Source organism: Xanthomonas sp. BRIP62411, from assembly GCF_003993525.1.
Taxonomy (GTDB): domain Bacteria; phylum Pseudomonadota; class Gammaproteobacteria; order Xanthomonadales; family Xanthomonadaceae; genus Xanthomonas; species Xanthomonas euroxanthea.
On the sequence record NZ_QEZI01000011.1, the window covers coordinates 172,112 to 402,797 of the forward strand.

Consider the following 230,686-nt stretch of genomic DNA (forward strand, 5'->3'; position numbering starts at 1 on the left):
GCTGCCGGCGACGGTCGACTGATCGCCCTGCAGTCCTGAAGTGAAAAAACCGCTCGAAGGAGCGGTTTTTTTATGTCCCTGGAGATGCACAGCGGGAAGGGCGCACAGCCGCGGCGATCGCGGAGGAGCGGCAAACCACCAGCGACAACCGCACGCTTCGGAACCGAGGCAATGGATCGGCTGGCCACAAACGCCAATGACACCAGCGAAGGCGGGGCAAGCCGACGACATCGGCCAGCCATGCCTGCCAACTGCCCAGATCCCGGCCACGACAAAAAGCGGCCATTGGCCGCCTCGCGTCTCACACCAGAACCGCTTACTTCATGCGGTAGGTAATACGACCCTTGGTCAGGTCGTACGGAGTCATCTCAACTTTGACCCGGTCGCCGGTCAGGATGCGGATGTAGTTCTTGCGCATGCGGCCGGAGATGTGGGCGATGATTTCATGCCCGTTTTCCAGCTTGACCCGGAACGTGGTGTTGGGAAGCGTCTCGCTGACGCTGCCTTCGAATTCAATGGAGTCGTCTTTCGACATGTAATCCTGTGCAATCACGGCTGGCCCGGGAGGGCCGTAAGGGACAGCATTTTACGCTCCATCTCCCCGCGGTGCAAATTTTATGTTAAGCGGACTTCAGCAAGCGCGCTGGCAGGCCGCTCGCCGTAGCGTTCGGACCAGCTGCCCGGCAGCGCAGTCTGGCCGACCTGCAGCCGTACCTGCTGCAGGAAGTCTGCACGTGGCAGGCGCTGCGCGCCCAGGCGCATCAGGTGCGGATTTTCCACCTGCGCGTCGAGCAATGGCCAACCGCAGGCGTGCAGGTGCGCGGCCAGCGCTGCCAGCGCCACCTTGGAGCCGCCGCTGACGGCACTGAACATGCTCTCGCCGAAGAACATCTGGCCGATCGCCACTCCGTAGATACCGCCGACCAGGCGTGGGCCATCGAACACTTCCAGCGAATGCGCATGGCCCAGCCGATGCAGCTCGAGGTAGGCTTGCTGCATCGTGGTGGTGATCCAGGTACCGTCCTGGCCGGCGCGCGGAATCGACGCACAGGCAGCGATCACCTGTGCGAAGGCGGTATCGGCGCGCAGCATCCAGCGGCTGCTGCGCAACTGGCGCCGGAAGCGCGAGGACAGGCGTACGCCATCGGTACGAAACACCGTGCGCGGGTCCGGGCTCCACCACAGGATCGGCTGGCCGTCCGAGAACCAGGGGAACACGCCACCGGCATAGGCCTTGAGCAGGCGTTGCGGCGACAGGTCGCCGCCGATGGCAAGCAGGCCGTCCGGCTCGCGCAACGCCTGTTCGGCCGGCGGGAAGGGCGCGGCCGGATCGGTCGCCAGCAGGTAGGGAAGGGCGCGGGACATGCGCGCAGTGTAGAGCCTGTCGTCCATGGCGCACCCGGGGCGCGCAGTCCCCGGCACGCTGCACTTCGTCCTCGATACGCGCCGCGGCATGCGTGCACGAGCACGCGCTGCCGGGCGTGCAGTTCTTACCGGGCTGACGATTGTCCCTGGACGGGGCGCGTCGCGTGTCGCCTGCAAGAGGCCGGCCTGCGATCAGGGCGGGTGCAGCCGGCCTGGCTGCCGCGCGGGTTCAATCGCGGAACGGGCTGTGTTCGGACAGCTCGCGTGCGTGCCGGGCGACCGCCCGGCGTTCGTCGGCGCACCAGTGCGCCAGCGGCTCGCGGAAGCCGGGGTCGGCGATCCAGTGACGGCTGCGGACCAGGGTGGGCAGAAAGCCGCGCGCGATCTTGTGCTCGCCCTGCGCGCCGGGCTCGAAGCGCGCCAGGCCCTCGCGCAGGCAGTAGTCGATGCCCTGGTAGTAGCAGGTTTCAAAATGCAACCCAGGCAGGGCTTCGCCGCCCCAGTAACGCCCGTACAGCGTGTGGCGCCCGCGCAGGCACAGTGCGCCGGCGATCGGGCGCCCGTCCAGCTCGGCCAGAAACATCACCAGCTGGCGCGGCAGGTGCCGGGCCAGATGACGCAGGAATTCCGGCGTCAGCGCAGGCGAGTTGCCGTATTCGTTGAAGGTCTTGAGATAGAAGCCATACATCGCTTCCAGGTCGGCGTCGCTGGCTTCATCGCCATGGACCACGCGCAACTGCACGCCGGCCCGCTGCACCTTGGCGCGCTCCTGGCGGATGTTCTTGCGCCGTTTGTGGTCCATCGCGGCCAGGAAGGTTTCGAAGTCGCTCCAGCCGCTGGCGTTGTGCCAGTGGTACTGCAGGTCGTTGCGCTCCAGCCAGTCGCTATCGAAGGCCGCATCTTCGCCCGCCGGGTAGAAGTTCACATGCGCCGATGACAGCCCGCTGCGCTCCACCAGCTCGCGCATCGCTGCGAGCAATTGCGGGTGCCATCGCGGTGCCCCCAGCAGGCGCGGGCCGGTCACCGGCGAGTAGGGCACCCCGCACAGCCACTTGGGGAAGTACTCCTGTCCATAACGCGCATACGCATGCGCCCAGGCGTGGTCGAACACGAACTCGCCGTGCGAGTTGTTCTTCAGGTACCCCGGCGCCGCAGCGACCAGCGTGTCGTCGTCCCATAGCGTCAGGTGCAGCGGATTCCAGCCCCAGTCCGGGCGCAGGCAGCCCTCCCGTTCGAGGCCCTCCAGGAAGGCATAGGAAATGAACGGGTGCGCGCCGTCGTGCAGCGCGTCCCAGGCACCGGCCGGGAGCTCGTCCAGCCGGCGGCACCAGCGGGCGGTGACGCTCATGCGCCCGGCCCGCCGGCATCGGCGCTGCCCGCGCGGCGCGGCCGGCGGTCAGCGGCCACGTCAGGCGCTCTTGTCGAGATAGCGCTCGGCATCCAGTGCGGCCATGCAGCCGAAACCGGCCGAGGTGATCGCCTGGCGGTAGTGCTGGTCGGCAACGTCGCCGGCAGCGAACACGCCAGCCACCGAGGTCTCGGTCGCCGCGCCGTTGAGGCCTGAGCGGATCTCCAGGTAGCCGTTGTTCATCGCCAGCTGGCCGTCGAACAGCTGGGTGTTGGGGTGATGGCCGATGGCGACGAAGAAGCCGTGCGCGACGATCTCGCGGGTGCTGCCGTCGAGGGTGGACTTGACCCGCACGCCGGTGACACCGGCATCGTTGCCCAGCACTTCATCGATGGCGTGGTGCCAGACGGTTTCGATCTTGCCGGCGGCGACCTTGGCGAACAGCTTGTCCTGCATGATCTTCTCCGCGCGCAGGGTGTCGCGGCGGTGGACCAGGTAGACCTTGCGGGCGATGTTGGACAGGTACAACGCTTCCTCGACTGCCGTGTTGCCGCCGCCGACCACCACCACGTCCTGGTCCTTGTAGAAGAACCCGTCGCAGGTGGCGCAGGCAGACACACCGCGGCCCTTGAAGGCTTCCTCGCTGGGGATGCCCAGGTACTTGGCGGTGGCGCCGGTGGAGATGATCAGTGCGTCGCAGGTGTACTCGGCACCGTCACCGATCAGCCGGAACGGGCGCTGCGACAGGTCGGCGGTGTGGATGTGGTCGAAGATCACCTCGGTCTCGAAGCGCTCGGCATGGGCCTGCATGCGGCTCATCAGGTCCGGGCCCATCAGGCCGTGGGGGTCGCCCGGCCAGTTGTCGACTTCGGTGGTGGTCATCAGCTGGCCGCCTTGCTGCAAGCCGGTGATCACCACCGGCTTGAGGTTGGCGCGGGCGGCGTAGACCGCGGCGGTCCAGCCGGCCGGGCCGGAGCCCAGGATCAGCAGGCGGGAATGCTTGGCGGGACTGGCAGAAGAGGCGCTCATGTATACTCGCGATCTAGGAATTGGCAGGGCAGGCGAGTGAATTCGCGCCCCTGTGGCGGCATAGAGTGGCGGTCCCCACCCGGTGAATCAAGGCGGCGCGATGGAACTGCTTGAACCGCAGATGGCATGGTCCACCCCGTACGCGTAATCGACGCCGCCTCGTGCGGCGTTTTTTGTTGACCGGCGCGTGCCCGGGCAGGCGACGCTCATACAACAGCTGAAACCGCGGCCTCGGTCGTTTATTATCAACCACTAACAGCATTTTTCTAAGGTCTGGCTACAGGTGGCAAAGCAGGTTCCCGAACGCAGCAAGCCCGCTGAGGGCAAGACGTCCTCGCGCAAGACAGCGGTGGCGGACAATCCGCGTCGGCAAAAGCTCTGGCGCGATCTGGCATTGATCGCGGTGGCGCCGCTGCTGCTGTATCTGCTGGCCAGCCTGTTCACCTATTCGAGCGCCGATCCCGGCTGGTCGCAGACCGGCAGCGTGGTCGCGCCGGTGCACAACATGGGCGGCCGCGTCGGCGCCTGGACGGCCGACGTACTGCTGCAGCTGTTCGGTTATGTGGCCTTCCTGCTGCCGGTGGTGCTGGGTGCGGTGGCTTGGATCGCCTTGTTCGGCATGGACAAGGAAGGGCAGGCCGAAGCCGACCTGGGGCCGGCATTGCGGCTGGTCGGCATGGTCGGGTTCTTGATCGCCTCGACCGGCTTCCTGCATCTGCGCCTGTTCAACGGCGATGTGGCCGGGGCCGGCGGGATCCTCGGGCGCTTGGTCAGCAATTCGCTGAGCGCCGGGTTCGGGGCGCTGGGTGCCAACCTGTTCGTGCTGGTGCTGCTGCTGGTGTCGATCACCCTGGCCACCGGCCTGTCGTGGTTTGCGGTGATGGAGCGCATCGGCACCTGGGTGCTGGCGCTGGGGCCGTTGATGCAACGCAAGACCCACCAGGCCAGCGAGTGGCAGCAGACCCGCGTGATGCGCGAAGAGCGCGAGGAAGTGCGCAAGGTCGATGCGGTCAAGCAGGCCAAGCGCGAGCCGGTCAAGATCGAGCCGCCGCCGGCACCGGTGGTGGAAAAGAGCGAGCGCGCCAAGCGCGATACCCAGATCCCGATGTTCCAGGGCGTCAGCACCGACGGGTCCGACCTGCCGCCGCTCGCGCTGCTGGACGACCCCAAGCCGCAGGCCAAGGGCTATTCGGAAGAGACGCTGGAGACGTTGTCGCGGCAGATCGAGTTCAAGCTCAAGGACTTCCGCATCGAGGCGCAGGTGGTCGGGGCCTATCCGGGCCCGGTGATCACCCGTTTCGAGATCGAGCCGGCGCCGGGCATCAAGGTCAGCCAGATCAGCTCGCTGGACAAGGACATCGCGCGCGGGCTGTCGGTCAAGTCGGTGCGCGTGGTGGATGTGATCCCGGGCAAGTCGGTGATCGGCCTGGAGATCCCCAATGTCAGCCGCGAGATGATCTTCCTGTCCGAACTGCTGCGCTCCAAGGAATACGACAAGTCGGCCAGCCCGCTGACGCTTGCCCTGGGCAAGGACATCGCCGGACGCCCGACCGTCGCCGACCTGGCGCGCATGCCGCATTTGCTGGTGGCCGGTACCACCGGCTCGGGCAAGTCGGTGGCGGTCAACGCGATGGTGCTGAGCCTGCTGTTCAAGGCTTCGCACAAGGAACTGCGGATGCTGATGATCGACCCGAAGATGCTGGAACTGAGCGTCTACCAGGGCATCCCGCATCTGCTGGCGCCGGTGGTCACCGACATGAAGGAGGCCGCCAACGGCCTGCGCTGGTGCGTGGCCGAGATGGAGCGCCGCTACAAGCTGATGAGCGCGGTGGGCGTGCGCAACCTGGCCGGCTTCAACAAGAAGATCAAGGACGCCATCGACGCCGGCCAGCCGATGATGGACCCGCTGTTCAAGCCCAACCCCGAACTGGGCGAAGCGCCGCGGCCATTGGAAACGCTGCCGTTCATCGTGATCTTCATCGACGAATTCGCCGACATGATGATGATCGTCGGCAAGAAGGTCGAGGAGCTGATCGCGCGCCTGGCACAAAAGGCGCGTGCGGCCGGCATCCATCTGATCCTGGCCACGCAGCGGCCGTCGGTGGACGTGATCACCGGCCTGATCAAGGCCAATATCCCGACCCGCGTGGCGTTCCAGGTCAGCTCCAAGATCGACTCGCGCACCATCCTGGATCAGTCCGGCGCCGAAGCGCTGCTGGGCAACGGCGACATGCTGTACCTGCCGCCGGGCACGGCGCTGCCGGACCGCGTGCATGGCGCCTTCGTCAGCGACGAGGAAGTGCATCGGGTGGTCGAGCATCTCAAGGCCAGCGGGCCGGTCTCGTATGTCGACGGCGTGCTGGACGAAGTGCAGACCATGGGCGACGGCACCGTAGTCGGTGCGACCGGCTTGCCCGAGAGCAGCGGTGGTGGCGGCGACGAGTCCGACCCCTTGTACGACGAAGCCTTGCGTATCGTCACCGAAACCCGGCGCGCCTCGATCTCCGGCGTGCAGCGGCGCTTGAAGATCGGCTACAACCGCGCCGCACGCCTGATCGAAGCGATGGAAGCGGCCGGCGTGGTCAGCCAACCCGAGCACAATGGCGACCGCACCGTGCTGGCGCCGCCGCCGCCCAAGTAACCGGCGGCCGGCAACGCGGTGGAATCCGCCTGCCGGTGGCAGCGGATTGCGCGCTGATCCGGGCTGCCTGTGCATGCTCGCGCGCAGGGATGCGGTGATCTTGGAGGCCGGTGACTGACGCTGCGGCGTGCACCGGCTACCCTGTTGCACGAGGGCCGCTCCGGTCCGCCGCGATTCAAGGCCCATGCTGCGTCGTTCCGTGTTGCTGCTCCTGCTGCTGATCCCATTGCCGTTGCTGGCCCAGGCCCAGCAACAGCCTGCGCCTGCTGCCGCTGCGGCGCGCGCGCAGGCCGACACCAACTACAGCTTCGTGCGCTACCGCGCCGACTACGAAGTGCGTGCCGACGCCAGCAGCGTGGAAACCGACGAGTACGAGATCCTGCTGAAGACCAAATCGGCGGTGGAGCAATTCAGCCAGGTGCGGCTGAGCTACAGCGAGAAGATGGAGACCCTGGAGGTGCTGCAGGCCTATACCGTCACCGCCGAAGGACTGCGCCAGGACGTGGCGCCCGACAAGATCTACACCCAGGAAAGCTATTCCAGTGCTGCGGCGGCGATGTATGCCGACCGCAAGGTCAAGGTGGTGGTGTTCCCGAATCTGGCGCCGGGTGCGCGCATCGTCTACCGCGTGCGGCGGGCGCAGAACACGCCGTACTTCCCCGGGTACTTCAGCCTGTGGGAAACCTTCAGCGTGTTCGCGCAATACGACGATGCGGTGGTCACCCTGGTGGCGCCGAAGGCATTGCCGATGCATTTGTCGGTGCGCGGGCTGCAGGGCGGGACCAGGCCGGTGGTGCGCGGCGACCAGGCGCGCTGGGAGTGGCGCTATCAGCGCACCGCGCCGATGAAGAACCAGAACTGGAGTGCGGCGACCTGGGAATTCAGCCCCACCCTGATGGCCAGCACCTTCGACAGCTGGTCACAGATGGGCCTGGCCTATCACGTCAAGGGCGGCCGCGCTGCCGCAGTGACGCCGGCGGTCCAGGCGCTGGCCGACGAAGTGACCCGCGGTATCGACGCGCCGCGCGCGCAGGCCGCCGCGTTGTACGCGTGGGTGGCGCGCAATATCCGCTACGTGGCGGTGTACCTGGGCAACGGCGGGCTGGAGCCCAATGGCGCCGACAGCATCCTGGCCAACCACTATGGCGACTGCAAGGACCACACCGTGATCCTGGAAGCCTTGCTGGCGGCCAAGGGCATCGCCAGCACGCCGGTGCTGATCGGTGCCGAAGGCGGGCCGACACTGCCGCCGATTCCGGTGCTTGGCCGCTTCAACCACGCCATCACCTACATCCCGGCGTTCGACCTGTATGTGGATTCGACCAATCCCTATGCGCGCTTCGGCCAGTTGCCGGCCGGCGATCTCGGCGCGCCGGTGGTGCATACGCTGGACGGAAAGGTCACGCATACCCCGCCCAACGACCGCAAGGTCAACCGCTATGTCGCGCGTACCGAGTACCGCTTTACCCCCGAGGGTGGGTTGCACGGCCTGACCACGCTCGACAGCGGGCAGACCGGCGAGGTGGGGCTGCGGGCGATGTTCGTGCAGCTCAATGCGCAAAACCGCAATCGCATCGAGGAGTCGATCATTGCGCAGTCCGGCTTCGATGGCACCGGCGATCTGCTGATCCAGGGCGACCCGCTGGACCTGGATGCGCCGTTCAACTATCGCTACGCGTTCCAGGCCGACGACGCAGTGGATTTTTCGGTGGTCGGCGGCATGACCTTGCCGGATATGCCCGGCGCCGAATCCACCCGCGGCATCTACACGACCACCTCGGCCGAAGACAACGTGACCCCGTTCTACTGCAACGACAGCGTGCGCGAAGAGACCTATGTGGTGAGCTTTCCGGCAACGGTGCCGATCATCGCGATCCCGCGCAGCAGCCGCTTTCGCAATGCCGCTGGCGAGTATGCGGTCGAGTGGACGCGCCAGGGCCAGACGGTGACGGCGGTGCACCGGTTGCAGCGCGCTGCAGTGCGTGGGCCGCAGGCGCTGTGTCAGCCGCAGGATTACCGCGCGTTTCGCGAGCTCTACCAGCAGGTGCGGCGCGGTTTTCGCGGGCAGATCGTGTATGGCGATCTGTCCAGGGTGCAGACCGCACAGGGAATGGACTGACCGGCCGCCGCCGCGATCAGAACGCATCACGCGATAGCGCTCGCCCATTCATCTACGAAGTATCAGAATTCCCGCATTCCCTTTCTGGAACCTGCGATGCATCGCCAGCTCCGTTATGCCGTCCTCGCCACCGCTCTGTTTGCCGGCACCGCGTTCGCCGGCGCGCGCCAGGAGCTGGATACGTTCACGCGCGGCCTCAAAGGCCTGGACGGGCAGTTCAGCCAGCAGGTTTCCGATGCCAATGGTCGGGTCAAGGAGCGCGCGAGCGGGCGGGTGGCATTGTCGGCGCCGCGCCAATTCCGTTGGGAATACGCCAAGCCCTACCGGCAATTGATCGTGGCCGACAGCAAGAAGGTCTGGGTGTTCGACCCGGATCTGGAGCAGGTGACCGTGCGCGCGCAGGGCAGCGAAGAACAGAACAGCCCCCTGGTCGCGTTGATCGACCCGGCGCGCCTGGACAAGCAGTACGACGTCAGCGAAGAGGCGGCGCCACGTGACGGACTGCAGTGGCTGTCGCTGACGCCCAAGGTCGACACCGAGGCCAGCTTCCAGATGGCCTCGCTGGGGTTCGGCAAGGATGGCCTGGCCAGGATGGAAGTGGTGGACGCGGTCGGCCAGCGCACTGCGATCAGCTTCAGCGGCTGGAAGCGCAATCCGGCATTCGCTGCCGACACCTTCCGCTACACGCCGGGCAAGGGCGTGGACGTGGTCGGCGACGCGCAGTAAGCCGTCGCCTGCAGCATCCGCACAGCCAATGGCGTTCTTCGCAGAAGGTCGCTGGCTGACGCGATACAATGCCGCGTGGCACGAACCAAGCTCCCCATCGCTCCCGAAGCCGATCTGCTCAGCGTAGACGGCGAGCATCTGCGCCCGCTGGCCGAGCGCATGCGTCCGCGCACCCTCGAAGAGATGGTGGGGCAGAAGCGTCTGCTCGCCCCCGATAGCGCATTGCGACGCGCGGTGGAATCCGGCCGCGTGCATTCGATGATCCTGTGGGGCCCGCCCGGCTGCGGCAAGACCACCCTGGCGCTGCTGCTGGCGCATTACGCCGATGCTGAATTCAAGGCGATCTCGGCGGTGTTGTCGGGTTTGCCGGAGGTGCGGCAGGTCCTGGCCGAGGCAGCGCAGCGTTTCGCCAGCGGACGCCGCACGGTGTTGTTCGTCGATGAGGTGCACCGCTTCAACAAGGCGCAGCAGGATGCATTCCTGCCGCATATCGAGCGCGGCACGATCCTGTTCGTCGGTGCGACGACCGAAAATCCCTCGTTCGAATTGAATTCGGCATTGTTGTCGCGCTGTCGCGTGCACGTGCTGGAAGGCGTTTCGCCGCAGGACATCGTCGAGGCCTTGCAACGTGCCCTGCATGATCCAGAGCGCGGGCTGGGGCAGGAAACGCTCCAGGTCAGCGATGCCTCGCTGCTGGAAATTGCCAGCGCCGCCGACGGCGACGTGCGCCGTGCGTTGACCCTGCTGGAGATTGCCGCGGAACTGGCAGGCGGCGAGGGTGGCCAGATCACCCCGCAGACGCTGCTGCAGGTGCTGGCCGACCGCACGCGTCGGTTCGACAAGAACGGCGAGCAGTTCTACGACCAGATCTCGGCGCTGCACAAATCGGTGCGCAGTTCCAATCCCGATGCCGCGCTGTACTGGCTCACGCGCATGCTCGACGGCGGCTGTGACCCGGCGTACCTGGCACGCCGGCTGACCCGCATGGCGATCGAGGACATCGGCCTGGCCGATCCGCGCGCGCAGAGCATGGCGCTGGAAGCCTGGGACATCTACGAGCGTCTGGGCAGCCCCGAAGGCGAACTGGCGTTCGCGCAGCTGGTGCTGTATCTGGCCAGCACCGCCAAGTCCAATGCCGGCTATGCCGCCTTCAACCAGGCCAAGGCCGAGGTGCGCGCCACCGGCACGCAGGAGGTGCCGCTGCATCTGCGCAATGCGCCGACCAAGCTGATGAAGACGCTCGGCTACGGACAGGACTATCAGTACGACCACGATGCCGAAGGCGGGATCGCGCTGGACCAGACCGGCTTTCCGGATGCGATGGGCGAGCGGGTCTACTACAACCCGGTGCCGCGCGGACTGGAGATCAAGCTCAAGGAAAAGCTCGACCGTCTGCGCGCCGCGCGCGAACAGGCGCGGGCTGGCAAGGTCGGCAAGCCCACGGCATAATCGGCCGTGCAGGAGATGGCATTCCTCCTTGAACCGCACGCAGTCTGCGCGCTGATGATGCCTGCCCACCCCCGCCGGGGCGGCAGGTCTGTGCCCCGGCATCTTTTCTCGCTCAGGAACTGGATGCTGCCGACCATGCACGACACGTCGTTGAAAACTCCATCGGCCGCTTGCGGACTGCAGACATGAACGCACCGGTGTGGTGGCAGCAGCTGCTGCTGGCGATGACCGGCGGCGCATTGGGGTCCGGCCTGCGCTTTGCCATTGGTGCCTCGTTGCTGCAACGCTTTGGCAACGGATTTCCGTGGGGCACGTTGACGGTGAATCTGCTCGGCTCCTTCGTCGCCGGCGTGCTGCTGGTCTGGCTGGATGCGCGCGGGCCGGCGAGCTGGCCGCTGCGGGCCTTGCTGATCGTCGGCGTGATCGGCGGGCTGACCACGTTCTCGTCGCTGATGATGGAATGCCTGGTGTTTGCACGCACGGATCGGTCCGCGATGATCGGCGTGTATCTGGCCATCACGCTGGTGGCCGGACTGGCGCTGGTGTTTGCCGGTGCGCGTACCGGTCAGTGGCTGGCGGCGCGTTAGGCTTGGGTCTGCCGTGCGCTCGCGAGAAGCGAAGACCGGGATGCGGTGGCATTGCGTGCGCGCCACGCTGGCTATCGAACGGCTGGCACGTTCTGGGCGTTCTTGCCGCAGATGCCGCCGGGCGGCAGTCAATGCGCAGATCAGGAGCCCTGCTCAAATGCGATGCTCGGCCGGCGTGCCTATCGGGCGCGCAACGGATGAATGGTGTCGCTTGCACTCGCTGACGGCCGCCCGCACTGGCGCATAAAGAAGGCGTGCTTGCGCACGCCTTGGTTGACTGACAGCCGCGTCAGCGTTGCGAGATCGGCTTGTCAGCCGATCTCACGATCCGTGACTTACAGCGCTTCGATGATGCCGGCCGCGCCCATGCCGGTGCCGATGCACATGGTGACCATGCCGTACTTCTGCTGGCGACGGCGCAGGCCGTGCACCAGGGTGGCGGCACGGATCGCGCCGGTGGCGCCCAGCGGGTGGCCCAGGGCGATGGCGCCGCCGAGCGGGTTGACCTTGGACGGATCCAGTTCGCTGTCGCGGATCACCGCCAATGCCTGCGCGGCGAAGGCTTCGTTGAGCTCGATCCAGTCGAGCTGGTCCTTGGTCAGGCCGGCCTGCTTGAGCGCCTTGGGGATCGCCGCGATCGGGCCGATACCCATCACTTCCGGGCGCACGCCGGCCACCGAGAAGCTGACAAAACGCGCCAGGGGGGTCAGGCCGTAATCCTTGATCGCCTGTTCCGAGGCCAGCAGCACCGCACCGGCGCCATCGCTCATCTGCGAGGAATTGCCGGCGGTGACGCTGCCGCCGAACTGGCCATTGCGGAACACCGGGCGCAGCTTGGCCAGGCCTTCCAGCGAGCTGTCCGGGCGCGGGCCTTCGTCGGTGTCGACCAGGCGCTTGCGCAGTGCGATGACATTGCCGGCCAGGTCGGGCTGGTGCGAGAGGATCTCGTACGGAGTGATCTCGTCGCGGAACTCGCCGGCGGCAATGGCGGCAATCGCCTTCTGGTGCGAAGCGAGTGCAAACGCATCCTGATCCTCGCGCGAGACCTTCCATTCCTCGGCGACCTTCTCGGCGGTGATGCCCATGCCGTAGGCGATGGCGACATGGTCGTCGGCGAACACGTTTGGCGACATGGCAACCTTGTTGCCCATCATCGGCACCATCGACATCGACTCGGTACCGCCGGCCAGCATCAGGTCGGCATTGCCCAGGCGGATCTGGTCGGCGGCCATCGCCACCGCCTGGATACCGGACGAGCAGAAGCGATTGATGGTCTGGCCGGCCACGGTGTTGGGCAGGCCGGCGAGCAATACGCCGATGCGCGCCACGTTCATGCCTTGCTCGCCCTCGGGCATCGCGCAGCCGATGATGGCGTCGTCGATGCGCGACAGGTCGATGCCCGGCGCCTGCGCCACCACTGCGCGCAAGACGTGCGCCAGCATGTCGTCGGGACGGGTATTGCGGAACACGCCCTTGGGCGCCTTGCCCACCGGCGTACGCGTGGCGGCGACGATGTAGGCTTCTTGAATCTGCTTGCTCATGGCTATCTCCGATAGCCGGGAATCGAGAATGGGGAGTCGGGAATCGCAAGTGCGGATTCGCCTGAGTTCGCCATTTTCATTACCCGGCAGAATAGTGGGGAGAAGCGGGGAGTCGGTTGGGCTTTTACCCATTCCCGATTCCCCACTCCCGATTCTCAGTTCCTGAGTGGCTTACCCGTCTTGAGCATGTGCCCAATCCGTGCCTGGGTCTTTTCCTGCTGGGCCAGTTCGACGAAGTGCTTGCGCTCCAGCTTGAGCAGCCATTCTTCGTCGACCAGCGCGCCGCGATCGACCTCGCCGCCGCACATCACCGTGGCGATGCGGGTGGCGATTTCATAGTCGTATTCGCTGATGAAACGGCCTTCCAGCATGTTGACCAGCAGCATCTTGAAGGTGGCGATGCCGACGTCGCCGGCGACCTGGATGCGGCGTGCCGGCAGCGGAGCGCGGTAGCCGCCCTCGGCCAGTGCGCGCGCTTCGGCCTTGGCGATGTGCAAGGCCTCGAAGCCGTTGAACACCACCTTGTCGGTGGCCCGCAGCAGGCCCAGCTCCTTGGCATTGACCGCCGAATTGGAGACCTTGGCCATCGCGATGGTTTCGAAAGTCTTCTTCAGCTCAGCGAACACGTCGCCGCCCGGACCTGCCGCCACCGAGGCGCGCGCGGCGATTTCCTTCAGCCCGCCGCCGGCCGGCAGCAGGCCGACGCCGGCTTCGACCAGGCCGATGTAGCTTTCCAGCGAGGCCACGGTCTTGGCGCTATGCATCTGGAACTCGCAGCCGCCGCCCAGCGCCAGCCCGCGCACCGCCGAAATCACCGGCACCTGCGCATACTTGATGCGCTGGCTGGTGGCCTGGAAGTTGGCGACCAGCGCTTCGAACGCATCGACCTTACCAGCCTGCAGCAGACCCAGCGCGCCGGCCAGATCGGCGCCGGCGGAGAAGGGCTCCTTCTGCTGCCAGATCACCAGCCCGGCGAAGTCCTTCTCGGCGCGGCCGACGACCTCCTGCAGACCATTGAGCACGTGATCGGAGACGGTGTTCATCTTGGTCTTGAAGCTGACCACGGCGATGTCGTCACCGTCGTGCCACATGCGCACGCCGTCGTTTTCGAACACCGTCTCGCCCGGCGAGAACTGCTCGCCCAGCAACGGGTCGGGGAAGCGCTGGCGCTTGTATACCGGCAACGCCGAACGCGGCAGCTTGGCATCGCGTGCCGGGCTGTACGAGCCTTCGGCCGCATGCACGCCGTCGCGGCCGTCGAACACCCAGTTCGGCAGCGGTGCGCTGCTCATGCTCTTGCCGTTGGAGATGTCTTCGGCAATCCACTGCGCCACCTGCTTCCAGCCGGCGGCCTGCCAGGTCTCGAACGGGCCGAGCGACCAGCCGTAGCCCCAGCGGATCGCCAGGTCCACGTCGCGCGCGGTCTCGGCAATATCGGCCAGGTGGTAGGCGCTGTAGTGGAACAGGTCGCGGAACGTGGCCCACAGGAACTGCGCCTGCGGATGCTGGCTCTCGCGCAATTTGGCGAACTTCTCGGCCGGGTTCCTGATCTTGAGGATCTCTATCACTTCCGGCGCTGCGCTGCGGTCGGCGGTCCTGTAATCCTGCTTCTGCAGGTCCAGCACCACGATGTCCTTGCCGACCTTGCGGAAGATGCCGGCGCCCACCTTCTGACCGAGCGCGCCCTTGCCGATCAACGCATCCAGCCACTTGGGCGATTTGAAATATTGATGCCACGGATCATCGGGCAGGGTGTCGCCCATGGTCTTGATCACGTGCGCCATGGTGTCCAGGCCGACCACGTCCGAGGTGCGGTAGGTCGCCGACTTCGGGCGCCCGACCAGCGGGCCGGTCAGCGCATCGACTTCGTCGAAGCCCAGACCGAACTCGGCGGTGTGGTGGATGGTGGACAGGATCGAGAACACGCCGATGCGGTTACCGATGAAGTTCGGGGTGTCCTTCGCATACACCACGCCCTTACCCAGCGTGGTGACCAGGAAACTCTCCAGGCCTTCCAGCACGGCCTTATCGGTGCCCTTTGCGGGAATCAGTTCGGCCAGGTGCATGTAGCGCGGCGGATTGAAGAAGTGCACGCCGCAGAAGCGGTGACGCAACTGCTCGGGCAGCACGTCGGAGAGCTTGTTGATGCCCAGGCCCGAGGTATTGGAGGCCAGCACGGCGTGCTCGGCCACGAACGGGGCGATCTTCTTGTACAGGTCCTGCTTCCAGTCCATGCGCTCGGCGATGGCCTCGATGATCAGGTCGCAATCGCGCAACTGCTCCAGGCCGCTCTCGTAGTTGGCCGGGGTGATCGCCTCGGCCAGCGCCTTGCTGGCGAGCGGGGCAGGGCTGAGCTTGCCGAGGTTGGCGATGGCCTTGAGCACGATGCCGTCGGCAGGACCCTCCTTGGCAGGCAGGTCGAACAGCACGGTGTCGACACCGGCGTTGGTGAGATGCGCGGCGATCTGCGCGCCCATGACGCCGGCACCGAGCACGGCAGCACGACGGACTAGCAACGGATTGGACATAGCGATGAGCCTTTGGTGTGAGCGACTACGGTGTGGAATGGGTACGGAAACCCGGTTCTGCAAAACGGATCAGTTCGCGCGCGGCGCGCGCGCGGTGGTCGGCCTCGCTGACGCCGGCCGGCCGCTTGATAAGGCCGAAATCGGCCATGGCATAGGTGAGCGCACCGGCGAGGAAATCCAGGCGCCAGTAAAGCTCCTCCTTGCTCAGGCCCGGCACGCAGGCAGCGATGGCCTTGCCGAATTCGCGCAGTACATGCCCGTAGTGGTCGGACAGGAACTTGCGCAGGTTGTCGTTCTTTTCGGCGTAGGCGCGCGCAATCACGCGCACGAAGGCGCCACCGCTCTGGCGGTCCTGGGCCATCGCCAGGGCCGGCTCGACGAAGGCCGCGAGTACCGCGGTGAGCTCGCCTGGCTGTGACTTCCTGGCCGCCTCCAGTTGCTGCAGGCGCGCGGCGGTCATCTCGTCCATGCGGCGGCGGAACACCTCGTTGACCAGGTTTTCCTTGGAACCGAAGTGGTAGTTGACCGCGGCGATATTGACGTCGGCCTGGGTGGTCAGCTGGCGCAGCGAGGTCCCGGCGAAGCCATGCTGGGCGAACAGCTCCTCGGCCGCGCCGAGGATGCGGTCCTTGGTGGAGAAGTGGGCGGGCTTGGGCATGCGCGGGACGAAACTCAATCAAACGATTGTTTGAGTCTACGGGCTGGCCGCCGCGCCGGTCATGCGGCACCGCAGCACGATTCAGGGGGCGGTGTGCAAATGCAGCGATGAAGAGATAGAATTGACCATCGCAAAGAAGCCTAAGCCCGCGTTTTGACGCGGGTTTTTTTCATGATAATCTCGGGCCTTCAGTGGCCCGCCCAACGGAGATCTTCCCATGGCGCTGGAGCGCACCCTGTCCATCATCAAGCCCGACGCCGTTGCCAAGAACGTCATCGGCGAAATCTACAGCCGTTTCGAAAAGGCCGGCCTGAAGATCGTGGCATCCAAGTACAAGCAGCTGTCGCGTCGCGAAGCCGAAGGCTTCTATGCTGTGCACCGCGAGCGTCCGTTCTTCAACGCGCTGGTCGAGTTCATGATCTCCGGCCCGGTGATGATCCAGGCGCTGGAAGGCGAGAACGCCGTTGCCGCACACCGTGACCTGCTGGGCGCGACCAATCCCAAGGACGCCGCGCCGGGTACCATCCGCGCCGACTTCGCCGACTCGATCGATGCCAACGCCGCCCACGGCTCGGATTCGGTCGAGAACGCTGCCAACGAAGTCGCGTATTTCTTTGCCGCCACCGAAGTGGTCTCGCGCTGAGGCCGAGAGAGTCGAATCGTGAATGAGGTCGTGATCCCCTCCGTGCTGCAGGACGTTCCCGTCCGTGCCCCGGAACTGCGCAAGCAGAACCTGCTCGACCTCGACCGCGAGGGACTGGAGCGCTTCTTCGCCGACACGCTCGGCGAAGCGCGCTACCGTGCCCATCAGGTGATGAAGTGGATCCACCATCGCTACGTCACCGATTTCGACCAGATGACGGACCTCGGCAAGGCGCTGCGTGCGAAGTTGCACCAGCATGCCGAGGTCCTCGTCCCGAATGTCGTGTTCGACAAGCCGTCCACCGACGGGACCCACAAGTGGCTGCTGGCCATGGGCACCGACGGCAAGAACGCGATCGAAACCGTCTACATCCCCGACAAGGGCCGCGGCACGCTGTGCGTGTCGTCCCAGGTCGGCTGCGGCCTGAACTGCACCTTCTGTTCGACCGCCACCCAGGGCTTCAACCGCAACCTCACCACCGCCGAGATCGTCGGGCAGGTGTGGGTGGCGGCGCGCCATCTGGGCAACGTGCCGCACCAGCAGCGCCGCCTCACCAATGTGGTGATGATGGGCATGGGCGAGCCGCTGATGAATTTCGACAACGTCGTGCGCGCGATGAGCGTGATGCGCGACGACCTGGGCTACGGCCTGGCCAGCAAGCGGGTGACGCTGTCGACCTCGGGCCTGGTGCCGATGATCGACCGGCTCTCGACCGAAAGCGATGTCTCGCTGGCGGTCTCCTTGCATGCCGCCAACGACACGCTGCGCGAAAGCCTGGTGCCGTTGAACAAGAAGTACCCGATCGCCGAGCTGATGGAGTCGTGCGCGCGCTACCTGCGCGGCAACAAGAAGCGCGATTCGGTCACCTTCGAGTACACCTTGATGAAGGGCATCAACGACCAGCCCGAGCATGCGCGCCAGCTGGCCCGGTTGATGCGGCAGTTCGACAATGCGGTGCAGTCCAAGGACGCCGGCAAGGTCAACCTGATCCCGTTCAATCCATTCCCGGGCACGCGCTACGAGCGCTCGGGCGAGACCGAGATCCGCGCCTTCCAGAAGATCCTGCTCGATGCGCAAGTGCTGACGATGGTGCGCCGTACCCGCGGTGACGACATCGACGCCGCCTGTGGGCAGCTCAAGGGGCAGGTCATGGACCGTACCCGTCGGCAGGCGGATTTCCTGCGCACCCTGGAAGGGCAGGCCGGTCGAGATGCGGCAGCGTGATCTCGCCGTCATGGCGGCCGCGGCGATCGCGCTGAGCGTGGTCGGCTGCGGTGGTCGCAATGCCAAGGCGGGCTCGGTCCAGACGGTCGAGGAGGTCGCGCAGGTGCACTCGTTCCGCGACAGCAACGCAACCAAGAATCGTCTGGCGGTGCAGGAAAAGCTCGGTCTGGCCAATAACCGGCTGCAGATAGGCGACTATGCCGCTGCCGAGGAACAGGTCCGTGCAGCCTTGAAGAAAGATCCCCAATCGGTGGATGCCATTGGGTTGCTCGCGCTGATTCAGGGTGCTAAGGGCGATGTTTCCGGCTCCGGTGCCTCCTACCGCCGGGCTGCGGAACTTGCACCGCAGCGTGGTGATGTCTTGAACAATTACGGCGCATGGTTGTGCGCGAACGGCTCGCCGGCCGAGGCCTTGCTCTGGTTCGATCGCGCCCTGACCGACAGAAACTACGCATCGCCCGCCTCTGCATTGGGTAATGCAGGCGGTTGCGCGCTCAAGGCGGGGCAGCCGGAACGTGCAGCCAGTGACTTGCGGAAAGCGCTGGAACTGGATCCAGTCAATCCGTACGCACTCGAGTCGATGGCACGTTCGGAAGCGACACGTCGCAATTATTTCGAAGCGCGCGCCTTTATCGAACGACGGCTTGCGGCTGCACCGGCAACCGCTTCCGTGTTACAACTCGCCATTCAGATTGAGCAAGGGCTGGGCGACAAGGTAGCTGCCAGCCGTTACCAACAGCGGTTGGTCAGGGAATTTCCTGACGCAGCGACCGCCAACTCCGGGGCCAATGCATTGTGATCAGTGATTCCAATCCGAACCCTTTCGAGCAGGAAAAGGGCTGCGGACAGCATTTGCGCGACGCGCGCGAAGCGGCAGGTCTGAGCGTGGACGAAGTCGCCGGCAAGCTGCGCATGCCGGCGCATGTGGTGCGCTCGCTGGAGCAGGAAGAATGGCAGCGCCTGGGGGCGCCGGTCTTTGTGCGTGGTCAGTTGCGCAGCTATGCGCGCCTGCTGCATGTGGACCTGGAGCCATTGCTGAAGCAGGCCACCATTGCGCCGATCGAGCCGGTCAAGCTGGTCAGTCATACGCATACGCCGCGGGCGCGGCGCATCCTGGAAAGCACGGCGCGCAAGGCGATGTATGTGGTGATCACCGGCGTGTTCGCGGTGCCGGTATGGTATGCGACCCGCTCGCACCTGGATGGCACGGTGCCCAGCACGGTGTCGCTGGACAGCATGCCCGAAACGCCCAGGGCCGGTACCCCGGCCAACGCTGCAACACAGCCGGCCGGCGCGCCGCGCGAGCAGCCGGCCCCGTACATCGCCTCGATGACGCCAGTGCCGCGCGCCACGCCGGAGGTCGAGACGCCTGCAGCGGCGTCCGCCACTGGCGGCAGTCTGTCGTTGAGCTTCAGTGGCGACAGCTGGGTGCAGATTTTGGCGCCCGATGGCAGCGCGGTCGAAAAAGCGCTGGTGCGTGCCGGCGAGCGTCGCAGTTATTCGCCCGGGCAGGTGGGCCGGGTCGTGCTGGGCAACGCGTCGGCGGTAGAGGTTCAGCAAGGCGGCAGTATCGTCGACGTGAGACCGTTCCAGCGCGCTAACGTCGCCCGTTTTGCGGTATCCTCCGACGGCTCCGTGGTACCTGCTTCCGAGTGAAGCGGACTGCGGTTTTTCATTTTTCCCTATTGATGTTCCGCGCCTCCGGGATGACGGAGCGAGAGTACGCATGGCGATCGACGATCTGCTGGACGAACACGAACAAGGCGAACGCGTTCGTTCCTGGTTGAGAAAGAATGGCGCAGGGCTGATTGGCGGCGTCGTACTGGGCCTGGCCCTGATCCTGGGCTGGCAGTGGTGGCAGAAGCACACCGCCACTCAATCGGTGGAAGCCAATACCCGTTACGAGGCGGTGGTGAAGTCCATCCAGGGCAAGGACCTGGACAAGGCGGCCAAGGACATCGTGGCGCTCGATGACGGCAAGGGCGGAATCTACGCCGAGCTGGCTGCATTGCGTCTGGCCCAGGCCCAGGTGGATGCCGGCAAGCATGCCGAGGCGATCAAGACCTTGCGCGACGTGCCCGCCGAAGGCGAGCTCAAGCAGATCGTGCAGCAGCGCCTGGCGCGCGTGCTGACCGAAAGCGGCAAGCCGGACGAAGCGATCACGCTGCTGGCCGATGCGCAGGATCACACCAGCCTGGAGATCCGCGCCGATGCGCTGGTGGTGCAGGGCAAGCCGGATCAAGCGCGTGCGCTCTACGCCAAGGCCCTGACCACGGTCGACGTGGCCTCGCCGCAGCGCCGTTTGCTGGAAACCAAGCTGATGGATGTGGGCGGCAAGGTGCCCGATCCGGCGGAGCCGATTTGATGAAGCAGGTTGATATGTACAAGCGCATTGCATTGATCGCCCTGATGGGCGTGTCGCTGGCCGGTTGCAGCACCGTCAAGGGCTGGTTTGCCGGGAAGGACGCTGCCGCCAAGAAGGCGCAGGAACCTGCCGAGCTGGTCAAGTTCGAGCCGTCGGTCAAGGTCGACAAGATCTGGTCCACCGGCGTGGGCAAGGGCGAAGGCCATATCGGCGTGCGCCAGCGTCCGGCGGTGGCCGATGGCAAGGTGTACGCCTCGGCGATCACCGGCGGCGTGCAGGCACTGGACCTGCAGACCGGCAAGCGCGTGTGGGAATACAAGCCCAAGAAGGAAGAGCGCAACGATCGCAAGTTCAAGCAGCGCCTGTCCGGTGGCCCCGGCGTCGGCGATGGCCTGGTGGTGATCGGCACGCTGTCTGGCGACGTGATTGCATTGAACCAGGCCGATGGCACCGAAAAGTGGCGGGCCAAGGTGCCGAACGAAGTCATCGCTGCACCGGCCATTGCACAGAACCTGGTGTTGGTGCGCAGCAACGATGGTCGCGTCACTGCCTTCGACGCAGCCACCGGCGAACGTCGCTGGTTCCATGCCGAAGAAGGCCCGACCCTGTCGGTGCGCGGCAATGCACCGATCGTGACCGGCCCGGGTGTGTTGTTCGTCGGTAACGATAGCGGCACCTTGAGCGCGCTGGCGTTGCAGGACGGCCGCCCGTTGTGGGAACAGGCAATTGGTGTGCCGGAAGGCCGCACCGAGCTGGAGCGCATGTCCGATGTGGACGGCGCGCCGGTGCTCGACGGCACTACGCTGTATGCGACCAGCTTTAAGAATGAGACTCTCGCATTGGAAGGCCCGAGCGGCCGTCCGCTGTGGACGCGCGATCACGGTGGCGCCGGTGGCGTCGGCGTGTCGTCCGCGGTGGTGGTGGTGTCCGATAACGCCGGCTCGGTGTGGGGCCTGGACAAGAGCAGCGGCGCGGCGATGTGGTCGCAGGCCGCGCTGGCACGTCGCTCCCTGACCGGTGTGGCCATCCAGGGCGATTACGCCGTGGTCGGCGATTACAAAGGCTATCTGCACTGGCTGAAGCTCAGCGATGGTGCACTGGCCGCGCGCGCTCGCGCTGGACGCGACACGCTGCTGGCGCAGCCGATCGTCGTGGATGGCATTCTGTTGGTACAAAACACCGATGGCGATATCACCGCCTTCCGGTTGGCACAATAAGGACTTCGCGATGCTGCCCCTGGTCGCCCTGGTCGGACGGCCCAATGTCGGCAAGTCCACCATCTTCAATGCGCTGACGCGCACCCGTGACGCGCTGGTCCACGACCAGCCCGGCGTTACCCGCGACCGTAACTACGGGGTGTGCCGTCTCGACGAGGAGCGCCCGTTCATCGTCGTCGATACCGGCGGTATCGCCGGCGACGAGGAAGGCCTGGCCGGCGCCACCGCACGCCAGGCACGTGCCGCGGCCGGTGAAGCCGATCTGGTGCTGTTCGTGGTCGACGGCCGCGAAGGTGCCTCCTCGCTGGATGACGAGATCCTGGCCTGGCTGCGCAAGCTGGCGCGGCCGACCGTGCTGGTCATCAACAAGATCGACGGCACCGACGAGGAGACCGTGCGTTCGGAATTCGCGCGCTACGGCTTCTCCGACGTGGTGGCGCTGTCTGCCGCGCATCGGCAGGGCATCGACGAGTTGCTCGAGGAAGTCGGCGCACGCCTGCCCGAGGAAGGTGCCGGCGAGTTGCTGGACACCGACCCGGCACGTGTACGCGTCGCCTTTGTCGGCCGCCCGAACGTAGGCAAGTCGACGCTGGTCAATCGCCTGCTCGGCGAGGAGCGCATGATCGCCTCGGAAGTGCCGGGCACCACGCGCGATTCGATCGCCGTGGACATGGACCGCGACGGGCGCCAGTACCGCTTGATCGACACGGCCGGCCTGCGTCGCCGCGGCAAGGTTGAGGAGGCGGTGGAGAAATTCAGCGCGTTCAAGACGCTGCAGGCGATCGAGCAATGCCAGGTCGCGGTGCTGATGCTCGATGCCGGCGAAGGCGTCACCGATCAGGACGCGACCATCCTGGGGGCGATCCTTGATGCCGGTCGTGCCCTGGTGGTGGCGATCAACAAATGGGACGGGCAGAGCGACTACCAGCGTGCGCAGGCCGAAGACCTGCTGTCGCGCAAGCTGGGCTTCGTCAGCTGGGCCGAGGCGGTGCGGATTTCCGCGCTGCACGGCTCGGGCATGCGCGAGTTGTTCCAGGCGATCCATCGCGCACACGCGTCGGCCACGCACGAGTTCAGCACCAGCGAAGTCAACCAGGCGCTGGAAATCGCCTACGAGACCAATCCGCCGCCGAGCATCCGTGGCCATGTTTCCAAGCTGCGTTACGTGCATCCGGGTGGCGCAAATCCGCCGACCTTCATCGTGCATGGCACGCGCCTGAAGGTGCTGCCGGAGTCCTACAAGCGCTATCTGGAAAACTTCTTCCGCAAGCGCTTCAAGCTGGTCGGCACGCCTGTGCGTTTCATCTTCCGCGAGGGTGCCAATCCGTACGAGGGCAAGAAGAACACGCTCACCGAACGGCAGGTGGCGCGCAAAAGACGGTTGATGAAGCACGTCAAGGGCAAGTAAGCAGGGCACTTAGGGCATGTGCGGGTGCCGGCAGGGCGGCAGGCACCAGCCACGCGTGGCGCGCGATCGTCAGGTGGAGTGAGTGCCGGACCCTTCTTGCCATGGCGATGCGGCGCGTACCACACCGGGGGTAGTGGCATTGACCTGCTTGCGGCACCTGCACGCGCGGTGCCGGGCGCTCCGGGCCGTCGTGTCGCACTGGTATCCTGCGCGCCATGACCGACTATCCCTCCCGCATTCCCTATGCGCAGGCATTGCAGATCCTGCAGGCCGTCGCAGCCAACAGCCGTCCGCCTGACGAAAACATCGCCACCTCGCGTGCCGATGGGCGCATCTGCGCTGCCGATCTGATTGCGCCGCTTGCATTGCCGCCCTTCGCCAACAGCGCGATGGATGGTTTTGCGTTGCGGCATGCCGATGTCGCTGCTGGCGATGCGTCATTGCAACTGGTCGGTGAACAATTCGCCGGCGAGCGCTGGACCGGCACGCTGAGCGCGGGCCAGTGCCTGCGCATCACCACCGGTGCGCCGCTGCCCGATGGCGCCGATACCGTGATCCCGAAGGAAGATGCGCAGGAGCGCGATGGCGTGGTGCGCTTCCGCACGGCGCCTGCCTTGGGTGCGGCGGTACGCCAGGCCGGTAGCGACGTGCGCGCGGGCGACCTGGTGATACAGAGCGGGCAGGTGTTGACGCCAGCCCGGATCGGACTGGCGGCTGCGCTGGGCCTGTCGCGGCTTGCAGTGGCGCCGCGGCCGACCATTGCGGTGCTGGCCACCGGCGATGAGCTGGTGGAGCCGGGCATGCCGTTGGGGCCGGGACAGATCTACAACAGCAACCGCGACATGCTGATGGCGCAGCTGCGGGCACTGGGCTATGCGCCGACCGCCTGGCCGACCCTGCCCGACGATCCGCAACGTATCCGCACGATGCTGGAAGATGCGGCTGCGGCCTTCGACGTGGTGATCACCTGCGGCGGCGTCTCGGCGGGAGAGAAGGATTATCTGCCGCAACTGATCGGCGAACTGGGCCGCATCCACTTCTGGCGCGTGCGCATGCGCCCGGGCATGCCGGCGGTGCTGGGCCAGATTGGGCGCTGCCTGGTGCTGGGCCTGCCGGGCAACCCCGTCTCGGTGCTGGCGACGTTGATCGCCTACGGCGTGCCGTTGCTGGATGGCCTGCAGGGACGTAGCGAGCCGCGTCCGTCCTGGCATGCGGCGCTGGCAAGCCCGTGGGAAAAACGCCACGAGCGCCTGGAGTTCCTGCGCGGGCGCCTGGAGTGCGGCGAAGACGGACGTCTGAGCGCATTGCCGCACCGCGGCGATGCATCGCATCTGTTGCGTGGCGCGGCCGACAGCAATGCCCTGATCGTATTGCCGGAACAGGCGCGGCGCTTCGAGGCGGGCGAGATCGTGCGGGTGATTCCCTACGCGCTGTGATCCCTTGGTGAACCAGGCGCCGCCAGCAGGAAATACCGTGCCTGACGCCAGCGGGCGCGGCCGCTGCACGGTGCGGCAGGTGCCCCGGTTTTTGGTCCATGCCGTTGCTTTCGTGTCATTCGCACGCATCCGCCAACGGTGCGTCACATGGTGTCGGCGACGCTGAGGGAGCGACGACACGCAGCGGAAGACATCGCCTGTCTACCCAGCAAGCCGGCGCGCGGGGATCGGCGGCAACCAACGCCGCCGATGTCCGTTCGGTCGCCGCCCTCAGCCGATTGCGCTGCCGCAGAACGCGGCGTAATCGGCATAACCGGCGAATGCGACGCCAGGTGCGCAGACCGGGCACTGCGGATCGGGCGGCAGGCGGATCTCGCGGAACCGCATCGCCAGCGCATCGAAGCTGAGCAAGCGTCCGGTGAGTGTGTCGCCGATACCGAGCAGCAGCTTGATCGCCTCGGTGGCCTGCAGCAGGCCGATCACGCCGGGCAGCACGCCCAGCACGCCGGCTTCGGCGCAGCTGGGCGCGAATTCGGCTGGCGGTGGCTCGGGAAACAGGCAGCGATAGCACGGTGCCTGGCCGCGCTTGCGGCCGGCATCGAACACGCTCAGTTGCCCTTCGAACTGCTGTACCGCGCCGTAGACCAGCGGCTTGCCGAGTTTGACGCAGGCGTCGTTGAGCAAATAACGCGCAGGAAAATTATCGGCTCCGTCGACCACGACATCCACGTCCTCGAGCAAGGCGTCGACATTGTCGGCAGTCACGCGCGCCTGCCGCGCTTGGACCTGCACGCGTGGATTGAGCGCGGCAATGCGCTGCGCGGCCGAGCTGACCTTGGCAATGCCGACGCTGTCCTCGACATGCAGGATCTGGCGTTGCAGATTGCTGCGGTCCACGACATCGTCATCGACGATCCGCAGCTGGCCGACGCCGGCGGCGGCGAGATAGAACGCCGCAGGCGAGCCGAGCCCGCCTGCACCGACGAGCAACACGCGCGAACGCGCCAGGCGCTGCTGTCCTTCAAGACCGACCTGCGGCAGGCGCAGATGGCGCGAATACCGCTCGAGAAAATCCTGCTCGTCGGGCGGCAGGGTCGGGCGCACCAGGGGGAGGCCGGCGCTCGTCCATGCGGTGGTGCCACCGAGCACCGAAGACACTTGCGTATAGCCCTTCGCGCGCAGGATCTCCGCCGTGTGTGCCGAGCGCTTGCCACTCTGGCAGATCAGCACGATCTCGCGCGCCTGCTCCGACAGGTGCTGTGCGGGTGCGGTTTCCAGATCGCGTTGCGCAATGGCCAACGCGCCTTCGGCCTGGCCGCCGGCACGCTCGTGCAGCTGCCGGATATCGACCAGCAAGGCACCTTGCAGGGCGCGCAGGCGGGCGTTTGCAGGGGAGATGTCGTGGCTGCTCATGGCGCCATTGTCGCGCAAACGCAGGGCATGCGATGCACGGGATTGCCATGTTGGCATCAGGCTCACCAGCACGGCGGTAGCGTGGTCGTACAAGGAGACCCTCAATGACACCTGATATCGACGCGCAACTGAAACAACTTGCCGATGCATTGCCTGATATGCGTCGCCAGCATCCGGACGACTTCTGGGATGTCTTCCACGCACGTGCAGAGAAGATCACCGCTGCCGCGGGCTCGCAGGAGCAGGCGGCGCAAATCGTCAAGCGGATCGACGACATCCTGGCGGCCAATCAGCTTGGACCTGCGGATCCCGGCGCCTGAGCCCCGCGGTCCTCGATGTGTGGGCGCTGCGGTGAGCTAGGTTGGCCTACGCTCGATCCGCGCATCTCCAGCATCGACCGGCAGCAAGCCGGCGCGGCATAGTTGTAGCGCCGGCTTGCCCGCAGCGGTGCCTGCACCGGTTCAGCCTGGCGGTCGCCGTATCGGCATGCAATTACTGCCGGCACAGCGTCAGGCCGCCACGCGGAACCGATGGAGACTCGAGCCTGCGGCGCGTGTGCGTCCTGCGTTCGATTGCAACGCGGGTGTCGGGCTGCCGAGGATTGCAAGCAGTCTGACGATCCGAGCTATACGCGATCGCCACGGGATTCATTGGCGCACCGCACTGCAGCCGACGACGCCGTAGAAAAACTTCGTGACCTTCGCTTGATGTGAAGTGCGGTGCGGTGCAGCAAGGTTTTTTCTCCGATCGTCGACACCGGTTCGACGATCGGGTCACGCGAGGAGGTCCAGCATGGAGGCACATCCTCTAGCGTGGAGATTCTCATGAAAGCACGTCACCCGATGTTTGCAGCGCTGGCCCTGTGTTTGAGCGTCACCGTCGCTGCGCATGCGCATGCGCAGACTGCAACGCAGGCCGACATGCCGGCCGCCCCCCAGCAACAGGCGGCCAACAGCATGCCGAGCGCGAAGGAGCGCGAGGCGCTGGGCACCTTGAGCGCCATCAATACCAGCGAAATCAACGCGGCCAATCTCGCGTTGCAGCAGCAGGTGCAAGGCGGCGTGCGCGACTATGCGATGCAGATGGTCAAGGAGCACACCGAGAACAATCAGAAGCTGGCCAAATGGTCGCCGGACGTGTCTGCTGCCAGTGCCAAGGCGCAGATGAGCAAGGGCAAGACCGAACTGGCGACGCTGCAGAAGCTCGACGCCAAGGCATTCGAGGCCGCCTACGTCACGGCGATGGTCAAGGACCACACCGATGCATTGTCAGCGCTGGACAAGCAGCTGATTCCCGCTGCCAAAACGCCGCAGGTGCTGACGCATCGGCAGACCACGCGTAGCCATGTCGCCGACCATCTGGCGGCAGCCAAGGCCCTGCAGGCCGGCATGAGAGGTGCTGGACGCTGAGGCCTGTGCGCATTGCCGGCAAGTGACTGACCGCCCGGTTGCTGCTGCAACGGGCGGTCAAGGTTTCGAGTGTGTCGGTCAAGACCGGCGGCACAGGCTGATCGTCTGCTAGGCGTGGGCACCTATGCCAGCACGCGATGGAGCTTCACTCCGCTTGAGCATCTGCTTAATGCCAGGCCGGCAATGCTGTTCCATTACGCTCATCTGGCCGTTCGCCCATGCCCGCCACCACCCGCAAGATCGCGACCTTCAACGTCAATGGCATCACTAGCCGGCTGCCGCATTTGCTGGAATGGTTGCAGCGCGAGCAACCGGACATCGTCGGCTTGCAGGAACTGAAAGCCACGCAGGATGCCTTTCCGGAACAGGCGATCCGTGATGCCGGGTACGGCGTGATCTGGCAGGGCGAGAAGTCGTGGAATGGCGTGGCATTGCTGGCGCGCGGCGCCGATCCGGTGGAAATCCGTCGGGGGTTGCCGTGGGGTCCTGGCGATACGCAGAGCCGTTATCTCGAAGCGGCAATTCACGGGGTCGTGGTGGCCTGCCTGTATCTACCCAACGGCAATCCGCAGCCCGGGCCGAAGTTCGACTACAAGCTGGCATGGTTTCAACGCCTGATCCGGCATGCCAGGACGCTGGTGGACCTGCCACACCCGGTCGCACTGATCGGCGACTTCAACGTGGTGCCGACCGATGCCGACATCTATGATCCCAAAGGCTGGCGCAAGGATGCATTGCTGCAGCCGGAGAGCCGCCAGGCGTACCGGGCCCTGCTCGACCAGGGCTGGACCGACAGCCTGCTTGCCGTCCACGGCCAGACGCCGATCTATACCTTCTGGGACTATTTTCGCCAGCATTTTGCGCGTGATCGCGGCTTGCGCATCGATCACTTGCTGCTCAATCGCACCCTGGCGCCCGGACTGCAGGACGCCGGCGTGGACAAGTGGGTCCGTGCACTGGAAAAAGCCAGCGATCACGCGCCGACATGGATCAGCGTGCGTGTGCCGGACGTGGTAGCCGGGCCGGCACCGCAGGCCAAGGCTGTGTCCAAGCCGCGTAGACGGCCCGTCGCAAAGGCAGCTGCGGTGCGCAAGCCGACGGCGAAGACGGCGCCCAAGACCGGGACGAAGAAGACGCCAACGCCGCCCGCCACCAGCACGTCAACCGCACCCGCCAAGCCGCGCAAGCGGGCGAAGAAACGCGCTGAATAATGCGGCAGGCTTAGCCGGTCCCGCTTGCATGGCGACGCTCCATCCGACGCTGCTTGATCCGGTGCAGCACATGCCCGGTGAGGGCGGTCAGCAGGATCAGTACGTTGCTGACGATAAACACTGCATTGCCGACCAGGTAGCTGTAGAGGATGAACAGCACCGAGGCGCTGATCTGGCCGATGAACAGCCAGCGCGACACGCCGTGCGCTGCGTCCGAGCGCCATTGCTTGTAGATCTGGCGGATCAAGGTGGCAATCAGGATGGTACTGGCGAGCCAGCCCACAAGGTCGACGGGTTGCATGCGGAACGGCTACCGTGGGGAACGGCGTGCAATAGTGCGAGGTGCCATGTGGGCATGGCGTTCTAGCGGCTTCAAGCGACGCGCGCCATCGGCCAGACAGGCTTGTGCGTGCAGCAGGACGCAGCGATGCCGCAACCGCCATGCCTGTACCGGCCGCGCCGGGGGCCGGTATCCTAGCCAGGTCATCCATCGCTCGACCGTGCCTTGCTCATGATCAGCTACGCCGACGCACTTGCGATTGTCCACCAGCAGATCGCCGTGCTTGCCGGCGAGTGGGTGGACAGTGCCGATGCCGAGGGACGGGTGCTTGCGCAGGCCTTGTCGAGTCCGGCCGAGCTGCCGGTGTTCGACAACAGTGCGATGGATGGATTTGCGTTGTCCACCGCCGGCCGCGGTGCAACCGCCGGCAGCGAACACGTCATCGGCGGCAGCGTTGCCGCAGGTGAAGATGCCGGTGGCATCGCGGCTGCCCACGCTTGGGAAATCATGACCGGTGCCGGCTTGCCTGCGGGTGCCGATGCAGTGGTGCCGATCGAGCAGGTGGACGTGCTGGCGCATGATGGCCCACGGCCCAGCCGCATCCGTCTGCGCACCGATCTTCACGCCGGCCAGCACATTCGGCGACGCGGAGAAGATGTGGCTTTGCACGATCGCGTGATCGCGGCCGGCACCGTGCTGCGCGCCGCCCACCTGATGCTGTTGGCCGCGCTGGGGTGTGCGCGTGTGCAGGTGGTGCGGCGTCCGCGTGTGGCCCTGATTGCGACCGGCCGCGAACTGGTCGGCGATCCGGCGCAGCTGCTGCAGCCTGGTCAGATCCGCGATGGCACCAGCAGCTATCTGCTCAGCCAGCTGCGTGCAGCCGGTGCCGAAGTCGTGTGGCATGGACAGGTGGGCGATGACGCTGCCGGCTTCGATCCGGCGCTTGCGCAGGCGCGCAATGCGGGCGCCGATGTGATTCTGAGCACGGGCGCGGTGTCGCGCGGTCGCTACGATTTCGTGCCGGATGCCTTGGCACGGCATGGCGCGGCGGTGCTGTTCCACAAGGTTGCGGTGCGGCCGGGCAAGCCGGTGTTGCTGGCGCGCTTCGAGGACGGCGTGCTGTATGTCGGCCTGCCGGGCAATCCAATGGCCAGCGCCGCCGGGCTGCGTTTTTTCGTCGAGCCGGCGTTGCGCGGCTTGCTTGGCATGCCGGCCGAGCGCGGCTTGCAGGTTGCGCTGGAAACGCCGATGCAGGCACGGCCACTCTGGCGGCAGCACCTGCGCGCACGCTTGACCTGCAGCGCTGCCGGCGTGCTCTGCGTGCAGATCCTGCCGCAGCAGGAGTCGTTCCGCGTGGCGCCGTTGCTGCAGGCCAATGTCTGGGCAGTGCTGGAACCGCAGGACGCGGGCGCCGCGCCCGCGACGACGGCGCAGGTGTTCGGGCTGGGCCATCTGCAGCCGGCCGCACCGGCGCTTGTGCCATGAGCGTGCGCCGGCACGTGGCGCGATGTGGTGCCGGCGGGCAGGCGGCATGAGCGCCACGCCTGCCTGGACGGGTGTGGTGCTGGCCGGTGGCCGGTCCTCGCGGATGGGGCAGGACAAGGCGCTGCTGCAGTGGCACGGCCGTCCATTGCTGGAGCACATGCAGGCCTTGCTGCGTGATGCCGGCGCGCGCGATGTGGTGATCAGCGGCGATCGCCCGGGCTATGCCGGGATTGCCGACGTGCAGCCGGACCTGGGGCCGCTTGGCGGCCTGGCCAGCGTCATCGATCGGCTGGCCGATGCAGTGACGCTGGTGGTGGTCCCGGTCGACATGCCACTGCTGTCTAGGGCATTGCTGGAGCGGCTGCTGGCCCCGCCACATCAGCGCTGCGTTGCCTTCGAAGACCAGATGTTGCCGATGCGGCTGTACCTGGATGCCGCTGTGCGTGAGGCACTCGCTGCGCTGATGGCCGGCGCCGGGCCGTCACGCTCGCTGCGCGCCCTGCAGACCGCATTGCAGTGCCATCGCGTGGCTGTCACCGCCAGCGAACGCGCCGCGTTCGTCAATTGCAATACGCCCGAGCAGTGGAGTCAGCTCATCCATGAAAATCCAGATTGAAGGTCAGCAGCTGCGCTTTCGCATCGACGAAGCCGAATTGGCCGAGTTGCTTGCCGGGCGTAGTGTTGAGAATCTGAGCCGCTTGCCGAGCGGGCAGGGCGCGCGACTGGTGCGCCACAGCGTGAGCCTGACCGGCGGTCACGCAGCCTGCAACTGCGCCACCGACCATTGGCAGTTGTCGGTGCCGCGCGATGTGCTGGAAGACCATGCACGGCAATTGCCCAGCCGCGAGGGACTGCGCTTCAGCTTCGACGCCGGTGCTGGCCACGCCGAACAGACGGCGTTGCAGGTGACCTTCGATATCGATGTGCGCGACAGTGCGCGCAAGCGCTTTCCGAAAACCTGAGGCGGTGGCTACACGCGCACACCGCTCATGCGTCGGCTTCGAGCCGCGCAGCAATGCCGGGCACCCGCTCGCACGCCAGGCCACGCGCCTGCAGCGCGGCATCGATTGCGGCAGCATCGGTATCGCTGTAACCGACGCCGCTGCGCAACGCGACCACGTGCAGGCCTTCGGTGGCCAGTTCCAGCAATAGATCGTGTTGTGTAGCGGCATCGTGCGGCAAGCCGCGGCGTGAGGCATCGCGCCTTGCCAGTTCCAGCACTGCCTCGGGGATGTCGTCGCCGATCAGCAGGACGTCGGCCAGATTCATCGCGCGCAGCGCCTTGAGGGTGAGCAGGCCGGGATCGCCCGGGCCGGTGCCGACCAGTTGCACGCTGCCACGCGCCGGCACCGCGCCGGCGTCGTCCAGTGCGGCGATGAAGGCGCTTTCGGCCGCGTCGTCGTTGCCGGCCTGCAGCAGCAGCGGCACGTTGCCGTCGATGACGCGGTCGAACCAGCGCCGGCGCCGATTCATGTCGGGGAACTGGCTGCGGATGCGCTCGCGGTGACGCGCAAACAGGCCGGCGAAGCGACCGACCGAGACATCCAGTTCGCGCTCGAGCCGTTCGCGCAGGCGGCGTGCCAGCATCGGTGCGGCACCGGCGGAGGAAATGGCGATGACCAGCGGATCGCGGTCCACGATGGCCGGCACCTGATAGGTCGACAGCTCCGCATCGTCCACCACGTTGACCAGGCGCTGACGCGCACCGGCGGCAGCGGCGACACGTTGATTCAACTCCCCATCATCGGTGGCGGCGACCACCAGCCATACGTCATCGATCCAGGCGGGATCGAACTGGCCGCCCAACTGTTCGAAACGGCCGGCCTGCATCAGCTCTGCCAGTTCGGGCGAGAGCGCATGCGCGTACAGGCGGATGTGCGCACCGGCCTTGAGCAGCGCCAGTACCTTGCGCGTGGCGACTTCGCCACCGCCGATGACCAGCACGGCGCGCGCCTGCAGGTTTGCGAACAACGGGAACAACGGCATCAGACGTACTCCGAAAGGATGGCTCGCATCGACGGCATGTTGCATGGCACCATCAGGCCACGTCCACGCCTCGCTGCCGCCAATGCGTGTCCTGCTGGTCAACGATACCGAAAAGCCGATCGGCGAACTGCGTCAGGCATTGACGCGCGCCGGCTACACGGTGCTCGACGATGTGGCATCGGTCGGTGCCTTGCTGCATGCGGTACAGAGCCAGCAGCCGGACGTGGTGGTGATCGATGTCGACTCGCCCTCGCGCGACACCCTGGAGCAACTGTCGATGCTGCATGCCCACGCGCCGCGCCCGGTGGTGATGTTTTCCGGCGATGGCGACGATGCCTTGATCCATGCGGCCGTCGGCGCTGGCGTCACTGCCTATGTGGTCGATGGCCTGGCGCCGGCGCGGTTGGCGCCGATCGTGCAGGTGGCGCTTGCGCGGTTTGCGCAGGAAAGCAGCATGCGCAAGCGCCTGGACGATGTGCAGCAGGCGCTGCAGGACCGCAAGCTGATCGATCGCGCCAAGGGCCTGTTGATGGAAAAACGCGGCCTGAGCGAGGCCGACGCCTACGCGGCGCTGCGCCAGCAGGCGATGAAGCAGGGCGTCAAACTGGCCGAAGTGGCGCGACGCATCGTGGCCATGGCCGAGTTGCTGGGATGACCACATGAGCCAAGCCGACCTCCCCGTACTGCGCGTGGCCTACATGCCGCTGATCGATTGCGCGCCCTTGGTGGCGGCGCAACGACTGGGCCTGGATCACGTGCATGGGCTGCAGTTGCATTTGCAACGGCAGGCGTCCTGGGCCGGCGTACGCGACCGTCTGCTGGCGGGCGAGGTCGATGCAGCGCACACCCTGGCCAGCCTGGTCTATGCGATCGACCTGGGCATTGCCGGGCCGCAGTGCCCGATGGCGCTGTTGCTGACGCTCAACCACAACGGCCAGGCGATCACGCTGGCACCTGCGCTCGCACAGGCCTTGGCCGACGGGCAGACCTTGCCACAGGCGCTGGCCAGCCTGGGTCGCCGCGCCGTGTTCGCGCAGACCTTCCCCACCGGCACGCATGCGTTGTGGCTGTACTACTGGCTGGCCGCACGCGGCGTGGACCCGATGCGCGAAGTGGAGGTGCTCAGCATCCCGCCGCCGCAGATGCCGGACGCCTTGGCCAGTGGCCTGGTCGATGGCTATTGCTCCGGTGAGCCATGGGCGGCGGTTGCGCAGGCGCAGGGCAGTGGTCGACGGGTGATCCGCAGTGGCGAGCTGTGGGCCGGCCATCCGGAAAAAGTGCTGGCCTGCCGGCGTGAATTCGCCGCGCTGCAACCCGAGTTGACCGAACGCCTGACCGCCTGCGTGCTGGAGGCCTGCCGCTGGCTGGATGCGGACCCGGCCAATCGCGCGCAATGTGCGCAGTGGCTGGCCGAGCCGCAGCATATCGGTGTGTCGGCTGCGCATCTGGCGGCCTGCCTCGACGCCGATGCCGATGCCGATGCCGATGCCGATGCGAAGGCATCTGCGAACGATGGGACGGCGCTGGCCTTTCACCGCGATGGCGCGGTCAACATGCCTTGGCTATCGGACGGCGAGTGGTTCCTGACCCAGTTTCAACGCTGGGGCTGGCATGACATCCAGGAAGACGACATCGCGCGGCTGCGCGACATCCATCGACTGGACAATTATCGGCGCGCGGCCGCACGCATCGGCGTGGCCGTGCCGGAGGGCGATCACCGCAGCAATCGGTTGTTCGATTCGCGCTGAGCGTGGCTGACAAGAGGGTCGTGCGGCCAGCCAGCCGGAGTGCATTGGCTGGATGCATTGGATCGGGCAGAAGCGGAAGCAGCGGCAAAAATTACAACGGCAACGGCAACGGCAACGGCAACCGCAACGGCAACCGCAACAGCGCGAGGCATGTGGTCTGCCGCTTGGTTGCAGGGCCCTTGCCCGCCCACCATCGCAGGACACGCCGCAAGTACGTCCTTGTAGGCTCCGGCGCGGCATCCATGCCGCTCAGGGTCCCGCGACGGTGAGCGGGCAAGGGCCAGTCGAGATGGTCGGTGTGTGGTTGCAAGCAGGGCATGAGATGCGTTGTTCGGATCACAGTGCGTTAGATCGACTTCCCAACGCAGGCCGGGCGGCAGACAGATCTTCGATACGCACCCCACAAACTTCTCATCTGCCCGGCGCAAGTTGAATAAAGACTCTAAGAAAGGGCAGCCGATCAACTTCCTGGTGCGGTGTCCTCGCCGGTTGCGGGACCGTCTGGCGGCATGGAGGCCGCCACCGAGCCTCCACGGATGGATTCACGGCATGTCCCGCAGGCGGCGAGGGCATCGCGCCCTCGACTAGCCAAGCTTTTGACCTGAACATTTGACTGCATCTAATAAGGACAACTCGCCCTTGTAGTGCACCAGATGTATTCGGCGCTCTTAGCCATGCGATGGGGCAGGGCGCGCACCAACCGACGCACGCTATTGGTGCATCGGCGCACGAAAGCCGGGAACGGCACGCTGCATCCGTTCCTCGACAGATCGTTGGCGAACTGCAGGCATTGCAAGAAAGCTACCATTTTCCAGTGACTTGCAACGGCATGATGCCCGGGTGCGCAAGTTGGCACGTTGATTGCTTGGCACTCACGTGCAGGTGCAACGGCGTACCTGCAACAACACGCACACGATGCAGCGGATCAACGGAGATCCGCACGCATCCAGGACAACGGCGTCCTTCCGGTTTTACCGGAGGGGCGCCGTTTTTTTTGGCCATCGCATTCGAAGAGGTCTCTATGCAGCGCTCGTTCTGGCGATCCGGGCACACGCCCACCTTGTTCGCATCCTTCCTGTATTTCGACCTGAGCTTCATGGTGTGGTATCTGCTCGGTCCGCTGCAGGTGCCGATTGCGCAATCGCTGGGACTGGATACGCAGCAGCGCGCCCTGATGGTGGCGGTGCCGATCCTGTGCGGCGCCGTGCTGCGGCTGGCGCTGGGCATGCTGGCCGACCGTATCGGTGCCAAGCGTGCCGGCGTTGCCGCACAGCTTGCGGTGATCGCGTCGTTGTTTGGTGCCTGGCAGTTCGGCGTGCACAGCATGGGGCAGGTGTTGCTGCTGGGCGTGTTGCTCGGCATTGCCGGTGCCTCGTTCGCGGTTGCGCTGCCGCTGGCCTCGCGCTGGTATCCGCCCGAGCATCAGGGCACGGCGATGGGCATTGCCGGTGCGGGCAATTCCGGCACGGTGCTGGCGGCGTTGTTCGCACCGATGCTGGCGTTGGCGTTCGGTTACCAGAATGTATTCGGACTGGCATGCATCCCGTTGCTGCTGACGCTGATCGTCTTTGTCTTGATTGCGAAGGAGGCGCCGGCACCGGTCGCACGCAAGCGCTGGTCCGACTACGGCCGCGTGCTGGTGGGCAACCGCGATGCCTGGCGCTTCATGTTTTTCTATTCGGTGACCTTTGGCGGTTTCTCCGGGTTTGCCAGCGCGTTGCCGGGCTACTTCCACGACCAGTTCGGCTTCGATGCGCGCACTGCGGGCTGGGCGACCGCTGCCTGCGTGCTGGCGGGGTCGGTGATGCGCCCGTTGGGCGGCGTGATTGCGGACCGCGTTGGCGGCACGCGTGCCTTGCTCACCGTCTATCTCCTGGTGGCTGCGCTGGTGGGCATCGCAGGTGTCGGTGCGGGCGGTGCGATGGTGACGCTGGCCTTGTTCGTGCTGACCTTGTTGTGCCTGGGCGCCGGCAATGGCGCGGTGTTCCAGCTGGTACCGCAGCGGTTTGCGCAGGACATCGGCGTGATGACCGGCTTGATCGGCATGGCCGGCGGCATCGGCGGGTTTGCGCTGGCTGCGGGCCTGGGCGTGCTCAAGCAGCACACCGGCAGCTACGCGATCGGCATGTGGGTGTTCGCTGCGTTCGCACTCGGTGGTTGGGCGTTGCTGGCCGGGGTCAAGACGCAGTGGCGCAGCGAATGGTCCAGCGCCGGCGCGGCGCGGGTCTGACATGTCGACAGGAATCCAGGCAATGAAGCAACCCAGACTCGTCGTCATCGGCAATGGCATGGCCGGCATCCGTACCGTGGAGGAACTGCTCAAGCTGATGCCGGGCATGTACCAGATCACCGTGTTCGGGGCCGAGCCGCACCCCAACTACAACCGCATCCTGCTGTCGCCGGTGCTGGCCGGCGAGCAGGAGTTCGACGACATCGTGCTCAATCCATTGCAGTGGTATCGGGACAACGGCATCCAGTTGCACTTGAACAAGGAGGTCACGCGCATCGATCGGGTACGTCGCCGCGTGATCGCCGCCGATGGCACCGAGGCGGAATACGACCGCTTGTTGATCGCCACCGGTTCGGTGCCGTTCGTGTTGCCGATCCCCGGCAACGATTTGAACGGTGTGATCGGCTACCGCGATATCCAGGACACGCGCACGATGATCGAGACCGCGCGCAGCAAGCAGCATGCGGTGGTGATCGGTGGCGGCCTGCTCGGCCTGGAAGCGGCCAATGGCTTGAAGCTGCGCGGGATGGACGTGACCGTGGTGCATCTGGCCGGGTGGTTGCTGGAGCGCCAGCTCGACCCGGTGGCCGGCAATCTGCTGCAGCAGGCACTGCGCGCGCGCGGGCTGGAGTTCAGGCTGAGTACCGCGACCAGTGCCTTGCTGGGCAATGCGCAGGGCGACGTGGTTGGCGTGAAGTTCGCCGATGGCAGCGAGATCCCGGCCGATCTGGTGGTGATGGCAGCGGGCATCCGCCCGAATACGCGGCTGGCCGAAGAAGCCGGCATCCATTGCGCGCGCGGCATCGTGGTCAATGACAGTCTGCAGAGCTTCGATCCGCGCGTGTACGCAGTGGGCGAGTGCGCAAACCACCGTGGCATTGCGTATGGCCTGGTGGCACCGTTGTTCGAGCAGGCCAAGGTGTGCGCGAATCACCTGGCGCAGTTCGGCATCGGCATCTACCGCGGTTCGGTGGCCTCGACCAAGCTCAAGGTCACCGGGATCGACCTGTTTTCGGCCGGCGATTTCATGGGCGGCGATGGCTGCGAGGAGATCGTGCTGTCCGATCCGGCCGGCGGGGTCTACAAGAAACTGGTGATCCGCGACGATGTGCTGGTCGGTGCCTGCCTGTACGGCGACACCAGCGATGGCGGCTGGTACTTCAAGCTGCTCAAGGACGGCACGCCGATCCAGGCGCAGCGCGACCAGTTGATCTTCGGCGAGAGCGCACTCGGCGATGCCGGCACCGGCGGGCAGGACCGCGCCAGTGCGATGGCCGACAGCGACGAGGTCTGCGGCTGCAACGGCGTGTGCAAGGGCACGATTGTCAAGGCCATCAGCGAGCAGGGGCTGTTCACCGTCGATGAGGTGAAGAAGCACACCAAGGCGGCCAGTTCCTGCGGCTCGTGCACGGGGCTGGTCGAGCAGATCCTGATGAACTGCCTGGGTTCCAACTTCCAGGAAACGCCGAAAACCAAGGCCGTCTGCGCCTGCACCGATCTGAGCCATGGCGAGGTGCGTCGCGCCATTCGCGAGCACAGGTTGCTGACCCATGCGCAGGCCTACGCCTTCATGGAATGGCGCACGCCCAATGGTTGCGCGACCTGCCGGCCGGCGATCAACTACTACATGTTGTCGAGCTGGCCGCACGAGGCCATCGACGATCCGCAGTCGCGCTTCATCAACGAGCGTGCGCACGCCAACATCCAGAAGGACGGCACCTTCTCGGTGATTCCGCAGATGAAGGGCGGGGTGACCAATGCGGGCGAGCTGCGCCGCATTGCCGATGTCGCCGACAAGTACGCCGTGCCGATGGTCAAGGTGACCGGTGGCCAGCGCATCGATCTGCTTGGGGTCCGGAAGGAAGACCTGGTGGATGTGTGGCGCGATCTGGGCATGCCCTCCGGCCACGCCTACGGCAAGTCGATCCGCACGGTGAAGACCTGCGTGGGCAGCGAATTCTGCCGTTTCGGCACCCAGAACAGCACGCAGATGGGCATCGACCTGGAAACCATGCTGGCCAATATGTGGAGCCCGCACAAGGTGAAGCTGGCGGTATCCGGCTGCCCGCGCAACTGCGCCGAATCCGGCATCAAGGATGTCGGCATCATCGCGGTGGACTCGGGGTGGGAGCTGCATGTCGGTGGCAATGGCGGCATCAAGACCGAGGTGGCCCGCTTCCTGGTCAAGGTGAGCACCGCCGAGGACGTGCGCGAATACACCGGTGCGTTCTTGCAGCTGTATCGCGAGCAGGCGTATTACCTGGATCGCACCGTGCACTACATCGCACGGGTGGGGCTGGATTACATCCGCGCACAGGTGGTGGACGACCCGGTCAACCGGCGTGCCTTGTACGAGCGCCTGCTGTATTCGCTGGAAGGCCTGGTCGATCCGTGGAAGGCGCGTATCGCCGGCGAACGTCGGCAGGAGTACCAACCGCTGCGCATCGCCGCGCCGGCCGCGACGGTGGAGGAATGAACATGCAGCAGACCCCGTGGACCCGCGTGTGTGCGCTGCAGGACCTGCCTGCATTGGGCGCGCGCGTGCTCGAAGTCGACGGCATTGCGCCGATCGCCCTGTTCCGCACCGCTAACGACCAGGTGTTTGCGTTGCGCGACCGCTGCCCGCACAAGGGCGGGCCGTTGTCGCAAGGCATCGTGGCCGGCGAAACGGTGACCTGCCCGTTGCACGGCTGGGCGATTGCCTTGCAGAGCGGCCAGGCCTGCGCGCCGGATGTGGGCTGCGCGCCGCGTTACCCGGTCAAGGTGGAGGCCGATGCGGTGTGGATCGTGTTGCAGCCGGTATCGCTGCCGGATGCCGTCGCCGAGCCGGCCGCATGAGCGACGGCCAGCAGCGACCCTTGACCGGTGAGGCGGTGCCGCCGCAGACGCCCGCGCCGATGCACCGCATCACGCGTTCGACCTGCTGCTACTGCGGCGTGGGCTGCGGGGTGCTGATCCACAGCGAGCACGATGCCACTGGCGAACGCATCGTCGGGATCGAAGGCGACCCGCTGCATCCGGCCAATCATGGCCGCTTGTGCAGCAAGGGCCTGGCCTTGCCGCAGACCGTCGCCAGCACCCAGGGGCGCGTACTCGCGCCCGAACTGCGTCGTCATCGGCAGGCGCCGCGGGCGGTAGTGAGCTGGGATCAGGCGCTCGACCACGTCACCGGCAAGCTGGCGGCGATCATCGAGCAGCATGGCCCGGATGCGGTGGCGTTTTATCTCTCCGGGCAGTTGTTGACCGAGGACTATTACGTCTTCAACAAGCTCGCCAAGGGGCTGCTGGGCACCAACAACATCGACACCAACTCGCGCCTGTGCATGTCCAGCGCGGTCACCGCCTACAAGCTGGCGCTGGGCGCCGACGGCCCGCCGACCTGCTACGAGGATCTGGAGCTGGCGCAGACCGTGCTGTTTGCCGGCAGCAACATGGCGTATGCGCATCCGGTGCTGTTTCGCCGCCTGGAAGATGCACGCGCGCGCAATCCCGGGATTCGCTGGATCGTGATCGACCCGCGTCGCACCGACACCGCGGCCATGGCCGACCTGCACCTGGCGATCGAGCCCGGAACCGACGTTGCGCTGTTCAACGGCATGCTGCATCACCTGATCTGGGAGGGTCTGGTGGATGCGCGTTTCGTTGCGGCCCATACCGAGGACTTCGACGCCCTCAAGCACCTGCTGCGCGAATACACCCCGCGCATGAGCGCCGAGATCTGCGGCATCTCGCATGAGGACCTGGTGCAGGCGGCCGAGTGGTTCGGGCGCAGCCCGGCGGCCTTGTCGCTGTACTGCATGGGCCTGAATCAGTCCGCGCAGGGCACCGACAAGAACCTGGCCCTGATCAACCTGCATCTGGCGACCGGGCAGATCGGCAAGCCGGGGGCGGGCCCGTTTTCGCTGACCGGCCAGCCCAATGCGATGGGCGGGCGCGAGGTCGGCGGCATGGCGACGATGCTGGCGGCGCATCGCGAGATCGGCAATGCCGAGGACCGTGCGGAGCTGGAACGCCTGTGGCATCTGCCGGCCGGCCGGCTGAGTGCCACGGCCGGCACACCGGCCGTGCAGTTGTTCGAGCGCCTGCGTGCCGGCAGCCTGAAGGCGGTGTGGATCGTGTGTACCAACCCCGTGCACTCGATGCCGGAGGTGGATGGCATTCGCGCCGCACTGGAACAGGCCGAGCTGGTGATCGTGCAGGACGCGTTCTCCGGCACCGACACCGTGCCATATGCGGACGTGCTGTTGCCGGCCACCAGCTGGGGCGAGAAGGACGGCAGCGTGACCAACTCCGAGCGTCGCATCACCCGCGTGCGCAAGGCGGTGGACGCGCCGGGCCAGGCGCGCGCGGACTGGTGGATCGCCAGTGAAGTGGCGCGCCGGCTCGAGGCGCGTCTTGCACCAGCGAGCGGCACAGGCCTGTTCGGGTTCGACAGCGCCGCGCAGATCTTCGACGAGCATCGCGCGTTGACGGTGGGCCGTGACCTGGATATCGGCGGGCTGGACTACCCGATGCTGGATGGCGGGCCGCAGCAGTGGCCATTCCCTGCCGGCGCCGCACACGGGCAGGCACGGCGCTATACCGACGGCGTGTTCGCCACCGGCAACGGGCGCGCGCGCTTCCACGCCACGCCGTATCGCAAGGTGGCCGAGCCGACCTCGGCACGTTTCCCGATGCGGCTGCTGACCGGACGGCTGCGCGATCAATGGCATGGCATGTCGCGCAGCGGACGCGTACCGGCAGCGTTTGCGCATAGCCCCGAACCGGCCTTGCGCATGCATCCGGACGATGCGACGCGACGCGGCCTGGTCGCTGGCGAGCTGGTGCAGATCGCCAGCAAGCGCGGTGCGCTGGTGCTGCCGCTGGAACTCTCCGACGAGCTGCGCTCGGGCACCGTGTTTGCCGCGATGCATTGGAGCGGGCAGCACCTGTCCAGCGGCGGCATCAACGAAGTCAGCAGCCCGGCGGTGGACGCGCGCTCGCAGCAGCCCGAGCTCAAGCATGCGGCGGTGCGGGTGGAGAAGGCGGTGTTCGGCTGGCATCTGCTGGCGGCGCGGCGCGGCGATGCGCTGGCCCTGCAGCAGGCGCTGCAGCCGCTGTTGCGCGATTGCGGCTATGCATCGCTGCGGCTGCATGCCGAGCCGCTGGCCGGGGCCGGCGGGCACTGGGCGGTTTTGCATGCGGCCTGCGAGTGCGCCCCGGATGCCGGCTGGCTCGATCGTCTGGTTGCGGCACTGCAGCTGCCGGCCGGCGCAGACGTGCTGGAGTACCGCGACCTGCGCCGCGGGCTGATGCGTCGTGTGGGCTGGCGCATGCAGGATGGCCACAGCCATATCGACGGCCTGCTGCTCACCGCGGCGCAGCCCAGCGAGGCCAACCAGGCATTACTGCGCACCGCATTGGCGGGCCTGCCGTGGCGTGGTCCGCGGCTGGCGGTATTTGCGCAGACGCAGGGCGCGCCCAGCGACCCGATCGTCTGCAGCTGCATGCAGGTCTCGACTGCTGCGATCCATGCCGCCATCGACGACGGTGCCGATCTGCCCCAGCTCAAGCAACGCCTGGGCTGCGGCACGGTCTGCGGCTCCTGTGTCCCGCAACTCACCCGGCTGTGCCGGCAACCACGGCACGCCTGAGCGGCCTTCCTGACCTCCACATCCTGCGAGACCTTCTCATGTCAGTCCTTCCTTCCTGCGTACGCGATGTGGTGTTGTTGTCCGCCGGCCCCGGCGATCTGGACCTGCTCACCGTCAAGGCGGTCAAGGCGCTGGCGGCCGCGCAAGTGGTGCTGCTGGACGATCTGGCCAACCCGCAGATCGTCGACCTCGCGCCACAGGCGCGGGTGATCCGGGTCGGCAAGCGTGGCGGTTGCCGCTCGACGCCGCAGGATTTCATCTGCCGACTGATGCGACGCTACGCCTTGCAGGGCTTGCGCGTGGTGCGCGTCAAAGGCGGCGATGCGCTGCTGTTCGGGCGCGCCGGCGAGGAGATCAGCTTCCTGCGCCGCGCCGGTGTGGGCGTGCAGATCATCAACGGCGTCAGTGCCGCATTCGCCGCGGCATCCGCGCTGGAGGTATCGCTGACCCATCGCAGCCATTGCCATGGCATCACGTTCGTCACCGCGCATACGCACGATCACGGCGAACCGAACTGGGGCGCACTGGCCGCCAGCGGCACGACGCTGGGCATCTACATGGGCCTGCGGCGTGCCGAGGCCTTGGCCAGCGCCTTGCTGGTGCATCTGCCGGCCAGCACGCCGGCGGCCATCGTGCAGGCCGCCACCCGGCCCGAGCAGCAACGCCGGCTCACCACGCTGGGCGAGCTGGGGATTACCGCTGCGGCAATGCTGCCCGGCTTGCCGACCCTGCTGCTGGTGGGCGCTGCCTTATCCGAGGCGGCAGCGCAGTGCGACGATCGCGTCGGCAAGTTGCTGGAGCAGGCAGTGGGCTGAGCGCGACCTGCGGACCGCCGCGCGCGCCAATCCACGCGCGGCGGCATCGTGACGTTTCAACGCAGAAGGCGGCGCGCATGCCGCAACGCGATGCGCTCGTAGCACAGGTGATAGAGCACGCCGAGCAGCAGTGCGGCGCCTACGCTGAGCAGCAGGTTCACCGGCCAGGTGGCCAGCGGCCCCATCCGCCGCGTGGTGCGTGCCACCAGCGACATCAGCGGCATGTGCACCAGGTAGATCGCATACGACGCATTGCCGAGCAACAGCAGCACCGGGCCGATACGTAGCCAGCCACGCCACTCCGCGCGCACCAGGCCGACCACTGCGCCGGCGAGCGCCAGGCCGAACAGCGGCGAATGCACGCGTTGCATGCCATCGAGCACGAAGCACGCGGACGCGACCACCGCAACTGCATGGCTGACCCACACCATCCACGGTGCAGCGCTCAAGACCGCGCGTGCCGCCAGCATGCCGAACACGAATTCCAGCGTGATGGGATGCAGCAGCAACGCCCGCCAGGACAGCTCCACCGGCTGCGCGAACGGCGCGCCAACGGCGGCATGCAGCAGCGTCAGGCCCGCCCAGAGCAGCGCGCAGCGCAGCGGATGCCCGCTGCGGAAGAACAGCCACGCCAGTGCGTAGAACACCAGCTCGTAGCCCAGCGTCCACGCCACGCCCAATGCAGACTGCCCGCCGACCGGCAGCAGGGTCAGCGTGGCAAGCCATGACCAGCCGGTGTCGCCATCATCCAGGCTGGGCCGCAGCGTATAGGCCAGCGCCAGCGCGATCCCCACCGGCCAGTACGGCAGATAGATGCGGCTGAGACGGCTGCCGGCGTAATCGCGGCTCCAGCCCGGCGTGTCCGCACCGGCATGGTTGACGTAGTAGATGATGAAACCCGACAGCACGAAGAAGAAATCCACGCCCAGGTAGCCGTGCGCCAGCGCCGCGGCCAGCCATGCCGGTAACGGCTGCACCAGGTGCGTGGTGGGCAGCACGCTGTGGCTGAGCACCACCATCGTGGCGGCCAGCGCACGCCCGGCCTGCAGCACGCCGATGGTGGGACGGGCAGGCAGCACGGCCATAGGCTGCGGCATCGGCACGCGGCCGCAGGCCGCTGTCTGCGCGCTCAGGCAGCCAGTTCCGCAGCGTCGGCGAAGACGCTGGCCTGCTCGGCACGCAGGCGATCGATCAGGCGATTGGCCGGCAACTGCACGTCGTCGTAGGTCAGCACCTGGTCCTTGGGCACCGCATGGCGGAGCACACAGCCTTCGGCCACGCCCATCGGCAGCAGCCTTGCGTTTGCGGTGACGTCGGCGCGCTCGCACTGGCCGTAGCTCATGTAGCCGCCGAGCCCGTCGATGGTTTCGCCGATGGCCAGGTCGCGCTTGGCGGTGGCAATCACTTCCACCAGCGGCGCGCCCAGGGGTTGCAGCACTGCATCGCCCAGCAGCACCACCCGCGCCACCGACAGCGGCACCTCGAAGTGGCACAGGTGGTACGGCGTGTAGAAGCTGTACAGCGGACCTTCGCCGAGCTTGTAGAGATTGAGGTAATGCTGCTGCCTGGCATCGTCGTGGCTGGCCAGCACGAACACGCCGGGCGAGGGCAGGGCGCCGACCACGTAATCCACCGCCCCGCCGACCGCACGCAGGGCCTCGATGTCGTAGCGCCGGGTCAGTTCGTCGACATGTGCGCGATGCTCATGGCCGGTCATGCCGCGCTGCAGGATCGACATGCCGGTGCCATTGGCCACGATCGCCTGCTCGAAGCTGATCTTGGTGCCGTCGGCAAAACTGGTGACCATATGCGGGTCCTGGCCCCACTTCGCGGCGAAACCGGCCTGTGTGGCCGGTGTGCGATACGGGTCCTGCAGGCCCTTGATGTTGCCGCACAGCAGCGGCGTCAGACCGATCGAGCGTACGAACCGGTACAGGTTCATCTGCACGCCGGGCTGGTCGCCATCGCAGGCACTGAAGATCACCCCGGCCGCGTCGGCCTTGCGTTTGAGCAGCGGGCCGACGGTGCCGTCGAGTTCGGCATTCATCGTGACCATGTGGCGACCATGGGCGATGGCGCCCAGGCTGATGCGCGCGCCGTAGTCGATGGCCCCGGTGGCATCGATCAGGCAATCCAGCCCATCGCATTCGTACAACAGTGCGGGGTCGTCGGTCACCGCAGGAATGCCGGCAGCGATCTGGCGCTTCAACTCGCCGGCGCCATCCACCACACGCGCGTGCTGGCCGGCCTGGCGGTAGGCCTCCAGTGCCTTGTCCACGCTGCGGTTGCAGATCGCCGACACCCGCATGCCCGGCACAGAGTGCGCGATCTGGTTGACGATGCCGCGTGCCATGAAGCCGGCGCCGTACAGGCCGACACGCAATGGGCGGCCTTCGACAGCACGGGCCTGCAATAGACGATCGATGTTCATGCGCGCTCCCGCTGGGTGAGTCCGGCAAGGGTGGGGATGCCGTGTTGGTGTTCGTTGAAGTCCGGCCAGGCGGCATCCTTGTCGGACACCAGCTGTGGTTCGAGCGGCCACTGCACGCCCAGGCGCGGATCGTTCCAGCGCAAGCCGCGCTCGGCCTGCGGCGTGTACATCGCACTGGCGAAGTAGAACGCCTCAGTCTGCGGCTGCAGGGTGATGAAGCCATGCGCAAAGCCGCGCGGCACGTAGAGGGCCAGGCGATTGTCGGCAGTCAATTCAATGCCGTACCACTGCAGATACGTGCGTGAATCCGGGCGCAGGTCCACGATCGCATCCCATAGTGCGCCACGGGTGCAGCGCACGATCTTGACCTCGGCGGCGGGCGGCAGTTGGTAATGCATGCCGCGCAGGGTGCCGGCCTGCGCATTGAACGAGTTGTTGACCTGCACGAACTGATCGACCAGGCCGGCCTGCGCCATCTCCTGGGTGCAGAACACGCGTGCGAACCAGCCGCGTTCATCGCCACGCTGCTGCGGCTCGATCACGAACGCGCCTGCCAGCGGGGTGGGGTGGAAGATCATGCCGCCACCCTCAGATCCGGTGCCAGGGCGCCTGTGTCGACCAGCTGCTGCAGGATGCGCAGACGAATGAAGTCCGACCGCTGGCGGAAGTCGCCATCGTTGAACCCGGCACGCTGCAGGTCGTCGCGCAGCTCGGTGATGGTCGAACGCAGGGTTTCCTGCGGCTGATGTTCCGGCGCCAGGCGTTCGAACAGGGAGAAGTCCACGCGATAGGAGCGGTTGTCGGTCGGCGCGCTGGTGGAGATTGCAACGTGCGCACTGGGAATCGCCACGCCGACTGCATGGGCCAGATCGCGGATCTGCACGTTCCATCGCTCCGACCCGGCATTGACGAACAGGAACTGCCCGCCGGCCGCGGGTGTACGGCTCACGGCCCAGTCGATGGCGCGCGCCATGTCGCGCACATGGATCAACGGCCGCCAGGGCGAGCCATCGGACAACACCTCCACGGTGCCGTTGGCCACTGCGCTGGCGACGAAATCGTTGAGCACCAGATCCAGCCGCAGACGCGGCGAGGCACCGCAGGCGGTGGCAAAGCGCAGGCAGGTGATCACCATGTCGGTGTCCAGCTGTGCGAGCGCACGCTCGGTATCGATCTTGGAATGCGCATACGCCGTCAGCGGTGCGATGGCGCTGGTTTCCGACCGTGGCGTGCCATCGGCGGCGGCGCCATACACGCTGCAGCTGGAGGCGAACACGAAGTGCCCCACGCCGGCCTGCGCGGCCGCCTGCGCCACCGCCACGCTGGCGCGGCAGTTGATTGCATCGGTGACCAGCTCGAAACGCTTGCCCATCGCATCGTTGGAGATCGCCGCCAGGTGCACCACCGCGTCGAAGCCCTGCAGCTGCTGCGCGGTGAGATCGCGCACGTCGCCGAACCATTGCTGGTCCAGCACCACTTCCGGCAGGCGGCGTGGGTCGGACAGGCAGTGCGCGAACCAGCCGCGATCCAGCCCGACCAACCAGGCCTGCGGATAGCGCTGACGCAAATGCGCGGCCACGACCGGGCCGATGTAGCCCATGTTGCCGGTGATCAGAATACGCATGTTGTTACTCCCACACGCGCCAGGGCGCGCGATTGGACGACCAGAGGGTTTCGAGATGATTGCGGTCGCGTAGCGTGTCCATCGGCTGCCAGAAGCCGTCGTGGCGATACACGCTCAGCTCGTCGCGATCGACCAGCGTTTCCAGCGGGCTGTTCTCCCACACGGTGGCATCGCCCTCGATCACATCGATCACGCGCGGATCGAGCACGAAGAAACCGCCGTTGATCAGACCATCGCCATCCAGCGGCTTCTCGCGGAATCCGGTGACCTGCTCGCCTTCCACCCGCAGGGCGCCAAAGCGGCCGGGCGGTTGCACGGCGGTGACCGTGGCCATGCGGCCTTCGCGCTGGTGCAGCGCGATGGCGGCAGTGATGTCCACATCGGCCACGCCATCGCCATAGGTCATGCAGAACGCGGCCTCCTCGCGCAGATGTTCGCGCACGCGGCGCAACCGGCCGCCGGTCATGGTCTGTGCGCCGGTATCGACCAGCGTCACGCGCCAGGGCTCGGCGCGGGTGTTGTGCAAGGTGGTGGTGTTGCTGCCGAGGTCGCAGGTGACGTCGGATTCGCGCATGTGGTAATTCATGAAGAAATCCTTGATCACCTCACCGCGGTAGCCCAGGCAGACGATGAAATCCTGGATGCCGTGGTGCGCGTAGATCTTCATGATGTGCCAGAGGATCGGCTTGCCGCCGATCTCCACCATCGGCTTGGGGCGGATGGCGGTTTCCTCGGAAATGCGCGTTCCCAGGCCGCCTGCCAGAATGACTGCTTTCATTGCTGATCCTTGAACTGAGGCGCCGCTGGTCGCGGCGCAGTGCGATAAGGCGCTAGGCGGTCATGCTCAGCGCGATCGCCGGCGGGCAGGCGGCCTGTTCGGCCATCGTGGCCAGGTTGTCGAGCATGGCAAGGCGCTCGGCCATCAGCGGCGGGGGCGGCAACTGCAGCGTCTGCAGGATCTGCGCCCACCGGTGTGCCCAGTCGTGCCGTCGCAGGCACTGCACGGCGTTGTGCAGACGGGCACGCTCCAGGCGCTCGATCTGCTGCTCCAGATCGCGCAGGAACGGGCCGATCTCCGCGCCATCGGCCGGCAGCTTGATCACGGCGTCTTCCCAATCGAAGTACTGGGCAAATTCCGGACATGCCTGCGCGGAGCCGAGGATCACCGCGCCGCCGGCGGCACCTTCGAAATAGCGTGTTGCCAGCGCCTGTTTTTTCACACCCTTGAAGAATCCCTGGGTGTCGACCACGAAATCGTGCGCCATGAAGAACTTGGCGCGCTTGATCATGGCGGCCGACTGCAGCCGATGTGCCGCCCAGTCCTGCACCGCGCCGCCGCGCAGCACATCGTGCAGATAGAAGAAATCGGGGTTGGCCTGTGCATGTGCCAGCAAGTGCGCATGCACCTGCGGCATGCGCCGGCCGATGCTGACCACATCGATGCAGCGCTGTGGCGGCCGCGGCAGTGGCGTCGCCAGCAGTGTGTCGCAGGCGCTGGCCAGAAACGACACCGGGGTGCTGGTGTAGCGGCGCAGCGCATCGACGCAACTGGCGTTGAGCACGAAGACATGGTCGAACTGGTCCAGCAGTTTCAACTCGGCCTTCTGCGAGTCCAGCAATTCCGGCCAGGTTTCCAGCAGATACACCACGCGGGTACGGCAGCGCTCGCGCCATCCCTTGATGCGGGCCAGTGTGCCCAATTCCCTGGGGAACTGGCACACGTAGAAGAACAGGTCATGGTCCTGTTCGACCAGCCGGGGCTGTGCGTTGGACAGCGCAGGCCGCCCGCTCAGCCGTTGCAGCGCAGACACGCCACGGTGTGTGAGTTCGTTGAGCAGATACGACACGCCGGGATTGACGCCGCGTCCGCGGGTGTACTCGGCCGCGGGTGGACACAGCAACTGCGCGTGTTCCAGGCTGCGGACCACGTTGAGCAACGCATACGCCTGCCCATTGAAGGCCTCTGGCCATGCCTCGTAATTGGAGGCAAGCAGGACCGAACGCGTTGCGTCCATTCAAACTCCTTCGGTGATTGCAACTTCGAACCGGACGCGACAGCGCGCGCTCGGGTGGGGGAAGAATGCACACCGCAAATGCGGGAAACGTCTGTAGCGTCGAGTAACGTGATTTACGTCATGTGTCGAGCCGAATATAGGGCTGGTTTGTGAGAAAAAAGTGATGGCGATCACAACAACCCTGTGCGTTCTAGTAGGCGGATAGACTGATCGACCCTCGTGTGAGAACGGCCATGCAAGACGTCGAGTGCATCGTGATAGGTGCCGGAGTGGTGGGGCTGGCAATTGCGCGCGAGCTGGCGATGCGGGGGCACGAGGTGTTGGTGCTGGAATCCGAAGCCGCTATCGGCACCGGGACCAGCGCACGCAATAGCGAGGTGATCCATGCCGGGCTCTACTATCCGGCCGGTTCGTTGAAGGCGCAGTTATGCATCAGCGGCAATGCACTGTTGTACGCGTACTGCCAACAGCGCCACGTGCCGCATCGGCGCTGCGGCAAATTGATCATCGCCTGCGACCACGGCCAGCGCGAGCAGCTTGATCGGCTGCACCGCAGCGCCATTGCCGGCGGCGCGCACGGGTTGCTGCCGCTCGACGCGGCACACATGCAGGCGCGCGAGCCGGCCCTGCGCTGCGTCGCGGCGCTGGAGTCCACCACCACCGGCATCATCGACAGCCATGCGCTGATGCTGGCGTTGCAGGGCGATGCCGAAGCGCATGGCGCCACCGTGGCGCTGCGTGCGCACGTCGACCAGGTCGAGCCGCTTGCGCAAGGGCTGCGCGTGACCGTCGCAGGTCAGCCATCGGCACGGCTGACCTGTGCCTGGCTGGTGAACGCGGCAGGTCATGGTGCACCGCCGCTGGCCGCGCGGATCGATGGCCTGCCAGCGCATGCACAGGTGCGCGGCTATTTCGCCAAGGGCAGTTACTTCACGCTGGCAGGGCGCTCGCCATTCCAGCAGTTGATCTACCCCATGCCCGAACCCGGTGGCCTGGGTGTGCATCTCACGCTGGATCTGCACGGGCGTGCGCGCTTCGGCCCCGACGTGGAGTGGGTCGCGCAGCCCGACTATCACTGCGCGCCAGGCCATGCCGCGCGGTTTGCCGCAGCGATCCGGCGTTACTGGCCTGGCCTGCCGGACGGCGCGTTGCAGCCCGGCTATTGCGGCGTCCGTCCGAAGATCAGCGCACCAGGCGAGGCGGCGGTCGACTTCCGTATCGATGGTCCGTCCATGCACGGCATCGCCGGTCTGGTGAACCTGTTCGGCATCGAGTCGCCAGGCCTGACCTGTTGCCTGAGCATCGCGCGGCATGTGGCCGCATTGCTGGCTGCCGGGCGCACCGTTCCCGCGCTGCCGGCCTGACGTCGCCGCGCCCTGGCGTTGATTCCGGCTCGCTGGTTCCTTGGGCGAGCGAGGACATCGATGCTCCGACGATGCTGCATGCCCAGATGGTGCCGGGCAGCATCGGCGCGATCAGGCGCGCGCGCCGGGGCACTGGTAGCGCTATCCACATCTGGCCTGCGACGCGTCGGCCAGCCATCACCGGGAGTGCAAGATTTGCACAGCGAGCGCAGCTGTTTTTTCCTGCAACGTGCGGCCGTGCACCGTCTCGCCTGGCTTTGCGTGTTGGCACGATAGTTGCGTTACCCCCCCTACCAGTGGCGTGATCGACGCATCGAGAGGAGGCACAGTGGAAGATGGACAAAGCAGTACCCGTAGCCGGCGCGGTTTTGCCGCATTGGATCCTGAAAAGCGCCGCGTGTTGGCGAGCAGTGGCGGCAAGGCAGCGCATGCCAGTGGCAATGCGCACGAATTCACCAGCGACGAAGCACGCGAAGCGGGCCGCAAGGGCGGCCAGGCCGTGAGCCGCGATCGCGATCATATGTCGCGGATCGGCAGCAAGGGGGGGCGTTCCAAGCAGGCCAAACCTCAGGAAGAGGCCGTCTAGGCAAGAGTGCGGCGCGCATCCGGCGCGCCGTTCTTGCTGCAGCGGGACCGCAGGCCCTGTACGCGACGTGCGGGGCCTGCGTCGTTTTGCGGACGTGGCCGCCAGGCCACCAGAAAGGCGTGAACAATCGATTGCAGCTGCGCAGCGTGTTCGACGACTTTCGCCTTGCTTGAGTTGTTCCAGACGTGACGCAGATGTTGATGTGCAATGCATCACCGGGGTGTCGGAAGTTTTTTCACTGATTGCCTTGCGCACGCTATCGATTGCAGGGAAATATTTCGCAATTGCCTGCTGTGTTTTCGCAAGCGAATGCAGGATTTGCATCCGCTGCAGAGTTTTCAGCAGCGCCAGCCTGCAACCGGACTCGGCCTTGCGGGCCATGGGCATCGCGCCAGCCGCCGAATGGACCACCCAGCGCGAAGCGCTTACCCTGCCGTCTTTTCAATGGACGGCACCTGGAATGACAGACCGCATGGCGTATCCGATCGGCACTGCAGGGCAACCCTGGGGCGATGCAGAACGCGCCGCATGGCGGGCACGCCAGCGGCGTCAGCGCAGTCATGCGACGGATGTGGTGCAGGTGATCGATGCGCTGGATGCCAGCCTCGAGCGCGTGCCTTACGGAACGATCCAGGCGGCGTCCGAGCACTATCCGCTGATTGCGCTGCGCAGCGCCGGCTGGGACGCCGCGTTGCCCTGGGCGCTTGTGACCGGTGGCGTGCATGGCTACGAAACCAGCGGCGTGCAAGGTGCGCTGCAATTCCTGCAGCACCGTGCCGCAGCCTACGCAGGCAAGCTCAATCTGCTGGTGGCGCCCTGTGTCAATCCGTGGGGCTACGAGCGGGTCCAGCGCTGGAATGCCGATGCCATCGACCCCAATCGTGCGTTTCGCCCGGACAGCCCGGCCGCCGAGTCGGCGGCATTGATGCAGCTGGTCGCCGCCGTGGCCGGGCAGGCGCTGGTGCATATCGACCTGCACGAAACCACCGACAGCGACGAAAGCGAATTTCGCCCGGCCCTGGCCGCACGTGACGGCGTCGACTTCGTGCCTGGCAGCATTCCCGATGGCTTCTACCTGGTGGGCGACAGCGAAGATCCGCAACCGCAGTTTCAGCAGGCAATCATTGCCGCCGTCGCCGAGGTCACCCATATCGCACCTGCCGATGCAAACGGCCAGATCATCGGCGCAGCGGTGGTCGCGCATGGCGTCATCAATTACCCGGTGCGGCGTCTGGGTTTGTGCGCAGGCGTCACCGGCGCACGGTATCGCACCACCACCGAGGTGTATCCGGACAGCCCACGCGCGACACCTGCGCAGTGCAATGCCGCGCAGGTGGCGGCCATCTGCGCGGCGTTGGACTACGCGCTCGCACATCACTGACAGCACGGGCCGGCAGCGCGCATCGGAGCTGCCGCCACGGCAACGTCAGCATCTGCACCGCTGCGCAAGCGCATGCGCGTTGACCCACTGCGCGGCTAGACTATGCAGTTCGTCAAATGCAGGGAAGACACTGGATGACCCACGATGCGATAGACAGTGCACGCAGACGCCTGCTGGGCGGCGCGATGGGAATGGCCATCAGCGGCGGCGTGCTTGCCAGGCAACCCAACACGGAGAACACGATGGCACAGCACACGCAGTGGCAGGATGGCAGCTGGCTCAATCGGCCACGCACCGTCGCGATCGACGGCGGCACACTGGATGTGGTCACCGACAAGGCCACCGATTTCTGGCGCAAGACGCATTACGGGTTTACCCGCGATAGCGGGCATTTTCTCGGCCTCACCGCCGCGGCGCGCTTCACTGCACAGCTGCGGGTGCGCGCCCAATACGAGTCGCTCTACGATCAGGCCGGCATCATGGTGCGCGTGGACGAGCAGCATTGGGTCAAGGCGGGCATCGAGCTCAGCGATGGCCGTGCGATGCTCAGCAGCGTGTTGACCAACCCGGTCTCCGATTGGGCGACCGGCCCCTACGAAGGCGACCCCAAGGATTTCTGGATCCGCGCCACCGTTGCCGACGGCGTCCTGCGTCTGCAGGTATCGGCCGACGGAAAGACCTGGCCGCTGGTGAGGCTTTGCCCGTTTCCCGTTGCCGAGGCATATCAGGTCGGGCCGATGTGCTGCACGCCGGAGCGTGCCGGGCTGAAGGTGCGTTTTTCTGACTGGACGCTTGGTCCGCCGCTGGGCAAGGACCTGCACGATCTGAGTTGATCGCCGCGTGGCAACGCAGCGTGCGCGCTGCGTTGCCACGTGTCTCACTGCAGGAGGCGAGGGCGGTACTGCGCGCATCGATCACTGCAGATGCGCGCGCATGGAGCGCCCCGGACACATCGCATCACGGCAAGCGCTGCTCGGCCACCGCGTTTGCCACATACGCGGCGACCAGCTCCGCCTCCATCGGCCGGGCCAGCAGATACCCCTGTGCTTCGTCGCATCCCCAACTGCGCAGCAGTGCGATTTCGTCGGCGTGTTCGATGCCTTCTGCCACGGTGCGATATCCCAGCGCACTGGCCAGGCGTACCACCGCCTCGGCGCGCATCTGCATGCCGGCCTTGGTGGCGATGCCGGTCACCAACGAGCGATCGAGCTTGAGGACGTTGACCGGCAGCTCGGTGAGGTAACCGAAGTTGCTGTAGCCGGTGCCGAAGTCGTCGATGGCCACACTGACGCCGGCGTCGCGCAGGGTGCGCAGCCGCGGCACCGCCTCCACATTGCTGCGCAGCCAGCGGCCCTCGGTGATTTCCAGCTCGATCCGCTGGGTGGGAATGGCCAGTTCCCGGCAGCGGTGGATGAGGTCTGCGGCAAGATTGAGGTTGCCGAAATCGCGCGAGGACAGATTGATCGACAAGGAAAAATCCAGGCCCTGCGCGCGCCAGCTGGCCAATTGCACCAACGCGTGCTCGATCACCCAGTTGGTGACGGTGCACATCAAGGCGGTCTTTTCGAACAACGGGATGAATTCGTCCGGGCCGATCGGGCCGAGGCTGGCATGCCGCCAGCGCAGCAGTGCCTCGAAGCCGGTCACCGACAGGTCCTCGAGATTGATCCGGGGCTGGAAGACCAGGCGGAAATCACCCGCTTCCAGGGCCTTTTCGGCGTCCAGCGCCAGCCGGTACGAGCGTTGGATCGCATCGTCGTGGGAGGCGCTGTACCAGCACACGATGGCGTGGTTGCTGATCGCATCGCCCAGCGCCACCAGCCCCTTGCGCATGACATCGTTGGTGTCCGGCTGCTGCGGTGCAAAGCGCACCACGCCCGCATGAAAGGTCAACGACATCGGGATGCCGGCCGCATCCATCGGTGCATGCAACATGTCGCGCAGATCGAGCAACAGGTCCTCCATCTCGTCGGGCGCGGAATTCAACAGGAAGAACGCAAAACGCATCGGTGCCACGTGATAGACGGTGGCCTTGCCGCGCAATGCGCGCGTCAGCACATAGCTGGCGTGGCGCACCAGTTCCTCCAGTGGCTGCATGCCCAGCGCCTGACGCGCTTCATTGGCCGCCTGGGTGTCATAGACCTCGATGAAGGCGGCAATGGTGGGCACGCAGTGGCTGCCGAAGGCGAGGGCATCCAGATCCGACTGCAGTTGGCGTGCATTGAGCAAGCCGCTATGCGGTTCGCGCCGCCCGGCACCGAACTGCAGCTCCAGCTGCGCCGCTGCCACGTTGGCGAACATCAACAGCTGCTGGTGTTCCTGGCTGGCCAGGAGACGCTCACGCGTGTCGATCACGCACAAGGTGCCGGACACGCCGGTCTGCGGCGCACCCACCGGGACGCACGCGATAAACCGTGCCGGCAGGCCCGGAAAGGCAGCGTCGCCCAACTGGATCGGCGCAAGTGCGGCAGGTTCGATCAGTTCCCTCACCCCGTTGGCCGCGGCAGATGCATGCCGGCACAGTTCGATGGCTTGCTCGACATGCTCGGTACTGATGCCGCGCGCCGCCAGCACGCGCACGCGACCGCCTTCGACGATGGTCAATGCAGCCGCGGGCGCAACCAGTGCATGGCAGAGCAGGCGCGCGATCTGATCGAGCGGCTCCATACCGCCCAGGTCGATCGGCACGCCTGACCAGTCGAAGTGCTGTTCCTGCCGTTTGGGGTCCAAAGCAAGCGTCATGTCGTCAGATTCCGTGTTGAACATCACACACCGCATGGCTACTAGAAACAAACCGAGGTCATCGACAGGTGACGATCATCCGGTGTCACGCCGTTGAAGTAATCCGGCCCGCTTCAATAAACTCCGTCCGCACTATCGAACACGACCATAAACCGGACCGGCAGAACGCCTGCACACAAATACCGTAATCGCTGATCGGCGTCGACGGTTGGCGGTGGTCTTAATGATGAAAGCGGACTCATTCATCGGCAGAGTGTGATAGCCGATGCCGGAAAGTGCTCCTGCAGCGCAGCATCAAGTGCGCGATCGTCAATCAAATGGTCCGGTTCGCCAGCAGCTGGGTGGCCGCATCAAATCACCGTCAGGTATTCGGACTCTTCCAGGCATGGTTCGCTCCTTATGCGAGAAAATGCCTGTTTTTTAGCGATATGCAACCAGCCAGACGTGCGGTTACCGTCGCATGAGGCGGCTGGATAACGTTGGCGGGCACGAGCAAACCAATCGACAATTTCGACGTGCGTCGTGGGCAGTGTTGTGGTTAGTGATATTCAGCACAGTTTCAAGCATGGCGATTTTCTTATTAATCTCCCACTATTGCTCGCAGGGAGTGGTATTAAGCGCACTCATCCGCAAGACGATAAAAGCGGGCGCAGCTTTAATTGCTTTAAACCGACTCGACAGTAAATCAACTTTCTGCTGTTGGAGAGCGCGTGTGTGTGTGCGTGAGTCTCTGCACGGCGATACAGGGGGAATAAAATGAATCGTGCATTTGCGCTGGTCTGGAACGCAGCAATTGGCAATTGGGTCGTGACGCACGAACTGGTGCGTCGGCGGCGCAAGTCCGGGGCAACCCGCCGCAGTGTGCCGAGCCTTGTCGTCCTGGCGGTGGGAGTGGCCGCACCGATGCTGGCCTGGGGAGCATGCACGCCTGCGGTTCCTGCAGCGGGCGCAACCGTCACCTGCACCGGGCTGCCAATCACCAGCAATAGCTTCACAAGCGGCACCAACAACCTGACTGTCAACGTGGCGGCAGGCACGCAAATGACCGCCGGCTTGCTTGGCGGCACCGCCGTTGCGCTCAGCGGCACCAATTCCACCCTCAACAACAGCGGCACGATCGATCCATCCGTGCTTGGCCTGTTGTCGGTGCTGAGCACCGGCGTCACCATGGGCAATGCCAGTTCCACCGCGGTGACCGCCAACAATCTCGCCGGCGGCGCGATTTACGGCACCGGCGGCGTGCTTGGGGCCAACCTGCTCAATCTCGACGGTATGGCGCTCGGCATCACCTCGGCCAGCAATGGCGTCGTGCAGATCAACAACGCCGGCCTGATCGATAGCCGTGCGTTGTTGAACCTGTCGGTCCTGAGTGCGGATACGCCGGTGATTGCGGTCAGCGGCGGCGGTACCGTCAATGCGGTCAACACCGGCACCATCAACGGGCGCGTGGGCTTCCAGAGCTCGGCCACCGGTAACAGCTTCGTCAATTCCGGCACCATCAACGGCAGCGTGTCGTTGGGGGCAGGCAGCACCAATACCTTCACTGCGGTGACCGGTGGCAGCGTCAACAGCGGCGGCGGGCTGGCGCTCGAATTGCTTGGACCAGGCGGCTTGCTGAGCTTTGCGCAGACCGGTGTGGTGGATGGCGGTGCAGGCGGTACCAATACGCTGATCCTGCAGAATTCGGCCAGCGGAACCGGCAGCGGCAGCACCGGCGTAGGAACGCTCAGCACGGCGCAGTACATCAATTTCGGCAGCCTGCGCGTCAACAGCGGCACCTGGTCGGTGGGAGGCGCAAGCAACTTCGGCAGCAGCGCGCTCAATGGCGGCGTATTGCAGTTCGCCAATCCCGCGCAGCTGGGGACTGCCATCAGCGCCAACGGCGGTGCGCTGGAGGCAACAGCCGCCGGCCTGAGCCTGTCACCGGCCGCCGGCATCACGTTGGGCACCAGTGGCCTGACCTTGCAGGGCGCCAATGCGTTGACCGTGGCCAGCCCCATCAACGGCACCGGTGCGCTGACCAAGACCGGTACCGGTGCGCTGGTCCTGACCGGCACCAATACCTTCAGCGGCGGCGTCAACCTGCTCGGCGGGTCACTGACCGTGGGCACCAACAGCGCGTTGGGAACAGGCACCGTCAACGCATCTGCCGGCAGCGTACTTGCGAGTGCGGCCGTCAACCTGCCGAACGCGTTCGTGCTCAACAACGTCATCGGCATCGGCGGTGCCAGCAACCTGCGGCTCGGCGGTGGCGTCAGTGGCGCCGGAGCGCTGAACAAGATCGGCACCGGCACGCTGACCCTTGGCGGCAACAACACCTATGCCGGGGGCACGACGCTGGGTGCCGGGACGCTGCTGATCGAAACCAATACCGCGCTCGGAGCGGGCACGGTGACTGCCGCCGGTGGACAGCTGGAGACCAGCACTCCGCTGACCTTGGCCAACAATTTTGCACTGACCAATACGCTGGGTGTGGGCGCCAGCGGCAACACGCTCACGTTGACCGGCACGCTTGCCGGTGCCGGTGGCATCAACAAGACCGGCACCGGCACGCTCGCGCTCGGCGGTACCAACACCTTCACTGGCGGCACCACGCTGGCATCGGGCACCTTGCAACTGGGTACTGCTTCGGCACTGGGCACCGGTGCCTTGAATGTCACTGGCGCGTCCAACCTCAGCAGCAGTGCGCCATTGACGGTGGCCAACGGCATCAGCCTGGGCGGGCCGTTGAACTGGACCGGCGCGCAGGCGCTGACGTTGAGCGGTGCCGTCAACGGTGGCGGCAGCCTGATCAAGAGCGGCGCGGGCGACCTCACGCTGAGCGGCAACAACGCCTACACCGGCGGCACCACCCTGGGTACCGGGCGCCTGGTGGTGGGCGCGAACGCGGCACTGGGCACCGGCATATTGACCGCAAGCGGCGGCGAGCTGGATGCCACCGCAGCGGCAACCCTGGGCAACACGATCGCACTCACCGGCACCTTGGGCGTGGGCAGCAGCGGCAATGCCGTGAACCTGACCGGCGCCATCGGCGGCACCGGTGCGTTGACCAAGCTTGGCACCGGCACCCTGACCCTGGGCGGCCTGAACACCTATACCGGCGGCACCAACCTCAATGCCGGCACCTTGCAGGTGGCCAGCGGCACCGCACTGGGCACGGGTGCGTTGAACGTCACCGGCAATGCGGCCCTGCAAAACACGGCAGCCACCTCGCTGAGCAACGCGATCGCGTTGACCCCGGGTGCGTTGACACTCAGCGGGGCGCAGGCACTGACGCTGAGCGGCGCGGTCAGCGGGACCGGAAGCCTGGTCAAATCCGGCAGCGGCGATCTCACGCTGAGCGGCAACAATCTGTACAGCGGCGGCACCACGCTCAGCGCGGGCAAATTGACGGTGGGCAGCGACACCGCGCTCGGTGTCGGCGCGCTCAACGCGGCGGCTGGCACCACCCTGGACACTGCAACCGTCAGCACGCTGGCCAATGCCATTGCATTGGCGGGCCTGGTCGATGTGGGGGGCAGCAACGCGCTCACACTCAGCGGCGCCATCACCGGTGTGGGCAGCCTGGACAAGCTGGGTCCCGCCAGCCTGACCCTGGCCGGCAACAACAGCTATACCGGGGGGACGCGGCTGAGTGCAGGCAGCCTGGTCCTGGGCAGTGACACGGCCCTGGGGCTTGGCACCCTGACCGTCGGCGGCGGGCTGCTCGACAGCACCGCCGCACGCGTGCTCGCCAATAACGTCGCGCTGGAAGCGGATCTGCAACTCGGCGGCAGCCAGGATCTCGCCCTCACCGGCGCGGTCAGCGGCGTGGGTGGCGTCATCAAGGACGGCGCCGCTGCACTGACGCTGGCTGGACCCAACAGCTTTGCCGGTGGCGTGGATCTCAATGCAGGCGCCTTGCTGATCGGCAACGGCTCAGCACTGGGCACCGGTGTGCTGACCGCTGCCGATGGCACGCAGCTGCAGGCTACCGTCGCGACCACGATCGGCAACGACGTCGCCCTGAACGGTGCGCTCTCGCTCACCGGCAATACCGATCTGGGCGTCACCGGCATCGTCAGTGGCGCGGGCAGCCTGATCAAGCAGGGTGCCGGTGCGCTGACGCTCACCGGCAACAATCTCTACACCGGCGGTACCCTGGTCGACACCGGCACCCTGGTGGTCGGCAGCGATACTGCACTGGGCACCGGCGCGCTCACGGCTGCCGATGGCACGCAGCTCACTGCCAGCACTGCAGTGACCTTGCAGAACGCGGTCAACCTCACCGGTCAACTCGGTATCGATGGCCAGGACCTCACGCTCGATGGCGTGGTCGACGGCGCCGGCAGCCTGATCAAGGACGGCGCGCAAACGCTCACCCTCAATGGCAGCAATACCTGGGCCGGCGGCCTGCAGCTGCAGGGCGGCGCAGTGGTGGTCGGCACCGACACCGCGCTGGGGGTGGGCACGCTCAGCGCCGCAGACGGCACCACGCTGGATGCCGGCACTGCGGTGACACTGGGCAATGCGCTTGCCTTGAATGGCGCCCTCACGCTGCCAGGCACGCAGGACATCACGCTCAATGGCGTCGTCAGCGGGATCGGCAGCCTCGACAAGCAAGGCGCTGCCACGCTGACCCTGGCCAATGCCAATACCTTCAGCGGTGGCGTTGCGCTCGATGCCGGGCGTCTGGTGCTCGGCAACGACACTGCCTTGGGCGTGGGTACGCTGCTGGTCGGCGGTGCTGCCGAACTGGATGCCACCGCCGCATTGACGCTGGACAATACGCTGCAGTTGAACGATCAGCTCACGCTGATCGGCAGCAACGACCTGGGCTTGAACGGTGCCATCACCGGCACCGGCAGCCTGATCAAGAATGGCGCCACCACGGTATCGCTCAACGCCGGCAACAGCTATAGCGGTGGCACCACGTTGACGGCCGGCACCATCGCGGTCGGCGCCAACGGTGCACTCGGCACCGGCAGCCTGTCGGTCGTCGGCAATGCGGCGCTGAGCAATGCGATTGCAGTGGCATTGGGCAACGACATCGCGCTTGGCGCAGCACTCACCGTGGACAACGGTGCGGACATGCTGGTCAGCGGCGCCCTCAGCGGGACCGGCGAGTTGATCAAGACCGGCGCCGGCACCCTGACCTTGAACGGCAGCAACAGCTACACCGGCCCGCTGGCGATCCAGGCCGGCACGCTGGTGGCCAGCACGGCCGCGTCGCTCGGCAACGCCAGCAATGTCGATGTCGCTGCAGGGGCGGTGCTGAATCTCAGCACCGGTGGCCTGATCAGCGCGCTCAGCGGTGCCGGCAGCGTCACTACCGATGCCGGCGGCACGCTGCAGTTGGGGAGCGGCGATTTTGCCGGCAGCCTGGGCGGTGGCGGCAGTCTGGACAAGGTTGGCGCGGGCACGGTGCGCCTGCTCGGCAGCAGCGCGATTGGTGGTGCCACCCAGGTCAGCGGCGGCACCCTGGATGTGATCGGCAGCCTCGATACCAGCGCGTTGAACGTGGCGCTGGGCGGCAGCCTGACCGGCACCGGCACCACCGGCAGCGTGGCCAGCAACGTGACCATCGCCGACGGCGGCCGGCTGGCATTGAGCAGTGGCTCCTCGCTCAGCGTGGGTGGCCTGACCCTGGCGCCGGGTGCGTTTTTGGACGTCGCACTGGCAGCGCCGAGCACTACGCGGCTGCTCGCGGTCAACGGCGACCTCACCCTGGACGGCACGCTCAACATCACCGACCTCGGTGGGTTCGGCACGGGCGTGTATCGCCTGATCGACTACACCGGCCTGCTCACCAACAACGGCCTGGCGATCGGCCTGTTTCCGGGCAGCGTGGATCTCAGCCAGCTCGCGCTGCAGACCGCCATCGGCCAGCAACTGAACCTGGTGGTGACGGCGCCGGGCAGCATCGTGCAGTTCTGGGATGGGGTGCAGACCACGGCCAACGGCACTGTCGATGGCGGTGCAGCCACGTGGGGGGCGGCGACCAACTGGACCACCCAGGACGGCACTGCCAACAGCACCTGGCAAGGCGATTTCGCGGTCTTTGCCGGCAGCGCCGGCGCGGTGGGCGTGGCGGGCACGCAGGACATCGGCGGCCTGCAGTTCGTCACCGATGGCTATCAGTTGACCGACGCCGGCGCGGGTGGGCTGGCGGTGACGGCCCCGTTGACCGCGATCCGGGTGGATCCAGGTGCAACCGCCACCATCGATGTGGCGATCTCCGGCAGCGGTGGCGTGGAAAAACTCGACACCGGCACGCTGGTGCTCGATGCGGCCAACAGCTACACCGGCGGCACCGCACTCAGCGGAGGCACCCTGGTGCTGGGCGACGCGCAGGCACTTGGCAGCGGCGCGTTGACCGCCGCAACCGGTACCAGCCTCGATAGCAGCCAGGCATTGGCGCTCGGCAATGCGGTGGCGCTCACGGGTGCGCTCACCCTGGTCGGCAGCAACGACCTGAGCCTGTCCGGCCCGATCAGCGGTGCGGGCAGCCTGATCAAGAACGGCACTTCCACGCTCACGCTCGATGGTGCCAACAGCTACGTCGGCGGCAGCGTGTTGAACGCAGGCACCCTGGCGGTGGGCAGCGACACGGCGCTTGGCGTCGACAGCCTGTCGGTGCTGGGCAATGCCACCTTGAGCAATGCGATTGCGCTGGCATTGGGCAATAACGTCAACCTGGGCGCCGATCTGACCATTGCCAGCGCGGACGATCTGGCCTTGACCGGGGTGCTGAGTGGCGCGGGTGCCGTGACCAAGACGGGGCTGGGCACCCTGACCTTGTCCGGCGTCAACACGTTCACCGGCCCGGTGTCGGTGCAGGCCGGCGTGCTCGCCACCGCCGCCCCCGGCGCGTTAGGCAACACCAGCGCCGTGGACATCGCCGCGGGTGCCGGGCTGTCGCTCGGCAGCGATACGGCCTTGGGCGCGGTGACCGGGCAGGGCACTGTCGCGGTGTCGGGCGGTACGACGCTGCAGCTCGGCGCCAACAACGTCGGCAGTACCTTCGCCGGCAGCCTCAGCGATGCAGGCAATCTGGACAAGGTCGGCACCGGCACCTTGCAGCTCACCGGCACCAGCGCGCTCGGCGGCACCACCCAGGTCACCGCCGGCACGCTGGATGTGGATGGCACGCTGGCCAGTGCCGGCGGCCTGACCGTGGGCAGCGGGGGCAGCCTGAGCGGCAGCGGGGTGGTCGATGCGGCGGTCACGGTAAGTGACGGCGGCCGCCTGGTGGTGAGCAGTGGTGCAGTGTTGACCACCGGCAGCCTGAGCCTGGCTCCCAACGCCACGCTCGACGCGTTCCTGGGCGTCCCCAGCCAGACCGGCGTATTGGCGGTCAACGGTGATCTCACCCTGGACGGCACGCTCAACATCAACGACATCGGCGGGTTCGGCACCGGCGTGTATCGCCTGATCGACTACACCGGTGGGTTGACCGACAACGGGCTGGGCGTCGGCACGCTGCCCGGCAGCGTGGACCCGGCCCAGCTGACGCTGCAGACCGCGCTGGCCCAGCAGGTCAACGTGGTGCTGGCGTCGCCCGGCAGCAACGTGCAGTTCTGGGACGGTGCGCAGACGATCGCCAATGGCAGCATCGACGGTGGCGCAGGCATCTGGGCGGCCGGCCCCAGCAACTGGACCTCGATCGATGGGCTGAGCAACGGCAACTGGCAGAACAGTTTTGCCGTGTTCGCCGGTACCGCCGGCAACGTGGGCGTGCAGGGCACACAAGGCATCACCGGCATGCAGTTCGCCAGCGACGGGTATGTGCTGAGCGATGCCGGCGCCGGTGCAGTGAGCGCCAATGCGGCCACCACCATCATCCGGGTCGATCCCGGCGTCACCGGCACCATCGACGTCGGTATCGGCGGCACGGGCACGCTGCAGAAACTCGATACCGGCACGCTGGTGCTGGGCGCCGCCAATACCTACACCGGCGGCACCGCGCTCGGCGGCGGCACGCTGGTGCTGGGCGATGCGCAGGCACTGGGAACCGGCACCTTGACCGCAGCAGCCGGCACCAGCCTCGATACCGATCAGGCATTGGCCGTGGGCAACGCGGTGGTGCTCGACGGTGCGGTGACGCTGCTCGGCAGCAACGATCTGGCCCTGGCCGGCGCGATCAGCGGTGCCGGCGGCGTGATCAAGGCCGGCGCGTCCACGCTCACGCTCAGTGGCAACAACAGCTATACCGGCGGGACCGTGCTGAGCGATGGCACCTTGTCGATCGGCAGCAACACCGCGTTGGGCACCGGCACCTTGGCGGTGGTCGGCGATGCGGTGCTGACCAACCCTGTTGCCGCAGCGGTGGGCAATGCGCTCACCCTGGGCGCTGCGCTGCGCGTCGACAACCCGGCAGACCTCACGCTTGCCGGCGATATCAGTGGCAGCGGCGCGCTGATCAAGACCAACACCGGCACGCTGACACTGGACGGCAGCAATGGCTACAGCGGTGGCACCACGGTCAGTGCCGGCACCCTGGTTGGCGACAGCGCCAGCCTGCAGGGGGCCATCGTCGATAACGCGACGCTGGCATTCAACCAGCTGGCCGATGGCGTGTTCACCGGGTCGATCACCGGCACCGGCAGCGTGATCAAGGATGGCGCCGGCGCGTTGTTGCTCAACGGTGCAAACGGGTACACCGGCGGCACCACGATCGCGGCCGGCACCTTGATCGGCGACACCACCAGCCTGCAGGGCAATATCGCCAACAACGCGGCACTGGTGTTCAACCAGAACACGGCCGGCGTCTATGCCGGCACGCTCAGCGGCACCGGCTCATTGCAGAAGGCCGGCACCGGCGCGCTGCAACTGCTCGGGCCCAACACCTACACCGGCGGCACCGTGATCAGCGCCGGCAGCTTGATCGGCACCACCACCAGCCTGCAGGGCAACATCGTCGACAACGCCACGCTGGTGTTCGACCAGGCCACCGATGGTGTCTTCGCCGGTGCAGTCAGCGGCACAGGCAGCGTGGTCAAGCAGGGGGCAGGGGCGTTGACGCTTGCCGAGGCCAGCAGCTACAGCGGCGGCACTGCGCTTGCCAGCGGCGGCTTGGTGCTGGGCGATGCACAAGCACTGGGCACCGGGACGTTGACCGCCGCGATCGGCACCACGTTGGATACCGATCAGGCACTGACAGTCGCCAACGCGGTCGAGCTGACAGGTGCAGTCGCAGTTGCGGGCAGCAACGATCTCACCTTGACCGGTCCGGTGACCGGCACCGGCGGGTTGATCAAGAATGGTGCTTCCACGCTGACACTGGACGGCAGCAATAGCTACAGCGGTGGCACCACGGTCAATGCCGGCACCCTGGTCGGCGACAGCGCCAGCCTGCAGGGGGCCATCGTCGACAACGCGACGCTGGCATTCAACCAGCTGGCCGACGGCGTGTTCACCGGGTCGATCACCGGCACCGGCAGCGTGATCAAGGATGGCGCCGGCGCGTTGTTGCTCAACGGTGCGAATGGCTACACCGGCGGCACCACGATCACGGCCGGCACCTTGATCGGCGACACCACCAGCCTGCAGGGCGATATCGCCAACAACGCGGCACTGGTGTTCAACCAGAACACGGCCGGCGTGTATGCCGGCACGCTCAGCGGCACCGGCTCATTGCAGAAGGCCGGCACCGGCGCGCTGCAACTGCTCGGGCCCAACACCTACACCGGCGGCACCGTGATCAGCGCCGGCAGCTTGATCGGCAATACCACCAGCCTGCAGGGCAACATCGTGGACAACGCCACGCTGGTGTTCGATCAGGCCACCGATGGTGTCTTCGCCGGTGCAGTCAGCGGCACGGGCAGCGTGGTCAAGCAGGGGGCAGGGGCGTTGACGCTGGTGGCACCCAATACCTATAGCGGTGGCACCACCATCGCCAGCGGCAGCCTGATCGGCACCACCACCAGCCTGCAGGGCAACATCGTCGACAACGCGACACTGGTGTTCGACCAGGCCGGCGATGGCACGTTCGCCGGCAACGTCACCGGTAGCGGTACGTTGATCAAGAACGGTGCGGGTGCGTTGACGCTGGATGGTGTCAACGCCTATCTCGGTGGCACCACGATCAACGCCGGTACATTGATCGGCGATACCGACAGCCTGCAGGGCAACATTGCCAACAACAGCGCGCTGGTGTTCCAGCAAGCCAGCAATGGCACCTACGCGGGAATCCTGTCGGGCAGCGGCAGCCTGCTCAAGGATGGCGTGGGCACCTTGCTGGTCACTGCAAACAGCGGCGGCTTCACCGGGCCGATCACAGTTGCTGCGGGCACCCTGAGCGTAGGCAACCCGGCCAATCCGGGTGCCGCGTTGGGCGGGCCGGTCACGGTGGGCCCAGGCGGCACACTCACCGGCAGCGGCAGCGTCGGCGGCCTGAGCTCGGGCGGTACCGTGGCGATCGGTGGCGGCGTCGGCACCATCAGCGTCGGCGGCAATGCCACGCTCGGCAGCGGGTCCACCTTGCAGGTCACGCCGGGCGCAGGCGGCGCGGTCACACCCATCAGTGTGGGCGGTGCGGCCACGCTGGCACCGGGCAGCACCCTGCAACTGGTGCGTGCGACGGATCTGCCGTTGTTTACCGAGATTCCGGTCATCAACGCCGCTGGCGGGCTCACCGGGCAGTTCGGCAGTGTCGTCTCCGACTATGCCTTCGTTTCACCGAATGTCAGCGCCAGCGCCACCGCGCTGTCGGTGTCGTTCGGCCGCAACACCGAGGCCATGGTCGATGCGGTCACCGCGCCGAACGAGCAGGCTGCCGCAGCGGCCGTGGATGGCTTGCCAGCCACCAGCCCGGTCTACCAGGCGGTGGTGCGTCTGCCCGACGACCCGCAGGCGATCAGCACGGCGTTTGCCTCGTTGTCGGGCGAAAGCCATGCCAGCACGGCGACCGCCTTGCTGGATAGCCGCTTCCTGCAGAGCGGGGTCGGCAATCACCTGCGTGGCGACAGTCAGGATGCGCGCGTGGGTGACACCACGGTCTGGATCACCGGCCGTAGCCTGCCCAACCGCGTCGATGGCGATGCCAACGCCGCCTCGGTGCGACGCGAGGACAACGGCATCATGGCTGGTGCGGAACGGCGCATCGGCGAGCGCAGTGTGGTCGGTATCGCGGTCGGTAACCAGGACATCGAAACCCGCTCGCGCGAGTCCCTCGATCGTTCCGATATCGATGGCACCCATGCCGGCATCTACGGCCAGGCCGATTGGTCCGCGTTCGCTCTGCAGGCGTCGGTCGACTACGCGGACTACAGCGTGGACAGCAGCCGCCGGGTGATGCTGCCCGATGTGCTCGAAGAGCGGCTGACCAGCGATTACGACGCGAAGGCCATCACCGTGTCGATGGAAGCGGCATGGAACCTGCGCACCGGCAATGCTGTGTACAGCCCCTTCGTCGCGGCGGACTACACGCATCTGAAGACCGATGGTTTCAACGAGCGTGGCGGGGTTGCCGGGCTGTTGGTCGACAGTGCCAAGGACGAGTACACCACCAGCACGGTGGGTCTGCGCGGGCGCTGGCAGCTGGGTCCGGCCGCCGGGGTGTATGCCTCGGTCGGGTGGCGCCATGCGTTCGGCGACCGCGCCGTGCAGCGGTCGGCCGGTTTCATCGGCACCGGTTCGCAGTTCTCGGTGCAGAGCGTCACGCTGGCGAAGAACGCGGTGGTCGGCGAACTGGGCGTGAGCCTGATCACCTCGCCCAACAGCCGCATGGCGCTGTCGTTGCAAGGACTCAACGGCGATGGCCAGACCGCATACGGCGGCCAGGTCACCTGGGGCTGGAACTTCTGATGCACCGCAAACCAGAAAGCCCCGGCATTGCCGGGGCTTTTTTTTCGACACCAGCGCAGGCACGCCCATCGTCACGACTGCACCCGCACCTGCACCGGCAGGCAGGTGCGGGTCGGCTGCGCCGGCAACCGCACCCCGGGCGTAGCGCGTACCGATTTTGCACGCCAGCCACGCAGCCTTGCCGCTGCACCGCCAATTGCGGCCGGCGCTTAGAACTGCCAGCGCAGACCGACATTGGCATTGATGCTGTTGGCATCCGAACGACCGCGCTCGGCGCCCACGTTGCCGTAGATGGAGAAGGCATCGTTGAGCTGGTAACGCACGCCGACCGAGGCACGCGCCGACTGCTTGGACACCGGCTCGCCGGCCACGTTGAAGCGCGCTTCCGGCAGGCCGGTGAACCACGCGGTGAAATCAGAATTCGGGTTGCCGAGCAGCGAACGGTAGGCGATCAAGCCATCGAAGCCCCACTTGCCGCGCACCAGATGGCCGCGCACGCCCACCTCGCCGTAGCCGGCGCGCAGCGTATCGCTGTTGGCGCTCAACCCCAGGCCGGTGGCCGATGCCTCGCTGAAGGCATCCTGGGTCTGGCTGACCACGCCTGCGGCGATGAACGGCGACAGCCCTGCATGCGGCATCAGGCCGACTTCGGCGCGTAGCGACCAGTTGGTGTCGTGGCGGCGATCCTGCAGGCGCTCGCCGATGCTGCCGGCCTGCACCGTGCGTTCGGTGTCCACGTTGCTCATGCCGTAGGAACCGATCCCGGACACATAGGCCTGGCCGATCGGCTGATACAGGTACGCGGTCATCGCATAGCGGTCCGAGCGCAGGCGGCTGGCCGATGCGTCGATATGCGCACGATCCTGACCCGAACTCAGTGCCGCACCCACGATGGTGCCGGCGCTGCCCATCGGCAGATCCACACCGACGGTGGTGGCCTGCTGGGTGTAATCGGCCGAGTCGAACCCCTTGCCGCCCAATTCGCCGTCCAGATAGCTGCCCTGCATCCAGGTGGTCAGCGACCTGGTGTCGGCCAGATAGGGCAGGCGATCGGCCGCCACGCGCGCATCGTTGAGCGCGGACTGGAAGCCCAGCGTGCGCTCGATGCCGTGCACCTGACCGGCCAGGGTCGGCAGCGATGCGGCCACCTGCGCATCATTGGCGGCCAGCAGCGCGCCGGTGGCGCTGATCAGGCCGCCCAGGTTATCGGTATCGCCGGCGGCCACGCGCGTGTCCAGCACCTTGACCAGCGTATCGGCCTGGGTGGCACCGTTGACCACCGACTGCGGCGCACCGGCCGCCTGCGCGCTGGCAGCGGAGGCATTGCGGGTTAGCGTGGCGGTGACGGTGGTGGGGTCGTAGGCGAGCGAGGCGGTCCAGAAGAAGTTGTTGGCGTACTGCACGCGGTCGAAGCTGCCTTGCAGCGCGCCGGCCTTGACGATCCTTTCGCTGCTGCCGACGCTGTAGCCAGCCGCTTCCGGCAGCAACAGCAGGTTGCCCTTCAAGCTGGCCTGGCCGGTGACGGTCAGCCCCTTGCCCAATTCGATGGCGGTGGTGCCGGTGGTGTTGGCCAGGCTGTAGCCACCGTTGATGACACCGCCGCGCGACTCGAACGTGGCCGAGTTGAGCACGATGACGTCCGAGCGCAGGCTGCCGGACAGGGCGAGCACGCCGTCGCTGACGCTGGTGCCGCCGGTGTAGCTGTTGTTGCCGCTGAGCGTGAGCTTGCCGGCGCCGTTCTTGGTCAGGTTGCCGGCGCCGGAGATGTCGTTGCTGAAGGTGCTGTCGTAGCCGGACGTCACGTTGGCCGACCAGTTGTTGATGAACTGCGCCGGGCCCTTGATCGCCTTGGCCGCATTGACCAGGCCGAAGCCGTACAAGGCGTCCACGCCGGGGTCGCCCAGGTCGGTGGCGGTGGTCAGCAAGGTCTGCTGCAGGTTGGAGGCGCTCATCCACGGATACACACCGAGCACCTGCGCCGCGATGCCACTCACTGCGGCAGTGGAGAACGAGGTGCCGGCGATCTGGCCCTGCAGTTCGGTACCGGCCAGCGCCGGTGCGAAGTAGCTGCCCGGCGCCACCAGGCACCACTGCGCCGCGGCGCCGCAATGGTTGGAATAGCTGGTCAGGCCGGCGGCATTGCCGGCGCTGTCGATGTTGACCGCGCCCACGGCCAGCCAGTTGTTGCGCAGGCTGGCTTCCTGCACCGGCGTCGCTGCCGGGTAGGACGCTTCTGCCGCGCCGTCGTTGCCGGTGGCGGCCACGATCAACGCATCGGCCTGCACCAGCGGGGTCAGCGCGTACTTCCAGGCCAGGGCCGCATTCGCGCTGCTGGCCGCGTCCGCATACGAGGCACCGATCGACAGGTTGGCGATGCGCACGCCGGCAGCAGCCAGGTCCACCGCAGCGCTGCGGGTCTGCTGGGTGCCGCAGGAATTTTCGGCGCAGATACGCGCATAGAGCAGGTCCGCATCCGGGGCGATGCCGCCGGCGAAGCCGTCCTGCGCATTGCCCAGCACCAATGCCGAGATGACGGTGCCGTGGCCGCGCAGCGCGTTCGACGCCGATTCCGGTGTGCCGGGGCTGGCGGTGTAATCGGTGAACGCATCGACCTTGCCGCTGACCGGCGCGTAGCTGCCGTAGAGATTGTCGTCCAGCACGGCCAGCTTGACGCCCTGACCCTTGGCACCGGCCTGCTGCGCCAGATCTGCGTTGGTCGGCACCAGCAGGTTGCTGCCCAGGCCCTGGTAGCGGGCGGGCGCAGGTGCCGGCGTCGGGGCGGCCTTGGGCAGCGGATCGGCTGTAGGCGTTTCCGACGGCGTCGGGGTCGTGGGGGGCGTTGGCGCGGTCGGCGTGGTCGGCGTGGTGGGTGCAGGCGTCGACGGGGTCGGGGCGACCACCGTGGTCTGCGGCGGATCACTGCGGACATTGCCGCCACCGCCACCGCCGCCACAGGCGGTCAGGACAAGGCAGGAGGCGATGGTGGTTGCGAGTAGCGAGCGATTCATGGGTTGGTCGATTCCGGTAGTGGCGCGCCGCAACTGCAAAAAACCTAAAATTTGGCGCAGACGATTCCAGCACCGGCGATCGCCGGCGTGGCATATTGGTTTCACGCGTTATTCACTTTATCCGCCGCGAATCTGTCCCCTCAGATAAGCGCTCCGGATAACACGGTAATGCGCCAATGCATTCGACCGTGTGCTTGCGAGATTGTTTAACGGCGCTAGCGATAAACTCTAAAACCTGAACGGACAGTTGCTATTCAGAGAAAAACGCCACGCATAGGATTCAACGATCTAATCCATAGCTAAATTGGATTAAAATCCCGCTACCAAGCCCAACCGCAACGGAATGTCGGAGCGAACACAACAATAAGTGGTCACGAATCTCCGGGGGCGGCAATCCTAGATGCGATGCATGTCGCAAGTAATCAGGAAATCCGTCGAAGATGTCGGTGAATGACCCACACGTTGTAGCGGATTCGACTGTAAGTTAGCAATTCTGGCAGACTCTTCCGTAATGCGTTCGCCGGATTCTGGCCTATCGAAAATCGCCTCGGCGTTATATTCACTTCCTGCCGAAGAATCATTATATCCGCTCGATTTATACTGACCGAAAGTGAGCGGCCCCGGCCATTGTGCTTAATTCCTCGCATATTCCGCGAAAAAACGCGGGGGCGCAATCGATGAAGCAATGGATATGCAGTGTTCCTCCGGCGCTGGTACGTGTCGTTCTGAAACCGTCAAGCTGAATGCAGGGGGAATATTCAAGCCGGTATTTCCGGATTCGTACGCGAAATTCTGCATTCCCCTACACCAGGTTTTCAGCGGTCTTCAGCGCTTCGAGAGGGGCGCATCCACAAGTGGGGCGTGGCTACAGTGCCATCCCCGCACGGGCTGGCCGGTCTGGGCACATGCCCACGTTGGCAGTAAGCCGCTGTCGCAGCGCTAGCGTCTGCATAAATGGTTCAAGTTCCGCCGCCACCGAATTTGGGCATGGCAGCTATGCTCGAGTCCGATGAGTACCCACAGCACCGAAAGCATGTCAGCCGAAGGCACCGACCAGGGCCTGCCGTACCGCGTGGTCGCTCGGCAGCTCGGGCACCGGCGCATCGTCCTGGAGACCTTGCAGGTCTGTGGACATCCTGTTCCGCTGCCGACCGCGCCCACGTTCGGCTCGCTGCAGACCGCGCTGGAGATCGGCACCAGGCTGGCCGAGCAGTACATCGGCCAGTTGATTGTCAAGCAGGCCGGCGCAAGGTCTGCACTGGCGGCGGGCCCGGCGCCGCGTTAGCAGCGTGCGACCGGGTCGACCCGGCGCCGCCATCGGCAGCTGCGTGCGCAGCGGCAGCAGGCGCTGCGCACGCAGCGTGCCGCAAGCTCACTGCGCCCTAGCTTTGGCCAGCGCCGCCTTGGCGCGCGTGCCCGCGGCCGCACCGACGCGCTTGTCCAGCACCTGGGCCAGCGCGTGCAGCTGCGCCTCGGTCACGCCGATGTTCAAGCCGATCTTCAGGTGCGACTGCAGTTGCGCCTCCACGCCTTCCAGGGCGGCGAGCACGCTGATCGTGGCCAGTTCACGGCTCACCCAGTCCAGGTTGTCGCGGGCAAAGATGTCGCCGAACAGATGCGTCTTGAGGTATTGGTCGATTGCCGGCGCAAACACGAACAACGGCCCGGTCACCGGCGCGCCGGTCAGGCGGGTCTGGTTGGCGGTGCCCAGTGCGAGCAGCGCATCGCCGCTCGGTACCGGGCCAGGGTCGTGTCCCGGCGCATCGGCGATGCCGCGCAGCTTGCGTGCATCGGTGACCTGCATCAACGCGGCCAGTGCATTGAGGCTGCGTGGAAAGCCGGCGTAGGCATACAGCTGGACCAAGAGTTCCTTGCAGTCGCCGATGCTCATGCCTGCATCAAGGCCCGCCTCCACTGCAGTGTTCAAGCGCTCGATGTCGCCAGTGGCCGCAAACGCGGCAATCGGTGCAATGGCCTGCTGCCTTGGCGACAAGGTGGCGTGGGGCGTCATGGACGTGATCTCCGAAGGATGTGCTGCCGTGGGGGAGGGGCAACAGAGAGCTAAGGCAGCTGCGCTCCACACCAGCGCAGCCGTGGACAGGAGAGAGCGACGCAGCGTGCTCGCACATGGCATCGCATCCCTCCACCGATCTAGGGGCAAGGCAGCGCGAATCCAAGCATCCGACGCCAAACCGTCCGGCGTAAAGAGCGCCTTGGCGATGCAAACATCACGCCGAATCGAACGCATCCCGGTTGCGCGTTTCATCGCTGTTGCCTTGCCATGGATGCCGGCAGCCAGCATGAGGCCGATGCAACGCCGCGCCATTCATCCAGCTTGCATGATCCTATGAGCGGTGCTCATCACTGCAGACCCGCATCGGACTTCAAACCATCCTGAAAGCCTGCTGCCGATACTGCATGTAGGCGGCACAGGGTTGACCGGATGCGCGCTCGATCGGGTGGGTCGGCACGCTTTAGTTGGAATCGCTGTAGCGAAATTGCGTGCCCGGATCGACTCCCGGTGGCAGATCCTTGAAGTCGTTTGTCACGCTCAGCGCGTCGGTGTCTTCCCCTCGTGCCGCACGCGAGGTAGTGCGGCATCGGGCTGCATCGCCTCCCGATTCCCGACATCGGTCATTGCGTAGGTCTGGCGCACTACGACCTCGTTCCCGCAGGTGACCAGCACGACATCGCCTGGCCGATGGCCGTCGAAGAAGATACCGGCCTCACGCGCCAGCGCGGCGACCGTACGCGTCGTGGCCGCGGTGTCGGTCGTGCTGGCCGTGCCGGCCATGGTCGACGCGGTTGCCAGCAACATCATTGCGACTGCTTTCCTCTGCCTGCTCCTTCAGTGGATGGAGCCCAGCGTAGGGAGCGGCCTGGAGCACACATAGGGTTCCATGACCTACGTTCTACGACCTACGGTCGCGCCGGCGATCCAGGAGTTGCTCGGCGGGATGAGTGGTCTAGGCTTCCGACTTTTTTCGGTGCGGTCCATCGCACAGAAAAGACCCAGCATCACCGCGCTCATCACGTGGCAGCTGGCAGCATCGGGGCACGTTTTACCAACGCTCCCAATGAGTCCGCCATGAATTCCACTGCCATGCCTGCCCGATCCTGGGCCATCCATCCGTTCCACGCAGCCGTGCTCGGCGGTGTGTGGCCGCTATTTCTCGGTACCTTGCTGAGCGACTACGCGTACTGGAGCAGCCATCAGATCCAGTGGGCCAATTTCGCCGCATGGCTGCTGATCGGTGCGATGGTGTTGACGACCATCGCGCTCCTGTGTGCGATCGTCGGCTTCGTTCGCGGAAGCCGCAACGTGATCTATGTGATCGCGCTCGGCGCCGCATGGATCGTCGGCTTCTTCGACGCCTTGCATCATGCGCGCGACGCCTGGGCGATCATGCCGGCGGCGTTGGCGCTTTCGTTGATCGCGACCGCGTTCGCGCTGGTTGCAACCTGGTCGGGGCTGTCCAGCCTGCGCGTGGGAGGTGCCCGATGAAGCGTCATACCCTGACTATCCTGTCGGTTTCCGTTCTCGCTACTGCGCTTGCATCCTGCGGCAAGGCCCCCGAGCTCGCGCAACATGGCGCCAGCCCCGAACTGCCAGCACCGGATCGTGGCCTGTTGCCCGACATGACCATCGCCGAGCCGACTGCCTGGGGTGATCGCAAGCCCACCGTGCCTGCGGGTTACCGCATCGCCGCGATCGCCACCGGGCTGGGCATTCCACGCCAGACGCTGGTGTTGCCCAACGGCGATATCCTGGTTGCCGAAGGCCGCGGCGGCAGCGCACCCAATCTCAAGCCCAAGGACGTGATTGCCGGAGCGATCAAGGCCAAGGGCAACACCTCGGTCAAGAGCGGCAACCGCCTGACCTTGCTGCGCGATGCCGATGGTGACGGCACGTATGAACTGAAGACCGTCTTTGCCGACAAGCTCAATGCACCCTACGGGCTGGCACTGATCGGCAACGCACTTTATGTGGCAAATCAGGACGCACTGGTACGCTTCGACTATCAGCAGGGGCAGACCAAGGCCAGCGCTGCGCCCAGCAAGGTCACCGACTTGCCGTCGGCCATCAACCACCACTGGACCAAGGCCCTGACCGCCAGTGCGGATGGACGCTATCTGTATGTTGCGATCGGCTCCAACAGCAACATCACCGAGCGCGGCATGATTGCCGAGGTCGACCGCGCCCAGGTCTGGCAGGTGGATCCGGCAACCGGCGCCCACAAGAGCTATGCCACCGGCTTGCGCAATCCCACTGCATTGGCGATACAGCCCGGTAGCGGCGCATTGTGGGCGGTGGTCAACGAGCGTGACGAGATCGGTCCGAATCTGGTGCCCGACTACCTCACCTCGGTGCGCGAAGGCGGTTTCTACGGCTGGCCCTACAGCTACTGGGGCAAGAACGTCGACACGCGGGTCATGCCGCAGGATCCGCAGAAGGTTGCGTCGGCCATCGTGCCCGATTACGCGCTGGGCTCGCATGTCGCCGCACTCGGTGTGGCGTTCTCGTCGACCGCGATGGGGACGCAGTTTGCCGACGGCGTGTTCGTCGGCGAACACGGCAGCTGGAATCGCGACCCGCCAGTGGGCTACAAGGTGGTGTTCGTACCATTCCGCGATGGCCGCCCCGCGGGCAACCCGATCGACTTCGTCTCCGGCTTCCATGGCGACGATGGTCTGACCCGCGGCCGTCCGGTCGGCGTGACGCTCGACCCGCGGGGTGCATTGATCGTTGCGGACGATCTGGCCAATACGATCTGGCGCGTGACGCCGGATGCGGCGCCTGTGTCGCCACAACCGGCAGCGCAATAAGTCTGCCTGCATGCCCGGTTCCGCAAGGGACCGGGCGGCGCGTGGTGCTTGCGCGCGCCAACGGCGCACTGGGGCAGGGATGACCTGTCTCTCGGCAACGGCGAAACAACCGTCCAGAGATACACATCTACAAGAAATGACACCTTGTCCGTTACCTCGGGCACACCGCGTGTGCTCGGCCTTGAATGCGGCGGTTTGAACATGATTCGATGAACGCCCCATGCCATGGCCTTCTCGCAGGCCGCAGCAAGGGATAGGCAGCGCCTTCCTGTTGGCATACAGTGCCGCCCCGCGTCGCTTGGTCGATGCGGGCACCAGCGCGATGGAAGCTGGTGAGCCAATCGGCTAGACGCTGTCACCCAGGCAAGAACAGACGGACCACGCTCTGCCGATCACCCGAGGCTTGTTGTTGATGTTGTCCAGATGTTCGGTGGTTGTTGTCGTTGCGCTGTTCGCCTCACCCGTTATCGCAGCAGAGCTGGTTGGCCGGGCAACCGTCACCGATGGTGACACCATCACGCTCGCGCAGAAGCGTATCCGCCTGTGGGGCGTCGATGCCCCCGAAAGCGCGCAGCAGTGCACCAGCGATACCGGCAGCGCGTGGCCTTGCGGCCGGCGTTCCGCCGCTGCCCTGGATGGCTATCTGCGTGACAGGACGGTTCGCTGCCAACCCAAGGATACCGATCGCTACGGACGAGTCGTTGCCGAGTGTTACGTGCAGGGACAATCGGTCAACCGCTGGATGGTGCAGTCCGGTTGGGCGGTGGCCTACCGCGAGTACGCCACCGCGTTTGTCGCCGACGAACGCACCGCGCAGCAACAGCGGCGCAACCTCTGGGCCGGCACCTTCCAGATGCCAGCCGACTACCGTCGCGGCAAACGCAACCAATCGGCACGGCGGGCTCAGGCGGCAGCACAGACGCAGTTGCCTGCGCACTGCGCCATCAAGGGCAATATCTCGAGCAAGGGCAGCAAGATCTTCCACATGCCCGGGCAACGCGACTACCAGCGGACCAGCATCTCACCTGCGAAGGGCGAGCGCTTTTTCTGCACCAGCCAGGAAGCCATCAATGCAGGCTGGCGACGTGCGGCAAGATGATGCCGGGCAGCGATCGGGGACCGATCGTGATCCACGGATTCACGACGACGGCGATGGTTTCACCGGGTTGTCGCGATCGATCGATCCGGTCTGCGCAATGACCCTGCCTTGAAACCTGCGCATGCTCGATCAGGACGAGGGTAGGGTTGCCTCGCCAGCTGCCCACGCTAGTGGCCGACGAATGCCTCGATATTCTGGACCAGGCTGCGGCGATTGTAAGGCTTGCTTAAAAACATCGTCCGGCTGGGCAATCCCTTGGGAGAATGCCCTAACCCCGATGTCAGGATTGCCGGCAGATTGTTGCCGTCGGCACGCAGATACGAAATCAGGCCGTATCCATCCAGGAGCCCCGGCATCTGAAGGTCGGTGAACACGAGCGCTATCGCAGGACAATGATCGATTTGCTCCAGCGCACCTTGGGCATCGCTGGCAGTCACGACCGCATAGCCACTTTCGGTCAGCAACAAGGTGGCGATCTCGAGGGTATCGGCATCGTCCTCGACAATCAGGATCAGTTTTTCGTTGTGAGAGCCCATAACGCAGTTTTCCGAAAATGCATGCACCACACTACGTTTCCCACGCGAAAAACGCGTGATCGATTCGGCCACACTGAACAGCGCGCAGGATTTTCCCGTCCATCGCTCTGGGCGAGTCGTCGAGCCGTGGCTGGATTCCACCAGGGAAGTGCCCTGGATGGGCGCGTCAGCGACGTCAACGTGCATGCATTGGCATATCTGGCGCGTGTCGATGCCGCATACAGTGTGGCGGCTCCGGGCAGCATGATGGCCAACGCGGTTCAGGCGACACGTGCAGCAAGCAGTCGCTGCCGCCGAGCGCGGCGCGTTGCCGCAATTCTGGGCCGGATCTACAAGTCCAGACGGCAGCGGCAGTGTTGAGTAGTGGCGCAAGCCCCGTTGTGCAACGCTGATGGCAGGATCAAGGGCGTACGGGCAGTCAATCGCGGCATCATCCACCAGCAACCACAGCAGGCGCTACGCCCACGCAGCGACATGCAGACGCGGGCCGCGTCTGCAACCAGGCACGATGCACACCTTGCGGTCGCTACGCACGAACCAGCGCGTGTGGGTACAGCCGCCTGGCTTCCAGGCATCGAGGTCGAGCTGGAGATTGCATGGGCCGCGCAGGGTCTGACCAAGCGAACGTGCGCAGCAGGGCGAGTCGGTTGCTCAACCGTTGGTCGGCGTCGTCCATATCCTGAAACAACGCGCTGGCTGGCAGCAACGCTGCCTGGTTGCCGACATCAGACATGCCCGAAACAGCTAGACACTCTCGAGAATGCCCAGCGGCGTCACCGTGCATCGATCCATCCATTGTCTGGCGTAATGGTGCGCGGCAAGCTGCGTGTCGAATCGCACTGCATGTCGTTGGCCGTACAAGGTGATTCCATCATCGAACGACACCAGGATCTCCGGGGAGAAAACGCCGTCCACCGGAAACGTATGTGCAGTCAATCGGTAACGACCGATTTGCCGAAACATCGTGGGGGCCATCATAACCTCGGTAGCGGCAGTGGCCGCCTTGCCGGTTGCAGTCAGTCAATACGCAGTTGCACCTTGATCGCTATTTTTTCAATATGCAAGCGATATGGGGAATAATCTGCAGGCGGCAATGGAATCAAAAGAACGCAACCGCACAAGTATATGCACAGCCCGCTTATACAGATAAACATAGTGTCTTGTGGAGCGGCAGCTGGCGGTGATCGAACTAGCGATCAGCGGGATAAACTGATTTATCCATGCTGCCCGCAAACGCGATCGTTTCCAACGCGGGCGAGCGATCGATACGGGCTGGCGGTTCGGCTGCTTGCTGTCGCATGACGCGGTAAGGCGCTCAGCGACGACATCAACTACCCAGCACCGGCTCGCCTGCCAGCACGGCCATTTCCAGGCGCGCCAGGTGATCGCTGAATCCGCCGGTCGCGCGGGCAATACGGCGTGCGCTGGTATTGACGACCGGCTTGACCAGGCGGGCAATCTGCATGCCCGCACGCTCCAATGCCGACACCAGCGCCACGTCTTCGCTGCACTTCAGCGCAGAGAAGCCACCGGCTGCCACGTAAGCGGCCACACTCATGCCGAGATTGGCGCCATGCACATGCGGGTGACCGTCGCGACGAATTTCCTTGGCCAGGAAGGCTTGCCGTGTTTCGGGGCGGAAATCGTGCCAATCGGTCACTTCCACCACGCCACAGAACACATCGGCGGCGCAATCGAGCTGCGCCGAGAGCCAATCCGGCGGCACGCAGGTGTCGGCATCGGTAAACGCAAGCCAGCGCGCCCCGCGCGCGATCGCGGCCGAGGCCGCCGCTGCACGCGCTATGCCGACGCCCCCGCAGGTAGTAACGGTTCTTGCGCCATGCGCGCGGGCGATCGCGCCGGTGCCGTCGGTGCAGCGATCAAGCGCGACATGGATTTCCACGCGCTCTCCACACAGGTGCGGATGCGCGGCTGCCACCAGAATGGACTGCAGGCAGTCGCTGATCAGATCCGCTTCGTTATGCGCCGGGATGTTGACCGCGATCATCGCAGCTGCTCCTGTTGCGCAATCGATGGGCCCGACATCCAGGCCTGCAGCACGAAGTCCGCGTCCTGATAGACGCACAACGTGTCCATTGCCAATGCATGGTTCAGCGCGCCGTGGACCTGCTCGGCGCTGCGCAGCGCACCCTCGAAGGCATGCCGCCAGTGACACGCCACAAGACAGCCCCGGGCGGTGAGCGAGCGGGCGAACAGCGCGACGGTTTCTTCGAACGCCGGATCTGCGAGGTAATAGCCCACCTCACTGAAGACAATCAGGTCGAACAGACCCTCCGGCCAGTCCGACGGGTGCGCCGCCTGTTGCAGCGTGACCGCAGGCAGCCCCTGCACGCGCGCGCTCGCCAGCTCGACCGCCTGCTGCGACAGATCCGTGGCCAGCAGCGTGTCGCAGCGCGGTGCCAATTGCGCGGTCAGCTCGCCATTGGAACATCCAAATTCCCAGCCACGCGCGAACCTTGCGTAGGGCAGGGCACCGAGCAGGATGTCGCGCTTGCGCTGCTCGTACCAGCGCGAGCGATAGCCGAACGGGTCTTCATCGGCATACATCTGCTCGAAGTGCTCAACGCTCAGCACCGTCATCGGATGAATACCTCAAACGGCCGCGCGAAGCGCTCCAGCACCGACGGCGGCAGAATCGGGTCTGCAACCGCCGGCGTGCAATGGCCCAACTGGGTGGCAAAGCAGGCGATGGCATTCTGCTTGGCACGCAGCACTGCAGGCGCCAGATCCAGGCGCACCGCAGAGCCATCGGCAAATACGGCGTCTTCCGGACGCGCCCAATGCCACGCCCAGACCGGGTATTGCAGACGCCGGGAAGACTGCGCCTTGCACGCGGCACGGGTCGCACGCGACGCCGCCTCATGATCGGGATGGCCATCGCGCTCCCAGGTCACCAGCACCGTGTCCTGCGCAGTGATCAGACTGCCGATGGTTTCTGCCATGTGCGCTTCGGACGCCGCCAGCGCACCATCGCCCAAGGCGAGGTGGATCAGTGCGCTCGGCAATACGCCCAGCTGCTGCGCCGCGGCATCCAGTTCCAGGCGCCGCGCCGGGCCCAGCACCTGCGGACGCCAACCGGATTCATCCGGATAGGCCTGCTCGCCGTCGGTCAACGCGATGATCAGCACCGGCATGCCGGCGGCACGCGCGGCAGCAATCAATCCGCCACAGCCGAGCACTTCATCGTCCGGATGTGGCGCAACCACCACCAGGCGCTGGCTGCCTTGCAGCAGCTGCGGCAGGGTGACGGGTGGCAGCGCACTCAGATACGGCGCGGCGCGCCATGCCGCTTCCGGCGTGCCTGCGCCTTCGATGGGCCGTCCGGCTAGATCTTCCATGGCGATGCCTCCTGCTGGCACAGCTCGCCCAAGGCCTGCAGGTCGCGTTCGGCATGATGTTGCCGAATGAATACCGACACGTCGGCGCAGCGCTGCGCATGCGCGCGGTTGTTGCACAGCGGCCCTGGCCCCAATGCGCGAGCGACCCGGTCCAGCGTATCGCGTGCGACTGCTTCGACCACGCTGCGGACCTGCAGGACGCCACGCAGATGTGCCTGCTGCGGCTGCGCATCGATGCGCGAGGCAAGCTGACGCAGCAACGCAGCGGCAGATGCCAGGCCTGCATCGATGGCGCCCAGATGCGCGGCCGCGTGCGGGTCCTTGCTCAGGCGTGCAGAGGCGCGCAGCACATCGGCAACTGCGGCGGTGGCGCCGAACCAGCACGCGGCGATGCCGGCGCCTCCATGCCAGAAGCCAGGCCGGGTCAGGTACGCGTCGGCCGCGCCGATCTGCCGCGCCGGCGTATCGGAGAAGCGGACATTGGCCGTCTCGATGCCTTGCATCCCCACTGCCTGCCACGCACTGCTGTCGATCTGTATACCGGGCTGATCCAGTGCCACCGCAAACAGGCAACTGCTGCCTGCATGGGACGTGGTCACCAGCGCATGCGTCACCTGCGCGGCGCCGGAACACCACGCCTTGGTACCGCTGAGCGTCTGCCCGGAAAAACGCATATCGGAACCCGGCGGCTCGGCCGCCCACACCGCCCAGCGCTGTGTCGGCGTCATGATATCCACGCCCAGGTCGGCGCAAATGGCCTGTGCGTCGTAATGGGCTTCCAGCAGCTTGGCCACGCACAGGTCCTCGGCCGCGATATCGGCCAGCGTCTGCCAGCGCTCCAGGGTGTGGCCGCGTCCGGGAAGCGGCAGCGTGGGATGTGTGCGGAGCCACCTGTCCGCAACCGAATGCTTGAGCCCGTCATTGACGGCTGAATCCGTGCTCGCCGTGAAGGCAAGGGTGTTCGATGAAATACGTGCGCTCATTCAAACAAGCTAAGCAGCACACGGTGCAAGGGGTGTGACGCGTGATGCGGGTTCTGGACCAGCGAAGCGAGCAGAAGTGCAGGCAGATCGTCACACCTTGCCGGGCGGATCGATACGCTGGAGACCGTTTCGTTGTGGCCGAACGTGGCGCCGCTGACGCGTCTGTATGCATGACCAGCCAGGCTCAGCAGCGCTGTCCAGTGCAGTGTTTTCCCATCCGAGTCGCGTCGCAGGCCATAGGGCGACACTGTGACGCACGTGCCTGCCTGCGTGCTCGACACCAGCACCCTGCAATGTCGCTCGGGTTCGGGATGCAGGAAGCGTCCACGTGTGCAGAACAGCCGCAGCAACCGGCGGCGGACTCCATTCGATAATTGACAACATACTGTCAAATGAGCAGCATGCTGCGGATGAGCACCCAAGACGATTTACTGGCTGTCCGCAACCTGGTCATCAAGATCTTCGAAACCAACGGCCGCCTGGTCGAGACCGGTAATGCACTGGTGCGTTCGGCCGGGCTGACAACCGCGTGGTGGCAGGTGCTGGGCGCCCTGGGCTATTCGCCGATGCCGCTGCCGGTGGCGCATATCGCGCGCAACATGGGCATCACGCGGCAGGCGGTGCAGCGCGTCGTCGATCTATTGCTGGAGCAGGGATTTGTCGCGCTCCAACCCAACCCTCATCACCAGCGCGCAAAGCTGGTGGTGCTCACGCGCATGGGCCGCGCTGCGCTGGACGCCGCCGAAGCCGCCGCCGCTCCGCTCGACCAGCGGATGCTGGATCGCATCGGAGCCAGGCGCGTGGCAACCGCGCTCGCGGTGCTTGGCGAAATGAACCAGGTGATGGCGCAGGACCTCGCTGCGCCGACCGCGCGCGCCGAGGCAGCACGCATTTCCCGAAGAAAGGGCAAGCCATGAACACTGCCGTGCACCGCGATGTCGACACCGACGTCATCATCGTCGGCGGTGGCCCGATCGGCCTGACCACCGCCTGCGCGCTCGCCCATCACGGCGTCGACTTCCGTATCGTCGAACAACGCGTGCATGCCAGGCCGCATTCGCGCGCCAACAATCTCTGGGCGCGGCCGCAGGAGCTGCTTCACAGCATTGGCATCCGCGATGCGTTGGCGGAAAAGTCGTATCGGATCACCAAGGTCAGCACCTTGCTCAATGGGCAGACCGTCGACCCGGTCGACATTGCCGATGTCCCCAGCCCGTACGCGCAGGTGCTCTACAGCGGCCAGGACGTCATCGAAACCGTCCTGGCCGAGCAGCTCGCGGCGAAAGGTGGCAGCATCGAGCGCGGCCGCAGGATGGTCGGCTTCGAACAGGATGCCGACGGTGTCACCGTCACGCTGGCAACATGCAGCGACGATCACGTCGATGGCCCGACCGAGCAACTACGCTGCCGTTACCTGATCGGCGCCGATGGCGGCGACAGTGTCGTACGCAAACAGCTCGGGCTGGATTTCGAGCCCCAAAAGTTGCCCGACCGCATGAACCGGCAGGTGGATGCCAAGCTGCGCTGGCGGCGCTCCACCGATTTCGATCAACTCTGGTTTTTCTATTACCCCAAGGGTTTTTGTGGTGTCTTGCCGGTCTGGGGCGGCTACCACCGCCTGTTTTTCCTGGCCGATGACGCCGGCATCCCGGAACGCGACCCGACGCTGGAGGAAATGCAGGCCATCGCGCGCGAGGTGACCGAAGACCCGACACTGACGTTGAGCGATCCGATCTGGCTGACGCACAGCCGCTTCCAGCATGGCACTGCAGCGCAGTACGCCAAGGGGCGCGTGCTGCTGGTCGGCGACGCCGGCCATCGCACCTTGCCGATCGGCGGGCAGGGCATGAATGCAGGCCTGCACGATGCGATCGGCCTGGCATGGCGGCTGGCGATGACCTTGCAAGGCAAGGCCGCGCCGGTGGTGCTCGACTCCTACGATGGGGAGCGCGGCGGCGAACACCGTGCGCTCGACGCGCGACAAGCACGTGGCTTCCATACCAGTGTCTACCGCGGCCCGGTCACCGATGCAGCCATGGGCATCGCCGCCAAGCTCATTCCCACCATCGGCACGCTGATTCAGGGCTCGGACGATCTGCAGCAGTTGTCGGTGGCCTATCCGCAAAGCCCGCTCAACGACGATCATCTCGGCGGCCTGCGCGAACTGCTTCAGCGCCGCGTCCCGCACTGCGGCGACCGCGCACCCGACGCGGCAATCGTCGCCGCCGATGGCAGCTCGACAACGCTGTTCGCGCACCTCTACAACCCGGATGGATGGAGCTGGGGATGGTCGCTGCTTGCCTTCGACGGGCGGCAGCCCGATGCCATGCCACGGCTGCGCCTGGCGCTTGCCGAGCTGGACGCATGGCCGTGGGTGCGGCCCAGGCTCATCCTGGCCGCAGCCGTACCACAGCCCGACGATGCCACCGCATTGTCGGACCTGGATGGTGCCGCGCATGCCGCCTACGGCATCGCAGACACCAGCGCGCTGATCCTGGTGCGGCCGGACGGCCACATCGCCTTCCGCGGCCGTGCCGATGCGCCGGAACTGCTGCGCGCCTACTGCGAACGCATCTTTGTCCCGGCGGTGCAAGGCGCTGCAGGCTGAGCCTGCCGCGTCCCGTCCAAACCGGCCAATGCCGCTGCAAGCTGGCACCACCTGGAACGCTGGTCCCGCTTTGTTAGGATGCGCACCTGCGACCCAGGAGCCAAGCGCATGCCGCCAACCGTGTTTCCCGAGCCCGAGCTGTTCCTGCCGGAGCGCGGCGAGCCGTCGTTGCGATGGGGTGTGCTGGGACCTGGAGCAATCGCCTCCGCGTTCGTGAGCGCGCTGCGCAGCCATACCAGGCAGCAGCCATTCGCGGTGGCCTCGCGTACGCGTGCGCGTGCCGAGGCCTTTGCAAGAACGTGGGCGATGCAGCGCGCTTATGACAGCTACGCGGCGCTGGTCGAGGACCGCGATGTCGATATCGTCTATATCGCCACCCCGCACAGCGAACATCTGCAACATGGCTTGCTGGCGCTGCGCGCGGGCAAACATGTGTTGATCGAAAAGCCCATCACCACGCGCGCCGACGATGCGCGCGTGCTGGTGCAGGAGGCGCGGCAGCGCGGTCTGTTCCTGATGGAAGCCATGTGGAGCCGCTACCTGCCGCACACCGTGGTGCTGCGACAACTGCTGGCCGATGGAGCGCTGGGCGAGCTTCGGCATGTGTTTGCCGACCTGAGCCAGCGCGGCCCCGACGACGCCGCGCATCGACAACGCAATCCCGCGCTCGGCGGCGGCGCGCTACTGGACCTGGGCGTGTACGCGGTGCAGTTCTCCTCGATGATTCTGGGCGCACCGACCGCGATCGCGACGACCGGCGCGCTGACCGACACCGGCGTGGATGCCTTTTCGACCATGGTGCTGTCGCATGGCGGCACCGCGCAATCCACCCTGATCAGTTCCATCGTGGCCCGCAGCAGCTCCAGCGCCTATGTCACCGGCGGCCGAGGCCGCATCGATCTTGCCGGCGAGTTTCACAACCCGACCTCGCTGAGCCTGGTCGGCAACGACCACGCCAGCACGCCGGCGGTGTGGAGGGATCCCACCGGAATCACCGGCTACGCAGGCCTGTCGTGGCAAGCGACAGCCGCCGCGCGTTACATCGGGGAAGGGCGCACGGAATCGCCGCTCCATCCACTGGACGAAGTGATCCAGATCATGACCACCCTGGATGCGGCGCGCGCGCAGCTGGGATAACAGGCAGCGTTCTGCCTGGGCACATCCTCACGTCTGGATTGCATCGCCTGGCGCGTTGGCCGCAGGTTCGATCCCCCAAACGCAAACGGCCCGGACGAGCCGGGCCGTTTGCAATGTGCGCGATCAGAATTCCTGCCAGTCGTTTGCATCGTGCGCAGCGCCTGCGGCCACCGGCCGGTTGACTGCAGGTGCCTGGCGTAGCGGATTTTTGACAGCAACGGCGGGGCGGCCAGCAATTACGCGGGGCGGTGTCGCAACCGGCGTTGCCGGACGCGTGGTGCGTGTGCCGTCGTCGCTGATCTTGAACACCGACACTGCCTGGGTCAGCTGCACGGCCTGTTCTTCCATCGAGCGTGCCGCCGCGGTGGCTTCTTCCACCAGCGCGGCGTTCTGCTGCGTGGTTTCGTCCATTTGCGTCACGGTGGTGTTGACCTGTTCGATGCCGGCCGACTGCTCCTGCGATGCCGCAGAGATCTCGCCCATGATGTCGGTCACGCGCTGCACGCTGGCCACGATCTCGGCCATCGTGGAGCCCGCCGTATGCACCAGCGTCGAGCCTTCGGCGACCCGCTCGACCGAATCGTCGATCAGGCTCTTGATCTCCTTCGCCGCCGCGGTGGAGCGCTGGGCCAGCGTCCGCACTTCCGATGCCACCACGGCAAAGCCGCGGCCTTGTTCGCCGGCACGTGCTGCTTCCACCGCCGCATTCAGGGCCAGGATGTTGGTCTGGAACGAGATGCCGTCGATGACGGAGATGATGTCGGCAATCTTCCTGGACGAGGCCTCGATACCGGCCATGGTCCCCACGACCTTGCTCACGATCTCGCCGCCTTGCGACGCCACGCCCGCCGCACCGATCGCCAGCTGATTGGCCTGGCGGGCGTGTTCGGCATTCTGGCGCACGGTGGAGGTCAGCTCTTCCATCGAGGCGGCGGTTTCTTCCAGGTTGGCGGCCTGCTGCTCGGTCCGCTGCGACAGGTCCTGATTGCCGGCGGCTATTTCGCTGGCGGCGGCATTGATCGAGACGGCCGAGTGCTGGATGCGGCCGACAATCTCCGCCAGCTGCGCGGCAGTGGCGTTGGCGTCGTCACGCATCTGCGCGAACACGCCCTTGAAGTCACCGGTCATCCGTGCGGTAAGATCGCCTGCGGCGATGGATTGCAGCAGCGACGACAGCGATTGCAGGTTGCCGTCGGCAGTGGCCATGAGCTGGTTGAGGCTATCGACCATCACATGGAAGTCGTATTGAAAACGCTCGGCATCGCCACGTGCGCTGAAGTCGCCATTGGCCGCAGATTGCGCCAGCTGCTTGATCTCGTGGTTCATCGCAGACAGGTTGGCCTTCACCTCGTCCATGGTCTGCGTCAGCACGGCTTTCTCACCGGGCAGGCGCTCCATGCTCTCGCTGAGGTCGCCGATCGCATAGCGCCCCATGATGCGTGCCAGGTTCGCCTGCACCGCCAGGTGCGAAGCCACCAGCGTATTGGTGTCACCGGCCATGCGGCCGTAGTCGCCAGGAAACGCCGTGGCATCGATGCGGAAACTGGTCTGGCCATCATCGTGGCGCCTGGCCATGTCGCTCTGCGCGCTGAGCAAGGATTGCAGCTGCGTCTGCATACCACGCATGGCGCGCAGCAGCCGGCCGGCTTCATCCCTGGCGTCACTGTCCACGTCGTTGTCCAACTGGCCGTTGGCAATTGCCTCTGCGGCCCGGGTTGCGCGTGCCAGCGGCTGGGTCAGGCTGCGGGTGATGAGCCAGGCGAGCAGGCTGCTGATCACCACCACGGCAATGCCACCGCAGATGATCAGCAGCTTGCCGCGATTCATCGACGCCACGGCGTCGGCGTAGGCTTGCTGGCTCTGGCCTTCCTGTCGCGTCACCAGCTCGCGGATCTTGTCCTGCCATGCCATCGTCGCCGGGCGCGCTTTTTCGCTCAGCAAGGCCTGCGCGGGCGCATTGTCGTTTTGCGCGGCCAGCGCCATGACCTGATCGTTGATCTTGCCCGAGATCGCGCGTCGTTCGTCCATCTCGGTGCGAATCTTGCGACCTTCCTCGGAGCTGGGCAGCGTATCGAGCTTGGCCCGCAACTCGTTGTAGCGCTGGCGCTGCGCCTTGATGGTGGTGAGCGCTTCGTTGTTGAGTTCATCGCTGGTGGCCATGGCATAGGTGCCAAGCGCAATCAGGATCGATGAGTTGGCATCCAGCATGCCGTTGCCGATCTGGATCTTGGCCATGCGGTCGAGCACGATGAAATCGAATTGCTGTCTTGCGTTGGCCAGGGTGACCAGGCCGGTTGCCACCAGCAGGCTCGACAGCAGGATCAGGGCACCGAAGGCGATGCCGAGACGGCGGCCGACGTTATAGCGTTGCAAATAAGCAGTCATGCGGGTCGTCCTGATGTCCAGTGGGTGGCACCGGCCGGCACCGCGTGATGTTCGCGTGAATGCCTCGGCAACGTGATAACGACGCCACGAAGGCAAACTTAAACCCTCCGCTCCAGCCCGCATTTAGCTGATATTTTCGTTCACGCAGGTCAGGGAAAAACCGACTGGCGGCGCCGCGACGATCCACGTGACACTGCTGACGCTGTTGCATCGGCAACATCGCGCTCGGTCCTGGCGCGTGGGTACAACCCAGGCATCGGAGACAGCGAACGTTCGTAGCCGGCGTCGGGGTCGAGTTGTTCGGGGGCACCATTGGTGGGTCTTGCACCGCGGTCGCCCCCCGGTGCTCCGGACGCCATGTCGCGCGCCAACACCGACTCACTCAGCCGCGACGCCCCAAGCCTGATCATGCGCGCCATGAACAGCAGTACCCAGATCACCGCGCGAACGATCACGATCACCCCGGCAGGCGCAGCATCGGCCGGCAGCGAGGTCGTGGTGCACTTGTCGGCCAGCCCGGACCCGCGCTGGCAGGCATGTTTCAATTTCATCGTGCAAGGCCGCGATGGCTTCTTCCTGCAGGGCAGGCCGGTATTCGACAACGCGAGCTTTCACGGAATCTTGCAGGCCGGGCAGGCCGAGGCCTTTCGCCAGGAGTTGCCGGATCTGCTGGTATCAACCGCTGCGCTTGCGCGTGCCCAGGTGAACAAGGACGCGGCGCGATAACCGGGCGGGGGCGCCCGTGCGAGATGCCCAGAAGGCCGTATCTGTGGGGTCAATCGGTGGCCAGCCTGAAGAAGCGGCATCTCGCAACGGCTATTTGTCCGCACGAACGAGGCTACCCGTCTGCACGCTGCCCGCACATCCGCAAGCGATGCACCACCGCTTTAGCGTGCGAACCGGGCGCGGCCTGTAGGCGTTGCGCGGGGCTGCAGATCCAGCGCCATGTCCCACCGCTCCAGTCCGGGCGCATAGCCGTCCACCGTCACCTGCTGCACGACAAAGCCGAAGCGGGCGTAGAACTGCTGGGTATGTTGACTCGTATCCAGTACGACGCGCCGGATGTCCGGCCTCTGGCGCAATGCGTCGAGCCGGGCCAGGAGTAACTGCGTTCCCACGCCGCGGCGGTGCAGGCTCGGATGGACCATGCCCCAGCACAAGCTCGCCGTGATGCCATCGGCATTGATCGCATAACCGGCGCAGCCAGCAATCTCGTTGCCACGCTCCAGCAGTTGGTAGTGCCACGCCGCGGCGTGCTGGATCAGGAAGCCAGCGAAGTCGACGCGTTCCCCGACACCGAAGAACGCCGGCACATTCGCGTCGAACAGGGCCATGCACACATCGAAGTCCTGGGAGTGGTACGGCCGAATCGTGTCCATGTGCGTAGTCTGCCCCAGACGCGCAGGCGATGTAGCGGCATGGCATCGCGTGCCGTCTGAACACAGCTCGCCAAGGAGCGACAGCCTCAGGTCCATCTGTCACCCTGGCCACGCGGCAGCAGGGCGAGGGCGCGGCGCACCTGCTTGCATGCTGTCGCCAATGCCTTGATCGCAGCGACGCATGCGTTCGACACAGCAGCGGCTTCGGCGTGCTGCTGATCGCTGTGGAGCCAACCGGGCGGATCACGCGCATCGACGCGCAGTTTGAGTGCCGGCGGCATCGGTCTGGATGAGACGGGCCACGGCTGCATGACCTGCAGACCAGGCCTTCTGCGGTGCGCAACAAGCGGGGACACCCCGCGCTTGTTGCGTCGCCTGGGCTCAGGCCCGGTCCGTCGCCTCGCGCACGAAGTCTGCATAGCTGCGCAGCGGTCGCCCCAGGATGGCCTGCAGTTGTTCCACCGTGCCGTCGGCCGCCTGCATGCCGTGGGTCTGGATGCCGGCCATCATCAGGCGCATGTCGTAGGCCAGCCAGGATGGGCCGTACGCGGCCAGCTGCGCTTCGAAGGCGGCCACGTCATCGCCCGCGTAGGCGATCTCGCGGCCAATCGCCGTACTCCAGACCTTCGCCGCGGAGGCGCCCGTTACTGCATGTGGTCCGACCAGGTCGAGCGTGATGCGCGCAAGCGCGGCAGGTGCGCGGTCGCGTCGCAGCAATTCGACCACCGCGATGTCTGCGATATCGCGCGCATCGATCATGGCCACACCGGCCGCGCCGATCGGCATCGGGTAGATGCCGTACTGCTGGATCGTCTGCTGGATCACCGCTTCGTTCTGCATGAAATACGCAGGACGCAGAATCGTCGCAGGAATGTCGAGGCTCTCGATCATGCGCTCGACGGTGTGCTTGCCGGTGAAGTGGGGCACGTTGGTGAACTTGTCGGCATGGATGACCGACAGGTACACGATGCGTTCGATCCCTGCGTCCCTTGCCAGGTTCAGGGCGATCAACGCCTGCGTCACTTCGTCGGGAGTGACTGCGTTCAACAGGAACAGCGTGCGCACCGACGACAATGCGGCACGCATCGACGCGACGTCGGTGAGATCTGCGATCACTTCGGTGACACCTGTCGGAAAGGCGCGCTTGCCAGGCTGGCGAACCAAGGCCCTGACCTCTGCGCCTGCGTCGGCAAGGCCCTGGGTCACGAGGGAACCGATGGTGCCGGTGGCACCGGTAACGAGAATGCTCATGTGAATCTCCTGCTGTGGATGGAAGGGTGCATCAGCGCGACATCTCCGCAGCGACTGGCGTTGCGGTGACGAGACGATAGGCCGTTGCATCGCCAATACGAAGACGCCAGGATGTAGATGCCCGGTTTCAAAAATGGAACACCATGGATCTCAATGCGTTGATCGATTTCGCGCTGGTCGCAGCCAACCAGGGCCTGGGAAAGGCCAGCCGTGCCAGTGGCAGATCCAAGGCGACCTTGTCGCGCCGCATCGCCGAGCTGGAGGAGCAGCTGGGCGTACGGCTGGTCGAGCGCAGCGCACGTGGCCTCAGGCTCACCGAGGCCGGGCAGCTGCTGATGGACCGCACCGAAGTGCCGTTGAGCGAGGTGGCCGAGGCCATGGCAGCCGCACGCGAAGGGCTCTCGACCCCGCGCGGGCGCTTGCGGGTGGCATCGCCGGTGCTGTTCTCGCAACTGGCGATGGGACGCATTGGCGCGGAGTTCTGTGCGGCCTATCCGGAGATCACGCTCGAGGTGGTGGCAGAGGACCGCACGGTCGATCTGGTGGAGGAGCAGTTCGATGTGGCCATCCGGATCAATCCGAGCCCGGACAGCAGCCTGGTCGGGCGCTGCTTCGCCAGGGATCGGCTGGTGGTCGTGGCCGCACCCGGCATCGCCATGCCCACCGGCGGCGCGGTTACGCCGATTCCCGCCGTGGTGATGTCCAGCTTCCAGCCGACCACATGGACGCTCGATGACGGGCGTCTGGTCCTGGAACCCGTGCCAAGGCTGCGGTTTTCCTCGTTCCTGATGGTCCGCGACGCAGCGATGGCCAGCGGCGGCGTGGCGCTCATTCCACAGTCGATCGCATGGAACCAGCTCGCGCGTGGCGAACTGCTGCAATGGGGCACCATCGCCGGCGTGGAGCCGGCGCTGTGGGTGTTGCACACGTCCAGGCGCCTGGCTGCCCCGAAGGTGCGCGCCTTCGTGGACTTCATGTGCGACAGGTATCCGGATGCGTCGCTCGTATTGAAGGGATAGGGCGCTGGACCTCGCTTGCGCTGGCCAGGCGCTCGCCCAGCGCTCACATGCGCAGCAGCCGCCTTGCCAGGCTACGGCCGGGCGCTGTGCCTGCCTGGTCGGCATTGCTGCCCAGGATGGGGCGACGCAGATGGGGCGGCGGCAGGCAGATCAGCACGCACGGCGTTTTCGCCAGGGCGGACTGCAGCGAGGAGCGCCAGACGCCGCGGCGGACGACGGCGTCGTGTTCGACCACCAGCACATCGGCGCAGGCGCGTTTGAGCAGGCTGGCGATCTCGCGCCGCGGGTTGCCGACGGCCACGTGGACGCGCACGCGCAGGTCCTCGTCGGGCAGTTGCTGGACCAGGTCGCCGAGCCAGCTGGCGGCCGCGTCTTCGCCCAATGGCTTGTCGTGGAACAGGCTGTCCACCAGCAGGCCTTCGCTGATCTCCGGCACCACGTGCAGCAGGTGCAGGTCGGCGCCGCGGCGGCGTGCCAGGGCGGCGGCATCGCGCAGCGATTCCAGGCTGGTTTCGCGGCCGGTGATCCAGCAGGCCACATGGCCGCCGACCGCCCCGTCGCGCGGGATCGCATCGGCATACGGCAGGGTCAACATGGGCGTGGCCACGCGCTGCAGCACGCGCGCGCGCAGCGAGACGTGCAGCGGGCGCGGCAGGCCGGTGCGTTCGGATGGCGGCATGATCAGCAGCGCGTCCTCGCGGCTGCGGCAGAACGAGACGATGCCGGCGGCGGCAGGGCCACCGGCGAGTGCGCGCTCGCAGCCCGGGTAGTTGGAGGCCTCGGCAAAGAAGGAATCCAGCGACTGCTGGGCCTGCGCGCGCTTGCCCTTGGCGTGCACGTGCAGGATGGTCAGGCGCGCCCGCAGGCGGTCCACCAGTTGCGCCACGGTCGGGATGGCGGCATGGCAGGTCTCGGAAAAATTGGTGGCGAAGATCAGCTGGGTGGGGGTGGTCTGCATGGCGGGCTCCGTGGTCAGTAGATGAAACCGTCGATGGCGCGCACCTCGCGCAGTGGCACGCGCTGGCCCAGCATCTCGCGCAGGGTCAGTTCGATGCCGCGCGACAGCGCGGTCATCGGGGTGTCGTGCACGGTGTTCTCGAACGGGTCCTCGATGGCGCTGCTGGCGCTGTCGATGGCGATCAGGGTGAAGCTGATCAGCACCGAGGCGATCGGCATGGCAAGGCCCATGCCGGCGATCAGGCCCAGCGGCACCAGCCAGCAATACATGTTCACCAGCGTGCGCGGCAGCGAGGAGAACTGCCGTGGCAGCGGGGTGTTCTTGATGCGTTCGCAGGCGCCCTGGATATTGGCCAGCGTGGTGAGGTTGGCGTCCAGCGACGACCAGCGCAGGCTGTCGAGCATGCCCCAGTCGCGCGCCTGCTGCAGTTGCTGGCCCAGCCGCAGGGTCAGCGCGTTGGGGATGTTGGCGTAGCCGCGCAGCTCGTCGGCGCGTGCCTGGCCGAGCAGCCCGGCCAGCTCGGGAAACGGATTCTGTCGGCGCAAATGGCAGCGCAGGGCGTGCACGAAGGCGACCTGGTGCACCACGATGTCGTCGCGCAGCGTGGCCTGGCGCGGGTCGGCAGCATCCACATCCAGCGCGGTCAGGGCCTGGCGTGCGATGGCGCGCGAGGTGTTCACCAGCGTGCCCCAGAGCTGGCGCGCTTCCCACCAGCGGCCATAGGCCGCATTGGCGCGGAACGCCAGGAAGATGGTGAGCGCCGAGCCAAGCTGGGCCAGCGGCAGGGCTTCGATCGACAGCCACTGCCAGCCGAAGAAGGTGTACAGCACGGCCACCGCGCAGTCGAACGCCAGCAGTACCAGCAGGCGCTTGTAGGTCTTGGGCCAGATGCGTCGCAACGGAAACGTATCGCGGGTGATCATGGGAAAGGCAACATCGACGTGGGGTAGGGGCATTACACCCAGCCTCCACGGTCGTGTCTGCCATCCTTGCGCCAGCGTTGGACAGTGCACGCACCGTCCGAACGATGCGGACGGACTATCTTTCGATAGGGTGAAATCCGCAGGCCTGGCCACGATGCTGTGGCATCAACCACAGCGAGAGAGGAGCGGCATTGCAGCGCAGGTGCATGGGGTGGCAATGGACAGACTGAGACTGCCATTCAAGTGGCGCGGGCAGGTGGTCAAGCTCAATCGCGGCCCGACGCTGTGGGCGTCGCTGGCGATGCTGGCCTCGCTGGTGTGGGCGGAGTGGTACTCGCACCTGGGCGTATCGCTGGGGCTGCTCTACATCCTGCCGGTGGTACTGGCGGCCACGGTGCTGTCGCGGCGCGACATCGTCATCGCCGCGATCGCCTGTGCGGTGCTGCGCGGCCTGTTCGTGACCGACGAAACCCTGGTCGAACAGGCGCTGCGCTTCTTCATGGCGACGATCGCCTATGCCGGCTGCGGCTTGCTCGTGGCCGAGATCAGCCGCACCCGCCGGGTGATCCTGGCCCATTACGTGCAGCTGCGCGCCGAACAGCGGCTGCGCCGGCGGCTGGAGCGGCAATTGCGGCTGCTCGCCGAGAGCAGCCCGGCCGCCTTGCTGACGGTGGCCGGCGACGGCCGCATCGTGGCGGCCAACCGCGCCGCACACGAGATCCTGGACATGGCCGAGGAGGGTGGGCTGGAGGGCCGCGCGGTCCGCGAATTCCTGCCGCTGCTGGACGACGCCTTGAGCATGAGCGCCAACCTGGATGGTATGCGCACCTCGGCCAGCACCTGGGGCTGCCGTAGTGATGGCACCCGCTTCCCGGCCACCACCTGGTTCTCGGTCTACGAGGACAGTGAAGAGCGGCACCTGGCCGCGATCCTGGTCGACACCAGCGAGGAAGTGCGCGCGCGCGAATCGGCGCACTTCGACGATGTGCTCAAGAACAATCGCCTGCTGGCCGGCGCGGTGTCGCACGAGATCCGCAACCTGTGTTCGGCGGCGGGCGTGGTCACCTCCAACCTGGCGCGGCATCCGGCCATTGGCGCAGATCCGGACCTGGCCGCGCTGCGCAGCCTGGTGGCGGCATTGATGGAACTGGCGTCCTTCAACCTGCGTCGGCAGCTACCCGACGAGGCGCATGAAACCCGGCTGCAGACGCTGTGCAGCGAACTGGACGTGATCATCCGCTCGGACTGGGAGGACGTCGACGGCCAGCTGGTGATCCAGATCCCGGCCGAGTTCCCGTCGGTGCATGGCGACCGCCATGCGCTGCTGCAGGTGCTGCTCAACCTGGCGCGCAATTCGCTGCGCGCGGTGCAGGCGCTGCCCCCGCAACGCCGCCAGTTGATCGTCAGTGCACGCCTGGAACAGCAGCGTGCCGTGCTGAGCGTGCGCGACACCGGGCCGGGCATCGCCGAGCCGGGCCGCCTGTTCCAGCCATTTCGCAGCGACAGCGACGGCTCCGGGCTTGGCCTGTACATCTCGCGTGCCCTGATGGCCAACCAGGGCGGTCTGCTGCGCCATGCGCCCGGCGGCGAAGGTGCCTGTTTCGAGCTGCATCTGCCGCTGGCGCATGCACCGTACGCGGAGGCGCTGGATGGATGAGTCGCGGCGCGAACCGGTGCGCCTCTACCTGCTGGACGACCACACGCTGTTCCGCGAGGGCCTGCTGCGCCTGCTCGGTGCCGACGCCCGCTTCGAGGTGGTGGGGCAGTCCGGCACCTTGGCGCAGGCCATCGTCCAGATCGCGTCGCTGACGCCTGACGTGGTCATCCTCGACTACGACATGGGCGAGTACAACGCGCTGGACTACATGCGGCGCCAGGCCGAGCAGGCGCGCCGCCCGGCCACGCTGGTCGTCACCGCCGGCCTGCCCGAGCGCGACGCACTGGCCTTGATCCGGCTCGGCGTGTCCGGCATCTGCCGCAAGGATGTCTCCACCGACGAATTGATCGACAGCATCCATGCGGTGGCGATGGGCCGGGTGCTGATCGACCAGCGCTACCTCCAGTCGCTGGTTGCCCAGGGCACCCAGGAAAGCCGGCCCAGCTTCACCGACCGTGAGCGCGAAGTGCTGCGTGGCTTGTTGCGTGGGCAGTCCAACAAGTTGATCGCACGCCAGTTGGGCAGTTCGGAGAGCGCCATCAAGGCGACGTTCCAGCAGCTGTTCAACAAGCTCGACGTGCGCTCGCGCAGCCAGTTGGTGATGGTGATCCTGCAGGATTATCGCGACCTGGTGTGAGGCGTCCTGTCGCTTTGAGCAATGCCGCGCGAACGATGCAGATGCAGATACAGATGCTTAGCGATTGAAGCCAATGCAGTCGCAGTTGCACGGGAACGTATTGGCCCGTGCAACAGGGCAGCAGATGCGACGCCGGGCTACCACCCGGCAAGCACGCCAACCAGGATACTGCGGGCGGTGTCGACCGCCAGCCGCAGGGCCTGGAACCATCACACCGTGTCGGACTCATCTGCACGAGGCGTGGACGAAGCGAAGGGCATCATGCGCGCCTGATGGATTGAGGTGTTACATGGCGAAGCCGACGCTGTTCTTCCTGCATGCCCTCGGGTCCAGCAGCAACGAGTGGTCTGGGGTCATCCAGCGACTGGATGCGCGTTTCGACTGTGTGGCACTGGATATTCCCGGTTTCGGGGACGCGCCGCCGCTACCGCATCTCGACACCGCCGCACTGGTTGCCTGGTTCGTCGACGAGGTGATTCGGCGGCAACCGACGTGCTGGCTCGCGATCGGACACAGCATGGGCGGAAAGATCGCCAGCCTGGCAGCAGCGCAGGCACGCGAGGGCGTGGCGGGGCTTGCCGGCCTGGCCGGCGTGATCCTGGTCGCGGCGTCGCCGCCGGCGCCCGAGCCGATGGACGAGTCGCGCCGAAACACGATGCTGGCCTGGTTCGAGAAGGGCCACCCCTCGCGGCAGGAAGCGGAGCAGTTCATCGACGACAACTGTGCGGCGACGTTGCCAGCGCCGGTCAGGACTGCCGCTGTCGAGGATGTGTTGCGAACCAACGCCAACGCGTGGATCGCCTGGCTCGCACATGCCAGTCGTGAGGATTGCAGCGCACAGGCCGGCTGCATGCATGTGCCTGCGTTGATCATCGCCGGCAGTGACGACGGCGACCTCGGCGAAGCGGCGCAAACAGCATTGAACGCGCCGCACTATCACGATGCGCGCATCGCCGTGGTGGCCGATGCCGCGCACCTGATCCCGTACGAACAACCGCAAAATCTCGCGCAGCTGATCGCAACGCACGCGGATCGCTGCGTGGGCATGCACATGCCCGAGGACTTCATCACGCTGCTCAACGCAGACAGGGTCTCCCCACGCATGCGCAAGCTGCTGCTTAGTCGTCACGCGGGCCCGCCCGCCAGTGCGCAGGGCGTGCTGAGCCAGCATCAGCTGAAGCTCCTCGGCGAAGTGGTCGCGCGTGTCCTGGATGGGGCCGGCGATGCGCGCGCGATTGCTCGGCGCATCGATGTCCAGCTTGCCGAAGGCGCCGGCGATGGTTGGCGCCATGCGGCGTTGCCACCGGACCGGCTTGCGGTGCCGCTGGGGCTTGACGCGCTCGACGCGCTGAGCAATGGCTTCGCTGGATTGCCTGCCGAGACCCAGGACCGTTGGCTGCGCGCGGTATCGCTCGCGACGGCCGGTGATCCCTCGGCACACGGGCTGGATGCAGCGCAGCTGGCGCACTGGTTCGAGGACATCCGCGCCGAAACCGCGCGGACCTGGGTCAGCCTTCCCGCCACGATGGCGGCAATGGGATACGACGGCTTCGCAGTTGGCGGCGCTGGTATCGACAGCCCGGGCTATCAGCAGACCGCAGCCGACCGGCAGGAAGCCTGGCAGCTTCCTGCCAAGGGTCTTCGATGAGTCCCGACGCTTCGGTCGATGCGGTGGTGGTGGGGAGCGGGGCAGGGGGCGGCCCATTGGCTGCACGGCTCGCGCAGCGAGGTCTTTCAGTGGTGGTGCTGGAGGCGGGTGCGGCCTTCAGCCCTGCGTCCCATCTGCCCGATGAGCTGACGACCGGCATCTACTGGATGGAAGAGCGCCTGAGCGGTGGGCAGACGCCCACCGCATTCGGCGCCAACAATTCCGGGTCGGGCCTGGGCGGTTCGACCCTGCATTGGGGCGCCTTCTGCCCGCGTCCGGACAAGCGCGACCTGAGCCTGGCAACGCAGACCGGGCAGCGCGGCATGGACTGGCCAATCGCGCATGAAGAGCTGCTCTCCTATATCCGCCGCGTCGAGGAGTTCATCGGCGTGTCCGGGCCGGCGCACTATCCCTGGGATACGGAGCGCAGCTACGCGTATCCGCCGGCGCAGCGCAATGCGTCGGCCGGCGTGATGGAACGCGGTTGCCGCACGCTGGGCATCACCGCCACCGATGCGCCTGCCGCATTGGTGACCAGGGCGCACGAGCAGCCGCACCACGGCAGGCGCGCGGCCTGCAACAACTGCGGCGCATGCCATCAGGGTTGCAGCAACGGCGCCAAGGTGAGTGTCGATACCACCTGGCTGCCGCTGGCGCGCGCGCACGGCGCGCAATTGCGACCCGATTGCCGGGTCATTGATATCGAGCGCGACGCCCGTGGCATGGTCAGCGCGGTGGTCTACCAACAGGACGGGCGCGAACTGCGCCAGCGGTGCGCGAGCCTGTTCCTGTGCGCAGGCGGCGTGGAGACACCGCGCTTGCTGCTCAACCTGGGGCTGGCCAACTCCAGCGGCCAGGTGGGGCGCAATTTCATGGCGCATGTCGCCACCCAGGTGTGGGGGGAGTTCGATGCCGACATGCGCATGAACCGTGGCTACCCCTCGTCGCTGATCACCGAGGACATGCTGCGCCCGGCCAATGCCGATTTCGTCGGCGGCTATCTGGTGCAGAGCCTGGGCGTGCAGCCGATCACCCTGGCCAACACGCTGGCGCGTGGCGCGGGCCTGTGGGGGAGGGAACTCGTATCGACCATGGCACGCTACAACCGCCTGGCCGGCATCGGCATCAATGGCGAATGCCTGCCGCAGGAGGGCAACCGGCTGAGCCTGTCCGACGAGCACGATGCCTTCGGCCAGCGCAAGGCGCGTATCGACTTCAGCTACGGGCCCAACGAACGCGCACTCGATGCGCACGCCCGCGCATCGCTGCACGCAATCTGGGAAGCGGCAGGTGCCCAACGCATCTTCGCCGCTGCCCGCTCCGCGCACACGCTGGGCACCTGCCGGATGGGCAAGGATCCGGAGCAGGCGGTAGTGAACCCGGACGGCCGCGCTTTCGATATCGCCAACCTCTACATCTGCGACAACTCGATTTTTCCAAGTGCACTGGCAGCCAATCCCGCGCTGACGCAGATGGCACTCGGCCTGCGCACGGCGGAGCGATTCCTCGCCCGCTAGTGGCACGCGTACCACCACCAACCCCTACCACCAGGAGTTCAGCATGGATCTCGGAATCAACAATCGGATCGCCCTCATCAGTGGCGGCGACTCGGGAATGGGCAAGGAAACCGCGCGGCAGCTGCTCGAAGCCGGCGTGCGCGTGGCAATCACCGATCTGCCCGACGGCACGCTCGACCAGGCCGTGGCGGAGCTGTCGGGCCTGGGGCAGATCATCGCCATCGAGGGCGACGTCACCCGCGAGCAGGACGTCACCGCCATCTGGACCCAGGTGCGCGAACAACTGGGCGACCCCGACATCTACATCAACGCAGCAGGCGTGACCGGCGCAACCGGCGATTTCCTGGAGGTCAGCGATGCGGGCTGGCTCGAAACGCTGGACATCAACCTGATGGGCGCGGTGCGCATGTGTCGCCAGGCCATTCCCGCGATGCGCCGCAAGCAATGGGGCCGGATCGTGCTGTTCGCATCGGAAGACGCCGTGCAGCCCTACGTGGACGAGCTGGCCTATTGCGCATCGAAGGCAGGAATCCTCAGCCTGGCCAAGGGCCTGTCCAAGGCCTATGGCCCGGACAACGTGCTGGTCAATACGGTGTCGCCTGCCTTCATCGCCACCCCGATGACCGACAAGATGATGCAAAAACGCGCCAGCGAAAACGGAACCACGTTCGAGCAGGCGATCGAATCGTTCCTGGACGAAGAGCGTCCCGGCATGGTGCTGAAGCGACGCGGCCGCGCGGAGGAAGTGGCCTCGGCCGTTGCCTTCCTATGCTCCGAGCGCGCCAGCTTCATCAACGGCGCCGGGATCAGGGTGGATTCGGGGTCGGTCTTTACCATCGCGGGTTGAGCGATTGCTGGCTGCGTTGATGCAGACATCATCAACGCACCAGCGGAAGCGCCTGCTTGATCGCAGATCGCATTCTGCGATCAAATAAATTGAGGCATGTCTTTAGTGCATCGAGTAACGCGTAAGCGTGTGAGGCTTTGCCCAAATGCATGTTCGAATTTTCAGTTTGGCGTCAATCGCATATCCGGACTTCAAGATTTGCGCGGATGCAGGGGGTAGTGCAGTTAGCGCGACATGATTAAAGAGCGTTGTGGGCGGTAAGGGAGGCCGCTTTTCGCCGAGGACAGGCGTGACGCACACGGCGTTGATATCTTGCCATGGCAATATGAATTCAATAACTAACAATTTCGTGAGCTAGGCTATTATCGGAGCCTTCAGGTTCAACGAACTTTGTGGTCTGAATCTAGCGACGTCGCGGGTGGGAGGCAGTCCGAACAAACGCGCATATTCGCGGCTGAACTGGGATGCACTCTCGTAACCCACTTCAAATGCGATGGAGGCAGCGTCGCGAGGTGCGAACAGCAGCAGCCATCGCGCGCGCAGGAGGCGCAGCCGCTTCTGATACTGGATAGGGGTCATCGCCGTCACTGCCCGGAAATGGCGATAGAACGCCGCGACGCTCATGTCAGCCATCGCCGCCAGGGTCTCGACGCGGAGAGGCTCGGCGAAGTTTCCGCGGATCCAATGAATCACGCGCCGGATCTGGGTCAGGTGGCCATCGGAGCGAGCGATTTCACGTAGCAGTCCTCCCATAGACCCCTGCAGCACCCGGAACAGGATCTCCTGCTCGATCAGGGGTGCCAGCATCTCGATCTCGCCAGGCTTGTCGATCAGTCGCATCATGCGTAGCCATGCGTCGATCAACTCAGACGGTGCTTGTGTGGCAGAAAAGCGCTGCCCCGCTGGCTGTCCAGCGGGCCATTTAGTGCCAGCCAGGACGTTGGCAATTAGGCTGGAGTCGAGTGTCAGGCTGGTGGCCAAGTAAGGCTGGCCGGCATCACCCGGCCGTATCTCCCCGGTTGCGGGTACGTCTACCGGCACGATGAAATAGGTCGCTGTGGCGTACTCAAGGATCTGCTCACCCACCGACAGAGTCTTGGAGCCCTGAAGCACTAGGTGCAGCATTGGTTGATAGACCTGACTGGAGCAGGCCTCGGCCTGCACCATCGAGACGCGTGGAATGCCCGTGTCGGTCCATTTGTCACCCGCACGCATGACGATGGCGCGCAGTTCCTGCATCTGATTGTTCATGTCCCCGATCATGGACCCAGCAACCAAGTAAAAACAGCTGATTGGAAAGATTGGGCAAGGATCGGAGGAGAAGGGGCACGTGTTGGGCCGTCCTTTGGCTCAATACTGACGTTCCAGCAAACAGCACACGGGACAGGGATTCAAGCCCTGGCAACATGCGCTGACTGGGTCACCTTCCATAATGCAGAGCAAATAACACATGAAACTCAACGGAAAAATTGCCGTGGTCACTGGTGCATCCAAAGGCATCGGTGCGGGTATCGCAAAGGGCCTGGCTGCTGCCGGCGCAAGTGTTGTTGTCAACTATGCTTCCAGCAAGGCGGACGCTGACGCGGTGGTTGCGCAGATCCTTGCTCACGGCGGAACGGCACTGGCCGTCCAGGCCGACATGAGCAAATCGGCGGATGTAGCGCGGCTGTTCGATACGGTGCGGCAGGAATTCGGCGGTCTGGACATCCTGGTCAACAATGCCGGCGTTGCTGTCTTCGAGATGATCGAAGATCTGACCGAAGCTGCGTTCCACAAGCAGTTCGACCTCAATGTGCTGGGCTACCTTCTGGCGGTGCGCGAAGCCACCAAGCTGTTCAAGGAGAAGGGCAGCATCATCAACATCAGTTCGATCCTGAGCACCGATCCGTACCTGGCATCGAGTGTATACGCGGCGACCAAGGGTGCGGTCGACACCTTAACGTTCGCCCTGGCCCGCGAGCTGGGCGGCCGTGGCATCCGCGTCAATTCCATACTGCCAGGCCACACCAACACACCGGGGACGAACGGCAACTTCGCCGGCGACTTCGGCGCGAAGCTGATCGCAGGCACGCCGCTTGGCCGTTTTGGCGAGCCGGAAGACATTGCGCCACTGGCAGTCTTTCTAGCGTCGGATGATTCGCAGTGGGTCACCGGCGAATCCATCAGGGCTGCCGGCGGTGTACGCGGCGTGGGCTACTGAGTCCATTGGGACTGCACCAAGAGGCCGATGGCACGAAGATCCACCCGTGTTTCGACCTGGGCGCCAAAGTGATGGTGCAGAGCAGGCAGAGTTCGCCGCAGTCCGGCCAGGGCTTGTGCCAAGCTCAAGGCGCAATTCTCAGTGCGCGGCTTTCCCTCGCCAGCTGGCGACCATCCGCGCCGCATCCTGGGAAGGGGGCAACCCAAACGCACGGGCGTACTCCCGGGTGAACTGCGTTGGGCTTTCATATCCCACTTCCAGCGCCGCCGTTGTAACGCTCTTTCCCTGCGTTGCCAGAATCTGGCGCGCCTGCAGCAGGCGCAGCTGTTTCTGGTACTGAAGCGGGCTCAGCGCGGTGGCGGATTTGAAGTGGCGGTGGAAGCTGGATTCGCTCATCGCCACCTGTTCGGCCAGCGCGGCGATGCGCAACGGTTTGGAATAGTCGCGGCGGATGCGCTGGATCGCGCTGCTGATGCGCGCCAGAGCCGAATCCGGCGTGGCCAGCTGGCGCAACATGTAGCCCTGCGGCCCCTGAAGTACGCGGTACAGAATCTCGCGCTCGTAGGCGGGAGCCAGCGCAGGGATCTCGCTGGGGCGCTCCATCAGGCGCAGCATGCGCACCCAGGCGTCCATCAGTTCGGGAGTGACGGCGGCCACGTTGAAGGCCTCCGTCTGCGAGGAAGGTTCGCCACAGCCGATGGCGGGATCGGTGGTGTCGCACAGCAGCGCGGAGACGACGTTCGCGTCCAGCGTGAGGCTCACGGCGAGGTAAGGCTCGCCGGTGCTGGCCGGGTGCACGGCACCCACTGCGGGCAAGTCCACCGACATGATGAAGTAGGTCGCAGGATCGTAGTGGAGGGTCTTCCCGCCCACCGTCATCGATTTGCTGCCCTGCAGGATCAGGTTGATCATCGGCTCGTACACCGCAGCCAGGGCATGCTCGGGAATCTGCCCCTGCACCATGGCGACGCGCGGAATGCCGGTTTCCGTGCGGCGGTTTTCGGCATTTGCTGCAAGCCGGCGCAGTTCATCCAGTGCCTTGTCCATGGCTCATTCGACACTCGCTAGCTATGGCTGACAAGGCCGAAAGCAGGAATAGGCAGGAATCGGCGAGGATCCGGGCGGCGCTCCTGGGCAGGCGGCCCTAGCCTGTGCATCACCCCTTACGGCACAGGAGCACTTGCATGAAACACGTACTGATCACGGGTGGCAGCCGCGGCATTGGCGCCAGCGCCGCTCTGCACTGCGCGCAGCGCGGTATGGGCGTCATCCTCACCTACAACACCCAGCCGGAAGCGGCCCAGCGCGTAGCGGAGCGTATCCAGGCAGAAGGCACCGCCGCCGTGGCGCTGCAGCTGGATCTGAGCAACAGTGGCGCCTTCGCGGCGTTTGCCGCCCAAGTGGCGCAAGCGCTGCAGGCCACGTGGGGCGTGTCCACGCTCGACGGGCTGGTGAACAATGCCGGCTTCGGGCTGTTCAATCCGATCGAGACGGTCACCGAGGCGCAGTTCGACAGCCTGTTCAACGTGCACCTGAAAGGACCGTTCTTCCTGACCCAGGCGCTGCTGCCGCTGCTGGCCAACGGCGCGAGCATCGTCAACGTCACCAGCGCCACCACGCGCGTGGCAACGCCGGGCGTGGCACCGTATGCCGCCTTCAAGGGCGGGCTGGAAGTGCTCACGCGCTACATGGCCAAGGAGTTCGGCGAGCGCCGCATCCGGGTCAATGCGGTGGCACCCGGTGCGATCCGCACCGAACTGGGCGGCGGACTCAACGATGAATTCGAAGCCCTGCTGGCTTCGCAGACAGCATTGGGCCGGGTAGGCGAGCCGGACGACGTCGGCCGCGTCATTGCCGGGCTGCTCGGCGATGAGCAGACCTGGGTGAACGCGCAGACCATCGAAGTGGCCGGCGGCTACAACATCTGATTCGCAACGGAGCACGACATGCTCGACCACATCTTTCTCACCGTAACGGACACCACGCGCTCGATCGCGTTCTACACGGCTGCGCTGGTCCCATTGGGCATCGTCGACCGGCTCGACTACGACGGCAGGCAGGGGGCCTCCCGACCACCCGGACCTGAAAGGCTTCGGCGCGCAGGGGGCGTGTTCTATGAAAGCTGGCAGCACGGCCATGAATGACCCCGCCAGGCCGCACCCGCTGCAGGTGACCGTGGACGCCTTTATTCAAGCCGCCAACGACTTCGATATCGAAGCGGCGCTGGCGCTGTTCGCACCGTCGGCCGTGATTGACGACCCTTCCACCGGCCACACCTTCACCCATCACGCCGGCGTGCGCGACTATCTGGAGCGCTACTTCTTGGGCTATCGCACGGTGACCCGCTTGCTGTCGGTGGCAGACCTGGGCAAACGCCGCATATGCGCCCGCGTCGACTTCACTGGCGACTTCGGCCATGAGATCGGATTGCTGGACGTGGTGGCCGACGTCCGGGGCCGCATTTCCCGCATCGATGCCGAGCTCGAGTGAGCCGGCGAGGAACACGCAATGAAAAAGTTCATGATCTACGGTGCGCTCGGCTACACCGGGCGCATGGCCGCCGCACGCGCGAAGGAGACCGGGCTGGCCCTGGTAGTGGGCGGGCGCGATGGAACACCGCTGCAGACGCTGGCTGCGGCCCTGGGTGTGGAGTACCGCGTGTTCGCTCTGGATGCTGCGGCCGATGTGGAGCGCGCACTGCAAGACATCGCGGTCCTGCTGAACTGCGCAGGGCCGTTCGCACACACCGCACGCCCGCTGATGGAAGCGTGCCTACTGACAGGCACGCACTACCTCGATATTGCCGCCGAACTGGACAGCTACCAGCTGGCCGAACAGCGCGACCGGGAAGCCGTTGATGCCGGCGTGATGCTAATGCCGGGCAGCGGCGGCAGCGTGGCGATGCTGGGCAGCCTGGCCGCACGTGCCGTGGAGCGGGTCGCGGCCCCGGTTTCGCTCCGCATTGCCCTGCATGTCTCCGGTACGATGTCGCGCGGTTCGGCCATCAGTGCTAGCCAGTCCCTCACGGCGCAGTGCCTGAGGCGCAAGGGCGATGTGCTCATCGCACGCGATCCGGGCGAACTGCGCGACTTCGATTTCGGCAACGGCCTCGCCAGCTGCTTCCCCGTGATCCTGCCTGATCTGATCACCATCGCACGCCAGACCGGGATCGGTGACATCGACACCTACGTGCACGTTTCCGGTAGCGCATTCCCCGAAGGCGGCATCGACGCGTTGCCGGATGGACCCACCGCGCAGGAGCGTGCCGACAACCGCTACCAGGCGGCGGTGGAAGTGGCGTGCGCCGACTGCACCATCACCCGCGCCGTGCTGGATACCGTGAACGGCTACACCTTCACCTCGTTGGCCGCGGTCGAGGCCGCGCGCCGTGTGCTGTCAGGCGAAGCGCGTCCTGGATTCCAGACCCCTGTAGGCGTGTTCGGCCGCGGGTTTGCCGAGACCATCGCCGACACCTGCATCACCGCGCCGGCGTCAACCAGCGCCGCGGCCGATTAAGGAATCCACTCATGACGCCGCTTACTGGCAGGAAGATTTGATAGAGCAAAGGCGCGCAGAGCGCGCTCAACCGAATTTCGCGTCCAGCGCACGCCCGGCCACCTGGGAGCAACTGACGAGTTTTTCTCCGGTGTACCCGAGGCAGACATAGGACGAGATCCGGCGCAGGTTCAGCAGGACGCAGTCGGTAATGCGGTCGACATCCTTCGCAGCGGCGTGCCGGGCGATATACGCCCGGATCACGCTGCTTCCCTGGTCAGCCAGCGCGGTGGCGATCGCCGCAGCTTGCGCATCGTCCGAACGCATCGCCTCGGTGACCATGCATCCCCGCAGCACGGGATCGCGGGTGTAGTGGCGGGACGCGGCGATGAAGAGGTTGGTGAGTACCTCGGCCGGAGAGCCTGAGTCGATAAGAATCTCGTCTTGGGGATGAGCGATTCGAGGGTGAGTATGAAGAGGCCAAGGTTGGCATCGACGAGGCGCGCGAAGAGTTTTTCTTTGGTGAGACAGAGAAACTCAAGATCCTGATCGAAGAGTGCCGAGTCGCCTGCGAAGAAGACGATAAAATGAGTGCATTTCTCGATCGCGTGATCGCACCCATCATCCGCGACAACAGCAGCGAGCGTGTCTTGGTGTTCACCGAGTACCGCGGCACACAAGCCTATATCGTCGAGCAGTTGTCCGCTCGCTACGGTGCCGACAAGGTAGATGTCATCAACGGCAGCATGGATGTCGAGGAGCGTCGCGCCGCCATCGCGAGGTTTGAGGGGGCAGGGCAGTTCTTGATTTCTACCGAAGCCGGTGGCGAGGGCCTGAACCTGCACCGCCGTTGCCATATACTTGTCAACTATGACCTGCCATGGAATCCCATGCGGTTGGCGCAGCGGATCGGGCGTCTTTATCGCTATGGGCAGCAGCACCACGTGGTGGCGATCAACCTGCAGGGCGTGGCGTCTGCCGACGACCAGGTCGTCAGCAGTATGTACGCCCGACTGCAGCAAGTGGCCGTGGACATGGCTGGCATCGACCAGACATCTTCCGAGAATCTGGTCAGCGACATCGTTGGCGAACTCGCCAGTCTTCTGGATGTGGAGGCAATCCTGGAACAGGCGGCAACGGCCGGGGTACGCCGAACCGAAGAAAGCATAGAGGAAGCGATGCGGCGGGCCCGGGAAACTGCGGAACTGCAGCGCGACCTGTTCCGGCACGCCGTCAGTTATGACGCGGATGAGCTTAGAGCGGGCTTCCGTGTTGGCGCACCGCACCTGAAGGCATTCGTGTTCGGCATGGTCGCGTTGTTGGGGGGCACTATCCGTGAAAGCAGACGCTTCCCTGGTGTGGCATGGCGAGTCGAGGTGCCGGCAAATGCCCAACTCCACAGGCTCGGCCGCGAGGGCCGGGTCACGTTCACCCGGGAGCTGAGGCACCAGATTGTAGAAACCGAAGTGCTCGATCTCGATCACCCCTTTGTTCAGGATCTGCTGTCCCGCGCAAGGAGCTATGACTTTAGGGATTGACCGCCGGCACCACGCTTTCGGGGTTTGGCCATGTCGTGACCGCCATGCTGAGGTGGCAGGACGAGCGCGGCCAGCGGCTGCGGCAGGAGTTCTTAGCTCTGGCTGTGGATGGAGAAGGCCAGTTACACGCCAATCCGTCGCATTTGGTGTCCTGGTTCCTTGAGCCGATGGATACCGACAGCTGGCAGGTCAAGCGTGACGCGACCAGGGAAGTCCACGACAATATCGAGCAATTCATCGACAGCCAGCTTGCCCGCAAATCCAATGCGAACCTGCATCCGGAGAACCGAGAGTGGCTCGGCGCCGCTTGGTGCCGAGAGCCAGCAGTGAACCGCATGATCACCAAGACAGTCATGACCCAGGTCGATAGCATCTGGAACGGATTCTGGAGCGGCGGCATTTCCAACCCCGTATAAGTCTTTGAACAGATGACCTACATGCTGTTTATCAAACGCCTGGATGAGCTTCTGATCGACAAGGAGAAGAAGGCCAACTGAAGGCAACCGGCCGATGCCCCGATCTTCAACTGCCACTAGCAGAAGTTGCGCTGGACGAAGTTCAAAATCGCTGGGCGATCCGGCCGCGATGTACGCGTCTGACGGAAGTGTTGCGATTTGGTTGCGAGATTGGATCTGAAAACGCCGCTCTATGTGAGAAGGATAGAAGGTGGACTTGAGCTTTTCGGCTTCGATCAGATAACCACTGTGCAGGCCTTTCATTTAAAGAAATTCTCCTCGCACAAGGTGTGGTTCTGATATGAGGCATTGCCGACCGGCTTGACGCGACGGCCAGCCGAATTAATCTGCCTAAGACGCACAGGTCCACGAAATCAGTGCGCTCAACTCAACTCCGGGGAGTTTTTAGGTCGTTTCATCAAAGCCGGGGCGACTTGTCCGGGGTTCCGCGAAATGTGGGGCGCGTTTCCGCGGCGAATGGGGTGTATGTCTGCGGGAACGGGGGCATTTCCTCCGCAGCAATCACGAGGGTTGGTGAGGTGTACACCGCACTCTAAAGTGCGCTCGCTATGTCCTTGATTTTTCTTAGCACTCCTCATTTTGGAGCATGTAACAGTGCGTGAGCCTGTGCACTCTCGATGAACCATCCTTGCGCGCTACGCATTCAAAAGGGGCCATGTTTGTGGCCCCGCACTTAAGAATGCCTAGTAATCCAGGTAACGCACTCATTGATGCCCGTTATTGACGGTGACTCCTTGGCCGCCCTCGGCCGTGAGCTCGTTCGCGACGCTGATTAGCCTCATCTGCTTCTTCGAGCAAACTTGCTGCCATGTAGGGAGTTCCCAGCGGGTACCACGTGGCGTGTACTTCAGCTAGCCTCGTACGATTGACAACCGCTAGCATCCAGGGCTGTGTCAGATGAGGGCAGTCCCGCCGCATTCCAAACAGGTCGGGGATGTGTTGCGACAGCGTGGCTCTGAGGCCTTCGGCATACCCGCGCGTCAGAAGACACCCACATACCTTGATCAAGAGATTTAGCTCTTCCATCTTGGCCTGGCCGTGGAAGTCGAAGAGTGACCTGCCATCCAGCGCGATGTCGATCAACTTCACGACAGAACGGTAGGACGCAGGGTGAAGGCAGGCAAGATTGAGGAACTGCTGCCCGGCAACCTCCCAGGGGGGAAGTGCGGAGAGTGATCCGGAGAACCCTCGCCGGGCGGGTCGAAAGGTCGCCGGCGCCTCGATACCGACTCCAGTTAAGAACAGCGTCATTTCACGGTCGGTGAGAGTACTCGCGGGCAGCTTGAGTGCTAGATCTGCCGCTACATTTGCGACCGCCGGTCGAATCTGAGCAGGGACGGTAAGGAAACCAGGGCGGTCCTGCCGCAACGTGTCGAGCTGCCTAAGAGCTTCCTGATTACAGCGGGGACCATGGATGGTGGTTCGCCAAGAACGCTTGTGAAGAGCGACCTGAGGCTTGCCACACCTCCACTCCAAAGCCTTCGGCAACTGAACAAGGCCCGCCAGTGCTGCCGCCGCGTCGGCCGGCAGTTCCGGCATGACGAGAATGGTGCGTCCTCTTTCGCTGGTGGCCCAGTCCAGGTAGATAGCGAGGAAGTCAGCGGCCCCTGAGGGCGGACCAGCCGATTGCTTGAGAGCTGCCTCGGTCGACAGCAAGGAGTGTCCACATTCACACGCTAGATTCTCGTCGAAGCACCAATCGGCGAGCGCGGTCGGCTTCCTGCCACAGCGCATGCACGTGTTCTGTAGTGCAACGCCGTGCCAAGGACAACGTTGGATCCAGGGTAATTGATGTAGTAGCGTGTGGTAGCCTGAATGCATGCACTGCGGGCAATAGCGGAGTACCCAACCAGTTTTGAGGATGTTCGAGGGCGCCTGAAAGGGGAACCATGCCGTCAGATTCCACGTCGGCGGCACTGTGGGTAGGTGCAGGGCGCGAGCCAGAGCCGCTTGGCGAACGTCAGAGAAGGTCATCAGCTCCGATAGGTCATCCGCCCGGCGGCTGCGGATTCCAAAAAGCCGAAAGAGGTCGATCGGGTCAAGGGCATTGAGCCGCACGAGCCGCGCAAGTAACCCGAAGGCAGATGTTGCAGGTAGGACTCTAAGGTCCATACCCACAAACGGAGTCGTCAGCGAAGAAGCAAACGGCGTCAAGGAGTCGCGCGATACTGTCCCTCGTAGCGTGATAGGGCGGCTCGGCTGAGCAGCAGGAATGATCATGCCGGCATGCCCCGATAGCCCGGCTCGATTTCCAGGTAGCCCGCGCGTAGCAGCCCTCCACGAATATTTGTTTCCGTGAGTTCACTGAACTCCGGATTCTCGTAGGCTACTCGGACCAGGATAAAGTACACGAATCGTTCGAATGACTGCATCGGCCATTCCACGACGTCAGGCAGGCCGTGTTCGGCACGCAGGGAATTGATCACTAAGCGGATGAGATCGACCTGAGTACCCAACCGCCAGCCCAGCGCGTATGCCTTGGGTGCAAAATATTGCGTATAAGAGATGCCAGATCCTTCGGGCCAAACTAGCTCCTCGTCATACTCACGAAAGGCAAGGGCCACGTCCGAGGCAAGTTGATGTTCTCGATCGGCCTTAGGGATCTCCCACAGCAGACCCGTGTAGTGGTGGGAGGTGGTGAAGAAGCGTCCATAAATGTGGCGGGGCGGACGCCTGTCAATCGCCGAACGGTCGAAGCGCCCCGAGTCGGTTTGATTGATAAAGAAAAAGAAGATTCGCCCGGTCTTCTCACACTCATTCACGATCGACATGACGTGCTCGTACTCGTCGGCAGTGAAGCGGTTTGCCTCGTTGAAAGCCACGCCGATCACTTGCGCGCCCTGACGGTGGCCTTCCTCCTGGAACATGCGAACTGCACGCATGAGCGTGCCGTTACTTGTCGCGCTTGCCGCGACCGTCTGCCCTTGCTGCAGCAGTAAGGAACTGGCAAAGTAGCCTTCGCCTGGCTTGGCCGGCTTTGTATAGCTGAACTCGATCATATACATTGGGAACGGCCGCCAAGCATCGGTCTGGATAAGTTGGCGAACACCATAGGTCTTGCCGATGCGACCGAAGCCATCGATCCAGATCGCATCAGAGCCAATCTCGATACTGTTTCTGGCATCACCGGCCAATCGTTCGCCAGGGCGCGTGATAATCAGTGGGCGCTTGAAGCGCAGCATGGGATGGCGAGCATCAGTCGTCATGGCTCGCCTCCTGGGATGCGGTTGAGCGACTAGTCGTACTTTCGTCGGACTCGCGCGGGTCTTGATGGACAGGATCGCTAGACAGCTGGATTGCGCTTGTTTTGCCAACACGAGCAAAGCTTTGAATCTGATAGGACGTCGTGCCGTCTAAGCAATGGGGTCTGTTGGTTTTCATGATTGAACTCCAAGGCGGCGATCCGCCGCCATAAATGAAGAGGCAACGGTTCAGCGCCGGCGGAGGTTCACCGGCCCGCCACGTGGCGGAAGTCCCGCCAGCGTTTGCGCCGCGCCGCTGGAGGTGCCGAGCGGCCGGTCAACTGGTGCACGGGGCGAAGCGCCACTGGCAACTTCGTCCGCCGCCCACTTGAGATGTCGTGCGCATTCGCGGACGTCGGCGTGATAGGCCTCGATTAAGTCGTCGATACCCTCCCAGCGCCCCGAATGGGACCTTTTCAGCTTTTCGGCACGCTTGCGTTCGGCGAGCGTGTGGGGCGTGCGTGCATAGGGAGGTAGCGTCTGCAGCGTGATGTAAGGCAGGCCACGCTCATCGAGCAATGTTAGGAATCGGGCGTCATCGTCTTCGATGTAGCCGTGGAACTTTTCGCTGATCAAGTCCGTACGGGGATTGAGCGTGTCACTACGATAGGTGCCATATCCGTAGTTGACGTGCGGTAGAACATCGCCGCTCTTACTCCCGCGAATGGTCACTTGGACACGGATTCGCCGCATATCGCGCGCGTCGTCGGCCGTGCGCGAGGAGCGCAGTGGCATGCCACCAAGCTCGATGTAGCGTTCGGCGACCTCGCGCGGGCTGCGATTATGCAGTTCCGCATGTGCGGACACGTTATAGGTACTAATGGCGACATCGAGAAAGTCCTCCAGCAAGTCGGCGAAGATCGGATAGTTCGACGCCATGCGTGTAGAAACCTTCTGCTCAACCCGATTTTTCGTCTCTGGCTCGAATCCTCCGGCGAGGAAGCGGAGCACTTTCTGTTCGATGAGCTTGAAGAACGCTTCAATCTCGGCGCGGGTTTGCGGAATTCCAGCGACACCGAATCTATAGATGCCGAGTTGGTGGTGCAGCATCGTGCGGCGGGCATGCTTGGCCAAATGACCAGAGAAGTTGTCAAGCGACAGCTTGAGCGCACGAGGCAACAGGCCCGGCATTGCCGCAGGCATCCACGCATTAGGCAGATAGCGCATACGACGATCACTGAGGTCACGCGGATGCCACGGCGTGAGCCCAGCGGACAATGTTCGCAGCAGGTCAAACTGATCGTAGGAAGCGTCAATGACCACCTGCCAAGAAACACAGGCGCGCGACCCCACATCGAACTCAACAAGCAGCAGGAGCCCAGAGATTTTTGCAAGCACCGAAGTGCCATCGGGCAGTGGTATTGCGACACACTGGTCCTTGAGGTCAATGTAGTGCCCATCGAACTGCATCTCATCGAACGGCCGGATGTCTGCCAGTTCCTTCCATTTCGTCAAGGCCATGGGCGCCGAAAAAGCCATCGCTTGGTCGGCGTTGTGCTCGCGCGAGCGCCTTATGAACGTCGACAGCGCTCTACGACCACCATCGCGCGTGTTGAGCGGGTAGCAATCATCCAACCCCTTTTCTTTCAGCATCCGCTTGATGTGTGCGTAGAGTCGATCGAATGCAGGACTAGTTCGCGTTCGTGTGGGCACTTCTCCCTTGAACTTAGCGACTAAAGCGCCGAGCTCTGGAATTGCCAGGACCAGCTGCGTCATCGCATGTGCCCGGCCCTGTGGCGGGAGGCCGGTGTGGCGGGGCTGTGGATCTACAAGTCGCGCCCCTGGAATGCATACCGCGAAGCCATTGATCCCGCCGTTGATGGCGGGCTTGGCACAAAGGTCCAGCATTCGACGCAGTGTCTTGGGGTATATGGAATACGCCGTAGCGACTTGCGAGATCGGCGCTCCCTCCAACAGAGCCACCAATGCGCCGACGCGATTATCGATAGCTTGCTTTTCCTCCTCAGTCCGGTCCGTCATCGCTTTTGTGTCCGGCCGCGGCAAGGCTAGAAGCGCGTCGGCCTCGGTGATGGTGAAGCGCGGCTTCATGTGCGATTCCTCCGCGCAACAACCGAACGCCGGGTGAGTTCTTGCTCGCGATCAAAGTCAAGGGCTCCGAGGCAGATCAGCTCGCAAGTCACCGCTTGGACATCTGCCGAATCGAACGGTGCGAGCGCTGCCTCAAGCTGGTCGATCCGCGCACGCGACTGTTGCTCGACGTTGGCGAGGATTCGTGCGCGCAATGCCAGACGATTGCCCAGTGACTGCGCTACCTGAGCAAAGGCCAGTAGTCGGTTGTGCTGTGCAATCGTCGCGCCGGCAACACGTACATCATGCTCGGTCACGAAGCGGAGCTGCAGGCCGGCATCACGTGCCATAGCCTGCCAACGCTCAGTTTCCCGCGGCCGCGGAATTCCACCTACGGTTTGTACGCAGTCGGCATCAGGCACAAGCAGCAGGAACTGCTCGAAACCCGAGGCATGCCGCACCCAAAAGTGCAGCTCGGTGTTCTTGTCGCCCAAGGGTAGGGTGCGGGGACGCTCCGTGTAGCACGCGATATGCGGATCGCACTCGAGCGCCAGTGCCACCGCTATGGCCGGCAGTCCGTCGACCTCCACCGGTCGCGCCTCCTTGATGGAAAGGAAACCGTAGACGTCGCGCTTTTCGAATTCGCGTCTGCCGTAGATTCGCGGTTCGAAGGGGCGGGGCCCGGGTTGGTGTAGCGATCCGGACGGGTCAATCGCTCGGGGCAAGGCAGCCGGGCTGCCCGGGGACATTTGTGAGATGAATGACATGGGTGCTCCAGGGAAGTGGTACGTCGCGTCCTCGATTGATGGGTAGGCGCACAGCCGTAACCGCCGCAGTGCGATTTACTGCGGTTGGGGTAGGGCGTGTGCACCACAATCGATGGCGTGCGTCGACGGCCGTCGGTCCAGGGTCCGCCGCTAGTTCCACAGAAATGGCGGCGCCGCTGTGCTTAGTGGCGGAGGACGGGAAGGCGATGGGGTCGACCGGCACGTGCTAAGTGCGGGCGTGGACCTTAGATGTGCATGAGGTTCTCCAGGCAAATGCCGCCCGTGCCTTTACGTCCAAGAGGGCGAAAGCATTGACAGAGCCTGCGAACCGTGGTCCCCTGGACGCACTTAGCCGCTAACTAAGTTTGCATCCCGAGCCCCTGTTCGCAGGGGCTTTTTGCATTGTGGTCGTCAAATCTAGGCGATCAGCACCTCTCTTCTTGTGGATGGCCACTCTGTCGTGGCCCTGATGCAAGGCGCGCCCTCCATGAGCGCTAGCCGGCGGCCCCCAAGGAGCCAAGCCAAGCCGCGATGTCGCGCGTGCGCGCGAACACGCCTCGTCGACCGGGCAGCGAGAAGGTGGTGACGGGCAGTCGCCCCTCCTTTTGAGCACGCTGAAACGATCGGGCGCTCTTGAAACCCAAGCAGCGTTGGAGGTCACCGCCACTCACCAATTCACCGTGCTCTGCGAGTAGATCCGCGAGGGGTTGGCTGGGTGCGTCTTTGGAACCTACGTGCATGAGAGAGACTTTCATGGCTAGATTTGGCGACGAGTGGCGTATTCCCCCAGACTGTTGCACAGTTTGCGGAGTGCCGGTGGCATGCCATTTCCCATGGGAACTGACACTCCAAAGAACCACCCGAAGCGGCCTGGTCCGGCCCCGATGGACATCGCGCTGCTAACGCGACATCGCCTGTGGGCCTGGATCGTCCTGGTGTGCACGCCGGAGGTTGACTCCTGGCATGCTCTTGATGAGCACTGGCTGGAGAAGATTGATGGTGGAACGTCCACCCAACGTCCGCTCCGGAAAGTGTTTCAGCGTTACTTCCACATCGGAAACGACCCGGGAAAGCTGCGGGGCATCAATGGCCTGAAGCTCGTGGAGGCCGTACACGCTGACTACCACCAAAGTGCAGCGGCGGCGCTTTACAACTCCCCGTTCTGGCAACTCACAGGGCCCGAAGTTCTGCCAGGAGACCAGATTCGGGCGATCCACGCTGACCTATTGAGAAGGCTGGGATTGGTTCGGCTGACCCCTACACAGCGGGTGGTGGCTATAAGCAGCGGTTTCAAGAATGTAGCAAGTGACAATCGAGACCTACGCACCATCGCGGAAAACGCCTACAACATTGGCGAGTTTGCTTCTGTGGATGCCATTGCCTTGCTGGCATGTTCCTTCCGGCTCGCGTTGGACGCCTTATCGCTCAAAGAGGCCGACGTCTACCTGGACGCGCTTCGCTGGTCAGTTCGCCGCATCCTGACCCGATGGGATGCGCATCACCTGGTTGGCCAGGCGCTGGCGACGCTGATTGAAGTCCGTCTGCTGCGTCGGCCCAGTGGCCCAGTGTCGCCTGAGGTGCTGGGCTTCAGAACGCGGCGGGATCGGTGCCACACCGAGCTGCCTGTTGTGTCGGTGTATACCTCGCACCACATGCTGCAAAGATGTGAGGCTTCCTACACATCGCCCATTGTGCTAAGGGACGGCGACATGGAGCTATTTTTCGATGACTTCCAAGAGAACTATCAAGTGCTTCGCGACCAGATCCTAGAACGACTTTCTGAAGGCGACGCGGATCAGGAGTGGATGGAGACTGCGAGAGCAATTCGTCAGCAGCGGCAGGATCTGATTGACGATATTTTCCTGGGTAACCTCAACACTTCTGATGAGGACGCTGTTGAGATGCTGCGCTATATCTCAAGATTCCGGGCTCTCCGCGGGCTCGCAGGCATCTTGGATGAGTTCTTCAACCCCAACCCCTAGCCCTATATTGGCACGCAGTACGTGCCTTAGAAGGTTGACCTACTCCCTGTAATTTAGATCAGCCAGCACTAAAATTTCTGCGACAATCAGGCCCAAGGAGGCCCGTCGCCATGAAGAGCATCGCTTCTACGTTGAGCAAGCAAAGAGCCGTAGGTGCTAGATCAGCTCGAGGGCTGGGGGCGACATCCAGTACCGATCGCCCAGTCGCGTGGCGACGGTGGAGAACACCGACGTAAGCGCACAGTCCGGAAGAGAGTAGGACGGAGAAAAGCAAAGCTTTCCTTCCAAGCTGCCCTGAGTGAGCCTGAGCCGCCGCGGCAATTCGCTGCTTAGCGTGGACTTCAACATCTCGACGTTGCCAGGGTATTGCAAGGATATCGACGCCATGCTGCGCACCGCTGCCCAGCATGCATAACGCCAGTGGCCCAGGCTGTATAGCGAGTCGTAAAGCATGAGTAGCCGGGCCAGCTCCACAAGAAAAAAGTCGGGAAACTGATGTATGCGCAATTGATGCCGAAGATAGGCTGTCACGTCCTGCGGAACCAGCTCCTGCCAGACCCTTAACCACATCTCTGCATAAGGGGGCTCTTGAGCCTCACTTTGCAGGTAGTCCTTGAGCCGCACCTCCAGTTCTTCGAAGAGGACGTGTGGCCAAGTGTAGGACCAGGCAATCTTGTCACCGTCGATCGTATGGCTATCCGGGCCGGCCTCCGGCTCGACTCGGACAACCCCCAGCGCATCCAATACCGAAAGAACACTGTGAGTGCCCTCCACCGTGGGCGCCACGCGTGTTCGCGCGTGGCGAGCTTGTACCAAAGCCAGAAGATAGAGGGCGCCACGACCGCCTAGATGACGGACGTCGCTAATAGTTGGGGCGTCAGGACGCACTAGATCCCGAGACTGCGTTTTTGAGTTGTTCATCGGTTCGACGAAGGACCAGGAGCAGTCGATCCAGGACCGCGGACTGCGTGCTGACCGTTGCCATGGCATCTAAGAATATCTTAGTATCCAAGCGCCGGTCACTTCCGCCATCCTTAGCCCTCCTTGAGGGGGCAAAAGTGAACAGGCGGACGGCAGAACATCCGGTTTTTGCGCTGCGGCTAGCACAGGCGCGCGAACGAGCCGGGCTATCTCAGAAGCAGCTCGGCATCCTTGCCGGCTTGGATCCCGCCGTGGCCTCTCCACGTATCAACCAGTACGAACGCGGCAAGCACGAACCCCAGATCAAGACAGCCAAACAGTTGGCTGAGGTACTTGGCATACCCGCGGCGTTTCTCTACACCGAAGACGAGCTGTTGGCCCAACTGCTTCTGCAGTGGAATGACCTATCCGTTCGCCAGAAGAAGGATCTGCTCAAAAGCCTTGAGAAAACTCCTGCGAAGCGGGAGCCGCGCAAGGGCCGATGACGCATTGGCCCGCGCTAGAGATCAAGCAGTCGAGCCGCTGGGTTGCTTGACGCGTCCCCGGCCTGAAAGTAGCCGATCGCCTGCGCGACGGAGCGATGCTCAGTCAGCGCCATTAAGGCGGGCAGGGCGATGCCCTGGCGGCCGCCCTCGGTGATAAAGCCCGAGCGCAGGCTGTGGCCGGCAAAGTCCCCGTTCAACCCCGCCTGCAATGCCCGCCGCTGCACAATCGCTGCAACCGCCTTCGGCGCCAGGGCAGGACCGACGCATTCACCCACAGGCGACGGAAGAGGGGACCCATCTGTGATGTCGGCCGCGCTCAGCCATTCAGCCAGGGCGAGTCCTGCGCGGCCCAGCACCGGTTTGTCGGGTGTGGCAGTTGCGCTCGGACCAGCCTGCTGGGTTTTGCTGTGCTCCAGCCGATAGATGAAAGCGTCTTCGCCGATGCGGCGCAGGTCCTGCCAGTCAGCTGCCGCGATCTCACTGCGTCGGCGCCCGCCACTGGCAAAACCAAACAGCAGCAGTGCCTTATCTCGAAGTCCCTCCAATGAGTCGTCACAGGCGGAAAGCAGCTTTCTGCTTGAGACCGGCGCCGATATGTCGGACCGCTGCCGAGGAGTGATCCCAGTATGAACATGACACGCTTGACCCGCACGAATGTCCGCGTACGGCCGAGAGCGGACACTGCGCAGGGCGGGGCAGAGGATTAGGGAGCGTTATCGGGGGTAGGGCAGAGGTCCGCCTCTGGCCAATAGCGGACATCCAGTGAGGGTGGTGCCTGTCTACAGCGCTCTGGGCGATTCACCAGGCACCGCAATGGCGCACCGTTACGCCTCAGCGATTGCCTGTTATGTGCGCCAGCCCCCCCCTCATCGCCACTCTGTTTGATCGGCTACTGCCACCTGAGGCAGGCTCGGCGCACGTTCGCTCTGGCCGGGATGGATCACCTCACGGCCATCGCCCGGCTGTGAGGTGACCCAAGTTTCTGGACCAGAACAAGAAGCTTGAGCCAGATGTAAAGAAGATCCAGAACCGTTCCCGAAGTGACCCAGTGGAAAATTGAAGGAAACTTGGTTCTCCTGGTAGTCCTAGGCAGTGTCGGGTGGTCATGCCCCAGCGGTGGGCTATAACCGTTGAATTCCCAAACGAAGCCCTCCCTTGCCCCTGATCACGCTGAAATCCCTCAATGCCGAGATCAAACAGCTCGAAGCCCAGAAGGAACTGGTGGAGAAGCGCGACGGCGAGGTGCCGAAAGCCCTAGTGGTCCTCCAGAAGTATGCGTAGATCCTCAGCCCCGCCCAGCGGCAGCAGGTGGCCAAGCTCATCGGGGAAACGATCGACGCCAAGCCGTTGCGCGCACCCAAGGACGCCGCGCGGTCCCGCAAGTGCCGCAAGCTCGGCAAGGTGGCTCCGAAGTACCTCCTTCCCAGCGGGGAAACCTGGGCAGGCCGCGGCTTGGCCCCCAAGGCCTTTAAGGCATGGGCCAAGTCCGCCGAGGGCAAGGCATGGGCTAAGGTCTATCCCGGTGAAGTTCCCGTCAGCCGATGGCAGAGTGAAGAAGGCACTCGCCATGGTGGTCAAGAAGGCAAGCGAGCCGGTGAGTAAAGCCGCCCGGAAGGCCGTCAAGAAGCCTGCGAAGAAAGCAACCAAGAAGGCCTGATCGTGCGCGGAACGTTCCCCAAGAAGAAGAGCCGGCTCTCTCCCCAAGGCAAGGCCATCGCGGCCGCCCAAGTGTTGCTGGACAGTGTTGAAGGCCGGTTGGACGAGAAGGCCGCCGGCAAGCGCTTGCGCGAGGAAGTGGGCCTCCAGTGGTCCTACCTCACTTGCATCCAATACCTTTCAGGGCAAGAGGCCTTGGCCGCCATTGAATCCCTCCCCAAGGGTTGGGAGGAAAGCGGGCGCACTCAGGTACACCTTCTGGGGGCTGCAGTCTTGGCCGCACATACGGTGGCCAACCTGCGTTCGGACGGCACCTCGCTTTGCTCCAGCTACTTGGCTCAGGAACTCAAAGGAAAAGCCGTGGAGCAGTGGCTGGCTGAGAAATCCGACACGTTCCTGGAAGAAGTCTGACAGCCGGTCGACATGGCCCCTGATGGTGGCCCAAAGAGCTTTCGCTACCATGGGTGCGCCGTCCAAGCCATCTCACCCGGCGTTGGGGGCGGGGACGAGAATCCCCACCCAAGCGCCGACGAACGAGGCCCCCGCAAGGGGGCTTTGTTGCACCGGCAAGCCGGCCAGTTGGTTTTGGCGGTGCTGCTAGGTCCACGTCGCGTTGGCGTCTTCGGATCTATGCGCAGCACGACAGCGCGGCCCGGCAAGGCCGGGAGACGCCCAGTTGGGCTATCGTTGTCAACGGAGAGAAGGATCATCGACGCCGAACAGCAGAGATCATGACGACTGAAACCACAAGAGAAGGCAGCACTACGAAGGAACGACTGCGGCTCGGACGAGCATTGAGATCCGGCCATCTAGTTTTCGATAGCATGAACAAAGTGCTGCACGTGGTCCAGGACGGAAAGTCAGTTCACTGTTTCCCCTACGCTTCGCTTTCACCCTCTCACTGGGGCTATGTGTACGAACGACATGTCGGTTTGCAGTTCGAGGCTCAAGGCTATGCGGTGACGTACCGAGGACTTCAATTCGGCTTCGTGGACGGCGGCGTGGATCTGGTTCTTGAACGCGATGACGAGACCATTTACGTCCAGTGCAAATATACATTCGGAAAGCGCATCAGCGCCAATGAAGTTCGTTGGATTCTGCACAAGGCCGATGCTTACCTTGCGAGACAATACCAAGGTCGCCGACTACATTTCCATCTGGTGGTTCCTGATTCAAATCGGTGCTTCTCGTCGGTCAAGCTACGGCTCAATGGTACTGTCAAGAAGCATTCGACTGCACGCTACTTCGAAGAGCACAACAATCTCCAGAATCGAGTCAGGCTCAAGGTCGTGGAGGTGCCCATGCGCCGCCCCAGCAGCGAAATATAAAATTGATCCCCCCGGCTAAGAGCAGCTAACAAAACTACTGCGCGGCCGCCAGGCGGGCGCGGCCGGTGCTCAGAATCCTCATGTACCACTCGTACACTGTCGTTCCTGCGCGCCGTCCGCGCCCACCTGACGGCTGCTCGCTACGTTTTGTTAGCCGCTCTAAAACGATTTGTTACTATTGCCAGGAATGGACAGGCAGGGGGGGCGGATTTTCGGCCATAGTCGGGGGAAAAGAGAGTAAAGACATAACGCATCGGAAGATGCGCTATGTGGCCCTAGCTTATCGTCGTCCCCGACCTCCAAGAACAGCACAAGGACTTTGCATGGTCGATGCGCCCACCGATAAGTTTTCAGCCGGCGAGCAGGGTCTGGGATATATCTACCAGGCACGTCTCGCGCTGCTACAAGTGCTTCAATTGCCGGAAGATACTTCCATCTTCCTCGAAAAGGACGATGACCTCGATTTCATAGACGGCGACGGTGGCAAGTCCTTGGCCTCGTTGAAGCACAAAGCGATCGGCGATAGGCTCACCGACCTATCAACCGATTTCTGGAAGTCCGTCAACATCTGGCTGGTGCGGTACAAGAGAGATGGCCGCGCTGCGTCGAACCTGCGGTTCTTCCTGTTCACCACTGGCACGGTGTCCACCGGCTCGTTCCTTGCCCATCTTCTCCCCGATCAGCCTGTCGCCTCCCGTGATGCGGCAACGCTTACCGAATTGGCCGATGCCGCGCTTGCCGAATCGACATCAAAACTCATCGCACCGATCGCCAAGGCGTTCAATGAACTGAGAGATCCCGAAAAGCAGGATTTTCTCGAACGCATCCTGATCCTCGATGGCAGCCCACGCATCGGCGACATCCCGGCGCTCATAAGGGACAAGCACATGCGAAGCATCCGGCGCGAGCACCGAGAGTTCGTCTTCGAGCGGCTGGAGGGTTGGTGGACCGATGCGATGATCAAGCAGTTGACTGGCGCCAAGTCGGAAGGGATCTTCGGCTACGAAGTCTCGGACAAGCTCTCGAACTTCGCCGAGGAATACAAGGCGGACAACTTACCTATCACCTTCCGTGGAAAGGCGCCCGCAGACGAGATCGACACTGATGCCGACCCACGCCTGTTCGTGGCCCAACTGCGCGAGATCGGCATTTCCTCAAATCGGATCAGGAGCGCGATTCTGGATTATTACCGGGCGTTCGAACAACGATCGGCCTGGGCGCGCGAGAACCTGCTTGTGTTGGGAGAGGTCGAGGAGTACGAAGATCGCCTCACCGATGAGTGGGGTCGCTACAAGGATGTCGCTTTCGAGAAGCTGAAGGACGACAGCGCGGAAGAAGCACTGCGCGAAGCCGGCGCGGCGCTCTACAACTGGGCGGAATTTGAGACTGGGAAGATCGAATCCCTACGCATTCGCGCACGGGTGACGGAGCCCTATGTCCTTCGCGGCAGCTTCCACATCCTGGCAGATGCCACGCCCGAACCCAAGGTCTACTGGCATCCCAGATTCCTCGACCGCCTTGGCCAGGTGCTGGGGGTGGCATCGTGAAGCGATGGGATCAGCGCCCCTTCGAGATTCGGAACCTGTTCAACCCTGCATTCTGTGGCTTGGTCCTGTTCCGCGCCCTGCATGGCTACGAAGAAGAAGATGCCCGCGGCATGCCCTTCTCACTGTCGCTGCTTGTACTACCCCTGTGCCTGCACAAGGATTCACGCGAAGTGATCGCCAGCAGTCCACGCAGCTACCTGCTCAAGACCGCGGAGAAGAACCAGCAAATCATGGTGGGCTTCGCGGACCGGGTCACGCAGATGTTGCCGTATGCCTTCGAGGGGTTCGGTTTGCTAATGGAAAGAGGCTGCATCGCCGTCACGGACGACGGTCGCATCCAGACCGTGCCCAGGAAGGTCCGCAAGAGCGTAGATGGCACCGCCGAAACCGTCGCCTGCCAGAAAGTGGCGCGGATCGTCGGAAAGGAATTTGCACGCATAGCCGACCGGGCGACCGTTTATACGACTTTCGGGATTCGTCCATGAAGATCAGATCCATCCACATCTACAGCCATGACGGCCAGCGCCGAGACCTCCGGTTTAAGGTAGACGGACTCAATGTCATCACCGGTCGCTCCTCCACCGGCAAGTCTGCGCTCTCCGATATTATCGAATACTGCATGGGACGCTCCTCGTTCAACGTCCCGGAAGGCATCATCCGGGACAAAGTGTCTTGGTTTGCGGTGATCTACCAGTTCGAGAAAGAACAAGTGCTTATTGCCAAGCCGACCCCGCCCGGCAGTGGCGCCAGTTGCAGCACGGCAATGTTGCGAAGGGGTACCCAATTGCAGGTGCCCGAGTTCAAGGATCTGGCGGTCAACACTGACGATGACAGCATTGTCGAACTGCTGTCGCGCTTGCTTGGAATTCCCGAGAACCGCACCGAAGTCGCGCTTGAGCACAGCCGAGATAGTTACGACGCGAACGTCAAGCACACGTTCTACTACCTGTTCCAGAAGCAGGGACTGGTCGCCAACAAGGATCAACTTTTCTATCGCCAGAACGAGCAGTTCCAACCGCAGGCGATCCGCGACACGTTGCCAATCTTGCTTGGCGTCTCCTCCCACGATCGCTACGAGCTGGAATCCAAGCTACGCGTAGCGCAGCGCGATCTGAGGGTCAGCAACAAGAAGCTAGAGCAAGCGCGCGACGCCGTCGACACATCGCATGAACAAGCCATCGGCCTCTACTCGGAAGCAAAGACAGTGGGGGTCATTGGCAACACCGATGAGAACCCGAATGCGGACGGGATCATTGACGCACTGAGGTCGGCGCTGTCGTGGAAGCCTGAGAGGGTGCCAGACGACGACGGCAGCCGGGTTTCGTTTCTGGAGGATGAGTTAGTCCAGTTGCGTCAGGATCGCCGTGATACTCAGAACCGGATCGACGCGGCACGACAGTTCGCCAAGCGGGCGGGTGGCTACGAAAACGAGGCCGCCGAACAGATAGACCGGCTGGCCTCAATCAAGGCACTGCCGAAGAACCCCGACAGTGGCGAATGGCAATGGCCGTTCAGCGAGCAAAACTTGGCGCTGGAATCCCCGGTCGCCATCGTCCTGCTCAACGAATTGGAATCGCTCGACAAAGAGTTGCGCATCGCCACCGGCCAGCGCCCCAAGCTCGAAGCCTACCTCGCCGAACTGACCGGCAAAGCGGATGGGATCGCGGGCGATATCAAGCAGAAGGAAGCGGAGCTATCCGCGGCGATTTCGGCCAACGAAGTCATCGCCCAGATGGGCACCCGCAACAACGCAGCCGCGCGCGTGGTCGGCCGTATCAGCCTGTTCCTGGAAACGCTCCTCCCGAATGAGGATCTTGCCAAACTGGAAGCAGAGAATCGCCGTCTCATCAACAAAGTTAAGCAGCTTGAGGAGCAGATCGGTGCCGACGACAGCAGCGAACGCCTGACCTCGATCCTCAACAACATCTCCGCACAGGTGTCGCGATACATCCAGAAGTTCAACGCCGAGTTCGGTCCTTACCCTGCGCGGCTCAACCTGCCGCAGTTGACAATAATCTTCGATCGACCCGAGCGTCCTGTGCCGATGGGAAGGACCGGCGGCGGCGAGAACCATCTGGCCTACCATCTGTCAGCACTGCTCGCCCTGCACCTGTTCGCGGCGCAGAACAACCGTCCTATTCCGCGCTTCCTGTTGATCGACCAACCAACCCAGGTCTACTTCCCCTCCGAGCAGGTCTACAGGGATGCCGACGGTTCCGTGCAGAAGACGGAATCCGACGCCGACCTTGATGCGGTGCGCCGGCTGTTCGAGTTGTTGCTGAAGTTCACACAGGACGATGTTCCAGGCTTCCAACTGATCGTCACTGAGCATGCGAACCTGCGCGATCAGTGGTTCCAAGACGCGCTGGTCGAGAAACCGTGGACCAAGCCGCCCGCGCTGGTTCCGGAGGAATGGCCGCCAGGAGCGGCGAACTGATCCATCGAGCCGATATGCAACGGCCGGTATGGGGGGCTGGCGGGGTGGTGTAACGTGGGCCTCCACTCTGTTCGTTGGGTGGATCCAGAAGAAAGCGGTCCTTCACTAAGGTCCGCTCCTGGCCGAAAGCGGACCTTGGCACACAGGGCTAAGCAGGGAGGTGCTATCCGATTTCTAGGATTAGGGAGGTTTATCGAGGGTAGCGGCTGTTTGCTTTCGGTCAATAACGCTGCCCGATCGGCCAATGAAGAGCTCCGCAGGCGGCTTTCTTCTACGAGCGCTCGCAAACCTTCTGCACCGACGGTGAAGTACTACCGAAGACCGGTGCCAACGCTCGACCTTCGTCCGGGACGCTTCAAACCCAAATGAGCCGCGCTGGGGATTTTCGCAAGATGCCGCACAATGAGCTGACTTCTAAGGAGCCGCGTCCATGCTCAGTACTGTCCGGCAACACTATGTACCGCGCACCTACTTGAAGGCTTGGGCGGACGCTCGTGGCCAAGTTCGCGTCGAAGATCGAGTGTCGGAGAGGGATTTCTCATCATCGCCTGAAAACGTGTGTGTCGAGCGATTCTATTACGAAGCCGACGCCACGCGCCCAGATAACGCGATCGAGAAGATGTTCCAGCCTTACGAGAGTAATTATGATCCGCATGCGGCGACCTTGAACGCGATTGCGGCTAGTGGGTCCAACATTGCGCAAGTCACGGCCGATTTGGCTACTGCAGGTGCGGATGCAAGCCTCGACACTGCCATTAAGGGCCTCGCGGCAGTAGCCTATTTCCGGACGCCGGCTGCACTCGAGGCTTTGCAGAATGAACTTAAGCATGATCAGTCGGATGCGGCTCAAGCAGCGGCGCTTGCGTCGCAGACACCGCATGACATGGCCAAATTAGCTTTTGATTCAACCTTGCTCAAGCGCTTTCAAGGCCTAGTTCCAACCTATTTTTTCTCAAAAACCCGTCTCTATCACCTGCGATCGAGCCTGCTTTCCATTGCAGTCAGCGCAGTTGTCATCGGGCAACTTCGGCTGGGCCATCGGCAACGATCCAGGAACGCACGCTCTTATGCCGATAGGGCCAAATCTGCTAGTCATGCTCTCCATGGAATCTGCTGTCCACCGGCTCAAGGCCATTCAGTTGACACCTGATCTTTACGAGCTGACCTTGCAGCTAGTTCGAGCCAACGCACGGCGTTTCCTGATTCTCTAGTGCAAATCGCGCGCAGACTCAAAAGAATCCGCACCCCGCTCAGGGGGAGGTGACTCTGGGGCGGAGCAGGGTAGAGATTAGGGAGATTTATCAGGGGTAGGCGGCGGTATCTGCCCTGAAGCTAGAGTGGATGGCATTACGGAGCGGCATATCTAGCGAAACCACTTCGGGAAGTTGGTACCGAAGCTCGTCAAGAGGCAATGCGGTCACCAAGTCGCGTTCGGACAGCCTCTCGCAGCCGAACCTCGCAAAGATCATCCAGAATGGATCCAGAGAGAGGTTCGGTCGCCGCCAGTAGTTGACGCCCAGGATGGCCGGGCTCCAGCAAATCAAGGATCCGGTCAGCAGTCACGCGGTCACGCCCGGCCATTGCGTTGGCCCCGACGAGCAGCAGAGCGCGTCGCTTATTCGAGTTGGCGATCCGTTCAAAGATTTTCAGAGCATCGTTCGCCGTAGCATGAGCCCCAACGAGGTGCGCCGCCGATGCCGCAACGATAGCTGGCGAATGCAGTAGAAAATCAGGAGTTAGGTATCCGACGACACTCAAGCTTAAGGAATCAGCGTCGGCCAGGGCATCAATGGCATCAAGCCGAATCCAGCGCGCTTCCGGAATGTTGATGAGACTCCAGATTTGCTGTTGGATTTCAGAGCTGCCGCAATTCGCGGCGACGATAAGGGCGTACTTGCTAAGCGCTCTGTCTGTCGTAGTATTCGCAAGATCGATAAGCGAATCGCCAATTGCATCGGATAGGGGGGTGTAATCGGCAAGGGCAACAACGGCGGCTCTCGCGATATCAAAGCTCGGGGGATCGTCGTAATATGCTGCGGCGCTCGACCAAGTGTCATGTATTAAAGTGAGCAGTGTGTTTAGGTGATCCGGGTGCGGCCGTTTCGCGAGTAGATCGGCTAATGCGCCGCGTACTCGGCTACCGGGGTCGGATGCCATTTCGAGGATTTCCGGTGGCAAAGGATTGGTGGATGCCTGTGATAGATGAAGCAGCGCCGCACGGCGCGCGTCGGCGCGCTGATGTCGTAGCGCTGCTTGAACGAGAGTGATATTGCCAATTGCAATCGCAGCCTCGGTCGCACTCACGGCATGCTTCTGGCAGCTGGCAATTTTCAGCCATTGAGCGATCGCATCCGATGCGTCGCCTTTGCTTGCAAGGATGACGGGTACAACCAGATCAAGCGCCTCCGCATCGAGCTGTGGTACGCAGCCTGTCAGGAGTATGAGCGCTAGACCATTGACCGCGCGGGCCTTCCGCTTCTTGGTGGGAAAGGCATCGAATACTTCCTTGAGTTGATCTGGAAGTGCGCCAACGACGGGGCTTAGCTTGGCGTGACTGCTTTCCCCCAGCCGCCGACGAGATTTCTGCATGGAAGTGAGCAGCTTGATTTGCCGATCAAGTTGCGTGCAATTCATTTGGAACGCCGTAATCAGCGCATTCGGCGCGACTTCCAGCGCTGTAAGCACAAGCTCGTTACGCAAATCGACCGAAGAGGGAACAGATGCGACATGCGCAATGAGCCCAGGCTCCAGTTCTGCAACCCAGTGCTTCCGCACCGCAGCCCAAACAGTTAGCTCGTTATCCATATCCTTGCTTGCTGCGACAATAGCCAAAAGCTCATCTCTATCCACTAGGTGGGAAGACATCACGAGCGCTTTCGACCAAGCGGGAACCAAATCAGCGACGCGCCGATGGTTGGCAAGGACCAACCAGCGACCCTCTGCGCGAAGCTGCTGGACATAGGCGTCGATGAAGACGCCGGATGTGTAACCGTCGCCTTCATGGCTAGATTGGGTGGCCTCTTCGACGGCATGATTCCGTTCGCCATCCTCGATCGCACGCCACGCCTCCCGGCCGCTCTGAAGATACTCGCGGTGGATGCTCGCGAGGTCGTCCAGCGCGGCCTGCAAAACGATCTCAAATCCATCTAGGTCGCGCACGGCGCCGGCCGCGACGGCGTCGGCGTTGAGCTCGAAGCCGTTGCCGACCATCTGGCGCGCGGCGTCGTGATAGGCGGAGGTCAAGTTGGGTGCGAAGCGATCGAGCCGTTTTGCGAATCCCGCTCCGTAATTCCCTCGGTCGAAGCCAAGCTGCTCACGAATAAATCGCTCTGCGACTTTGGCCGCGAACGGGCTCGCTGCGACGGCGTCGTACCAGGCATCGTCAAAGATCGTCGGTTGCCAGTCACGAACGAAGAAAGAAGCTCCCCGCTGCGTGCCTTTCAACAGCCACCTCGCGACGCGGCTCGGTATGGACTCATCGCTGCCCACCTCCGACGCCAACTCCAGCAAGGGCGCGAACTTGGAAGCCGGATCCATAAGGCTTTCGTCCAGCCAAGCATCGATCGCTTCCTTGCTGCCGGAGTCAATGTCGAAGGTCTGATCAACGTCCTCTCGGCGAGCAAACGAGCGCGTCACTTCAAAAATTCGGGCGGCGGTTTCCAAGCCCCAATCGCGATGCGCTGACGGCAACTGAGCGAGCGCTGCGATCAGAGCCTTGATCGCAGCCTCGCTCTGTCCCCAGTTCTCCTTGGCGAAGGCTTCAAAACCTTGTCGGACGCTAGGATGAGCAAAGGCGATGGTGCGGGCCGGCTGACGCAAATGGCGGGCCGCGATCATGCGGTCTGTAAGTCGATCCAAGCCGTCGCCGAGTGCACGATCCAGCCCGCGTAGCGCGCGTTGAAGAGGGTGGAGTCGGCTGCGGTCGAACTGACCTCTTGCCGCCAGCAGCGCCCAAACAATAGCTGAAGTGCCGCATGTGTCGATCGACGATAGCGCTCTGAGGACAACGCCTTCCACCGCATCGCGCTGCGCCAACTCGAGCAACCGGCGAAAGAAGATGTGGTTTTCCTCGCCGACATCGTGGCCGGTTTGCATGTGCGCAAAGTACAACTCGATCTCAAGCGGCGTGCTAAGCCTCTTGAGCACCTCACTGCGAAACGCATACGCTTTGGTCTGCAGGGCGGCCGTTAGCTGGTCCATGCGGTTGTCATGAATTTCGCGGAGTTGACCGTCCCGGTACTGGCCCGCATCCAACTCGACCGACCATGCGTTGAGGCTGTCGCCGACTTTGGCGCTCTGCATCATGTCGCTGCGGGAGGTGACGATGAACTGATGATCCGGCGTAGCCTTGGCAAGGAGGCGTGGCAATTGCTCGGTCCAAGCCTCGCTGCCCCCGCGTAGGCTGAATTGGCCCCATGGATCATCAACGTAGAAGAGTGTCGGTCCGTTATTGACGACCTTGCGCACGCTCGTCGGCGCATCGTCCGCCCCAATGGTGACGACCTCCAGCACAGCATTACGCCGTCGCGCGATATCGCACAGCTTGAGCGCTGCCTGCGTCTTGCCTGTGCCCGAAGGTCCCCGAATGACGACTGCGTTCTTGTCGTTCATGACCTTGAGCATCTCGTCAAAGTTCGCCGGGGGCACGAAATGCTCGAGGCTGGCGGAGCTGGCCAGGAATCCGCCGTGCGCCCGCACCATTGCCAGAAGGTCATCGCTCGTCCACAGACCGGGCGTGCTGCCTCGGGTCCGCCGCCTGGCTTCGAGACGGAGTTTTTGGAGGAGATTTAGTTGCTCGACCTTGGGAACGTGCAACAGGTCCGACATTAGCGCTCGGATATCGGATGCGAGATGTTTCTCGGTAAGCTTCCCCCAGATCGCGACACGGCCTTCGGGCGACGTTTTCAATGTCGTGTGCAGGCTCGGCGGAAAGCTTGCCTTGTCCGAGACCTCTTCGAAGCCTTCGACCAGCAGTCCACGTGCGACGCCTTTTGCGTCGGCATTAGTGACGAGCAGATAACGAGTATTCGGTTCGTCGAGATGATGAAGGGCGTTTCGGCGCCCACCTTTTTTTTCAGAGCCGTGCTTGAGCAGGGCTTCGAAATCCTCGATCGACCACGGCTCGCCGTTGTCCATTTTGACTTGGACGACAAGCTTGTACCCGCCTGCGACGGTTGCACTTGGTTGCAGGCGTCCCGGCTTGTGGGGCTCAAGATCCGCTTCCAAATCTTCTTCGTTCGCGGGCTCGAGCACAAGGCGCGTAGCCGACTTAGAAATGAGGAGAAGTTGCAGGGCCGCGAGGATTGAGACGTCGAGCTGATAGTCGAAACCCGCTTGAGCAGCTGCGGCGCCTCGTAGGGGACGCTTCGCATCCGCGCTATCTGTCAAGGGCGGGCCCGACTGGCTGGAGCTCAGCCGCTGCGCGTCTTCATGACTATTTGTCGACATCGTCGAACACCGAGCGCTTCGTGGGGACCGGAGTGAGAGCCGAAGCTTCCTCCTTTTTTTGCGTCACGATGTGCGTCCAATCCGCTTCGTCTTCTGAGCCTTCCTCCCGTTCGCGCTTGCGCTCCTCCAGTCCCTTGATTGACCGCTTCACCTGATCACGCGCGTCGTCGATCAGCGCTGTGGCGTCCGCGTCAACGCCGATCGTCTCAATGCGATCGAGTACACCAAGAAGCTTTTTGAAATGGTTGTCAGGCTCCTCGTCCAAGTCAGCGTCGGCGACGATCTCGTCGATCCGCTCTTCGATCGAGGGCAGCACGGTTGTTCGCAGTGCCAATCCCATGCCGACCAGTCTCAGCGGCGGTATGAGCGCCAGCATCTCTGGTTCGTCGAAGATGGATGAATCCAGGTTTGTGAGCACGGCCGATTCCAATGTGTCGGCGGCCTCCGAGCGCAGATCTTCCGATAACACACCGAGGTGATGGGCTCGGGCGTACGCGGCGATCTGGGGATTGTTGCCGGCGAGGTCGGTTTGCCAGCAGGACCGTCTAAGTAAATTTGGAAGCTGCTGCACCAATTTTGTGAACACGGGTCCGCTCGCCCGATAGGACAAGAAGTGGAATAGCATCCAGTTCCGGTGCCGTTCATCGGGGGTGTGGCCAAGCCGGGCGACCAGTGCGTCGTCGAGCGTCGTCGGAATGACAAGCGCGTCTCTAATGAGAGGCGAGCCCTCACACGTGAAACTGTTGAGAATGGTGTCGATCGTCGCGCCCCGTATGAGCGCTGCCATCATATGCGGCTTCTGGCGCAGGATCTCCGTCAGCGCGTCGGATATCGTCGGATGGGCGAAGGTCCACTTTGATCCGGAGAGCTTCAAGAACGAGCCTTTCAATTCAGCGAAACAATCCTGGATCTTGGTGAGGCTGTACGACGTCAGCTCCGCGACCGCCTGGGCAGCCCACACATCGTGGTCGCTAGGATCGAAGCCGGCTTGATGGACGTAAACCAAGATGAGCGCGGCTTGAAGCTGATCATCCAGGGCATTGACCGTATCGATCAAATGCTCTGTCGGCTCTTCCATGAAGCGAACTAGGGAGCTTTCACGAGGCGCGAGCCCCTTGGTGAAGTTCGGGTCACCAAGACGTTCGGCAATCCCAGGAAGAAAGTCGCGAACGGCGGCGACCGCGGTTAGGTGTGGCTTGATGCTTGATCGCCAACTCTGGCTCTGCTCACCGAAGTTCACATGGTTATAGAGGATCTGGGCTTTTTCTTCGAATGTCAGTTCGCCGAGATCGACAACGGCGCTGCCATCAGCGAATTGGGCCAGGTTGCGCTGTCCCAGCCGCCGCCGTGCCGCTTCATAGATATGCTTGCGGGAGGTCAGGAGGAAGCGGTTGCCGTGCTTGATTGCGGCTCGAAGCTTCGAGAAGGCCGACGCCCAGTCCTGCGCATAGTCGTCGCGTAGCACATTCGAGCCGAACGCGTCGTCGATCCAGAAGAAGCGGCCCGGATCGTTCGGATTCCATCCAGCCTCGAAATCGCGGGGACTGGTCAGAGCGAGAACGGTGTTATCCGGGTTTTCCGAAGCGATCGTCGAGACGATCGCGCCGATCGCTGATTTGCCGCTTGAGGGATTGCCCAACAGGAGCACTACGCCGTGGTTGGAAATGGCGTTGACGGCGTCGCGATGGGCCTTTGTGGGCACATAGGTGCGGAGCTTTGGAATCCAACTGTCAAGCAGCGCCCGGCTTTGCTCGCTTAGCCGCTCGTCCACGATCGAGGTGAGATCCCCCAAGCCGTAAACCTGCGGGACGAGGGCACGCAGCCGCGCGCTAGCTCTGATGACTCGGACGATATACTGGCGACCAAGAATGTGAGGCTTACGCACGCCGAGCGCTCGGAGCCTGGCGCGAATCGCAGCCGCCACAGGTGCATCTATGCTCATGTTCGTCATGAAGGCATAGGTGTCCGCCTGACCGGCTTTGACGAGTTCATCGACATTTTCAAGCTCGGGGGTGATATCGCTGAGCTTCAAGGCCCTCATGGCATCGGACGTATGCTTGCACTGGACCGTGCCTATGGGCGGTGCGTTCGTTCCCGAGGCGATGAGGAAGACCGCGTCCTGGCCGCCGTCATGCGCTTCACGGAAGATCTCTACGGGTCGGCCGAGTACGACTTCGCACACCTGCGAACAAAGATCCTGAAACGCGCGCCAGCCAATGGTGTGGAGCGCCAGATCGCTCCAGGGGCCGTGCGCTCGACGTTTGCGCGTTGCCGGAAGCTCGATTTGCCCGCTATCGGCCGTCATGCGGTGGCGACACCACGCAAAACTCCGACCGGCATCGGATTGATTTCCTGGTCGATGACAACGCTTGTGGCGCCGAGCAGTCCAAGGTCGATGTCGAGACGCCGGCCTCCCTCCGTAGAAGTGCTCACCAAGCGCCGGCACAGCAGATCGGCCAGCGCGGGGTCTTCGACGGCGCAGATTATCTGGCGCCCATCCAAGCGCAGAGCAGCGAGCACTTCGACCAGGTGAAGGGCCCTGAAATCGTCGATGTGCTGAACGGGGTCGTCGAGCAGAAGGGACCTGAGCGGTGTCCATGCCCGCGCAAGATGGACCGAGAGAAGGAAAGCGAGACCGGCAGCGCGACGTTGACCACTGCTGAAGACGAATTGCGGATTCAGCCCATCGCCCACCTTGAGGCTTAGGAAGCGTCGGACGTCACCACGGATGCTGTAGTCGATTGTCCGCCAGTCGGCGTGCGGTCGCAGGCGCTGATAGAGCTCGTTGAGCAGAGGGCTGATCTCAGCAAGGCGCTCATCTATGATTTCCGCGCTGACACGTCTCACAGAGCGTTCGATCTCGCGGGCTGCTGTGACGGCATTTTGCGACTGGCCAACCGAATGCGCCAGCTTATCGATTTCAGCGCGCAGCGCCGAGATGTTGCTCTCGATCGACGACATTCGCGACAGAGCTTGCGAGGCCTCCAGCACGAGTAGCGCGCGCTCGAGGTCGATCAACCGGTCGCGTTCTGAAGAAATGGCCTGCTCCAGCCCGTCAGGATCCTTGATGAAGCGGTGATCGAGCCCCCACTGATCGCAGAAATCCACATGCGCCGCTTCCGAGTCGCGCAGGCGCCGCACCTCGTCCGCATCCGCTTGGATCGCGACCGTAGCTGTCTGCAACGTGAGGCTGGGTCGCAGCGCGTTCTGTTTTGCGGAGGCGAGAGCATCGCGAGCGGCCTGAACGCCCGACGCCATTGATGTGATCCGTCGCCGCGCCGCAGCCAGGCCGGCGGCGAACTCGTCCGATGTTCGATGGGCTGCGCAAAGCGGGCAATGATCGTCGTGCAGCCCGAGGCGCTCGCCGTGTTCGATGAGGAAGCTCAGCGACGCCGCCATCACGTCCATCTCTTCTTCCCGCGAGAGACGTTGTTCGGCTTCAGAAAGGACTTGCCGTGCAGCCTCGTGCTCGCGCTGCGCTGCTTCATGCGCTGCCAATGCGGCCTTGCGTCTCGCCGCGGACTCGGGAGCGTTGTAGAGGGCCTGCGCCGCCGCGACCTCTCGACCGAGTTGAAGCGCTTCGCCCATCCGGCCCAATTTGGCTCGTCCGTTTGCGAGCGCGGTTCGACCTGCAGCCAGACGTGCCGTCAGCTCGATGGGCGCCTCCGGCGCCGCGGCAGCGATCACCTGGAGCGCGCCGGACACGTCCCCTGATCTGCTGAGCGCGGCTTGTGTCTCGGACTGCTGCGTCAGTCTGTCGGCCAGTCGCGAGCGGGCAGCCTCATAGGTGGCCTCGTCTTTAGTGTGCGCGGCTTCGGCGGCAGTCACGACTTCCTTGGCTCTACTACCGGCTTCCGACCCTTCCAATGGACCGAGCGCCGAGCGCACAAGATCAAATCGCTCCGTTTCGGTGAGATCCAGGCTGAGCGCGGCGATCCATTCGTCGCGGATGATCGACGTCCGGGTGAGCTGCCGAAGTGCGTCGTCTGGCGCAGGTCCGCGGCAAAGCGCGGACTGGATTTCCTCCGGTGAACGATCGGAGCCGCGTTCTCGCGTTCGCGTGATGGTGAACGGGTAGCCGCTGTCGTCAATGAAGGAGGCTGTCACGTAGTGGGCTTTTGGAACACCTTCGCCGCGCCACCAAAGGTAATCGCTGAGGCTCTCCTTCGCGGCCTTTTCGACGACGTACTTGTCGATGGATCCAGTGATCGCGAACTCGACCGCATCGCACAGCGTGCTTTTGCCCACGCCGTTGCGACCGGTGATGACAGTGAAGCCCCGTCCGAAACTGATCCGGACGAGATCCCTGAAGCCACGAAAGCCGCATACTTCTACGAAATCGAGCCTCATGACGTCGCCCCCAAGATGCGAGCGATCTCTGCTGGCGTGGTTTCGCTTAGGAAAGCGGTCACGGCATCCGGAGGGATGTCCTTCAGCCTGGTCCGCAGCCTCGTTTCGAAGTTGGAGGCGCCGAGTAGCGGCTTGGAGCGTATCGACAGCAGCGGTAGCAGCGCCTTCTCAACGTCACCAGGTGTATTGATGGAGGCCCTCGCGATTTTCCGAGTCAAAGAGAAATCTTCTTCGATGCGCTCGATCTCGCGCATTCGGCGCGCATCCTGATCCGGTGTCAGAAAGACCGAATAGACGTTCCATGCTTTCGCTCCGGCTCCGCGCAACGAAGCGGCATGCCGAGCGAGTGTGATTTTCTGGTTCTCCTCCCACGTGCCGAGGAGAGCATCTGCACTATCGAAGACGTGGACGAATCCCATCAGCGCCGCGCTTTCGAAACAGGCCACCGGGCGGGTCGAGCCAGTCCACGTCCAGGTCTCATACTGTGCGTCACGAAGGAGGATTTCGGCTTGGGTGAAGATGTCCATCAGATGCCCAACGCAGCTATTGCCCCAGGAAGGTCATACCATTCGCCCGCTGGGTCTGGACGAATGACGTTACCGGTGCGTCCGCTGCGCACGACATTGTCCGGCACGCCCAAGTCGGTCGCACCTACCGCGACAACAATGTCGGACTGCACAGCGGCAGGCGGCTCGACGAACTTCCCACGTAGCGTCCCGAGGATGCATTGCGCCCCGTTGAGGACCCGGATGCTCCGCCCGTTCAGATCATAACCATCGGCGCGTTGAACGGCGCCGGCCTGACGGAGCAGCAAGTGGAAGAAGCCAAGGGTTTCTGGATTTACCGGACGCAAGAGCTTCGCCGGCTCTGCCGCCGAGACGCCTTCGGCATCCCGCCTCAGACCATAGAGGGCTTCGCTGTCGAAATTTCCAACGTCTAGCCAAGCCGGGTCACACTGGGCTCCGGTAGCTTGCTCGAAGGCGGCTCGTCCGGCGTCCAGGACCTGACGGAGGTAGCTCGATGAGAAAGCTCGACGAAGCTCGTCAAGCGCCGCAGCTCCTGACTCTTGCACATGTTCGAACGTCACGTTTTGTGCGTGCGCGATCTCCCAGAGTTTCGGGGCCTTCTGCTCGAGCGCGTTTGTCGGCGAGAGGTCGATGACGGTCACGGACAACGGCTGCACGTCGATCAGCGCTTCGCCAATCACGGCATTGAGGTATTGCCAGTCAGACCAAAAGCCGACGACGAGCAGGTCCTTCTGCCGAAGGTTGGCAGCCATCCAGACTTTACTTCGCGCAATGCGCCCCGAGATGGTCGGATTATTGAGCTGTGAAGGTGCCCAGACTGTGGCTTGCCGATCCCGTTGGGAGCAGCCATGGAATTTCAACAAGGGTGCCTGGCGGACGGAATGGGACGTGGCCTCGTCTCCGTCGAGCGAGCTGCGGAAGTCCGCGCCGTAGTCCCAAGCGCGTCGCTCGATCAGCGTGTCGTAGTTGCTCGATATGCCGGCAACGGCGGCGCGGGTGATGAGAAAATCCGCGATCGCCGCATGCCCTGTATTCGAAGGCTGCACAAAAGCAGGCCAGGGCACAAGGTGTTCGATGAAGACCGATTGCAGAGTGTTGAGGCCTGCAAAGTGCTCGGCGAGTGCCTCCAGATTGTCCCGAAGACCAAGGTCGCAATTCGGATCAGATTCGAGACGGTATTTGTCGAAGCATCGCTCAGCAACCGTGCGGGCCGACGGCAGGCTGCTTGGGGGCGCCATCGAGAGTCCCGCACCGCAGACCACAAGAAGGCGACCAGCATTCATCGAGGCTAATAGCCGCGAGATTGTCTCAGGCGTCACGCACCCACCCCCGGCGCTAATAGAAATTCCATTTCCTCAGGACATCTAGCAGAGATCCCAAACCAATTGGTACCGCTAATCATCAGCTGACCCAGCATCGACGTCTATCCTAGCCACGGCAACCGACATTTTTTATCATTCATCTTAGAAGTCGTGCAGCGGGATTATCTTCTGCTGAGCCCGCTTGAAAATATCCAATCACGCTAGCCACCGCACGATGTTCGGTCATCGCCATAACTGCCGGCAAGGGAATGCCTTTCCTGCCTGCTTCGGTGACGAACCCGGACCGCAAGCTATGCGCCCCAAAGTCCCCCTCTAACCCCGCCAAGCGGGCCCGCCGCTTTACGATAGCAGCCACAGAGCCGGGTGGCAGGGCAGGGCCGACGCGCTCTTTCCAAATCCGTCGAAAAATCGCCCCTTCGTAGCTCCCCGCGACTTCCAGCCAAGCCGCAAGTGCCTCGGCGCTGCGTCCTAGGATTGGCTTGTCCGGCGTCGAGTCCGCTTTCACCCCAGCCTACTGAGTCTTCGAATACTCCAATCGATAGATGTAGCCGACCTCGCCGACCTTGCGCAGGTCGCGCATATCCGCAGCCGCGATCTCGCTGCGCCGACGACCGCCACTCGCGAATCCGAAGCAGAGCAGGGCACGGTCACGCAGGCCCTTCGCCTATGAAAGCGACGTGACCATGGATTACTCGCGGCGCGGAAGCATGTTTGCGGCAAGTGGTTTTGCTTTCTTCGAACCGTGGTGGCCCGCGGCAGCGGCTGAAGGAACGTGGGTAGATGTCTTGATTGCCTTCGTGCCACCGGGGTTGCGTAATACCGGTTCGGGCTGGGTGTCACGCTACGGATCTAACAGACGAGCGGCCGGATTATTCGATGCATCACCAGCATGGAAATAGCCGATCGCCTGGGCCACCGAACGATGCTCGGTCAGCGCCATGAGGGCAGGCAAGGCAACACCTTGGCGGCCGCCTTCGGTGATGAAGCCCGAGCGCAGGCTATGGCCGCCAAAGTCCCCGTTCAACCCAGCCTGCAACGCCCGCCGCTGCACGATCGCGGCTACCGCCTTAGGCGAAAGGGCCGGGCCTACGCGCTCGCCCCACAAGCGGCGAAAGATGGGACCTTCAGTGATCTCAGCCGCGCTTAACCATGCCGCTAGCGCGGTCCCTGCGCGGCCCAGCACTGGCTTGTCGGGTGTGGCAGTGGCGCTAGGGCCGGCCTGCTGAGTCTTGCTGTGCTCCAACCGATAGACGAAGGCGTCCTCGCCGACGCGGCGCAGGTCCTGCCAGTTAGCCGCCGCAATCTCACTGCGCCGGCGCCCGCCACTGGCAAAGCCAAACAGCAGCAGTGCCTTATCTCGAAGCCCCTCCAATGAGTCGTCGCAAGTAGCCAACATTGCCTCGAGCTCTGGGCGGGTGATGGCGGTCTTCTTGTGCGGTCGCTCGCCGCGTTTGACGGCCGCCCGACGGCCGCGCTTGAGGAGTTGGCGCACGGCGGGCGCTTCACACGGGTTAGCGGCTTTGTGCGCTTGGTGGGCGGCCGAGAGCACGGCTACGCGGTGCACGACTGTGGTGAGTTTGAATGCACCGGGCTTCTGCTTGAGGCCGGCGGCGACTAGGTACGCATCCAGTGTCGGCGGCAGTTCCCAGGTCAGCCCGGTCTTTCCGCGCCGGGTCAGGTGGTCGACCACGAACTGGACCACCGCCGGCTCAGGTACCGGCAACGTGATCGGCTGGCCAAAGCGGCCCTGGAACCAGGCCGCCCAGTAGCGCAGGGCGGTGGCATAGCTGCGGGTGGTATTGGCTGCAGCAGCTTCGGCCAGCAGTTCGCGCACGGCATCGGCGGCCTGTGCGGCGAGACGATCCGGAGCGAGTGTGGCGAGGGCGGGAACGCCGGGTACGAGTGTGTTAGATTTAACATGTCGCATGTATTTTATAATACGGAATAGGGCATCTACCGCCGATAACTATCTGTTATCGGACGTGGGTTGGCAATGGGGTAGGGCGTTCGTGTCGGAGGGCATCCAGATGGCCAGAGGAATCCAAGAAAACGAAGTGTTTGAGGCGGCCGATGCGTTGCTCGGCGCCGGCGAACGGCCGACCGTCGAACGCGTGCGCCTGCACCTGGGCCGCGGTTCGCCGAATACGATCGGGCCGTTGCTGGACGCGTGGTGGACTCAGCTCTCCCAGCGGCTCGAGCACCGGCTGGCGCTGCCGGAGGTTCCGGAGGATGTGGGCGTGGCCTTGGCCAAAGTGTGGGAATTGGCGTTAGCGGCCGGGCGTGGACAAGCAGACGCTGCGCTGGCGCCGGAGCGCGCCTTTCTGGCCAATGCCCAGGCCGAGATCGAAACCCGCGTGACCGCCGAGCGCGAGCGCATGGCCGCCATTGAGGCACAACGCCAGCAGGCGGTAGTTGCTGCTCAGATCGCTGAGGCGGCGTTGGCCGTCTGCGAGCAGCGAGCTGGCGAGCTCGCCGTACAGGTGGTCGCGCTGCAGCGGCAACTGGAGGAACTGAGCGGGCGCCGAGATGCCCTGGAAGCGCAGTTGCACAGCGCCCAATCCCGTCTGGAGCAGGAACGAAGCACGGCTGCGGGCGAACGCGAGACCCTGCAGACGCACCTGCGCCAGGTCGAGGACCGGGCTTACACCGAGATTGATCGGCTGCGTCAGGAAACCAAGGCGCAAAAAGCCCAACTGGCTACGCAGGCCCGCGAACATGTCGCGGCACTGCGCGAGGCCGATCAAGCCCGACGTGCGGCCGAACGGGCCCAGCATAGCGCCGAGCGTGAGAGTGCCGCAGCCCAGGCACGGGCCCAAGCGCTCGCACAACCACGGCCAGCCAAGGCGCGGCCTGCCATCAAGAAAGAGGCTGCTCGTGCCACGCGCAGGGTAGCCAAGCGGTAGGCTGCGCCCTCGCCGCTGGCACGCGGGCGGGGCTAAGCGCTACGCTAAGAATTCCTTAGCTTTGGTGAGTATTCGCATGACCCTGCCTGACGAGCGTACTCGCAACCTGCTGCAGGCCGGAGCATTTCTCAAGGAACTCGCCGGCAGCCAAGCCGTACCCAAGTCCGTGCGCGAGGAAGCCTATCGGCTGTTGCGTCACTACCCGACACTCAGTGATGTGGAAGCCATCGCCCAACATGAGGAGCGGTTGCGGGACCTCACACAGTCGGCGTTTGTGCGGCCTTACTTGACCTCGCAGTTCGAGCAGGACTGGTTCCGCAGTTACCCCAAAGGTCCTCATCGGATTTGAGCGACGGCACGTATCTTCGTAGGCAATCGCCTGCATCGTCAGCTCAACGGGCCTTCGCCCGCAACGAACGCCTGGATCAGCAACTGGCGACGTTGAACGTGTGACTGGAAGCGCAGGGGGCGACAGCACCAGCAGGAGCGCGGGGAATTTCGGAACCGGGTTGGCGCCACCGGAAAGCATGCGCTGGGCAAGGTCGATCAGGCCCGCCATTTACGTTAAGCGATCTGCCTCAGCAGCTGCGCGGGCCATAGAGCCCAAAACCCGTGACAGGCAGCGGCAAGCAAGGACGCCAAACGCCGGGCCACCTTCAATTGTTCGCCCCCCAGAGTGCGCGACTGGGAAAACCAGGCACTCATTACTGCGTTCCCGGAACTATAGACCCCCTTGACTGCGTTAAATGGATACTCAGAGTGCGTCGGTGGACCATCAAAGAGTGCGGTGCCCAGCCGTGAGTGAAGCCTTGCAGGACTTGGTCGCGCGCCTGGCTACGCGACTTCAAGAGGAAGCGGAGGCGATCCTCACCAGGGAGCGAGAGCGCCATGGGGCCGACCTTCAGCGTCAGCAACAAGCGCTTTCCACCGCCCAGCAGGAAGCCGCTGCTCTGGGCAGCCAACTGCAGCGCACTGAGACCAGCTTGCAGCAAGAGCAAGCCGCTCACGCCCTGCTTCAGCACAATCTGGGTGAGAAGGTCGCGGAAATCGCCCAGTTGAACGAGCGCATCGCCGGCATGACGGTGCGGCTGGCTGATCACGAGGCGCATGCGCGTTCTCTGGAGGACAAGCATGCTCATGCCCGGGAAGCACTGGAGCACTACCGCACTTCCACCAAAGAGCAGCGCGAGCAAGAGCTGCGCCGCCACGAGCATCAGGTCCAAGAGCTGCAAGTAGCCTTACGTCAGGCCAATGAAGCCTTAGGCGCGAAGAATCAGGAGCTGTTGGTGCTGAACCGCGACAATGGTCAATGGCTGGAGCGCCACGGGCGGATTGAGCGTGAGCTTGCCCAGTTGCGACAGGCCCACGAAGGCCAACACAGCGAGGTCGTGGCGTTGCGCCAGACCGCGACGGATCATTTGGCACTGCAGGAGCGTTGGAAGACTGACGCCAAGGCCTTGGATGCCATGCGCAGCGAGCTAGCTCAAGTCCAAGACGCGCTTGCGCGGGAGCGCGAGCGCCGCGAGAGCGCTGAAGCCGATGCCTTGCGTGCCAACGCACGTCTTGAAGCGCTAGAGCCCCTACTGAATCAACTGACGCCGGCACAAAATGCGGTGAAGAAAACTCGGCGCGGCCGTACGCAGGATGGAGGAGCCGACTAACGAGGCTGCTCGTTTGTCTGCTAGCGGCTGGGGTGGCGCTCACCTGTCCAGTACGCCCATTCCATAGGGACAACCCACTCTACAAACAGTTTGGCTACTGAGGACTCCGGTGCCAAATGATAGGGCTTGAACATGCCTTGCTCGGGCGAACTGGTCATCAGGTAGCGCAGGCGCTTCTGGACCTCCTGAAAGATGGCTTCCCGCACATGGGCGCTGTCGTGCACGCCAAGACGCATTGCCACCGACGCGCCTTGGCGTACCGCCGCCCAGCAACAGTAACGCCACCGCGCGATCGGCAAGCCCGGCGGCCCGGATTGAAAGACGAACCCCACATCGCGTGCCCAGCCTGGGTCGAAGTGATGTTTGAGCAATTGCTGCTCCAGAAACTGCTCGGTCTCCCAGAGTGCAAGTTCATCCCACAGCTCCAGTTTCGCGTCCGCCAGGTCTACATCGTGTGCCATATCGCCGAGTTGGTCTTCCAGCACCGGGAGCAGGTGCCTGCGCTCGTGGGTAGACCAGGCGAAAGCCCATTGCAGATCTTCGATGGGCGTGACCTCGGCATCGGGGCGGATCTGCCATCGATCCGCTGGCCAGGGAACTTGGATCAAGGCCAGGTCTCGCAGCGCGTCCAGCACCAGCAAGGTGGAGCGGCGTGTGGGCGCCACCGGTATGCGTCGTAGCTGCGCGGCTAACAGTGCGGCTAGGAAAAGGGTGCCACGAAGGCCCAACTCCTCGATGCTGGCGACCCCAGATGGCGTCATTGACGAGGTTCCGGGCATGCGGTTTCCGGGGATGAGGGAGCGGCGTGGCTCCTGGCGGTGGCGGCGCTACCGGTGTCGCCGGTTGCCTCAAGGCTAAGAATATCTTAGTATGCAAGGCAGGGTACATCCGCCATCCTTATGGGGTCTCCATGGGGTGCGCGCGTGACTTTGTCCGTCGACTCAACACCGACCTTCGCTCGACGCCTCAAACAAGCCCGCCTGCACACGGGTTTGTCGCAGAAGGAGTTGGGCATCCGGGCCGGTCTGGATCCTCACGTGGCCAGCCCCCGAATCAACCAGTACGAGCGTGGCAAGCACGAGCCCAAGCTGGAGACTGCTGAGCGGTTGGCTCAAGCGTTGGGGATCCCCGCCGCCTTCCTCTACACCGACGATGATCTGCTGGCCAAGCTGCTCCTGCGCTGGGGCTCGCTAAGCAAGCAGCAGAAGCGCGAGTTGGTGAAGCTGATCGAGGCCACACCCGAGAAGTAAACCGAACAAGCGCTCACCACAAGGGCAATTCTTCGCCTCAACCCGCCTTTTGGGCGCTCCTGGAGGGAGTCGCAGTGGCCGTGGCTAGTGCGACTGAGAAGTCGCGGCATCTCAGGCCTGCTTGAGATTTTGTTCACGACCGATACACACGCGCCTTGTCTAAAGTGATTTACCATGTCGCCCGTGTCAGCCTCCTCACTTCTACTGCGACTGTTCCTGATCGCCATGCTCGTGCTTAACGGCGCGTGGTCGGCGTTTGCCTCGGTCAGTATGAACCCGGTCATGGAAGAGCAGGCCAGCGAAGTGGCTGCCGCGGTGCAAGTCGATGAAGACTGCGTCGCCCATCACAGTGCTGAGCATCATCCCGATGCCACATCGATTGAAAAGGCTGGCACGGGGCATGGCGACCATGCCGGTCCCGACTGTTGCAAGTCTTCTGAGTGCCGGTGCGCCTGCGTACACGCGTGCGCGAGCGCACTTCCTGCGCGCCTGCATGTTTCGGTGCAACTGGCCTTGGGCCTGGATGTCATGCCGCTGCCCCTCGGGCATGCGGCACCTGCCTTGCCTCATCTGATCCGACCACCGATCGGCTAAGCGTCCCTAGGCGCCGCAATGGCGCCGTTGGTGTGGCTTGCATGCCTGTTTAGGCCAGCCGCCCGCTCTCTACCACCGCCCGCCGGTGGCAACACGACGCTTGGAGCATTTTCATGTCGCATGATGATTTTCGTGGTCCACACGGTGGACCGCTGCTGCCTTCGCGGCGGCGATTTGTCCAGGGCTTGGCCTTGGGAGGCGCAGTCGCAGGATTAGGTTTCTGGCCCAAAGCCAGTTGGGCGCTCAAGGGCCCGGGACAACCCAACGTACTATCGGGCACCGAGTTTGACCTGACCATTGGCGAGACGCCGATGAACTTCACCGGCAAGACCCGCACCGCGATCACGGTCAACGGGTCCGTTCCGGCGCCGTTGCTGCGTTGGCGGGAAGGCACCACGGTCAACCTGCGTGTCTCCAATGCATTGCCCGCTAACTCCCTCCATGGCACGGATACTTCCATCCATTGGCACGGCATCATTCTGCCGGCCAACATGGACGGCGTGCCGGGCCTGAGCTTTGACGGCATCGGACGTGGTGAGACCTACCACTATAGGTTCACCCTGCATCAGGGCGGAACCTACTGGTACCACAGCCACTCAGGTTTCCAGGAACAAGCTGGGCTTTATGGACCGATCGTGATCGATCCACTGGAGCCAGAGCCTTTCAGCTTCGATCGCGACTACGTCGTGATGCTGAGCGATTGGACAGACCTGGACCCGACGGCCCTGTTCGATCGTTTGAAGAAGATGCCGGGCCATGACAACTACTACAAGCGCACGGTCGGCGATTTCGCGCGCGATGTGAAGCGCAATGGTCTGTCGGCCACGTTGGAAGATCGCAAGATGTGGGGCGTGATGCGAATGACGCCCACGGATCTGTCCGACGTCAACGCCAACACCTACACCTACCTGATGAACGGCACGACCTCTCTGGGCAACTGGACCGGGTTGTTCCGCAGTGGCGAGAAGGTGCGTCTGCGTTTCATCAATGGCTCTGCCATGACGTACTTCGATGTGCGTATTCCGGGGTTGAAGATGACCGTGGTCGCGGCGGATGGCTTGTACGTCCATCCGGTTTCGGTCGACGAGTTCCGCATTGCAGTAGCAGAAACCTTCGATGTGATCGTGGAGCCCTCCGGGCAGGACGCATTCACCATCTTTGCCCAGGACTCCGGTCGCACCGGCTACGTCAGCGGCACGCTCGCCGTGCGCGAAGGACTACGCGCGCCTCTTCCGTCTGTGGATCCCCGGCCGCTGCTGACGATGGCAGACATGGGCATGGATCATGGATCGATGGATATGTCTGGCGGCAGCAAGGGCATGGAAGGCGGCTGTGGTGCAGCCATGGGCATGCCCGGCATGACCCCACCTGCCAGCGGCAATGAGGCCTCGGCCCATGCGGGTCACGCGATGCCCGCCGCCGGCGATGGTGCCATGGCCGGCATGCAGCATGGGGGCATGCAATCACACCCTGCCAGCGAGACCAACAATCCGCTGTTGGACAACCAAGCCATGAGCGTGACTTCGCGCTTGGACGATCCGGGCAATGGCCTGCGCGATAACGGCCGTCATGTACTGACGTATTCCATGCTCAAGAGCACCTTTGAAGACCCTGACGGACGCGACCCCGGTCGCGAGATCGAGCTGCATCTGACCGGACACATGGAGAAATTCTCCTGGGGTTTCAATGGTCAGAAGTTTTCCGATGTCGAGCCGCTACGGCTGAACTACGGCGAGCGCATGCGCATCGTATTGGTCAACGACACGATGATGACCCACCCGATCCATTTGCACGGCATGTGGAGCGATGTGGAAGACGATAGCGGCAACTTCATGGTGCGCAAGCACACGGTGGACATGCCGCCAGGCAGCCGACGTACGTATCGCGTGCGTGCCGATGCGTTGGGCAGCTGGGCGTTCCATTGCCACCTGCTCTATCACATGGAAGCCGGAATGATGCGCACGGTGAGGGTCGACGAATGAACATCAATAAACGCAATACCACCCTGACTGCGCTGACCCTGGCTATCTCGCTGGCCCTGGCCAATGCGGCCAGCGCCCAATCCATGCAGCACGGCTCCATGCCGATGGAGCAGGGCGCGCAGACCCAGGCTCAGGATCACTCTGCACATCAGGCGCCGACATCAAAGCCTGCGCCAGCCCCCAAACCTACAACACCGGCCAAGACCAGCGAAGCGACTATCGATCATGCGGCGATGGGCCATGCCGCGCCGCCGGCTCAAGCAGCCGAGCCTGCCATGCAGGGCATGGACCACTCGCAGATGGGGCACAGCTCGCCCGCGAGTACACCTGCAGCGCCCAAAGCGCAGACGCAGCCGATGCAGGGCATGGATCACAGTCAGATGGCACAGCCCGCTGCGTCCGACGCCTCCAGCACGTCCACGCCTGCGATGCAGGGGATGGACCATTCGCAGATGGGCCACGGTTCGCCCGCATCCGCTACGCCAGAAGCTGGCATGCAATCGATGGAGGGCATGGACCACAGTCAGATGGGACATGGGCCTGTCGCACCAACGCAGCCGCGCACCCCGATTCCTGCGGTGACCGAGGCTGATCGTCAGGCGGCCATCGCGCCCGCACACGCGCATCCGGTGCATGACAATTCGATCAAGAGCTACGTACTGCTCAATCGCCTGGAAGCCTGGGATGCCGATCCGGGCACCGGGCTGGGTTGGGAGGGTCAGGGTTGGATCGGTACGGACCTCAATCGCGTCTGGTTCCGCAGTGAAGGCGAACGCACAGATGGTCAGACCGAGTCGGCTGATCTGGAAGTGCTCTACGGCCGCAGTATCTCCACGTGGTGGGATGTGGTGGCCGGTGTGCGCCATGACTTCAAGCCGGGGGCTTCGCAGAACTTCGCCGCTATCGGCGTACAGGGCTTGGCACCGATGAAGTTCGAAGTATCCGCCACAGCCTATCTCGGCGAAGGCGGCCAGACTGCTGCCAATGTCGAGGCCGAGTACGAACTGCTGCTGACCAATCGGCTGATCCTGCAGCCGCTGGTGGAGGTCACGGCGTATGGCAAGAACGATCCATTGCGCGGAATAGGTTCGGGTCTGAGTACCGCTGAGGCGGGCCTGCGACTTCGTTATGAGTTCACCCGAAAGTTCGCTCCCTACATCGGCGTGGTGTACGAGCGTGCGTTTGGCAATACCGCAGACATGCGACGCGAGCATGGCGAGTCTTTTGAAGACACGCGCTTGGTCATCGGCCTTCGTACCTGGTTCTAAGGGGAACTGACAATGAAATCCAACAAGAAGATGTGGGTATGGCTCGGCGCCGGCGTGGCATTGGTTGCGGTGGTCGCAACCGCCGCGGTCTCTCTGGGCGTGTACAACGTGGCCGCTGATGATCCGCATAGTCGCCCGGTGTATGCGCTACTTGAAACGGCGCGTGAGCGTTCCATTGAGGTGCGCGCCGCCAAGCTTCAGGTACCCACGAACCTGGATGATCCTGAGCGTATCCGCCAGGGTGCGGGCAACTACAACGCTATGTGTGTGACCTGTCATCTTTCGCCAGATGCGGCGGCCACCGAGATGAGCAAGGGTCTGTACCCCGCGCCACCAAACCTAAGCAAGCACCCGGTGGGTCCAGCTGAGGCGTTCTGGGTGATCAAGCACGGCATCAAGGCCAGCGGCATGCCTGCGTGGGGCGGCAGCATGGACGATGAGTTCATCTGGAACATGTCGGCCTTCCTGCAGAAGCTGCCCAAGCTGGACAAGGCCGGCTACCAGGCGTTGGTAGCCAGCAGTGATGGCCATTCACACGGTGGCGGTGAGACCGGCGGGCACTCGCATGGCGAGGAAGCGGGTGCAGATCACCATGGCGGCGGTGATAGCGAAGAGATGGGTGATGGCCATGGCCATGGCCAGGGGCATGAAGCAGGTGGCATGGGCATGGACATGAGCAAGCCTAAGGAAGGCACCACGCATGTGCATGCCGACGGCAAGACGCACGTGCATGCGGCCGAGCCGGCAAAGCAACCTGCGCAGGCCAAGTCCGAGGGCGAGCACGATCAGCACGGCTCCATGCCAGCCAAACCAGCCGAGCCAGCTCCCAAGGCCGATGACGGCCACGATCACCAGCATTGATCCCTTCATGGAGCTGCCCCGGCTCCACGCCCGAGCGCCTCGGCGCTCGGGCATCTCTTAAGGAAGCATGATGAACACTTCACGCAGCTGTCTCTTTCTGCTGGCCACGGCCTTGTCGCTGACCGCATGCGCGCGCCCCGAATCGGCTGTCAATTCAGAGGCGGCATCGGACGCCCAATCTCCGACATCGGCGGCTGCGCAGCAGGTCACTCAACCGCAGCGTCCGTTGCCGTTGGTCAAAGTACATAAGAGTGCGACCTGCGGTTGCTGCCAACTGTGGGTGGAGCATCTGGAGAAAGCAGGTTTTACGGTTGAGGTGCACAACAGCGAAGACCTCAACCCGATCAAGGCGCGCTTGGGCGTTCCCTATGGACGCGGCTCGTGCCATACCGCCGAGATCGATGGCTACATCGTCGAAGGTCATGTGCCGGTGCAGGACATCCTGCGCCTGCTGCGTGAGCGCCCGGTAGGCCGTGGATTGGTGCTACCGGGGATGCCTGCCGGTTCTCCTGGCATGGAGATGCCCGACGGACGCGTTCAACCCTATACGGTGGAGTTCGTACTGCCCGATGGCACCACGCAGCCTTACGTCCTGCACGGTCAACGCAGCTGACAGTTTGCTCGCGATCCCTTCTTCCAGACCAGAGTGATCCATGTCCCCTCATTCCCACGATGAAGCCGGCAAGGCGATGCCGCAGGGTGCCAGCGATGGTCCAGACTCGGTGCGTGATCCGGTATGCGGTATGCAGGTCTCCGCGGCTAGAACGCCGTACCACGCCCTGCATGGCGGAACGAAGTATCACTTCTGCTCAGCCAAATGCCGAGAGCGGTTCATCACCAGTCCCGTCCGCTATACGGACGATGCTCCCCAGCAAGTTGAAGTGACCGCCCCAGCAGCGGTGGCCCAACCCAGCGGTACCCACGCCACGGTCTACACCTGCCCGATGCATCCGCAGATTCGTCAGCCAGGTCCCGGCACCTGTCCGATCTGTGGCATGGCGCTGGAGCCGGAGATGCCCTCGCTGGAGGAGGACGACAATCCGGAGTTACGCGATTTCACCCGAAGGTTCTGGTGGACATTGCCCTTGACCTTGATCGTCCTGGTCTTGGCCATGCTGGGACACCGTCTGCCCGGCTCGTCCACGCAGGCGCGCACCTGGATTGAGCTCGTGCTGAGCGCTCCAGTGGTGCTCTGGGCGGGGTGGCCATTCTTTGAGCGCTGCCTACAGTCCATCGGCAATCGCAGCCCCAACATGTGGACGCTGATCGGCATCGGCGTGGCCGCCGCGTTTGGCTACAGCGTGGTGGCCACCGTTGCACCGGGCCTGTTTCCGGACTCTTTCCGCGAGCATGGACGGGTAGGGGTCTACTTCGAGGCGGCAGCGGTCATCGTCTCGCTCACCCTGCTCGGACAGCTGCTGGAACTGCGGGCGCGTTCCAAAACCTCGGCGGCCATCAAGTCCCTGCTGGGATTGGCGCCCAAGACGGCTCGCCGCGTCAAACCCGATGGGGGCGAAGAGGACGTTGCGCTGGATCACGTGCACGTGGGTGACCTGCTTCGCGTACGACCGGGCGAGAAGGTGCCGGTCGATGGGGAGGTCATCGAAGGCCGCACCAGTGTCGATGAGTCGATGCTGACCGGTGAACCCATTCCGGTGGAGAAGGCTGTCGGTGATCACGTTATAGGCGCCACGCTCAACGGGACGGGCGCCTTGGTCATCCGGGCGGACAAAGTCGGATCCGGGACGGTACTGGCGCAGATTGTGCAGTTGGTAGCCCAAGCCCAGCGCTCCCGCGCGCCGATGCAGCGTATGGCGGACAAGGTGGCGTACTGGTTTGTCCTGGCCGTGCTGGCCACGGCGGTGCTCACGTTCTTCGGATGGGGTCTGTTTGGACCCGAACCGTCCTGGACTTTTGCCGTCCTCAATGCCGTATCGGTTCTGATCATTGCGTGCCCGTGTGCCCTGGGTTTGGCTACCCCCATGTCGATCATGGTCGCCACTGGCCGCGCTGCGCAGGTCGGGGTCCTGTTCCGCGATGCTCAGGCGATCGAGCAGCTACGTCTGATCGACACGTTGATCGTGGACAAGACCGGTACGTTGACCGAGGGCCGTCCAGCCTTTCGCGACACGCTCTCCTACGCCGGTTTCGATGCCGATCAGATCCTTAGCTTGGCTGGCAGCTTGGAGCAGGGCAGTGAGCATCCCTTGGCCGAGGCCATCGTGGCGGAAGCCCAGCGACGTGGCTTGAACCTGGTGGCCGCCCAAGATTTTGATTCGCTCACCGGTCAAGGCGTTCGCGGGCGCGTGTCCGATCAGGATGTGGTGCTTGGCAACCAAAGCTTGATGGCATCGGTAGGGGCTGATGTTGCGCCCTTGCAGAGCAGCGCCGAGCGTCTGCGCAAGGAAGGCGCCAGCGTGATGTTCCTGGCGGTCAATGGACGATTGGCCGGCGCCATTGCGGTAGCAGATCCCATCAAAGTCACGACTTTGCCTGCCTTGAACCTGCTACGTGCCGATGGCCTGCACGTGGTGATGGCCTCCGGTGACGCACAGGCGACGGCCGAGGCCGTGGGGCGCACGCTGGGCATCGAGGATGTGCGTGGCGGCGTCAAGCCGCAGGACAAGGCCGAACTGGTCCAGCAACTCAAGGCCCAGGGTCGTCGTGTGGCCATGGCTGGCGACGGCATCAACGATGCGCCGGCCCTGGCGGCAGCCGATGTGGGCATCGCGATGGGGACGGGCACGGATGTGGCCATGTCCAGCGCCCAGCTCACCCTGGTCAAGGGTGATCTGAGGCGCATCGTGCAAGCCCGTGCCATCTCGTCTTCGACGGTGGCCAACATGAAGCAGAACCTGGGCTTCGCCTTCGTCTACAACGCCATCGGCGTGCCTATCGCCGCCGGCCTGCTGTATCCCAGCTTCGGCCTTTTGCTCAGTCCGATGATGGCGGCCCTGGCCATGAGCCTGAGCTCGGTTTCGGTGGTCACCAATGCCTTGCGTTTGTCCGGCTCCACCGTTGTTGCCACCTCCCCCCCTGACCGCGCCGATGAGCCTGCGCGCGGCCATTCCTGTCACTGATGGCTCATATCCCACAAGGAGTACTGCAATGAAGCGTTATGCCTCCCTCTCGATGATGGCCCTGTTTCTGATGGCGGGCGCGGCCTTCGCCGGCGGCCAGACCACCACGCCCACCACCGACCACGGTCAGCACAAGCCGATGGACCACAAGAAGCAGGAGCATGGTCAGCACAAGCCGGCCGCGGCCGATGCCGATTTCACCAAGCTCGATACCAACAAGGATGGTGCGCTGTCCAAGGAAGAACTGGCCAAGCACAAGCTCGCGCCGCACTTCGGCATGCTTGATGGCAACAAGGACGGCAAGCTGAGCCCGCAGGAATTCGCTGCCGGCAAGGGTATGTAACTGCTATCTCCCCGGGGGCTGGTTCCTTGGCCCCCGGGATTCGGCGATGTTCTGCCATTCCCACGGAGATCGACATGTCTTCTTCGCACGGTAAGCACGAAAGCACGCACACGCAGCATTCAGAGCAACACGCCTCGCACGGAAGTTCCGGTCAGACGCATCAGGGCCACTACGGTCGCCTGCTGCTGATGATGGCCTTGTCGTTCCTGGCCATGTACGCCCTGATGTATGCCATGGTCGATCAGTGGGCCAACGTCTATAACAACGTCAACCAGTTCTACATGGCGGGCCTGATGGCCGCGCCGATGCTGTTGATCGAGCTTTGGCTCATGTCCAGCATGTACCCCGATCGTCGGCGTAATCTGATCCTGGCCGGCGTGACCGTGGCGTTCATGCTGTTCTGCTGGTGGGGAATTCGCACGCAGGCCGCGGTGACAGATCGGCAGTTCATCCGCTCCATGATTCCCCATCATGCCGGCGCCATTCTGATGTGCGAGGAAAACCGCCTGAAGGATCCCGAGCTGGTCAAGCTCTGCCAGGAGATCATCACCTCGCAGAAGCAGGAGATCGCCCAGATGAAACAACTTCTGGCTGAGCGCTCCCGCTAGCTCACTGCCTTTTGCCAGCCGGTATCACCCCACTGAGCCTGCGCGCTGACCATGCGGTGGATCAAGCGCGCAGCCACACGTGCGGTGGCCTGATCCGGATCCAGGGGCGGACACAGTTCCGCCACGTCGACCACACGTACCTTGCCCGAGGCCATGACCAGATCCAGCAGGGCTTCCAGGACCTCCAGATTCACCCCGCGTGGGTTGGGGGCACTCACGCCCGGGGCCACCGCCTGTGGCAGCACGTCCAGGCACAGCGTCAGGTAGATAACGTCAACCGCATCACACCACGCACGCAGAACCTCAGCCTGTGCCTGCCAATTCCAGGTGCACAGCACGTCATCGGTGAGGTAATGGGCGCCTTCGCGGTTGGCCGTGGCGAATAGACGCGCCGTGTTGCTGGATCGACTTACACCGATGCAGTGATACCGCAGCGGGGAGCGAATGCTGCGGGCATGCTCCAGTGCCTGCAGGAAGGGCGTGCCCGAGCTTGCACTGCCTTGCTCGCGCAGATCAAAGTGTGCATCGAAGTTGAAGATGCCGATGCGAGCTTTGGATGCGCCCAGGTGTCCGCGCAGTGCGGCGTAGCTGGCATACCCGATCTCGTGGCCGCCGCCCAGACCAATCACCCAATGCCCCTGATCCAGCAGTTGCTGCGCTCGATGGGAGTAGTGGGCCTGCGCCAGCTCCAATGCCTGATCCACGCAGGTGATGTCGCCCGCATCGTAGAGCGGAGCACAATGGAGCACAGGCAGGTTGGCCAAGGCGTTGCGAAGTGCACCGGGCCCTTGTGCGGCGCCCAGGCGGCCGGCGTTGCGACGAATCCCTTCATCGCTGGCAAATCCCAGCAGGGCAATGCCGGGCGCCTCAGGCTGCGGGTCCAAGGCCACCCTTTGGTGCCAGCGTTGCGTATCGGCGGTCGCCGGCAGGTCCACGCGTCCGTGCCAAGCCAGATTCACGCGCGCAGATCCTGCAGCGGCCAGTCCAGGAACGCGCGCAAACCGCCCCGCTCGATCAAGGCTTCCATCGCCTGCATTTCCGGCGCCAGATAGCGATCCTCATCGTAGCGGGGCACCTCGCTACGCACCTGCGCATGCACTGCCTCCAATGCTTGCGAAGACGCCAGTGGCCGCCTGAACTCGATGCCTTGGCAGGCGGCGAGCAGTTCGATGGCCACAATCCGGCGCACGTTGTCGGCCACCTCGCGCGACTTGCGCGCGGCGAAGGTGGCCATGCTGACATGGTCCTCCTGATTGGCCGAGGTGGGCAGGGAGTCCACACTGGCCGGGTGGGAGAGGGTCTTGTTCTCGCTGGCCAGGGCGGCCGCGGTCACGTGCGCGATCATGAAGCCGGAGTTCACGCCCGGATTGGCGACCAGGAAGGCGGGTAACCCGGAGATCGTGGCATCGATGAGTAGGGCGATGCGCCGTTCCGACAGGGCGCCAATCTCGGACACCGCCATCGTCAGCTGGTCCGCGGCAAAGGCTACCGGTTCGGCGTGGAAGTTGCCGCCGGAGATCACCTCGCCGGTGTCGGTGAACACCAGCGGATTGTCGGAGACTGCGTTGGCTTCGGTCAGCAGCACGTGGGCGGCGTGCTGCATGACATCGCGCACCGCCCCCATGACCTGAGGCTGACACCGAAGGCTGTAAGGGTCTTGCACGCGGGTGTCGTTGTGAAGGTGCGATTGGCGAATGGCGCTGCCGGCCAGCAGTCGCTGGTAGTGCGCGGCCACTGCTATCTGGCCGGGCTGGCCACGCACGGCGTGGATGCGCGGATCGAACGGAGCATCGGAGCCGCATGCCGCATCCACGCTCATCGCGCCCGTTAGCACGGCGGCCGCATAGACTTGTTCGGCGGCAAACAGCGCCATCAGCGCAATGCCCGTGGACACTTGGGTGCCGTTGAGCAATGCCAGCCCTTCCTTGGCTGCCAGTCGGATGGGAGCGATCCCGGCATCTTGCAGGGCCTGGCTGGCCGACAGGATCTGCCCGTCGACACGTACCTGGCCTTCGCCCATGGCCGCCAAGGTCAGATGCGCCAAGGGGGCCAGATCACCGGATGCACCGACTGAGCCTTGGGAGGGAATACAGGGCCAGATCCTGGCGTTGTAGATCGCGATCAGGGTAAGCAGGGTATGCTCGCGTACACCGGAGTAGCCTCGCGCCAAAGAAGCGATCTTGGTGGCGAAGATCAGGCGCACGCAGGCATCGTCGAGCAATGGCCCCATGCCCACGGCGTGCGAGCGCACCAGGTTGGTTTGCAACTGTTCCAGTTGCTCGCGCGGGATATGGACTTTGGCCAGCTTGCCAAAGCCGGTGTTGATGCCATAGGCCGGCTCGCCGGCGGCCACGATGGCCTGCACGGCCTGCGAAGAGGCGCGGACGTTGTCCCAGCAATCTGCGTCCAAGGCGATGGGATCAGTCCCGTGCGCGATCTGCCGCAGTTGGGCCAACGTCAGCTGGCCCGGTGTCAGAGTAAGCATGCGATTCACTCCAGAATGGCCGGCAAGGTCAGGCCATGCTCACGGGCACAGGCCAGTGCCTGCTCGTAGCCCGCGTCGGCGTGGCGCATCACGCCCGTTGCCGGGTCGTTCCACAACACACGCGCCAGCCGGCGATCGGCTTGCTCGGTGCCATCGCACACGATGACCACGCCTGAGTGTTGCGAGAAGCCCATCCCGACGCCGCCGCCATGATGCAGGCTCACCCAGGTCGCACCGCCACTGGCAGCCAGCAGCGCGTTGAGTAGCGGCCAATCCGAGACCGCATCGGAGCCATCGCGCATGCCTTCGGTTTCACGGTTGGGGCTGGCTACCGAGCCGCAGTCCAGATGATCGCGTCCGATGACGATCGGTGCTTTGAGCTCGCCATTGCGCACCATTTCGTTGAAGGCCAGCGCGGCCTTGTGGCGCTCGCCCAAGCCCAACCAGCAGATCCGTGCGGGCAGACCTTGGAAGGCAATGCGCTCGCGGGCCTGGTCCAACCAGTGGTGAAGATGCGTGTTGTCAGGAAACAGTTCCTTGACCTTAGCATCGGTCTTGTAGATGTCTTCTGGATCCCCGCTCAGGGCCACCCATCGGAACGGGCCCATGCCGCGGCAGAACAGCGGACGGATACAGGCGGGCACGAAGCCGGGGAAGGCAAAAGCATTGTCCACGCCCTGATCCAGCGCCACCTGGCGGATGTTGTTGCCGTAATCGATCGTCGGCACGCCCATGGCGTGGAAATCGAGCATCGCGCGCACATGCGTGGCACACGAGGCCGCGGCAGCCTGCGCCAGCTCGCGTCGCTGACCATCGTCACCGCTGCGGGCCTGCTCCCACTGTGAGAGGGTCCATCCGGCGGGCAGATAGCCATTGATCAGATCGTGCGCCGAGGTCTGATCGGTCACCGCATGGGGGCGGGCGCCGCCACTACGTGCAAGGGCGACGAACTGCGGCAGCAGTTCGGCCGCATTGCCCAGCAATCCCACCGACACGGGGACTGGACTACTTTCAATGATCTGCAAGGCCTGCTCGATGGAGGTTGCCTTGTGATCGACATAGCGCGTGCGAATGCGAAAATCGATTCGCGACTCCTGGCACTCGATCACGATGCTGCTGGCCCCGGCCAAGGTCGCCGCCAACGCCTGCGCACCACCCATACCGCCCAAGCCGGCGGTAAGGATCCACTTGTTCTGCCAGTTGCCACCGTAGTGCTGGCGCCCCAACTCCACGAAGGTCTCGTACGTGCCCTGGACGATGCCCTGGCTGCCGATGTAGATCCAACTGCCGGCCGTCATCTGGCCGTACATCATCAAGCCCTTCTTATCGAGCTCGTTGAAGTGCTCCCACGTCGCCCAATGGGGGACGAGGTTGGAGTTTGCGATCAGCACGCGTGGCGCATCGGGGTGTGTGCGGAAAACACCGACGGGCTTGCCCGACTGGACCAGCAAGGACTCATCGTTCTCAAGCGATCGCAACGTTTCCAAGATGCGGTCAAAGCTTTTCCAGTCGCGCGCAGCACGACCGATGCCGCCGTAGACCACCAGGTCTTCCGGGCGCTCGGCAACATCGGGGTCCAGATTGTTCTGGATCATGCGGTAGGCCGCTTCAGTCAGCCAGCTCTTGCAGTGCAGCTGGGTGCCGATCGGAGCGCGAACGGTGCGCGCAGGGGAAGCGGAGCGTTCCAAGGTATCCATCAAATCCTCAAGGGGTCAGGGGGGCGCCAACCTGGAAGGTGCCCACAAAGCGGTAACGAGATGCCGGGTGAATCAGCCGCACAAAGCTGGCCACCTGTCCGCGCGACCACGTACGTCGGGTCAGCACCAGCAACGGATCGCCTTCGTTGATCTTCAGTTGCGCAGCCAGACGCTTGCTGGCCGTCTCGGCTTCAATCACATGTTCGGCGCGCTCCAGCGGCGCAACGCGCATCAAGTACTGATGCGGAATCTCGGTGTGGAAATCGATGTCCAGGTAATCCGGCGCCACGCTGGGTTGCACAAAGCGATCCTCCAACTGCACGGGCTTGTCATCGCTGTGGTGGAGCAGGCGGCTGTGGAACAGCTCCGTGCCCGGTGTCAGGCCGAAGTTGGTCGTCACACTGGAGCGCGCCTCGACCGTCTCGCAGATCAATACCTGGACCGAGTGTGTCTGGCCGCGGGACTGAATCTCTTCGCGAATGTTGCGCACCTCGAACATCGCCGATTCGGCCTTGGGCCCGGCGACGAACGTGCCCACGCCTTGCACTCGGGTCAGCACGCCGGCATCGGTCAACTCGCGCAGCGCTCGATTCACTGTCATGCGAGACAAGCCGAACTTGGCCGTCAGTTCGTTCTCGCTGGGGACGCGACTGCGCGCGGGCCAGTCGCCGTTGGTGATGTGACGCAGGATGAAGTGCTTGAGCTTCTGGTAGTGCGGCTTGGGTTCGTCCATGGGCCAAGCATTACATGTCTATACAACCAGTCCAACCACTTTCGATGCTGTGCTGCATAAGCAGTTGACACTAAGAATTTCCTCGTGCTATTGCTGTGGTATAGACAACCTGCGGGTTCGCCACACGCTCATGTCGTCGCTTCGTGTGCTACTGCGTATGTTCCTGATCCTCGTGCTCTGCGCGGATGGGATCCTGAGCGCGCAGGCCACCACGCGGATGGCCGTGCGGCATATTCCTCCCCCAGGTGCGGTGAATGGCACCCACTCGGTGCACGGCGGCGCGCGTGTCAATGAACGCGCCAAGATTAGTAACGATTGCAACAAAATTCGTCCCGGTGGCAAGCAAGCCGGGCAGGGTGATCAGAACGATCATCAGTGCGACTGCAGCACCACCTCCTGCGACTGCAGCTGTGTGCTCACCTTCTTCGCCGGGCGTGTGCCGGTCATCTTTGCCGCCCAGCACGCCCTGACGAGCACCTACCTACCTACGCCTGAGTTGCCGCCGCTGCGACGACAGGTATCCCGGCTGTTCCGACCTCCCATCGGCTAATGCTGCTTGGTCGCCATTGATTGGCGACGTCTACGCACGCCCTGATGTCGCATAGGCCCCCACGTCTGGGGCACCAGGGTCATACGCATGCATTGCCCTTCGGGGGAGAGAGAACCCATGTACTTCAAGCGCAATCCTTTGGCGGTATCCGTCGGTGCCCTTCTGTGCGCCGGTTTTTCCACGGTGGCTCTGGCTCAGCAGGCTGAACAGGGCGCCACGAGCGAGTCGGCCAAGACGCTGGACACCGTCCAGGTCACCGGCAGCCATATCAAGCGACTGCAGCTCTCCGGTGTTGGTCCGGTCAGCGTGGTGGATGCCGAAGCCATCGAGCGCTCCGGCGCCACTTCGGTGGAGACGCTGCTGCAGCGCCTGCCGGCCTCGGCCGGCTTTGCCGGCAGCCAGTCCAATGCCTACTGGGCCGAGAACGGCTACGGCACTACTCAGGTCAATCTGCGCGGCCTGGGCATTAACCGCACGCTGGTTCTGCTCAATGGTCGTCGTGTGGTCAATGGTGGCACCGGTGCCAACAGCTCGGTGGACCTGAACATCATCCCGGTAGCGCTGATCGAGCGGATCGAGGTCCTCAAGGACGGTGCCTCAGCCATCTACGGTGCCGATGCCGTGGCGGGCGTGGTGAACATCATCACCAAGAAGAACTACGACGGTGCCGAGGCGGCAGTGCGGTACGGACAGACCTTCGAAAGTGATGGCGAAGAAAAGTCGTTCGATTTCGCCTGGGGTATTACGTCAGACCGCGGTTCGTTGATGGCCGGCATCAACTACTCGGAGACCGGCACGGTCAACATGGCCTCACGCGCACCGTGCGGCTTGGGTGAGGTCGACGGGCAACTCGAATGTGTGGGCAGTTCGGCCACCATCGGTGGGCGCGCATTGCTAGCCGACGGCTCGCGCGTGAACTTCAATCAGGATCCCAATGGTGACGGGGATTTCTATGAACCGTATTCGGCGGCCAAACATAACTACAACGGCAATCCCTATCTCAATGCCGTCAATCCGATCAAGCGTTTGAGCTTCAGCCTGTTCGGCGACAGCACGGTGAATGAAACCACGCGCGTGTTCACCGAGTTGATGTTCACCAACCGCCAGTCCGACCAGTTGGCCACGCCCGGCAGCCTGGGTGTCTATCGCCCGATCAACATCGCGGCCAGCCACCCGACCAACCCGACCGGCCAAGACCTGCTGCTGCAGCGCCGCCGTCTGGAAGAGGCCGGCCCGCGCGAGTTCTTCCAGGAAACCAATACCTTCCGCGTGGTCGCGGGCATTGAAGGCCAGTTGGGCATGAACTGGGACTGGTCGGCCGCGCTGAACTGGGGGCGCAACACCGGTGTGGATGGCTCGACCAATGTGGCCAACCTGGACCGGGTGGATGACACGCTCAATACCGCGGTGTGCAGCAACACGCCCGGCGCGGCGATCCCCTGCGGTGACTATCTCGGCTACGGCGACCTGACCCCCGAGGTGCTCAACTACATCCTGTTCAGGACGCGCGATAACGGCGGTAATGACCAGAAAAGCTTCACCGCCAACATCAGCGGCCAGCTATTCGAGATGCCGGCCGGTTGGGTGGGCTTTGCCTCCGGCATCGAGGTTCGCAAGGAGCGTGGTTGGCGCGATCCTGATCCGCTGACGGTGCTGGGCATTGCCAACACGAACCAACAGGATCCGATCGCCGGTGAGTACACGGCCAAGGAAGCCTTCGCCGAGTTTGCCGTGCCGCTGTTGCAGGACAGCGTGATCGCCGAGAGCCTGACGCTCAATGCCGCGGTGCGTTACTCCGACTACGATCTGTTCGGCGAAGACGTGAACTACAAGGTGGGCCTGGATTGGCAGATCGTGCCGTCCTTGAAGGTGCGCGCCAACTACGCCACGGCTTTCCGCATCCCTAACATCCCCGAGCTGTTTGGTGGCGTGGCCGAGGGCAACCTGACCACGACCGATCCCTGTAGCGGCTGGAGCAGCTTGCCGGCTGATTCGGTAGTGCGTCAGAACTGCCAGGCGTACGGCGTACCGGCGGGCTACGTGCAGCCGGGCAACACGATCCTGACCACCTCCGGCGGTAATCCTGACCTGGAGCCGGAAGATGCCAAGTCCTTGACCGTGGGCGCGGTCTGGACCCCGCGCTTCCTGCCAGGGCTGACGCTGACGGTGGACTACTTCAACATCAAGATCGACAACGCCATCCAGCGTATCGATGGCTCAACCAAGCTGTCGATCTGCTACAACACCCCGGGCTTGGCGCATCCGTTCTGCGGCAATGACAACTTCACCCGCAACCCGATCACCGGTGAAGTGGACTTCCTGTCGTCCCAGCCGGTCAATGCGGCCAACGAGCGGGTACGGGGCATCGACCTGGGTGGTCTGTACGAGTTCGCGGTCGCTGGGTTCGATTCGACTTTGAGTGTGGATGTGTCCTATCTGGACCAGTACGACGTGCGGCCGTTCCCGGGCGCGGAGGTGATCGAGTACGCCGGCAAGATCACCGGTGGCCGTGGCAGCTTTACTCACTGGCGCGCCTTGACCTCGCTGACGATGGAGCGCGAAGCCTGGTCCGGCTCTTACAGCTTGCAGTACATCGGCAAGGCGGATGACATCAACGCCAGCCCCGGCGACATTGGCGATCATGCCCCCAGCGTGACCTACCACAATGTCCAGCTCAAGTACGCACCGAACAAGACCTTCGATGTGTCCTTCGGCATCGACAACCTGTACGACAAGAAAGCCCCGTTCATCCAGAGCTACACCGACGCCAATACCGACACGATGACGTATGACCTGCTGGGTCGTCGTTGGTATGCACGCGTGGGTTACCACTGGTAAGGCCCGCTTCACCTGCCCCCGTCCGTGTGACGGGGGCAGGTGTCGTCTTCCTGTCGAACGAGATCACTATGAAATCGGCTTTCTGGGCGCGTAAGGCCCACAAATGGATTGGCCTGATCATCGGCGTGCAAGCGCTGCTGTGGATGATCAGCGGCGTGTACATGACGGTCATTTCCTTGGACATCATCCATGGCGATCACCTGGCCCATGCGCATCAGCAACCGCTGGTCGCACCCACGCACTTGTCAGGTGAGGAGTTGCAGCGCCGCTACTCGGGCATGACCCAGGTCAAGCTCAAGCGCCTGCTAGAGCGGGATGTCTATGAAATCCATGCCCACGACAAGATTTACCTGCTCGACGCTACGACCGGCCATGTGCTCTCGCCGGGCGATCAGCAGATGGCGATCGCGCTGGCCAAGGCGGTGTACCAGGGCCAAGCGCCGGTAGCCCGGGTTGAATGGGTGACGCAGGCGCCGCAGGAAGTCGCCACCCGCCCGGTTCCCATGTGGGCCGTGCACTACGCCGATGCCGGTGAAACGACGTTGTACTTCTCGCCCTATAGCGGCGAGTTGCTGGCGCGGCGGCACAGCCTGTGGCGTTGGTTCGATTTCCTGTGGATGTTCCACATCATGGACTACGAGGCGCGCTCGGACGTCAACAACACTCTGTTGCGCGTGGCCTCGGCGGTCGGACTGGTGTTCGTGCTCAGTGGCGCCTGGCTGTTGTTCTACAGCTTCCGCAGGAGGGCCGCAGCATGACGCCCTGGATGAGAACGCTGCACAAATGGGTCGGCTTGATCATCGGCCTGCAGTTGCTGCTTTGGATGGCCAGTGGCGTGATGATGAGCTGGTTGGACCACGATCAGGTGCAGGGCCATCAGTTCCAGGCCCACGCGCATGCCGCGCATGACTGGCCCGCCAACGCCCGATCGCCGGCCAGCTTTCTGGGTGGCAACAAGAAAATCAGCCGCGTGAGTTCTGGCTGGCTGTTGGACACGCCGGTGTACCAATTGGCCGATGCGCAAGGTGTCACCTTGGCCAACGCCGTTACGGGCCAGCCGATCCCCTTGGATTCGGCCTGGGCCACCCGCCTGGCTCAGGCCTCCTACACCGGACCGGGCACGCTGAAAGCGCCGCGCCTGTTGGAGTGGAGCGGGGAGGTGCGCGATCACGAGGGGCGTCTGTGGCGTGTGGACACCGATGACACGCAGGACACCACGGTGTACCTGTCTGCCCAGACGGGCGAAGTGCTCTACCACCGCAACAAGACCTGGCGTCTGTTCGATGTGTTCTGGATGTTGCACATCATGGACTACACCGGGCGCAAGAACTTCAACAACCCGTTGGTGGTCACCGCAGCGATCGGCGGTCTGTGGTTGGCCCTGACCGGCATCTGGCTGCTGTTTGCCAGCTTCCACTGGAGCGAGTTCGTGCCGCGCCGCTGGCGTCCGGCCCGCGAGTTGTCGGTATTCGGTCCGGACGGGACACGGCTGCGCACCGTACGGGCGTCGGCAGGCGACAACGTCTACGTCGCGCTGGCACGCGAGGGCGTGCAACTGCCGTCCAACTGTGGAGGAGGGCAGAGCTGTGGCCTGTGCGAGGTGCGCTTCCGCGGCGCGGCGCCCAAAGCCACCGCGGCCGATCGCGCCCACCTGGGCGCCAGCAAGGTCAAGATGGGCTATCGCCTGGCCTGCAACCTGGCCGTGACGGAAGACACCGATGTCGAGGTGGCCGGCGGGGCAAGCCTATGGACCGAGTATGCGGCTACCGTGGAGCAGGTTACGGCGGTGACCCCGTTCCTGCGCGAGATCGTGCTCAAGCCCGACGAGGCTGCCGGACCGGAGTATCAACCCGGTGCTTACCTGCAGGTGCACGTGCCCGATTACGACGTGCCTGTTCACAAGTTGGTGCGACCCGAACACCACCATCAGGATTGGGCCGGCGTGGATCTGCCGGAAAAGCTGGTCAATCGCGAGCCGGTACGCCGGGCCTACTCCTTGGCCTTGCCCATTGATCAGGCGCAGGGTCGTCTGACGTTGCTGGCGCGCTTCAGTCCCGGCAGATCGGACAAGAAGCGGCAACCGCCGGGCAGGGGATCGACCTACCTGTACACGCTCTCCCCGGGGGATCGGGTTTCTTTCAGCGGCCCCTTCGGCGACTTCGCGCTCAAACCCCACGGGCGGGAGAAAGTGTTCATCGGCGGCGGCGCTGGCATGGCGCCGCTGCGCGCGATGATTCGGACGCTGTTGGCGGGGCAGGGCGGTGAGCGGATCCACTTCTGGTATGGCGCACGCAGCCTTAAGGAGGCGCCTTACATCGAGGAGATGGAGCAATTGGCCGGGCAGCACCCGAACTTTACCTGGCATCTGGTGCTCTCGGATGAGGCGCAGAACGACGATGCCCTCTTGCGGGGTCTGGTTCACGAAGTGGCCCATGATCGTCTGCTCAAAGCCCATCAGGCCCTGGCTGATTGCGAGTTTTACCTGTGCGGACCGCCGGCCATGCTCAAGGCCACCCGAGAGCTACTGAGCAGGCTGGGGGTACCCGACAGCCAGGTGGCGTACGACGACTTCAAGATCTGATCCCAGCACCCGCCGGCCCAGCAGGCCGGCGGGTGCTGCGGTGTACCGGATTTCCTGACCGCGCTCGTCCTAGTGAATGGACGTGCTTGAGCCTGCCCGATGAATCAGCGAGTACCCTGGTGACCACCGCACTGGATGAGTGGTTCATCGCCCATGTCTTGCCGCTGGAAGGCTTGATCCACGCCTTTCTGCGCCGGCATGGGCATGAGGACAGCGAGATTCCTGATCTTCGGCAGGAGGCTTACACACGCATATATGAAGCCGCGCGTCGGGGTCTGCCGTCGCAGGCCAAACCTTTTGTCATGACCACCGTACGCAACTTGCTCATTGATCGCATCCGCCGCTCACGCATCGTGTCCATTGAAGCCATGGCCGATGTCGAGCAGGCGGTGATGCAGAGCGATGAGGTGACGCCGGAGCGGCATCTGGGTGCACGCGATGAGTTACGGCGCCTCCAGCAAGGCTTGCAGAAACTGCCCGCCAAATGCCGGCAGATCGTCGAGCTTCGCAAGATCTACGGCTTGAGCCAACGCGAAGTGGCCAGCCGCCTGAGGATTGCCGAAGATACGGTGGAGCGCCAGACGTTGTTGGGCATGCGCGCATTGGCGGACTTCATGCTTGGCGGTACCGGCAAGATTCAGCGCCCGGCCCGGCGCTTCAACAAGGAACGTTCGCACCCATGAGCCCGCACAACGACATCGAACAAGTTGCTGCGCAGTGGATCAATCGCGCCCAATCTTCGCAGTGGACCGCGCAGGACCAGAGGCAGCTTGATGCTTGGTTGGGGCAGGATACGGCCCATCGTGTGGCCTGGCTTCGTTTGAAGTCGGTCTGGGATCGAGCCGATCGACTGGCGGCCGTGCGCGGCGTGCAATCACCCCGCACGCGGCGTTGGGCCTCACCGGTGCGTTGGTCAGCGGCCGCGGCGGTGGCAATGCTGGCCGTACTGCTGAACATGCCCTGGTGGGGGCCGGGTACTCGCTACACCACCGAGGTTGGGGGACGGGAAGTCGTGGCCTTGTCGGACGGTTCGCGGGTGGAACTGAATACGCACACCGAGCTCCGCGCGCAGGTGGATCCCTCGCTGCGCCATGTATGGCTGGACAAAGGCGAAGCCTTTTTCGACGTAAAGCCAGACCCTGCGCATCCGTTTGTGATCCATGCCGGCGACCACAAGGTGGTGGTCTTGGGAACGAAGTTCTCCGTCAGGCAAGAGCGCGAGCGCCTGGAAGTGGCGGTGCTGGAGGGCAAGGTGCGCGTCGAGCCGATGGTGGCCAAGCCCGGCCGGCCGCCGGTGATAGTGCGAGGCGGGGGACTGCTGTACAGCAAGCCGGCGGGCACGCTGGTGGCGGTAAACGCTCAGGACAAAGTGCGCCGGTCCTTGAGCTGGCGCCATGGAACCCTGGAGTTCGATCAAACCACGCTGGCGGATGTGGCGGCCCAGTTCAATCGCTACAACGACAAGCAGTTGGTGCTGATGGATCCGGAAACGGCCCACATGCGTGTGGGCGGCAGCTTCGATGCCACAGGTGTCGATGCCTTCGCACGTCTGCTGGCCACGGGCTTCAACCTGCGCGTCGAGACGCAGGGGGATCAGATTCGCGTCTCCCAGCCGCAGTGAGACGCCCACAGACATCAATCTGAAATATTTCATACCGGAAGCGTGCCGTCCTCTCGTCACAGATATCAGGCCGATTCGCGCCGACCTGGGGAAAATGCATGGCACGTACGAAAGTGGCGAGGACAGCGTTGGCTGTCATGTGTGGTCTGGTCATCGCGGCCTCCGCCGCTGCACAAACGAGCAGTTTTGATATTCCCGAAGGGGACCTGAAAGTCGCGCTGGAAGCTTATGCCCGGCAATCGGGCGTTCGTCTGGTCTACTTGAGCGAAGACGTTCGTGATCGACGCACCGCAGGCGCACGCGGGGACATGTCCCAGGATGCAGCGCTGAACCGCGTGCTCGCCGGCACGGGACTGACGGTCAAGCGTGATCAAAGCGGCGCGCTGGCGATCGTGCGAGAAGGAGCCAACACGCCGAAGCCGGCGCGCAACGCACCGTCCTCCGGTGTAGGGCAAGCCGGTCCGGATGCCTACAGCGCCTCCCTCTCCGGTGGCGCCGACGCCTCTGCGCCGTCGACCGCTTCACCCACCACCTTTGATGCGGTCCAAGTGACCGGCAGTCACATCAAACGCGCTCAGATGTCCGGTGTGGGACCCACCACGGTCATCGATGCCGAGACTATCCAGAGCTCCGGTGCTGTGTCGGTAGAGACGCTGCTCCAGCGCTTGCCTGCATCGGCCGGTGCAGCCGGCTCGCAATCCAACAACTTTTGGACGGGAAACGGTAACGGCACCACCCAGATCAACCTGCGTGGCTTGGGCGTTAACCGCACTTTGGTGCTGCTCAACGGCCGACGCGTAGTCAACGGTGGTACCGGCGCCAACAACTCGGTGGATCTCAACGTGGTGCCCTTGGCCCTAGTTGATCGCATCGAAATCCTGAAGGACGGCGCATCTGCCATCTACGGTGCCGATGCCGTAGCCGGCGTGGTGAACATCATCACGCGCAAGGAAATGGATGGCGTGGAGCTATCCACCCGGAACGGTCAGACTTTCCAGGGTGATGGCGAGATCGGCTCCTTCAACCTGGCCTTCGGTACCACCGGCGAGCGCAGCTCAATGTCTGGCGCCCTGACTTATGCCGAAAGTGGCACCATCACCATGGCCTCGCGCGCGCCGTGCCCGCTGGGCGTAGTGGCGGGCACGCTGCAGTGCGTGGGCAACTCATCCACCATCGGCGGTCGTGCACGCTTGGCCGATGGGCGGGTAGTCAACTTCAATCAGGATCCCAATGGAGATCCGCGCTCTTACGAGCTCTACGATCCCGCCAAGCACAACTACAACTACAACCTGCTGCTCAATGCCGTCAGCCCGATCAAACGCATTGGGCTTAGTGGCTTTGGCCAGTTCGACCTGACTGAGAACACGCGCCTTTTCACCGAACTGATGGCGACCAATCGCCAGTCCAACCAGCGTGCCTCGCCCAACACCCTGGGCGTCTATCGCACGATCCGGATTGCCGCCACGAATCCGACCAACCCCACCGGCCAAAACCTGACCTTGGAGCGCCGTCGGTTGGAAGAGGCTGGAGCGCGCATCACCGAGCAAGAGGTCGATACGTTCCGCACCGTGCTAGGGCTGGAAGGGCAGTGGGGCGATAACTGGGCATGGAATGTGGCGTTGAACTGGGGGCGCAATTCGGCCACAGACAGCTCGACCAACATCGCCAACCTGGATCGGGTAGAGAACACTCTCAACACCAGCCTGTGCAGCAACACACCAGGGGCGGCTATTCCGTGCGGCAACTACCTGGGCTACGGCAACCTGACTCCCGAAGTGCTGGATTACATCCTGTTTACCCAGCGTGGATCCGGTGGCAATAGCCAGCAAGGGGTGAGCGGCACGGTCTCCGGTGCCTTGTTCGATCTGCCTGCCGGTAGCGTTGCGTTTGCCTCGGGCGTGGAGTTTCGCAAGGAACGGGGATGGCTGTACCCAGATCCGCTGGTAGTCAACGGCAGCGCCAACATCGTGCGTCAGGATCCGATCGAAGGTGAGTACTCGGCAAAGGAAGCCTTTGTCGAGTTTGCCGTCCCGCTGCTGCAGGACGTCCCGTTGGTGGACTACGCAACCCTGAACCTGGCCGGCCGCTACTCCGACTACGACCTGTTCGGCAGTGACACCAACTACAAGGTGGGGCTGGATTGGCAGGTGGCCGAACCCCTCAAGATTCGTCTCAACTACGCAACGGCTTTTCGTATCCCCAGCATTCCGGAGTTGTTCGGTGGCATCGGTCAAGGCAGCCTGACTACGCTGGACCCGTGCAGCAACTGGAGCACGTTACCGGCCGACTCGGTCATTCGGGCCAACTGCCAAGCCGCGGGCGTGCCGACCAACTTTCGTCAGTTGGGCAACACTATCCTCACCACGACAGGCGGCAATCCCGACCTCAAGCCTGAAGATGCGCGAACCTTCACGGCAGGCTTTGTGTGGACCCCAGGGTTTGCGCCGGGACTGACGCTCACGGCCGATTACTACCGTATCCGCATCGAGAACGCGATCCGTAGCATTGAAGGGTCGGTCAAGCTGCGTGCGTGCTACACCACGCCGAACTTGGCCCATCCGTTCTGCTCACCGGCCAACTTTACCCGTGATCCGGTCACCGGTGAGGTCAACTACCTCTCGTCCCAGCAGGTCAATGCGGCCAGCGAGGAATCCGAAGGCGTGGATATCGGCGTGCTATATCAGTTCGATGTGGCCGGCTGGCAGGCCAGCGCGAGTCTGGACGCTTCGTATCTCGAGCGTTATGACGTCACTCCCTTCGCCGGTGCTACCACCATTGAGTACGCCGGCAAGATCACCAGCGGCTTGGGTAGCTACACCCAGTGGCGTGGCTTGGGCTCACTGCGCATGGGCAAAAACCGTTGGACCGGCGTCTATTCGGCGCAGTACATCGGCAGCGCTGACGACATCATCGCCGTGCCCGGCACGATCGGCTCGCATGTGTCCAGCGTGGTGTACCACAACCTGCAACTGAGCTACGGCATCAAGAAGAAATGGGACATCTCCGCCGGCGTTGAAAACCTGCTCGATAAGAAGGCGCCGTTCGTGCAGAACAACCCCAACGCCAACACCGACACCATGACGTACGACTTGCTGGGTCGTCGCTGGAATGTCCGCTTTGGTTACCACTGGTAAGCCACGATCCCAAGGAGCTACACATCATGAGAAACATGCAACTATCCGCCGCACTACTGCTGTTCGCCGTGGCCGGCAGCGCCGGCGCGCACGACCTGTTTGTCGCTTTCTCCAAGCCCGGTACCGCAGCGGGCGAGGCGAACACCGCGTTGGTGAACAATGGCACCTTCGATGAAAGTGCAGGTGCAGTCCCCCGAACGCGTCTACAGGACGTTTCGCTGAGTCAGAGCGGCGCTAAGGCTGCCCCGGACTTGGCCAGTTGGAAAGAGGTCGGCAAGCAAAGCCAGCTCACCGTGCATCCGGCGGGCGAGGGCACCCATCTGCTGGGTGTCTCGACGATGGCTTCCACCAGTACCCGTACGGCCAGCGAGTTCGGCAAGTACCTGGAGCTGGAAGACTTGCCCGATACGCTGGCCACCTATGATGCAAGCAAGTTCCCCAAAGGGGTCACCTATAGCTATACCAAGCATGCCCGTGCCATTGGACAGGTGGGCACAAAACTGACCGACGACTTCGCTGCCTCGCTGGGCTATCCGTTGGAGATCCGCTTGGCCCGCAATCCTGGAAGCGTGAAGGTCGGCGAACAGCTGTCTTTCCAGGTGCTGCAGCAGGGCACGCCAGTGCCCAACCTGCGCGTGTACGTCGGCCATCGCGCTGACGCACCGGTCAAGGGCGGGCACGGTAGCGCTACGCTCCTGCGCACCGATGCCCAGGGCCAAGCCAGTTTCCAGGTGACCACCGCCAAGACCTGGTACATCCACACCAATCACATGATGCCCTCTACAAGAAAAGGGTTGGATTTTGTGTCGGATCGGGCGTCGCTGAGCTTTGAGATTTCCCCGCACGCCGGGCACTGATAAGTAAGCACGTAGGCGGTACTCTCCCCTTTGACGCCAGTCATGACTTCTTCCATGACTGGCGTCTTTTTGTGGGGACGGACCTCAAGTGCTCAGTCTGTCTCTCATTGGTCGCCCCGCGCCGCGCGCAATCCACGTCGCCGCACCAGATAGAACGCTGCGGGAATCACCACCATGGAGAGCACCGGTGCGGTGAGCATGCCACCCAGCATCGGCGCGGCGATACGTTGCATGACCTCCGAGCCGGCACCGGCACCGACGAAAAGCGGAAACAACCCGGCCAGGATGACGGCTACCGTCATCGCCTTCGGGCGCACCCGTTGCACGGCACCTTCGTAGATAGCCTCTTGCAGGGTAGACACATCTTCCGGCGCACCGCTGGCCAAGCGCTGCTCCCAGGCATGACGCAGGTACAGCAGCATGATGACGCCGAACTCAGCCGCAACGCCGCCCAGGGCGATGAATCCGATCATGCTGGCCACCGAAATCGCATGGCCCAGCCCCCAGATCAACCAGAAACCGCCCACCAACGCCAAGGGCAAGCTGAGCAGGATGATGGATACATCGCTAAGCCGGCGAAACACCATCCAGATGACCAGGAAGATGATCGCCAACGCCGCGGGCACCACCCATTGCAGGCGTGCCAATGCCCGTTGCAGATACTCGTACTGCCCCGACCAGGCCAGACCATAGCCGGCAGGCAAACTCACCTGAGTCTGCACCGCGGCTTGCAGGTCCTGGACCACCGATCCCAAGTCGCGATCGGCCACATCCACGTAGATGTAGCCCACCAACCGGCCGTTATCGCTCTTGAGCATCGGCGGGCCTGGGCTGATTGACAGCTCCGCCACCTGGCTCATGGTCAGTTGCACACCGCCTGGCGCGATCAGCGGCAGATCCTGCAAGGCCTGCAACGAGTCACGCTGGCCACGGGGGTAGCGCAAGACGATGGGATAGCGTTCGCGCCCCTCGATCGTTTCCCCGATTGGATCGCCGCCAACGACCGTGGCAATCAGTTGCTGGAGTTGGCCTTGAGTGAATCCGTAACGTGCAGCGATTTCCGGACGCACCTGTACATCGACATAGCGCCCACCCGTGACGCGTTCGGCCAGTGCCGAACTCACGCCGGGCACGGTCTTGGCCACCTGCTCGATCTGCTGGCTCAGGCGCTCGATCTGCTCCACATCCGGTCCGGAGACCTTGATCCCAATCGGGCTCTTGATGCCGGTGGCCAACATATCGATGCGATTGCGAATGGGCGGGACCCATAGGTTGGTCAGACCGGGAATCTTGACCGCTGCGTCCAACTCCTGGCGCAGCTTCTGAGGGGTCATGCCCGGGCGCCATTGATCCCGCGGCTTGAAGGTCACGGTGGTCTCAAACATTTCGATCGGGGCCGGATCGGTCGCACTTTCGGCACGGCCCGCCTTGCCGAACACGTGCTCAACCTCCGGTACGGTCTTGATCATCCGGCCCGAGAGCTGGAGCAACTGACGGGCCTTGTCGGCGGACAGGCCGGGCAGGGCCGTGGGCATGTACAACAGGCTGCCTTCTTCCAAGGGCGGCATGAACTCACTGCCCAACCGGCTAAAGGGGATCAAGGTGAGCACTAGCAGCAGGCCGCTGAGCAGCAAGGTGACACCGGGATGTTTGAGGACCCACAGCAGGATGGGCCGATAGCCAGCGATCAGGATGCGATTGATGGGGTTCTGCTGTTCCGGGCGGATGTGGCCGCGGATCAGGTAGCCCATCAAGACCGGGATTAAGGTCACCGACAACCCTGCTGCGGCGGCCATCGCGTAGGTCTTGGTGTAGGCCAAGGGCGAGAACAATCGCCCTTCTTGCGCCTGCAGGGCAAAAACCGGCACGAAAGACAGGGTGATGACCAGCAAGCTGGCGAACAGGGCCGGTCCGACCTCGGCCGCCGAGCGGGCCATCAACTGCCAGCGCTCCTCACCCTGAGGTTCCCGGCCCTGCTCCTCCCGCCAGTGCTCCAGATGCTTGTGTGCATTTTCGATCATCACCACCGCTGCATCGACCATCGCACCAATGGCGATGGCAATGCCGCCTAATGACAGCAAGTTGGCGGAGATCCCCTGGGCGTGCATCACGATGAAGGCCGCCAGGATACCCAAGGGTAGGGTGATGACGGCCACCAACGCCGAGCGTAGGTGCCACAGGAACAGCAGGCATACCAGCGCTACGACCAGGAACTCTTCGCCAAGCTTGTGGGTGAGGTTGCGTACCGCATCCTGGATCAGCTCGGAGCGGTCGTACACCGGCACCACTTCCACGCCCTCGGGCAAGCTGGATTGCAACGCCTGCAGTCGCGCTTTGACGTTCCGAATGGCCCCCAAGGCATCCTTGCCGGTCCGCAGGACGATCACGCCGCCGGCCACCTCACCTTGACCATCCAACTCTGCGATACCACGACGGAAGACCGGCCCCCGACTGATCGTGGCCACCTCGCCGAGCAAGACGGGGATGCCGTCGTTGCTGGTTACCGGCACCTGTTCGAATGCCTCCTGTGTGCGCAGGTAGCCTTCGCTACGCACCATCAGTTCGGCTTCGCCTTGTTCGATCACGGAGCCCCCGGTAGCGCCGTTGGCCGCATCCACCGCCTCGATGAGCTCGGCCACCGTCAGTCCACGGGCCGCCAACGCCTGCGGATCCGGCTGGATCTGCCAAGCGCGCACCGCACCGCCCACACTGGCTACTTCAGCCACGTCCGGTACGGTTTTTAGCTCATAACGAAGAAACCAGTCTTGCAACGCACGCAGCTGCCCCACATCACGTTGACCGGTCCGATCCACCAGCGCGTACTGGTAGATCCAGCCCAGTCCTGTCGCATCAGGACCCAGCGCCGGATTCACATTCGGTGGAAGTCGATCGCGCACCTGGCTCAAGTACTCGAGCACTCGAGAGCGAGCCCAGTACAGATCAGTGGCATCGTCAAACAGGATGTAGACGAACGAATCACCGAAGAAGGAGAAGCCGCGTACCGCCTTCACGCCCGGGACGGACAACATCGTGGTGGCCAACGGGTAGGTCACCTGGTCTTCGATGATGCGCGGGGTTTGCCCCGCCCATTGCGTGCGGATGATGACCTGGGTATCGGACAGGTCCGGCAGCGCATCCAGCGGCGTGTTCTTTACCGACCAGATACCGACCACCGCCAGCAGCGCGGCGGCAACCAGCACCAGCACGCGATTGGCGATGCAAGCATGGATCAGGCGCGCGATCATGGCGTGCCCTCCATCGCTTCGGACATGACGTCGCTTGCCTGGCAATCAGCGGCTGCGGCGGGGCCGAACTTGGGTACCAACTGCATATCCATGAACGGTGACTTGCCCGGCTTGTCGAAATGCTTCTCCGGCACCATCGGGTCATACCAATACTGCACAGGGCAGCGCGGCGGCGTAGAGGTGGAGGTCCCTGGCGCGACAGGCGCAGGCTGTCTGGACGGTGACGGCACGACAGTGCGAGGGTCGTGCCCGGCGTCATGGCGCTCGTGCACACCTGATGCGCTGGCAGGGCTTGTCGGTTGTGCAGCGCCCAGGCGCTCCAACGCACCGGAGAGACTGGCTTCAGAGTCGAGCAGGAACTGACCCGAGACGACCACGCGTTCACCACCGGCCAAGCCTGCCACGATCTGCGTGCGCCCTTGCACGCTACGTCCGACACTCACCCGCACTGGCCGAAAGCTCCCGTCCGGATCCTGCACGATGACCCGGCTGTCCCGCCCGGTGGCGATCAGCGCCTCCGTGGGAACGACTGGCAGGGCCTGCTCGGCATCGGGCTGCACCAGAACCTCGGCGAACATGCCCGGCACCAGCCGACGCTGCGGGTTGCGCAGCACAATTCGCGCCCGCTGCGTGCGACTAGCCATGTCGACCTGGGGAAGCAACGCATGGATCTGTCCGGCAAAGCGCTCTGCCGGCCAGGCACTGACCGTGGCCTGCACTGAGGTCCCCGGCCGCAAGGTGCCCAGCGCTGCCTGGGGCACCGAGGCCTCCAGCCACAGCGTGTCCAGCCCATTGATCTTGAACAGTGGCGTACCGGGCATCACCGTCTGCCCCTCGCGTGCCAGGATCTCGGTCACGACACCACTGTGGTCTGCGCCAAGCACGACGCCACTTCTGGCCGAGGCGCCAGAAGGAACACCCAACGAACGCAACCGTTGTTGCGCCGCACCCTGTAGCTCACGCGCACCCGCGGACTGAGCTTGGCTCAGGGCATGTGCTTCGGCGATGGCCGCGTTCCATGCCGGGGCCTGCACGGTGGCCAGCGCTTGACCACGACGAACCTCGGTAAACGGCGCCTTTACCTGCACGTGGGTGATCAAGCCTTCCATGCGCGCACTGACCAGGGTTTCCTGGGTCAGATCCCACGTCAGTGTGCCCGGCACGCGTACGGCAGTCCCTAGTGACTCTACCGTCACTTCCTGAGTGCGTATGCCCACGTTCTGCTGCAGGCGCGGATCGATCTGCGTTCCGCCCCCCATGGCCTCATCTGCGTATTTGGGCAGCAACTCCATATCCATGAACGGAGATTTGCCCGGCTTGTCGAATCGCTGCTCCGGCGCCATGGGGTCGTACCAGTACAGCACCTTGCGTGCTTGATCTGCGCCGCTCGTGCCGGTGGGCGGGGTGGTATCAGAGGTTCGAGTCATCCTGGCGTAGCCGCCGGCAAAGCCGAGCGCCAGCAACCCGAGGGCCACGGCGAGCTGTGTGAGACGCGTCTTGGTCGGGCTCATGGCGTGTTCTCCTCATGGGGAAGCAGATAGGCCAGTGCCGCCCAGGCACGGCCCTGTTCGCCCAGCAGACGGGCGTTCTCCAGTTTCAATTCGATCTCATCGCGCCGCGCTTCCAGCCACGGCTGCAGGTCGGCACCGGCGCCGTAGGCGGCCAACGCCGTGCGCGCGCGATCGCGCGCCAAAGGCAGGCTCTGCGTGTTCTGACGCTCCAATTGGCCGGTTAACCCGCGCCATCGCGCTATCGCGCGTTGCACCGACTCGGCTTGGATGCGCCGGGCCTCATCGCGCTCTGCGGACACTGCCTCCAGCTCGGCCCGCCGTGCCGCGATGCCTCGTGCTTGGCGGTTCTTCTGGAACAGCGGCAGGCCCACACCCACTTCCACCATAAGCATGTCGCTGCGCGCCATGCCGTCGGGTGCGCGCTCGCGACGTCCGTAGGTGAGCTCCACACTCCAATCCGGGCGGGTTTCGGCCACGGCCGCATCCACCTGGGCCTGGGCTAAGCTCTGGCGTGCCTCCCAGCCCAGTAGTGGCGAGTGCTGGTCCAGTTTGGCCAGCAGTTGGGTGGGCTCCAATGGCAACTGCGAAAAATCCGGTGCCGCACCACTGGCCAAGATCGCCTCTGGTGCAATACCTAACCACCGCGCCAGGCCGGCCTGCGCCGCGGCGTGCTCCGCATGTACCTGCTCCAGGCGATTGTCCAACTGCAGTAGGACGGCCTGGGCGGCAAGCACGTCACTGGCCCCGGCCGTGCCACCTGCCAAGCGAGCACGCGCCGCACGCTCGGCTATGCGTGCCGGCTCGCGCAAACCTTCCAACGCATCTACGGCTTGCTGCGTACTCCACAGCTCGATCCAGGCCAGCGCGGCCGCTTGGGCCACCATCTGCTGTTCGGCCATCGACAGTGAGCGCGCTTGCGCCAGCGTCGCTTGCGCCAGCGCGTGCTCGGCACGTCGTTTCGCACGCGCAGGAAACTCCTGCATCAGACCGACTTGCTGGGTGGTCATCTCATCGGCCCGCAGGCTGAAGGCATCGGGTCCGCTGACAGGCCAGTTCGCCAGCCCCACGATCAAACGTGGGTCGGGCAGCGCGCCAGCACGCGCGGCTTCTTCGGTACTGGCATCGATCTGGGATCGACGCACCTGCAGGGTTGGGGCGTTAGCAAGCGCCCGTTGTAGGGCTTCTGTGTAGCTGATCGGGATAGCGGGCGATGCCGCCACCACAGGACCACTGAGCGCCAAGGCAAACACGAATCCACACGCCATCCTGCGCCTTGCACGCAAGAAGAAAGACATCTCCATAAGACCTCCGGACAAACGACAACGAGCGCGCTGCAACGCATGCAGCACGAGCACGGGTCAATCCAGGAGGGGTCTTAAATCAGCAGGCTACAGAAGCGCTGCAGGGGAGGCGGATCGGACACGCACACCGGAACATCCCGATAGAACTGCGCGTGTACCGGTGGCAACAGAGCCTGCACGAGCGCGAAGGCGGCCAGCGCGGGCTGGTAAGGCACTTGAGGGGCCTTCGCATCGGCCGTGGCGATGTGATCGCGCTGGCAATGCTGGTCGCACAACGCCGGAGCATCGGGATCCGGCGCGGACATCTCTTCGCAACCGACCATCAGGGTCGCTTGTCCAGCTTCCACCGATTCCAGCGGACAGGCGTAAGCCACCAGCGCCAGTTGCTGCAGCAGCAGCGCCCACAGTCCCAGCCATGCCAGTCGGGCACGAGAACGGGGGCGCCGCCATCGCCTCAGCAGCTTCACCATGACAGCTCCCACACGCCCGAAGCAGCGCCTGTGGACGCTGGGCAGATCAGGGTAGGGGACGTGCGAGCTCTCATGATGGCCAGTCTAGCCCTCTTGGGGCTGACTGGCATTGATCAGGATCAAGCCCTCGCGCGGACTCAGCTGTGGCATCCGCCGCAGCAGGAGGATGCGGCCGGGGCGGCCGGCGTGCCAGCCTCAGAAGGGAGCACGGCGGCGATCACATAGCCTTGCCGCTGGATAGCCTCAACCGCCTGTTCTACGGCAAGCAGGCCCTCGATCTTGATCATGCCACTGCCCAGATCGACGTCCACCTGGGCGTGGGGGTCAAGGGCCTGAATGGCTTGGGTCACCGTTCGGACACAGTGACCACAGGTCATACCTTCAACAACGAGATTCATGGACAACCCTCCAAAAGCATCGGCGGTTTGCCGACGCTGTCACGATGAGCCTTCCCACGGTGGGAAGGTCAAACGACAGGCGAGTTGAGTGGAGAACCGTCCCGTGTTGTTGACCTTCCCATCATGGGAAGGCTCAGGCTACCTGCTCGTTCCTATTGGCCCTTACTCCATGGACTTAACGCTCACCTTGCCGCAACCGGTGCCTGCGGCCACCCATCGCTTCAGTGTCGCCGGCATGACATGCGCCTCATGTGTAGGCCGGGTAGAGCGCAGCTTGCGGGCCGTTACCGGCGTGAGCGATGCGTCGATCAATCTGGCAACAGAAGTGGCCGAGGTAACCGCGCCGGCAGCCGCGTTGCCCGCCTTGATCGCGGCGGTGAAGCAGGCCGGTTATGAGGTTGCCAGCCAGGAGCGGGATCTGATCATCGAAGGGATGACCTGCGCTTCATGTGTGGCACGGGTAGAGCGTGCGCTGCGTGCTGTGCCGGGCGTGATGGAGGTGTCGGTCAATCTGGCCACCGAGCGTGCGCGCATACGGGCCACGTCACTGGTGGAGGTCACATCCCTGGTCGCCGCCGTCAGCGCAGCGGGTTATCGCGCGGTCGAACCGCAGACACTGGAAGGCAAGATCGATACAGCGCCGGCGCGCCAGGCGCTCAGTGGTGACACCCTTAAACTGCTGATCGCTGCGGCCCTCTCACTGCCATTGGTCGTCCCGATGCTGGGATGGGTCGCAGGTCAGCACTGGATGCTGCCGGGCTGGATGCAGTTCTTGCTCGCAACGCCGGTGCAGTTCTGGATCGGTGCGCGCTTTTATCGCGCCGGATGGCATGCACTGCGCGCCGGCACGGGCAACATGGATCTGCTGGTCGCTTTGGGGACCAGCGCCGGTTATGGATTGAGTGTCTATCACTTGTTCAATGATGCCGGACACCACGGCGATGCCGCGCTGTACTTCGAGACCTCGGCGGTCATCATTACCTTGATCCTGCTGGGCAAGTGGTTAGAGGCCCGCGCCAAGCAACAGACCACGCAAGCGATCCGGGCCTTGCAAGCACTGCGGCCAGCCACCGCACGCGTGTATCAGGACGGACAAGAGCGCGAGGTTGCCATTCACGAGGTTGCCGTCTCGGACATTGTCAGTGTGCGGCCAGGCGAGCGCATCCCCGTGGACGGCGTGATCGCGGAGGGCCGCACGCATGTCGATGAGTCCTTGATCACCGGGGAATCCATGCCCGTGGCGCGCGGGGAGGGCGATCGCATCACCGGTGGGGCCATCAATGGTGAAGGCCGCATCCTGGTGCGCACACTGGCCATCGGCGCCGAGACCGCCTTGTCTCGGATCATTCGCCTCGTGGAGGATGCACAGGCCAAGAAGGCACCTATCCAGCGAACCGTGGATCGGGTGAGCGCGATCTTCGTGCCGGTAGTGATCGGCCTGGCTTTGCTCACGCTGCTCGGCTGGGGTCTGGCAACGGGTGATTGGAACCAGGCGATCCTGAGCGCGGTAGCGGTGCTGGTCATCGCATGCCCGTGCGCGCTGGGGTTGGCGACCCCGACCGCGATCATGGCCGGCACCGGCGTGGCCGCCCGAGCGGGCATTCTGGTCAAGGATGCCGAGGCGCTGGAAGTGGCACGTACCGTAAAGGTGGTGGCCTTCGACAAGACAGGCACGTTGACCCAAGGACGTCCTGTACTGACCGAAGAGATTGCCACCCGTGGCCATGCGGCCGATCTGTTGCCGTTGGCGGCGGCCCTGCAGCAAGGCAGCGAGCATCCCTTAGCCAAGGCCGTACTGAGCGTGATGGGCCAGCGCGCCATTCCGCTTGCACGCGACGTGCAGGCGGTGCCTGGCCGCGGCATTACCGGCAAGGTGGATGGCAGGAACCTGTTGCTGGGCAGTACCCGCATGATGCTTGAGCATGGCGTCGTGCTCACGGCATTGCAGACCCGGGCCGAACTACTCAGCCAGACCGGCCACACGGTGTCCTGGCTGGCAGAGCAGGGCACCGATCATCCGCAGTTGCTCGGGATACTGGCTTTTGAGGATCCGCCGCGTCTGGGTGCAGCCGCGGCTGTTCAACGGCTGCACACGCTGGGTTTGCGCACCGTCATGATTTCTGGCGACAACCCCGGCGCGGCCGCCTCGGTGGCCAAGGTGCTGGGCATCCAAGAGGTGCGCGCCAATGTATTGCCTGAGCAGAAAGCCGCGTTGGTCGCTGAATTGGCTCAGGTGGCACCGGTGGCCATGGTCGGCGACGGTGTCAACGATGCGCCAGCGCTGGCTGCCGCCAACTTGGGGGTGGCCATGGGAACCGGTACCGATGTGGCGATGCATGCCGCTGGGGTTACCCTAATGCGCGCTGAGCCGGGTCTCATCGCCGATGCCATCGACATTTCCCGCCGCACGACCCGCAAGATCCATCAGAACCTGTTCTGGGCTTTCGGTTACAACGTGGTCGGGATTCCTCTGGCGGCCTTGGGCTTGCTTGATCCGGTCATCGCTGGCGCAGCGATGGCCTTGTCCAGTGTGAGCGTGATTGCCAACACGCTGCTGTTGCGCCGTTGGCAGCCAACCAAGATCGATGTGGGAGAGGCATGATGGCAACCAGACGCAGCTCCAAGGCACTGCGACCCGAACTGGCCGACGCGCGCGAAGCCGGATTGCATAACATTGGCGAAGCCGCCGCGCTTAGCGAGGTCAGCGCCAAGATGATTCGCCACTATGAAGGGATCGATCTGATCCCTCCGGCTAGTCGCACCTTTGCGGGCTATCGCCTTTACACCGATGCCGATGTGCACAGGCTTCGGTTCATTCGTCGTGCCCGCAACCTGGGATTCTCCATCAAACAAATCCAATCGCTCTTAGGCTTGTGGAGCGATGACCGGCGAGCCAGCGCCCAGGTCAAGAAACTGGCCCAGGGCCACATCGACGATCTGCAGATCAAGATTACCGAGATGCAGGCCATGCAGCGAACGCTGCGCGACCTGGCCAGTCGATGCCATGGCGACAACCGCCCGGAATGTCCGATTCTGGACGATTTGGCGAGCCCGACGAACGGGCATTGACGTTCCCACAGTAGGAAGCCTGAGGCTGGCTGTCCGCCCGGCTCGGAGCAGCAAAGCATGCATCGACTACATATCCCCGCCATGGCCTGCAGCGCATGTGTGGCGCCCATTCGACGTGCGTTGATGAGCGTAGACCCTTCGATGCGGGCGCAGTTCATGCCGGACCAACGCCGCATCGGCCTCGAAACCCGCCGACCGCTTGAGCTGATAAAGCAAGCACTCAGCTCGATTGGCTATCCGGCCCACATTGTTCATTAGTGGCGCCATCAAAAAATGCGATGTGCCATTGCACCATCTCGGTCGCCGCCTCTCACCAAACTCGCCGAATGAGCCTCATGCACGCCTACCGCGTCATCCGTGGACAGGGGCCACAAAGCCTTCACAGAATCGAGGTTCCGCACCCGTCCTTGGGTGATAACCAAGTCTTGCTGGCCGTCAAGGCCGCCTCGCTCAACTACCGTGACTTACTCGTCGCCCACGGCCAGATGGGAGCCGGTGAAGCCCGCATCCCATTGTCGGATGCCGCCGGACAAGTAGTCACTACAGGTCCGGCGGTCACCGAGTTCTCCATCGGTGATGCCGTTCTCCCCATCTTCTTTCCGCTGTGGATCGAAGGATTTCCCAGTGACGAAGCGCTGTCCATGTCGCTGGGTGGCAACATCGACGGTGTGCTGACGACACATCTGGTGGTCGATCAAAGCGCGTTGGTGCACGCGCCACGCACTTTGTCATGGGAGCAAGCCTCTACGATCGCGTGTGCAGGAGTCACTGCCTGGCACGCGTTATTTGAGTTGGGCGCGCTGCCCGACGGTGCTCATGTGCTGATTCAGGGCACCGGCGGCGTGTCTACTTGGGCGGTCCAGCTTGCGCTTGCCGCGGGTTTGCGCGTCACAGTGCTCTCTGGGAGAGAAGAGGGCATCGCGCACATGGTGGCATTAGGGGCACAGTCCACCATCAACTACAACACCGACCCCAACTGGGACGAAACAGTGCTCCACACCACCGGCGGCGTAGACCTGGTGATGGATATCGGTGGAGCCGGCACGATTGCTCGCTCGCTGCGAAGTCTGCGCCCCGGCGGCCGAGTCGTGACCATCGGTGGTGTCGCTGGCGGATTTGCATTGAGCATCGATCCATTCTCACTCATCGGCGGAAAGTCGCTCACCGGAGTGGTAGTGGGGTCCAAGAGAATGACCCAAGCCCTTATCCGCTTCATCGACGATCACGCCATCGTGCCGGTTATCGACACCATCTTTCCTTTTGCTGAAGCTGCTGCCGCGTTTGCGCGCATGGAACATGGAAGGCCCATCGGCAAAGTGGTCATCGCCATCAACTAGCCTCTCGGCTTCACACGTGCTCCTTCATGCCTCTGATCAACATCAAAGTCTCTGCATCTTCGTCTCCCGCGCTGACCGCGAAGATATCTACCCAGGTGAGCGATCTGACCAGCCGGATTCTAGGAAAGAAGGCGGGCCTGATCGCGACGATCATCACGTATATCCGCCCTGAAGATTGGCTGATCGGAGGAAAGACGCTGAGCGAGATTGGCGTCTCAAGCTTCTCGCTGGAGATCATCGTGACGGATGAGACCAACACCAAAGCGGAGAAGGCAGAGAATCTTGCCGAGGTATTCGCCTGCTTTGAGCGCCTGTTAGGCCCCGTGCACCCGACAAGCTATGTACATGTCCACGATGCGCGCGCCTCGGCCTATGGCTACGGTGGGCGTACGCAAGAAGCGCGGTTCCATCAGTCCTGACATTCCCGTTGCGCGCATATCTCGCATAAAAGGGCGCTGTCGGGTCAAGTTTTCAGGCACTCCCATGCCTAGGAGCTTTCGCCGGGTACCGCAAAGATCTGTCTAATGTCCATGGGGGTCGTGCGGCCATCTTTTGCTACGAGCTCATGAAAAGCTTCTTGAACTTTGGAGAGTTGGGCCATTGGCAAAGTGATTTCGCCCGATCTGACCGGATCGCACCAGTACGCCGTGTTGGTCAACGCAACATGCTGGCGGCAAACCATTGGACGGTCCTCGTAGATCGAGCATTGTTCCTGGATGAGGAAGGGGCAGGGCGAACCATGGAAGTCGGCACTAGGAAGCGACTTCGGCAATCGAGAATGCGAGGAGCGCTTCTCAATAAGCTCGGCCTCAACGGGATAAAGGTGCACCGGGTAGTGGCAACATGCCGAGCACCCCGCACTGCATGCGACATAGGGAGCCATCGCAGCGGACAGGATCTCCATTTCCTTGTGCAAGGCGCGCAGCTTTTTTATCGGGCTTCCAGGCAAGGCGGCCAGCCGACTGGCCAAGCTGGCTTCTCTGTCTTGGATTTCCATCGGAATGCCAGTAAGCATTCGATCGAAATTCGCCTGAGCATTCTTCTTGGCCTGAGCAGGATCGCTCTCTGAGTCATCCGTTTGCTGCGTCATCGGTGCCCCTCAAGCGTGCCGGGTTGATTCTCGAAACCTACCAAGCCTGCGCCCATCATGCTCGCGGAACTGAAGGCTATCAGTGCTGGAGCGTCCGGCGCGGGCTAGCCGCAACGTGAGCAAGACACCAATCGAGGGCGGAGCCACTCAGACACCAGACTCACCATACCGGCCACGCCGCGGCTTTACATAAGCGACGTTATGCGAAGTAAGTTATTGATTGTATTACATTAACACAGGAATCGCAAGGTCCATAGTTGCACCGTGCGCTGGCCGGCGACAAACGCGATAAGCTAAGCATTCCTTAGTACTAGTCATTCTTGATGTCATGACGATGCCATCTGAGCGAACCCGCAATGTGCTGCAGGCGGGCGCATTCCTCAGGCAGCTAGCGGCCAGCCAAGCCGTGCCCAAAGAGGTGCGGCAAGAGGCATGTCGACTGCTGCGGCACTATCCAACCGTCAGCGACATCGAGGCGATTGCTGAGCACGAACAGCGGCTGCGAGCGCTGACCCAGTCGGCCTTCGTGCGACCCTACCTGAGCAGCGAGATCGAGGCGGATTGGTTCTCCGGGTACCCGCTTGGCCCTCATCGCATCTGACCATGAAGCAATCGAGCAGGCCGCGTGGAAGAGGGACTACGTCTGCGGAGACAGCGCTGGAGGCTTCCTTTGAACGGGCCCGCGACAGTGCAGCCGAGGAACGCGCATTCTTCAAGCGACTGATGGATGCGATCGTGTACGTACATGCGCCCGTCTCGGACGACGCTCTGACACTGCGACTGGTCCAGTTCCGCCATCCTGACGGTTTCGATGCGATCCCTTTCTTTACCTCGCTCGACAAGGCGCAGGCGGCCAGCTCGGCTGCTGTCAGAATTCTGGGAGTATCAGGCCGTGAGCTGCTAACCGGTACTCGCGGCGCGACGTTGATGCTCAATCCCAACGACGGTGGCGTTGTCCTGTACCCGGAAGAGGTTGCGACATTGTTGGATACGGGCTTTCTGGCCAGGGTGGAACGGCTGGCGCCGGCGGAGTTCGCGGTGAGACCTGCCCAGGCCGCACCGGCTTGGCTCGCTCCGGCCATCAGCGGCAGCCTTGAGCACGCCGACTTCGTCTCGTCGGCGTATCTCCTGGAAACTAACTCGTCAGGGGGCGTCGAACAGCCTCCCGGTCTGCTGATCTGGCTGGTGGTCGACCTGGCTTTCGCCGAGCGGGCGGCTCGTCTGGTGACCACCGCCATACAGCCCTTATGCTCAGATTTGGACGTAATCATCGACTTGGCGGTCCATGACGTATCGCTGCCTTTGCCGGCGGGCTTGGATGATCCCCAGATCCTGCCCATATTCACGAGAATCAAGCCAACTTGAGCGCAGCTCATCGGCCTCTGAGCCCTGAAGACAAGCTACTAGCACTCCTTCCGGAATTGACCGAGGAAGAGAAGGATCGGCGGACCCGCGAGGGTATGGCCGACGTCGACGCTGGACGTACGATCCCGCACGAGGAACTACTGCAATGGATCAGGCGACGGTCGGAGCCTTCCTGAGCAGTACTCCAGGAATGCCTGTGTCACGCGGCTTCTGGGTCGATCAAGCCTAGGTCTGTAATCCACGAACTGCCTGACGTCGAGGGGTGTTTCCTCGTTGAATCATGGTGTTAGAGCCGATTCGGCTGTTTTTCTCACGAATCCCTGCCGACCCTCAACATGAGGAGCGGTTGCGGGACCTCACACAGTCGGCGTTTGTGCGGCCTTACTTGACCTCGCAGTTCGAGCAGGACTGGTTCCGCAGTTACCCCAAAGGTCCTCATCGGATTTGAGCGACGGCACGTATCTTCGTAGGCAATCGCCTGCATCGTCAGCTCAACGGGCCTTCGCCCGCAACGAACGCCTGGATCAGCAACTGGCGACGTTGAACGTGTGACTGGAAGCGCAGGGGGCGACAGCACCAGCAGGAGCGCGGGGAATTTCGGAACCGGGTTGGCGCCACCGGAAAGCATGCGCTGGGCAAGGTCGATCAGGCCCGCCATTTACGTTAAGCGATCTGCCTCAGCAGCTGCGCGGGCCATAGAGCCCAAAACCCGTGACAGGCAGCGGCAAGCAAGGACGCCAAACGCCGGGCCACCTTCAATTGTTCGCCCCCCAGAGTGCGCGACTGGGAAAACCAGGCACTCATTACTGCGTTCCCGGAACTATAGACCCCCTTGACTGCGTTAAATGGATACTCAGAGTGCGTCGGTGGACCATCAAAGAGTGCGGTGCCCATGAGGCTGTTGGTTAGAAATTGCTGCGCTCAACACCAAAGCCAGATCCAGCGCAGCCGCGCCCGCATCGCCCGATACGATATTTCGCATAATGTATATTATGTCAATCCGCATCCGCCGGCTGCTGGGTTTGCTTGCTTCTGCACTCACACCGCGGCGGCGACGATGGCGTGCCGAATGGAGCTCGGCACATGCGTAATCGAACACTGACCGGCCAATGGGCCGGTTTTTCGTTTCAGAACGGCTACCTGGTGACGCCTGAAGGAAGATCAATCGCTCCTGCAGATCTGCAGTGGCTGTCGCTGACCTGCACCATCGCCAGGGAGTGGACAACCATGATGGCCGAGGAGCGCGCCAGAAAGCCACCCAGGCGGCCCGCAGGCGTGATCTACCTGCGCGATGAGCTGAGGACCCGCAGGAAGCGCAAGGCGGGTCTTCAGTGGGTGGCTGAGGGCGTGGGCGGCGATGACGAGGGATCATCGTTGCCGAAGGCGCGGAGGCGCAACGGCCGCGAGTGAGGCGTTATCCGTAGGGGCGATGCCCCTACACCCGCTACATCTGCAACGTTGTTGGACCGGTATAGCTCTGGGTCTTGTAACCGGGCGACTCTGGCATGGTGCCCTGCGAACGCGGAGCCGTGCTGATGACGCTGCCCGTAATCGCGCCAGACGACACAACAGGCTCAACGGGGAGCACGGGCGCAACCTGGGGTGCGGGGGCAATGGACGGCGGCTTATATGGGTTGTATGGCGTGCTGTTCCTGGCAACCGTGCGGCACTCGGGTTGGCTAATTTCGTACTTGGTGCCCTGCTCTGTCATGCAGCTACAAGACGCATCGCGGTGATTGCCATGCGCATCGGTGCCGGCGAGGCTGGACATGCAGTAAAGCTGCGGCTGACCAGCTGGCGAACCGCCATCGTAGATGGGTGCAGTCCAGGGCATGGTAGCGAACCGCGCAACGTGTGCCTTGGCATAGTCGGTGGGCGTTTCATAGGTGCGCGCGGCCCCGCCCGCCCCCGAACTACGTCCCAGGGCAGTCGGTGACGCGCGGCCGTTGGTGCTGGTGCGTTCTGATTCGAACTCAGCGTTGCGCCGGTCGTAATTCCATTTCAGGCCGTACATAACGACAACCAGCACGATCAGGCCGACACCAATCCAACGAATCCACATAGGGACGCTGCGCTTGGTGGTGACCATCGTGGTCGATGTGTAGTAATCGAACACGTACTTGGGACGCACCCAATCGCGCACGTCTGAGCAGTGGCCTTGCACGTTGGATTGATATTGCGTCCAGCGCTTGAGCTTCGTTTTCGACTTAAAAATGGACGTTTGCCGCACATGGCAATGTTCTTCGTACAAGCCGCGCAAGAAGGGATCGAGCTGCAAACCCTGCTGCGCGATGAGGATGAAATCGAACCCGCGATGCCGATGGCGGGCCATGGCATCGACGTGTGCAGGCACCTTGGCACCGGGGTTGCGGTTGGGAAAGACGGTGTAGCACTCATCGAGTAACACCACAGATCCATCAGGCAACGCTTCCCACTGCGTGGGGTCTTCGATGTGCTTGAAGCCGGCTTTTTCGTAGTCGAGATCCTTGACGCCATGCGCGTAGATCGTGCGGCCCTCTTTCTTGAACTGGAACGCTTTGTCCAGCGCATAGGCGGTTTTGCCGTGGCCGGGCTGGCCAGTAACGAGATAGAGACCCATGTCAGGAACCCGATAGTTTCTTGAGGAGGATGCGATGCGACTGCACCGCCAGGATGGCGGACAAAATCATGGTGACCATGATTCCAATGCCGGTTGCGTCCCAATAGGCAACGATGATGGGGCCAGCGCCGGCAAGCTTGGATTGAATGACCGACTTGAGCGCAGGCATGGCGATTTCATTGGCGACCAAGCCGATACCGAATGCGAGCAGCACACGGCCAACGATGCCGGGCAGATACGTGCGTAACGCTTGCATGAGCGCTGCGATCAACGCACCAATGATCATAGGCATTAGCTGTTCCCCATCTTGGCGAGAATGATCACAGATGAAACAGCGCCGATCAGGATGAAAATACCCTTGACCGCGCCAATGTAGTTGCACCAGATCGCAGGCGGTGAGGCCATGGTCTGAGTGAATCCGGAAGAGACGCCGGCACCGCCGCCACCGTTGGCAAAGCCAATGCACTGACCGCCGCCGAACCCGGATTGGTCAAGGTCATCTGCGTTGATCTTGTTGGTGGTGATCTTCGTGTCGCCTGCACCTGATCCTGCACCAGGGTCCTGAGACATGCCGCCGACCTTGGTCCATTCGGGCTGACCCGTAGACCCGGTGCCATCGCCTGCCTTGGCTAGCAACTTCTCCGCAGCGCATGCACTGCGCCACTGGAACAACATGGAGTTGTACTCGACAGCGTCGCATTTCTCACCGGTGCAGACCGGCATCGAGGCGCACGTTCCGCCGCTAACATTACGGTTCCTGCGGGTGTTGCAGTCAATGCGCCACTGAATGCGCGCCTGGCCGCACATGATGGCGTCGCCGCTGCAGCTGGGTGGGTTCTCACAGTTGTCGCCACCGGAAAACTGGCTCTTCTCGCCATCGCCTTCGCCCTCGCCGTCCGGCTCACCATCACCATCGCCGTCTTTCTTACAGGTGCCGTCAGGGCCTTTGACCTCGCCTTTCGCGCACTGGCCGTCACCAGGCAGGCAGCTGCCTGTTGGCGATTTTATTTGCCCTGCAGGGCACTCGTTATCCTTCGGCTTGCAGGTGCCGTCCTGGCCAAGGACCATGCCGTCAGGGCAAGCGTTAGGCTCGCAAGTGCCCTTCGCGTTCTTAGACTGACCATCAGGGCACTTCTCGGGCGGGGTTGGCTCACACACCTTGAGTGCAGCGTTCCAGTTATAGCCGGGCATCGCTTCGCAGGTTTGCGGCGGCTTTTCCGGGCACATGGCGCCGGTGCCCTTCCACGTCATCGAGTCATCAGCGTTGCCGAACCATATGCCGTCACAGCCATTACGACAGCCAATGCTGCCGTTGCGTGCGGTGCCAACGTATGTGCCCCAAGGTCCACCGCCCGTGTAATCAGGCTCGGAATCGCAGCCTCTGGCGTAATACCACGCGAGTTGGCCGGGAGAGACAGGCTGCACATAGCCCTGCGAGTTACCGTTGAAAAAACACTCAGCCTTAGGTGTGTAGTAGCCGCGACCACCGCCGTTGGATACGTGCGTGGTGGTCACGGGACCAATAGTGCCGGCAGGTCCAACTTCTTGAGCACACCGCTTCTGCGCGTCGGGCCAGGCTTTGGCTCCGGATTGGGCCTGAGGCTGAGTGCAGTTATCAGAAAATGAAACGCACTCAGCACGCGCGTCGTTCAACCCACATTGAACAAGCATGGCAGCCACGAGTGCATAGGCGAGGCGGCGAGCGATCGCAGAGGCGAACACGCGGCCGAGGAAACTTAGCTGTCCAGAGCGAGCCATAACGCTCCCAGCAGCGCAATCATGACGAAATATCCTGCGTACATCGTTTGTGTCCCCCAATGAAAAAGGGCGGCTTTCGCCGCCCTGCCCTCGCGATCAGTTGGCCGTCTTCTTGCCGCTACGGATCAGCAGGATGATGCCGGCCACCGAGAGGACGATGACGCCGATGGCGGTCAGTTCGGTCTTGTCGACACCGGAGCCGACGGCTTCGGACATCTCGCCCGCGAACGCCATCGGAGCAACCAGCGCAGCGCTGGTGACGGCAGCGGCCTGGGTAAACAGGGTCTTGAGCTTGGACATGATTTTTTCCTTGATTGGATTGAGTGGAATTGCGGTGTTGCCTCACGCTCCGACACCACGACGTGCTTGCCGGATCATGTATCCGATGGCCCAGGCCCCAGCGATAACGACTGAGACAGCAGTGCCCTCGCCCACGTCCATGGGAGGCGGGAAACTTGACGAGGGACCCCAGAAAACGGCCGCACAGGTTTGCGCTGAGGCATCGAAGTCGGATGCTTTGCAGTGGGCAACGAGGACGGTGCTTTCCATGGTGATTAGCTCGCTTCGCGAGCCGCCCGCCGCAAGCGACGGTCGGCACGCGCGGGGTTACTTGGGTGCTGCGGGATTGGCAGCAGGCATGATCGGGACCAGCTGCAAACGACGACCGATAACGAGGTCACCGAACTGGCCAATTTCGAAACTGGCGGGCGCGACAGCGTAATCGCCGGCAGGATAAGGAGGTTGACCATCGGCGAGGCGAACACGGAACGGATGCGGGAAGTCCTCGCCGTCCTTTTCGAGCGCGGCGTTTTGCTCATTGAAGTTGTAGGTGGTGCCGTTCTTGCCCTTGACGCTGCGCTGCTGCGCGATGGCCTTGCGAATGATGATTCTGCTCATGCGGGTAACTCCAATTTCCAGGCGATTAGCTGGCCCTTGTCGAAAAAGACTTTCCACGGTGAGGGCCAGAATTCACCGGTGAGTTTGTCCACGTAGCCGCCTAGGGCTTTGCGGATATCGGCCAATGGGCCGAAGACATCGCGCGCAGACTTCGGGGCTTTCCACCACCGTAGTTCGCGCTTGGATTCAACATCGAGGCCGCCGATTGCGTGCGTGCGAAATCCCTTGGGAAACGCAGCGATCATGTCGGGGCAAAATTTGGACGCGTACTTAGCGAGATAGCCGACCGCGTTGCGTGCCTTTTCCATCTTGGTATGACCGTGAGGCCACCAGCCGCGACGATCAGCCTTGGGAATGAAGATGCCGCGCGGGATCCAGATCAAGACGTGATAGTGGGGAACGCCGGCTTTAGTGAGTTCACCGACCCATAGGTAACGGAAACGCGGGCGGTAGCTCCGGAAGCGTAGTCGTACAGCTCGATTGAAGAAGCCCCGGATTCGCTTAAGTGTCTCGCTAATGTCGCGAGCAGAGCAGTCACTTCGGTTTCTGTAAGTCGTGGTGAGCATGTACCACGCGCCACGGAATGCGCCTTTTTTGGCTTCTTGGTCATGGAGCCTCGCTCCGGTGATGATCGATTTTTTTAGACGTACCGAACGCACATGGTTCGGATCAAGAGTCATCGACACGCGGCGCGTGTCACTTGTTGAAGAATGGACAAGCCCAAGGCTTCGGCCTCCGGCCGAAGCCGAAAAGCCGTGCTGCTGCACCTTTGAAACCGCCATTTCGGAACGGCGTGCAGCAGCGTGCATCGTGCCTACGGAGGCATCGAATGCAGTGAGTTCGTTGCTCTGTTGCTTGAGCGTTTCAGCGAGCTTGATGCGCGCTGCTTTGCCGGCGCATGCGACGCACAGCCCACCGGGGAAAAAATAGACGGTTGTGTCACCGCAGAACGAGCATGTGCGATCAGCCACGGCGATGCTCCATCACTCGGCAAGCGTTGTTGTTGCCGTCGATGCACTGCTGTTCGATGTGCTGGTCGCGCTCAATCTGCGCATTGATATCGTGCGCGGTGATCGTGCCAAAGCAGACACCAGCAAGTGCACCGAACACGAAGCCGAAGAACATCGGCCATGGCATTTCCCGCAGGAACAACACGACCTTACGCATTGCGCACCTCAGCGGCAGCGCAAGCGATCAGCTGTTGCTCTCGAAATTGACGACGGACCGCAGCATCTCGCCGGTCCAGAATCCAGCTAACGAGCCGGGCGGTTCCAATGCTGCACACGAGGCCGGCAGCGCCGATCAGTGCGAATGCGATGACGTCCATGAAGCCCCCTCCCCTGCCCCTTGACGCGGACCCCGGAGGGGAGCCGGGGGGACGCGAGTCAAACGCAATTTGACTGGAAGCTTTGTATAGTAGGACTTAACTAATGGTCAAGAGAAATTTGACGTGAACACCCAAATTAAATTGATTGACATGGCTGTCAAAGTGTGCAATCCGCCAAACGCAACCGGATTGGCGGCAAAGATGGGTGTGACCAAGGCGGCCGTGAGCATGTGGCGGCACGGCGGCAAGATCAAAGACGATCACCTGATGGCGCTGATAAAAATCGCGCAGGCAGATCCGGCGTTAGCGGTCCTAGTGCGCACAGAGGGCGCTGAGACAGCTGACGCGAAAAAGGCGTGGGGTGCGTTGTGGGACAGACTGTCCCCGGTCACTACGGTGATCGGGGGCCTGGTACTGGCGATCGGAATGGCGCCGGCGACGGTTCAGAAAAAGCCGATTGAAATCAATGGCTTGCACGCTTCAATCGCGGATAATCTGTATATTATGTCAATCCGCATCCGCCGGCTGCTGGGTTTGCTTGCTTCTGCACTCACACCGCGGCGGCGACGATGGCGTGCCGAATGGAGCTCGGCACATGCGTAATCGAACACTGACCGGCCAATGGGCCGGTTTTTCGTTTCAGAACGGCTACCTGGTGACGCCTGAAGGAAGATCAATCGCTCCTGCAGATCTGCAGTGGCTGTCGCTGACCTGCACCATCGCCAGGGAGTGGACAACCATGATGGCCGAGGAGCGCGCCAGAAAGCCACCCAGGCGGCCCGCAGGCGTGATCTACCTGCGCGATGAGCTGAGGACCCGCAGGAAGCGCAAGGCGGGTCTTCAGTGGGTGGCTGAGGGCGTGGGCGGCGATGACGAGGGATCATCGTTGCCGAAGGCGCGGAGGCGCAACGGCCGCGAGTGAGGCGTTATCCGTAGGGGCGATGCCCCTACACCCGCTACATCTGCAACGTTGTTGGACCGGTATAGCTCTGGGTCTTGTAACCGGGCGACTCTGGCATGGTGCCCTGCGAACGCGGAGCCGTGCTGATGACGGTGCCCGTAATCGCGCCAGACGACACAACAGGCTCAACGGGGAGCACGGGCGCAACCTGGGGTGCGGGGGCAATGGACGGCGGCTTATATGGGTTGTATGGCGTGCTGTTCCTGGCAACCGTGCGGCACTCGGGTTGGCTAATTTCGTACTTGGTGCCCTGCTCTGTCATGCAGCTACAAGACGCATCGCGGTGATTGCCATGCGCATCGGTGCCGGCGAGGCTGGACATGCAGTAAAGCTGCGGCTGACCAGCTGGCGAACCGCCATCGTAGATGGGTGCAGTCCAGGGCATGGTAGCGAACCGCGCAACGTGTGCCTTGGCATAGTCGGTGGGCGTTTCATAGGTGCGCGCGGCCCCGCCCGCCCCCGAACTACGTCCCAGGGCAGTCGGTGACGCGCGGCCGTTGGTGCTGGTGCGTTCTGATTCGAACTCAGCGTTGCGCCGGTCGTAATTCCATTTCAGGCCGTACATAACGACAACCAGCACGATCAGGCCGACACCAATCCAACGAATCCACATAGGGACGCTGCGCTTGGTGGTGACCATCGTGGTCGATGTGTAGTAATCGAACACGTACTTGGGACGCACCCAATCGCGCACGTCTGAGCAGTGGCCTTGCACGTTGGATTGATATTGCGTCCAGCGCTTGAGCTTCGTTTTCGACTTAAAAATGGACGTTTGCCGCACATGGCAATGTTCTTCGTACAAGCCGCGCAAGAAGGGATCGAGCTGCAAACCCTGCTGCGCGATGAGGATGAAATCGAACCCGCGATGCCGATGGCGGGCCATGGCATCGACGTGTGCAGGCACCTTGGCACCGGGGTTGCGGTTGGGAAAGACGGTGTAGCACTCATCGAGTAACACCACAGATCCATCAGGCAACGCTTCCCACTGCGTGGGGTCTTCGATGTGCTTGAAGCCGGCTTTTTCGTAGTCGAGATCCTTGACGCCATGCGCGTAGATCGTGCGGCCCTCTTTCTTGAACTGGAACGCTTTGTCCAGCGCATAGGCGGTTTTGCCGTGGCCGGGCTGGCCAGTAACGAGATAGAGACCCATGTCAGGAACCCGATAGTTTCTTGAGGAGGATGCGATGCGACTGCACCGCCAGGATGGCGGACAAAATCATGGTGACCATGATTCCAATGCCGGTTGCGTCCCAATAGGCAACGATGATGGGGCCAGCGCCGGCAAGCTTGGATTGAATGACCGACTTGAGCGCAGGCATGGCGATTTCATTGGCGACCAAGCCGATACCGAATGCGAGCAGCACACGGCCAACGATGCCGGGCAGATACGTGCGTAACGCTTGCATGAGCGCTGCGATCAACGCACCAATGATCATAGGCATTAGCTGTTCCCCATCTTGGCGAGAATGATCACAGATGAAACAGCGCCGATCAGGATGAAAATACCCTTGACCGCGCCAATGTAGTTGCACCAGATCGCAGGCGGTGAGGCCATGGTCTGAGTGAATCCGGAAGAGACGCCGGCACCGCCGCCACCGTTGGCAAAGCCAATGCACTGACCGCCGCCGAACCCGGATTGGTCAAGGTCATCTGCGTTGATCTTGTTGGTGGTGATCTTCGTGTCGCCTGCACCTGATCCTGCACCAGGGTCCTGAGACATGCCGCCGACCTTGGTCCATTCGGGCTGACCCGTAGACCCGGTGCCATCGCCTGCCTTGGCTAGCAACTTCTCCGCAGCGCATGCACTGCGCCACTGGAACAACATGGAGTTGTACTCGACAGCGTCGCATTTCTCACCGGTGCAGACCGGCATCGAGGCGCACGTTCCGCCGCTAACATTACGGTTCCTGCGGGTGTTGCAGTCAATGCGCCACTGAATGCGCGCCTGGCCGCACATGATGGCGTCGCCGCTGCAGCTGGGTGGGTTCTCACAGTTGTCGCCACCGGAAAACTGGCTCTTCTCGCCATCGCCTTCGCCCTCGCCGTCCGGCTCACCATCACCATCGCCGTCTTTCTTACAGGTGCCGTCAGGGCCTTTGACCTCGCCTTTCGCGCACTGGCCGTCACCAGGCAGGCAGCTGCCTGTTGGCGATTTTATTTGCCCTGCAGGGCACTCGTTATCCTTCGGCTTGCAGGTGCCGTCCTGGCCAAGGACCATGCCGTCAGGGCAAGCGTTAGGCTCGCAAGTGCCCTTCGCGTTCTTAGACTGACCATCAGGGCACTTCTCGGGCGGGGTTGGCTCACACACCTTGAGTGCAGCGTTCCAGTTATAGCCGGGCATCGCTTCGCAGGTTTGCGGCGGCTTTTCCGGGCACATGGCGCCGGTGCCCTTCCACGTCATCGAGTCATCAGCGTTGCCGAACCATATGCCGTCACAGCCATTACGACAGCCAATGCTGCCGTTGCGTGCGGTGCCAACGTATGTGCCCCAAGGTCCACCGCCCGTGTAATCAGGCTCGGAATCGCAGCCTCTGGCGTAATACCACGCGAGTTGGCCGGGAGAGACAGGCTGCACATAGCCCTGCGAGTTACCGTTGAAAAAACACTCAGCCTTAGGTGTGTAGTAGCCGCGACCACCGCCGTTGGATACGTGCGTGGTGGTCACGGGACCAATAGTGCCGGCAGGTCCAACTTCTTGAGCACACCGCTTCTGCGCGTCGGGCCAGGCTTTGGCTCCGGATTGGGCCTGAGGCTGAGTGCAGTTATCAGAAAATGAAACGCACTCAGCACGCGCGTCGTTCAACCCACATTGAACAAGCATGGCAGCCACGAGTGCATAGGCGAGGCGGCGAGCGATCGCAGAGGCGAACACGCGGCCGAGGAAACTTAGCTGTCCAGAGCGAGCCATAACGCTCCCAGCAGCGCAATCATGACGAAATATCCTGCGTACATCGTTTGTGTCCCCCAATGAAAAAGGGCGGCTTTCGCCGCCCTGCCCTCGCGATCAGTTGGCCGTCTTCTTGCCGCTACGGATCAGCAGGATGATGCCGGCCACCGAGAGGACGATGACGCCGATGGCGGTCAGTTCGGTCTTGTCGACACCGGAGCCGACGGCTTCGGACATCTCGCCCGCGAACGCCATCGGAGCAACCAGCGCAGCGCTGGTGACGGCAGCGGCCTGGGTAAACAGGGTCTTGAGCTTGGACATGATTTTTTCCTTGATTGGATTGAGTGGAATTGCGGTGTTGCCTCACGCTCCGACACCACGACGTGCTTGCCGGATCATGTATCCGATGGCCCAGGCCCCAGCGATAACGACTGAGACAGCAGTGCCCTCGCCCACGTCCATGGGAGGCGGGAAACTTGACGAGGGACCCCAGAAAACGGCCGCACAGGTTTGCGCTGAGGCATCGAAGTCGGATGCTTTGCAGTGGGCAACGAGGACGGTGCTTTCCATGGTGATTAGCTCGCTTCGCGAGCCGCCCGCCGCAAGCGACGGTCGGCACGCGCGGGGTTACTTGGGTGCTGCGGGATTGGCAGCAGGCATGATCGGGACCAGCTGCAAACGACGACCGATAACGAGGTCACCGAACTGGCCAATTTCGAAACTGGCGGGCGCGACAGCGTAATCGCCGGCAGGATAAGGAGGTTGACCATCGGCGAGGCGAACACGGAACGGATGCGGGAAGTCCTCGCCGTCCTTTTCGAGCGCGGCGTTTTGCTCATTGAAGTTGTAGGTGGTGCCGTTCTTGCCCTTGACGCTGCGCTGCTGCGCGATGGCCTTGCGAATGATGATTCTGCTCATGCGGGTAACTCCAATTTCCAGGCGATTAGCTGGCCCTTGTCGAAAAAGACTTTCCACGGTGAGGGCCAGAATTCACCGGTGAGTTTGTCCACGTAGCCGCCTAGGGCTTTGCGGATATCGGCCAATGGGCCGAAGACATCGCGCGCAGACTTCGGGGCTTTCCACCACCGTAGTTCGCGCTTGGATTCAACATCGAGGCCGCCGATTGCGTGCGTGCGAAATCCCTTGGGAAACGCAGCGATCATGTCGGGGCAAAATTTGGACGCGTACTTAGCGAGATAGCCGACCGCGTTGCGTGCCTTTTCCATCTTGGTATGACCGTGAGGCCACCAGCCGCGACGATCAGCCTTGGGAATGAAGATGCCGCGCGGGATCCAGATCAAGACGTGATAGTGGGGAACGCCGGCTTTAGTGAGTTCACCGACCCATAGGTAACGGAAACGCGGGCGGTAGCTCCGGAAGCGTAGTCGTACAGCTCGATTGAAGAAGCCCCGGATTCGCTTAAGTGTCTCGCTAATGTCGCGAGCAGAGCAGTCACTTCGGTTTCTGTAAGTCGTGGTGAGCATGTACCACGCGCCACGGAATGCGCCTTTTTTGGCTTCTTGGTCATGGAGCCTCGCTCCGGTGATGATCGATTTTTTTAGACGTACCGAACGCACATGGTTCGGATCAAGAGTCATCGACACGCGGCGCGTGTCACTTGTTGAAGAATGGACAAGCCCAAGGCTTCGGCCTCCGGCCGAAGCCGAAAAGCCGTGCTGCTGCACCTTTGAAACCGCCATTTCGGAACGGCGTGCAGCAGCGTGCATCGTGCCTACGGAGGCATCGAATGCAGTGAGTTCGTTGCTCTGTTGCTTGAGCGTTTCAGCGAGCTTGATGCGCGCTGCTTTGCCGGCGCATGCGACGCACAGCCCACCGGGGAAAAAATAGACGGTTGTGTCACCGCAGAACGAGCATGTGCGATCAGCCACGGCGATGCTCCATCACTCGGCAAGCGTTGTTGTTGCCGTCGATGCACTGCTGTTCGATGTGCTGGTCGCGCTCAATCTGCGCATTGATATCGTGCGCGGTGATCGTGCCAAAGCAGACACCAGCAAGTGCACCGAACACGAAGCCGAAGAACATCGGCCATGGCATTTCCCGCAGGAACAACACGACCTTACGCATTGCGCACCTCAGCGGCAGCGCAAGCGATCAGCTGTTGCTCTCGAAATTGACGACGGACCGCAGCATCTCGCCGGTCCAGAATCCAGCTAACGAGCCGGGCGGTTCCAATGCTGCACACGAGGCCGGCAGCGCCGATCAGTGCGAATGCGATGACGTCCATGAAGCCCCCTCCCCTGCCCCTTGACGCGGACCCCGGAGGGGAGCCGGGGGGACGCGAGTCAAACGCAATTTGACTGGAAGCTTTGTATAGTAGGACTTAACTAATGGTCAAGAGAAATTTGACGTGAACACCCAAATTAAATTGATTGACATGGCTGTCAAAGTGTGCAATCCGCCAAACGCAACCGGATTGGCGGCAAAGATGGGTGTGACCAAGGCGGCCGTGAGCATGTGGCGGCACGGCGGCAAGATCAAAGACGATCACCTGATGGCGCTGATAAAAATCGCGCAGGCAGATCCGGCGTTAGCGGTCCTAGTGCGCACAGAGGGCGCTGAGACAGCTGACGCGAAAAAGGCGTGGGGTGCGTTGTGGGACAGACTGTCCCCGGTCACTACGGTGATCGGGGGCCTGGTACTGGCGATCGGAATGGCGCCGGCGACGGTTCAGAAAAAGCCGATTGAAATCAATGGCTTGCACGCTTCAATCGCGGATAATCTGTATATTATGTCAGGTCAAGCCTAGCAACTAGCTACCTAACAGCCCCATTGTCTTCCTGCAGCTCTCGCTTGAATGGCACATCCGGCGGCGGTCTTGCGGTTGCCGGTTGATCGTTGAGATTCGGGTCGCTCAAGCCGCAGCCGCCGCCGAATTGCAGCAACGACACCACGCAGCTGATCTTGGTGGTCGTTCCCGGGATCGGGATCTCGATCTTCTTCAGGCCGCGGCGCACCCATTCCTGCAGCAGCGACTGGTTTGGCATCCAGTACTTGTCCAGCGAGGTCGGCGTGTAGCCGTATGGCGGACGTTTGAGCCAGGTGCCGCCCTGGGCGATCTGGTCGCGAGTCCAGGTATCGGTTTCGCTGCCTGGCGGCCCGCGGTCGCCAGCACCGGTGCCGGCATCGCCGGTTCCGGCGGCGACGTGGACGCTGCCGTCTGCGTTGAACATGCCATTGCGCGTTCCGTTGGCACCTGTTGCTTCGCCGCTGCGACGACGGTCGGATTTGCTCCAGTCGTCCGCATTGGCCGCGGTATCCCAGCCGCCGCTACGGTCTGCCGGGGCTGGACCGGCATTGCTGGACGCCGGCCTGGTTGCGGATGCGGCCGCCGCTGCGGTGTTGCTGGATTGCGCGCCTCGCGCCGGATTCGCCTGCGCCTGGCTGGGCTGCGTGGAAGCTGCCGATGGCTGCGTCGCTGCAGTCGCCGACGCGGATGCTGACGGCGACGGAGTCACCGGCGTCTGTTGGGCTGGGTCCGCTGGTGCCGGCTGGGGCGCCGGGTCCGGCACGCTTGGCAGTTCGGCCGTTCGAACGGCGACATCGGGCATGCGAACCGTCGGAGTGATCTCGCGACTGCGCACGGACGGCGCAACGACCTGTGGCCGGTCCGGCACGACGACTTCCCGCTCGCGCACCGTTGGCGCGTTGGCAGCGCGCAGCGCCACCGTGGCTGCAGGACGCTGCAATTCGCGCAGTTGCGGCTGTTCGGTGACGGTCTGGATATCGCGCTGGCGCACCTCGATCTGCGGCGCGGCCGGCGCAACCGGACGCGGAGTCACCGTGATCGTGGGCGGCGGCGGCACGACGAAGTCGTTCGTGGCCACCGGTGTTTCGGTGACCTGCAGCGGCGATTCAATCGTTACCGGCGGAACCTGCACGCTCACACGTGGCACCTCAGGCGCCACCGGTTCGCTGGCAGCGGCAGCCACCGGTTCCGGCGCGATGTCCTGCGCCTGGGCAGTACTTGAAGGATCGACTGGTGGCTCGGCGGGCGCAGGCTCCGACGGTGCTGCACTCGCTTTGCTCGGCCTGCCGGTTGCAACGGACGCAGCGGATTGCGGCGCTAAAGCCGCATCGCCCGAGGCGGCCTGCGCCGCGTCAGCGGGCTGCCCTTGTCCACCGCCCTGCTCCGCCGCTCCGTCGCCAATGAAGGTCATGCGCACCCGCGATTCGTCGCCGGTCTTAGTGTCGTCCGGCGCCCAGCGCACCGTGACGACCCAGATCAGCAGTGCGATGAAACCGAGATGGATCAACAGGCTAGCGAGCAGCGCCAGCCAGTGTTGCGGCCGTTGGTCCTTCGGCCGCGGCTCCCAGTGCTGCCACCACAGGCTGCGAAATGCCTGGAACGGCGACAACAGCAACGCCATGCCAGCACCTGCAGGCGACGCTGGCCGTGCCAGCAGCACGCCCATCACCTGGTCATCGTCGAACGCAGCCGCCGGCCCGATGCGACTGCTCATCCAGGTTGCCCAACCGTAAGGCAGCCCGGTGCGCCGATCCAGGATGAGCTTGCCCGGCATGCGCGCACGCAGTGCCTGCAGCAGATCGGCGGCCGTGGTCACCGGTGGCGCGGAATCAGGCCGCGCTGTCGCGCGGAATATATGGCGCGTCGCCAGTGGCGTGATCGGTCGCGTCGCGTACCGCAATCACGCCGGGCACGCGCCCCATCAAGGTCTTCTCGATGCCCTGCTTCAAGGTCACATCGGCCATGCCGCAGCCGTGGCAACCGCCGCCGAAGCGCAGCAGCACGACACCCTCTGCCGAGACCTCCTGCACCGCAACACGGCCACCATGCGATGCCAGCTGCGGGTTGATCTCGTTTTCCACCACCCAGCGCACGCGCTCCACCATCGATGCAGAGTCGGCCGGCGCTTCACCCTTGATCTTGGGCGCCTTGATGGTGAGCTGCTGGTTGCCGGTGGACTGGGTGACGTAGTCGATTTCGGCGCCATCCACCCAGGGCACGCTGGCGGCGACGATATACAAGGTGAAGCCGTCGCAGTCGATCGCCCATTCGTCGCCGCTCAGATCGGCCGGTTCGGCGAACTCGAGCCGGGCGTCGGCGCGCGGGGTGCCGGCGTCCACTGCACTCAGGCGCACGCCCATGCCGGGCACGCCCTCGCGTTCGATGAGCTTGCGGAAATAGGTTTGGGCTTTGTCGGATATCTGGATCATGGGGTTATTCTACCGCTCAATGCGCCTGCGCTCATGGAACACCGTGATCCTGAGTGAACGCGCTGTCCGCCCCCCCTGCGAGACTGTCATGACCGATCTGATTCCCCTGGAACAGGCCCACTGCCTGCCGCGCAAGGGCAGCGACCACAAGCTCGGCGAAGCGCGCCTGGCCGAATTGCTGCCGCAGGTGCCAGGCTGGGAGCTGGCCGAACTGGGCACGGCGATCACCCGCACGTTCCGCTTTGCCGACTATTACCGCACGCTGGCCTTCGTCAACGCGCTGGCGTGGATCGCCCACCGCGAAGACCACCACCCCGACCTGGGCGTGCATTACGACCGCGTGGTGGTGCGCTATTCCACCCACGACGTCGGCGGATTGAGCGAAAACGACTTCATCTGTGCGGCCAAGGCCGCCCAGCTCTACGATCAAGGAGCCACCCCATGACCCCGTCTCGCACCGCCCTCGCCGGCCTGTTCATTGCCGTCGGCATCAGCGGCTGTGGCAAGTCGTCGCAGCCGCCGGCCGCGCCGGCGGTGGCTCCGACCGAACTGGCCGCCTTGAAGACGCCGCCGCCGGAATACTCCCCGCAACTGGCCTGTGCCGGCATCGGCGGCACTGCCGTGCTCCGGGTGGTGGTCGGTGTCGAAGGCACCCCGACCGACGTCTCGGTCGCGCAAAGCAGCGGTCAGCCGGTGCTGGACGAAGCTGCGCAAAAACGCGTGCGCGAATGGAAATTCCGGGCCGCCACGCGCAATGGCCAGGCGGTGCCGCAGACGATCCAGGTGCCGGTCGCCTTCAAGCCGCCGGTGCCGCGCCCGGACGAATGCTTTGCCATCGAAGAGCGGGCGCGTCGAGGCGGCTGAGCCGCTGTTGATACGTTGCGCGAACAGACGCGGCGGCGGTAACCCGCCGGCGCGCTGCCCCTAACGCCGAGCACCGCGCAGGCCTGCAGCAGCGCCAGGCACCGCAGTGTTCGCCAGCTGTCAGCGTGCACGCGCCAGGCCTGCCGCGTCAGACACCACGTGTTCGTCATCCAGGCATGGCCATCCTGCAGGCGCAGCGTGGCCATGCGCACAGCGCAGCAGCAGTCGCCACGCTCCCCGCAGGTCGGTTCCATTCCACGAGGTCGTGCGTCACATGCTCGAAGTGTCATCCCACAATGTCTGGACCGCATTTGCGGTCACGCTGGCAGCTGGCCTGGCGACCGGACTCGGCAGCCTGATGGTCGTGTTCTCCAAGAAGCCCAATCCGCGCCTGCTGGCGTTCGGGCTGGCATTCGCCGGCGGCGCGATGGTGTACGTATCGCTGTCGGAGATTCTCAACAAATCGATCGCTTCGTTCTCCAACGCCTACAACGACAAGCTCGGCTTCACCTTCGGCACGCTGGCGTTTCTGGGGGGCATGCTGTTGATCATGGTGATCGACCGCCTGGTGCCCAACCCGCACCAGAGCCTGTCCAGCGACGATCCGCTGTTCCGCGACGACAACCGGGCCTATATCCGCCGGGTCGGCCTGATGACGGCTATCGCCATCACCGCGCACAATTTCCCCGAAGGCCTGGCGACCTTCTTCGCCACGCTGGAAAGCCCTGCGGTCGGCATGCCGCTCGCGTTCGCCATCGCCATCCACAACATTCCCGAGGGCATCGCCATTGCGGTGCCGGTGTACTTCGCCACCCGCAACAAGCTCTACGCCTTTGGCGCCAGCCTGCTCAGCGGACTGGCCGAACCGATCGGCGCCGGCATCGGCTATCTGGCCTTGTCCAGCGTGCTGTCCGAAGCGGTGTTCGGCACCGTCTTCGGCCTGATTTCCGGGGTCATGGTGTTCCTGGCACTGGACGAATTGCTGCCGGCCGCCAAGCGCTACGCGCAGGGCCACGAGACGGTCTACGGCCTGGTCGCCGGCATGGGCACGCTGGCGATCAGCCTGGTGTTGTTCCGCTTCGCCACGCCCTAGCGCGGCCTGCGACGACCACGCGACGTGGGAGCGAGACGCGATTGCCCTATTCAATCGGTGCAGTTCGCATGCCGAGGTTTGTGAGTCGCCATTCCCCTGACGAGCGCGGGTTCCGCTCTACCGGCAGGATCGTGACCCGCACGGCCGCACATGGCGCGGGTGCGGCCCCAGCATCCGCGCCGATGTAGCCTCCCTGCCCGCCCTGGCTGCATCAGCGCCCCAGCCGGTCCAATGCCTCGGCCAGCTCCGGCGCCAGCGGCGCGCTCAAGACGTAGGGCGTCTTGCCGCCGTCCAGCGTGAATTCCAGCGACGCGGCATGCAGGAACAAACGCTTCAGGCCGAGCTGGTCGCGCAGGCGCTTGTTGACCTCCCCCTCGCCGTACTTGTCGTCGCCGGCCACCGGGTGCCCCAGGTGCTGGGCGTGCACGCGGATCTGGTGGGTGCGGCCGGTTTCGATGCGGACTTCGCAGTACGAGTGCCCGCCGCGCCGCTCCAGCAGCATGAAGTGGCTCAGCGACGGCTTGCCGATCGCATTGACCTGCACATGCCGCTCGCCGCCCTGGCGCAGCCCGATGTGCAGTGGCGCATCGACCGTCATCACCCCGTCCGGCATGCGACCGACCAGCAAGGTCAGATAGCGCTTGGTGATGCCGCGGCCCTCGACGCGGTCGTCCTCCCGCATCAAGGCCTGCATCTCGGTCAGCGCGGAGCGCTTTTTCGCCACGATCAACAGCCCGGAGGTATCGCGGTCGAGCCGGTGCACCAGTTCCAGGGTCTGGTTCGGCCGCAGCGCCCGCAGGGTCTCGATGGCGCCGAAGCTGATCCCGCTGCCGCCATGGCTGGCGACCCCGGATGGCTTGTTGAGCGCCAGCAGGCGCGCGTCCTCGAACACGATCGCCGCTTCCAGCCGCGCCAGGAACGACGACGGTGGCGCGGCCTTGTCGCCCTCTTCGGCAACGCGCACCGGCGGGATCCGCACTTCTTCGCCGCCTTCGAGCTTGCGCTCGGCCTTGGCCCGCCCGCCGTTCACGCGTACCTGGCCGCTGCGCACCAGCTTGTAGATCAGGCTGCGTGGCGCGCCCTTGAGCTGGCCGAGCAGGAAATTGTCCAGCCGCTGCCCAGCACGGTCTTGCGGAACTTTGAGAATACGCACGCCCACACGGTCGGCAGGCGGCTTGGGGGGCTGGGGGTCGGTCATCCGGCTCTTTATTCTGTTACACTCGGCGAGCGAGATAAGGGTTTGATTTCGTTGGAAGTTGATTGGCCAGAAGCCTGCCTTCCGATGATTCCGGCACAGTGCGCGACCACCGCCCCCGGGGCGGCCATGTTAGCGGCTCACCGGCCTGCCCGGCCATCGCCAGCGGTTTTTGACCGTTGCGCTGAACATGTCCCGTGCGCTGCCCCGGTTCTTCCGGACGCGGCTGCCGGCCCTGAAACACCTATAAAACTTAAGACAAGCGCTCCCGCGGCCTGCCGTGGTGTTGCAGCGCTGGAAACCCTGGTCAGGCCTGTCCGCGCGTTGCGCGAAGGGCCGACAAGCTGTTCCAGAGGCGAAACGTCACGGCGTTCCGCGCGGTAGAGCGCGAGAGGAACGCAATAATGAAGCGAATGCTGATCAACGCAACGCAGGCCGAAGAGCTGCGCGTGGCGATTGTGGACGGCCAGACCCTGTACGACATCGACATCGAACAGCCGTCCAAGGAACAGAAGAAGTCCAACATCTACAAGGGCCGTATCACCCGGCTCGAGCCCTCCCTGGAGGCGGCGTTCGTGGACTATGGCGCCGAGCGCCATGGCTTCCTGCCGCTGAAGGAAATCTCCCGCGATTATTTCCAGGCTGGCGTCGACCACAACAAGTCGACCATCCGCGAGTTGCTGCGCGAGGGCCAGGAAATCGTGGTGCAGGTCGACAAGGAAGAGCGTGGCAACAAGGGCGCCGCCCTGACCACGTTCATCTCGCTGGCCGGCCGCTACATGGTGCTGATGCCCAATTCGCCGAGCGCCGGCGGCGTCTCGCGCCGGATCGAAGGCGAAGACCGTGCCGCGCTGAAGGAAGCGCTGGACAAGCTCGACATCCCCGACGACATGGGCGTGATCATCCGCACCGCCGGTGTCGGCCGTGACGCCGAAGAGCTGCAGTGGGACCTGGACTACCTGCTGCAGACCTGGAAGGCGATCGCCGAGGCGGCCCTGAGCAAGCCGGCCGCGTTCCTGATCTACCAGGAATCGCGCCTGATCATCCGCGCCCTGCGCGACTACCTGCGCGCCGACATCGGCGAGATCCTGGTCGATACGCCGGAGCTGTACGCCGACGCCCAGGAGTTCATGCAGCAGGTGATGCCGCAGAGCCTGCGCAAGCTCAAGCACTACACCGACGACATTCCGCTGTTCAACCGCTTCCAGATCGAATCGCAGATCGAAGGCGCCTACGAGCGCAACGTGCGGCTGCCCTCGGGTGGGTCGATCGTGGTCGATCAGACCGAAGCGCTGACCGCCGTCGACGTGAACTCCTCGCGCGCCACCAAGGGCAGCGACATCGAGGAGACCGCCTTCCAGACCAATCTGGAAGCAGCCGAGGAAGTTGCCCGCCAGCTGCGCCTGCGCGACCTGGGCGGCTTGGTGGTGATCGACTTCATCGACATGGCCTCGACCAAGCACCAGCGCGAAGTCGAAAACAAGCTGCAGAACGCGCTCAAGTACGACCGCGCGCGCGTGCAGCTGGGCCGCATCTCCCGCTTTGGCCTGATGGAAATGAGCCGCCAGCGCCTGCGTCCGAGCCTGGGCGAATCCAGCCAGATCGTGTGCCCGCGTTGCGACGGCCATGGCCGCATGCGCAGCGTCGAGTCGCTGTCGCTGTCGATCATCCGCGTGGCCGAAGAGCACGCCATGAAGGAAAACACCGGACAGGTGCTGGTGCAGGCCCCGGTGGAGATCGCCAACTACCTGCTCAACGAAAAGCGCAGCGCGCTGCGTGAGATCGAGCAGCGTCACGAATCGCCGATCATCATCGTCGCCGACGAACAGCTGCATACCCCGCACTACGAAGTCACCCGCCTGCGTGAGAACGAGCTCGGCGAAGACAGCGGCAAGCCGAGCTACCAGCGCGGCACCCCGCGCAAGTTGCCGGTACATGCGCTGACCAAGGCGCAGTTGAATATCCCGGCTGCGCCGGCAGTGACCTCGATCAAGCCGAGCCAGCCGGCGCCGCTGCGTGAAGAGGCCCCTGCCCCGGTTGCCGCCGCGCCTGCGCCGGCACCGGTTCCGGTCGCGGCACTGCCGCTGCCTGCGCCGGTGACCGGTGTGGTCGGCTGGCTGAAGCGCATCTTCGGTGGCGTCGAGCCGGTCGCGCCTGCGCCCGAGTCGACCCAGCGTCCGCGTCAGAACGATGCCGGCCGCAGCAGCCGTAACGAGCGTAGCGACCGTGGTGGTCAGCGGCGCGACGGCCGTGATGCCCGCAATGGTGGCAACGGTGGCAGTCAGCACCGCGGCAATGGCAACGGCAATGGCGCCAACAAGGAGCGTCGTGACGAGCGTCGCCAGCCGGCCAATGGCCAGGCTGCGCAGAACGGCGGGCAGACGCAGCAGGTGCAGGTGCCCAAGCCGCCCCGCGGCGAGGCACAGCAACCCAAGCAGCCACAGCAGGCCCAGCAGCAGAAGCAGAAGCCGCAGAACCAGGCACCGCGGCCGCCGCGTGCAGCTGCACAGCAGCAGGACGGCGCGCCGTCCGAGCGGCAGCAGCGCCCTGCGCGTCAGGACGAAGGCACTGCCTCGGCGCAGACGCTGACCTCCACGGCCGCAACCGCCACGACTGCGACCGTGGTCGCGGCGATTGCCGAAACCGCGGCACCGGCAACGCAGGCCTCGGCACATGAGGCTGCGCCGGCGCACCCGGTCGAGGTCATCGTGACCGAAGCGCATGCTGATCGCGGCACCGACGCGAATGCGGACGGCCAGGCACCGGATGCGGCAGGCGATGATGCGGCCAATGGCGAAGGCGGCAGCCGTCGTCGTCGCGGTCGTCGCGGTGGCCGTCGTCGCCGTCGCGGCGCTGGTGCAAACGGTGAAGGCGGTAGCGGCGTCGATGGTCTGGAAACGGACGATATGGACGGCGATGCCGAGGGCGATCTCGATAGCGACACCGAGAGCGACGATGCCGGTGCGCAGGTCCACACCTCTGCTGCCCCGCGCGCCGGACAGCCGGAGTTCGACTTCGACGATGACGCGACCACGCCCGCGGTAGCGGCACGCACCAAGCCGGAGTCCAGCACTCCGGCAGCAGTGAAGCCGCGCCCGGTACCGAAGGAACGTGCGGAAGCGCCGCTGGCGGCCGACACGACATCGACCACGGCGCCGGTTTCCAACGCCACGCCGTCGTTCGAGCAGCAAGCTGCAAGCCCTGCGGTGACCGCAGCCAAACAGGCACGTGGCGATGCACCGGCGGCCTCTCCGGCACCGGCTGCAATGGCCCCGGCTGGCAATGCAGCGCCAGCTGCAGCGCAACCGGCTGTGCAGGCGTCGGCCAATGCACCGCGTCCGCAAGCGCCTCAGGCTCCGGTCGTTGCGCAGGAATCGGCGAATCCGCAGGCCCAGCCTCCGGTTGCCGCGTCGACTCCGTCCGCTGCGTCGAGCCCGGTTGCCGCTTCGGCTCCGGTTGCGACGTCGGCGGCGGCTCCTGCTGCAGCTTCGCCTGTCGAGAGTGCCGCTTCCTCGGCAGAGCCTTCGTCCGAGCCGTCGATGCGGTCAACACCGGCGTCGGTATCGGCCGACGCTGCAGCGCCGGCCGTTGCTCGGCAGGAAGTTGCCCGGCAGGAACAGGCAGCACCGGTGGCCGCCGCGGCAGCAACGCAAGCGGAGCCGGCGAAGACCGACGCAACGCCGGCAGCGGGCAGCGTTCCCAAGCCGGTCGCTGCTACGCCGTCGAGCGCCCAGGCGAACGTGGTGACATCCAAGCCGCCGCATGCCGAGCCGTCAACGGTGGAAAGCCCGGCAACCGATGTTGCCGCGACGTCCACCACCACGGTGCCGCAGACCTCCCCGTCTGCCGACGCTGCGCCGGCACGCAAGCCGTACGCTCCGGTGCAGACCACGCTGCTGGACGCCTTGGCTCCGGCCGATGCAGCCGCGGCGACACCGCCACAGGCCGAAACGCCGGTGCCCTACAAGGCGCCCGAGCGGCCGGCATCGGTCGCGCCCGTGGTGCCTGCAGACGCCACCGAGCCGACTGCCGACAAGCCGAAGGCGACCGTCGTCGTGTCCGAGGCGGCGAAGCCGGCAGATGCATCGCCTAACGGCGATGACGCCCAGGCGCAGCAAGACGACACCAACAAGCCGCGCGGCGATCACTGATCGTCTCCCGGCCGGTTGAACCTGCCTGGGTAAATCCAGGCAGGTGGTGTCAGACAAGGCGGCCTTCGGGCCGCCTTGTTTTTGCGTACAGCAGTGTCATGCCGGCATTCCGGCTCCCCGCAACAGCACCTTATGCGTCAGCATCCGACCGCCGCATCTGCAAGATCGAATCCGAGGAACTTGGCTTACAGGGTGCGCGCGGGGTCGGTCAGGCCGTACTGATTGGCCAGACGCGCCAGGGCGATGTTGTCCTGGATGCCGACCTTCTCGAACAGGCGCGCCTTGTGCGTGTTGATGGTCTTGGCGCTGAGGTTCAGACGCTTGGCGATGTCTTCCTGGCGCAGGCCCTGGGTCAGCAACAGGGCGACCTCCAGTTCGCGCGGCGATAGCGCATCGAACGGCGAGCTGCCCCCTTCCAGATTGGACAGGGCCAGATTCTGCGCAATGGTATTGCCGAGATAGCGCCGGCCCAGTGCGACTTCGCGCACCGCACGCAGCAGTTCCTGCGCATCGCCGCCCTTGCCGACATAGCCAGATGCGCCAGCTTCAAGCAGACGCTTGGGCAATGGGCCGTCTTCCAGCACCGACACGATGATGACGCGGGTGCCATAATCGCCCTTGACGATGCGCTCGGTGATTTCCAGGCCGCTGACACCGGGCAGATGCAGGTCGCAGAGCACGATCTCGGGTTTGAGCTGGCGAATTTGCGGCAAGGCCGCCTCCCCGCTCTCCGCTTCTCCCACCACATCGATGTCCACTTCCTTGGACAGGATCATCTTCATGCCGGTACGCACGAGTGCATGATCGTCGATCAGAAAAACTCTGATGGTCATCCTTGTTGTCCTCGCTGTGCGGCTGGCTGATGCAGCCTATCTCCGTGAATAATTCAGGGCAAGCTCGATGCGACGTATTACATTTGAGTAAGAATGCGACGCACTCTGCCGCCGCGTGTCATGGCAGGCATTGAATGCACGATCGCGGCGTGATCGGATGATGCGAGCGCCCCCAATGCGCGAACATCGGGCAATTCACTCGCCCCCGGTCAGATTTTTCCTGCTTCGGTTCTGCACTCGGCGTCCACCAAGGGGCGCAGTTGCGCATCGAGTGCAACGCGCTCGTCGAACACGAAGCAGCGGCCGTCGTAGCCTTCGCCACCGACCTCTTCGAAGTAGCCGAGGATGCCGCCTTCAAGCTGCAGCACGTTGTCCATGCCGTCGGCCTGCATCCACAGCGCAGCTTTCTCGCAACGGATGCCGCCGGTGCAGAAGCTGACCACGGTGGCATCGGCCAATGCAGCGCGATGCGGTTCCAGCGCAGCCGGCAAGTCGGTGAACTTGTCGATCGGCAGCGTCAACGCTCCCTGGAACGTGCCGTACGCGACTTCCTGGGCATTGCGCGTGTCCAGCAGCACCAACGGGCGGCCGCGATCGTCGCGCCCTTCCTGCATCCACGCGCGCAGCGTGGCGGGCGTCACTGCCGGCGCACGGCCCTGCAGCGGCGAGGCATCGTCGCGGCGGAAGCTGATGATCTCCGGCTTGACCTTCACCTTGAGCCGCGCAAACGGCTGCGACGCGCTCAGGCTGTACTTGATGCGCATCTGTGCAAAACGCGGATCGGCCTGCAGCCACGCGTAGAACGTGCCGACCTGTTCGGCTTCGCCGGCCAGAAACAGGTTGATCCCCTCTCCGGCCACCAGCACCGATCCTTTCAAGGTCTGCTGCCCGGCCTGCGCGAGGACGCTGTCGGCGAGCGACTGCGGATCCTGGATGGTGACGAACTGGTAGGCAGCGGTATTGGTGATCATGCGGCCATTTTAAGCCGATGCGGCCGCAGGTGCGATCAGCCACGCAGCAGCAGGAACGGCAGCAGCACCAGCGAGGCGACAACCAGCATGCCGATCAACGTGGCAATCACGAACAGCGGGCGCTTGCGCAGCAGCGCGCCGAAGGTTTCGGCGGTGCCGGCAGCGAGCGCATCCTGGCGTTGTGCGCGCGCGAGGGCACCCCGCTGCGCCTGGTACGCATCCATCGCCGCCTTGGCGCGCGGGTAATCGGCATCGTCGCTGAGCCAGATGCCACCGGCGGAAATGCCCCAGTTACTGGGCCGGGTTTCGTAGATCGGTACGAGATGCTCGCGCATCAGCGCCCGTACCTCGTCGGCCTCGTCATCGGGAACATTGCGCAGATTGAGCAGCAGCTTGGCCATGGGCGCGATGATACCGGGAGCCGGGTGCGATAATGGCGCACTTCCCTTGCCGGACCCTCCCATGCGCCTTCTGTTGACGCTTTGTGCTGCCCTGCTGCTCGCAGCCTGTACGCCCGCCCTGCCGCCGTCCGGCGGCACCATCGCCGCGTTCGAGCGGATCGACCGCAACGTCGGTACCGGTGCCGAAGCCACGCCGGGCGCGATGGTCACCGTGCACTACACCGGCTGGCTGTACGACGAAAAAGCCGCCGACAAGCACGGCAAGAAGTTCGACAGCTCGCTTGATCGCGCCGAGCCATTCCAGTTCGCGCTGGGCGGCCGTCAGGTGATCCGCGGCTGGGACGAAGGCGTGGCCGGCATGCGTGTGGGCGGCAAGCGTACCCTGATGATTCCGCCCGAGTACGGCTATGGCGACAACGGCGCAGGCGGGGTGATTCCGCCCGGCGCGTCGCTGGTGTTCGACGTGGAATTGCTTGGCGTGCAGCCGCGCTGAAGGCCTGAGCAATGACGGATGCGAGCAAGCGGCGGCTGGCGGTGATCGGTGGTGGGCCGGCCGGTCTGATGGCTGCAGAAGCGGCGTGTGCGGCGGGCCTGGCGGTCGACCTGTACGAAGCCAAGGGGTCGGTAGGACGCAAGTTCCTGATTGCCGGCAAGGGCGGGCTGAACCTCACCCACTCCGATCCGATGCCGGTGTTTGCGCAGCGCTATCGCGAGCGCACCGATGCAGTCGCCTCGTGGCTGCAGGCGTTCGATGCAGACGCGCTGCGTGCCTGGGCGCGCGACCTCGGTGTGGAAACCTACGTCGGCAGTTCCGGACGCGTGTTCCCGATGGATCGCAAGGCCGCGCCGTTGTTGCGCGGCTGGGTGCGCCGACTCAAGGAACAGGGTGTGGCATTTCATGTGCAGCATCGCTGGCTTGGCTGGAGCGATGACGGCGCGTTGCGCTTCCACTCGCCCACCGGCGACGTCGAACGCACTGCAGATGCCGTGGTGCTGGCGCTCGGTGGTGGCAGCTGGCCGCAGCTCGGTTCCGATGGTCTTTGGCAACCGGTGCTGCAGGAACGCGGCATCGCGGTGGCACCGCTGGTACCGGCCAACTGCGGCTTCGACATCGCCTGGAGTGGGCATTTCGTGCAGCGACATGCCGGTGCGCCACTCAAACCCGTGGTTGCGCACTGGCAGGACCGTAACGGCACGTCGCATCAGCTGCAGGGCGAGTGCGTGGCGACGTCCACCGGCATCGAGGGCAGCCTGATCTATGCGCTGGCTGCGGATCTTCGCGCGCAGATCGATGCGGATGGCGTGGCGGAGCTGGTGCTGGACCTGCTGCCGGGGCGCACGCTGGAACGCGTCAACGCCGAGCTGGAAAAACCGCGCAAGGGACGCAGTTTCAGCGAGCATCTGCGCCGTCAGCTCGGCATCGATGGCGTCAAGGCCGCCTTGCTCTACGAACATCTGGGCAAGCAGGCGGGCGACGATCCTGCGCTGGCAGCGCGCACGCTCAAGCGATTGCCGCTACGTCTGCTGCGACCGCGCCCGCTTGCCGAGGCAATCAGCTCGGCCGGTGGTGTGCAGCTGGAGGCGCTGGATGCGCAACTGATGGCGCGCGCGCACCCCGGCGTGTTCTGTGCCGGCGAAATGCTCGACTGGGAAGCACCGACCGGTGGCTATCTGCTGACTGCCTGCTTTGCCAGCGGATTACGTGCCGCGCATGGCGCGGTGCAGTGGCTGCAGCGACCGGGCGACCGCGCTACAGGCGATCGCTGACCGCATCGCGCGGCCATACCGATTTGACGTCATAGATCACCGCACCGGGTTTGCCCAGCGCTGTTATGCGCTGCGCGTCGTAGTCGCGGTACTGCGCGTGTGCCACTGCCAGCACCACGGCGTCGTAGGCACCTTCGTCTGCAAGCGCGCACAACTGCACGCCGGCATGATGCAGCGCTTCTGCAGGGTCGGCCCACGGGTCGCAGGTATCGACCTGCACGCCCGCAGCTTGCAGCAGCTGCACCAGTTCCAGCGCCCGGCTGTTGCGCAGGTCCGGGCAGTTCTCCTTGAAGGTGGCGCCCAGCACCAGCACCCTCGCCTGCGCAAGCACCACGCCACGCGTGGCCAGCATGCCGCAGACACGCTCGGCCACGTGCCGGCCGACGCGGTTGTTGACCTGGCGCGCGGTGTGGATCAGGTCCGGGTGATAGCCCATGCTTTCGGACTTGTGCATCAGGTAATACGGATCCACCCCGATGCAGTGGCCACCGACCAGGCCGGGCCGGAACGGCAGGAAATTCCATTTGGTTCCGGCCGCCTCCAGCACATCCAATGTGTCGATGCCCAGCTTGTCGAAGATCAACGCCAACTCGTTGACCAGCGCAATGTTGACGTCGCGCTGGATGTTTTCGACCACCTTGGCGGCCTCGGCCACGCGCATCGATGGCGCCCGCCAGGTGCCGGCGGTGATGATGCTGGCATACAAGGCGTCGACCGCATCGGCGGCTTCGGCGGTGGAGCCGGAAGTGATCTTGCGGATATCGCGCAGGCGCCGCTGGCGGTCTCCCGGATTGACGCGCTCAGGGCTGTAGCCACAGAAGAAGTCGTCGTTGAAGCGCAAACCCGAGGCAGCTTCGAGCAAGGGCACGCAGACTTCTTCGGTGGTGCCCGGGTAGACGGTGGATTCGTAGATCACCAGGTCGCCGGGTTTGAGCGCAGCGGCGATCAGCGTGGTGGCACTGCGCAGCGGTTCCAGGTCGGGCTGCTCGAAGCTGTCGATCGGCGTCGGCACGGTGACGATAAAGATGCTGCACGCGGCCAGGTCCGCAGCGTTGGCGGTGTAGCGCAGGCGGGTGGCGGCGGCCAGCTCGGTGTCGTCCAGCTCCAGCGTGGCGTCATGGCCATCGCGCAATTGCCCGACCCGTTGCGCATCGATGTCGAAACCCAAGGTGTCGCGCTGTTCGCCGAAGGCGACGGCCAGCGGCAGGCCGACATAGCCCAACCCGATCACGGCGATGCGGGCCTGCAGCGGAGCGAGTAACGTGGTGCTGGACATGCGGTTCCTTCGATCGTGCGCAGCCGGTTGCTGCGCGCCTGCGCGGTGGCAGCATAGCGCAGCCGACCACCGGGCCATCAGTGCGGCGCGCCTGTGACGCGGCGATTCACAATCGGCGCGCAATCAGGCACGCTATCGCAATGCCCGGGTGGCGAAACTGGTAGACGCAAGGGACTTAAAATCCCTCAGCTGCAAGGCTATGCGGGTTCGATTCCCGCCCCGGGCACACGCTTATCGCGTTGCGAATCGCGCAACGCCCGACAAGTCTCCCCAGTTGCGTTGTTGCAGCCATGTCGCATGGCGATCAGTCACACCTCTGCGTCGTGCTTGGGCAATGTATTGCGCGCCCTCAGGCAGCTCCCTGCCCCCGAAAATGATCGCAGGCGTCAATGCATATGCATCCCGGCCCGACGTGGAAGATCGCGAGCAGACCATGGATCGACGCCACGTCCGACGTCGACAGTGATGCGAAACTGCGTAGAACGAGATGGAGCTGCGCGCTCCTGCATAACAGACGATCAACCAATAAAAAGCCCCGGATATCGCTTGATATCCGGGGCCTGAATTTGGAGCGGGAAACGAGACTCGAACTCGCGACCTCAACCTTGGCAAGGTTGCGCTCTACCAACTGAGCTATTCCCGCGTGGAGCAAAATTGTACAGCTTGTTACTTCGTTGCGCCAGTGCTGTCGTCGTTGCCGACGCATGAAAAACGCATGCAATGTGGAGGCCTGGGCCGGAATTGAACCGGCGTACGCGGATTTGCAGTCCGCTGCATAACCACTCTACCACCAGGCCGAAACATCAAACCCAAGGCATCCTGCCTTGAAACAACGAGACCTCGGGCAAGGGGCCTTGTCTACATCTGGAGCGGGAAACGAGACTCGAACTCGCGACCTCAACCTTGGCAAGGTTGCGCTCTACCAACTGAGCTATTCCCGCTTGGGAGGCGAAATTCTACAGCGAACAGCATCGCTGTCAACTATTGCTTTCGACTTTTTTCGGTTTGCTGGTGATCGCGGCTTTTTCGTCGGCACGCAGGCTCGGCCAGGCGGCCTGCAGGTACTGGAATCCCGACCACAGCGTCAGCAGCGCGGCGATCGCCAGCGTCCAGTAACCGGCACGGAAGATCAGGTTGCCGAACCAGATTTCGTGCGTGGGCATCTGCCCCGGCGTGACCGAATACAGCAGGCAGAGCAGCGCAACCATCTGCGCGGTGGTCTTGACCTTGCCGATAACCGCCACCCGCACCTTGGCTCGCTGGCCGATCTCGGCCATCCATTCCCGCAACGCCGACACCGCGATTTCACGTCCGACGATGACCGCCGCCCAGAACGCCATCCACGGCGTGGGGTGGCCCTGCACGATCAGGAACAATGCCACCGCGACCATCAACTTGTCGGCCACCGGGTCCAGGAATGCGCCGAAGGCCGAATACTGGTGATAACGCCGCGCGACCCAGCCATCCAGCCAGTCGGTGATGGCGGCCAGCGCGAACACGCCGGCGGACGCGAAATTGGTCCAGGTGTACGGCAGGTAGAACACCACGACCAACACCGGGATCATCACGATCCTCAGCAGTGTCAGCCACGTGGGGATGGTCAACTTCATTACGGACTCGACTCGCCTGCCGCATCGGGAAGCGCCAGCCCGTGCAGGTTAGCGTAGATTCGCGCGGCAAGTGCGGCATTGACGCCCTCCACCCGCGCAATCTCGGCCTCGCCGGCGGCCTTGAGCCCGACCAGGCCGCCGAAATGCTTGAGCAGGCTCGCGCGCCGGCGCGGACCGATGCCGGGGATATCCTCGAGCTTGCTGGTCATGCGCGCCTTCTGGCGACGGCCACGGTGACCGGTGATCGCAAAACGGTGCGCTTCGTCGCGCACCTGCTGGATGAACTGCAGTGCCGGCGATGCCGCGCCCGGCCGCAGCTCGCGGCCATCGGCCATGATCAGCGCTTCATGCCCTGCCCTGCGTTCCTCGCCCTTGGCCACGCCGACCAGCAGCACGTTCTCGATGCCCAGATCGGCCAGCGCGCCCTTGGCCTGCGCCAGCTGACCGGCGCCGCCATCGATCAGCAGCACGTCGGGCAGCACGCCGTTTTCTTCCACCGCGCGTCGAAAACGCCGTTCGATGGCCTGACGCATTGCGGCGTAGTCGTCACCTGGCGTGATCCCGGAAATATTGAAGCGCCGGTATTGGCCGCGCACCGGCCCGTTGGCATCGAACACCACGCAGGAGGCCACCGTCGCCTCGCCCATGGTGTGACTGATATCGAAGCACTCCACCCGCTTGACCTGCTCGGCCAGCCCCAGCATCTCGCGCAGTGCCTCGCTGCGTGCGTGCTGCGCGCTCTGGCTGGTGAGTTCGGTGACCAGGGTCAGCTGCGCATTGCGGGTGGCCAGCAGCAGGTAGCCGGCACGTTCGCCGCGCACGTTCCACTTCAACGTGACCTTGTGCTCGGCGGCGCTGCCGAGTGCGGCCTCGATCAGTTCGGCATCGGGAATTTCGCGATCGAGCAGGATCTCGCGCGGCGGCGAATGCTCTGCGTAGTACTGCGAGACGAATGCAGCCAGGATTTCGTCCGCGCTGTCTTCGCCATTGGTCTTGGGAAAGAACGAGCGCGTGCCCAGGTTGCGGCCATCGCGAAAACTCAGCAGCAGCACGCAGGCCTGACTGGCTTGCGTGGCGCAGGCCAGCACATCCAGATCCGCCGCGCGGCCGTCCACGTACTGGCGGTTCTGCATGCTGCGCAGCGAGGACAGCAGGTCGCGCAGACGCGCGGCGCGCTCGAACTCGAGCGCTTCGCTGGCCTGCTGCATCGAGTGCATGATCTCTTCGCCGAGCTGGTCGCTCTTGCCTTCCAGAAACATGGTGGCGCGGCGCACCGATTCGGCGTAGTCGGAAGCGGCGACCAGCTCCACGCAGGGCGCGCTGCAGCGACCGATCTGATATTGCAGGCAGGGCCGCGAGCGATTGCGGAACACGCTGTCCTCGCAACTGCGCAGCTTGAACAGCTTGTGCATCAGGCTCAACGTTTCGCGCACGCCGGTGACGCCGGTATAGGGGCCGAAATAGCGCCCCTGCACGGCGCGCGGGCCACGGTGCAGGGCGATGCGCGGCCACTGCTCGCGTGTCAGCAGCACGTAGGGATAACTCTTGTCGTCGCGCAATGACACGTTGTAGCGCGGCGACAGCGACTTGATCAGCTGGTTTTCCAGCAGCAGCGCTTCGGCCTCGCTGCGGGTCACGGTGACGTCCATCCGCGCGACCTGCGACAGCATCGAGGTCAGCCGCGCGTTCTTCGGCGTGCCGTTGAAATAGCTGCCCACCCGCTTGCGCAACGCACCGGCCTTGCCGACGTACAGCAAGGTGTCGTCGCCCGCGTACATGCGGTAGACGCCGGGCGCAGTGCTCAGTTGGGCAGCAAACGCCTTTCCATCGAAATCGGCTTGGGGCCTTGCGTTCATTCTTCTATCGAAACATCGCGCAGTTCGCCGCTCGCCAGGTCGTAGCGCAACACGGCATGGGCATCGGTCTCGGCAATCCATACCGCGCCGGCGGCAACTGCCAGCCCGGCCGGGCCATGCAGGCGGCGTGGCAGCAAGACGGTAGTCAGTTCGCCGCCGCCCAGACGCAGGCAGCGCAGGCGGCCGTTGCCGGTGTCGGCAATCCAGAGCATCGGCGAATCGGTAGCCAGGGCGATGGCCTGCGGAAACTGCAGGCGCGCCGTGCCGCGCGGGCCGTCCTCGTCGCCGAACTGCCAGGTGCCCTGCCCGCCGACCAGGGTCTGCACCAGATCGCCGCGCAATTGCATGGTGCGGATCGACGAACCCAGGCCATCGCAGACGTAGGCCACCTGCTGCACCGCGGCCAACCCGGCCGGCTGTGCGAACGCGGCCAGATGCCCGCTGCCATCGCGAATCTCGAGCGCGCCGGTACCGGCGCGTGCGCTCAGTGCGGCGCGACCCAGGTCATAGCTCCAGATGCGGTTGTCGCCCGCCATGGCGATCAATACCTGATTGTCGGCAACCGCCAGCCCTTGCGGGTAATGCAGCGCCGAGGCACCGGCGAACGCCAGCGGCCCCTCGACCGGCTCGCCGGAGCGCCCGGTGCCGCACAAGGTGTCGACCTGCCCGCTGCGCAGGTTGATGCGACGCAAGGCGTGATTGCCGGTGTCGGCGACATACAGCTGATCGCGTTCCAGCGCCAGGCCCTGCGGACGCCGGAACGCCGCTTCACCGACGCCACCATCGATGAAGTCCGCGTTGCCATGGCCGAACTGGCGCAGCACGCGGCCACCATGCGTGCATTCGAGCACGCGGTGATGACCGGTGTCGGCGATGTACAGGCGGTCCTCGGTGGCGGCAAGACCGGTTGGAAACCGCAGTTCCAGGCGCGGCTCGGGGTCGCGCTCGGCGACCCCATGCAGGTCGGCATCGGATGGCAGCTGCTGGCCTTCACATAGTGCGGCCAGTGCCTTGTCGAGATCGCCAGTCACGCCGACCAGGCGCTGACGCTCGCGGCCGTAGGCATCGAGCAGCACCAGCGTGGGCCAGGATTCGATGCCGAAACGGCGCCAGGTCTCCCAGTCCCTGTCGAGCAAAATGGGGGCGCTGACACCATGACCGCGCAGCTGCTTGAGTGCGCGTTGCGGCTCGCGTTCGCTGTCAAAGCGCGGCACCTGCACCACGATCACCTGCAGCCGGCCGGGGCTGCGGGCCTGCCAGTGCGCCAGCTCGGCCAGGCGCTCGGCGCACCACACCGAGCTGGCATTGACGAATGCCAGCACCAGTCCACGCCCGCGATGCTCCTGCAGGGTGGATGGCTTGGCGTTGAGCCAGGTAGGAAATTCCGGCAGTTCCTGGGTGAGCTGGGCAGTCATATCGTAATTATGCCCAAGCCCGATTAGCGGCGGGTGAGCCTGGCCACGGTCTGGCGCGCAGCGGTATCGACCAGTTGCCAGGCACGCTCGAAATCGTCCATGCCACCGGTGTAGGGGTCGGGGATTTCGTCGCGCTCTTCCACACCCGCCCAGGGCAGCCACAAGGCCAGCTTGTCGCGCAGCGCCGCCGGGGCGAGGCGTTGCAGATCACGCAGATTGCTGCCATCGGCGCACAGCAGCCAGTCGAAGTGCTCGAAGTCTGCCGTACGCACTTGGCGCGCGCGCAATCCGGAGATGTCCACGCCATGGCCGCGTGCACAGCGAATCGCGCGCGGATCGGGTGGGTCGCCGGCATGCCAGTCGCCGGTACCGGCCGAATCGACCTCGATCCGCGGCGACAAGCGCGCCTCGTCCAGCCGCGCACGCAGGGCGCCCTCGCCCATTGGCGAGCGGCAGATGTTGCCCAGGCACACGATCAGCACCCTCATGCCGATGCCAGGCGCGCTTGCGCGCGCGCCAGATCGTCCGGGGTATCGATGCCCGGCGGAAACTGCTCGGGCGTCACTGCCACCGCGATGCGGTAGCCGGCCTCCATCACGCGCAATTGTTCCAGTGACTCGATGCGCTCCAGCATGCCGGGCGGCATTGCGGCAAAGCGCTGCAGAAACCCCGCACGGTAGGCATAGATCCCGATGTGGCGCAGCCACTGCCCGTCACCGGGCAAGGTATCGGGCTGACTGGCAAAGCTGTCGCGATGCCAGGGAATCGGCGCGCGGCTGAAATACAAGGCGTCGCCGCCAGCACTACGCACCAGCTTGACCACATTGGGATCGAACAGCTCGTGCGCGTCGTCGACCTGTGCGGCCAGCGTGGCCATCTCGGCACCGGAATGCAGCAGCAGCTGGGCCACCGCACGGATGCCGGCCGCCGGCGCGAACGGCTCGTCGCCCTGCAGGTTCACCACGCAGGTGTCGGCCTCCCAGCCGGCGATCCGCGCGCATTCGGCAAGCCGGTCGGTTCCCGATACGTGCGCATTGCCGGTCATCGCCACATGCACGCCAGGCAGGCCGTCGATCACCTCGGCAATGCGCGCATCGTCGGTGGCCACCCAGACCTCGCGCGCCCCGGCCAGCAATGCCCGCTCGGCCACATGCTGGATCATCGGGCGATCGCCGATCAATTGCAGCGGCTTGCCCGGCAAGCGCGTGGAAGCGTAGCGCGCGGGAATGGCGACGACGAAATCTGCAGGCGTTGTGGCGGTCATGCGTGCGTGCTCTGGAAAGCAGGAAGAGTTGAAGAAACGAGATAACCGAATCGCATGATGTCGTTTTGTGATTGAGCGAAGTCGCGGTGTTCAGTTTGGCAGCGATGCCCTACATAGCACCAGCACGCCGCTGCATGCACTGCTCGCACATGCACACCGACCATCTTGATTGGTCCTTGCCCACCCACCGTCGCGGGACCTTACGCGGCATGGATGCCGCGTAAGAGCCTACATGGATGTACTTGCGGCGTGTCCCGCGACGGTGGGTGGGCAAGGGCCCTGCAACCAAGCCGCAGATCACCACTACCGGCGCAGCGTTCAAACGCCTTGCCGACTCGCCAACTTGTCCAGGCGATCCAGCAGACTCACCCAGAACGCCGCCGGCAACTCTGCCTTGAGCGGTACGCTGTACAGCCACTCGTCGGCGAACGGCCGGCATTTGACCGCGTCTTTTTCGGTCATCAGCACCGGCAGGCGGCTGCCGAAACTGAAGTCGGCGGCGCGATAGACGTGGTGATCGGGAAAGGCATGCGGCACCACGCCGATGCCGCGCGCGCGCAGCATCGCGAAGAAGCGTTCCGGATGCGCAATCCCGGCCACTGCATGCACGCGCTGGCCGGCCAGCCTGCTCAATGGCTGAGCGCGCTTGCCATCCATCGGTTGCACGCTGTCGATGCTCAGGCGCATCTGCCATTCGCCGAATCCGGCGTCATCGGGCGCGGGCACGGGTGGCGTCGTCGCTGCGCTGGCCTGGCCCAGATTGACCACGCGGAAATCGCAGTCGCGCGCACGCGCCGCCGGTTCGCGCAATGGCCCGGCCGGCAACAGGCGCCCGTTGCCGTAACGGCGCTGGCCATCGACCACTTCGATCTCCACATCGCGGGCGAGCCGGTAGTGCTGCAACCCGTCGTCGCAGACGACGATGTCGCAGCCCGCTTCGACCAGGGCGCGCGCCGCGGCCAGACGATCGCGGTCCACGCGCACGCGCGCGCCGGTTTTCCAGGCGATCAGTACCGGCTCGTCGCCGCCGAGCGCCACCGGCGTGTCCGCCTCGACCCAGCGTGCAGTATCCGACGCCTCGCGGCCATAACCGCGACTGGCGACGCCGGGCGTCCAGCCGGCTTCCTGCAACTTGGCGACCAGGGCAATCGTCAACGGGGTCTTGCCGGTGCCGCCGGCGGTGACGTTGCCCACCACGATCACCGGCACCGGCACCCCGTGGCGCTTGCGCCAGCCGCGGCGATACAGCGCGCGTCGCAGCGCGATGGCTGCACCGTAGACCGGCGCCAGCAGCCGCGCCGACAGCGGAATCGGCGCATTGTCGTACCAGTAGCCCGGCGTGCGGGCGCCGCGCTTGCTCATGCCTGACGTTCGCGAAACTGCATGCCGTGCAGATGCGAGTACAAGCCACCCTGCTCCAGCAATTGGCGATGGGTGCCGCGCTCGACGATGCGACCCTGGTCCATCACCAGCACCTGGTCGGCATGCTCGATCGTGGACAGGCGGTGCGCGATCACCAGGGTGGTACGGTCCGGCATCAATTTATGCAGGGCGTCCTGCACCAGGCGTTCGGATTCGTTGTCCAGCGCCGCAGTGGCTTCGTCCAGGATCAGGATCGGCGCGTCCTTGAGCATCGCGCGCGCGATCGCCAGACGCTGGCGCTGGCCACCGGACAGGCGCCCGCCCTTGGTGCCCACGTGTGATTGCAGGCCTTCGGGCAGTTGCGCGACGAACTCCATCGCATTGGCACCCAGGATCGCGCGTTCCAGCTGGCCGGCGTCGGCACTGCGCATTTCGCCATAGGCGACGTTGTCGGCGATGCTGCCATCGAACAGCATCACCTGCTGGCCGACCAGGGCGATCTGCCGACGCAGATCGGCCAATGCGTACGCCTGCACCGGGTGACCGTCGAGCAGGATCTGCCCGGACTCTGCCTCGTAGAAGCGCGGAATCAACTTGATCAGGCTGGACTTGCCGCTGCCGGAACGCCCGACGATCGCCGTCACCGTGCCCGGCTGCGCCACGAAACTGACCTCCGCCAGGGCCGGATTCACCTGCCCCGGATAACGCGCAGTGACGTTGCGGAACTCGATCAAGCCCTTGGCGCGCGTCAGCGGCACCGTGCCCTGATCCGGCTCGTCGGCACTGTCGAGCACCGAGAACAGGCGCTCGGCCGAGGCCAGGCCGCGCTGCACCATGTTCTGCACATTGGTGAGCTGCTTGAGCCCGGGAATGATCGTCAGCATCGAGGTCATCAGCACCACGAAATCACCGGCGGTCAGCCGCCCGGCCAATGCCTGCGCACCAGCCACGAACAGCAGCGCCGACAGACCGATCGCGCCGATCATCTGCACCGTGGCGGTGGAAATGCCGCGCGTGGATTCGACCTTCATCGCCAGACGCAGATTGCGGTCGGCCAGCGCGCCATAGCGCTCCATTTCGGTCTGCTGGGCGCCGTAGATCTTGACCTCCTGGTGGCTGGACAAGGTCTGGTCGGCCGCCTGCAACAGATGCGCGCCGCTTTCCTGGATGCTGTGGCTGATGCGGCGATAGCGCCGCGCCACCTTGTCCATCACCCAGGCCAGTACCGGCGCCAGCACCAGGATGGTCAGCGTGACCTGCCAGCTATGCCACAGCATCAGCGCCAACGCGCCGATCACCTGCAGCGACTGCTGGATCATCACCTTGACCGCATCCACCGCCGCCTGCGCCACCTGGTCCGAGTCCGAGCCCAGGCGGATCAGCATCGACGGGACCGGTTCGGAATCGAAGCGCGACCCCGGCAGACGCAGGTATTTGGACATCACCTTGACGCGCAGATCGCGCGCGATGCTGCGTGCGGATTTGCCCATCGCCATATCGGTGATGTAGCCGGCGACCCCGCGCACCACGAACAACAGGATGATCTGCACCGGCAGCCAGCGGCTGACCTCGGCATTCTTGTAGATGAAGGTCTCGTCGGTGATCGGCTTCATCAACGCCAGAAAGCCGGTCGTACCTGCCGCCTCGATCAGCGCGGCAATCAGCGCGGCGACCAGCAACAGGCGATACGGCTTGGCGAAGGCCAGCAGGCGACGGTACGTGCGCCAGGACGAGACTGGCGCCGGGCGGTCGTTGGAGGTGGTCACTGGCGGGTTCCGTTAGTGCGTGTGTGGCCGGGTGTGGGTGTGGTGCCGGCCTGCGGCGCTGTGGCGATCGCGATGCGGCGGAAGCCGAGCTGCCCCAGCGCATCCTGCGCGGTCACCACCGCCTGATACGGTGTACGCGCATCGGCGCGCATCAACACCGTCTGCTCGCGGTCGTCACCGGCGATCTGGGCAATGGTCTGCTTGAGCGAATCCACATCCGAACGCAGCACTTCCTGATCGTTGATGAAATAACGCCCGTCGGCATTGACCAGTACGCTCAATGAACGCGGCGGCGCGCTGGTGTGTTGGTCGCTGGCGGTCGGCAGCTGCAATTGCAGCGTGGAGCGTGCGTCGAAGGTCGTGGTCACCACGAAAAAGATGATGAGGACAAGGATCACGTCAATCAATGGCACCAGATCGATATGCGGCTCGTCCTGGCGTCGGTCACTGCCGATGCGCATCCGTCAGCCCTTTGCCATGACGGGTTTGCCAGCTGCCGCAAGCGGCGCCGCGGCGGCTGGCACCGAGCGGCCGTCCATGGTGTCCAGCAGCAAGGTGGCTTCCTGCTCCATCTCGATGATGTAGCCGGCGATGCGGCCCTTGAAGAAGCGATGCGCCATCAACGCCGGCACCGCGATGATCATGCCGGTGGCCGTGCACACCAGCGCCTTGCCGATGCCGCCGGCCAGCTGGTTCACATCGCCCACGCCGTGATCGAGGATGCCCAGGAACATCTGGATCATGCCGACCACTGTGCCCAGCAGTCCCAGCAACGGCCCGGCCGAGGCGATCGTACCCAATGCATTCAGATAGCGCTCCATGCGGTGCACCACGTGCCGGCCGGTGTCCTCAATGCGCTCGCGAATCAACTCACGCGGACGCCCACGCACGTCCAGCGCTGCGGCCAGCAAGGCGCCCAGTGGCGAATTGCGACGCAGCGATTCAATGTGGCTGGGATCCAGCTTGCCGCGCGCAGCCCAGTTGCGGACCTCTTCGCCCAGGCCTGGCGGGGCCACCTCGTTGCGGCGCAGGCTCCACAGGCGCTCCAGCATGATCGCCAGGGCGATCACGCCCAGCAACAGCAACGGCACCATCGGCCAACCGCCTGCCTTGACCAGCTCCAACACGATTCGATTCCTCCGGCGACGCGGCCGCCTATTCGCTGGTCGATAGGATAGCAGCCGACCGCCGCCGTTCCGCAGCATCCCACAGCCGTGGCTGCCAGCGCCGCCGCTCGCGTACCTGCAGGCCGTCGGCGCCCAGCCAGACCCGGATCGCCCCGGCCTGGGCCGTGTCGAGCAGCTCCGCGCCACTGCCCTGCCAGCGCTGCACCACCTCGGCACGCGGGTGGCCGAAGCGATTGCCGTGTCCGGAAGACACCAGCGCCAGCCGCGCGCCGGTGGCGGCGATGAAGCCGGCATGCGAGCCGTCGGCGCTGCCATGGTGCGGGACCACCACCAGATCGGCACGCAACTCCGGGGCATGCTGCCGCAGCAGGCGCCGCTCGACGATCTCGCCGATATCGCCCGGCAACAGCGCGCTTGCATGGCGCGTCTCGATACGCAGCACGCAACTGGATTGATTGCGCAGATACGGAAAACCGGCGCTGGGATGCAGGAAGCGAAAGCGCACACCGTCCCATACCCACTGCTGGCCGGCACGGCAGCGCGTGCTGACGTCCAGCGGCGCCTGTGGCGGCGCCGCCGTCATTGCAACGGGCAATCCCGCACGTACTGCCGCATAGCCGCCAGCGTGGTCGGCGTCGGCATGACTGAGCACGATGGCATCCAGGCGGCGCAAGCCGAGCGCGCGCAATGCCGGCAGCACCACCCGCTCACCGGCATCGAAACCATCGCGCACCGCCGGACCGGTGTCGAATAGCAGCGCATGCCGTTGCGTGCGCACCAGCACCGCCAGGCCCTGCCCCACGTCCAGCACCTGCACGTCGGCCTCGCCCGCCGCAGGCAGTTCGCGGTCCGGCCACAGCAGCGGCAGCCATAGCAGCACCGCCAGCGATTTGCCGGGCGTGCCGCGCGGCAGCAACAACCAGAACGCGCCGAGCAGGGCCACGACCAAGGCGGTCGCATCGGACTCGGGCACCCACCACAACGCCACCGACGTCTGCCCGAGCCAGACCAGGCCCGGCCAGGACAGCTCGAAGCACCAGCCCGCCAATCGCCATGCCCACACGCCCAGGCCCGGATGAAGTGCTTCCAGCGCAGTCCCCAGCAAGGCAAGTGGCACCACCACGAAGGTCCACCAGGGAATGGCGACCAGATTGGCCAATGGCCCCACCAACGATGCCTGCCCGAACAGGCTGACGGTCAACGGCAGCAGGCCGACGGTGGCCACGGTCTGGGCGGACAGGAAGCCCCGCACGATCGCGCGATCGTCCGCTGGCAGACACCACACCAGCCAGGCCACCCCGGCAAAGCTGAGCCAGAAGCCGGCCACCAGCACGCTCAGCGGATCCCAAAGCAGCACTGCCAACATCGCCAGCGCGAGGATCTGCGCGGTGGTGGCACGGCGCCGTACCACCCGCGCCAACGCGACCACGGCAATCATCAGTACGGTGCGCACCGTGGGCAGCGCCAGACCCGCCAGCACCGCATAACCAGCCGCACCGAGCGAGGCGGCGACTGCCGCCGCGTGGGCACGCGGAATCCGGGTCCCAAGCGCTGGCCAGCAACGCCAGAGCCCGGCGACCAGCACGGCCACGAATGCAGCGACCAGCCCCACATGAAACCCCGAGATCGCAATCAGATGGCTGAGCCCGGTCGCGCGCAGCGTGGCCCAGGCCGCGTCGTCCAGCCCGCGCGTGTCGCCCAACGCGAGCGCGCGCAGGTAAGGCGTCGACGGCCCGGGCACGCGCTCGGCAATGCGCTGCGACATTCCTTCGCGCCAGGCATCCACCCCACGCGGTGCCGCGACCTGCTGCGCAGCGGCCGGCACCCGTACATAGCCGGTCGCGGCAATGCGCTGTGCCAGCGCATGCCGCTCGGCATCGAACCCGCCAGGATTGCGCAAGCCACGCGGCGCACGCAGCTTGAGCCGCAGCTGCCAGCCTGCGCCTGCGCGCAGCGCACCACGCGGCCCCATCCGCTCGGCACCGAAATCGTCATACCAGGCCAGCTGCAGCAGCTGGCCGCGCAGTGCGGCAGGCTGCGCGGGATCGTCATCCACACGCAGTTGAAAGCGCGTGCGTCGTGGCTCGGCGACCGGCAATTCGACGATCTGACCGCGCACCGCCAGTTCTCGCACTTCATCCTGCGGGCGCAGTTGTGCCTGCAGGACACCGGCGACCTGCCAGCCCATCAGCCCGAAACCGAAAACGGCGGTGGCCAGCGCCCACACCAGCACCCTTGGCTGCAAACGCAGCCATGTGCTGACACCGATGCCCAGCGCCGCCGCACCAAGGCAGGCCGCATAGACCGCACGCGACAGCAGCGCAGGCGACCATGCGCACACCACGATGCCCAGCAACAATGCCGCTGCGATCGTTATCGTCGATATGCGCTGCGGCGAAGGCGATGCCTGTGCTGACGCATGCATGCTGTCGGTCGCCATCCTGGCCGTGGTCCATCCACCGACTCAGGTTAGGCCAGCGCCCGTGTCGGGCACAGCAGCGATCGGTGCTGTGCCTGGTAGGAAAAAGGCGGCGCCTGCCGTGGCGCATCCGGCCGGGGGAGCGTCCTCCTATCGGCCGCGCAACACGCTGGGCAGGACAGTGTGTACGGGCCGCACATCGACCGTATCGGCCTGCATTCGCCTCGATTTCATGGCCGCCGCGCTATGTTCGCCACTGTTTTCGAGGAGCTTCCCCCATGCGTAAAGGCACTGCACTGATTGTCGGCGTCACCGGCATTTCCGGCTACAACCTCGCCAATGTCCTGGTGGCCGACGGCTGGACCGTCTACGGCCTGGCACGGCGCCCGCTGCCTCAGGATGGCGTGATCCCGCTTGCGGCCGATCTGCTGGATGCCGAGAGCACCAGCAAGGCGCTGGGTGGCCTGCCGATCACCCACGTATTCTTCTGCACCTGGACCCGGCGCGACACCGAGCGTGAAAACGTCGAAGCCAACGGCGCGATGATGCGGCATCTGTGCGAAGCCCTGAGCGATGCGCCGCTGCAGCACATGGCGCTGGTCACCGGCACCAAACACTACCTGGGCGCGTTCGAGAACTACGGTAGCGGCAAGGCCGAAACCCCGTTCCGCGAAAGCGAACCACGCCAGCCCGGCGAGAATTTCTACTACACGCTGGAAGACCTGCTGTTCGCGCATGCCGAGCAGCATGGCTTCGGTTGGAGCGTGCATCGCTCGCACACCATGATCGGCATGGCCAACGGCAGCAATGCGATGAACATGGGCGTGACGCTGGCGGTGTACGCGTCGCTGTGCAAGCACACCGGCCAGCCGTTCGTGTTTCCCGGATCGCAGGCGCAGTGGAACAGCCTCACCGACCTGACCGACGCCGGCCTGCTCGGCAAGCAGCTGGCCTGGGCCGGCCTGAGCCCGGCCGCGCGCAATCAGGCCTTCAACACCGTCAATGGCGATGTGTTCCGCTGGCGCTGGATGTGGAGCCAGATTGCCGACTTCTTCGGGCTCGAAGCTGCGCCCTGCCCCGAGACCCCGATGCCGCTGGAGGCACGCCTGAGCGAGACCGCCCCGGCGGTGTGGAGCGAGATCGCCAAGCAGCATGGCCTGGTGGAAGCCGACGTCAACCGGCTGGCATCCTGGTGGCACACCGATGCCGACCTGGGCCGCGAGATCGAGTGCGTCAACGACATGACCAAGAGCCGCGAGCTGGGCTTCCTGGAGTTCTACGACAGCCGTGCATCGTTCCTGGAATTGTTCACGCGCCTGCGCGCGCAGCGCATCATTCCCTGATGCACCCGGTCGTCGTCACCCACGTGACGGCGACCGTTTCCTATCAAAGCGCGCATCGACGCGACGATGCTCGCGGGCGCTGCATACAGCGCGAACAGGGTGTCGCAACATCCGGTCGCCCATCACACAGGTGCATCGGTAACCGGATGCGGGATCTTCGATCGGAAACCCGCGATTCAACACCCTCTAGCCGCCAGGGATTGGCCCGACGGCCAGACAGTGCGTCCTACACCGCAGACGGCGCCAACTCGCGCAGCTTGCCCTGGTGCAATTCGAGTACGCGGTCCAGACGCCGGGCCAGACTGCGGTCGTGGGTCACCAGGACCAGGCTGGTGCGCTGTGCACGATTGAGTTCCAGCATCAGCTCGAACACGGTCTCGGCGGTCTTGTCGTCCAGGTTGCCGGTTGGCTCATCGCCCAGCACGCAGCCCGGCTTGTTCACCAGCGCACGCGCCACGGCCGCACGCTGGCGCTCGCCACCGGACAACTCGCTGGGCTTGTGTTCGATGCGATGTCCGAGCCCGACCGATTCCAGCAGCTGCAAGGCCTGCGCCCGGGCAAGCGCGACCTCTTTTCCGGACAACAGCACCGGCATCATCACGTTTTCCAGCGCGGTGAATTCCGGCAACAGGTGATGGAACTGGTACACGAAGCCCAGGGCCTGATTGCGCAACTTGCCGCGCTCGCCATCGGACAACGCCGACATGCGCCGGCCGGCCACATACACCTCGCCCGAGGTCGGAACATCCAGCCCGCCGAGCAGATGCAGCAGCGTGCTCTTGCCCGCACCGGAGGCACCGACAATGGCCACGGTCTCGCCGGTCGCCACGGTCAGATCCAATCGATCGAACACCGGTGTGCGCATCTTGCCTTCGGCATAGGTCTTGCCCAGACCCTCGGCGCGGATCACTGCTTCTGCGTGGCTTGACGTCTGCACGGCCGATTCCCGATTCCCGAATCCCGATTCCCTGATCTCATTCATAACGCAGCGCCTCCGCCGGTTGGGTCCGCGACGCGCGCCATGCCGGATACAGGGTCGCCAGGAAGCTCATCACCAGCGCGACGACGGTGATCACCACCACGTCCTGGGTCTGCATGTCGGTCGGCAACCCGGTGATGTAATACACGTCCTCGGGCAGCAGCTTGACGCTGAAGATCGTCTCGATCACCCCGAGGATGCGTTCCAGATTGAGCGTCAGCACGATGCCGCCGATCACGCCCATGATCGTGCCCATGAAGCCGATCAACGAACCCTGCACCATGAACACCTGCATCACGCCCGTAGGCGACAGGCCCAGTGTGCGCAGGATGGCGATATCGGCCTGCTTGTCGGTGACCAGCATCACCTGCGAGGACACCAGGTTGAACGCACCCATCGCCACGATCAGCGACAGCAGGATGCCCATCACGGTCTTTTCCATCTTCAACGAATGGTAGAGATTGGCGTTCTCCTGGGTCCAGTCGCTGACCCGGTACGGACCATGCAACTTCACCGCCAGATCGCGCGCAACCGGCCAGGCCTGGTCCATGTCGTGCAGGCGCAGCCGCACGCCGGTGACACCGTCCATGCGCAGCACGCGCGCCAGGTCCTGCATGTTGACCACGGCCAGGCCGCGGTCGATCTCGTTGTAGCCCGCCTCGAAGATTCCGCTGACAGTGAAGCGTTTGAGCCGCGGCATCGCACCCAGGGGCGTGGCCTGGGTATCACTGAGCAGCACGACGATGCTGTCGCCCACGTCCACGCCCAGCCAGATCGCCAGCTCCTTGCCAATGACGATGTTGTAGGAGCCCGGGGTCAGGCTGTCGACCGACCCCTGCTGCATCTTCTTGGCCAGCACCGACACCTTGCCTTCTTCGGCAGGAACGATGCCGCGCACGATCGCCGGCTGCTTGCGCGGGCCCTGCAGCAGTGATTCGGTTTCGATATACGGCGCGGCACCGGCGATGCGCGGATCGGCCATGGCGACCTCGACCGCATGCTGCCAGTCGTGCATCGGCGCGCCGTCCGCACTGACGGTGGCATGCGCGGCCATCTGCAGCAGACGATCGCGGATCTCCTTCTGGAAACCGCTCATCACCGCCAGCGTGGTGATCAGCACGGTCACGCCCAGGGCGATGCCCAGGATCGATGCCATCGAGATAAACGAGATGAAGCCATTGCGCCGCTTGGCACGCAGGTAGCGCAAGCCGATGGCAACCGGGATAGGTTTGAACATGCGGTTCAACCAGGAAAGGGACGCTATGGTGCCACTTGCGGCCGCCCGGACGAAATGGCGTGTGCCTGAGCGGCCAGACGCAGTTCACGTCGCTGCGCCACCGGCAAGGTATCCGGCCAGAAATGCAGGCGCCGGCGACGTGCATCCGGGCCAGTCCACGACACCACCGCGATCGGGCCGCGCCATGCCACCTGCAGGCCTTGCACCTGCTTGCCGTCAACGCTGGCAGGCGTTTGGCCCCACGGCACGATCACCTCGCGTGCTGGCGAACGCAACAGCACGCGTAAGGATCGGCCGCCCGCCACCACTGCATAGACCGACAACAACACTGCCAACCACAGCGGCACCCCGCTACGCCAGAGCGCCCACAACGCGAGTGCACTCAGCACGCCCAGTGCGCAGACCAGCCCGCGCGAGGGGCGCCATTCAAGCCGGCATGGCGCGAATATCGGCGATGAGCGCGGCGTTGGCGGCATCGGGGCAGGTCTCGTATCCCATGAACCAGCGCCACAACTTATCGTCTTCGCAATCCAGCAGCTGTAGGAAAACCGCGCGCTCGGACTCGGAAGCCTGCGCCCAGCGTTGATCCAGATAGCGCCCGAACAATTGATCGAGCTCGCGCATGCCGCGCCGGCAACGCCAGCGCAGTTTCTTCAGCAGGACTTGTTCATCCATCTCACTCTCCTCGCCTGACGCGGCGCCGAAAACGACAGCGGCACCAGACCAAGGGCCGGTGCCGCTGTGAACCCTCTCCCCGCCAAGGCGGGACTTCACTACCTGCGATCAGGCGCGACGCGCCATCATCAGCTTCTTGATCTCGGCAATGGCCAGCGCCGGATTCAGGCCCTTCGGGCAGGTCCGCGCGCAGTTCATGATGGTGTGGCAGCGATACAGCTTGAACGGATCTTCCAGGTCGTCCAGGCGCGCACCGGTGTCTTCGTCGCGCGAGTCGATGATCCAGCGATACGCCTGCAGCAGGATCGCCGGGCCCAGATAACGCTCGCCATTCCACCAGTAGCTCGGGCAGCTGGTCGAGCAGCAGGCGCACAGGATGCACTCGTACAGACCATCGAGCTTGCGGCGGTCTTCCGGCGACTGCAGGCGCTCACGGTCCGGCGGCGGCGGGGTCTGGGTGCGGATCCACGGCTTGATCGATGCGTACTGCGCGTAGAAATGCGTCAGATCCGGCACCAGGTCCTTGATCACGCTCATGTGCGGCAGCGGATAGATCGGCACCTCGGCCTTGCCGCAGGCGGCAATCGCCTTGGTGCAGGCCAGCGTGTTGGTGCCGTCGATGTTCATCGCGCACGAGCCGCAGATGCCTTCGCGGCAGGAGCGACGGAACGCCAGCGTCGGGTCGATCTCGTTCTTGATCTTGATCAGCGCGTCCAACACCATCGGGCCGCACTTGTCGAGATCAATCTCGTAGCTGTCGGTACGCGGGTTGGCCTCGCCATCCGGATCCCAGCGGTAGACCTTGAAGGTGCGCGTGTTCTTGGCGCCCTGCGCAGGGTAATGCTTGCCCTTGCCGATCTTTGAATTCTTGGGGAGGGTGAACTCTGCCATAGCTGCTCTCGTTGGCTCAGGCGATGCGCGGTGCGGACGACGACCGCACCGTGCGCATGAAGGTAAAGATGACGGACGCCACTGCCGAAGCGGTGGCGCAACGGCCGGCGGCGTGCCGGCGTTGCCGCTGCGTCAGGACACGATCCGCCTGCAACGGTGCGCCGCTGCCATGCCCGGACAGGCCGGCAGGCAGAGGCAACGCACAAGCGGATCGGTCCATGCGCATCGATCAGTAAACGCGCGGCTTCGGCGGGACCACGTCCACGTCCTTGCTCAGCGTGTACATGTGCACCGGACGATATTCGAACTCGCACTTGCCCTTGTCGTCGACGGTGACCAGGGTGTGCTTCTGCCAGTTGACGTCGTCGCGGTCCGGGAAGTCTTCGTGCGAGTGCGCGCCGCGGCTTTCGTGGCGCTGCTCGGCCGAATTGATTGTCGCCACCGCGTTGAGCAGCAGGTTGTTCAACTCGTAGGTCTCGATCAGGTCCGAGTTCCACACCAGCGAGCGGTCCGAGACCTTGACGTCCTCGAAGCTGGCGAAGATCTCGGCCATCTTGTCGACGCCTTCCTTCAGCGTCTTGCTGGTACGGAACACGGCCGCGTCCGACTGCATGGTGCGCTGCATGTTGTCGCGGATCACCGAGGTCGGCGTGGAGCCGTTGGCGTAGCGCAACTTGTCCAGCAGGCCCAGCGCCTTGTCACAGACATCGGACGGCAGCGTCTTGTGTGGCTGGTTGAGCTTGACCGTCTCGGCGCAACGGTTGGCCACCGCACGGCCGAACACCACCAGATCCAGCAGCGAGTTGGAACCCAGGCGGTTGGCGCCGTGCACCGACACGCAGGCGGCTTCGCCGATTGCATACAGGCCCGGCACGACCGCATCCGGGTTGTCGCCCTGCTTGCGCACGACTTCGCCGTAGAAGTTGGTCGGAATGCCGCCCATGTTGTAGTGCACGGTCGGCAGCACCGGAATCGGCTGCTTGGTCACGTCCACACCGGCAAAGATGTGCGCGCTCTCGGCGATGCCGGGCAGCTTTTCGTTGATGACTTCCGGGCCGAGGTGGGTCAGGTCGAGCAGGATGTGGTCCTTGTGCTCGCCCACGCCGCGGCCTTCGCGGATCTCCACGGTCATCGAGCGCGACACCACATCGCGCGAGGCCAGGTCCTTGTAATGCGGTGCATAGCGCTCCATGAAGCGCTCGCCGTTGCTGTTGCGCAGGATGCCGCCTTCGCCACGCACGCCCTCGGTGATCAGGCAGCCCGCGCCGTAGATGCCGGTGGGATGGAACTGCACGAACTCCATGTCCTGCACCGGCAGGCCGGCACGCATCACCAGGCCGCCGCCGTCACCTGTACAGGTGTGCGCGGAGGTGGCGCTGAAGTAGGCGCGCCCATAGCCGCCGGTGGCCAGCACCACGCCATGGGCGCGGAACAGATGCAGGCTGCCATCGGACATGTCCAGCGCCAGTACGCCGCGGCAGACGCCCTCTTCGTCGAAGATCAGGTCGAGCGCGAAGTACTCGATCATGAAGCGCGCGTTGTGCGCCAAGGACTGCTGGTACAGCGTATGCAGCATCGCGTGACCGGTCCGGTCGGCCGCCGCGCAGGTGCGCTGTGCGGACGGGCCCTCGCCGTACTTGGTGGTCATGCCACCGAACGGGCGCTGGTAGATCTTGCCATCTTCGGTACGCGAGAACGGCACGCCGTAATGCTCGAGCTCGATGATGGCCGGGATCGCCTCGCGGCACATGTACTCGATTGCGTCCTGGTCACCCAGCCAATCGGAGCCCTTGATGGTGTCGTAGAAGTGGTAGCGCCAGTCGTCTTCGCCCATGTTGCCGAGCGCGGCCGAAATACCGCCCTGTGCCGCCACGGTGTGCGAACGGGTCGGAAAGACCTTGGTCAGGCAGACGGTCTGCAAGCCCTTCTGGGCCAGGCCGAAGGTGGCGCGCAGGCCGGCGCCGCCGGCGCCCACCACGACCATGTCGTACTTGTGTTCTGTGATCTTGTAAGCGGACATCGAATTATGGATTCCTGTTTGGTCGCGGACGACTCAGCTGATGCCAAGCGCAATACGCGCCACGGCAAACACGCTGACAATGGCGCCCAGCACGGCGACGAAGCGCACGATCGTCTGCGCCGCAAGCGCCAGCAGCGAGTTGTGCACGTAATCTTCCAGCACCACCTGCATGCCCAGCTGTGCATGCCAGAACGAGGCGATCAGGAAGCCGACCAACAGAATCGCGTTCCACGGCTTGGCCACGGCGGCACTGGCTGCGGCGTGATCGGCACCGATCAGGCTCAGCACGAAGATCAGGAACCAGATCGACAGCGGCACCAGGGCGGTGGCGGTCAGGCGCTGCACCACGAAGTGTTCGGTACCGGTCTTGGCGGCACCCAGGCCACGCACGTTTTTCAACGGGGTACGGTAGCGGTTCATACGGCACCTCCGGCCAGCAGCACATATGCCCAGATGGCAGCGGTGAGCACGAAGCTCAGGATCAGCGACAGCCAGCCGAGGCTGACGAACGAGCGCACTGCATAGCCCTGCCCGAAGTCCTGCAGGATGTGGCGCAGGCCGCCAAACAGATGGAACGCAAAGCACCACGTCCAGCCGAACAGGAACACTTGCCCGTACCAGGCGCCGGCATGCGCGCGGAAACAATTCCAGTGGTCGGGGCCGAGCATCAACGTCAGCAGGGCGGCGGCAATCGCCAGAGCGCCGATGGACAGTACGATGCCGGTGGCTCGATTGAGAATCGAGGTCACCATCTGTATCTGCCAGCGGTACACCTGGAGATGCGGGGAAAGAGGACGTTCGCGGATCGCCATTCGCTGGGCTCGTATCTCGGCTGGGCGGCACTAGGCCGCTGTGGCTAAAAGCTGCTCAAAAATCGATGCAGCGTCCATTTTTTTCCCAGTCGCCGTAGCGCGTTGGCTCAGGGCCGTCGCGTCCACCAATTTCCTTGGGCAGTGGCTGCTTCTCGGGAATATGCTCCTGAGGAGAAGGCTGCGTCTCGGAATCCTGCGCTGGGGTGGGGGTTGGATGGCCTATCATAGTGGTCTCACAACATTGCGATTTTAGTCCTCCCCTTCCGTGGCTGACAACCTGAATCTTATTCCGCAGGGTTTTGGCTCCCTGCATGACATGCAATACGTCCGCTTGACCGGGACGGATGCAGTGGCGTTCGCGCATGCGCAATTTGCCAACGACGTACAGGCGCTGGCGATCGGGCAGTGGCAATGGAATGCGTGGTTGACGGCGAAGGGGCGCGTGATCGCCATCTTCGCACTCCTGCGTGAGGACGACACGCACCTGTTGCTGCTGCTGCCCGACGGCGATGCGGCCGGGATCGCGGCGCAACTCGGCCGTTTTGTGTTCCGACGCAAGCTCAAGATCGGCGTGGCGGCGCTTTCGGCCTATGGCGGCTTCGCCACACCTGCGCGCGCGCAAGGCGCGAAGGCCGATATCGGAACGCAGCGTATCGAATTGGACATGGGCAGCCCTGCCCTGCCGCGCACGCTGGTGCTGCTGTCAGACCAGCAGGCATTGGCCGCGCCTATCGAATCTGCCCGCATGGACGCCGATTGGCGCCGTGCAGACCTGCAACTGGGGCTGGCGCGCCTGCCCGACTCGCAGCGCGAGCAATGGACGCCGCAACAGCTGGCGCTGGATCGCCTGCACGCCTTCAGCGTCAAAAAGGGGTGCTATCCGGGCCAGGAAATCGTTGCGCGGACGCATTTCCTGGGCAAGGCCAAGCGTGCGCTGCAGCTGCTGCAGGTCGAGGCGGCCGTCGGTGATGCCGCGGCAGAACCGGGCCAGGCCGTGCTGCTGGGCGAGACCACCGTCGGCACGCTGGTCAGCGTGGCGGGCGATCTCGCACTGGCGGTGTTGCCGCTGGAGCTGACCTTGGAGGCCGACGCCGTGCTGCAGGCGGGCGCGCGTACCGCCCGCCCGCTTGCGTTCGTGCAGGGTCTGGCGCGTTAGGCCGGCGCCAGCCGTTCGCCGCTGGCCGGGTCGAAGAAGTGCAACGCCTCGCTGCGCAACGCCAGGCGCAGCGGCTCGCCTACCGCCGGCAAGGCCTGCGGTGCGACACGGATCACCAGTGGCTGGCCGCCACGGTCGAGGTTGAGGAAGATCTCGTTGCCGACCGGCTCGATCACATCGATACGCGCATCGAAGCCCAGTGCGGTATCGCTTGACGGTTGCAGGTGCTCCGGGCGTACGCCGACGATCACGTCGCGACCGAACCAGCTGCGATCGATGCGGGCCGCACCCAGTGGCACGCGCCAGCCATCGGCCATGACCAGATGCAGGCCGTCCTGCTCATCCAGGCGCCCCTGCAGCACGTTCATCGCCGGGCTGCCCAGGAATCCGGCCACGAACAGATTGGCCGGGCGGTCGTACAGCGCCATCGGGCTGTCGATCTGCTGGATCACCCCGTCCTTGAGCACCACGATGCGCTGACCCAGCGTCATCGCCTCGACCTGATCGTGGGTGACGTAGATCATCGTGGTGCCCAGCTTGCGATGCAGCTGCGCGATCTCGGTGCGCACGCTGTGGCGCAGCTTGGCATCCAGATTGGACAGCGGCTCGTCGAGCAGGAACACCGACGACTCGCGCACCATCGCCCGTCCCAGCGCCACGCGCTGACGCTGGCCGCCGGACATCGCCTTGGGCAGCTTGTCGAGCATCGGGGTCAGCCCCAGCAGCTCGGCGGCGTTGTTGACCCGTTCGGCGATGACCTGCTTGGGGTGGCCGCGCAACTTGAGCCCGAAGGCCAGGTTCTCGGCCACGGTCATGTGCGGGTAGAGCGCATAGCTCTGGAACACCATGGCGATGTCGCGGTCCTTCGGAGCCACGTCGTTGACCACACGCTCGCCGATCTTCAATGTGCCGGCACTGATGTCCTCGAGCCCGGCGATCATGCGCAACAGGGTCGACTTGCCGCAGCCGGACGGACCGACCAGCACCATCAACTCGCCATCGGCGACCTCGAAACTCGCACCCTGCACCGCGACCTGGCCGTTCTCGTAGACCTTGCGGACACCTTCCAACTGCACTTTCGCCATCTTCGGCCTCAACGTAAGTTGTGCGCCCTGCCCTCGGCCCTCCCGACGGCGGTGACGCCACATGCGCCTGCAAGGAAATCTCCTGCAAACGAATGCATTGGTTTATTCTGACATGTAATCGTTTTCACATGGCAACATCGATCTCGGGAGGGACCATGCCGCCACCAACCCAAGCCGCTGTTTCAAGCGGTGCAGCCTACCGTGCAAGGGCCGGCATCCGGCCACGCATGGGCAGGTCTACCGCCGCGGCGCTAACCGCTGACGGCCACTTGCTGCAACAATCGGGGACTGGGCGCGCGCGTCCATCCCCCGCTGCGCGCACGCCAGTGACGCTCAGGAACAGACATACCGACCGCCGGCTGTCCGGCGCCTTTCCGACCAGCTGCTGATCACGATGTCTCCAGAATCTGAAATTCGGTCCATGCATAACACCCTGATCCTGTTCGGCGCCACCGGCGATCTCGCCCAGCGCTATCTCTTCCCGTCCCTGCTGCGACTGTTCGTCGACGGCCTGCTGCCGGAGGATTTCCGTATCCGTGCGCTGGCGTTGTCGCCGCACGACACCGAGGCCTTCCGCGAGGTCCTGCGCCCGCGTCTGGCCGCCGCGCTGCCGATCGCCACGCCCGAGCAGATCCAGACGCTGCTGCAGCGGGTCGACTATCGCTCGGTGGATCTGCGCGATGCCGAGTCGGTGGCCAACGCCGTGCGCG

The 230,686-nt window shown here is 64.1% G+C and carries 197 protein-coding genes, 4 tRNA genes, 1 other RNA gene, 4 pseudogenes and 1 riboswitch (2 of these 207 cut by a window edge); of the genes and pseudogenes, 103 read left to right on the forward strand and 103 right to left on the reverse strand.

Translation table 11 applies throughout. The annotated features are described in order from the left end of the window. A protein-coding gene (gene clpA / locus EO139_RS08820; protein WP_104582663.1) for an ATP-dependent Clp protease ATP-binding subunit ClpA crosses the window boundary here: on the forward strand, positions 1 to 22 show its final stretch. The gene continues 2,261 nt to the left of window position 1, outside the view; 22 of the gene's 2,283 nt are visible here — the last part of the coding sequence; its start codon lies beyond the left edge, outside the window; the stop codon is at positions 20 to 22. Between the two features lie 294 nt (positions 23 to 316). Here clpA and infA read toward each other — a convergent pair whose 3' ends face one another. From infA to trxB, 4 genes are all read right to left on the reverse strand, one after another. After that, positions 317 to 535 (reverse strand): translation initiation factor IF-1, encoded by a 219-nt coding sequence (gene infA, locus EO139_RS08825; RefSeq protein WP_002813418.1) that lies wholly within the window; start codon positions 533 to 535, stop codon positions 317 to 319. 80 nt (positions 536 to 615) lie between these two features. Next, on the reverse strand, positions 616 to 1,365 hold the full coding sequence (gene aat / locus EO139_RS08830; protein ID WP_126970261.1) for a leucyl/phenylalanyl-tRNA--protein transferase: 750 nt from the start codon (positions 1,363 to 1,365) through the stop codon (positions 616 to 618). A 229-nt stretch (positions 1,366 to 1,594) separates the two neighbouring features. Continuing rightward, a complete protein-coding gene (locus EO139_RS08835) occupies positions 1,595 to 2,713 on the reverse strand; it encodes a GNAT family N-acetyltransferase (RefSeq protein ID WP_126970263.1) in 1,119 nt (372 codons plus the stop codon). A gap of 60 nt (positions 2,714 to 2,773) precedes the next feature. Continuing rightward, the gene (gene trxB, locus EO139_RS08840) at positions 2,774 to 3,742 is read right to left on the reverse strand and encodes a thioredoxin-disulfide reductase (protein WP_104582661.1); all 969 of its coding nucleotides are present in this window, start codon (positions 3,740 to 3,742) and stop codon (positions 2,774 to 2,776) included. Between the two features lie 283 nt (positions 3,743 to 4,025). On the opposite strand from trxB, the gene EO139_RS08845 reads away from it, so the two are divergent. The 5 genes from EO139_RS08845 (at position 4,026) to crcB (ending at position 11,264) form a co-directional block, all read left to right on the forward strand. Further along, positions 4,026 to 6,383 carry a DNA translocase FtsK gene (locus tag EO139_RS08845; protein WP_104582660.1) on the forward strand — a complete coding sequence of 786 codons (2,358 nt, stop codon included), beginning with the start codon at positions 4,026 to 4,028 and terminating at the stop codon, positions 6,381 to 6,383. A gap of 184 nt (positions 6,384 to 6,567) precedes the next feature. Further along, the gene (locus tag EO139_RS08850) at positions 6,568 to 8,502 is read left to right on the forward strand and encodes a DUF3857 and transglutaminase domain-containing protein (protein WP_126970265.1); all 1,935 of its coding nucleotides are present in this window, start codon (positions 6,568 to 6,570) and stop codon (positions 8,500 to 8,502) included. Positions 8,503 to 8,598: 96 nt separating this feature from the next. Then, a complete protein-coding gene (gene lolA / locus EO139_RS08855; protein ID WP_126970267.1) occupies positions 8,599 to 9,228 on the forward strand; it encodes an outer membrane lipoprotein chaperone LolA in 630 nt (209 codons plus the stop codon). Positions 9,229 to 9,387: 159 nt separating this feature from the next. Next, positions 9,388 to 10,677, forward strand: coding sequence for a replication-associated recombination protein A (locus tag EO139_RS08860; RefSeq protein ID WP_241235944.1), 1,290 nt, complete (start codon positions 9,388 to 9,390; stop codon positions 10,675 to 10,677). A 2-nt stretch (positions 10,678 to 10,679) separates the two neighbouring features. Continuing rightward, positions 10,680 to 10,748, forward strand: a riboswitch (Fluoride riboswitch). 114 nt (positions 10,749 to 10,862) lie between these two features. Beyond that, positions 10,863 to 11,264 (forward strand): fluoride efflux transporter CrcB, encoded by a 402-nt coding sequence (crcB, locus tag EO139_RS08865; RefSeq protein WP_126970271.1) that lies wholly within the window; start codon positions 10,863 to 10,865, stop codon positions 11,262 to 11,264. A 335-nt stretch (positions 11,265 to 11,599) separates the two neighbouring features. Here the strand turns inward: crcB and EO139_RS08870 are convergent, their stop codons facing one another. The 3 genes from EO139_RS08870 to EO139_RS08880 all read right to left on the reverse strand — a co-directional run bounded on the left by EO139_RS08870 (position 11,600) and on the right by EO139_RS08880 (position 15,991). Next, positions 11,600 to 12,805 (reverse strand): acetyl-CoA C-acyltransferase, encoded by a 1,206-nt coding sequence (locus EO139_RS08870; RefSeq protein WP_016901771.1) that lies wholly within the window; start codon positions 12,803 to 12,805, stop codon positions 11,600 to 11,602. Positions 12,806 to 12,960: 155 nt separating this feature from the next. Beyond that, complete coding sequence (locus tag EO139_RS08875; protein ID WP_126970273.1) at positions 12,961 to 15,333, reverse strand: 3-hydroxyacyl-CoA dehydrogenase/enoyl-CoA hydratase family protein; 2,373 nt, start codon at positions 15,331 to 15,333, stop codon at positions 12,961 to 12,963. A gap of 25 nt (positions 15,334 to 15,358) precedes the next feature. Beyond that, on the reverse strand, positions 15,359 to 15,991 hold the full coding sequence (locus EO139_RS08880; protein ID WP_024940119.1) for a TetR/AcrR family transcriptional regulator: 633 nt from the start codon (positions 15,989 to 15,991) through the stop codon (positions 15,359 to 15,361). 217 nt (positions 15,992 to 16,208) lie between these two features. On the opposite strand from EO139_RS08880, the gene ndk reads away from it, so the two are divergent. The 8 genes from ndk to glp all read left to right on the forward strand — a co-directional run bounded on the left by ndk (position 16,209) and on the right by glp (position 24,284). Next, entirely contained in the window at positions 16,209 to 16,634 is a 426-nt protein-coding gene (gene ndk / locus EO139_RS08885; protein WP_024940120.1) for a nucleoside-diphosphate kinase, read from the forward strand. Positions 16,635 to 16,652: 18 nt separating this feature from the next. Continuing rightward, a complete protein-coding gene (gene rlmN / locus EO139_RS08890) occupies positions 16,653 to 17,858 on the forward strand; it encodes a 23S rRNA (adenine(2503)-C(2))-methyltransferase RlmN (RefSeq protein WP_104582654.1) in 1,206 nt (401 codons plus the stop codon). 10 nt (positions 17,859 to 17,868) lie between these two features. Further along, positions 17,869 to 18,657, forward strand: a complete 789-nt coding sequence (pilW, locus tag EO139_RS08895; RefSeq protein ID WP_126946081.1) for a type IV pilus biogenesis/stability protein PilW — start codon at positions 17,869 to 17,871, stop codon at positions 18,655 to 18,657. Continuing rightward, a complete protein-coding gene (locus EO139_RS08900; protein WP_104582653.1) occupies positions 18,654 to 19,514 on the forward strand; it encodes a helix-turn-helix domain-containing protein in 861 nt (286 codons plus the stop codon). Before pilW ends, EO139_RS08900 begins: the two co-directional genes overlap by 4 nt. A gap of 70 nt (positions 19,515 to 19,584) precedes the next feature. Beyond that, entirely contained in the window at positions 19,585 to 20,223 is a 639-nt protein-coding gene (locus EO139_RS08905; protein ID WP_126970275.1) for a tetratricopeptide repeat protein, read from the forward strand. Beyond that, positions 20,223 to 21,440: an outer membrane protein assembly factor BamB gene (gene bamB, locus EO139_RS08910; RefSeq protein ID WP_164739796.1), complete on the forward strand. Its 1,218-nt coding sequence runs from the start codon at positions 20,223 to 20,225 to the stop codon at positions 21,438 to 21,440. Before EO139_RS08905 ends, bamB begins: the two co-directional genes overlap by 1 nt. Before the next feature lie 10 nt (positions 21,441 to 21,450). After that, a complete protein-coding gene (gene der, locus EO139_RS08915) occupies positions 21,451 to 22,848 on the forward strand; it encodes a ribosome biogenesis GTPase Der (RefSeq protein WP_126970277.1) in 1,398 nt (465 codons plus the stop codon). A 215-nt stretch (positions 22,849 to 23,063) separates the two neighbouring features. Continuing rightward, entirely contained in the window at positions 23,064 to 24,284 is a 1,221-nt protein-coding gene (gene glp, locus EO139_RS08920) for a gephyrin-like molybdotransferase Glp (protein WP_126970279.1), read from the forward strand. A 270-nt stretch (positions 24,285 to 24,554) separates the two neighbouring features. Here the strand turns inward: glp and moeB are convergent, their stop codons facing one another. Next, on the reverse strand, positions 24,555 to 25,697 hold the full coding sequence (moeB, locus tag EO139_RS08925) for a molybdopterin-synthase adenylyltransferase MoeB (protein WP_126945951.1): 1,143 nt from the start codon (positions 25,695 to 25,697) through the stop codon (positions 24,555 to 24,557). 104 nt (positions 25,698 to 25,801) lie between these two features. On the opposite strand from moeB, the gene EO139_RS08930 reads away from it, so the two are divergent. From EO139_RS08930 to xth, 3 genes are all read left to right on the forward strand, one after another. Then, entirely contained in the window at positions 25,802 to 26,017 is a 216-nt protein-coding gene (locus EO139_RS08930; protein WP_104582649.1) for a hypothetical protein, read from the forward strand. Between the two features lie 504 nt (positions 26,018 to 26,521). Beyond that, positions 26,522 to 27,106 (forward strand): DUF4142 domain-containing protein, encoded by a 585-nt coding sequence (locus EO139_RS08935; RefSeq protein ID WP_126970281.1) that lies wholly within the window; start codon positions 26,522 to 26,524, stop codon positions 27,104 to 27,106. Positions 27,107 to 27,324: 218 nt separating this feature from the next. Further along, a complete protein-coding gene (xth, locus tag EO139_RS08940) occupies positions 27,325 to 28,317 on the forward strand; it encodes an exodeoxyribonuclease III (protein WP_126945945.1) in 993 nt (330 codons plus the stop codon). Between the two features lie 10 nt (positions 28,318 to 28,327). On the opposite strand, the gene EO139_RS08945 is transcribed toward xth, so the two are convergent. Then, a complete protein-coding gene (locus EO139_RS08945) occupies positions 28,328 to 28,618 on the reverse strand; it encodes a hypothetical protein (protein ID WP_115677146.1) in 291 nt (96 codons plus the stop codon). A 210-nt stretch (positions 28,619 to 28,828) separates the two neighbouring features. Here EO139_RS08945 and EO139_RS08950 point away from each other — a divergent pair, with 210 nt between their 5' ends. From EO139_RS08950 to EO139_RS08960, 3 genes are read left to right on the forward strand one after another with little or no spacing between them, the layout of a single operon-like run. Continuing rightward, on the forward strand, positions 28,829 to 30,082 hold the full coding sequence (locus EO139_RS08950; RefSeq protein WP_126945942.1) for a molybdopterin molybdotransferase MoeA: 1,254 nt from the start codon (positions 28,829 to 28,831) through the stop codon (positions 30,080 to 30,082). Between the two features lie 46 nt (positions 30,083 to 30,128). Further along, on the forward strand, positions 30,129 to 30,698 hold the full coding sequence (locus tag EO139_RS08955) for a molybdenum cofactor guanylyltransferase (RefSeq protein WP_115677144.1): 570 nt from the start codon (positions 30,129 to 30,131) through the stop codon (positions 30,696 to 30,698). After that, entirely contained in the window at positions 30,682 to 31,044 is a 363-nt protein-coding gene (locus tag EO139_RS08960) for a hypothetical protein (protein ID WP_126945939.1), read from the forward strand. The genes EO139_RS08955 and EO139_RS08960 overlap by 17 nt, the downstream gene beginning before the upstream one ends. Positions 31,045 to 31,069: 25 nt before the next feature. On the opposite strand, the gene EO139_RS08965 is transcribed toward EO139_RS08960, so the two are convergent. Beyond that, a complete protein-coding gene (locus tag EO139_RS08965) occupies positions 31,070 to 32,068 on the reverse strand; it encodes an NAD(P)-dependent oxidoreductase (protein WP_126945936.1) in 999 nt (332 codons plus the stop codon). 82 nt (positions 32,069 to 32,150) lie between these two features. On the opposite strand from EO139_RS08965, the gene EO139_RS08970 reads away from it, so the two are divergent. From EO139_RS08970 to cobA, 7 genes are all read left to right on the forward strand, one after another. Then, a complete protein-coding gene (locus EO139_RS08970; RefSeq protein ID WP_024940396.1) occupies positions 32,151 to 32,723 on the forward strand; it encodes an ANTAR domain-containing protein in 573 nt (190 codons plus the stop codon). Between the two features lie 4 nt (positions 32,724 to 32,727). Beyond that, a complete protein-coding gene (locus EO139_RS08975; RefSeq protein ID WP_126970283.1) occupies positions 32,728 to 33,816 on the forward strand; it encodes a CmpA/NrtA family ABC transporter substrate-binding protein in 1,089 nt (362 codons plus the stop codon). 1,060 nt (positions 33,817 to 34,876) lie between these two features. Then, positions 34,877 to 36,046, forward strand: coding sequence for a nitrate/nitrite transporter (locus EO139_RS08985; RefSeq protein WP_180497010.1), 1,170 nt, complete (start codon positions 34,877 to 34,879; stop codon positions 36,044 to 36,046). A gap of 58 nt (positions 36,047 to 36,104) precedes the next feature. Then, complete coding sequence (nirB, locus tag EO139_RS08990; RefSeq protein WP_241235945.1) at positions 36,105 to 38,522, forward strand: nitrite reductase large subunit NirB; 2,418 nt, start codon at positions 36,105 to 36,107, stop codon at positions 38,520 to 38,522. Next, complete coding sequence (gene nirD, locus EO139_RS08995) at positions 38,519 to 38,884, forward strand: nitrite reductase small subunit NirD (protein WP_126970287.1); 366 nt, start codon at positions 38,519 to 38,521, stop codon at positions 38,882 to 38,884. The genes nirB and nirD overlap by 4 nt, the downstream gene beginning before the upstream one ends. Beyond that, positions 38,881 to 41,679 carry a nitrate reductase gene (locus EO139_RS09000; protein WP_164739797.1) on the forward strand — a complete coding sequence of 933 codons (2,799 nt, stop codon included), beginning with the start codon at positions 38,881 to 38,883 and terminating at the stop codon, positions 41,677 to 41,679. Before nirD ends, EO139_RS09000 begins: the two co-directional genes overlap by 4 nt. Before the next feature lie 68 nt (positions 41,680 to 41,747). After that, entirely contained in the window at positions 41,748 to 42,494 is a 747-nt protein-coding gene (gene cobA, locus EO139_RS09005; protein ID WP_181116245.1) for a uroporphyrinogen-III C-methyltransferase, read from the forward strand. Positions 42,495 to 42,550: 56 nt separating this feature from the next. On the opposite strand, the gene EO139_RS09010 is transcribed toward cobA, so the two are convergent. Genes EO139_RS09010 through EO139_RS09035 form a run of 6 tightly spaced genes read right to left on the reverse strand, consistent with a single transcriptional unit; the run spans position 42,551 to position 48,564 of the window. Beyond that, the gene (locus EO139_RS09010; RefSeq protein WP_126945714.1) at positions 42,551 to 43,579 is read right to left on the reverse strand and encodes an acyltransferase; all 1,029 of its coding nucleotides are present in this window, start codon (positions 43,577 to 43,579) and stop codon (positions 42,551 to 42,553) included. A 44-nt stretch (positions 43,580 to 43,623) separates the two neighbouring features. Next, entirely contained in the window at positions 43,624 to 44,925 is a 1,302-nt protein-coding gene (locus EO139_RS09015) for an SAF domain-containing protein (protein WP_104648736.1), read from the reverse strand. Continuing rightward, on the reverse strand, positions 44,922 to 45,503 hold the full coding sequence (gene rfbC, locus EO139_RS09020) for a dTDP-4-dehydrorhamnose 3,5-epimerase (RefSeq protein ID WP_126970289.1): 582 nt from the start codon (positions 45,501 to 45,503) through the stop codon (positions 44,922 to 44,924). The genes EO139_RS09015 and rfbC overlap by 4 nt, the downstream gene beginning before the upstream one ends. Next, positions 45,500 to 46,549, reverse strand: a complete 1,050-nt coding sequence (locus EO139_RS09025; protein WP_119131977.1) for an SDR family oxidoreductase — start codon at positions 46,547 to 46,549, stop codon at positions 45,500 to 45,502. The genes rfbC and EO139_RS09025 overlap by 4 nt, the downstream gene beginning before the upstream one ends. Before the next feature lie 4 nt (positions 46,550 to 46,553). Then, positions 46,554 to 47,327 (reverse strand): glucose-1-phosphate cytidylyltransferase, encoded by a 774-nt coding sequence (gene rfbF / locus EO139_RS09030; protein ID WP_047125361.1) that lies wholly within the window; start codon positions 47,325 to 47,327, stop codon positions 46,554 to 46,556. A 52-nt stretch (positions 47,328 to 47,379) separates the two neighbouring features. Continuing rightward, positions 47,380 to 48,564 (reverse strand): glycosyltransferase, encoded by a 1,185-nt coding sequence (locus EO139_RS09035; protein ID WP_104582632.1) that lies wholly within the window; start codon positions 48,562 to 48,564, stop codon positions 47,380 to 47,382. Positions 48,565 to 48,797: 233 nt separating this feature from the next. Here EO139_RS09035 and EO139_RS09040 point away from each other — a divergent pair, with 233 nt between their 5' ends. The 4 genes from EO139_RS09040 to EO139_RS09055 all read left to right on the forward strand — a co-directional run bounded on the left by EO139_RS09040 (position 48,798) and on the right by EO139_RS09055 (position 52,728). Further along, positions 48,798 to 49,928 carry an NAD(P)/FAD-dependent oxidoreductase gene (locus EO139_RS09040; protein ID WP_104582631.1) on the forward strand — a complete coding sequence of 377 codons (1,131 nt, stop codon included), beginning with the start codon at positions 48,798 to 48,800 and terminating at the stop codon, positions 49,926 to 49,928. Positions 49,929 to 50,256: 328 nt separating this feature from the next. Next, a complete protein-coding gene (locus EO139_RS09045) occupies positions 50,257 to 50,514 on the forward strand; it encodes a KGG domain-containing protein (protein WP_024940389.1) in 258 nt (85 codons plus the stop codon). Between the two features lie 460 nt (positions 50,515 to 50,974). Further along, positions 50,975 to 51,895, forward strand: coding sequence for a M14 family metallocarboxypeptidase (locus EO139_RS09050; RefSeq protein WP_126970291.1), 921 nt, complete (start codon positions 50,975 to 50,977; stop codon positions 51,893 to 51,895). 134 nt (positions 51,896 to 52,029) lie between these two features. After that, positions 52,030 to 52,728 (forward strand): DUF1349 domain-containing protein, encoded by a 699-nt coding sequence (locus EO139_RS09055; protein ID WP_104648743.1) that lies wholly within the window; start codon positions 52,030 to 52,032, stop codon positions 52,726 to 52,728. Positions 52,729 to 52,852: 124 nt separating this feature from the next. On the opposite strand, the gene EO139_RS09060 is transcribed toward EO139_RS09055, so the two are convergent. Further along, the gene (locus EO139_RS09060) at positions 52,853 to 54,664 is read right to left on the reverse strand and encodes an EAL domain-containing protein (protein WP_126970293.1); all 1,812 of its coding nucleotides are present in this window, start codon (positions 54,662 to 54,664) and stop codon (positions 52,853 to 52,855) included. 729 nt (positions 54,665 to 55,393) lie between these two features. Between EO139_RS09060 and EO139_RS09065 the strand changes: the two genes are divergently transcribed. Continuing rightward, positions 55,394 to 66,424 (forward strand): autotransporter-associated beta strand repeat-containing protein, encoded by an 11,031-nt coding sequence (locus EO139_RS09065; protein WP_126970295.1) that lies wholly within the window; start codon positions 55,394 to 55,396, stop codon positions 66,422 to 66,424. A 209-nt stretch (positions 66,425 to 66,633) separates the two neighbouring features. Here the strand turns inward: EO139_RS09065 and EO139_RS09070 are convergent, their stop codons facing one another. Further along, the gene (locus EO139_RS09070; RefSeq protein WP_126970297.1) at positions 66,634 to 69,432 is read right to left on the reverse strand and encodes a S8 family serine peptidase; all 2,799 of its coding nucleotides are present in this window, start codon (positions 69,430 to 69,432) and stop codon (positions 66,634 to 66,636) included. Positions 69,433 to 70,441: 1,009 nt separating this feature from the next. On the opposite strand from EO139_RS09070, the gene EO139_RS09075 reads away from it, so the two are divergent. Beyond that, a complete protein-coding gene (locus EO139_RS09075; RefSeq protein ID WP_104648747.1) occupies positions 70,442 to 70,717 on the forward strand; it encodes a hypothetical protein in 276 nt (91 codons plus the stop codon). Between the two features lie 87 nt (positions 70,718 to 70,804). Here EO139_RS09075 and EO139_RS09080 read toward each other — a convergent pair whose 3' ends face one another. Both EO139_RS09080 and EO139_RS09085 read right to left on the reverse strand, forming a co-directional pair. Beyond that, positions 70,805 to 71,443: a carboxymuconolactone decarboxylase family protein gene (locus EO139_RS09080; protein WP_126970299.1), complete on the reverse strand. Its 639-nt coding sequence runs from the start codon at positions 71,441 to 71,443 to the stop codon at positions 70,805 to 70,807. Positions 71,444 to 71,983: 540 nt separating this feature from the next. Then, on the reverse strand, positions 71,984 to 72,250 hold the full coding sequence (locus tag EO139_RS09085) for a hypothetical protein (RefSeq protein ID WP_206515132.1): 267 nt from the start codon (positions 72,248 to 72,250) through the stop codon (positions 71,984 to 71,986). A 270-nt stretch (positions 72,251 to 72,520) separates the two neighbouring features. Between EO139_RS09085 and EO139_RS09090 the strand changes: the two genes are divergently transcribed. From EO139_RS09090 to EO139_RS09100, 3 genes are all read left to right on the forward strand, one after another. Beyond that, positions 72,521 to 72,937: a hypothetical protein gene (locus EO139_RS09090; RefSeq protein WP_126970488.1), complete on the forward strand. Its 417-nt coding sequence runs from the start codon at positions 72,521 to 72,523 to the stop codon at positions 72,935 to 72,937. Then, positions 72,934 to 74,259, forward strand: coding sequence for a sorbosone dehydrogenase family protein (locus EO139_RS09095; protein WP_126970302.1), 1,326 nt, complete (start codon positions 72,934 to 72,936; stop codon positions 74,257 to 74,259). Before EO139_RS09090 ends, EO139_RS09095 begins: the two co-directional genes overlap by 4 nt. Positions 74,260 to 74,671: 412 nt before the next feature. After that, positions 74,672 to 75,358: a thermonuclease family protein gene (locus tag EO139_RS09100; RefSeq protein WP_126970304.1), complete on the forward strand. Its 687-nt coding sequence runs from the start codon at positions 74,672 to 74,674 to the stop codon at positions 75,356 to 75,358. A 167-nt stretch (positions 75,359 to 75,525) separates the two neighbouring features. Here the strand turns inward: EO139_RS09100 and EO139_RS09105 are convergent, their stop codons facing one another. From EO139_RS09105 to EO139_RS09130, 5 genes are all read right to left on the reverse strand, one after another. After that, positions 75,526 to 75,894 carry a response regulator gene (locus EO139_RS09105; protein WP_104582620.1) on the reverse strand — a complete coding sequence of 123 codons (369 nt, stop codon included), beginning with the start codon at positions 75,892 to 75,894 and terminating at the stop codon, positions 75,526 to 75,528. Positions 75,895 to 77,221: 1,327 nt separating this feature from the next. Beyond that, positions 77,222 to 77,902 (reverse strand): glycosyltransferase family A protein, encoded by a 681-nt coding sequence (locus EO139_RS09115; protein ID WP_126970306.1) that lies wholly within the window; start codon positions 77,900 to 77,902, stop codon positions 77,222 to 77,224. Continuing rightward, the gene (locus tag EO139_RS09120; protein ID WP_104582618.1) at positions 77,899 to 78,495 is read right to left on the reverse strand and encodes a class I SAM-dependent methyltransferase; all 597 of its coding nucleotides are present in this window, start codon (positions 78,493 to 78,495) and stop codon (positions 77,899 to 77,901) included. The genes EO139_RS09115 and EO139_RS09120 overlap by 4 nt, the downstream gene beginning before the upstream one ends. Further along, entirely contained in the window at positions 78,492 to 79,253 is a 762-nt protein-coding gene (locus tag EO139_RS09125) for a PIG-L deacetylase family protein (RefSeq protein WP_126970308.1), read from the reverse strand. The genes EO139_RS09120 and EO139_RS09125 overlap by 4 nt, the downstream gene beginning before the upstream one ends. Continuing rightward, the gene (locus EO139_RS09130) at positions 79,241 to 80,236 is read right to left on the reverse strand and encodes an acyl-CoA dehydrogenase (RefSeq protein WP_164739798.1); all 996 of its coding nucleotides are present in this window, start codon (positions 80,234 to 80,236) and stop codon (positions 79,241 to 79,243) included. The genes EO139_RS09125 and EO139_RS09130 overlap by 13 nt, the downstream gene beginning before the upstream one ends. 410 nt (positions 80,237 to 80,646) lie before the next feature. Between EO139_RS09130 and EO139_RS09135 the strand changes: the two genes are divergently transcribed. The 3 genes from EO139_RS09135 to EO139_RS09145 all read left to right on the forward strand — a co-directional run bounded on the left by EO139_RS09135 (position 80,647) and on the right by EO139_RS09145 (position 83,981). Continuing rightward, on the forward strand, positions 80,647 to 81,153 hold the full coding sequence (locus tag EO139_RS09135; protein ID WP_104582727.1) for a helix-turn-helix domain-containing protein: 507 nt from the start codon (positions 80,647 to 80,649) through the stop codon (positions 81,151 to 81,153). Then, positions 81,150 to 82,844 carry an FAD-dependent monooxygenase gene (locus EO139_RS09140; RefSeq protein ID WP_126970310.1) on the forward strand — a complete coding sequence of 565 codons (1,695 nt, stop codon included), beginning with the start codon at positions 81,150 to 81,152 and terminating at the stop codon, positions 82,842 to 82,844. Before EO139_RS09135 ends, EO139_RS09140 begins: the two co-directional genes overlap by 4 nt. Before the next feature lie 108 nt (positions 82,845 to 82,952). Continuing rightward, positions 82,953 to 83,981 (forward strand): Gfo/Idh/MocA family oxidoreductase, encoded by a 1,029-nt coding sequence (locus EO139_RS09145; RefSeq protein ID WP_104582616.1) that lies wholly within the window; start codon positions 82,953 to 82,955, stop codon positions 83,979 to 83,981. A gap of 123 nt (positions 83,982 to 84,104) precedes the next feature. Here the strand turns inward: EO139_RS09145 and EO139_RS09150 are convergent, their stop codons facing one another. Then, positions 84,105 to 86,366 (reverse strand): methyl-accepting chemotaxis protein, encoded by a 2,262-nt coding sequence (locus tag EO139_RS09150; RefSeq protein ID WP_126970312.1) that lies wholly within the window; start codon positions 86,364 to 86,366, stop codon positions 84,105 to 84,107. 417 nt (positions 86,367 to 86,783) lie between these two features. On the opposite strand from EO139_RS09150, the gene EO139_RS09155 reads away from it, so the two are divergent. Further along, complete coding sequence (locus EO139_RS09155) at positions 86,784 to 87,092, forward strand: hypothetical protein (protein ID WP_104582726.1); 309 nt, start codon at positions 86,784 to 86,786, stop codon at positions 87,090 to 87,092. 161 nt (positions 87,093 to 87,253) lie between these two features. Here EO139_RS09155 and EO139_RS09160 read toward each other — a convergent pair whose 3' ends face one another. Beyond that, on the reverse strand, positions 87,254 to 87,700 hold the full coding sequence (locus tag EO139_RS09160) for a GNAT family N-acetyltransferase (protein WP_126970314.1): 447 nt from the start codon (positions 87,698 to 87,700) through the stop codon (positions 87,254 to 87,256). Positions 87,701 to 88,126: 426 nt separating this feature from the next. After that, a complete protein-coding gene (locus EO139_RS09165; protein WP_126970316.1) occupies positions 88,127 to 88,996 on the reverse strand; it encodes an NmrA family NAD(P)-binding protein in 870 nt (289 codons plus the stop codon). A 143-nt stretch (positions 88,997 to 89,139) separates the two neighbouring features. Between EO139_RS09165 and EO139_RS09170 the strand changes: the two genes are divergently transcribed. After that, positions 89,140 to 90,015 (forward strand): LysR family transcriptional regulator, encoded by an 876-nt coding sequence (locus tag EO139_RS09170; RefSeq protein WP_126970318.1) that lies wholly within the window; start codon positions 89,140 to 89,142, stop codon positions 90,013 to 90,015. 43 nt (positions 90,016 to 90,058) lie between these two features. Here the strand turns inward: EO139_RS09170 and EO139_RS09175 are convergent, their stop codons facing one another. Both EO139_RS09175 and EO139_RS09180 read right to left on the reverse strand, forming a co-directional pair. After that, positions 90,059 to 90,973 (reverse strand): universal stress protein, encoded by a 915-nt coding sequence (locus EO139_RS09175; RefSeq protein WP_126970320.1) that lies wholly within the window; start codon positions 90,971 to 90,973, stop codon positions 90,059 to 90,061. A 14-nt stretch (positions 90,974 to 90,987) separates the two neighbouring features. Continuing rightward, positions 90,988 to 91,929, reverse strand: coding sequence for a bestrophin family ion channel (locus EO139_RS09180; RefSeq protein WP_241235940.1), 942 nt, complete (start codon positions 91,927 to 91,929; stop codon positions 90,988 to 90,990). A 184-nt stretch (positions 91,930 to 92,113) separates the two neighbouring features. On the opposite strand from EO139_RS09180, the gene EO139_RS09185 reads away from it, so the two are divergent. The 5 genes from EO139_RS09185 to EO139_RS09205 all read left to right on the forward strand — a co-directional run bounded on the left by EO139_RS09185 (position 92,114) and on the right by EO139_RS09205 (position 98,202). After that, the gene (locus tag EO139_RS09185; RefSeq protein WP_104582610.1) at positions 92,114 to 93,553 is read left to right on the forward strand and encodes a PAS domain-containing sensor histidine kinase; all 1,440 of its coding nucleotides are present in this window, start codon (positions 92,114 to 92,116) and stop codon (positions 93,551 to 93,553) included. Continuing rightward, positions 93,546 to 94,190, forward strand: a complete 645-nt coding sequence (locus tag EO139_RS09190; RefSeq protein WP_104582609.1) for a response regulator transcription factor — start codon at positions 93,546 to 93,548, stop codon at positions 94,188 to 94,190. The genes EO139_RS09185 and EO139_RS09190 overlap by 8 nt, the downstream gene beginning before the upstream one ends. Before the next feature lie 289 nt (positions 94,191 to 94,479). Then, positions 94,480 to 95,838, forward strand: coding sequence for an alpha/beta fold hydrolase (locus EO139_RS09195; protein ID WP_126970322.1), 1,359 nt, complete (start codon positions 94,480 to 94,482; stop codon positions 95,836 to 95,838). Beyond that, positions 95,835 to 97,355, forward strand: coding sequence for a GMC family oxidoreductase (locus tag EO139_RS09200; RefSeq protein ID WP_126970324.1), 1,521 nt, complete (start codon positions 95,835 to 95,837; stop codon positions 97,353 to 97,355). The genes EO139_RS09195 and EO139_RS09200 overlap by 4 nt, the downstream gene beginning before the upstream one ends. Before the next feature lie 43 nt (positions 97,356 to 97,398). Further along, positions 97,399 to 98,202 carry an SDR family oxidoreductase gene (locus tag EO139_RS09205; protein WP_119131954.1) on the forward strand — a complete coding sequence of 268 codons (804 nt, stop codon included), beginning with the start codon at positions 97,399 to 97,401 and terminating at the stop codon, positions 98,200 to 98,202. A gap of 354 nt (positions 98,203 to 98,556) precedes the next feature. Here the strand turns inward: EO139_RS09205 and EO139_RS09210 are convergent, their stop codons facing one another. Beyond that, positions 98,557 to 99,453, reverse strand: a complete 897-nt coding sequence (locus EO139_RS09210; RefSeq protein ID WP_241235941.1) for an AraC family transcriptional regulator — start codon at positions 99,451 to 99,453, stop codon at positions 98,557 to 98,559. Positions 99,454 to 99,652: 199 nt separating this feature from the next. Between EO139_RS09210 and EO139_RS09215 the strand changes: the two genes are divergently transcribed. Then, complete coding sequence (locus EO139_RS09215) at positions 99,653 to 100,402, forward strand: glucose 1-dehydrogenase (protein ID WP_126945862.1); 750 nt, start codon at positions 99,653 to 99,655, stop codon at positions 100,400 to 100,402. 138 nt (positions 100,403 to 100,540) lie between these two features. Here the strand turns inward: EO139_RS09215 and EO139_RS09220 are convergent, their stop codons facing one another. Further along, on the reverse strand, positions 100,541 to 101,449 hold the full coding sequence (locus EO139_RS09220) for an AraC family transcriptional regulator (protein WP_126945859.1): 909 nt from the start codon (positions 101,447 to 101,449) through the stop codon (positions 100,541 to 100,543). 137 nt (positions 101,450 to 101,586) lie between these two features. Between EO139_RS09220 and EO139_RS09225 the strand changes: the two genes are divergently transcribed. From EO139_RS09225 to EO139_RS09240, 4 genes are read left to right on the forward strand one after another with little or no spacing between them, the layout of a single operon-like run. Further along, entirely contained in the window at positions 101,587 to 102,330 is a 744-nt protein-coding gene (locus tag EO139_RS09225; RefSeq protein WP_104582603.1) for an SDR family oxidoreductase, read from the forward strand. A gap of 18 nt (positions 102,331 to 102,348) precedes the next feature. Then, on the forward strand, positions 102,349 to 102,546 hold the full coding sequence (locus EO139_RS09230; protein WP_206515080.1) for a hypothetical protein: 198 nt from the start codon (positions 102,349 to 102,351) through the stop codon (positions 102,544 to 102,546). Then, positions 102,539 to 102,892, forward strand: coding sequence for a nuclear transport factor 2 family protein (locus EO139_RS09235; RefSeq protein ID WP_126946063.1), 354 nt, complete (start codon positions 102,539 to 102,541; stop codon positions 102,890 to 102,892). The genes EO139_RS09230 and EO139_RS09235 overlap by 8 nt, the downstream gene beginning before the upstream one ends. Before the next feature lie 18 nt (positions 102,893 to 102,910). Next, on the forward strand, positions 102,911 to 103,918 hold the full coding sequence (locus EO139_RS09240; protein ID WP_126945856.1) for a saccharopine dehydrogenase NADP-binding domain-containing protein: 1,008 nt from the start codon (positions 102,911 to 102,913) through the stop codon (positions 103,916 to 103,918). Between the two features lie 66 nt (positions 103,919 to 103,984). On the opposite strand, the gene EO139_RS09245 is transcribed toward EO139_RS09240, so the two are convergent. Then, positions 103,985 to 104,239 (reverse strand): hypothetical protein, encoded by a 255-nt coding sequence (locus EO139_RS09245; protein ID WP_126970326.1) that lies wholly within the window; start codon positions 104,237 to 104,239, stop codon positions 103,985 to 103,987. Between the two features lie 245 nt (positions 104,240 to 104,484). Here EO139_RS09245 and EO139_RS09250 point away from each other — a divergent pair, with 245 nt between their 5' ends. Beyond that, positions 104,485 to 105,435 (forward strand): C-terminal helicase domain-containing protein, encoded by a 951-nt coding sequence (locus tag EO139_RS09250; protein WP_126970328.1) that lies wholly within the window; start codon positions 104,485 to 104,487, stop codon positions 105,433 to 105,435. 122 nt (positions 105,436 to 105,557) lie between these two features. Here the strand turns inward: EO139_RS09250 and EO139_RS21425 are convergent, their stop codons facing one another. From EO139_RS21425 to EO139_RS09275, 5 genes are all read right to left on the reverse strand, one after another. Beyond that, entirely contained in the window at positions 105,558 to 106,154 is a 597-nt protein-coding gene (locus EO139_RS21425) for a hypothetical protein (RefSeq protein ID WP_164739799.1), read from the reverse strand. Positions 106,155 to 106,628: 474 nt separating this feature from the next. Beyond that, positions 106,629 to 107,567 carry a hypothetical protein gene (locus EO139_RS21660; protein WP_065031356.1) on the reverse strand — a complete coding sequence of 313 codons (939 nt, stop codon included), beginning with the start codon at positions 107,565 to 107,567 and terminating at the stop codon, positions 106,629 to 106,631. A gap of 560 nt (positions 107,568 to 108,127) precedes the next feature. Beyond that, positions 108,128 to 109,117, reverse strand: a complete 990-nt coding sequence (locus tag EO139_RS09265) for a hypothetical protein (protein WP_065031355.1) — start codon at positions 109,115 to 109,117, stop codon at positions 108,128 to 108,130. 225 nt (positions 109,118 to 109,342) lie between these two features. Next, on the reverse strand, positions 109,343 to 111,202 hold the full coding sequence (locus tag EO139_RS09270) for a hypothetical protein (RefSeq protein WP_065031354.1): 1,860 nt from the start codon (positions 111,200 to 111,202) through the stop codon (positions 109,343 to 109,345). Further along, on the reverse strand, positions 111,199 to 111,948 hold the full coding sequence (locus EO139_RS09275) for a hypothetical protein (RefSeq protein ID WP_126944114.1): 750 nt from the start codon (positions 111,946 to 111,948) through the stop codon (positions 111,199 to 111,201). Before EO139_RS09275 ends, EO139_RS09270 begins: the two co-directional genes overlap by 4 nt. 884 nt (positions 111,949 to 112,832) lie before the next feature. On the opposite strand from EO139_RS09275, the gene EO139_RS09280 reads away from it, so the two are divergent. After that, positions 112,833 to 113,930, forward strand: coding sequence for a hypothetical protein (locus tag EO139_RS09280; protein ID WP_065031352.1), 1,098 nt, complete (start codon positions 112,833 to 112,835; stop codon positions 113,928 to 113,930). Between the two features lie 156 nt (positions 113,931 to 114,086). Here EO139_RS09280 and EO139_RS09285 read toward each other — a convergent pair whose 3' ends face one another. Beyond that, positions 114,087 to 114,716 (reverse strand): hypothetical protein, encoded by a 630-nt coding sequence (locus EO139_RS09285; RefSeq protein ID WP_231110580.1) that lies wholly within the window; start codon positions 114,714 to 114,716, stop codon positions 114,087 to 114,089. Positions 114,717 to 114,988: 272 nt separating this feature from the next. On the opposite strand from EO139_RS09285, the gene EO139_RS09290 reads away from it, so the two are divergent. Next, a complete protein-coding gene (locus EO139_RS09290) occupies positions 114,989 to 115,336 on the forward strand; it encodes a helix-turn-helix transcriptional regulator (RefSeq protein ID WP_065031351.1) in 348 nt (115 codons plus the stop codon). Positions 115,337 to 115,350: 14 nt separating this feature from the next. Here EO139_RS09290 and EO139_RS09295 read toward each other — a convergent pair. After that, a pseudogene (locus tag EO139_RS09295) lies at positions 115,351 to 115,905 on the reverse strand (site-specific integrase); the annotation flags it as partial. 586 nt (positions 115,906 to 116,491) lie between these two features. On the opposite strand from EO139_RS09295, the gene EO139_RS21780 reads away from it, so the two are divergent. From EO139_RS21780 to EO139_RS09335, 9 genes are all read left to right on the forward strand, one after another. Continuing rightward, entirely contained in the window at positions 116,492 to 116,617 is a 126-nt protein-coding gene (locus tag EO139_RS21780; protein WP_256359909.1) for a hypothetical protein, read from the forward strand. Between the two features lie 27 nt (positions 116,618 to 116,644). Further along, positions 116,645 to 116,938: an H-NS family nucleoid-associated regulatory protein gene (locus EO139_RS21665; protein WP_231110579.1), complete on the forward strand. Its 294-nt coding sequence runs from the start codon at positions 116,645 to 116,647 to the stop codon at positions 116,936 to 116,938. A gap of 57 nt (positions 116,939 to 116,995) precedes the next feature. Continuing rightward, positions 116,996 to 117,403 carry a hypothetical protein gene (locus tag EO139_RS09305; protein WP_065031349.1) on the forward strand — a complete coding sequence of 136 codons (408 nt, stop codon included), beginning with the start codon at positions 116,996 to 116,998 and terminating at the stop codon, positions 117,401 to 117,403. 320 nt (positions 117,404 to 117,723) lie between these two features. Continuing rightward, positions 117,724 to 118,320 carry a restriction endonuclease gene (locus tag EO139_RS09310; RefSeq protein WP_081280519.1) on the forward strand — a complete coding sequence of 199 codons (597 nt, stop codon included), beginning with the start codon at positions 117,724 to 117,726 and terminating at the stop codon, positions 118,318 to 118,320. Positions 118,321 to 118,400: 80 nt separating this feature from the next. Further along, a non-coding RNA gene (locus EO139_RS09315) (sX9 sRNA) lies at positions 118,401 to 118,476 on the forward strand. A 167-nt stretch (positions 118,477 to 118,643) separates the two neighbouring features. Continuing rightward, positions 118,644 to 119,867, forward strand: coding sequence for an ABC-three component system protein (locus tag EO139_RS09320; RefSeq protein ID WP_065031347.1), 1,224 nt, complete (start codon positions 118,644 to 118,646; stop codon positions 119,865 to 119,867). 59 nt (positions 119,868 to 119,926) lie between these two features. Continuing rightward, positions 119,927 to 120,352 (forward strand): three component ABC system middle component, encoded by a 426-nt coding sequence (locus tag EO139_RS09325; protein WP_231110578.1) that lies wholly within the window; start codon positions 119,927 to 119,929, stop codon positions 120,350 to 120,352. Further along, positions 120,349 to 122,304 (forward strand): DUF3732 domain-containing protein, encoded by a 1,956-nt coding sequence (locus EO139_RS09330; protein WP_065031345.1) that lies wholly within the window; start codon positions 120,349 to 120,351, stop codon positions 122,302 to 122,304. Before EO139_RS09325 ends, EO139_RS09330 begins: the two co-directional genes overlap by 4 nt. A gap of 430 nt (positions 122,305 to 122,734) precedes the next feature. Then, positions 122,735 to 123,454: a DUF4238 domain-containing protein gene (locus tag EO139_RS09335; RefSeq protein WP_081280518.1), complete on the forward strand. Its 720-nt coding sequence runs from the start codon at positions 122,735 to 122,737 to the stop codon at positions 123,452 to 123,454. 251 nt (positions 123,455 to 123,705) lie between these two features. Here the strand turns inward: EO139_RS09335 and EO139_RS09340 are convergent, their stop codons facing one another. The 7 genes and pseudogenes from EO139_RS09340 to EO139_RS09370 all read right to left on the reverse strand — a co-directional run bounded on the left by EO139_RS09340 (position 123,706) and on the right by EO139_RS09370 (position 135,878). Further along, the gene (locus EO139_RS09340) at positions 123,706 to 127,752 is read right to left on the reverse strand and encodes a hypothetical protein (RefSeq protein ID WP_196768837.1); all 4,047 of its coding nucleotides are present in this window, start codon (positions 127,750 to 127,752) and stop codon (positions 123,706 to 123,708) included. Further along, complete coding sequence (locus tag EO139_RS09345) at positions 127,739 to 130,057, reverse strand: hypothetical protein (protein WP_065031343.1); 2,319 nt, start codon at positions 130,055 to 130,057, stop codon at positions 127,739 to 127,741. The genes EO139_RS09340 and EO139_RS09345 overlap by 14 nt, the downstream gene beginning before the upstream one ends. Further along, on the reverse strand, positions 130,054 to 132,102 hold the full coding sequence (locus EO139_RS09350; RefSeq protein WP_065031342.1) for an AAA family ATPase: 2,049 nt from the start codon (positions 132,100 to 132,102) through the stop codon (positions 130,054 to 130,056). Before EO139_RS09350 ends, EO139_RS09345 begins: the two co-directional genes overlap by 4 nt. Continuing rightward, positions 132,099 to 132,629 (reverse strand): hypothetical protein, encoded by a 531-nt coding sequence (locus EO139_RS09355; protein WP_065031341.1) that lies wholly within the window; start codon positions 132,627 to 132,629, stop codon positions 132,099 to 132,101. Before EO139_RS09355 ends, EO139_RS09350 begins: the two co-directional genes overlap by 4 nt. Continuing rightward, positions 132,629 to 133,912: an SIR2 family protein gene (locus tag EO139_RS09360; protein ID WP_206514016.1), complete on the reverse strand. Its 1,284-nt coding sequence runs from the start codon at positions 133,910 to 133,912 to the stop codon at positions 132,629 to 132,631. The genes EO139_RS09355 and EO139_RS09360 overlap by 1 nt, the downstream gene beginning before the upstream one ends. 175 nt (positions 133,913 to 134,087) lie before the next feature. Further along, positions 134,088 to 134,612, reverse strand: a pseudogene (locus EO139_RS09365) (site-specific integrase); the annotation flags it as partial. A gap of 180 nt (positions 134,613 to 134,792) precedes the next feature. Next, on the reverse strand, positions 134,793 to 135,878 hold the full coding sequence (locus EO139_RS09370; RefSeq protein WP_065031339.1) for a site-specific integrase: 1,086 nt from the start codon (positions 135,876 to 135,878) through the stop codon (positions 134,793 to 134,795). Between the two features lie 100 nt (positions 135,879 to 135,978). Between EO139_RS09370 and EO139_RS09375 the strand changes: the two genes are divergently transcribed. The 3 genes and pseudogenes from EO139_RS09375 to EO139_RS09385 all read left to right on the forward strand — a co-directional run. Next, positions 135,979 to 136,854: a DNA-binding protein gene (locus tag EO139_RS09375; protein ID WP_164737143.1), complete on the forward strand. Its 876-nt coding sequence runs from the start codon at positions 135,979 to 135,981 to the stop codon at positions 136,852 to 136,854. A 76-nt stretch (positions 136,855 to 136,930) separates the two neighbouring features. Continuing rightward, positions 136,931 to 137,203 (forward strand): BPSL0761 family protein, encoded by a 273-nt coding sequence (locus EO139_RS09380; RefSeq protein WP_065031337.1) that lies wholly within the window; start codon positions 136,931 to 136,933, stop codon positions 137,201 to 137,203. A gap of 445 nt (positions 137,204 to 137,648) precedes the next feature. Next, a pseudogene (locus tag EO139_RS09385) lies at positions 137,649 to 138,515 on the forward strand (transposase); the annotation flags it as partial. A 20-nt stretch (positions 138,516 to 138,535) separates the two neighbouring features. Here the strand turns inward: EO139_RS09385 and EO139_RS09390 are convergent. Beyond that, entirely contained in the window at positions 138,536 to 139,294 is a 759-nt protein-coding gene (locus tag EO139_RS09390) for a hypothetical protein (RefSeq protein WP_231110607.1), read from the reverse strand. Between the two features lie 120 nt (positions 139,295 to 139,414). Between EO139_RS09390 and EO139_RS09395 the strand changes: the two genes are divergently transcribed. The 9 genes from EO139_RS09395 (at position 139,415) to EO139_RS09435 (ending at position 148,501) form a co-directional block, all read left to right on the forward strand. Next, entirely contained in the window at positions 139,415 to 139,765 is a 351-nt protein-coding gene (locus tag EO139_RS09395; protein WP_005996633.1) for a helix-turn-helix transcriptional regulator, read from the forward strand. A 174-nt stretch (positions 139,766 to 139,939) separates the two neighbouring features. After that, the gene (copL, locus tag EO139_RS09400; protein ID WP_081280532.1) at positions 139,940 to 140,359 is read left to right on the forward strand and encodes a transcriptional regulator CopL; all 420 of its coding nucleotides are present in this window, start codon (positions 139,940 to 139,942) and stop codon (positions 140,357 to 140,359) included. A 113-nt stretch (positions 140,360 to 140,472) separates the two neighbouring features. Next, on the forward strand, positions 140,473 to 142,341 hold the full coding sequence (locus tag EO139_RS09405) for a copper resistance system multicopper oxidase (RefSeq protein WP_065031434.1): 1,869 nt from the start codon (positions 140,473 to 140,475) through the stop codon (positions 142,339 to 142,341). Next, a complete protein-coding gene (locus tag EO139_RS09410; RefSeq protein WP_065031433.1) occupies positions 142,338 to 143,609 on the forward strand; it encodes a copper resistance protein B in 1,272 nt (423 codons plus the stop codon). The genes EO139_RS09405 and EO139_RS09410 overlap by 4 nt, the downstream gene beginning before the upstream one ends. A 12-nt stretch (positions 143,610 to 143,621) precedes the next feature. Further along, complete coding sequence (locus EO139_RS21670) at positions 143,622 to 144,470, forward strand: cytochrome c (protein WP_228903386.1); 849 nt, start codon at positions 143,622 to 143,624, stop codon at positions 144,468 to 144,470. 70 nt (positions 144,471 to 144,540) lie between these two features. After that, positions 144,541 to 145,083, forward strand: coding sequence for a DUF411 domain-containing protein (locus EO139_RS09420; RefSeq protein WP_080955570.1), 543 nt, complete (start codon positions 144,541 to 144,543; stop codon positions 145,081 to 145,083). Positions 145,084 to 145,159: 76 nt separating this feature from the next. Next, on the forward strand, positions 145,160 to 147,550 hold the full coding sequence (locus tag EO139_RS09425) for a heavy metal translocating P-type ATPase (protein WP_081280536.1): 2,391 nt from the start codon (positions 145,160 to 145,162) through the stop codon (positions 147,548 to 147,550). A 28-nt stretch (positions 147,551 to 147,578) separates the two neighbouring features. Continuing rightward, a complete protein-coding gene (locus EO139_RS09430) occupies positions 147,579 to 147,893 on the forward strand; it encodes a hypothetical protein (protein ID WP_049395166.1) in 315 nt (104 codons plus the stop codon). Between the two features lie 74 nt (positions 147,894 to 147,967). After that, entirely contained in the window at positions 147,968 to 148,501 is a 534-nt protein-coding gene (locus EO139_RS09435; RefSeq protein WP_065031431.1) for a DUF305 domain-containing protein, read from the forward strand. On the opposite strand, the gene hutG is transcribed toward EO139_RS09435, so the two are convergent. Genes hutG through hutC form a run of 4 tightly spaced genes read right to left on the reverse strand, consistent with a single transcriptional unit; the run spans position 148,498 to position 153,416 of the window. Then, complete coding sequence (gene hutG / locus EO139_RS21675; RefSeq protein ID WP_231110600.1) at positions 148,498 to 149,436, reverse strand: formimidoylglutamase; 939 nt, start codon at positions 149,434 to 149,436, stop codon at positions 148,498 to 148,500. The genes EO139_RS09435 and hutG overlap by 4 nt on opposite strands. A gap of 20 nt (positions 149,437 to 149,456) precedes the next feature. After that, positions 149,457 to 150,995 carry a histidine ammonia-lyase gene (hutH, locus tag EO139_RS09445; protein WP_196768843.1) on the reverse strand — a complete coding sequence of 513 codons (1,539 nt, stop codon included), beginning with the start codon at positions 150,993 to 150,995 and terminating at the stop codon, positions 149,457 to 149,459. After that, positions 150,992 to 152,674, reverse strand: coding sequence for a urocanate hydratase (hutU, locus tag EO139_RS09450; protein ID WP_206514017.1), 1,683 nt, complete (start codon positions 152,672 to 152,674; stop codon positions 150,992 to 150,994). The genes hutH and hutU overlap by 4 nt, the downstream gene beginning before the upstream one ends. Before the next feature lie 16 nt (positions 152,675 to 152,690). Next, the gene (hutC, locus tag EO139_RS09455) at positions 152,691 to 153,416 is read right to left on the reverse strand and encodes a histidine utilization repressor (RefSeq protein ID WP_046932594.1); all 726 of its coding nucleotides are present in this window, start codon (positions 153,414 to 153,416) and stop codon (positions 152,691 to 152,693) included. Between the two features lie 157 nt (positions 153,417 to 153,573). Here hutC and EO139_RS09460 point away from each other — a divergent pair, with 157 nt between their 5' ends. The 8 genes from EO139_RS09460 to EO139_RS09495 all read left to right on the forward strand — a co-directional run bounded on the left by EO139_RS09460 (position 153,574) and on the right by EO139_RS09495 (position 164,997). Next, positions 153,574 to 153,966, forward strand: a complete 393-nt coding sequence (locus tag EO139_RS09460; RefSeq protein WP_074053011.1) for a CopL family metal-binding regulatory protein — start codon at positions 153,574 to 153,576, stop codon at positions 153,964 to 153,966. 183 nt (positions 153,967 to 154,149) lie between these two features. Beyond that, the gene (locus EO139_RS09465) at positions 154,150 to 156,804 is read left to right on the forward strand and encodes a TonB-dependent receptor (protein ID WP_206514015.1); all 2,655 of its coding nucleotides are present in this window, start codon (positions 154,150 to 154,152) and stop codon (positions 156,802 to 156,804) included. Positions 156,805 to 156,830: 26 nt separating this feature from the next. Continuing rightward, positions 156,831 to 157,562, forward strand: coding sequence for a PepSY domain-containing protein (locus EO139_RS09470; RefSeq protein WP_206514014.1), 732 nt, complete (start codon positions 156,831 to 156,833; stop codon positions 157,560 to 157,562). Continuing rightward, positions 157,559 to 159,385: a PepSY domain-containing protein gene (locus EO139_RS09475; protein ID WP_126945633.1), complete on the forward strand. Its 1,827-nt coding sequence runs from the start codon at positions 157,559 to 157,561 to the stop codon at positions 159,383 to 159,385. Before EO139_RS09470 ends, EO139_RS09475 begins: the two co-directional genes overlap by 4 nt. Before the next feature lie 86 nt (positions 159,386 to 159,471). Beyond that, complete coding sequence (locus EO139_RS09480; protein WP_206514013.1) at positions 159,472 to 160,068, forward strand: sigma-70 family RNA polymerase sigma factor; 597 nt, start codon at positions 159,472 to 159,474, stop codon at positions 160,066 to 160,068. Continuing rightward, a complete protein-coding gene (locus tag EO139_RS09485) occupies positions 160,065 to 161,006 on the forward strand; it encodes a FecR domain-containing protein (RefSeq protein ID WP_126945630.1) in 942 nt (313 codons plus the stop codon). Before EO139_RS09480 ends, EO139_RS09485 begins: the two co-directional genes overlap by 4 nt. 98 nt (positions 161,007 to 161,104) lie before the next feature. Beyond that, on the forward strand, positions 161,105 to 164,140 hold the full coding sequence (locus EO139_RS09490) for a TonB-dependent receptor (RefSeq protein WP_126947579.1): 3,036 nt from the start codon (positions 161,105 to 161,107) through the stop codon (positions 164,138 to 164,140). A gap of 26 nt (positions 164,141 to 164,166) precedes the next feature. Continuing rightward, positions 164,167 to 164,997, forward strand: coding sequence for a DUF4198 domain-containing protein (locus tag EO139_RS09495; protein WP_126945627.1), 831 nt, complete (start codon positions 164,167 to 164,169; stop codon positions 164,995 to 164,997). Between the two features lie 104 nt (positions 164,998 to 165,101). On the opposite strand, the gene EO139_RS09500 is transcribed toward EO139_RS09495, so the two are convergent. The 5 genes from EO139_RS09500 to EO139_RS09520 all read right to left on the reverse strand — a co-directional run bounded on the left by EO139_RS09500 (position 165,102) and on the right by EO139_RS09520 (position 171,922). Next, positions 165,102 to 168,242 (reverse strand): CusA/CzcA family heavy metal efflux RND transporter, encoded by a 3,141-nt coding sequence (locus EO139_RS09500; protein ID WP_126945624.1) that lies wholly within the window; start codon positions 168,240 to 168,242, stop codon positions 165,102 to 165,104. Further along, the gene (locus tag EO139_RS21785; protein ID WP_126945621.1) at positions 168,239 to 169,753 is read right to left on the reverse strand and encodes an efflux RND transporter periplasmic adaptor subunit; all 1,515 of its coding nucleotides are present in this window, start codon (positions 169,751 to 169,753) and stop codon (positions 168,239 to 168,241) included. Before EO139_RS21785 ends, EO139_RS09500 begins: the two co-directional genes overlap by 4 nt. After that, the gene (locus tag EO139_RS09510; protein ID WP_206514012.1) at positions 169,750 to 171,054 is read right to left on the reverse strand and encodes a TolC family protein; all 1,305 of its coding nucleotides are present in this window, start codon (positions 171,052 to 171,054) and stop codon (positions 169,750 to 169,752) included. The genes EO139_RS21785 and EO139_RS09510 overlap by 4 nt, the downstream gene beginning before the upstream one ends. 74 nt (positions 171,055 to 171,128) lie before the next feature. Continuing rightward, positions 171,129 to 171,524, reverse strand: coding sequence for a hypothetical protein (locus EO139_RS09515; RefSeq protein WP_102254386.1), 396 nt, complete (start codon positions 171,522 to 171,524; stop codon positions 171,129 to 171,131). Between the two features lie 137 nt (positions 171,525 to 171,661). Beyond that, positions 171,662 to 171,922, reverse strand: coding sequence for a cation transporter (locus EO139_RS09520; protein WP_126945618.1), 261 nt, complete (start codon positions 171,920 to 171,922; stop codon positions 171,662 to 171,664). 103 nt (positions 171,923 to 172,025) lie between these two features. Between EO139_RS09520 and EO139_RS09525 the strand changes: the two genes are divergently transcribed. The 4 genes from EO139_RS09525 (at position 172,026) to EO139_RS09540 (ending at position 176,747) form a co-directional block, all read left to right on the forward strand. Next, on the forward strand, positions 172,026 to 174,524 hold the full coding sequence (locus EO139_RS09525; protein ID WP_277601019.1) for a heavy metal translocating P-type ATPase: 2,499 nt from the start codon (positions 172,026 to 172,028) through the stop codon (positions 174,522 to 174,524). Beyond that, a complete protein-coding gene (gene cueR / locus EO139_RS09530) occupies positions 174,524 to 174,991 on the forward strand; it encodes a Cu(I)-responsive transcriptional regulator (RefSeq protein ID WP_196768840.1) in 468 nt (155 codons plus the stop codon). Before EO139_RS09525 ends, cueR begins: the two co-directional genes overlap by 1 nt. 335 nt (positions 174,992 to 175,326) lie before the next feature. After that, complete coding sequence (locus EO139_RS09535) at positions 175,327 to 176,328, forward strand: NAD(P)-dependent alcohol dehydrogenase (RefSeq protein WP_164737144.1); 1,002 nt, start codon at positions 175,327 to 175,329, stop codon at positions 176,326 to 176,328. A 26-nt stretch (positions 176,329 to 176,354) separates the two neighbouring features. Beyond that, on the forward strand, positions 176,355 to 176,747 hold the full coding sequence (locus EO139_RS09540; RefSeq protein WP_126945612.1) for a 4-oxalocrotonate tautomerase family protein: 393 nt from the start codon (positions 176,355 to 176,357) through the stop codon (positions 176,745 to 176,747). A 68-nt stretch (positions 176,748 to 176,815) separates the two neighbouring features. Here EO139_RS09540 and EO139_RS09545 read toward each other — a convergent pair whose 3' ends face one another. Then, positions 176,816 to 177,418: a YkgJ family cysteine cluster protein gene (locus EO139_RS09545; RefSeq protein WP_074053024.1), complete on the reverse strand. Its 603-nt coding sequence runs from the start codon at positions 177,416 to 177,418 to the stop codon at positions 176,816 to 176,818. A 328-nt stretch (positions 177,419 to 177,746) separates the two neighbouring features. Here EO139_RS09545 and EO139_RS09550 point away from each other — a divergent pair, with 328 nt between their 5' ends. From EO139_RS09550 to EO139_RS09560, 3 genes are all read left to right on the forward strand, one after another. After that, positions 177,747 to 178,019 carry a BPSL0761 family protein gene (locus tag EO139_RS09550; protein WP_065031414.1) on the forward strand — a complete coding sequence of 91 codons (273 nt, stop codon included), beginning with the start codon at positions 177,747 to 177,749 and terminating at the stop codon, positions 178,017 to 178,019. 2 nt (positions 178,020 to 178,021) lie between these two features. Then, entirely contained in the window at positions 178,022 to 178,783 is a 762-nt protein-coding gene (locus EO139_RS09555; protein WP_065031413.1) for an SseB family protein, read from the forward strand. 1,083 nt (positions 178,784 to 179,866) lie between these two features. Continuing rightward, on the forward strand, positions 179,867 to 180,193 hold the full coding sequence (locus EO139_RS09560; protein ID WP_126970330.1) for a DUF3653 domain-containing protein: 327 nt from the start codon (positions 179,867 to 179,869) through the stop codon (positions 180,191 to 180,193). Between the two features lie 34 nt (positions 180,194 to 180,227). On the opposite strand, the gene EO139_RS09565 is transcribed toward EO139_RS09560, so the two are convergent. From EO139_RS09565 to EO139_RS09600, 7 genes are all read right to left on the reverse strand, one after another. Further along, positions 180,228 to 181,382, reverse strand: coding sequence for a zonular occludens toxin domain-containing protein (locus tag EO139_RS09565; protein WP_126970332.1), 1,155 nt, complete (start codon positions 181,380 to 181,382; stop codon positions 180,228 to 180,230). 1 nt (position 181,383) lies between these two features. Continuing rightward, positions 181,384 to 181,674 (reverse strand): DUF2523 domain-containing protein, encoded by a 291-nt coding sequence (locus EO139_RS09570; protein WP_126970334.1) that lies wholly within the window; start codon positions 181,672 to 181,674, stop codon positions 181,384 to 181,386. Beyond that, on the reverse strand, positions 181,674 to 182,897 hold the full coding sequence (locus EO139_RS09575) for a hypothetical protein (protein WP_126970336.1): 1,224 nt from the start codon (positions 182,895 to 182,897) through the stop codon (positions 181,674 to 181,676). The genes EO139_RS09570 and EO139_RS09575 overlap by 1 nt, the downstream gene beginning before the upstream one ends. Before the next feature lie 339 nt (positions 182,898 to 183,236). Further along, positions 183,237 to 183,440 carry a hypothetical protein gene (locus EO139_RS09580; protein ID WP_126970338.1) on the reverse strand — a complete coding sequence of 68 codons (204 nt, stop codon included), beginning with the start codon at positions 183,438 to 183,440 and terminating at the stop codon, positions 183,237 to 183,239. Between the two features lie 306 nt (positions 183,441 to 183,746). After that, positions 183,747 to 184,037 carry a single-stranded DNA-binding protein gene (locus tag EO139_RS09590; RefSeq protein ID WP_126970342.1) on the reverse strand — a complete coding sequence of 97 codons (291 nt, stop codon included), beginning with the start codon at positions 184,035 to 184,037 and terminating at the stop codon, positions 183,747 to 183,749. After that, entirely contained in the window at positions 184,034 to 185,008 is a 975-nt protein-coding gene (locus EO139_RS09595) for a replication initiation protein (protein WP_126970344.1), read from the reverse strand. Before EO139_RS09595 ends, EO139_RS09590 begins: the two co-directional genes overlap by 4 nt. Next, positions 185,001 to 185,204, reverse strand: a complete 204-nt coding sequence (locus tag EO139_RS09600) for a hypothetical protein (RefSeq protein ID WP_126970346.1) — start codon at positions 185,202 to 185,204, stop codon at positions 185,001 to 185,003. The genes EO139_RS09595 and EO139_RS09600 overlap by 8 nt, the downstream gene beginning before the upstream one ends. A gap of 283 nt (positions 185,205 to 185,487) precedes the next feature. Between EO139_RS09600 and EO139_RS09605 the strand changes: the two genes are divergently transcribed. Both EO139_RS09605 and EO139_RS09610 read left to right on the forward strand, forming a co-directional pair. Continuing rightward, positions 185,488 to 185,967, forward strand: coding sequence for a DUF3693 domain-containing protein (locus tag EO139_RS09605; protein WP_126970348.1), 480 nt, complete (start codon positions 185,488 to 185,490; stop codon positions 185,965 to 185,967). Further along, on the forward strand, positions 185,960 to 186,286 hold the full coding sequence (locus EO139_RS09610; RefSeq protein ID WP_126970330.1) for a DUF3653 domain-containing protein: 327 nt from the start codon (positions 185,960 to 185,962) through the stop codon (positions 186,284 to 186,286). Before EO139_RS09605 ends, EO139_RS09610 begins: the two co-directional genes overlap by 8 nt. A gap of 34 nt (positions 186,287 to 186,320) precedes the next feature. Here the strand turns inward: EO139_RS09610 and EO139_RS09615 are convergent, their stop codons facing one another. The 7 genes from EO139_RS09615 to EO139_RS09650 all read right to left on the reverse strand — a co-directional run bounded on the left by EO139_RS09615 (position 186,321) and on the right by EO139_RS09650 (position 191,297). After that, positions 186,321 to 187,475, reverse strand: coding sequence for a zonular occludens toxin domain-containing protein (locus tag EO139_RS09615; RefSeq protein ID WP_126970350.1), 1,155 nt, complete (start codon positions 187,473 to 187,475; stop codon positions 186,321 to 186,323). A gap of 1 nt (position 187,476) precedes the next feature. Continuing rightward, the gene (locus EO139_RS09620) at positions 187,477 to 187,767 is read right to left on the reverse strand and encodes a DUF2523 domain-containing protein (RefSeq protein ID WP_126970334.1); all 291 of its coding nucleotides are present in this window, start codon (positions 187,765 to 187,767) and stop codon (positions 187,477 to 187,479) included. Beyond that, positions 187,767 to 188,990, reverse strand: a complete 1,224-nt coding sequence (locus EO139_RS09625; RefSeq protein WP_126970336.1) for a hypothetical protein — start codon at positions 188,988 to 188,990, stop codon at positions 187,767 to 187,769. The genes EO139_RS09620 and EO139_RS09625 overlap by 1 nt, the downstream gene beginning before the upstream one ends. Before the next feature lie 339 nt (positions 188,991 to 189,329). After that, on the reverse strand, positions 189,330 to 189,533 hold the full coding sequence (locus EO139_RS09630; RefSeq protein WP_126970338.1) for a hypothetical protein: 204 nt from the start codon (positions 189,531 to 189,533) through the stop codon (positions 189,330 to 189,332). Between the two features lie 306 nt (positions 189,534 to 189,839). Beyond that, complete coding sequence (locus EO139_RS09640; RefSeq protein ID WP_126970342.1) at positions 189,840 to 190,130, reverse strand: single-stranded DNA-binding protein; 291 nt, start codon at positions 190,128 to 190,130, stop codon at positions 189,840 to 189,842. Then, positions 190,127 to 191,101 carry a replication initiation protein gene (locus tag EO139_RS09645; RefSeq protein ID WP_126970344.1) on the reverse strand — a complete coding sequence of 325 codons (975 nt, stop codon included), beginning with the start codon at positions 191,099 to 191,101 and terminating at the stop codon, positions 190,127 to 190,129. Before EO139_RS09645 ends, EO139_RS09640 begins: the two co-directional genes overlap by 4 nt. Continuing rightward, entirely contained in the window at positions 191,094 to 191,297 is a 204-nt protein-coding gene (locus EO139_RS09650) for a hypothetical protein (protein WP_126970346.1), read from the reverse strand. Before EO139_RS09650 ends, EO139_RS09645 begins: the two co-directional genes overlap by 8 nt. Positions 191,298 to 191,580: 283 nt before the next feature. On the opposite strand from EO139_RS09650, the gene EO139_RS09655 reads away from it, so the two are divergent. Further along, positions 191,581 to 191,979 carry a DUF3693 domain-containing protein gene (locus EO139_RS09655; protein WP_126970352.1) on the forward strand — a complete coding sequence of 133 codons (399 nt, stop codon included), beginning with the start codon at positions 191,581 to 191,583 and terminating at the stop codon, positions 191,977 to 191,979. Positions 191,980 to 191,986: 7 nt separating this feature from the next. Here EO139_RS09655 and EO139_RS09660 read toward each other — a convergent pair whose 3' ends face one another. Together EO139_RS09660 and EO139_RS09665 are read right to left on the reverse strand one after the other, a co-directional pair. Next, on the reverse strand, positions 191,987 to 193,795 hold the full coding sequence (locus EO139_RS09660; protein ID WP_126970354.1) for a transmembrane repetitive protein: 1,809 nt from the start codon (positions 193,793 to 193,795) through the stop codon (positions 191,987 to 191,989). Positions 193,796 to 193,808: 13 nt separating this feature from the next. Further along, positions 193,809 to 194,408 carry an NfuA family Fe-S biogenesis protein gene (locus EO139_RS09665; RefSeq protein ID WP_039815233.1) on the reverse strand — a complete coding sequence of 200 codons (600 nt, stop codon included), beginning with the start codon at positions 194,406 to 194,408 and terminating at the stop codon, positions 193,809 to 193,811. Positions 194,409 to 194,496: 88 nt separating this feature from the next. On the opposite strand from EO139_RS09665, the gene EO139_RS09670 reads away from it, so the two are divergent. The 3 genes from EO139_RS09670 to zupT all read left to right on the forward strand — a co-directional run bounded on the left by EO139_RS09670 (position 194,497) and on the right by zupT (position 196,365). Continuing rightward, on the forward strand, positions 194,497 to 194,853 hold the full coding sequence (locus EO139_RS09670; protein WP_046342783.1) for a 4a-hydroxytetrahydrobiopterin dehydratase: 357 nt from the start codon (positions 194,497 to 194,499) through the stop codon (positions 194,851 to 194,853). Continuing rightward, positions 194,850 to 195,272, forward strand: a complete 423-nt coding sequence (locus tag EO139_RS09675; RefSeq protein WP_104582585.1) for an energy transducer TonB — start codon at positions 194,850 to 194,852, stop codon at positions 195,270 to 195,272. Before EO139_RS09670 ends, EO139_RS09675 begins: the two co-directional genes overlap by 4 nt. 274 nt (positions 195,273 to 195,546) lie before the next feature. Continuing rightward, on the forward strand, positions 195,547 to 196,365 hold the full coding sequence (gene zupT, locus EO139_RS09680) for a zinc transporter ZupT (RefSeq protein ID WP_104650463.1): 819 nt from the start codon (positions 195,547 to 195,549) through the stop codon (positions 196,363 to 196,365). 211 nt (positions 196,366 to 196,576) lie between these two features. On the opposite strand, the gene EO139_RS09685 is transcribed toward zupT, so the two are convergent. Further along, positions 196,577 to 197,563, reverse strand: a complete 987-nt coding sequence (locus tag EO139_RS09685) for an RluA family pseudouridine synthase (protein ID WP_126970356.1) — start codon at positions 197,561 to 197,563, stop codon at positions 196,577 to 196,579. A gap of 410 nt (positions 197,564 to 197,973) precedes the next feature. Between EO139_RS09685 and EO139_RS09695 the strand changes: the two genes are divergently transcribed. After that, positions 197,974 to 201,711 (forward strand): Rne/Rng family ribonuclease, encoded by a 3,738-nt coding sequence (locus EO139_RS09695; protein ID WP_164739809.1) that lies wholly within the window; start codon positions 197,974 to 197,976, stop codon positions 201,709 to 201,711. A 185-nt stretch (positions 201,712 to 201,896) separates the two neighbouring features. Here the strand turns inward: EO139_RS09695 and EO139_RS09700 are convergent, their stop codons facing one another. The 3 genes from EO139_RS09700 to EO139_RS09710 form a co-directional block, all read right to left on the reverse strand. Further along, positions 201,897 to 202,544, reverse strand: coding sequence for a response regulator (locus EO139_RS09700; protein WP_016904564.1), 648 nt, complete (start codon positions 202,542 to 202,544; stop codon positions 201,897 to 201,899). Between the two features lie 209 nt (positions 202,545 to 202,753). Beyond that, positions 202,754 to 203,515: a sulfurtransferase gene (locus EO139_RS09705; protein WP_126970360.1), complete on the reverse strand. Its 762-nt coding sequence runs from the start codon at positions 203,513 to 203,515 to the stop codon at positions 202,754 to 202,756. A 35-nt stretch (positions 203,516 to 203,550) separates the two neighbouring features. Then, positions 203,551 to 203,916 (reverse strand): DUF6164 family protein, encoded by a 366-nt coding sequence (locus EO139_RS09710; protein ID WP_104650459.1) that lies wholly within the window; start codon positions 203,914 to 203,916, stop codon positions 203,551 to 203,553. A 61-nt stretch (positions 203,917 to 203,977) separates the two neighbouring features. Between EO139_RS09710 and EO139_RS09715 the strand changes: the two genes are divergently transcribed. Beyond that, positions 203,978 to 204,409 carry an FKBP-type peptidyl-prolyl cis-trans isomerase gene (locus tag EO139_RS09715; protein WP_164739046.1) on the forward strand — a complete coding sequence of 144 codons (432 nt, stop codon included), beginning with the start codon at positions 203,978 to 203,980 and terminating at the stop codon, positions 204,407 to 204,409. 11 nt (positions 204,410 to 204,420) lie between these two features. Then, positions 204,421 to 205,683, forward strand: coding sequence for a TIGR03862 family flavoprotein (locus tag EO139_RS09720; RefSeq protein WP_126970362.1), 1,263 nt, complete (start codon positions 204,421 to 204,423; stop codon positions 205,681 to 205,683). On the opposite strand, the gene EO139_RS09725 is transcribed toward EO139_RS09720, so the two are convergent. Continuing rightward, the gene (locus EO139_RS09725) at positions 205,667 to 206,959 is read right to left on the reverse strand and encodes a nucleotide sugar dehydrogenase (RefSeq protein WP_126970364.1); all 1,293 of its coding nucleotides are present in this window, start codon (positions 206,957 to 206,959) and stop codon (positions 205,667 to 205,669) included. The two genes, EO139_RS09720 and EO139_RS09725, sit on opposite strands and share 17 nt — an antisense overlap. A 142-nt stretch (positions 206,960 to 207,101) precedes the next feature. Between EO139_RS09725 and EO139_RS09730 the strand changes: the two genes are divergently transcribed. Continuing rightward, a tRNA-Leu gene (locus EO139_RS09730) sits at positions 207,102 to 207,185 on the forward strand. A gap of 341 nt (positions 207,186 to 207,526) precedes the next feature. Here EO139_RS09730 and EO139_RS09735 read toward each other — a convergent pair. From EO139_RS09735 to EO139_RS09795, 13 genes and pseudogenes are all read right to left on the reverse strand, one after another. Next, positions 207,527 to 207,602: transfer RNA gene (locus EO139_RS09735), tRNA-Gly, on the reverse strand. An 80-nt stretch (positions 207,603 to 207,682) separates the two neighbouring features. Continuing rightward, positions 207,683 to 207,756, reverse strand: a tRNA-Cys gene (locus tag EO139_RS09740). A gap of 68 nt (positions 207,757 to 207,824) precedes the next feature. Then, a tRNA-Gly gene (locus EO139_RS09745) sits at positions 207,825 to 207,900 on the reverse strand. A 36-nt stretch (positions 207,901 to 207,936) separates the two neighbouring features. Further along, entirely contained in the window at positions 207,937 to 208,569 is a 633-nt protein-coding gene (gene pgsA, locus EO139_RS09750) for a CDP-diacylglycerol--glycerol-3-phosphate 3-phosphatidyltransferase (protein WP_016902574.1), read from the reverse strand. Further along, on the reverse strand, positions 208,569 to 210,425 hold the full coding sequence (gene uvrC / locus EO139_RS09755) for an excinuclease ABC subunit UvrC (protein WP_126945596.1): 1,857 nt from the start codon (positions 210,423 to 210,425) through the stop codon (positions 208,569 to 208,571). The genes pgsA and uvrC overlap by 1 nt, the downstream gene beginning before the upstream one ends. Further along, positions 210,422 to 211,840, reverse strand: a complete 1,419-nt coding sequence (locus EO139_RS09760; protein WP_164739800.1) for a hypothetical protein — start codon at positions 211,838 to 211,840, stop codon at positions 210,422 to 210,424. Before EO139_RS09760 ends, uvrC begins: the two co-directional genes overlap by 4 nt. 23 nt (positions 211,841 to 211,863) lie before the next feature. After that, a complete protein-coding gene (locus EO139_RS09765) occupies positions 211,864 to 212,328 on the reverse strand; it encodes a low molecular weight protein-tyrosine-phosphatase (RefSeq protein ID WP_126970366.1) in 465 nt (154 codons plus the stop codon). Beyond that, positions 212,325 to 213,104: a 3-deoxy-manno-octulosonate cytidylyltransferase gene (gene kdsB / locus EO139_RS09770; RefSeq protein WP_126970368.1), complete on the reverse strand. Its 780-nt coding sequence runs from the start codon at positions 213,102 to 213,104 to the stop codon at positions 212,325 to 212,327. Before kdsB ends, EO139_RS09765 begins: the two co-directional genes overlap by 4 nt. Before the next feature lie 318 nt (positions 213,105 to 213,422). Next, entirely contained in the window at positions 213,423 to 214,466 is a 1,044-nt protein-coding gene (gene lpxK, locus EO139_RS09775) for a tetraacyldisaccharide 4'-kinase (RefSeq protein WP_104582572.1), read from the reverse strand. Then, positions 214,463 to 216,232 carry a lipid A export permease/ATP-binding protein MsbA gene (msbA, locus tag EO139_RS09780; RefSeq protein WP_104582571.1) on the reverse strand — a complete coding sequence of 590 codons (1,770 nt, stop codon included), beginning with the start codon at positions 216,230 to 216,232 and terminating at the stop codon, positions 214,463 to 214,465. The genes lpxK and msbA overlap by 4 nt, the downstream gene beginning before the upstream one ends. Beyond that, a complete protein-coding gene (locus tag EO139_RS09785; RefSeq protein ID WP_104582570.1) occupies positions 216,229 to 216,693 on the reverse strand; it encodes a biopolymer transporter ExbD in 465 nt (154 codons plus the stop codon). The genes msbA and EO139_RS09785 overlap by 4 nt, the downstream gene beginning before the upstream one ends. 3 nt (positions 216,694 to 216,696) lie before the next feature. Beyond that, positions 216,697 to 217,359 (reverse strand): MotA/TolQ/ExbB proton channel family protein, encoded by a 663-nt coding sequence (locus EO139_RS09790; protein WP_115676959.1) that lies wholly within the window; start codon positions 217,357 to 217,359, stop codon positions 216,697 to 216,699. Further along, positions 217,253 to 219,799 (reverse strand): annotated as a pseudogene (locus EO139_RS09795) (DNA internalization-related competence protein ComEC/Rec2); the annotation flags it as partial. The pseudogene EO139_RS09795 and the gene EO139_RS09790, both read right to left, overlap by 107 nt. A 257-nt stretch (positions 219,800 to 220,056) precedes the next feature. Here EO139_RS09795 and EO139_RS09800 point away from each other — a divergent pair. Beyond that, complete coding sequence (locus EO139_RS09800; RefSeq protein ID WP_126942080.1) at positions 220,057 to 221,121, forward strand: SDR family oxidoreductase; 1,065 nt, start codon at positions 220,057 to 220,059, stop codon at positions 221,119 to 221,121. Between the two features lie 226 nt (positions 221,122 to 221,347). On the opposite strand, the gene lolD is transcribed toward EO139_RS09800, so the two are convergent. From lolD to EO139_RS21815, 10 genes are all read right to left on the reverse strand, one after another. Next, positions 221,348 to 222,103, reverse strand: coding sequence for a lipoprotein-releasing ABC transporter ATP-binding protein LolD (lolD, locus tag EO139_RS09805; RefSeq protein WP_164739044.1), 756 nt, complete (start codon positions 222,101 to 222,103; stop codon positions 221,348 to 221,350). Next, a complete protein-coding gene (locus tag EO139_RS09810; protein ID WP_126942082.1) occupies positions 222,096 to 223,337 on the reverse strand; it encodes a lipoprotein-releasing ABC transporter permease subunit in 1,242 nt (413 codons plus the stop codon). The genes lolD and EO139_RS09810 overlap by 8 nt, the downstream gene beginning before the upstream one ends. 23 nt (positions 223,338 to 223,360) lie before the next feature. After that, positions 223,361 to 223,813 (reverse strand): hypothetical protein, encoded by a 453-nt coding sequence (locus EO139_RS09815; protein ID WP_104582564.1) that lies wholly within the window; start codon positions 223,811 to 223,813, stop codon positions 223,361 to 223,363. Continuing rightward, positions 223,764 to 224,012: a succinate dehydrogenase assembly factor 2 gene (locus tag EO139_RS09820; protein WP_104582563.1), complete on the reverse strand. Its 249-nt coding sequence runs from the start codon at positions 224,010 to 224,012 to the stop codon at positions 223,764 to 223,766. Before EO139_RS09820 ends, EO139_RS09815 begins: the two co-directional genes overlap by 50 nt. Positions 224,013 to 224,120: 108 nt before the next feature. Next, the gene (locus tag EO139_RS09825) at positions 224,121 to 224,903 is read right to left on the reverse strand and encodes a succinate dehydrogenase iron-sulfur subunit (RefSeq protein ID WP_024938686.1); all 783 of its coding nucleotides are present in this window, start codon (positions 224,901 to 224,903) and stop codon (positions 224,121 to 224,123) included. A 16-nt stretch (positions 224,904 to 224,919) separates the two neighbouring features. Beyond that, positions 224,920 to 225,129, reverse strand: a complete 210-nt coding sequence (locus tag EO139_RS09830) for a hypothetical protein (RefSeq protein ID WP_104582562.1) — start codon at positions 225,127 to 225,129, stop codon at positions 224,920 to 224,922. A 3-nt stretch (positions 225,130 to 225,132) separates the two neighbouring features. Continuing rightward, entirely contained in the window at positions 225,133 to 226,923 is a 1,791-nt protein-coding gene (sdhA, locus tag EO139_RS09835) for a succinate dehydrogenase flavoprotein subunit (RefSeq protein WP_126970372.1), read from the reverse strand. Positions 226,924 to 226,956: 33 nt separating this feature from the next. Then, on the reverse strand, positions 226,957 to 227,343 hold the full coding sequence (sdhD, locus tag EO139_RS09840) for a succinate dehydrogenase, hydrophobic membrane anchor protein (RefSeq protein WP_016902592.1): 387 nt from the start codon (positions 227,341 to 227,343) through the stop codon (positions 226,957 to 226,959). Then, positions 227,340 to 227,735 carry a succinate dehydrogenase, cytochrome b556 subunit gene (gene sdhC, locus EO139_RS09845; protein ID WP_104582560.1) on the reverse strand — a complete coding sequence of 132 codons (396 nt, stop codon included), beginning with the start codon at positions 227,733 to 227,735 and terminating at the stop codon, positions 227,340 to 227,342. The genes sdhD and sdhC overlap by 4 nt, the downstream gene beginning before the upstream one ends. 55 nt (positions 227,736 to 227,790) lie before the next feature. Further along, a complete protein-coding gene (locus tag EO139_RS21815; RefSeq protein WP_338121599.1) occupies positions 227,791 to 228,099 on the reverse strand; it encodes a DUF1674 domain-containing protein in 309 nt (102 codons plus the stop codon). Between EO139_RS21815 and EO139_RS09855 the strand changes: the two genes are divergently transcribed. Continuing rightward, on the forward strand, positions 228,001 to 228,891 hold the full coding sequence (locus tag EO139_RS09855; protein ID WP_104582559.1) for a folate-binding protein YgfZ: 891 nt from the start codon (positions 228,001 to 228,003) through the stop codon (positions 228,889 to 228,891). The genes EO139_RS21815 and EO139_RS09855 overlap by 99 nt on opposite strands. Here the strand turns inward: EO139_RS09855 and ugpC are convergent. Beyond that, positions 228,888 to 229,976 (reverse strand): sn-glycerol-3-phosphate ABC transporter ATP-binding protein UgpC, encoded by a 1,089-nt coding sequence (ugpC, locus tag EO139_RS09860; protein WP_104582558.1) that lies wholly within the window; start codon positions 229,974 to 229,976, stop codon positions 228,888 to 228,890. The genes EO139_RS09855 and ugpC overlap by 4 nt on opposite strands. A 421-nt stretch (positions 229,977 to 230,397) precedes the next feature. Between ugpC and zwf the strand changes: the two genes are divergently transcribed. Further along, positions 230,398 to 230,686, forward strand: the beginning of a protein-coding gene (zwf, locus tag EO139_RS09865; protein ID WP_104582557.1) for a glucose-6-phosphate dehydrogenase. The gene runs 1,142 nt beyond the window's last position; only the first 289 of its 1,431 coding nucleotides appear in the window; the start codon lies at positions 230,398 to 230,400; the stop codon falls past the right edge of the window.

Coding starts and splice junctions, on each gene's coding strand:
- infA (WP_002813418.1), bottom strand. CDS start 535: ATGTCGAAAGACGACTCCATTGAATTCGAAGGCAGCGTCAGCGAGACG.
- aat (WP_126970261.1), bottom strand. CDS start 1,365: ATGTCCCGCGCCCTTCCCTACCTGCTGGCGACCGATCCGGCCGCGCCC.
- EO139_RS08835 (WP_126970263.1), bottom strand. CDS start 2,713: ATGAGCGTCACCGCCCGCTGGTGCCGCCGGCTGGACGAGCTCCCGGCC.
- trxB (WP_104582661.1), bottom strand. CDS start 3,742: ATGAGCGCCTCTTCTGCCAGTCCCGCCAAGCATTCCCGCCTGCTGATC.
- EO139_RS08850 (WP_126970265.1), top strand. CDS start 6,568: ATGCTGCGTCGTTCCGTGTTGCTGCTCCTGCTGCTGATCCCATTGCCG.
- lolA (WP_126970267.1), top strand. CDS start 8,599: ATGCATCGCCAGCTCCGTTATGCCGTCCTCGCCACCGCTCTGTTTGCC.
- EO139_RS08860 (WP_241235944.1), top strand. CDS start 9,388: ATGCGTCCGCGCACCCTCGAAGAGATGGTGGGGCAGAAGCGTCTGCTC.
- crcB (WP_126970271.1), top strand. CDS start 10,863: ATGAACGCACCGGTGTGGTGGCAGCAGCTGCTGCTGGCGATGACCGGC.
- EO139_RS08870 (WP_016901771.1), bottom strand. CDS start 12,805: ATGAGCAAGCAGATTCAAGAAGCCTACATCGTCGCCGCCACGCGTACG.
- EO139_RS08875 (WP_126970273.1), bottom strand. CDS start 15,333: ATGTCCAATCCGTTGCTAGTCCGTCGTGCTGCCGTGCTCGGTGCCGGC.
- EO139_RS08880 (WP_024940119.1), bottom strand. CDS start 15,991: ATGCCCAAGCCCGCCCACTTCTCCACCAAGGACCGCATCCTCGGCGCG.
- ndk (WP_024940120.1), top strand. CDS start 16,209: ATGGCGCTGGAGCGCACCCTGTCCATCATCAAGCCCGACGCCGTTGCC.
- pilW (WP_126946081.1), top strand. CDS start 17,869: ATGGCGGCCGCGGCGATCGCGCTGAGCGTGGTCGGCTGCGGTGGTCGC.
- EO139_RS08905 (WP_126970275.1), top strand. CDS start 19,585: ATGGCGATCGACGATCTGCTGGACGAACACGAACAAGGCGAACGCGTT.
- bamB (WP_164739796.1), top strand. CDS start 20,223: ATGAAGCAGGTTGATATGTACAAGCGCATTGCATTGATCGCCCTGATG.
- der (WP_126970277.1), top strand. CDS start 21,451: ATGCTGCCCCTGGTCGCCCTGGTCGGACGGCCCAATGTCGGCAAGTCC.
- glp (WP_126970279.1), top strand. CDS start 23,064: ATGACCGACTATCCCTCCCGCATTCCCTATGCGCAGGCATTGCAGATC.
- moeB (WP_126945951.1), bottom strand. CDS start 25,697: ATGAGCAGCCACGACATCTCCCCTGCAAACGCCCGCCTGCGCGCCCTG.
- EO139_RS08930 (WP_104582649.1), top strand. CDS start 25,802: ATGACACCTGATATCGACGCGCAACTGAAACAACTTGCCGATGCATTG.
- EO139_RS08935 (WP_126970281.1), top strand. CDS start 26,522: ATGAAAGCACGTCACCCGATGTTTGCAGCGCTGGCCCTGTGTTTGAGC.
- xth (WP_126945945.1), top strand. CDS start 27,325: ATGCCCGCCACCACCCGCAAGATCGCGACCTTCAACGTCAATGGCATC.
- EO139_RS08945 (WP_115677146.1), bottom strand. CDS start 28,618: ATGCAACCCGTCGACCTTGTGGGCTGGCTCGCCAGTACCATCCTGATT.
- EO139_RS08950 (WP_126945942.1), top strand. CDS start 28,829: ATGATCAGCTACGCCGACGCACTTGCGATTGTCCACCAGCAGATCGCC.
- EO139_RS08955 (WP_115677144.1), top strand. CDS start 30,129: ATGAGCGCCACGCCTGCCTGGACGGGTGTGGTGCTGGCCGGTGGCCGG.
- EO139_RS08960 (WP_126945939.1), top strand. CDS start 30,682: ATGAAAATCCAGATTGAAGGTCAGCAGCTGCGCTTTCGCATCGACGAA.
- EO139_RS08965 (WP_126945936.1), bottom strand. CDS start 32,068: ATGCCGTTGTTCCCGTTGTTCGCAAACCTGCAGGCGCGCGCCGTGCTG.
- EO139_RS08970 (WP_024940396.1), top strand. CDS start 32,151: ATGCGTGTCCTGCTGGTCAACGATACCGAAAAGCCGATCGGCGAACTG.
- EO139_RS08975 (WP_126970283.1), top strand. CDS start 32,728: ATGAGCCAAGCCGACCTCCCCGTACTGCGCGTGGCCTACATGCCGCTG.
- nirB (WP_241235945.1), top strand. CDS start 36,105: ATGGCCGGCATCCGTACCGTGGAGGAACTGCTCAAGCTGATGCCGGGC.
- nirD (WP_126970287.1), top strand. CDS start 38,519: ATGAACATGCAGCAGACCCCGTGGACCCGCGTGTGTGCGCTGCAGGAC.
- EO139_RS09000 (WP_164739797.1), top strand. CDS start 38,881: ATGAGCGACGGCCAGCAGCGACCCTTGACCGGTGAGGCGGTGCCGCCG.
- EO139_RS09010 (WP_126945714.1), bottom strand. CDS start 43,579: ATGGCCGTGCTGCCTGCCCGTCCCACCATCGGCGTGCTGCAGGCCGGG.
- EO139_RS09015 (WP_104648736.1), bottom strand. CDS start 44,925: ATGAACATCGATCGTCTATTGCAGGCCCGTGCTGTCGAAGGCCGCCCA.
- rfbC (WP_126970289.1), bottom strand. CDS start 45,503: ATGATCTTCCACCCCACCCCGCTGGCAGGCGCGTTCGTGATCGAGCCG.
- EO139_RS09025 (WP_119131977.1), bottom strand. CDS start 46,549: ATGCGTATTCTGATCACCGGCAACATGGGCTACATCGGCCCGGTCGTG.
- rfbF (WP_047125361.1), bottom strand. CDS start 47,327: ATGAAAGCAGTCATTCTGGCAGGCGGCCTGGGAACGCGCATTTCCGAG.
- EO139_RS09035 (WP_104582632.1), bottom strand. CDS start 48,564: ATGGACGCAACGCGTTCGGTCCTGCTTGCCTCCAATTACGAGGCATGG.
- EO139_RS09040 (WP_104582631.1), top strand. CDS start 48,798: ATGCAAGACGTCGAGTGCATCGTGATAGGTGCCGGAGTGGTGGGGCTG.
- EO139_RS09050 (WP_126970291.1), top strand. CDS start 50,975: ATGACAGACCGCATGGCGTATCCGATCGGCACTGCAGGGCAACCCTGG.
- EO139_RS09055 (WP_104648743.1), top strand. CDS start 52,030: ATGACCCACGATGCGATAGACAGTGCACGCAGACGCCTGCTGGGCGGC.
- EO139_RS09065 (WP_126970295.1), top strand. CDS start 55,394: ATGAATCGTGCATTTGCGCTGGTCTGGAACGCAGCAATTGGCAATTGG.
- EO139_RS09070 (WP_126970297.1), bottom strand. CDS start 69,432: ATGAATCGCTCGCTACTCGCAACCACCATCGCCTCCTGCCTTGTCCTG.
- EO139_RS09075 (WP_104648747.1), top strand. CDS start 70,442: ATGAGTACCCACAGCACCGAAAGCATGTCAGCCGAAGGCACCGACCAG.
- EO139_RS09080 (WP_126970299.1), bottom strand. CDS start 71,443: ATGACGCCCCACGCCACCTTGTCGCCAAGGCAGCAGGCCATTGCACCG.
- EO139_RS09085 (WP_206515132.1), bottom strand. CDS start 72,250: ATGTTGCTGGCAACCGCGTCGACCATGGCCGGCACGGCCAGCACGACC.
- EO139_RS09090 (WP_126970488.1), top strand. CDS start 72,521: ATGAATTCCACTGCCATGCCTGCCCGATCCTGGGCCATCCATCCGTTC.
- EO139_RS09095 (WP_126970302.1), top strand. CDS start 72,934: ATGAAGCGTCATACCCTGACTATCCTGTCGGTTTCCGTTCTCGCTACT.
- EO139_RS09100 (WP_126970304.1), top strand. CDS start 74,672: ATGTTGTCCAGATGTTCGGTGGTTGTTGTCGTTGCGCTGTTCGCCTCA.
- EO139_RS09105 (WP_104582620.1), bottom strand. CDS start 75,894: ATGGGCTCTCACAACGAAAAACTGATCCTGATTGTCGAGGACGATGCC.
- EO139_RS09115 (WP_126970306.1), bottom strand. CDS start 77,902: ATGATCGCGGTCAACATCCCGGCGCATAACGAAGCGGATCTGATCAGC.
- EO139_RS09120 (WP_104582618.1), bottom strand. CDS start 78,495: ATGACGGTGCTGAGCGTTGAGCACTTCGAGCAGATGTATGCCGATGAA.
- EO139_RS09125 (WP_126970308.1), bottom strand. CDS start 79,253: ATGGAAGATCTAGCCGGACGGCCCATCGAAGGCGCAGGCACGCCGGAA.
- EO139_RS09130 (WP_164739798.1), bottom strand. CDS start 80,236: ATGAGCGCACGTATTTCATCGAACACCCTTGCCTTCACGGCGAGCACG.
- EO139_RS09135 (WP_104582727.1), top strand. CDS start 80,647: ATGAGCACCCAAGACGATTTACTGGCTGTCCGCAACCTGGTCATCAAG.
- EO139_RS09140 (WP_126970310.1), top strand. CDS start 81,150: ATGAACACTGCCGTGCACCGCGATGTCGACACCGACGTCATCATCGTC.
- EO139_RS09145 (WP_104582616.1), top strand. CDS start 82,953: ATGCCGCCAACCGTGTTTCCCGAGCCCGAGCTGTTCCTGCCGGAGCGC.
- EO139_RS09150 (WP_126970312.1), bottom strand. CDS start 86,366: ATGACTGCTTATTTGCAACGCTATAACGTCGGCCGCCGTCTCGGCATC.
- EO139_RS09155 (WP_104582726.1), top strand. CDS start 86,784: ATGAACAGCAGTACCCAGATCACCGCGCGAACGATCACGATCACCCCG.
- EO139_RS09160 (WP_126970314.1), bottom strand. CDS start 87,700: ATGGCCCTGTTCGACGCGAATGTGCCGGCGTTCTTCGGTGTCGGGGAA.
- EO139_RS09165 (WP_126970316.1), bottom strand. CDS start 88,996: ATGAGCATTCTCGTTACCGGTGCCACCGGCACCATCGGTTCCCTCGTG.
- EO139_RS09170 (WP_126970318.1), top strand. CDS start 89,140: ATGGATCTCAATGCGTTGATCGATTTCGCGCTGGTCGCAGCCAACCAG.
- EO139_RS09175 (WP_126970320.1), bottom strand. CDS start 90,973: ATGCAGACCACCCCCACCCAGCTGATCTTCGCCACCAATTTTTCCGAG.
- EO139_RS09180 (WP_241235940.1), bottom strand. CDS start 91,929: ATGCCCCTACCCCACGTCGATGTTGCCTTTCCCATGATCACCCGCGAT.
- EO139_RS09185 (WP_104582610.1), top strand. CDS start 92,114: ATGGACAGACTGAGACTGCCATTCAAGTGGCGCGGGCAGGTGGTCAAG.
- EO139_RS09190 (WP_104582609.1), top strand. CDS start 93,546: ATGGATGAGTCGCGGCGCGAACCGGTGCGCCTCTACCTGCTGGACGAC.
- EO139_RS09195 (WP_126970322.1), top strand. CDS start 94,480: ATGGCGAAGCCGACGCTGTTCTTCCTGCATGCCCTCGGGTCCAGCAGC.
- EO139_RS09200 (WP_126970324.1), top strand. CDS start 95,835: ATGAGTCCCGACGCTTCGGTCGATGCGGTGGTGGTGGGGAGCGGGGCA.
- EO139_RS09205 (WP_119131954.1), top strand. CDS start 97,399: ATGGATCTCGGAATCAACAATCGGATCGCCCTCATCAGTGGCGGCGAC.
- EO139_RS09210 (WP_241235941.1), bottom strand. CDS start 99,453: ATGAACAATCAGATGCAGGAACTGCGCGCCATCGTCATGCGTGCGGGT.
- EO139_RS09215 (WP_126945862.1), top strand. CDS start 99,653: ATGAAACTCAACGGAAAAATTGCCGTGGTCACTGGTGCATCCAAAGGC.
- EO139_RS09220 (WP_126945859.1), bottom strand. CDS start 101,449: ATGGACAAGGCACTGGATGAACTGCGCCGGCTTGCAGCAAATGCCGAA.
- EO139_RS09225 (WP_104582603.1), top strand. CDS start 101,587: ATGAAACACGTACTGATCACGGGTGGCAGCCGCGGCATTGGCGCCAGC.
- EO139_RS09230 (WP_206515080.1), top strand. CDS start 102,349: ATGCTCGACCACATCTTTCTCACCGTAACGGACACCACGCGCTCGATC.
- EO139_RS09235 (WP_126946063.1), top strand. CDS start 102,539: ATGAATGACCCCGCCAGGCCGCACCCGCTGCAGGTGACCGTGGACGCC.
- EO139_RS09240 (WP_126945856.1), top strand. CDS start 102,911: ATGAAAAAGTTCATGATCTACGGTGCGCTCGGCTACACCGGGCGCATG.
- EO139_RS09245 (WP_126970326.1), bottom strand. CDS start 104,239: ATGGTCACCGAGGCGATGCGTTCGGACGATGCGCAAGCTGCGGCGATC.
- EO139_RS09250 (WP_126970328.1), top strand. CDS start 104,485: ATGAGTGCATTTCTCGATCGCGTGATCGCACCCATCATCCGCGACAAC.
- EO139_RS21425 (WP_164739799.1), bottom strand. CDS start 106,154: ATGAAAGGCCTGCACAGTGGTTATCTGATCGAAGCCGAAAAGCTCAAG.
- EO139_RS09265 (WP_065031355.1), bottom strand. CDS start 109,117: ATGACGACTGATGCTCGCCATCCCATGCTGCGCTTCAAGCGCCCACTG.
- EO139_RS09270 (WP_065031354.1), bottom strand. CDS start 111,202: ATGAAGCCGCGCTTCACCATCACCGAGGCCGACGCGCTTCTAGCCTTG.
- EO139_RS09275 (WP_126944114.1), bottom strand. CDS start 111,948: ATGTCATTCATCTCACAAATGTCCCCGGGCAGCCCGGCTGCCTTGCCC.
- EO139_RS09280 (WP_065031352.1), top strand. CDS start 112,833: ATGGACATCGCGCTGCTAACGCGACATCGCCTGTGGGCCTGGATCGTC.
- EO139_RS09310 (WP_081280519.1), top strand. CDS start 117,724: ATGACGACTGAAACCACAAGAGAAGGCAGCACTACGAAGGAACGACTG.
- EO139_RS09320 (WP_065031347.1), top strand. CDS start 118,644: ATGGTCGATGCGCCCACCGATAAGTTTTCAGCCGGCGAGCAGGGTCTG.
- EO139_RS09330 (WP_065031345.1), top strand. CDS start 120,349: ATGAAGATCAGATCCATCCACATCTACAGCCATGACGGCCAGCGCCGA.
- EO139_RS09335 (WP_081280518.1), top strand. CDS start 122,735: ATGCTCAGTACTGTCCGGCAACACTATGTACCGCGCACCTACTTGAAG.
- EO139_RS09340 (WP_196768837.1), bottom strand. CDS start 127,752: ATGTCGACAAATAGTCATGAAGACGCGCAGCGGCTGAGCTCCAGCCAG.
- EO139_RS09345 (WP_065031343.1), bottom strand. CDS start 130,057: ATGACGGCCGATAGCGGGCAAATCGAGCTTCCGGCAACGCGCAAACGT.
- EO139_RS09350 (WP_065031342.1), bottom strand. CDS start 132,102: ATGAGGCTCGATTTCGTAGAAGTATGCGGCTTTCGTGGCTTCAGGGAT.
- EO139_RS09355 (WP_065031341.1), bottom strand. CDS start 132,629: ATGGACATCTTCACCCAAGCCGAAATCCTCCTTCGTGACGCACAGTAT.
- EO139_RS09360 (WP_206514016.1), bottom strand. CDS start 133,912: ATGAATGCTGGTCGCCTTCTTGTGGTCTGCGGTGCGGGACTCTCGATG.
- EO139_RS09370 (WP_065031339.1), bottom strand. CDS start 135,878: ATGCGACATGTTAAATCTAACACACTCGTACCCGGCGTTCCCGCCCTC.
- EO139_RS09375 (WP_164737143.1), top strand. CDS start 135,979: ATGGCCAGAGGAATCCAAGAAAACGAAGTGTTTGAGGCGGCCGATGCG.
- EO139_RS09380 (WP_065031337.1), top strand. CDS start 136,931: ATGACCCTGCCTGACGAGCGTACTCGCAACCTGCTGCAGGCCGGAGCA.
- EO139_RS09390 (WP_231110607.1), bottom strand. CDS start 139,294: ATGCCCGGAACCTCGTCAATGACGCCATCTGGGGTCGCCAGCATCGAG.
- EO139_RS09395 (WP_005996633.1), top strand. CDS start 139,415: ATGGGGTCTCCATGGGGTGCGCGCGTGACTTTGTCCGTCGACTCAACA.
- copL (WP_081280532.1), top strand. CDS start 139,940: ATGTCGCCCGTGTCAGCCTCCTCACTTCTACTGCGACTGTTCCTGATC.
- EO139_RS09405 (WP_065031434.1), top strand. CDS start 140,473: ATGTCGCATGATGATTTTCGTGGTCCACACGGTGGACCGCTGCTGCCT.
- EO139_RS09410 (WP_065031433.1), top strand. CDS start 142,338: ATGAACATCAATAAACGCAATACCACCCTGACTGCGCTGACCCTGGCT.
- EO139_RS21670 (WP_228903386.1), top strand. CDS start 143,622: ATGAAATCCAACAAGAAGATGTGGGTATGGCTCGGCGCCGGCGTGGCA.
- EO139_RS09420 (WP_080955570.1), top strand. CDS start 144,541: ATGAACACTTCACGCAGCTGTCTCTTTCTGCTGGCCACGGCCTTGTCG.
- EO139_RS09425 (WP_081280536.1), top strand. CDS start 145,160: ATGCCGCAGGGTGCCAGCGATGGTCCAGACTCGGTGCGTGATCCGGTA.
- EO139_RS09430 (WP_049395166.1), top strand. CDS start 147,579: ATGAAGCGTTATGCCTCCCTCTCGATGATGGCCCTGTTTCTGATGGCG.
- EO139_RS09435 (WP_065031431.1), top strand. CDS start 147,968: ATGTCTTCTTCGCACGGTAAGCACGAAAGCACGCACACGCAGCATTCA.
- hutC (WP_046932594.1), bottom strand. CDS start 153,416: ATGGACGAACCCAAGCCGCACTACCAGAAGCTCAAGCACTTCATCCTG.
- EO139_RS09460 (WP_074053011.1), top strand. CDS start 153,574: ATGTTCCTGATCCTCGTGCTCTGCGCGGATGGGATCCTGAGCGCGCAG.
- EO139_RS09475 (WP_126945633.1), top strand. CDS start 157,559: ATGACGCCCTGGATGAGAACGCTGCACAAATGGGTCGGCTTGATCATC.
- EO139_RS09485 (WP_126945630.1), top strand. CDS start 160,065: ATGAGCCCGCACAACGACATCGAACAAGTTGCTGCGCAGTGGATCAAT.
- EO139_RS09490 (WP_126947579.1), top strand. CDS start 161,105: ATGGCACGTACGAAAGTGGCGAGGACAGCGTTGGCTGTCATGTGTGGT.
- EO139_RS09495 (WP_126945627.1), top strand. CDS start 164,167: ATGAGAAACATGCAACTATCCGCCGCACTACTGCTGTTCGCCGTGGCC.
- EO139_RS09500 (WP_126945624.1), bottom strand. CDS start 168,242: ATGATCGCGCGCCTGATCCATGCTTGCATCGCCAATCGCGTGCTGGTG.
- EO139_RS21785 (WP_126945621.1), bottom strand. CDS start 169,753: ATGAGCCCGACCAAGACGCGTCTCACACAGCTCGCCGTGGCCCTCGGG.
- EO139_RS09510 (WP_206514012.1), bottom strand. CDS start 171,054: ATGGAGATGTCTTTCTTCTTGCGTGCAAGGCGCAGGATGGCGTGTGGA.
- EO139_RS09515 (WP_102254386.1), bottom strand. CDS start 171,524: ATGGTGAAGCTGCTGAGGCGATGGCGGCGCCCCCGTTCTCGTGCCCGA.
- EO139_RS09520 (WP_126945618.1), bottom strand. CDS start 171,922: ATGAATCTCGTTGTTGAAGGTATGACCTGTGGTCACTGTGTCCGAACG.
- cueR (WP_196768840.1), top strand. CDS start 174,524: ATGGCAACCAGACGCAGCTCCAAGGCACTGCGACCCGAACTGGCCGAC.
- EO139_RS09535 (WP_164737144.1), top strand. CDS start 175,327: ATGCACGCCTACCGCGTCATCCGTGGACAGGGGCCACAAAGCCTTCAC.
- EO139_RS09540 (WP_126945612.1), top strand. CDS start 176,355: ATGCCTCTGATCAACATCAAAGTCTCTGCATCTTCGTCTCCCGCGCTG.
- EO139_RS09545 (WP_074053024.1), bottom strand. CDS start 177,418: ATGACGCAGCAAACGGATGACTCAGAGAGCGATCCTGCTCAGGCCAAG.
- EO139_RS09550 (WP_065031414.1), top strand. CDS start 177,747: ATGACGATGCCATCTGAGCGAACCCGCAATGTGCTGCAGGCGGGCGCA.
- EO139_RS09555 (WP_065031413.1), top strand. CDS start 178,022: ATGAAGCAATCGAGCAGGCCGCGTGGAAGAGGGACTACGTCTGCGGAG.
- EO139_RS09560 (WP_126970330.1), top strand. CDS start 179,867: ATGCGTAATCGAACACTGACCGGCCAATGGGCCGGTTTTTCGTTTCAG.
- EO139_RS09565 (WP_126970332.1), bottom strand. CDS start 181,382: ATGGGTCTCTATCTCGTTACTGGCCAGCCCGGCCACGGCAAAACCGCC.
- EO139_RS09570 (WP_126970334.1), bottom strand. CDS start 181,674: ATGCCTATGATCATTGGTGCGTTGATCGCAGCGCTCATGCAAGCGTTA.
- EO139_RS09580 (WP_126970338.1), bottom strand. CDS start 183,440: ATGTCCAAGCTCAAGACCCTGTTTACCCAGGCCGCTGCCGTCACCAGC.
- EO139_RS09590 (WP_126970342.1), bottom strand. CDS start 184,037: ATGAGCAGAATCATCATTCGCAAGGCCATCGCGCAGCAGCGCAGCGTC.
- EO139_RS09600 (WP_126970346.1), bottom strand. CDS start 185,204: ATGCGTAAGGTCGTGTTGTTCCTGCGGGAAATGCCATGGCCGATGTTC.
- EO139_RS09610 (WP_126970330.1), top strand. CDS start 185,960: ATGCGTAATCGAACACTGACCGGCCAATGGGCCGGTTTTTCGTTTCAG.
- EO139_RS09615 (WP_126970350.1), bottom strand. CDS start 187,475: ATGGGTCTCTATCTCGTTACTGGCCAGCCCGGCCACGGCAAAACCGCC.
- EO139_RS09620 (WP_126970334.1), bottom strand. CDS start 187,767: ATGCCTATGATCATTGGTGCGTTGATCGCAGCGCTCATGCAAGCGTTA.
- EO139_RS09630 (WP_126970338.1), bottom strand. CDS start 189,533: ATGTCCAAGCTCAAGACCCTGTTTACCCAGGCCGCTGCCGTCACCAGC.
- EO139_RS09640 (WP_126970342.1), bottom strand. CDS start 190,130: ATGAGCAGAATCATCATTCGCAAGGCCATCGCGCAGCAGCGCAGCGTC.
- EO139_RS09650 (WP_126970346.1), bottom strand. CDS start 191,297: ATGCGTAAGGTCGTGTTGTTCCTGCGGGAAATGCCATGGCCGATGTTC.
- EO139_RS09665 (WP_039815233.1), bottom strand. CDS start 194,408: ATGATCCAGATATCCGACAAAGCCCAAACCTATTTCCGCAAGCTCATC.
- EO139_RS09670 (WP_046342783.1), top strand. CDS start 194,497: ATGACCGATCTGATTCCCCTGGAACAGGCCCACTGCCTGCCGCGCAAG.
- EO139_RS09675 (WP_104582585.1), top strand. CDS start 194,850: ATGACCCCGTCTCGCACCGCCCTCGCCGGCCTGTTCATTGCCGTCGGC.
- zupT (WP_104650463.1), top strand. CDS start 195,547: ATGCTCGAAGTGTCATCCCACAATGTCTGGACCGCATTTGCGGTCACG.
- EO139_RS09685 (WP_126970356.1), bottom strand. CDS start 197,563: ATGACCGACCCCCAGCCCCCCAAGCCGCCTGCCGACCGTGTGGGCGTG.
- EO139_RS09695 (WP_164739809.1), top strand. CDS start 197,974: ATGCTGATCAACGCAACGCAGGCCGAAGAGCTGCGCGTGGCGATTGTG.
- EO139_RS09700 (WP_016904564.1), bottom strand. CDS start 202,544: ATGACCATCAGAGTTTTTCTGATCGACGATCATGCACTCGTGCGTACC.
- EO139_RS09705 (WP_126970360.1), bottom strand. CDS start 203,515: ATGATCACCAATACCGCTGCCTACCAGTTCGTCACCATCCAGGATCCG.
- EO139_RS09710 (WP_104650459.1), bottom strand. CDS start 203,916: ATGGCCAAGCTGCTGCTCAATCTGCGCAATGTTCCCGATGACGAGGCC.
- EO139_RS09715 (WP_164739046.1), top strand. CDS start 203,978: ATGCGCCTTCTGTTGACGCTTTGTGCTGCCCTGCTGCTCGCAGCCTGT.
- EO139_RS09720 (WP_126970362.1), top strand. CDS start 204,421: ATGACGGATGCGAGCAAGCGGCGGCTGGCGGTGATCGGTGGTGGGCCG.
- EO139_RS09725 (WP_126970364.1), bottom strand. CDS start 206,959: ATGTCCAGCACCACGTTACTCGCTCCGCTGCAGGCCCGCATCGCCGTG.
- pgsA (WP_016902574.1), bottom strand. CDS start 208,569: ATGAAGTTGACCATCCCCACGTGGCTGACACTGCTGAGGATCGTGATG.
- uvrC (WP_126945596.1), bottom strand. CDS start 210,425: ATGAACGCAAGGCCCCAAGCCGATTTCGATGGAAAGGCGTTTGCTGCC.
- EO139_RS09760 (WP_164739800.1), bottom strand. CDS start 211,840: ATGACTGCCCAGCTCACCCAGGAACTGCCGGAATTTCCTACCTGGCTC.
- EO139_RS09765 (WP_126970366.1), bottom strand. CDS start 212,328: ATGAGGGTGCTGATCGTGTGCCTGGGCAACATCTGCCGCTCGCCAATG.
- kdsB (WP_126970368.1), bottom strand. CDS start 213,104: ATGACCGCCACAACGCCTGCAGATTTCGTCGTCGCCATTCCCGCGCGC.
- lpxK (WP_104582572.1), bottom strand. CDS start 214,466: ATGAGCAAGCGCGGCGCCCGCACGCCGGGCTACTGGTACGACAATGCG.
- EO139_RS09785 (WP_104582570.1), bottom strand. CDS start 216,693: ATGCGCATCGGCAGTGACCGACGCCAGGACGAGCCGCATATCGATCTG.
- EO139_RS09800 (WP_126942080.1), top strand. CDS start 220,057: ATGCGTAAAGGCACTGCACTGATTGTCGGCGTCACCGGCATTTCCGGC.
- lolD (WP_164739044.1), bottom strand. CDS start 222,103: ATGAATGAGATCAGGGAATCGGGATTCGGGAATCGGGAATCGGCCGTG.
- EO139_RS09810 (WP_126942082.1), bottom strand. CDS start 223,337: ATGTTCAAACCTATCCCGGTTGCCATCGGCTTGCGCTACCTGCGTGCC.
- EO139_RS09815 (WP_104582564.1), bottom strand. CDS start 223,813: ATGCCGCCAACGCCGCGCTCATCGCCGATATTCGCGCCATGCCGGCTT.
- EO139_RS09820 (WP_104582563.1), bottom strand. CDS start 224,012: ATGGATGAACAAGTCCTGCTGAAGAAACTGCGCTGGCGTTGCCGGCGC.
- EO139_RS09825 (WP_024938686.1), bottom strand. CDS start 224,903: ATGGCAGAGTTCACCCTCCCCAAGAATTCAAAGATCGGCAAGGGCAAG.
- EO139_RS09830 (WP_104582562.1), bottom strand. CDS start 225,129: ATGCGCATGGACCGATCCGCTTGTGCGTTGCCTCTGCCTGCCGGCCTG.
- sdhA (WP_126970372.1), bottom strand. CDS start 226,923: ATGTCCGCTTACAAGATCACAGAACACAAGTACGACATGGTCGTGGTG.
- sdhD (WP_016902592.1), bottom strand. CDS start 227,343: ATGAACCGCTACCGTACCCCGTTGAAAAACGTGCGTGGCCTGGGTGCC.
- sdhC (WP_104582560.1), bottom strand. CDS start 227,735: ATGGCGATCCGCGAACGTCCTCTTTCCCCGCATCTCCAGGTGTACCGC.
- EO139_RS21815 (WP_338121599.1), bottom strand. CDS start 228,099: ATGCGCGAACGCCACTGCATCCGTCCCGGTCAAGCGGACGTATTGCAT.
- ugpC (WP_104582558.1), bottom strand. CDS start 229,976: ATGGCGAAAGTGCAGTTGGAAGGTGTCCGCAAGGTCTACGAGAACGGC.